This window comes from Streptomyces sp. NRRL B-3229 (assembly GCF_000719505.1).
GTDB lineage: Bacteria > Actinomycetota > Actinomycetes > Streptomycetales > Streptomycetaceae > Streptomyces > Streptomyces griseorubiginosus.
Map to the genome: position 1 here is coordinate 226860 of NZ_JOGP01000007.1, position 224124 is coordinate 450983.

The following is a 224124-nucleotide window of genomic DNA, read 5'->3' on the forward strand; positions in this document are numbered from 1 at the left end:
GACCAAGGGCCGGGCGGGCTGGCGGCCACCGGCCGGACACGTCCGCCACCACCGGCCGGGCAGGCCCGGGGACACCACGGCGGACAGGCCCAGAGACACCATGACGGGCAGGCCCTGAGAGCCCGCGACGAGGAGGCCCGGGGACGGACCACCGCCGGTCACACCGCCTCGAACGCCAGCCCCTCATAGGCCGCGGCCTCGATGTCGTAGACCTTCGTGTCCTGCCGCGGCCGCTCGCTGCGGTCGAGTTCGCACCAGATGCTCTTGCCGGCACCCTCCCGGCTCCAGCCCCAGCGGTCGGCGAGGCCGTCGACCAGGGCGAGGCCACGGCCGCCGGTCGCGTCGCCGTCCACCCACCGCGGCACCGGGGCCAGACCGCTGCGGTCGGCCACCTCCAGGCGGACGGGTACCGTCTCCGACTCCGCCTCCCCGCCCGGCAGGGACAGCCGCAGCACGGCAGGCCGACCGGTGTGCACCACGGCGTTGGTGACCAGTTCGGACACGAGCAGGATCAGGGTCTCGGCGAGCGGTTCGTCGGCCCCCACCCCGGATCCGACGAGCCGCGCGCGGGCCCACCGCCGGGCTCGCCCCACTTCTGCGGGGTCGGGCCGGATCTCCAGCTGCACTTGAAGCACCTGCACCGCTCACACCATCCGAACCGGCGGGCCCATGGCCTCGCGCCTCACGAGGGCCACGATCGTAGCCATTTTTTTCATGGCCAGAACGATGGCCAAAGCCGGGGTCACAGAACGTGAGTCCCTTACGAGACAGCATGGTTGACGTACAGTCACGCCAACAAGCGCTTCGGGCATATTCCAGCGCGAAGGAGTACCCGTGCGGGATACTGTGCGACGCTCGCGGCGGGGAGTCGAACAGGCAGCAGGTCCAGGCCCATCCGCCCTGCGAGCAGCGGCGCGCACCGCCGGGTCCGGCGCGGCCCCATCGGCAACACCGGCATGGCTCAGGCTCCGAACCACTCGCATCTCACACAAGGTACCGGAGCAGGGCGCCGACTCCAGGACGTGACGAGTCACACATAGGACACAACCCGATATCAACGCTCCGTGATTCCGGTATGCCACAATCCGCGACATCCGCACCGGGCGCCCCGGAGACCGGCAGCCCGTGGGCGCCTCAGGCCAGCAGATCGACGGCGAGCGACTCCTCGCTCTCCGCACCGCCGCCGCCCCGCCGGGCCCGCACCCAGGCCCGCTTCAGCAGCAACTGCACCTCGCACTCCCAGGTGAACCCCATCCCGCCGTGCACCTGGAGGCAATCCCGGGCACCCCGTTCGGCCGCCTCGTCGGCCAGCAGCCGGGCCGCGGCGATGTCCACCGGGTCGGCGGTCACGGCGGCGGCGTACACCGCGGCCCGTGCCGTCTCCGCCCGCACCAGCATCCCCGCGCACAGATGCTTGACCGCCTGGAACGCCCCGATCGGCTGCCCGAACTGCTCCCGTGTCCGGGCGTGTTGGACGGCCAGCTCGCACGCGCGCGTGGCCGTTCCCAGCTGCTCGGCGGCGGTGAGCAGCACGGCGACCGGATCGACGGCGACCGCGCCTGCCCCGGGCACCCGGTGCAGCGGGGTGAGCGGATCCACCGACTCCAGGGGTACGGCCCCGGTGGCGTCGCCGCGCACGACGTCCGCCGCGTCCAGCCACTCCACGAGCCCGCCGGAATCGACGCCGGCCACCACGACCTCCCCGTCGGCTGCCCCGGCCACGACCCCCGCAGCGAGGTGGGTCGCCACGAGGGGCCCCGGCAGCAGCACGCGCCCCGCCTCCTCGAACGCCAACACGGCCTCCGGCAAACCGAGTCCGACCCCACCGCCCGCCTCCGGCACCCGCAGCGAGAAGAACCCGGCGGCCCCGAGCTCCCGCCAGAGCCCTCGGTCCAGACGTGGATCTTCCACGGAGGTCCGCAGCGTCTCCCCGTCGAAGCGCCGCGAGAGCAACCCCCGCAGGGCGGTACGCAACGCACGTTGATCATCGGTTAGTTGAAACCGCATCCCACAGGCCCTTCTCGACGCCGACGGCGATGACCCACTCAGGGGCGCGGGGCTGCATCGATATGCGGCTCCGCCTCGTGGGCGCGACCAGCCACAGACGACCCGCACCCGGCACTCAACCGCTACCGCCCCTTCGGCAGGCCAAGAATCCGCTCAGCCACGATGTTCCGCTGAATCTGAGACGTCCCCGCCGCGATCGTGTACGACAACGACGACAACCGCTCCCTCACCCACCCACGCCCGAGATCCAGCGACTCCACCCCCAGCACCTCCGACGCCACGTCGTACAACTCCTGCCGCGCATGCGAATACCGGAGCTTGAAGACGGAACCCCCCACCCCCGGCACCCCACCACTCGCCTCCGCCTCGCTCACGTTCCACTGCGTGAGCCGCCACAGCGCCCGGAACTCCGCGTTGAGCCGCCCCAACCGCCGCCGCACAGAAGGGTCGTCCCAGCGCCCGTTGTCCCGGGCCTCCGCGGCGACCGAACGCAGCACCCGTCGGCAGGCGACCACCTCCCCCACGAACGCCGTCCCGCGCTCGAAGGACAGCGTCACCATGGTCACGCGCCAGCCGTCGTTCTCCTCGCCCACCCGGTTCGTCACCGGCACCCGCACCTCGTCGAGGAAGACCTCGGCGAACTCGGTGGACCCGGCGAGCGTCCGCAGGGGCCGTACCTCGACCCCGGGCGCGGACATCGGCATGGCCAGCCAGGTGATCCCGCGATGCTTCGGGGCCGCCGGATCGGTCCGCACCAACAGCTCGCACCAGTCGGCCACTTCGGCGTGCGAGGTCCAGATCTTGGAGCCGGTCACCACGTAGTCGTCGCCGTCCCTGCGGGCGCGCGTGCGCAGCGAGGCGAGGTCGCTGCCGGCGTCCGGCTCGCTGAAGCCCTGGCACCAGACCTCTTCGCCGCGCAGGATGGGCGGCAGCCAGCGCTCCCGCTGCCCGGCGGTGCCTTCGGCGGCGACGGTCGGCCCGGCGTGCAGCAGTCCGACGAACCCGGCGCCCACATAGGGCGCGCCCGCGGTCTCGGTCTCCTCCAGGAAGATCAGCCGCGTGGTCGGCGAGGCGTCCCAATGCACGTGCGCGTACCCGGCGTCGTAGAGCATGCGCTGCCAGCCGAGGTCGTAGGCCCTGCGCCCGGGCCAGTCCTGCGGGGACGGCTTCGGCGGGAGCGTGGGGAGCGCCTTGGCGAGCCACTCCCGCAGCCGCGCCCGGAACTCCTCCTCCTCCGGCGTGTACGCGAGGTCCATGACAGCCGCCCCTACCTGATGAACCGTCAGATTCTGGCAGGCTAAGTCCCGCACCCCTGGACCGACAAGGCATCGAGCCCTACGCTCTGCCCACGATCTGACGATCCGTCAGCTCCATTGCTCCACCGAGGGGGCCGCCGTGACCGACACCGCCCACGCGCTCAGCGCGTCCCGCACCCTGTGGGAGCTGGTCGCCCGCCGCGCCGACCTGACCCCCGACCGCCCGGTCCTCCTCCAGGACGACCGCACGCTCACCTTCGGCGAACTGCGCGCGCGGGCCGAGCGGGTGGCGGCCGGCCTGTACGACATGGGCGTACGCCCCGGCACGGTCGTCGCCTGGCAGCTGCCCACCCGTATCGAGACGGCCCTGCTCTCCTTCGCCCTCGCCCGCCTGGGCGCCGTGCAGTCGCCGGTCATCCCCTTCTACCGGGACCGTGAAGTCGGTTTCGCCCTCAGGGAGTCGAAGGCGGAGTTCTTCGCGGTGCCGGGCGTCTGGCGCGGCTTCGACCACACGGAGATGGCCCGGCGGCTCGGCGCCAAGGGGATCTTCGAGGCGTACGACGACCTCCCGGACGGCGATCCGGCCGTCCTGCCCGCCCCGCCCGCCGACGGCACCTCGGTCCGGTGGATCTACTGGACCTCGGGGACGACCTCCGACCCGAAGGGCGTGCTGCACACGGACCGTTCGCTGATCGCGGGCGGCTCCTGCCTGGCCCACGCGCTGCGCCTGACGCCGGACGACGTGGGGTCGATGGCCTTCCCCTACGCCCACATAGCGGGCCCTGACTACACCGTGATGCTGCTGCTGTACGGCTTCCCGGCGGTGATGTTCGAGCAGTTCGCGCTGCCGGAGGCCCTGGAGGGCTACCGCAGGCACGGGGTCACGGTGGCGGGCGGTTCGACGGCGTTCTACTCGATGTTCCTGGCAGAGCAGCGCAAGCAGCCCGGCGTTCCGGTGATTCCCACGCTGCGGCTGCTGGCCGGTGGCGGGGCGCCCAAGCCGCCGGAGGTCTATCACGCCGTCGTACGGGAGTTGGGGGTGCAGCTCACCCACGGGTACGGCATGACCGAGGTGCCGATGATCACCATGGGGGCGCCGGACGACACGGTGGAGAACCTGGCGACGACCGAGGGCAGGCCGCCGGAGGGGATGTCCGTGCGGATCGTGGACGGGGAGGTGCGCCTGAAGGGGGAGGCCGTGTGCCAGGGGTATCTCGATCCGGCGCAGACGGCGGAGGCCTTCGACGAGCAGGGCTATCTGCGCACGGGCGACCTCGGGCACCTCACCGCGACCGGCCATCTCGTGCTCACCGGACGGCTCAAGGACGTGATCATCCGCAAGGGCGAGAACATCTCGGCGAAGGAGATCGAGGACCTGCTGGCCGCGCATCCGGCCGTGGGGGACGTGGCGGTGGTCGGCCTGCCGGACGCCGAGCGCGGGGAACGCGTGTGTGCCGTGGTGGAACAGCCCGAGGACGCCGCGGAGTTGACCCTGGGCGCCGTGACGGAGTACCTGCGCGCGCAAGGGCTGTCGACGCACAAGCTGCCGGAGCAACTGGAGATGGTGGACGCCCTGCCACGCAACGAGACCCTGCGCAAGGTCCTCAAGTACAAGCTGCGGGAGCGCTTCGGGGGCCGGTGACGCAGCGCCGCCCGTCCGGGAGGTGCCCCCGCCCGACATCGGCACCGCCCGTCAGGGCCGTGCCCGCAGTCGGCCCGATCCGTCGGACAGGCCCTGGCCGACGCTACTCGGGGACCGTGAAGTAGCGGGCGAAGGCGGGCACGATCTCGGCCTCGCCGACCTTGCCGTCGCCGTCGGTGTCCAGACCGGCGGCGACCGTGCCCGCGAGGTCCTCGGCGACGCCCAGGATCCTGAGCACCCGCGCGGTGTCCGCCACGGTGGCGCGTCCGTCGCCGTCCTGGTCGGCCACGTCGATCGCCGCGTGCAGGAAGGGGCGGGCGATCTCGGCGAACCGGTCCGGGTTGTCGCGCAGCCGCTTGACCGCGCCGTTCACGAACTCGTCCCGGGTGATCCGCTGGTCGCCGTCCCGGTCCGCGATCCCGGCCATCCCCTGCCAGAACGCCTCCGCGCCGGCGTACAGCGCCTGCCCCTTGTCGGAGCGTGCCGTGGCGCCGAACTCGGCGAGCAGCGCCTTCGCCGCCACATTGAAGTCCTCGCGGTCGATGTAGCCGTTGCCGTCCTGGTCGAAGGTGACGAACCGGCCGGCGATCCTGCGTGCGTACTCGCTGCTGACCATGTCTTCTCGGACCGCCTCACATCGCATCGGGGGCATCTCGCTCGGAGCGTACGACGCGCGTGACGCCCCGGGGGCCGGAAGGGGGCCGTTGTGCCAGGACCGGGGGAATTTCGGGACAACCGTGTGGCAGAGGGGGACCTTATGCGGAGGGGGACCTCATGCGGACAGTGGTCCCGCCTCCTCGTCGGTCGCCGAGTCCACGTCCGGGTGGACGTCGAACAGGCGGCGCACGCCCAGCGCCCCGAGGACGCGGTTGACGTGGGAGCCGTCGGGGGCGCCCTCGGCCGGCAGGATCAGGCGCAGTTCGCCCCGGCAGGAGCGGATCAGGCGGCGGGAGGCTATGAGGACACCCACCCCGCTGGAGTCACAGAAGTACACGTCGGAGAGGTCGAGGACGAGACTGTGACGGCCCTCGGCCACCACGTCGTGGACGTGCTGGCGGAGCACCGGTGAGGTCACCAGGTCCAGCTCGCCCGACACGCTGAGCACGGCCCAGTCGCCCTGCTCGTCGCCGGTCACTTTGAACGCCACCACCATGCCCTTCATCCGCCGGTAAACAAACGGAGGCTATACCTACGCTTCCGTGCAGCGCTGCTGCCCAGCGGCCGTTCCCTGAAACACAGACCGAGAAACAGAAACCGTTTGAAAGAGGCTTGTTTTAGTCGACTTCGATCCTGTTCGATCGTGCCTGATCAGAGAGCGACTGGGTAGGCAAGGTCCACTACCACTCGCGGGCCCTCGGGGGGCGCGCATTGGAACAAAGGGGCGTGCGCTGTCGGGGGTGCCGACTACATTCGAGGAGACGGTGGGCTCAGGCTTGACTCGGACACTCCAGGGGTGAGGGGGCCGTATGGCGAAGAAGGACGCACCACCCCGCTGGGACCGCAAGATGCAGCAGCGGCTCGCACGCGGTGAGGCGGCCGCCCTGGCCGAGTTCTACGACCGTTTCGCTTCACTTGTGCACGGACTCGCCCACCGCGTGCTCGGCGACGAACGCGCCGCCGACGGCATCACCCGGGACGTCTTCGCCCACGTCTGGGAACACCCCGAGACCTACGACCCCAAGCAGGGCCCGCTGCGCTCATGGGTCGCCGGACTGACCCACCGCCTGGCCGTGCAGCGGCTGCGCGCCACCGAGACCGCCGCGCTCACCCAGGGCGGTGAGGGCGCGGTCGCCGACACCGAGGAGCTCGAGCGCAAGGTGCACCGCGCCTCCGTCGCCGCCCGCGCCGACTACATCGTCCAGGCCATGCCCACCCCGCTGCGGGCCGCCCTGGAGCTCGCCTACTTCCAGCGCCGCGACTACCGTCAGGCCGCCGCCGACCTCAGCATCACCGAGGACGAGGCCCGCCGCCGCCTGCGCCTCGGCCTGCAACTCCTGTCGACCGCCCACGACACCGGGGCGCCCGGCGCTCCGCCGGGATACGGGGGCGCGGCGTGAGCGACCGTTTCGAGGCGTACGACGAGCACGACGAGGATCCCGACAAGGGAACCGGCGACGACAACGAGGAGCGGAGCACACCCGTGGGCAGCTCAGGCCACGGCAGCGAAGGCGGCTCGGGCGACGGCACCGACGACGGCGACGGCCCCTCCGACCGGCCGCACCAGCCGCCCCGCATACCCCTGCCCCGTGCCTCCGTCGAGGACACCGGCCGCCCGCTGCCCGAGCTGGACGAGCTCCCGCCGCCCGCGCCCCTCGTGCTGGAGCACCAGGTGCTGAAGTCGCTGCTCGGGGCCTGGGCGCTGGCCGCGTGCTCCGCGGAGGAGACGGCCGCCGTGGAGGACCACCTCGGCGACTGCGGCTCCTGCGCCGAGGAGGCACTGCGGCTGCGCGGGGCCGTCGGGCTGCTCCAGCGCCCGGAGAGCCTCGACCTGGACCCCGGTCTGCGCACCCGCGTCCTGGACAGCTGCCTGGAGCGCCGCCCGCCACGCATCCCGATCCCGAAGTGGGCCCTGCCCTACGACGCCGAGACCGCCCGTCTCGACGCCCTGCTCCAGGACTTCGGCGACGCCGAGTGGCACGCCCCGGTGCGGCTGCGCTGGTTCGACGCCGACGAGGCCACGAGCCGCCGTACGACGGTCGCCGGGGTGATGGCCCACCTGCTGTCGGTCGACGGTCTCGTCGCGGTCGCGCTGGGACTGGACGACCCCATGGGCGAGGTCCCCGCGGACGCGCCCACCCCGGCCGGCCGCACCGAGGCCTACTGGCGCGCCTCGCACTTCCCGCCGACCCGCTCGGTCCGCACCCCCTGGCGTGAGCAGAGCCACGACCTCGTACGCACGGTGTCCTTCACCGGCGGCACCACCGGGAAACTGACCGTGCCCTACGGCGACTTCTCGCTGCCGCTGCATGACGCGATGCTGGACCGGGCCTTCGAGTGCTGGGTCCATGCGGAGGACATCGCGGACGCGGTGGACTACCCCTACGAGCCGCCGTCCCCGCGCCACCTGAACCGCATGATCGACCTGGCCGCGCGGATGCTTCCCGCGGTGCTGGCGGACCGGCGCCAGAAGGGGCTGGCGGCACCGGCCCACGGACGGCACCTGGTTCCGGCGGGTGGGCCCGGCCGCACCCTGCGTCTGGAGATCGAGGGCCATGGGGGCGGAGAGTGGCTGATCCCTCTCGACTCCCCCGCGGCGATGGGCTCGGCGGAGCATGAGGTGGCCCATGTGGCCCTCGACGGCGTGGAGTTCTGCCGGCTGGCCGCCGGCCATGTGCCTCCGGCGGATGCGGCGGCGGGGCAGGTGGGCGACCGGGACGCGATCAGGGACGTCCTGTACGCGGCGGCGAGCATGAGCCGGATGTAGGGGGTGGTCGCGGTTTCGTCGGCGGCCGCGGCCGAGCGGGGCTTCTCGCGCAGTTCCCCGCGCCCCTGAAAGAGCTGACCTGCACGCACCTCAGGGGCGCGGGGAACTGCGCGAGCAACCACGAACCACCCGCACCCGCCTCACAACCAGCAGCCCCGAGCTCTCAGGCGAACACGACGGTCCGCCGCCCGTTCAGCAGAATCCGACGCTCGGCATGCCACTTCACGGCCCGCGCCAGCGCCTGGCACTCCACGTCCCGCCCGATCGCCACCAGCTGGTCCGGCGTCACGTCGTGGCCCACCCGCTCGACCTCCTGCTCGATGATCGGCCCCTCGTCGAGGTCGGCGGTCACATAGTGCGCCGTCGCACCGATCAGCTTCACACCCCGCGCATGAGCCTGGTGATAGGGCTTCGCGCCCTTGAAGCTCGGCAGGAAGGAGTGGTGGATGTTGATGATCCGGCCGCTGAGCTGCTTGCACAGGTCGTCGGAGAGGACCTGCATGTACCGGGCGAGGACGACCAGTTCGACGTCCTGCTCCCGCACCAGCTCCAGCAGCCGCGCCTCCGCCTCGGCCTTGTTCTCCCGTGTCACCGGAATGTGGTGGAAGGGAATGTTGTACGACCCCACGAGCTCGGCGAAGTCGGTGTGGTTGGAGACCACGGCGGCGATGTCCACCGGGAGGGCCCCGATCCGCGCGCGGAACAGCAGGTCGTTCAGGCAGTGCCCGAACTTGCTGACCATGAGCACGATCCGCATCCGGTCCTCGGCCCGGTTGATCTGCCAGTCCATGTGGAAGGAGTCACCGATCGCCGCGAAGGACGCCCGCAGCTTGTCCACGGTGACCGGGGCCTCCGCCGAGAAGTGGACGCGCATGAAGAACAGACCCGTGTCGTGGTCGCCGAACTGCTGGCTGTCCTCGATGTTGCAGCCGGTCATGAAGAGGTAGCTCGACACGGCGTGCACGATGCCCTGCTTGTCGGGGCAGGACAGGGTCAGGACGTACTGCTCGGCCGGGGCCTCGGCCCGGGGGGACTGCGCGTTCATGCAGGACAGGGTCGCATATCCGCCGCCGCCGCAGACACCGCGTCCGTCACGCGGACCGGGTCATGATCTGGAGCACCTGGAGCGTGCGCGGCGGTGCGTCCGGGTCCTCCCCGTCGGCCGCCGCCATCCGCACGTGCGCGTCCCGCGCCGCGCGCACCGCGTCCGGCCAGCCCGGGTTCTCCATGTACACGGAGACGGGGGCGTCGGGGCCGACCTGGTGCATGATCCGCAGCACGCGCAGCACGGCGGTGTCGACGAGGGCCGCCTCCTGGGAGTCCCGGAAGATCGTGCCGACGTACTTCTCGGCGGACCAGTTGTCCAGCCAGGTGTCCTCGACGAGGCGGTACACGGCGTCGGTGACGTCCCCGTACCCCTCGACACCGGTCAGCCAGACGTTCTGCTGGAACGCGGGGTCGGAGAGCATGTGCAGCGCGGAGCGCACATTGCTGCGCCAGCGCCACCACGGCATGTCGTTCAGTGGCATGCCGCCCATGGTGGAGGAGCGACGGCCGCGACGGGAAGAGTTCTCCGAACCTTGCACGGTCACCGATCGTACGTTCTCGCCCGAACGTGCCCACCAGGCCCCCGCTGTTCACCTTTACGTCACCGTTCATTGACCCAGGGTCACTTTCGAGTTGGCGGTGTGACGGAAGCGTGTAGGCCCATGACCGGTAGGCGACGCATCCGCAGCACCTTCCTCCCCCGGCACCACCGTCCCGTCCGAGCCCTCGCCCTCGCGGCGGGGGCACTGACCGCCGGTGCCTCGCTCGTCACCGGTTGCGGGGTGGTCCCCGGTACCACGGGGGGCTCCGGGGACGACCCGATCAAGGTCATGACCTGGGCCCCCTCGGACACCGAGGCGACCAACAAGCCCGGCATGCCCGCCTTCGCCGAGGCCTACGCCCGCTGGATCAACGCCAGAGGCGGCCTCAACGGCCGTAAACTGACCGTCCTGACCTGCAACGACAAGAACAACGGCGTGGGCGCCGCGAAGTGCGCCCGGCGCGCGGTCAAGGAGCACGTCGTCGCGGTCGTCGGCTCCTACAGCCAGTACGCCGACTCCTTCTTCCCGCCCCTGGAAGGCGCGGGCATCCCCTACATCGGCGGCTACGGCGTCACCAACGCCGAGTTCACCAGCCCGCTCTCCTACCCGGTCAACGGTGGCCAGCCCACCCTGCTCGCCGGCCTCGGCAAGGAGCTCGCCCGGGACTGCGGCAACGTCACCCTCGTACGGCCCGACACCATCGCGGGCGACGAGCTGCCGGTGCTGCTGGACTCCGGGCTGACGACCGGCGGGCACCGGGCCGCCGCCGACGTGCGGGCCGCGGACGACGCCAGCGAGTACTCGGCGCAGTCCACGAAGGCGCTCGCCGGCTCCGGTGCGGCGGCCGGCTCCGGTGCGGCGGCCGGCTCCGGTGCGGCGGCCGGCTCCGGTGCGGCGGCCGGCTCGGGTGCGGCGAAGGAGAAGGAGGGGTGCGTCGTGCCCGCGCTGGGCGACCGCACCAGCACCTTCATGGACTCCTTCCGGCGCGCCCGTGCCGAGTACCCGCGGGTGCGGACGGCCATGGCGATGGGCAGCGTCGACCAGACGGAGATCGACGCGTCCGGCGGGGCGTCGGGGCCCTACGAGGGGTCGTACATCACCGGCTGGTACCCGGTGGCGAGCGACGCCCGCTGGGGCGGGATGAAGAAGGTCATCAAGGAGGAGGCCTTCGACGACAACCGCATCGACTCGGCGGACGCGGGCGTGCAGACGACCTGGATCGCCTACACGGTGTTCAGGAAGGCCGTCGAGTCGCTCGGCGGCGGCGAGGTGACCGCCGACAGCGTGCGCGGCACGCTCAACGACGGCCTGAGCATCCCGACCGGCGGGCTGACGCCGACGCTCCGGTGGCCCCGGGACACCTGGAACGCCACGAACCACCTCGCGTCCATCGGCTTCCCGCGCATGGTCAACGCCAACGTGACGCTCCAGGTCGTGCGTCAGGGCCGGCTCGTGGCGGCCCACAAGGGCTTCACCGACGTGACGCAGACCCTCCGGCACGCCGACATCGACTGAGGCGGCCGGGGCGACACCCGGGCGGGGGTGCGGAAGGCGCCCCCGCCCTGCCTCTCACAGCTGGGTCGACGAGCGCTCCGTCAGGCTGTACTTCTTCGCGATGGCGTTCCACAGCCGGGCCGCCCTGGCCTTCTCGGTGCTGGCGGTGCCGCTGTCCCGGTTGCCGGCCGCGGTCTCTCTCGTGATGCGGGCCTGGCCCTTCTTGCAGCCCTTCCGGCCGGCCGCCTGGTCGGCCCAGGCCGCGTAGTGGTTGTCCGCGGACGCGGACGCCCGCCAGGCGCTGGTGAGCGCCTCGGTCAGCTCGGCGTGGCTCGGCAGCTGGTCGACCGCGAGCCCCTTGAGCCGGGTCACCAGGCCGGTGCGCTGGCCCGCCGCCGCCCGCAGGTCCTGGGCCGCCTGGCCGAGGTTCTTGCAGGACTTGACGTTCGCCACCGCGTTGATCACCGAGGAACGGCTGTTGCCGCTGTCGGCGAGCAGCTTGTCCAGCTCCACGGCCTGCGCCTTCGCCGCGTCGGCGGCCGGAGCGGACGAGCCCTCGCTCGCCGGGGCCGTCGCCGACACGGTCTGGTTCTTGTCGCCGCCGCCCCCGCCGCCTCCGCCGCCGGCGAGCAGCGCGCCCGCGCCGATGCCGAGCACGACGATGCCGACGCCCACGGCGGCGAGGACCGGCACCCGCGACCGCCCGCGGCCACCCCGGCCGCCGTCGTCGTATCCGTCACCGCCCGGCGGGACGTACGGCGGCTGCGGGGCGCCGTACGACGGCTGCGGGGCCCCGTAGGGGGGCTGTGCGGCCTGCTGCCCGTCGAAGCGCGGCAGCTGCTGGGTGGAGGAGGCGCCGCCGTCCGTGCTCTGGGCGCGGAAGAGGTTGTCGAAGTCGGAGGGCGGCTGCCGGTCGCCGCCGGCCTGACCGGGCACGGGCGGGATGTACTGGGTGGCCTGGGCGTCGGGGCCGTAGCCGGGCTGGGCGCCGTAGGCGGCCTGGGGGTGCTGCCCCGCTTCGGGCGGGAGGGCGCCGGGGCGCACCGGCGGGATGAACTGCGTGGCGCCTTCGTCGGCACCTGCCGGGACCGGCGGGATGAACTGGGTCGCACCCTCGTCGGCGGCGGCCGGGACGGGCGGGATGAACTGCGTGGCGCCCTCGTGGGCGGGCGGGGCCGGACTAGACGGGAGGGGTTGGCCGACCGGAGGGAGGTAGTAGGAGGTCGGCTCGTCGGTGTCGTAGCCGGGCCTGGGCTGCTGCTGCGCGGTGCCGGGGGCCTCGTAAGGTGCGACCTGACCCTGCTGCGGGGGCAGCGGCTGGGACTGCGCGGCGGGCGCCGACGGGAGGGGTTGGCCGACCGGCGGAAGGTAGTACGACGTCGGCTCGTCGGTGTCGTAGCCCCGCGCGGGCTGCTGCTGCGGCAGCGGCCGGGACGGTGTGCCGCCGGGCTGCTGGGAGGTGTCGGCGGGCTGTTGGGGGGCGTTCCAGGTCTGGGTGGTCGGCTGCGACCAGTCCTGGGCGGGCGGCTGGGTCTGCCCCTGCTGGTCGGGGCCCCACGAGGAGCCCCAGGCCTGAGCGCTGGGCGGCTGGCTGTAGCCCGTGCCCGCGGAGGACCCGCCGTACGCCCCGTCGGACGCCGGACCGGACGGGTCCGACTGCGGAGAGCCGCCGTACCCGCCGTGCGGCGGGCCGCCGTAGCCGGACGACTGCGGCGGGGCGCCGTAACCGGGCTGCGGGGCACCGTAGGAGCCCGTCTGTCCCGGCAGCAGGGGTTCCCCGCCGTCGGAGGGCAGCACGATGCCTTCGCGCGCTTCGCGCGCCGAGGGCTGCTCGCCCTGTCCACTCTGCGTCACCGGGACTCCTACTAATGGGGGAACTTCGGAATCGTCGTGTAACGCTACCGGGTACCCCGAGCCCGGTGCCACGTAGCACAGGACGTGACCTGCGTCCCTGTGACCGCAGTAACAGTTCTCTGGTGATCACGTGACGATTCCGGGCCCTTGACGCTGTGCTCGTCCTCCCTATGCGGCCGCCTGAAGGTCGAGCCGGGCCCCGAACTCCCGGACGACGGCCTCGTCCCGGAACGGCTCCAGGCGCTGCTGGAAGTCGTCGAGGTACTCCGCGCCCCGGTTGGAGCGGACGGTCTCCAGCAACTCCACCGCTTTCAGGCCGGTGTTGCAGGCCTGCTCGATCTCGCGCTGCTGCACCTGCGCGGTGGCGAGCAGGACGTAACCGATCGCCCTGCGGCGCGCCTTGTTCTCCGGGAGCCCGTCCAGGGACTCCTGGGCGCACCGCGCCGCCGCGTCGGCCTGACCGAGGTCACGGTGGCAGTGCGCCAACTCGTCGGCCAGATAGGCCTCGTCGAAGTGCGCGATCCACGCCGGGTCGTCACCCGAGGAGGGATCAGCCGCCTCCAGCGCGGTCACGGCCCGCGCCGACGCCGCCTGGGTCGCGCGCACGTCGCCCATGAGCGCGTGCCCGCGCGCCTCCGCCGCGAGGAACATGGCCTCCGCACGCGGTGTCACCCGGCCCCGCGCCCCTTCCTGCGCCGCCCGCGCCAACTGGGCGATCTCGCGCGGGTTTCCGAGCTGTGCGGCGAGGTGGCTCATGGACGCGGCGAGCACATAGCCGCCGTACCCGCGGTCACCGGCCGCCTGCGCGAGCCGCAGCGCCTGGATGTAGTACCGCTGGGCCAGGCCCGGTTGACCGGTGTCGATCGCCATGTATCCGGCGAGCTCGGTCAGCCGGGCCACCGCGGCGAACAGGTCGCGCCCGACGGCCTCCCGGTACGAGCCCGCGAGCAGCCCGGAGACCACGCTGTTGAGGTAGTGCACGACGACCGGGCGGACATGCCCGCTGCCGTACTGGTGGTCGAGGTCGACCAGGGCCTGGGTCATCGCGCGCACGGCCGCCACGTCGGACTGGCCGACGCGCGGGCCCGCCTGGCGTGCCACCTGCGCGTCGGGCGAGGAGATCAGCCAGTCCCGGCTCGGCTCGACCAGCGCGGACGCGGCGACCGAGGAGCCGGACAGGAAATCCCGTCGCCCCACGTCACTGCGCCACAGCTCACACACCTGCTCGATGGCGCCCAGCACCGTCGGTGAGAACTGGAGGCCGACACCGGAGGCGAGGTTCTTGCCGTTGGCCATGCCGATCTCGTCGATCGTGACCGTACGGCCGAGCTTGCGCCCGAGCGCTTCCGCGATGATCGCGGGCGCCCTGCCCCGCGGCTGCTGTCCCCGTAGCCAACGGGCCACGGACGTCTTGTCGTAGCGCAGGTCGAGGCCGTGCTCGGCGCCGCACATGTTGACCCGGCGGGCGAGCCCGGCGTTCGAGCACCCCGCCTCCTGGATGAGCGCTTGCAGCCGTTCGTTCGGCTGCCGCGCGACGAGTGGCCTTGCGGCCATGGCGTACCCCCTGTGGCTGCGGTGCCTGCCCACGCACCGAGTTGACGTGTCTTCCACTCCCGGACCTCGTCGGTGTGAACGAAAAGATCCGGCCGTGAAGATCAATGCCCCGCGGAGACAGCTAAAATGCGAGGCATGCGAGGATTGCCGGGGTAAAGGCGGAAGCCTGCCCCGTTCGTGGCTACCCAGCTCACGCCCCGGCCCCTCCCGCGCGCCCCCACACGTGCATCCATGCGCCCCAGATGCCGAATCAATGCTCCTCCCCCGCGCGCGCTACAGCCGTAACCCGAGGTGGGCGCGGGAGTTGTGTTGAGCGTGGAAGAGACGATCGCGGGCCCCGAGGCCGCTCAGATTCCGAAGCAGCGCGGGGAATCGCTGCTGGAGACAGCCGTACGATACGCCGAGGAGCGCCACTGGGACGTCTTTCCCGGCACCTGGCTGGAAGCCGTCGACGGGGTGCAGCGCTGCTCCTGCGGTGACACCGCGTGCGCCTCCCCCGGGGCGCACCCCGCGCGCGAGGACTGGGCGACGCAGGCCACGGGCAGTGCGACCGTCGCGCGCCGGATGTGGCAGAAGCAGCCGGCGGCGTCGATCCTGCTGCCGACGGGGCGGACCTTCGACGCGATCTCCGTCCGGGACACGGCCGGCTTCCTCGCGCTGGCCCGCATGGAGCGCATGGAACTGACCCTCGGTCCCGTCACGCTGACGCCCGACCGCCGGATGCACTTCTTCGTGCTGCCGGGCGCGACGGCGAAGGTGCCGGACCTCGTGCGCCGGCTCGGGTGGGCCCCCTCGTCCCTCGACCTCGTGGTGCTGGGCGAGGGGTCGTTCGTCGCCGCTCCCCCGACCCGCTACGGGTCGTCCGGAGCCGTGCAGTGGGCCTGCCGTCCCACGGCCGCGAACCGCTGGCTGCCGGACGCCGAGGAGCTGATCTCCCCGCTCGCCTACGCGTGCGGTCGGGACAGGTGAGGTGCGCGCCTAGAGTGGGCGTCCATGACGTCGGCTGTGAGTGTGCGGGGGCTCTGGAAGCGGTTCGGGCAGCAGGTTGCCGTAGCCGGGATTGATCTGGAGCTTCCCGCCGGGAAGTTCATCGGGCTCGTCGGGCCCAACGGGGCCGGGAAGACCACGACTCTCTCCATGGTGACCGGGCTGCTGCGGCCCGATCAGGGGTCCGTCTCCGTCGTCGGGCACGACGTGTGGCGGGACCCGGTGGCGGTGAAGGCCCGGATCGGGGTGCTGCCCGAGGGACTGCGGCTGTTCGAGCGGCTCTCCGGGCGGGAACTGCTCGCCTACTCCGGGCGGTTGCGGGGGCTGCCCGGGGGCGAGGTCGACCGGCGGGCCGCGCAGCTGCTCGACGTGCTGGACCTCGCGGGGGCCCAGCACAAGCTGGTCGTCGACTACTCGACCGGGATGCGCAAGAAGATCGGGCTCGCGGCCGCCCTGCTCCACAATCCCGAAGTGCTGTTCCTCGACGAGCCCTTCGAGGGAGTCGACCCGGTCTCGGCGCAGACCATTCGCGGGGTGCTGGAGCGGTACACGGGCTCCGGCGCCACCGTCGTCTTCTCCTCACACGTGATGGAGCTCGTGGAGTCCCTGTGCGACTGGGTCGCCGTCATGGCGGCCGGCCGCATCCGCGCGCACGGTCCGCTCGACGAGGTGCGCGGTGCCGCGCCCTCCCTCCAGCGCGCGTTCCTCGAACTCGTGGGCGCGCATGGGCAGGACGCCGGGGCGAACCTCGACTGGCTGGGCGGCGGGGCCCGATGACGGCTGCCGACTCCCCGGCAGGGGCCGCTCCGGGCCCGGTTCCCGGCCAGGTCCCTGGCCCGGTGGCGCAGGACGTCACCCCGGTCGTGGTACGGCTGAAGCTGTCCCTGCTGCGCAACGGTCTGCGGCAGTCCGGCGGGCGGCGGGCCGCCTACATCGGCTCGGCCGTCGCCGTGCTGCTCTTCTCGGCCCTCCAACTGCTCGGACTGGTCGCGCTGCGCGGCAACGAGCACGCGGAGTCCGTCGCCGTCCCGCTGGTCGCCGTCCTCGCGGTCGGCTGGGCCGTGATGCCGCTGTTCTTCCCCGGCGGCGACGAGACCCTCGACCCCACCCGGCTGGTGATGCTGCCGCTGCGGCCCCGGCCCCTGGTGCGGGCGCTGCTGGTGGCCTCGCTGGTCGGCATCGGGCCGGTGTTCATGCTCTGCGTGCTCGTCGGCTCGGTGGTCGCCGTCGCGCACGGCGGGACGGCGTACGTCCTCTCCGTGGTCGCCGTGCCGCTCGCGCTGCTGGTGTGCGTGGCCCTCGCACGGGCGGTCGCCGCGGCCAACCTCCGGCTGCTGAGCAGTCGCAAGGGCCGTGATCTGGCGGTGCTGAGCGGACTGGTCGTCGCGATCGGCGCGCAGGTCGTCAACTTCGGTGCCCAGCGCCTCGGTTCGGGCGGCCTCGGGCAGCTGGAGGGCCCGGCCGGGGTGCTGGGCTGGATCCCGCCCGCCTCGGCGATCGGGGCGATCGGCTCGGCGAGCGAGGGGGCGTACGGCACCGCTGTCCTGCAACTCGCCCTGTCCGTAGCCGCGTTGGCGGGCCTGCTCGCCCTCTGGTCGCGTCACCTCACCCGGCTGATGACCTCGCCCGACGGCTCCACCCTGCCGTCCGCCGAGGGGGCCGCCAAGGAGCGGAACTCGACCGGGCTCGCGCGACTGCTGCCCGGCGGGCGCACCGGCACCGTGATGGAACGCAGCCTGCGCTATGTGTGGCGCGACCCCAAGACCAAGGCCGCGTGGGTGACCTCGCTGGCCATCGGACTGATCGTGCCGGTGTTCAACGCGGTGCAGGGCACCGGGTCGATCTACTTCTCCTGCTTCGCCGCCGGGATGCTCGGTGTGCAGATGTACAACCAGTTCGGGCAGGACACCTCGGCGTTCTGGATGGTCGCGCTCACCATCTCCTCCACCCGGGACGCCTACGTCGAGCTGCGCGCGCGTGCGCTGGCACTGCTGGTGATCACCCTGCCGTACGCCACCCTCGTCACCGTGGTGACGACCGCCATGATCGGTGACTGGCCGAAGCTGCCCGAGGTGCTCGGCATGTCCTTCGCGCTGCTCGGCGCGATGCTGGCGACCGGGGCGTGGACCTCGGCGCGTTTCCCGTACTCGATCCCGCAGGAGGGCTACAAGAACGTGGCCCCGGGCCAGTCGGGACTCGCCGCGGCCGCCGTGGTCGGCGGCATGGTCTCGGCCGCGCTGCTGTGCGCGCCGGTGATCGCGCTGGCGATCTGGGCCAACGTCAGCGCGCGCGGCGACGAGTGGAGCTGGGTGCTGCTGCCGGTGGGGGCGCTGTACGGCGGGATGATCACCGTCGCGGGCCTGCGCCTGGCGGCACCGCGGACGGCACGGCAGCTGCCGGAGATCCTTACTGCGGTCAGCAAGGGCTGACCGCAGTCGGAGGGCCACCCGGGGCGGGGTGGCCGGGGCCGGTGTCGGACCCCTTGTCTAGAGTGCACTGTGCGACTCCTGTGAGGTGTTGACCGGGAGGTCGCGACGGGGATCAGGGGATCGCCGGACCAGGGGATCAGGGGCAAGGGGGCTTCTTCATGCACGGTGTTCGAAGATCGGTCGGGGCGGGGCTGTGCGGGGCGGTACTGACCGCGTCCGTGCTGCTCGCGCCGTCGGCCGGGGCGGCTCCGGTGAAAGCCGGCGCGGGGACGGTTCACGCCCAACCGGGCGCCGACGGCGTCGAGTTGGGCAACGGCGACCGCGTCGACCTGATCGGCGGCCGGAACCTGCACATCACCGCCGCGAACCGCGCGGAGCGGACCCGCTACTCGGTCGCGTCGCTCGACGGCCGGGTCTCCGTGCGGCCCAGCGCCGAGCGCGCGGCGGACCGGGAGCCGGCGAGCCTCGCGCTGAAGCCGGCCACCGCCGCCACCGCTTCGACGACCGCGGCCGCGGCCTCGTACGCCGTCAAGCTGACGATCACGCACGCGGACTACGTGGCGAGCAAGCTGTTCTACGTCTGGGACCGCAGGACCTGGACGTCGTACCTGGTCAACAGCGACGGGAGCGGGCCGACGTCCACTGTGAAGCTGCCGCCGGGCGACTACTTCGCGGTGGCGCTGCACTCCGACTTCCAACAGCCGAGCTATCTGCTCGCGCAGTCCTTCACGGTCGGCTCGGCCGCGAAGACGGTGTCCTTCGACCAGCGGGCGGCCAAGGAGACCGGCATCCGCACCGACGACACCACCGCCACCCGGCAGTCGGCCGCGGTCTGGCTGAGCGTGCCGGGCGGTGACCTGGCGGGCTTCGCGGGTGACGGCGACGCCAAGGTGTACGTCACGCCGTTCACCGTGCCGGGCGTCTCGCTGCGCATCCATGACGTCCTGGCGAAGAAGGGCTCCTCGGCGAGCGTCCCGAGCCCCTACCGCTACGACCTCACCCACAGCTTCAAGAACATCGTGCCCGCCTCACCGGTCAAGAACGTCACCAGGACGTCGCTGGCCAGGACCATCACCCAGCTCCGCGCCCCGGGCACCCGGACCACCGCCTTCCTCCAGACCGTCCCGAACTTCGGCGAGTGGACCGGTGTCTACGTCGGCACGGCGGTGCCGGCGGCCGGTCCGGTCACCGAGTACGTCACCCCGGGCGTGGCGTACGGCCGCATCTTGGAGTACGGCACCTACGAGCAGCACCTGGACCTGGCCGACCGGACGCTGTCCGCGGGAAGCAGCGCGGGCGAGACGCTGGGCGGGGCCCCGTTCCAGCCGGTGCGCGGGGCGGGCGCCCCCTCGCAGCTGTACAACCGCCGGCTCTACCTGGCCGAGGGGAGCGCTTTCGGTGATGCCGACGGCCACCGGGGGTACGACTACCGCTCGCGGTCCGCGTACAAGGTGACGGGTGAGGACGGCGTGGTCTACGCCGACGGTCCGGGCGACGGCCCGTCCCACTCGCTGACTTCCTCGGCCCTCCCGGCAAGGGAGCAGTCGTACACCGTCCGGCAGACCCTGCACCGCCGGGTGCCGTACGCGCGGCTGGCGACGGACCTGAGCAACGAGTGGACGTTCCGCTCCAGCAGCACCTCCGCGGGCACCTCGGACCGTGAACTGCCGCTGATCGACGCCCAGGTGAAGGTCTCGGACCTCGACGCCCTCGGCCGGGCCGCCGCCGGGACCGTACGGGTCTCCGCGACCGCGGCCACCCGCGGCGTCGACGCGGCCACCGCCAACACCCGGGTCACGGGCCTCGCCGCCTCGGCCGACGGCGGCACGACGTGGACCGACCTGCCGCTCGCGGCGGACGGTTCGGCGCCGTACACCGTCACGGCCGACGCCGCCTACGTCACCCTGCGCGTCACCGCCGCCGACGACCGGGGCGGCAGCCTCAGCCGCACCCTGGTGCGGGCCTTCGCCGGCCCCGCCCGGCTGGGTGACGAGACGGCCGGCTCGACCCGCATCTCGGGCGTCGTCGTCAACGGCGGCAAGCCGGTCCGGCTCCACGACCAGCCGCTCCAGGAGTTCACCGCGACGTTCACCGCGACCGATCCGTCCGGCATCGCGGGCGGCGACATGTACCTGTACAAGGGGTCCTACGACGCCCCGAGCGCGGTTCTCTACGGCACCTGGCCCGCGTCCTGCACCAAGGTCGACGCGACCACGGCGACCTGCACGGCCCAGTTCGCCTACATCCAGCCCCGCTGGAACTTCGGGCGCAACGCCCTGGCGGGCACCTGGAACACGGCCGCCTGGGCGGAGTCCGCCGACGGCAGCGGGTTCACCGACCGGCACGCGGTGAAGCCGGTGCCGCTGCTGCGGGACGCGGCCCTCACGGTCGACGCCTCGCCGGAGCCCGTCGCGAAGAACAAGACCCTCACCGTCACCGGGAAGCTCTCCCGGGCCGACTGGGAGACCCTCGGCGGCTTCCACGGATACGCGGGTCAGAAGGTCCAGCTTCAGTTCCGCAAGAAGGGTGCGAGCACGTACACGACCGTGAGGACGGTCACGACGAACAGCACCGGGAACCTGAAGACCACGGTCAAAGCCACCACCGACGGCTACTGGCGCTACCGCTTCGCGGGCAGCACCACGACCGCGACCGCCACGGCCGGCGGCGACTACGTCGACGTGCGCTGACCCTTTCCGGCCCCCGGCGGACCTGGTTCGCCGGGGGCCGGGGGTGTCGCGTCACGTCAGCCGTCGTCCCCGCCGTCCAGTCCGTCCAGTCCGTCCAGGAACGGCTCTATCGCGGACCGCCACGCCTCCGGCTGGTCGTAGTGCACGAGGTGGCCGGCGTCGGCGACCTCGGCGTACCGGCCGCGGGGCAGGACGCGGACCATCTCCTGGGCCTCGGCGCGGCCCAGTTCGCCGTCCAGGCCGCGGACGACCAGCGTGGGGCACCTGACCTGGGCGAGTTCCTCCCAGTGGGCGTCGTAGACCCAGGTCTCGCGGGACTGGAGCATCTGCTCGGGCTCGAAGACGGGGCGCCAGCCGTCGGGGGACTCGGCCATCACCTCGGCGTAGAACTCGCCGCGCGCCGGGTTGGGCCGCTCGACCCAGGGGTCGTCCTCGCCGAACCACTTGCGTACGTCGGCGAGGGTGGCGAAGGGGACCGGCCAGGCCTTGAACCATTCGCCCCACTCCCGCTGCGAGGCGGCGCCGAGGGCGGAGGCCCGCATGTCGCAGATGATCACTCCGCGGACCAGGTCGGGGCGGCGGGCGGCGAGCTGCCAGGCGGTCAGGGCGCCCATGGCGTGGCCGATGAGGACGACGGGGGCGAGGTCGAGCTGTTCGAGGGCGGCCTCGGCGTCCTCGACGTACGCGTCGCGGGTGAAGGCGGCCCGAGGGGGCTTGTCACTCTGGCCGTGACCGCGCTGGTCGAGCGCGACGGCCCGGTACCGCTCGGAGAGCCAGCGGGCGGTGGACGCCCAGTGGGAGGCGCGGCCCATCAGGCCGTGGAGTAAGAGGACCCCGGGTGATCGTTTCTCCGGGGGTGGGGAGGCGGCCTTCGCCCGGTCGGTCGGGTCCGTCGGATCGCTCTTGGGAGGATCTCCGAACTCCCAGGCGGCGAGACGTACGCCGCCCGCCCCGGTCACGTCGATGCGCCGCGCCATCGGCACCCCCCTTGGCCTGCCGTGCCTGTGGTGTCTGTCCTGTCCGCTGCTGTCGTGTCGTGCCTGTCGTACATCTGTGCAGCGCACGTCACGCGCGCCCCGTCACCCGCAGACTATCGAATGCGTATTCGAAAATGGGTTCTCGCGCGACAACACCCCTCGTTCGGGTGACCGCCCTCCAGGAATGATCGCCGCGACCGAGGGGAGATTTGCAGCGGGAGGCGGACCGCTCGGGGACATCGGTCCGAGGGGAATGACCCTGGGAGCTCGGGGCTCCGGGTCAGCACAGGGGAGGACAGGCCCCGGCGCCGCAAGGTGCCGGGGCCATCCCCACGTCTACGGCACATCCGCCCGCCCCCTCAGGTCATATGCCTCACGCGACAGCCTCGCACGGGAAGCGTCGAAGCGCTGCGATTCCGCACAGTGAATCTCGGAACGACGAGGCCCCGGACGGCACCGGGCCCAGGTCCGGGGAGGAGCCCAACCGGGACCACAACTGCCCGGCAGAACCCGGAAGTTGAATTGGCTCAGCGCTTGGCCACGAACACATGCGAGGCGACGTCCGACTCCAGCTCGGCCGCCTCCCCGCCGCTGCCCACCAGCACCCCGCCGGCCGACTCCGTGACGCTCACCACCGAACCGGGCTGCACACCCGCGCGGCGCAGCGTGTACATCAGCTGCGCGTCCGTCTGGATGGGCTCGCCGATACGCCGCACGACGACCGTCTTGCCGTCGATACCCGGGTCCAGCTCGGCCAGCGAGACCATGCCCTCGTCCAGGAAGGGGTCGGCGCCGTCCTTCTCGCCCAGCTCCTCCAGGCCCGGGATCGGGTTGCCGTACGGCGACTCGGTCGGGTGGCGCAGCAGCTCCAGCACCCGGCGCTCCACCGCCTCGCTCATCACGTGCTCCCAGCGACACGCCTCCGCGTGGACCTGCTCCCACTCCAGGCCGATCACGTCGACCAGCAGACACTCCGCCAGGCGGTGCTTGCGCATCACGCGCGTGGCCAGCCGACGGCCCTCGTCCGTCAGCTCCAGGTGCCGGTCGGTGGCGACGGACACCAGGCCGTCACGCTCCATCCGCGCCACGGTCTGGCTGACCGTGGGCCCGCTCTGGTCCAGCCGCTCGGCGATCCGGGCGCGCATGGGGACCACACCTTCCTCCTCCAGCTCGAGGATGGTGCGGAGATACATCTCCGTGGTGTCGATCAGTCCGGACATACGTGCCCCTCGATGAGATCTGCCGGAAGCACGACAGCTTCCCGGCGCGTGCGCTGGCCCTGGCCTCAATTCTGCCGGATACCACTGACAAGCGTGCCGCGCCGTGGAGACCGGGCCGCAGCGAGCGGAATCGCGCCCCTGCCGGCGAACGGGATCGCGGCCGTGCCGACATCACGCACGGCCGTATTGACATCCCACTGGTCCAGACCGCACGGTGATCCGCGACACGGCGACGAAGGGTGGATGAGGCATGGGCGGCACGGGCTCCGCGGGCGGCCACGGCACACTGTCCGGACAGTTCTTCGACGCCGCGATCGGACTCCTGGAACGGGTCCGGGACGAGGAGGGCGAGTCCGTCGCGGCCGCCGGTGAGCTCCTCGCCGACACCGTCGCCGACGGGGGCCGCCTCTTCGCCTTCGGCGCGGGGCACTCCTCGCTCGCCGCGCAGGACCTGGTCTACCGGGCCGGTGGGCTCGCCCTCATGAACCTGCTGACGGTGCCGGGAGTGGTGGGCGTCGACGTCATGCCCGCCACGCTCGGCTCCGCGCTGGAACGGGTCGACGGCCTCGCGAGCGCGGTCCTGGACTGCTCCCCGCTCCGCGCGGGCGACGCCCTCGTGATCATCTCCCTGTCCGGCCGCAACGCGCTCCCCGTGGAGATGGCCCTGACCGCGCGCTCCCTCGGCGTGAAGGTCATCGGCGTCACGTCCCTCGCCTACACCACCGCGACGAAGCCCCGCCACAGCTCGGGCACCTTCCTCAAGGACCACTGCGACGTCGTCCTCGACTCCAAGATCTCGGTCGGCGACGCGGAACTCACCCTGGACGCCGTCCCGGCCCCCTTCGCCCCGGCCTCCACGGTGGTGACCTCGGCCCTGCTCCAGGCGGTCATGGCCACGACGGCGGCCGCCCTCACGGCCCGCGGCATCGACCCCCCGCTCCTGCGCTCGGGCAACGTGGACGGCGGCCTGGAGTGGAACGACCGGGTCTTCGAGGAGTACGGGGACCGGATCTTCTACCGGCAGTAGACATCCGCGCAGAACGCAGACGACCGGGCATCCACGCAACAACGCAGACGACCCGCGAGCTCGGGTCCCTCCACCTCGCGGCGGGGGAGCCGGCCGGACGTTACCGGCGAGCTCGCGGGTCGGGTGACTGCGTTGAATTGGCCGGCTGCGTGCATCACGTACACGCTGGTCCGGCACCGCACTGAATGTGGTGGCAGGCCGCTAGCCCGCAGCCACCTCGCGCGTCCGGGTTTCACTCATGTACCCGATCACCTCCTTTCGGCGTGAGGCACACACTAGGAAGCCATCGGCCGCCGATCAACTGTTTTTAGGATGGCGTTGCTGATCGACACGGACGGATGGAGGGGGACCATGGCTGACCTGCGAATCGAGCCCGTCGTCGGGGACGTGATGGCCGAGGAGTGGCGGTTTGTGCACAACGTGATCGTTCCGCCCGCTGCCATGGGGATCGAGGAGGTGCGGGAGCGGGTCGGGCGCAATCGGCTGGAGAACGCTTATGCCGGGGACACGCTCGTGGGGTGTTCCACCGTGCGGCCGCCGCAGGGGGACGACGCCGTCGCGACCGTCATCGCGCGCGTGCTGCCCGATTTCCGGGGGCGGGGTTTCGGGACCGCCCTCTACGAGAAGGGTCTTGATCATGCGCGTGTGCTCGGCGCCCGGGTGATCGAGACATGCGTGCTCGCCGTCAACGAGGACGGCACCCGGTTCGCGCGGGCGCGCGGGTTCGTCGAGGTCGACCGGTATGTGCTGGACGGCGGGAGCGACGAGTGGGTCGACCTGCGGTTGGAGCAGGGCAGGTGGGCCGTTTAGGGGGATTCGGCACGTTTCCGGCGTACAACGATTCCCTCAATCTTGCGGGAACCTGGTGTGTGCTGCGTCACGTTCGAGTTGAATTGATTGTTAGTGAGCGGCTGGCAGGGGGTCCAGGTGAGTGCTTCCCGGCGTAGTGGGACCACCGACGAGCTGGGGCCCGACGGGCCCGGCCCGGAGGGCCAGGACGGCTCGGGCGGTTCGGATCTGCTCGCCGCGCTGCTGGACGGCATGGACGCGGCCCTGTGCGCCTTCGACGCGGACGGCGTCGTCACCCACTGGAACCGTGAGGCCGAGCGCATCCTCGGGTGGAGCGCCGCCGAGGCGGTGGGGCGGCACGGGTTCGCGGGGTGGGCCGTACGGCCGGCGGACGCCGAGGAGGTCGAGGGGCGGCTGATGTCCGCCATGCAGGCGCCCGGCCGCCAGGTGCACGAGTTCGCGCTGCTGACCAAGGACGGCGGCCGGGTGCTGGTGCGAACCCAGTCCGCGGCCGTGCGGGGGCCGGACGGCAAGCCCGCCGGGGTGTACTGCGCCTTCAGCGAGGTGCACACGCAGATCGACCTGGAGCGGTCCATCGCGCTGAGCGAGGCCCTCTTCGAGGACGCGTCCTGGGGTGTGGTGCTGGTCGACGCCGATCTGCGGCCCGCCGTGGTGAACGCGCACGCGGCCCGATCCCTGGGCGTGGGCCGTACGTCCGTGCTGGGGCGGCCCCTCGGGGAGCTGCTCGCGCAGGGCGTGGAGGAGCTGGAGAGCGCGCTCACGCATGTGCTGGCCGAGGGCGCCCCGCCCGCGCCGGCCGAGATCTGGGTCGCGGTGCGGACCCCGGACGGCGAGCGGCGGCGCTGCTGGCGCTGCGGGTTCGTACGGCTGGCCTCGCCGCTCGCGGAGGAGCCCGTGCCGTTGGGTGTGGGCTGGCTGTTCAACGACGTGACCGAGGCCAAGCAGAGCGAGCAGGAGGCATCCCTGCTGCGCTTCCGTACGAACCAGCTGCACCGGGCGGCCCGGGCGGCGGCGGAGTGCGAGGACCCGGCCGAGGCGGCGGTCGTGCACCTGGACTTCGCGCTGGCCGGGTTCGCCGACCACGCGCTGGTCGACCGGGTGGCCGGCGATGCGGTGGCCGACGGCGAGGAGACGGGACCGGTCCGGCTGGTGCGGGTGGCCTCCACCCCTTCCGGGGCGCCGGGGCCGAGTCTGCTGTCGGGCGCGTCCGGGCTGCCCGTGCGCTACGGCGAGGGGCATCCGGCGTTGCAGTGCGTGGACCGCATCGGTTCGGTGCGGGCGAGCGTGGGGTCGGTGCCGGCGGACCGGGCCCGGGAGTGGGCCGAGGCCCGCCAGTGGCCCTCGGACGTGGTGCACGCGCTGTGCGCGGTGCTGCGCAGCCGGGGGCGGACACTGGGTGTCGTGACGTTCCTGCGGGGTGCGGGACGGGGACAGTTCGAGCGGAGCGACGCGGTGTACGCGGAGGATGTGGCGGTGCGGATCGCTTCCGCGCTGGATCTGGGCGGGGTGGTGGGGCGGGCGTAGTCCCGCAGGCGGTCATCCCGCCGGCGGTGGTCGGGCAGGTAGTGGCCGGGCAGGCAGTGGTCGGGCAGGCGGTGGCCGGGCAGCCGTAGCCCGCGCAAGCCGCCCGCCCGGTCGGTCGCCGGTTCAGGGACTGAGTCGCTCCACCCGCCAGCCGCCGTCCGGCTCCGCCATGTACCGCAGGCGGTCGTGGAGGCGGTTCTCGCGGCCCTGCCAGAACTCGACCGTCTCCGGCGCCACCCGGAAGCCGCCCCAGTGCGGGGGGACCGGGACCTGCTCGCCCTCGGGGTAGCGGGCGGCGAGGTCGGCGTAGGCGGTGTCGACCTGCTCGCGCGTCTCGATGACCGAGGACTGGGCGCTGGCCCAGGCGCCGAGCTGGGAGCCGTGCGGGCGGGTGCGGAAGTACGCGGCGGTCTCGTCGCGGCCGGTGCGGCGGGCCACCCCGGTGACGATGACCTGGCGGGCCATGGGGTGCCACGGGAAGAGCAGGCTGATGTACGGGTTCTGCGCGAGGTCGCGTGCCTTGCGGGAGTCGTAGTTGGTGAAGAAGACGAAGCCCTGTTCGTCGAACTGCTTCAGGAGCACCGTGCGGGAGCTCGGGCGGCCCTGGGCGTCCGCGGTGGAGACGACCATGGCGTTCGGCTCGAAGAGGTGCGCCTCGGTGGCCGCCTGCGTGAACCAGCGGGCGAACTGTTCGACGGGGGTCGCGGCCAGGTCGGTCTCGGCGAGGCCCTCCGCGCGGTACTGCTCGCGCATGGAGGCGGGGTCCGGGAAGACGGCGTGTGCTGCGTCGGTCACGCGGTCATCTTGCCGTACGGATGCCTCCCGCACCGAGGGCGGCGCCGACTGCTGGTGGCACTGAGTGCCGCATGACTCCCCAAAGGTGACACTCGGAGTTATCGTGGCGTCATTCGTCGTACGCATCATGAGGAGCCGCCTGATGTCCGACCTCGACCCCGGCTTTGTCCCTGGCCTCGAAGGAGTCGTCGCGTTCGAGACGGAGATCGCCGAACCCGACAAGGAGGGCGGCGCGCTGCGGTACCGGGGCGTCGACATCGAGGATCTGGTCGGCCATGTCTCCTTCGGCAACGTGTGGGGGCTCCTGGTCGACGGCGCCTTCAACCCGGGTCTGCCGCCCGCCGAGCCGTTCCCGATCCCGGTGCACTCCGGGGACATCCGCGTGGACGTCCAGTCTGCGCTCGCCATGCTGGCCCCGGTGTGGGGGCTGAAGCCGCTGCTCGACATCGACGCCGGGCAGGCGCGGGCGGACCTCGCCCGGGCCGCCGTGATGGCCCTCTCCTACGTCGCCCAGTCCGCGCGCGGGCAGGGGCTGCCGATGGTGCCGCAGCGGGAGATCGACAAGGCGCAGTCCGTCGTCGAGCGGTTCATGATCCGCTGGCGCGGGGAGCCGGACCCCAAGCATGTCGCGGCCGTCGACGCCTACTGGACCTCGGCCGCCGAGCACGGCATGAACGCGTCCACCTTCACCGCGCGCGTGATCGCCTCCACCGGCGCGGATGTGGCCGCCGCGCTCTCCGGGGCCGTGGGTGCCATGTCCGGGCCGCTGCACGGCGGTGCGCCCTCCCGGGTGCTCGGGATGATCGAGGAGATCGAGCGGACCGGGGACGCGGAGGCGTGGGTCAAGCAGGCGCTGGACCGGGGCGAGCGGCTGATGGGGTTCGGGCACCGGGTGTACCGGGCCGAGGACCCACGCGCGCGCGTGCTGCGCCGTACGGCCCGTGAGCTGGGGGCGCCGCGGTTCGAGGTGGCCGAGGCGCTGGAGAAGGCGGCGCTGGCGGAGCTGCACGCACGCCGGCCGGACCGGGTGCTGGCCACGAACGTGGAGTTCTGGGCGGCGATCGTGCTCGACTTCGCGGAGGTGCCGGCGCACATGTTCACGTCGATGTTCACGTGTGCGCGGACTGCGGGGTGGTCGGCGCACATTCTTGAGCAGAAGCGGACGGGGCGGCTGGTGCGGCCTTCTGCGCGGTATGTGGGGCCGGCTGCGCGGAGTCCTCGGGACATCGAGGGGTATGGGGGGATCGCCCACTGAAGGGAGCGCCTGAGGCTTGTGGGCGACTGCGGGTATTTCGTGGCTTGTCGCGCCCGCGCGGCGGTAGCCGCAAATCGATGCAGCCCCGCGCCCCTGACGAGCTACAGCAGGGCCTCGTTCAGCAGTGCTGCCCACTGAGCCACCACTCTGTCCCGTCGAGCCTCGTCGTCCGTCAGCAGGTTCGCCAGGCCCAGGCCCCTCGCCATGTCCAGAAGGCCCTGGACCGTTTCCCGGACGCCCGGCTTGGACTCGTCCGCGCCCAGTAGGTCTACGGCGATCCGGTGGGTCTCCCGGCCCACCCTCGCCTCCAACTCCGTCACCTGGGGGCGCAGTTGGTCTTCGTTGGAGGCTGCCACCCAGAGGTGCAGGGCGGCGCGGAAGAGGGGGCCGGTGTAGAGGTCGACGAGGGCGGAGATCACCGCTCGGCGGTCGTCCGCCGCGCCCTGCGGGAACAGGGCGCGCAGGGCTGTGGAGCGTTCCTCGGCCACGTACTCGACGGCCGCCGTGAAGAGGTCCTCGCGCGTCGGGAAGTGGTGCTGGGCGGCGCCTCGGGAGACTCCGGCGCGTTCGGCGACGACCGTGACCGTGGAGCCGGCCCAGCCGTGTTCGGCGAGACAGGACACGGCGGCCTCCAGGAGCCGCTGCCGGGTCGCGCGGCTGCGGTCCTGCTTGGGCTGCTTGGCCTCTTTGGGCGCGCGTTCCGCCCGGTCGCCGATCGTCGTCACACCGTCCATGAGGGATCCCGTCGTTCCAGGAAGGCCGTCATGCCCTCGCGCGCGTGCGGTGAGGCGAACAGCCGGGCCGAGAGCGCGGTCAGGGCGGCCGCGTCCCGGTCGAAGGTCTCCAGCACCCTAGCCGTGAGCAGCCGTTTCGTCTCCGCCAGGGCCTCGGGTGCGGACCGGCGCAACCCGTCGAGGACCGGTTCGAGTACGGCGTCCACGTCGTCGCCGGCCGCCGTCACCAGGCCGATGCGGGCCGCCTCGGCCGCGTCGAAGCGCTCTCCGGTGAGGTAGTGACGGGCCAGGGCGCGGGGGTCGGTGCGGGGCAGCAGGGTCAGGGAGATGACGGCGGGGGCGACTCCGATCCGTACCTCGGTGAAGGCGAACGTCGACTCCGTGGACGCGGCCGCGATGTCGCAGGCGGCGAGGAGGCCGAGGCCGCCCGCGCGGACGTGTCCGGTGACGCGGGCGACGACCGGTTTGCCGAGTTCGACGATCTGGCGCAGGAGACCGACCAGGGCGTCCGGGTGCGGGGGGTCCTTGAGGTCGGCGCCCGCCGAGAAGGTGGTGCCGGTGTGGGTGAGGACGATCGCGCGGACGTCGGGATCCTTGCCGCAGTCCGTGAGCGCGGCGGCCAGCTCCCCCACCAGGGCCGCCGACAGGGCGTTGCGGTTGTGCGGGGAGTCGAGGGTGAGGGTCTCGACGGCACGCGCGCGCGTGCGGGCGACGAGGGTCATGCGCGTTCCCTGAGCTGTCGTCGGAGGATCTTGCCGGAGGCGGCGCGGGGCACCCCGGCGATGAAGGTGACCCGGCGGACGCGTTTGTAGGGGGCGACGCGCTCGGCGACGTACATCATGACCTCGCTCTCGGAGAGCTCGCCGGCGGTGGGCCGGCGGACGACGTAGGCGTGCGGGACTTCGTTGCCGTCGTCGTCGTACACGCCGATGACGGCCGCGTCGGCGATGTCCGGGTGGGTGAGCAGGAGGGCCTCCAGTTCGGCGGGGGCCACCTGGAAGCCCTTGTACTTGATGAGTTCCTTGACCCGGTCGACGACGAACAGCCAGCCGTCGGCGTCGACATGGCCGACGTCCCCGGTGTGCAGCCAGCCGTCGGTGTCGATCATCGCGGCGGTGTCGTCGGGGCGGCCGAGGTAGCCCTTCATGACCTGCGGGCCGCGGATGAGGATCTCGCCGGGTTCGCCGACGGCGAGGTCCTTGCCGGGGTCGTCGAGGGAGACGATCCGCATCTCGGTGCCGGGGATGAGCTTGCCGACCGTCCCGGGCGGTGCCTCGCGCATGGCCGACAGGGGCACGACGTGGGTGCCGGGCGAGAGCTCGGTCATGCCGTACGCCTGGCCGACGGGCGGGAGTCCGAGCCGGGCCGAACAGGCGGCGGCGAGACGGGCGTCGAGCGGGGCGGCGGCGCTGACGATGTAGCGCAGGGACGAGAGGTCGTACTCCTCGATCAGCGGATGCTTGGCGAGGGCGAGGACGATCGGCGGGGCCACGTACAGGCCGGTGATGCGGTGGTTCTGGATGGCGGCGAGGAAGGTCTCCAGGTCGAAGCGGGGCAGGACGACGACGGAGGCGCCCTGGCGCAGGGGCGCGTTCATCAGGGCCGTGAGGCCGTAGATGTGGAAGAAGGGCAGGACCGCGAGGATGCGGTCCTCGGGGCCCGCCGACATCAGCGGTTCGAGCTGGGCGAGGTTGGTGGCGATCTGCCGGTGCGTGAGCATCACGCCCTTGGGGGTGCCGGTGGTGCCGGAGGAGTACGGCAGCACCGCCACGTCGGCCGCCGGGTCGATGTCGATGTGCGGCTCGGGGGCCGTCGAGGCCAGCATGTCGAACAGGGAGCGGTGCCCCGGGGCGCTGTCGCAGACGAAGATCTCCCTTAGGCCGCCCGCGAGTTCGGCGGCCCTGCGGGCGGTCTCCAGGAGCGGCGAGACGGTGACGATCCAGCGGGCGGCGGAGTCGGAGAGCTGCTTGGCGAACTCCTCGGGCGTGGACAGCGGGTGCACGGTCGTGACGGAGGCGCCCGCGCGCGTGGCGGCGTAGAACGCGGTGGGGAAGGCGATCGTGTTGGGGCTGTGCAGCGCGAGCACGTCCCCCTGGGCGACGCCCGCCTCCGCGAGGCCGGCCGCGACCCGGCGGTGGAACGTGTCGAGTTGTCCGTACGTGAGGGTGGTGCCGTCGGTGCCGTCGATCAGGGCGGGCGCGTCGGCGAACTCGGCGGCACGGGCCAACACGGCGTCGTGGATGGGCAGTTCTACGGGCTGGACGTCTGCGTACTCGCTGCGGAACACGGTTCCTCCAGGACGGCCTGATGCCGGGGCGGTCTGATGCCGGGTCGGCCTAGTACGACTTGGGCAGGCCCAGGGTCTGGTGGGAGACGTAGTTGAGGATCATCTCCCTGCTCACCGGCGCGATACGGGCCACGCGCGCGGCCGTGATCAGCGAGGCGATCCCGAACTCCTTGGTGAGGCCGTTGCCGCCGAGGGTGTGGACCGCCTGGTCCACGGCCTTCACACAGGCTTCCCCGGCCGCGTACTTCGCCATGTTGGCGGCCTCGCCCGCGCCCGCGTCGTCGCCGGCGTCGTAGAGGTGGGCCGCCTTCTGCGTCATCAGGCGGGCGAGTTCGAGATCGATGTGGGCCTGGGCGAGGGGGTGGGCGATGGCCTGGTGGGCGCCGATGGGGCTGTTCCAGACCGTGCGCTCCTTGGCGTAGGTGATCGCCCGGGAGAGCGCGTAGCGGCCCATGCCGATCGCGAAGGCGGCCGTCATGATGCGTTCGGGGTTGAGGCCGGCGAAGAGTTGCAGCAGGCCCGCGTCCTCGTCGCCCACGAGGGCGTCGGCGGGGAGGCGCACGTCGTCGAGCGTCAGCTCGAACTGCTTCTCCTGGGCGCTCAGTTCCATCTCGATCCAGCGCCTGCCGAAGCCCGGGGCGTCACGCGGGACGATGAACAGGCAGGGCTTCAGGCGGCCGGTACGGGAGTCCTCGGTGCGGCCGACTATGAGGGTGGCGTCGGCTATGTCGACGCCGGAGACGAAGACCTTGCGGCCGTTGAGCAGCCAGTCTCCGGTCTCCTGGTCGCGGCGGGCCGTGGTGGTGATGCGGTGGCTGTTGGAACCGGCGTCGGGTTCGGTGATGCCGAAGGCCATGGTGCGGGTGCCGTCGGCGAGGGCGGGGAGCCACTCCTGCTTCTGAGCCTCTGTGCCGAAACGGGCGATCACCGTGCCGCAGATGGCGGGGGACACGATCATCATCAGGAGGGGGGCGCCGGCGGCGCCGAGCTCTTCGAGGACGAGGGAGAGTTCGGCGATTCCGCCGCCGCCTCCGCCGTATGCCTCCGGCAGGTTGACGCCGAGGTAGCCGAGTTTTGCTGCCTCGGACCACAGAGCTTCTCGGTCGTAGTCGCGGCCGTGGCGTTTGCCGAGGGCGGCTACTGCTTGCCTCAGTGACTTGTGCTCATCGGTTTCGATCGTGGGCATGTGGCTCCTTCGTTGTGGCTGGTCGCGCTCGCGCGGCGGTAGCCGCAAATTGGCACAGTCCCGCGCCCCTAGGCAGGTTCAACAACCGCCAGCAGAGAGCCGACCGTTACCTGTTGGCCGACAACTGCATTCAGTTCGCTGAGCGTTCCCGCATGCGGTGCTGTGATCTTGTGTTCCATCTTCATGGCCTCCAGCCAGAGGAGGGGTTGGCCTGCCTCCACGGCGGAGCCCTCCCCCAGGCCGTCCGTGATCCGTACGACCGTTCCGGGCATGGGAGCCAGCAAGGACCCCGGGGCGAGCTGGGCCGTCGGGTCCGGGAAGCGGGGCAGGGCCCTCAGGGACGTGCGGCCCACGTACAGCCGGTCGCCGTACCTCGCCACCTCGAACTGCCTTCGCAGGCCGTCCGCTTCGAGTACGACCCCGCCCGCGTCCGCGTGCAGGACCCGCACTCCGTCCGCCTCCAGGCCCTTCCTCGTGTGCCGGTAACGGACCTCGTGCTCCTCGCCGGCCATCTCGTAGTGCTTGGTCTGGGGGGTCGAGGGGAGGTTGCGGAAGCCGCCGAAGCGGGAGCGGCCCACCGCGTCCGAGAGGGCGGCCGCCAGAGGGGCCAGCACGTCCACGGCCGGCTCTGTGAGTTCGGGCAGGTGACGGTCGTAGAAGCCCGTGTCCATGCGGGCCGTCGTGAACTCCTTGTGGCGCAGGGAGTTGACCAGCAGGTCCCGGTTGGTGGTCGGGCCGTGGAGCGTGGCCTGCTCCAGCGCGCCCGCCAGTTTGCGGACCGCCTCCGCTCGCGTGGGCGCGTGGGCGACGACCTTGGCGAGCATCGGGTCGTAGTGGACGGGGATCAGGTCGCCGCTCTCGTAGCCCGTGTCCAGGCGGACGGACGGGGGGACGGAGAGGCGGTGCAGGGTGCCCGTCTGCGGGGTCCAGTCCTTCGACGGGTCCTCGGCGTAGAGGCGGGCCTCGACGGCATGGCCACGCGCGCGTGGCGGCTCGTCGGGCAACGCGGACCCCTCCGCGATCCTGATCTGTTCCGCCACCAGGTCGAGGCCGAACACCGCCTCCGTGACCGGGTGTTCGACCTGGAGGCGGGTGTTCATCTCCAGGAAGTGGGCCCGGCCGTCGGCGACCAGGAACTCGACCGTGCCCGCGCCGACGTAGTCGACCGCGCGGGCCGCCCGGACCGCCAGGTCGTGCAGTTCCGCGGTGAGTTCGTCGGTCAGGCCGGGGGCGGGTGCCTCCTCGATCACCTTCTGGTGGCGGCGCTGGAGGGAGCAGTCGCGCGTGCCCAGGGCCCAGACCGTGCCGTGGGTGTCGGCGAGGATCTGGACCTCGACGTGGCGGCCGTCCTCGACGTACGGCTCGACGAAGACCTCGCCGTCGCCGAAGGCGCTCGCGGCTTCGGCGCGGGCGCTCTCCAGGGCGGCCGGCAGGTCCTCGGCGCGGCGCACGATCCGCATGCCGCGGCCCCCGCCGCCCGCCGCCGCCTTCACCAGCACCGGCAGGTCGGCGGCCGTGACGTCCTCCAGGGGCGCGATACCCATGAGGTCCTTCGCCCGTGTCTTGGACGCCATCGCCTCGATCGCGGCCGGGGGCGGGCCGATCCAGACCAGGCCCGCGGCCAGGACCGCCCTCGCGAAGTCGGCGTTCTCGGAGAGGAAGCCGTAGCCGGGGTGGACGGCGTCGGCGCCGGAGGCCACGGCCGCCTTCACGATCAGGTCGGCGCGCAGGTAGGTGTCGGCGGGGGCCGCGCCCGGGAGTCGTACGGCCGTGTCGGCCAGGCGCGTGTGGAGGGCGCTCGCGTCGGGGTCCGCGTACACGGCGACCGTATGGATGCCCGACTCGGCGCAGGTGCGGAAGATCCGGCAGGCGATCTCGCCCCGGTTGGCGACGAGCACAGAAGTGATCACTGGAGGTTCCTCACATCCGGAAGACGCCGAAGCCGCCACGGGCGCCCTCGTAGGGGGCGGTGTGGATCGCGGACAGGCACATGCCGAGGACGGTCCGGGTGTCTCGGGGGTCGATGACGCCGTCGTCGTAGAGGCGCCCTGACAGGAACATGGGCAGCGACTCGGACTCGATCTGCTGCTCCACCATGGCGCGCAGGGCCGCGTCGCCCTCTTCGTCGTACGGCAGCCCCTTCGCCGCCGCCGACTGGCGGGCGACGATGGAGAGCACGCCGGCGAGCTGCTGCGGGCCCATGACGGCCGACTTGGCGCTGGGCCAGGCGAAGAGGAAGCGGGGGTCGTAGGCGCGGCCGCACATGCCGTAGTGCCCGGCGCCGTAGGAGGCGCCCATGAGGACGGACAGGTGCGGGACCTTCGAGTTGCTGACCGCGTTGATCATCATCGCGCCGTGCTTGATGATGCCGCCCTGCTCGTACTCCTTGCCGACCATGTAGCCGGTGGTGTTGTGCAGGAAGAGCAGCGGGATGTCGCGCTGGTTCGCCAACTGGATGAACTGGGCGGCCTTTTGGGACTCCTCGGAGAAGAGGACGCCCTGGGCGTTGGCCAGGACGCCGATCGGATAGCCGTGCAGTGCCGCCCACCCTGTCACCAGGCTCGTGCCGTACAGGGGCTTGAACTCGTCGAAGTCGGAGGCGTCGACGATCCGGGCGATCACCTCGCGCGGGTCGAAGGGGGTGCGCAGGTCGCCGGGGACGATGCCGAGGAGTTCGTCCTGGTCGTACTTGGGCGGCTCGGCCGGTCCCGGATCGCCGTACGCCTTGCGGTGGTTGAGGCGGGCGACGACCCGGCGGGCCTGCCGGAGGGCGTCTCGCTCGTCGACGGCGTAGTGGTCCGCTAGGCCGGACACGCGCGCGTGCATCCCGGCGCCGCCGAGGGACTCGTCGTCGCTCTCCTCGCCGGTGGCCATCTTGACCAGGGGCGGCCCGCCGAGGAACACCTTGGCGCGCTCCTTGACCATGATCACGTGGTCGGACATGCCGGGGACGTACGCGCCGCCCGCCGTGGAGTTGCCGAAGACGACGGCGACGGTCGGGACACCGGCCGCCGACAGCCGGGTCAGGTCACGGAAGATGGCGCCCCCGGGGATGAAGATCTCCTTCTGGGACGGGAGATCCGCACCGCCGGACTCCACCAGGCTGATGCAGGGCAGCCGGTTGGCGAGGGCGATGTCGTTGGCGCGCAGGGCCTTCTTCAGCGACCACGGGTTGCTCGCGCCGCCCCGCACAGTCGGGTCGTTGGCGGTGATCAGGCACTCCACGCCCGCCACCACCCCGATCCCGGTGACGAGGGAGGCGCCGACGGTGTAGTCGCTGCCCCAGGCGGCCAGCGGGGACAGTTCGAGGAAGGGCGTGTCGGGGTCGAGGAGCAGCTCGATGCGCTCACGGGCGAGCAACTTGCCGCGTTTGCGGTGCCGTTCGACGTACTTCTCACCACCGCCGGCGAGCGCTTTGGCGTGCTCGGTGTCCAGGTCGGCGAGTTTGGCGAGCATGGCCTCGCGGTTCGCCCGGTGGTCGGGGCCGGTCGGGTCGAGGGTGGTCCGCAGGACGGTCACAGCAAGGCCTCCGGGATGTCCAGGTGGCGGGAGCGCAGCCATTCGCCGAGGGCCTTGGCCTGCGGGTCGAAGCGGTGCTGGGCGGCGACGCCCTCGCCGAGGATGCCCTCGACGACGAAGTTCAGGGCGCGCAGGTGGGGCAGGACGTGCCGGGTGACGGTCAACTTGGCTGTCTCCGGGAGGAGTTCGCGCAGCCGGTCCACGGTGAGGGTGTGGGCGAGCCACCGCCAGGCCGGGTCCGTCCGCACCCAGAGCCCGATGTTGGCGTTGCCGCCCTTGTCCCCGCTGCGGGCCCCCGCAACGAGGCCGAGAGGGGCTCGGGCGGTGGGACCTTCGCCGAGCGGCTCGGGAAGGGGCGGCGGAGGGACTTTTTCGAGTACGGCGGTCTCCTGGGCCGGCGCCACAGGGATCCGCCGGCCGTCGTGGAGGACGGCCACATGGTCCACGGCTCCATGGGGGACGTACACATCCTCGAAGACCCCATAGGGCGAGCCCTTCCCCGGTGGCGCCAGCACATGGAAACCGGGGTAGCTCGCCAGAGCCAGTTCTACGGCGGCTCCACTCAGCGCCCGTCCGACGGCCTCCTGGTCCGGGTCCCGGACGACCAGTCGCAGCAGGGCGCTCGCGGTCTCCTCGGTGTCGGCGTCGGGGCGGTCGGTGCGGGCCAGGTCCCAGCGCACGTCGGCGGCCTTGGCGAGGGCCGGTTCCAGTTGCTGCCGCACCAGGGCCGCCTTGGCCTCGATGTCGAGGCCGGTCAGGACGAAGGCGACCTCGTTGCGGAAGCCGCCGAGCCGGTTGAGGCCGACCTTGAGGGTGGGCGGCGGGGCCTCGCCGCGGACCCCGGAGATCCGGACCCGGTCGGGGCCGTCCTGGTCGAGCCGTACGGTGTCGAGGCGGGCGGTGACATCGGGTCCGGCGTACCGGGCGCCCTGCGTCTCGTAGAGGAGCTGGGCGGTGACCGTGCCGACATCCACGAAGCCGCCGGTGCCGGGGTGTTTGGTGAGGACGGCGGTGCCGTCCTCGTGGAGTTCGGCGAGGGGGAAGCCCGGCCTTCCGAGGTCGCGCCCGCCCTCGGTGAAGAACGCGTAGTTGCCGCCGGTGGCCTGGGTCCCGCACTCCAGGACATGGCCCGCGACGACCGCTCCCGCGAGGCGGTCGTACTCGCCCGGCCCCCAGCCGAAGTGGGCGGCGGCGGGCCCGGTGACCAGGGCCGCGTCCGTCACCCGGCCGGTCACGACCACGTCCGCGCCCTCGCGCAGACAGGCGGCGATGCCGAAGCCGCCGAGGTAGGCGTGCGCGGCCACGCTGCCGGGGTGGCGGGCGGTGAGGTCGTCGCCCTCGACGTGGGCGACCTTGACGTCCAGGCCGAGCCGGCCGGCCAACTCCCTGATGCGGGTGGCGAGTCCGGCGGGGTTCAGGCCGCCCGCGTTGGTGACGATCCGCACGCCGCGCTCGTGCGCGAGACCGAGGGATTCCTCGAGTTGGCGCAGGAAGGTACGGGCGTATCCGGCGCCGGGGTCCTTGAGCCGGTCCCGGCCCAGGATGAGCATGGTCAGCTCGGCGAGGTAGTCGCCGGTGAGGACGTCGAGTTCACCGCCGGTGAGCATCTCGCGGAGGGCGTCGAAGCGGTCGCCGTAGAAGCCGGAGGCGTTGCCTATGCGGAGGGGGGTCGCGCGGTGGGCGATCATGTGGCAGGGGCCTTTCGGTCGTCCCCAGGGGCAGCCGCGGAGGGAGTCATCCGGCCGCTCCCTCGGACCTGCGTTCCTTGGGTGCGCGTCCCTTTCCGGGCGGCCCCGCGAAGGCCTGGGCGATGTCGAGCCAGCGGTCGGCGTCCTCTCCCACGGCGGTCAGGGCGAGGTCGGCGCGGTGGGCTCGCTGGGTGACCAGGAGGCAGAGGTCGAGGGCGGGGCCGGTGACACGGTCGGTGGCGTTCTCTGGGCCGTGGACCCACAACTCGCCGCTCGGACTGGTGAGTTCGACGCGGAACTCCTCGAAGGGCGGGGTGAGGCCGTGCACGCCGAAGGAGAAGTCGCGGGTGCGGACGCCGAGGCGGACGATGTGCCGGATCCGGTCGGTGGGCTCCCGGGTCACGCCGAGCGCGTCCGCCACGTCCAGGCCGTGGGCCCAGGTCTCCATGAGACGGGCGGTGGCCATGGAGGCGGTGGACATGGGCGGGCCGTACCAGGGGAAGCGGGCCCCGTCGGGCGCGGCACGCAGCGCCTCCGCGAGGTCCTCCCGCCCGGCACGCCAGTACGCGAGCAGCCGGGCGGGCGGCTTGGCGGCCCCCTCCTCCGCACCGTTGTCGACGAAGTCCCCGGGGGCGGCGAGCGCCTTCTCGACCTCGCGGGAGAAGGCCTTGGGGTCGGTCACGGCGAGCAGGGAGGAGTGGTCGGTCCAGGCGAGGTGGGCGATCTGGTGGGCGACGGTCCAGCCGGGGGCGGGGGTCGCGAGCGCCCACTGCTCGGCGGTCAACTCGGCCACGAGCCGGTCGAGTTCGTCGCTCTCGGCACACAGGTCGTCGATGACGGGTGTGGGGTCTGCCATGGGGTGAGGATGGCAGCGCCCCGAGAAACAAGCAAGCGTGCTTGCATTTATTTTTCCGTGCACCGCGGGTTCCCCGGCACCGCGGGTGCTCCGGAGACCCGCACACCACGGTGCACCGAAAATAGCGCGCCCCCTCTCCCGCATCACCGGTACGGTCCCCCGGTGACCGAAGACGAGAACTACTTCCCGGAGTCCGTCGCGGCGACCTACGACGAGTCGTCGGCGGCGATGTTCACGCCGGAGGCGATCGACCCGGCCGTGGCGGTGCTGGCGGGGCTCGCCGGTGAGGGGCGGGCGCTGGAGCTGGGCATCGGGACCGGCCGGATCGCGCTGCCGCTGGCGGGGCGAGGGGTCGAGGTGCACGGCATCGAGCTGTCCCCGGCGATGGCGGACCGGCTGCGGGCCAAGCCCGGCGGCGAGGCGATCGGGGTGACGCTCGGGGACTTCGCGACGACCAGGGCGCCCGGCACGTTCTCGGTCGCCTACCTGGTCTTCAACACGATCATGAACCTGACCAGCCAGGACGCCCAGGTGGACTGCTTCCGCAATGTCGCGGCGCACCTTGAGCCCGGCGGCACCTTCGTCATCGAGGTGACGGTCCCCCAGTTGCGGAGACTTCCGCCCGGACAGAACGCCGTGCCCTTCCACGTCGGCGAGACCCGCCTGGGCTTCGACACCTACGACACCGCGACCCAGGCGATGGCCTCCCACCATGTCCGCGTCGTGGACGGCCGGGGCTCCTTCCGGTCGATCCCCTTCCGGTACGTGTGGCCCGCGGAACTCGACCTGATGGCCCGCCTGGCGGGCATGCGGCTGCGGGACCGGTGGGCGGACTGGAGCGGGGCTCCCTTCACAGCGGAGAGCGAGTCCCATGTGTCGGTGTGGGAGAAGACGGAGGGCTGACCGGCCGCCGCGCGGCACTCAACCAGCCCGAACCAACCCAACCCGGCTCAGCTCAGGTCGGCTCAGCTCAGGTCGACTCAGCTCACGGCAGAGTCCCCCGCGCCGCCTTCCCCCGCCCCACCTGCGTCCGCACCGCACCCATGCTCGCCGCGATCACCAGCGCGATGGCGAGTGCCTGGAGGGCGGACAGGGCCTGGTCGAGGATCAGGAAGCCCGCGAGGGCGGCGATGCCCGGTTCCAGGCTCATGAGGATCGCGAAGGTGGAGGCGGGCAGGCGGCGCAGGGCCAGGAGTTCCAGGGTGTAGGGCAGCACCGAGGACAGCACGGCGACCCCCGCGCCGAGGCCCACGGTCACCGGGTCGAGGAGCCGGGTGCCGGACCCCACCACGCCGAACGGCAGGAACGCCAGCGCGCCCACCGCCATCGCCAGGGCGAGCCCGTCGGCCTGCGGGAAACGGCGGCCGGTGCGCGCACTGAAGACGATGTACGCCGCCCACATGGCCCCCGCCGCCAGCGCGAACGCCACGCCGAGCGGGTCGAGGCCGCCGAAGTTCCCGCCGCCGAGGAGGAACACTCCGACGAGCGCGAGCCCGGCCCAGACGACGTTGACCGCCCGGCGGGAGGCGAGCACCGAGAGGGTGAGGGGTCCGAGGACCTCCAGGGTGACCGCGGGGCCGAGGGGGATGCGGTCGACGGCCTGGTAGAAGAGGCCGTTCATCGCGGCCATGGTGAGGCCGAAGACCACGACCGTCCCCCAGTCCGTGCGGGAGTGGCCGCGCAGCCGGGGCCGGCACACGACCAGCAGCACGATCGCGGCGGCCAGGAGCCGCAGGGTCACGACCCCGAGCGCGCCCGCCCTCGGCATGAGAGTCACGGCCAGCGCCGCACCGAACTGCACGGATACACCACCGGCGAGGACCAGGCCGACGGGACCGAGGGAGCCGAAGCGTCGGGGGCCGGCGCCGGGGGCTGCTGTGAGCGGGGGTGAGGACGGCAGGTCGGTGCTGGGGGTGGTCACGGGGACTTCCAGGAGGTCGATTCGAGACGGTCGTTCATCGTGATGCACTGTCGAGTCCAGGGTAGTGGACTTCGCCAGGTGCGTAAACCGGCTATACGACTGTCTCGACGGGTGACATCAGCGCCGCACCATGAACACGTCGACGGCGTCCTCGGACTCCACCGTGAAGCCGTGCCGTTCGTAGAGGCGGCGGGCCGCACTGCCCTGGAGGACGTCGAGGCGTACGGTCACGCCGGCCGCGTCGGTGCGGGCCAGCAGGGTGCGCAGGACCGCCGAGCCCAGGCCGCGTCCCTGCATGCCCGGGTCGATGAAGAAGTGCTCCAGCCAGTGCCCGTCCTCGGCCGGGCGCAGCGCGACACAGCCCGCGAAACGGCCCTCGGTCTCGATGACCGACAGATGCGCCGCGACGAAGGCGTCCCGGAACCGCTGCCGCACCCGCCGCTCGTCGAACCGCCCCAGCCGCTCCAGGTCGGGACGCATCACCACGGCCCGCAGCTCGGCGATCGGCTCGACGTCGTCCGGGGTCGCGGGACGCAGGGTCCAGCTGTACGTCTCCATGATCGAAGTCTCTCAGGGCGCGGGTGGGACAGCCCCGGCCTGCGACTCCCGGTCCAGCCCCTCCGCCAGCACCTCCGCCAGATGCCGCCCCCGCACCTGCGCCAGCTGCTCCAGCTGGGTCCGGCAGGAGAAGCCGTCCGCCAGGACCACCGTGTCCTCGGACGCCCCGCGCACCGACGGCAGCAGTTGTTCCTCGGCGCACGCCCGGGACACCTCGAAGTGCCCTTTCTCGAAGCCGAAGTTGCCCGCCAGGCCGCAGCAGCCGCCCGTCAACTCGCCGGTGAGGCCCGCCGCCTCGCGCAGCCGGCGGTCGGAGGCGTCCCCCAGTACCGCGTGCTGGTGACAGTGGGTCTGGCCGACGACCGGGCGGTTCAGGGCCGGTGGCCGCCAGTCGGGGGCGAGCCGTTCCAGCGCCTCCGCGAAGGTGAGGACGCGGGCGGCGAGACGGGCGGCGCGCGGGTCGTCGTGCAGCAGCTCGGGGAGGTCGGTGCGCAGGGCGGCGGCACAGCTCGGCTCCAGGACGACGAAGGCGGGCGGCTCCGTCACCTCGTCCAGCTCCGCCTCGTCCAGCCCCGTCGCCTCCCCCAGCCCCGTCGCCTCCCCCAGCCCCGTCGCCTCCCCCAGCTCCGCCTCCCCCAGCCCCGTCGCCTCCTCCAGCCCCGGCACCTGCTCCGAACCCGGCACCTCGTCCAGCTCAGGCAGCAGAAACGGCTCCACCAGGTCGAGCGTGCGGCGCAACACCGCGCGGGCCTGGTCCAGTTGGCCCGTCGAGAGGTACGTCAGCCCGCAGCAGGCGCGGTCGCGCGGGCGGCCCCAGGGTTGGGGCATGCCGACGCCCGCGACCTCGCCGTCCTCCGTCCGCGCCACCTTCCACGGCCGCCCCGGCAGTTCCAGGACCCCGATCCCGGCCGCCTCCAGCACCCGCACCGCCGCCCGGCCGACGTCCGGCGAGAGGTGCTCGGTGAAGGTGTCCGGCCACAGGTAGACCATTGTGCGGGGCAGTTCGGGTCTCCCGCCCTTCCGGGCCTCGGTCGTCCACTCCCGCATCCGCTCCCGCTCCCGCCGCCGCAGCCACCGGCCGAACGTCTCCGGAGCCAGCCGCGGGATCCGCCGCTCCGCCGCGATCCCGCCGAGCCGTTTCGCGACGGCGGCCAACGGCCGTACGGAGGCGAGGGAGTTGACCAGCCCAGCCAGCCGCAACCGGTCCACCCAGCGCAGCCACACCGGCAGCCGGCCCATGCTGTAGTGGGCGGCCGGGCGGCGGCGTCCGGCGTAGTGGTGGTGCAGGAACTCCGCCTTGTACGTGGCCATGTCGACCCCGACCGGGCAGTCGGACCGGCAGCCCTTGCAGGACAGGCACAGGTCGAGGGCGTCCCGCACCTGAGTCGACCGCCAGCCGTCGGTCACGAGTCCGCCGGCCTCGCCCGCGAGCATCTCGTGCAGCAGCCTCGCCCGGCCGCGCGTGGAGTGCTCCTCCTCCCCCGTGGCCCGGAAGGAAGGGCACATGACGGCGGGCCCGGAGACCGCTGTCGTACGGCATTTCGCGACCCCGACACAGCGTCGTACGGCCGCGGAGAAGTCACCGCCGTCGGCCGGGTAGCCGAAGGCGACGTCGACCGGCTTCCGGGGCAGGACGGAGAAACGGAGGTTCGCGTCGAGGGGGGCCGGGCGGACCAGAACGCCGGGGTTGAGGAGGTCGTCCGGGTCCCAGACGGCCTTCGCGCGCTCGAAGAGGGCGACCAGGTCGTCGCCGTACATCTTCGGGAGCAGTTCGGCGCGGGCCAGGCCGTCCCCGTGCTCCCCGGACAGCGAGCCGCCGTGCGCGACGACGAGCTCGGCGAGCTCCTCGGAGAAGCGCCGGAAGCGGGAGACACCCGCCCCGGTCAGCAGGTCGAAGTCGATGCGGACGTGGATGCAGCCGTCGCCGAAGTGGCCGTACGGCGTGCCGCGCAGGCCGTGGGAGCCGAGCAGGCGCCGGAAGTCCCGCAGGTAGGCGCCCAGGCGCCGCGGCGGCACCGCGCAGTCCTCCCAGCCGGGCCAGGCCTCGGACCCGTCTGGCATCCGGGTCGCCGTTCCGCTGGCGTCCTCGCGGATCCGCCACAGGGCCCGCTGACCGGCCGGGTCGGTCACCACGAGGGCGTCGAGGACGTCGGCGGCGCGCACGATCTGCTCCGCACGCGCGTGTGCCTCCGCCCCGGAGGTCCCGCCGGTCTCCACGAACAGCCACGCGCCGCCCCTGGGCAACGCGGCCGCCGAGGGCACCAGGTCGGCCGCCATCCCCTCCACGGTCAGGGGGTGGTGGGGCAGCAGTCCGGCGGCGGCCTCGGCGGCCGCTCCCTCGTCCACGTACCCGAGCACGGCGAGCGCACGCGCGCGGGGCGCCTCCACCAGCCGTACGACGGCCTCGGTGAGGACGCCGAGGGTGCCCTCGCTGCCGCAGAACGCGCGGGCGACGTCGGCCCGGTGCTCCGGAAGCAGGGCGTCCAGCGCGTAGCCGGAGATCCGGCGGGGCAGCTCGGGGAACCCGGTGCGCAGCCGCGCGAGCTCGCCGTCCACCAGCTCCCGCAGCCCCGTCGGTGCCCCGGCCCAGTCCTGGCCGAGCCGCAGCCGCTGCCCGCGCGCGGTGACGACGTCCAGCTCGCGCACACTGTCGGCGGTCGTCCCCCAGGCCACCGAGTGCGAGCCGCAGGAGTTGTTGCCGATCATCCCGCCGAGCGTGCAGCGGCTGTGGGTGGAGGGGTCGGGCCCGAAGCGCAGCCCGTGCGGGGCGGCCGCGTCCTGGAGCCGGTCCAGCACGAGCCCCGGCTGGACGACGGCGGTGCGCGTCTCGGGGTCGAGGGACACGACCCTGTTCATGTGCCGGGTGAAGTCGAGGACGACTCCGGTGCCGGTGGCCTGCCCGGCGATGGAGGTGCCGCCGCCGCGCGGCACGACGGGTACTCCGTGCGAGCGACAGACCTCCAGTACGGCGGCCACGTCGTCGGCGTCTCTCGGCGCGACCACGCCGAGGGGGACCCGCCGGTAGTTGGAGGCGTCCATGGTGGTCAGCGCCCGGGAGGTGACGTCGAAGCCGACGTCCCCCCGCACGGCCTTGCGCAGCGCGGTTTCCAGACCCGTCATGGGTCCACCCTCCCAGCCTCTCGGGCCCGTCCGCCCTCCCGGCCCCTCGGGCACGGACGTCTCAGCCGACGGACGAGGTTTCCACCAGGTTTCCCCCAGCCGCTAACCTCGGTCCGTGGCTGAGATCCAGATTCCCGCTGACATCAAGCCCGCCGACGGACGTTTCGGCGCGGGCCCCTCCAAGGTGCGGGTCGAGGCGCTCGACGCCCTCGCCGCGACCGGTACGTCCCTGCTCGGGACGTCCCACCGCCAGGCCCCGGTGAAGAACCTGGTCGGCCAGGTGCGTGAGGGCATCTCCGAGCTGTTCTCGCTGCCCGAGGGCTACGAGGTCGTCCTCGGCAACGGCGGCTCGACCGCGTTCTGGGACGTGGCGACGCACGGGCTGATCGAGAACAAGTCGCAGCACCTGAACTTCGGCGAGTTCTCGTCGAAGTTCGCGAAGGCGTCCAAGCTCGCGCCCTGGCTGGCCGAGCCCACCGTCATCGCCTCCGACCCGGGCACGCACCCCGAGCCGCAGGCCGAGGCGGGCGTCGACGTGTACGCCTTCACCCACAACGAGACCTCGACGGGTGTCGCCGCCCCGGTCAAGCGGGTCGCGGGCGCGGACGACGGGGCACTGGTCCTGGTCGACGCGACGAGCGGCGCCGGCGGTCTCCCGGTGGACGTGTCGGAGACGGACGTCTACTACTTCGCCCCGCAGAAGTCCTTCGCCTCCGACGGCGGCCTGTGGATCGGCGTGTTCTCCCCTGCCGCGATCGAGCGCGCCGAGCGGATCCACGCGTCGGGCCGCCACGTCCCGGAGTTCTTCAGCCTCCCCACGGCGATCGACAACTCCCGCAAGAACCAGACGTACAACACCCCGGCCCTCGCCACCCTCTTCCTGCTGAACCAGCAGCTGGAGTGGATCAACGGCCAGGGCGGTCTGGCCTGGTCGACGGCCCGTACGAAGGACTCCTCGACGCGGCTGTACGGCTGGGCGGAGGAGTCCAAGCACGCGACGCCGTTCGTCACCGACCCGGCCAAGCGCTCCCAGGTCATCGGCACGATCGACTTCTCCGACGAGATCGACGCCGCCGCGATCGCCAAGGTCCTGCGCGCCAACGGCATCGTCGACACCGAGCCCTACCGCAAGCTCGGCCGCAACCAGCTCCGCGTCGCGATGTTCCCGGCGATCGACCCGGCGGACGTCGAGGCCCTGACGAAGTGCATCGACTACGTCATCGAGAAGCTCTGATCACTTCGGTACGACAGTGAAGGGCGCCCGGAGAACACCGGGCGCCCTTCGTCGTGCGTCAGCTCATGCTCAGCCGCGGAAGCCGAGCAGCTGGTGCAGCTCGTCGCCGCCCCGGGCCGCCGTGGCCGGCGTGGAGGCGCCGGTCAGGGCCGACGCCGTGGCCGGCTGGGCCGCCGACGGCTTCGGGTCGGGGAGCTTCTTGCAGACCGCGTCGGCGGTGCCGTGGCCGCGGGGGACCGTGCCGTCGGTCAGGTACTTGGCGAGGTACTTGTCGAGGCAGGCGTTGCCGCTCAGGGAGATGCCGTGGTTGCCGCCGCCCTGCTCGACGACCAGGCTGGAGTGCTTGAGCAGGCGGTGGACGGTGACGCCGCCCTGGTACGGGGTGGCCGCGTCGTCCGTCGCCTGGAACAGGAGCACCGGCGGGAGCTTGGAGTTGGCGACGTTCACCGGCTTCAGGGTCTTCGTGGGCCAGAACGCGCACGGCGCGTTGTACCAGGCGTTGCTCCAGGCCATGAAGGGAGCCTTCTTGTAGACGGCCCAGTTGTCCTTCTGCCACTGCTTCCAGTCGCGCGGCCAGGAGGCGTCACGGCACTGCACGGCGGTGTAGATGCTGTAGCCGTTGTCACCGGAGGCGTCGATCGCGGCGAGGTTCTCGTACGCCTCGACCAGCGGGGCGGCGTTCTTGTCGTTCACGTACGCGGCGAACGCCTTGGCCAGGTCGGGCCAGTAGCCGTTGTAGTAGCCGCCCGGGATGAAGGTGTCCTCCAGCTCGGCCGCGCCCACCTTGCCGCCGGCCGGCGTCTTCGCCAACTCGGCCTGCATCGCGTACCACTTGGCCTCGATCTTGGCCGGGTCGGTACCGAGCTTGTACGTGGAGTCGTACTTCGCGATCCACGCCATCAGGGCCTTCTGGCGGGCGTCGAACGCGTAGTCCTGCGAGATGTTGGCGTCGTACCAGACCCCGTCGGGGTCGACGATCGAGTCCAGCACCAGGCGGCGCACGTTGCCCGGGAAGAGCTTCGCGTAGACCTGGCCCAGGTAGGTGCCGTACGAGTAGCCGAAGTAGTTGATCTTCTTCGCGCCGAGGGACTTGCGGATCGAGTCCATGTCCTTAACGGCGTTGATGGTGTTGATGTACGGCAGCACGCTCGCGTACTTGCGGCCGCAGGCGGCGGCGAAGGACTTGGCGCGCTCCAGGTTGGCCTTCTCGATCGCGGGCGTCTTCGGGACGCTCGCGGGCCGCACCGGGTTGAAGTAGCCCGGCTTGCAGTCGAGGGCGGGCGAACTCTTGCCGACGCCGCGCGGGTCGAAGCCGATGACGTCGTACTGGGACGCGACCGCCTTGGGCAGGCTCCCGGCGACGAATCCGGCGAGGCCGAGACCGCTGCCGCCGGGGCCGCCCGGGTTGACCAGCAGCGGGCCCTGGTACTTCTTCGCGGTGTGCGGGACCCGGGACAGGGCCAGGGTGATCTGCCGCCCCTTGGGGTGGGCGTAGTCCAGCGGCACCTTCACCGAACCGCACTGGAGCGTCGGGGAGTTCTCGGTACCGCACTTCTTCCAGCTGACCTTCGCCGCCGACAGGGCGGGGGACGCGGTGAGGGACGTACCGGCCTCGGCGGGGACGGCCGTGACGGCCCCCGCCAGGACGACCGTCGCACCGCACAGCACAAGAGCGCTTCTTCTCATAGGAGCGCATCCTGTCGAAGAAACTGTCGATTATGAACCGCGTGTGCGAAATTTTTGAATCTCCTGTGATTCAGTAGGACTTCCAGCGTCCTTCGGAGACCACCTCCACGACGCCGTCCACCACCTTGATGGCCGTCTGGTCGTCGATCGCGTACGCCGGACCACCGATCCCGGCCGCCCAACGTTCCGCGTCGGCCGTGGTGTTGTCGGGGCAGGCCGGGTGATCCAGGTGCGGGAAGACGGAGAAGTCGACCAGACCCAGCGCGCTGTCGCCACCGGTGGACGGCTTCCAGCCCACGAAGTGGTCCCCGATGCGCGGGGTCAGCACCATGCTCCCGGCGCTGAATCCCACGTAGACCAGGTCGGGCAGTGAGGGCAGGAGTTCGGCCAGTCCGGACTCCCGCATCCAGTGGCTCAGGTAGAGCGCGTCACCGCCGTTGACCAGGAGGACGTCCGCCCTGCGGACCCAGGAGACCCAGTGCTCCTTCTCGATGCTGGGCAGGGCGGTGAGTTCCAGGACGCCCACCGACTTCCAGCCCAGCCCGGTCATGGGGCAGTGGGACTGTCCGCTGACGAACCGCCACGGGCCGCCCGGATCGGCGTCGGGGGCGCCGTAGCCCGCGGTGGGGACGCACAGGGCGTCCGCCTCGGCGATCGGCTTGCCCAGAAGGCCGACGAGCGCGTCCCGGATGCTGTCGTTGGTGACGCCGGAGTCGGTGAGGAGAAGCTTCATGATGTCCTTCCGCACATCACAGGGTGCCGGGGCCCCCGGGCCGCACCCCTCGGCCCGGCGCGACCATCAGCGCGGTGACATAGGCATTCAACCGTTCCTCCACCGGCCGGGTGGTCAACTCCGAACTCCCCGCTTCCCGCCACGCGTAGCCGGCCGGCCGGCCGAGGGCGCCCAGTAGCCAGTACCGAGCGCCCCCACCCCTCACGCAGCCGTGCAGCTCACACTCGGCACACCCCCGCCCCCCGGCGCCGCCCCGAACCCGAAGCTCGCCGAACCGCCCGCCGGGACCGACCCGTTGTGCGCGGCGTTCGTCGCCGTCACCGTCGCGCCGGTCTGGGTGTACGACGCGTTCCACATGGAGGTGACCTTCTGCGCACCCGGCCAGGTCCAGGTCACCTTCCAGGACGACAGTGCCGTCGAGCCCGAATTGGTCACCTTGACCTCGGCGTTGAAGCCGCTGCCCCAGTCGCTGCTCACCGCGTAGGAGGCGGTGCAGGCGGCCGTGCCGCCACCCGGGTCACCGGGGCCCCCCGGACCGCCGCCCGAGCCCGGGAAGCCCGGCGCCTTCACGCTCGCCAGGTAGCTGTCCTTCACGGTGTCCACGGTCTGCCAGTCGTCCTTCAGGATTCCGCCCGTGTCACCGGAGTTGGGGTTCCACGACCAGAAGGTCCAGTGGAAGGAGTCGGCGCCGTACGTCGACGTCGGGCGGAGGTAGGACACCAGTGCCGCCAGCCATTTCTGGTCCACGGTCGAGGTCAGCGTGGTGCCGAACTCGCCCACCCACACCGGCGCGATGTTCTGCTTGAAGATGTAGCCCCAGTACTTGTCCCAGATCCCCGGCATGTTGGCGGGGAACGACGGATCGCTGAACCAGCTCTGCTGGGCCACGCTCGTCGCGTAGTCGTGGGCCGAGTACACGACCCGGTTGGCCACGCTCAGCTGCACCGGGTACTGCGCGACCCCCATGAGGTTGCCGCCCCACCAGCCCGAGACGCCGTTGACGGTCTGGACCCCCTCGACGAAGATCAGCAGGTTGGGGTTGACCCCCAGCACCGCGTTCCCGGCCCGCTGGGCCGCGAGCCGCCAGTCCGTGGCGGTGTCCCCGCATCCCCAACAGGCGGGATCGTGGGGCTCGTTGTGAAGATCGATGCCTACGACGGTGTCCTGGCCCTGGTAACGCGCCGCCAGCGCCTTGAGGTTGGCGATCCAGGTCGACTCCGGGACCGCGGCCGTGTACCAGAGCGCCGACTGGCCCGCGGAGTCCGGGCGGTGCCGGTCGAGGATGACCTTGAGGCCGTCCTGGCCGGCGTACGACACCAGCTTGTCCAGGACGCCGAGGGAGGTGAGGCCCTGGAGGTCGGCGTTCTTGCCGCCGGAGAAGTCGATGCTGTTGGGGACGGTGCCCGGCTTGAGGATGTCGTCGCTGTACGGGATGCGGAGCGTGTTGTAGCCCAGCGACTTCATCTGGTCGATCATGGACTTGTAGTCGCGGGACCAGAGGCCGTGGACGACGCGGTTGGAGGTCTCGAAGCCGAACCAGTTGATCCCGGCGATGCGGACCGGCTGCCCGGACGCGTCCAGGATCTGCCGGCCGCTGGTGTGCCAGTAGCCGGCACCGGCGTCGGCCTTCGCCTCGGCGGCGTGCGCCGTCTGCGCTCCGGCCAGGAGCGGCACCACGAGCGCCGCCGCACACAGCACTCTTCGCAAGCTGCGGAACATGTCGCTGCTTCCTCTCAAAGGGGCCCGGAACGGATGGGAGCGCTCCCATCGCCCTGTACCTCCATGGAAGTCAGGTCACATGAACACGTCAAGACGCGTGACGCCACGTCCTCAGCTTCCGGAACGGGCGCACCGCCGACGGCGCACGGCGGTCCTGGCGGCCGCCCGGCGAAAGGGGGGCTCAGGAGCTGCGCCGGAACAGCCGCCGGAGCCCGAAGAGGAGGGCGACGGCTCCCAGGGCGAGGGCGCCGATCTTGATCGTGCCGTTCGAGTCCCCGCCGCCGTCGCTTCCCGAGGCCGCGGAACTCCCGCCTCCCGAGGGCGAGTCGGACCCGGAGCCCCTGGGCGCGTCCTGCGCCTCCACCTCGCTGTTCGCGCCCTCCATGCCGAGGAGCAGCTTGGTCCCGTCGGGCGAGTAGGAGACCGACTCGCCCTGTCCGAGGGGAACGCTGAGTCGCCCCTTCTTCTTGAGGTCGCCGCCGTTCCAGTCGTACCAGAGGCCGCCGAAGTACCCGCGTACGACGAGCTGTTCGCCGTTCGGTGAGAACGTGGCGTCGGTCGCCCACAGGTCGATCGGCGCGGTGGGCCGGAAGAGGTTGGTGCCCTTCGGGGAGAGTTCGGCCGGCCCCTCGTACAGGTGGCCGCCGTCCTCCTGCTTGTCGATGATGTAGACCCGTCCGGTCTTGGGGTGGACGACCATCGACTCGGCGTCCCGGGATCCGTCCGAGTACTTCACGACGTACTGCGTGGCCTTGACGGTCTGGTCCTTCAACTCCTTCGGCTCGGGGAGCTTGTAGATCCAGACGTAGGGCCAGGTGACCCCGTCGTTGTCCCCGATGTCGCCGACCCAGATCTCGTTGCCGGGCCCGATCGCGATGGCCTCGACGTCCCGCGGGGTGCCGACCCCGGTCATGGTGACCCGGGCGACCGTCCTGCCGGTGGCGCTGTCGACGGCGTAGAGGTAGGCGCCGGTGTCCTGGTCGTTGTGGGTCCAGTAGATGCCGGGGTGCTGGTGGGAGGCGGCGAGCCCGCTGGACTCGGTGATCCGGGGATCGCTGATGGTGAACCCCTTGTCCCCCTTCCCGCCCCCGTCGTCAGCGGAGGCGGGCACGACGGCGGGCAGGCTGAAGGCGCCCACGAGCAGGATCCCGGCGAGCAGGGCGAAGGGTCGAGGCATGCCCCAAGCCTGCCATTCGGCAGCGCCGGGCTGGGGCGGGGTGGGGCGGGGGGGGTGCGAGTTTCGGGTGCGGGTTCGGTGGGGGCGGGCGTTTTTGCGCAGTTCCCCGCGCCCCTGGGGGCCTGCGGCGGCCCGTTGCGGTCCGGTGGGGGCCTGTGTAGCGCGTGCGGGTGCGTTGTCGGTCGGTGCCGGGGTGGGGGGTGTCCGTCCTCGGTCCGGCGGCTCGGTCTCTTGAGCAGTTCTCGGTTCCGGACGCCGGCCGCTGCGGGCGGACCCGCACCCGGCACCCCCACAGGCGCCCGGCCAAAGCCCAGCGCAGCGGCCGCGTGGGGTTCTTCACAGTACGGATGGACCCAAGAGCTGTTACCCGCTGGTAAGAATCACCGATGATGGGCGCATGCTGCGATTCATGCCCGTCGGCGATTCCATGACCATCGGCAGCGCGGGCGAGCACACCTGGCGGTACCGGATGTGGCAGCACCTGCGTGACACCTACGGCGGCCCCTTCACCCTCGTCGGTCCGCGCGAGACGCTGTACGACAAGGCGGCCGACGCGCCCACGTCGTACGCGTACGCCGATCCCGACTTCCCCCGGTCCCACCTCGCCGGCTGGGGCGAGGGCTGGCAGCACATGGCACCGCTGATCGGCGAGGCGGTGCGCGGTCAACGGGCCGACGTGCTCCTGGTGTCCCTGGGCCTGATCGACCTCGGGTTCTACACCAACGCGGACCAGACCACGGAGAACGTACGGGCCTTCGTCGCCGAGGCCCGCCGCGCGAACCCCCGGATCCGCATGGTCGTCCTCCCGGTGATCCCCAACGTCCGGGCGCAGACGGACCCCCCGTTCGCCGAGCAGGTCACCCGCTTCAACGAGCTCCTGGCCAAGACGATCGCGGACCTGGACGAACCCCGCTCCCCCCTGCTCCGGGCCACCCCTCCCCCGTCGTACGACATCGCTCACGACACCTACGACGGCACCCACCCGAACGCACGCGGCGAGCACAAGGTCGCCGCGGCCTTCGCCGACGCGATGCACCAGGCGTGGGACCTGGGCGAGCCGTACCGGACGGCCGACTGACGGACGACCGGCGGGAACAGGCGGGAGATTGGGAATACCCGTCCGCCCCAAGGCCGTTGAAGGCGCCGCCCCATCCCCGTGAGGAAGTGCGGTGAGCCCGTGATGAAGGCGGTCCGGTTCCACGAGTACGGCGGTGTCGACGTGCTGCGGGTCGAGGAGGTGGAGCGGCCCTCGCCCGGGGCCGGACAGGTGCTGGTGGAGGTGCGGGCGGCCGGGATCCAGCCCGGTGAGGTGATGATCCGCGAGGGCGCCCGGCACGACCGCTGGCCGGCGACCTTCCCCTCCGGCCAGGGCAGCGACCTGGCCGGGGTGGTGGTGGAGACGGGCCCGCACGTGCGGGGGTTCGCGGTGGGTGACGAGGTGCTGGGCTTCACCCACCGGCGGGCCAGCCACGCCGAGTACGTGGCCGTCGACGACGTGAACCTGGTCGCGCGCCCGGCCGGGCTCTCCTGGGAGGTGGCCGGGTCGCTGTACGTGGCCGGTACGACCGCGTACGCGAGCGTGTTCGCGGTGGACCCCGCGCCGGGCGACACGGTCGTGGTGTCCGGTGCGGCGGGCGGGGTCGGCTCGCTCGCGGTGCAGCTCGCGCGGCGACGCGGCGCCACGGTGATCGGGCTGGCGAGCCCGCGCAACCACGACTGGCTGAAGGAACGGGGGGTCGTGCCGGTCGCGTACGGGGAGGGAGTGGCCGAGCGGGTCCGGGAGGCCGCGGGCGGACGGGTCGACGCGTTCATCGACACGTACGGCGAGGGGTATGTGCGGCTGGCCGTGGAACTGGGTGTCCAGCCCTCCCGCATCAACACGATCCGCGACTGGCGTACGGCGGCGGAGGTCGGCGCGCGCACCTACGGCGAGGGTTCGGCGGCCTGCGCGGTCGTCGTCGGCGAACTGGCCCGGCTGGCCGCGCGCGGGGAGCTGACGGTGCCGGTGGCCCGCGTCCACCCGCTGGCGGAGGTTCAGGACGCCTACCGCGACCTGGAGCGGGGCCACACCCACGGCAAGATCGTGCTTCGGCCGTAAACGTGTCCTGGTCACCGTGCGTATCGTTGTACTGCGCGGCTGCACTCTTCCGTGGGGCAGCCGGGGAGGAGCGCCACGATGACCGTCCTTGAAGACAGGATCGCGATGGCCGAGAGCGACAACACGAGCACCCTCGACGAGATGTTCGAGCGGCTCGAGACGATGCCCGTCCCCGAGGGATACAAGGTCGAGATCGTCGAGGGGACCGTCTACATGTCGCCGCAGCGGGACACCCACTGGGAGATCATCCTGGACATCGTCGAGCAGCTGCGGACCAAGTACCCGCGGAAGCGCGTGAAGTCGGACGTGCGCATCGACTACCCGGGGCACCTCAACGGATTCGCGACCGATGTGACGGTGATGACCGAAGGCGCCGTCAAGACGGAGAGCGGCCACTGGTCCTACGAGGACGTCGAGTTCGTCGCCGAGGTGATCTCCAAGGGCACCGCGGCCAACGACTACGGCCCGAAGAAGGCCGCCTACGCCACGGCCGAAGTCCCCGTCTACGTCATCGCGGACCCGTACCAGGGGCGGTGCCACATCTACACCGACCCCAAGGGGAGCGACTACGAGGTCGAGACCAAGGTGGCCTTCGGCAAGGACGTGGACCTGACCGCCACCCCCCTCGGCCTCACCCTCAAAACGGATGAGTTCCCCCGCGACTGACTGACAGAATCGCGGCATGGCGATCATCCACAACACCACCCTCAAGCCCACCAAGCTCGAACTGCTCACCACGTGGCTGCCCACCCGCCCGTGGTACGCCGGTTCCGGCACACCGGAGCTGACCAAGGCCGGCGGGTTCCGGCTGGACGACCCGGAGGGCGAGGTCGGGATCGAGTTCATGGTGGCGCTCGACACCTCCGGCCCCGAGCCCGTCGCCTACCACGTCCCCCTCACCTACCGCGCCGCCCCGCTCCCCGGCGCGGACCAGGCCCTCGTCGGCACCATGGAACACGGCGTGCTGGGCCCCCGCTGGGCCTACGACGGCGTCCACGACCCGGTCCTGCGCACCGAACTCCTCGCCCTGTTCGAGGGCCGCGCCCAGGCCATGGCCCAGAGCATCAGCGACACCCCGGACCACGAGGTGGCCCACTCCTGGACCGGCTCCGCCCTCCCCACCGGCCCCGCCGAGATCACCGAGGACCGGGACGGCACCGACGTCACCCTCACGGACGGCACCGTCCTCCACATCCACCGGACCCTGTCCCCCACGCCCCCCGACGGAACGTCCGGCCAGATCTCCACCACCTGGAAGGCCTCGAACGGCACCGACCCCCGCACGGTGTTCGCAAGCCTGCGCACTCCCTGAGAACCCTTGCCTAGAGCGCACTCCACGCCGTTGGCTAGGTGCTCATGAAGTACACGCAGCTCGGACGCACCGGACTCAAGGTCAGCCGACTCGTCCTCGGCACCATGAACTTCGGCCCGCAGACCGATGAGGCCGACTCCCACGCGATCATGGACTCGGCACTCGACGCGGGCATCAACTACTTCGACACCGCCAACGTGTACGGCTGGGGCGAGAACAAGGGCCGTACCGAGGAGATCATCGGCAGCTGGTTCGCGAAGAGCGCCGCTCACCGCGACAAGACCGTCCTCGCCACCAAGGTCTACGGCAACATGGCCGCGGACGGCGAGGCCTGGCCCAACCACGACAAGCTCTCCGCGGTCAACATCCGCCGGGCCGTCGACGCCTCGCTCAAGCGCCTCCAGACCGACTACATCGACATCTACCAGTTCCACCACGTCGACCGCGCCACCCCCTTCGAGGAGATCTGGCAGGCGATCGACACCCTGATCCAGCAGGGCAAGATCCTGTACGCCGGGTCGTCCAACTTCCCCGGCTACAAGATCGCCCAGGCCAACGAGATCGCCGCCCGGCGCGGCGGCACCATCGGCCTGGTCAGCGAGCAGTGCCTGTACAACCTGGCCGAGCGGCGCGCCGAGATGGAGGTCATCCCGGCCGCACAGGAGTACGGCCTCGGGGTGATCCCCTGGTCACCGCTGCACGGCGGGCTCCTCGGCGGGGTCATCAAGAAGGAGGCCCAGGGCGGCCGCCGCGCCTCCGGCCGAGCCGCCGACACCCTCAAGGACCCGGCCAAGCGCGCCCAGATCCAGTCCTACGAGGACCTGCTGGAGAAGCACGGCCTGGAGCCCGGCGAAGCGGCCCTGGCCTGGCTGCTGACCCGCCCCGGCGTCACCGGCCCGATCGTCGGCCCGCGCACCGCGGAACAGCTGGTCTCGGCGATCAGGGCGGTGGACCTGGAGCTGAACGAGGAGGTCCTGGCGGGCCTGGACGAGGTCTTCCCGGGCCCGGGCCCGTCGCCCGAGGCGTTCGCCTGGTAACTCCGCGAGGGCAGCGCCCCAAAGGGGCGCGGGGAACTGCGCGACCAGCCACGACGGCGCGGCAGCCGAAGAACTGGCCGCAGTTCCCCGCACTCCCCTACCTACCGAGCGCCGCAGCCAACACCACAACGACGAACATCATCACCAGCACACCGGCCATGATCCGGTTCCGCGTCTTCGGGTCCACACATCGAGACTAACCGCCCCCGCCCAGCGCCCACCGACCGACCACCTCGTACCGGGGCTGCTCCCCCGGCACACCCGAGTCCGGCAGGTTGCTCCGCACCAACGCGACGTCCTCCACCGTCCAGGCACGACTGGTGAATCCGTCGAGCACCTCCAGACACGGCCGTACCTCCACGGCCTCCCGACTCCGCGCCACCGTCAGATGCGCCCTGTACCGCCGATGCTCCCCCATCTCCACCCCGGCCCTGCGCCCCGCCGCCTCCGCCCGCTCGGCGAGCAACCGCAACTCCGCGAGATCGCCGGAGGCCCCCGCCCACAGAACCCGCCCGTGCCCGAACTGCCCACCCCCGCGCACGGCCAGCGAAAAGGAGGACGTCCGCCGAGCCGCCCGCTCCAGCCGCTCCGACAGGTCCGCCACGACGAAGTCGTCGACCTCGCCGTAGAAAGCGAGGGTGAAGTGCCACCCCGGCGCCAAGGTCCAGCGCAGCGAGGACGCTCCGGGCAGCCTCCTCAACTCGGCCACCCGCAGCGCGAGTTCGTCGGCGACATCCTGCGGGGGCAGCACCGCGGCGAAGAGTCTCATGGAGGTCAGCCTGTCACCGTGCGGAGAGGGAGATCACCATCTCACAGAGCCCGAGGACGGTGGAATCCGTCGCCCGGTCCGTCGAGGCCGACGGCTTCGCCCCGGCGGAGACGTGCTCCGCCGGGGCGAACGGGGACTGGCCGGGCCAAATGCCGGCCAGGCGCGTCCTGCCGTGGACCTCAGGCCGCCACCGCAGGACTCACGCCGCCGCGGCCAGCTGTTCCTGCACCTCGCGCGGGACGAACCGCACCTGCGGGTGGCCGCGGTTCCAGCCCACCGACAGGCGCAGGTTGCCGACCCTGGCCAGGACCAGGCCGACCGTCACCGCGGCCAGCGCGGCGATGGCGCCGCCCGCCGCGAGTCCGGCGCGGACGCCGTAGGCGTCGGTGATCCAGCCGGCGATCGGCGCGCCCACCGGCGCCCCGCCCATGAAGATCATCATGTACAGGGCCATCACGCGGCCCCGCATGGCCGGGTCGGTGCTCATCTGGACGCTGCTGTTGGCGGTGACGTTGACCGTCATGCCGAACATCCCGATCGGCGCCATGAGCAGGGCGAACAGCCACAGCGAGGGGGCGATCGCGGCCACCATCTCCAGCGCGCCGAAGGCCACCGCACCCACGACGAGCACGCGCAGCCGGGCGGTGCCGCGCCGGGCCGCGAGCAGGGCGCCCGCGAGGGAGCCGACGGCCATCAGGGTGTTGAAGAGGCTGTAGGAGCCGGCACCGGCGTGGAAGACGTCGTCGGCGAAGGCGGAGAGGTAGACGGGGAAGTTGAAGCCGAAGGTGGAGACGAACCCGACCAGGACGATGGTCCAGATCAGCTCGGGGCGTCCGGCCACGTACCGCAGACCCTCCCGCAGCTGTCCCTTGCCGCGCGGGGCGCGATCGACGACGTAGAGCTCACGCGAGCGCATCAGCACCAGGCCGACGAGCGGGGCGATGAAGGACAGGCCGTTGAAGAGGAACGCCCAGCCGGTGCCGACGCCGGTGATCATCACGCCCGCGACCGCGGGGCCGACGAGACGGGCCGACTGGAAGTTCGCGGAGTTCAGGCTGACCGCGTTCTGGAGCTGGTCGGGGCCGACCATCTCGGAGACGAAGGACTGGCGGGCCGGGTTGTCGACCACGGTCGCGAGGCCCACGGCGAAGGCGGCGAGGTAGACGTGCCAGACGTGGACCTGCCCGGTCAGGGTGAGGACGGCGAGCGCGATACCGGTGGCGCCCATCGCGGACTGCGTGAACAGCAGCGCGCGCCGCTTGGGCAGCCGGTCGACGAGGACACCGCCGTAGAGGCCGAAGAGCAGCATCGGCAGGAACTGAAGGGCGGTGGTGACGCCGACGGCGGTGGCGGAGCCGGTGAGGCTGAGCACCAGCCAGTCCTGGGCGATGCGCTGCATCCAGGTGCCGATGTTGGAGACGACCTGGCCGAGGAAGAACAGGCGGTAGTTCCTGACCTTCAGTGAGCTGAACATGGATGACTTGCGGGACACAGAGGTAGAAGGGATCGGTGCGGGGGCGGAAGGTGTTCCGGGTCCCGTACTCAAAGTGCGTTCGCCTCCTCTTCGCGGCTTACAGGTGTGCGAGTTTCTCCAGCACGGGGGCGGCTTCACGCAGTTTCGCCCACTCGTCCTCGTCGAGGCCGTCGACCAGGGTGGCCAGGAAGGCGTTCCGCTTGGCGCGGGACTCCGCGAGCATGGCCTCGGCCTGCTCGGTCTTGGTGACGACCTTCTGGCGCCGGTCCTCGGGGTGCGGCTCCAGCCGGACGAGTCCCTTGGCCTCCAGGAGTGCCACGATGCGGGTCATCGACGGCGGCTGGACGTGCTCCTTGCGGGCGAGTTCGCCCGGGGTGGCCTTGCCGCAGATCGTGAGGGTGCCCAGGACCGACATCTCGGTGGGGCTCAGCGACTCGTCGACTCTCTGGTGCTTGAGCCGACGGGACAGTCGCATCACGGCGGAGCGAAGGGCGTTCACGGCGGCAGCGTCGTCGCCATGGATGAGGTCCGACATCTCTTTAGCGTAACTCATTACTCTCGCTAAACAAGCTGGGGTGCGCCAGGATTCCCGTGACTCCGGCCACGGAAACCCGATCTTCACCCGTACGAGTGAGTCGACAGCGGAAAGTGAACGCCACTCCCCGTCGGCGGCGACCCTCGTGTTCATGGGGACCAGCGTGCTCAGCCTGCGGATAGACGGGGAGCTGCTCGAGCGGCTCCGGGACCATGCGGCCAAAAGGGGAATGAGCGTCCAGGACTATGTGATCCGGACGCTCATTCGAGACGACTTCGACGAGCGGTTCCAGACCGCCGTCGACGAGACGGAGAAGTTCTACGGGGTGACGTGAGCAGGGCTCACGCGGGCGGGGCTCACGCTGGCGGGGCTCACGTCAGGCCGAGCGCCGGCATCAGGTAGTAGAAGGCGAAGACGGCGGAGACGACGTACATCGCGACCGGGACCTCCTTGGCCCGTCCCGCCGCCAGGCGCAGCACCACGAAGGTGATGAAGCCCATGCCGATGCCGTTGGTGATCGAGTAGGTGAACGGCATCATCACCATCGTCACGAAGGCCGGGATCGCGAGGGTGTAGTCGGCCCAGTCGATGTCGCGGACCGAGTTGGCCAGGATCATGAAGCCCACCGCGAGCAGTGCGGGGGTCGCGGCCTGGGACGGGACCATGGTGGCGACCGGGGTCAGGAAGAGGGCCACGGCGAAGAGACCGCCGGTGACCACGTTCGCGAAGCCCGTGCGGGCGCCCTCGCCGACACCGGCCGTGGACTCCACGAAGGCCGTGGTGGCCGAGGAGGAGCTGGCACCGCCGGCCGCGACCGCGAGGCCGTCCACGAAGAGGACCTTGTTGATGCCGGGCATCTGGCCCTGGGCGTCGGTGAGCTTGGCCTCGTCGGAGACGCCCATGATCGTGCCCATCGCGTCGAAGAAGCACGACAGCAGGACCGTGAAGACGAAGAGGATGCCGGTCAGCACGCCCACGTGGGAGAAGCCGCCGAAGAGGCTGACCTTGCCGATCAGGCCGAAGTCGGGGGTGGCGACCGGGTTGCCGGGCCACTTCGGGGTCGTGAGTCCCCAGGACGGGACCGTGGCGACGGCCTCGATGATCACCGCGAGGACCGTCATCGTGACGATCGAGATCAGGATGGCGCCCGGGACCTTGCGGACGATCAGCGCGAGGGTGAGCAGGGCGCCCAGGATGAAGACCAGGACCGGCCAGCCGTTGAGGTGGCCGTCGGCGCCCAGCTGGAGCGGGACGGTGGTCTGGGCGGCGTCCGGGATGCGGGAGACGAAGCCGGAGTCCACCAGCCCGATCAGCATGATGAACAGGCCGATACCGATGGAGATCGCCTTGCGCAGCCCGAACGGCACCGCGTTCATCACCCGCTCACGCAGACCGGTGGCGACCAGCAGCATCACGATGAAGCCCGCGAGGACCACCATGCCCATCGCGTCCGGCCAGGACATGCGGGGCGCGAGCTGGAGGGCGACGACCGAGTTCACACCGAGGCCGGCGGCCAGGGCGATCGGGACGTTGCCGACCACGCCCATGAGGAGCGTGGTGAAGGCGGCGGTCACGGCGGTCGCGGTCACCAGCTGGCCGTTGTCCAGGTGGTGGCCGTACATGTCCTTGGCGCTGCCGAGGATGATCGGGTTCAGCACGATGATGTAGGCCATCGCGAAGAAGGTGGCGAACCCGCCCCGGATCTCACGAGGCAGGCTGCTGCCTCTCTCGGAGATCTTGAAGTAGCGGTCGAGGGCGGTCGTCATTGGATGTTCCTACGAGCAGATGTGGACAGGCGCAAACCGTTTCAGTATGAACGTATAACTTGGGCGACGGCCATCTCCGCGCGTAGATGTGATCGCCTCGTAAGCTGTCCCCATGGCCAAATGGACACCCACGCACGAGGCACCGGAGCCCCTGGAAGGCCCCGTGGTCGCCACGATCACCGGCGGCACCATCCTGTGGTTCGTCCTCTTCCTCGTGCAGCTGCCCTTCTACGGCTGGTTCGCGGACCACGACCGCACCTGGTGGCTGTGGACCTGCCTCGCCGGGGGCGTGCTGGGGATCTACGGCACCTGGTACGTGCGCAAGCGGGACGCGGCGATCAAGAGGGCGGCCGCCGCCGACCCTGCTGCCGAGTGAGGAACGTCCCCTAGTACCAGGGCATCACCCGCCCGGCCCGCCCTCCTCCCCAGGTCGTAACTTCGGGGCACTCACCGGGTGAAGCCACAGAACCGCACGTACCGTCGAATGCATGACGCACATCGACGCGGGCGCCGAACTCGACTCCACGACGGCCTCGTCCCCGGCGGTGACCGGGCTGACCGCGGCCGAGGTGGCCGAACGGGTGGGGCGCGGTCAGGTCAACGACGTGCCGGTGCGCAGCAGCCGGTCCCTCGCGGAGATCGTCCGGGCGAACGTCTTCACCCGCTTCAACGCGATCATCGGTGTGCTCTGGCTGATCATGCTGTTCGTCGCGCCCTTCCAGGACAGCCTGTTCGGGTACGTCATCCTCGCCAACACGGGTATCGGCATCGTCCAGGAGTGGCGGGCCAAGAAGACCCTCGACTCGCTCGCGGTGATCGGGGAGGCCCGCCCGACGGTACGACGGGACGGGACCACGACCGAGATCAGCACCTCCGACATCGTCCTGGACGACCTCATCGAGATCGGGCCCGGCGACAAGGCCGTGGTCGACGGCAGGGTCGTCGAGGCCGACGGCCTGGAGATCGACGAGTCGCTGCTCACCGGCGAGGCCGACCCGGTGGTCAAGCGGCCCGGCGACCAGGTGATGTCCGGGAGCTTCGTGGTCGCGGGCGGGGGCGTCTTCCAGGCGACCCGGGTGGGCCGCGAGGCCTACGCCGCCCAGCTCGCCGAGGAGGCCTCCCGGTTCACGCTGGTCCACTCCGAGCTGCGCACGGGCATCTCCACGATCCTCAAGTACGTGACGTGGATGATGGTCCCGACCGCGATCGGCCTGGTCATCAGCCAGCTGTTCGTGAAGGACAACGACCTCAAGGACTCCATCGCGCGCACGGTCGGCGGGATCGTGCCCATGGTCCCGGAGGGGCTGGTGCTGCTGACCTCCGTGGCCTTCGCGATCGGCGTGATCCGACTCGGCCGGAAACAGGTCCTGGTCCAGGAACTCCCGGCCATCGAGGGCCTCGCCCGCGTCGACACGGTCTGCCTCGACAAGACCGGCACCCTCACCGAGGGCGGCATGGACGTCACCGAGGTGAGGCCGCTCCAGGGTGCCGACGCGTCCTACGTACGCAAGGTGCTGGGCGCCCTGGGCGAGGCGGACCCGCGGCCCAACGCCTCCCTCCAGGCCATCATCGACGCCTTTCCGGACGTCGAGGAGTGGCGCTGCACCGAGTCGCTGCCCTTCTCCTCCGCCCGCAAGTACAGCGGGGCCTCCTTCAGCGAGGGCGACGGCGAGTCCAGTACGTGGCTGCTGGGGGCGCCGGACGTGCTGCTCGCCGACGACGACCCCGCCCTGCGCGAGACCGGGCAGCTCAACGAGCAGGGCCTCAGGGTGCTGCTGCTGGCCCGCGCCGGCCGTGACCTCGACGATCCCGAGCCGGCCCGGGGAGCGCGCCCCACCGCCCTGGTCGTCCTGGAACAGCGGCTGCGGCCCGACGCGGCCGACACCCTGCGGTACTTCGCCGAACAGGACGTCCACGCCAAGGTCATCTCCGGGGACAACGCGGTGTCGGTCGGGGCGGTCGCGGCCAAGCTGGGCCTCGACGGCAGCACCGTGGACGCGCGCCGGCTGCCCGCCGAGCGGGACGGGATGGCGAAGGCGCTCGACGAGGGCACGGTGTTCGGGCGGGTCACCCCGCAGCAGAAGCGGGACATGGTGGGGGCGCTCCAGTCCCGCGGGCACACGGTCGCGATGACCGGGGACGGCGTCAACGACGTGCTCGCGCTCAAGGACGCCGACATCGGGGTGTCCATGGGCTCCGGCTCCGAGGCCACCCGGGCGGTCGCCCAGATCGTGCTGCTGGACAACAGCTTCGCGACCCTGCCGTCGGTGGTCGCCGAGGGACGGCGGGTCATCGGCAACATCACCCGGGTCGCCACGCTGTTCCTGGTGAAGACCGTGTACTCGGTGCTGCTCGCCGTCCTCGTGGTGTGCTGGCAGGTCGAATACCCCTTCCTGCCCCGGCACCTGACCCTGCTGTCCACGCTGACGATCGGTGTCCCGGCGTTCTTCCTCGCCCTCGCGCCCAACAAGGAGCGCGCGAAACCGCACTTCGTACGGCGCGTGATGCGGTACTCGGTCCCGGGCGGCGTGGTGGCGGCGATCGCCACCTTCGTCACGTATCTGATCGCCCGTCACCACTACACGGGCGCGGACGCCTTGGACGCGGAGACCAGCGCGGCGACCCTGACGCTGTTCCTGATCTCGATGTGGATCCTCGCGATCATCGCCCGCCCCTACACCTGGTGGCGGATCGCCCTGGTCGCGGCGATGGGCCTCGGCTTCGTACTCGTCCTCGCCGTGCCCTCGCTCCAGCACTTCTTCGCGCTGAAGCTGGTCGGGGTGACGATGCCGTGGATCGCGGTGGGGATCGCGGTGGTGGCGGCGGCCGTCCTGGAGGTGCTGTGGAAGGTGATCGACCGCCGCGGGTCCGCTTAGCGCCGGGCTTCAGCCGTCACGGGTTCGCTCGTATATCGCGTGCGGCACCGTCGTGGCTTGTCGCGCCCGCGCGGCGGAGCCGCTCATCGACTCCGCCCCGCGCCCCTTAAGGGCGCGGTTCTACCGGACGTCGATGTAGTCGGCCGCCGAGTTCACCGGGGACGTCGTCGTCGTGCCGGCGAAGACGTACCGGAAGTAGCCGTCGGCGGTGGCCTTGGTCGTGGTCTTCAGGGCGCCCGTGGAGCTGGACTTGATGGTCTTCAGGGTGCTCCAGGTGGTCGCGCCCTTCTTCTTGAACTGGAGCTTCACCGGCTGGGTGGAGTAGCCGGCGTACTTGTTGGTGTCCCAGTTGGCGCGGGAGAGCTTGCCCGTGACTGTGATGGTCCTGCCCTTCTTCACCGGCTCCGGGGAGGCGTCGGTGGTGAGGGTGGCCTTGCGCTGGAGGTGGGTGGTGCCGAGGCCGCCCTGCCAGGTGGTCGCGGCGTCGGCGTCGCCGGCGAGAGCGCCCAGCTTCCAGGTGCCCGCCTCGCTGCTGAACAGATCGAGGTCCTGGTCGGAGGACTTCGGACGGAACTGGATCTTCGCCGAGCACTTGAGCACAGTCGAGGAGGACGTCGTGCACGTACCCACGTCGTCGCCGGCGAGCAGGTCGTCGGAGTGCGGCCCGAGGGTGTCGCCACGGTAGAGGACCGGCAGGGTGGCGAAGGAGTTCGGGTCCAGGCTCGCGGGCTTGGTCACGGTGTAGGTCGCGGAGACGGTGACCTGGGCCGTGGGGCCGACCACGATGTTCTTGCCGCTGTTGACCTTCAGCTGGGAGAAGGTCACGGCGGGCCCGGCGGCCGGGGTGGCGGCCTGCGCGGCCGGGACGGCGAGGGCGGAGAGGGCCACGGCGCCGGAGGCGGCGAGGACGAGGGCGCGTATGCGCATGTGCGTTCCCCATGAGGAGAGAAGGATCTCGGAGTCTGATGACTCACTCCGTAGATCCATGACTCATGGGGCGGGTTGTACACGTGGGGCGTGATTTTTTTCGCACATGCGCAACGCTTTACCTCGGCTCGACCTACTTGACGTCGATGAAGTCACCCGCGGCGTTGACCGCCGGGGTGGTGGAGGTGCCCGCGAAGCTCCAGCGGTAGAACCCGTCGACCGTGGCCTTGACCGTGGTCTTCAGGTCGCCCTTGCTGTTGGTCTTGACGGTCTTCACGGTGGTGTAGGTGTCGGAGTCCTTTTTGCGGAACTGGAGCTTCACCGGCTGGGTCGAGTACCCGGTGTACTTCCTGGTCTCCCAGTTGGCGCGCGTCAGCTTGCCGGTGACGGTGATGGTCTTGCCCTTCTTCACCGGCTCCGGGGAGGCGTCGGCGGTGAGCTTCGACGCACGCTGGAGCCGGTGGGTCCCGTAGAAGTCGTTCCAGTACTCGCTTCCGACCTCGTCGGCGGCGATCGCCGCGGCCGTCACATGCCAGGTGCCGGCGAGCGAGTTCATGAAGAGCTCGCGGCCGGCGTCGATCGTGACGGTGAGCTTGCAGTCCGAGGTCGTGGCGTTGACCGGCGTGCAGGTGGCGTTCTGCTCGTTCGGAGGGAACACGCCGTCCACGTGCGTGCGGTCCCTGCCGTGCCAGAGGTCGATGTACGCGTCCTCAATACCGGCGGAGTGGCTGGCCGTCAGCGACACCGTGAAGGTCTGCACGCCCGTCGTACCGGCCACGATGCTCTTGCCGCCGTTGACCGTCACCTTGGAGACGACGGGCAGCTCCTCGTCGTCGGCGGCGCTCATCGCGGCTCTGGAGACACCGAACCGCTCCGCGGCCGTGGGTTTGTGCACGCCCCCGCCGTCGGCCTGGGCGACCGGGACGGCGAGGGCGGAGAGGACGAGACCGCCGGAAACGGCGGCCACGGTCGTGCGGATGCGCATGGCTTCCCCCAGGGGCTGGTCGTGGAGCCTGGTGGCTCGTGGGGTCAGATGCGCGTCCGGGGTGAAGCGTTGCAGAAGACAGGGCTGATTTTTGCGAGTCCTTGGTCAGACCTTCGGCCACATGCTCCGGCTCGCGGCGAGCGCCCCCTTGCCGTCGCCCACGTACAGGCGCAGATCACCCGCGGTCGTCACGGCGGCGAGATCGCTCTTGCCGTCTCCGTCGAAGTCGCCGCCGAGCAGGACCCGCATGCTGCCCCAGGTCTTGTCGGGCCACATCGAACGGGCCTTGTCGAAGGTGCCGTCGGCCTTGCCCGTGTAGAGGTGCAGTGCCCCGTCCGCGGCGACCGCGGCGATGTCGTCCCGCCCGTCACCGGTGAAGTCGGACGTGGCAATGAGCTTCTTCTTCCACGTCTTGTCCGGCCACATCGACTTCTTCTGGTTGACGAGGTCGCCGTTCGCGTCCCGCTTGTACGTGTACAAGGAGCCGTCGGGCCACTGGAACAGCAAGGTGTCACGTCCTGCGGTACCGGTCTTCAGGGCGGCGACCGGAAGGGCGTCTTTCCATGTGGCGTCGGTCCAGAGCGGGGAAACAGCCCAGGTCAAGAGCTGGACTTGCCCCCAAAGGAGGCGCCGCTTCGCCAGGGAAAGGCTTCCGTCCTTGCCGACGGCGACGACTTCCATGCCTTTGGAGTCGGCCAGGAAGTCCCCCGCGACGAGTTGCTTCTGCGTGGACCGGCCCAGGGCGCCCATGACGTTGCCGAACTGGAGCGTCCCGTCCTCGCGGCCCCGGAAGAGCTGCGCGGTGCCGTTGTCGAGGAGCGCCGCGATGTCCGTGCGCCCGTCACCGTCGAAGTCGGCAGCGGCGAGGGCGTTGGTGATGTGCTTCTGGCGGCTCGTCAGCCTGACCTGCTGGACCCAGTCCGCGATGTCGTCGACCCGGGTGGCCACGGCACCGGTACGGGTCTCCGACGAGTTGAGGCAGCCACCGTCCCACGAGGCGCTGACCACGCCGACGACATCACCCGAGCTGTTGAGCACGGGACCGCCGGCATCGCCCTTGCACAGGGCCGCGCCGGCGGCGGCCGGCGAGATCGCGAGGGTCGTCGGGTTCACCAGGTCCACGCCGAAGGAACTGGTGTGGGCGTGGTCGGGGGTCCACTCCATCTGGGTCCGGCCGTAACCGACTGCCCTGAGCTGGTCGCCCTGGACCGGTGTGGCATCGCTGACCTGAGCGGACGGGGTGTCCGGGAAGGGGCCGCCCATGGCGTCGTCGGCGGTGACCGGATTGAAGCGGGCGAGGACGAGGTCGCGGCCCGGATAGGGGACGATCTCCTGGACCTTCTGATTGCGCTGCGCGGTGGCCGTCGGTTTGTTGCCGTCGGCCGTCACTACGGCCGGCAGAGGCGGCACACCCCTGGTGAGCGCGGTCGACTGCTGCGGGTCGGCGGCGAAGCAACTGGCGGCGGTCAGGACCCACTGCGGGTCGACGAGGGTGCCGGAGCAGGCTCGTTCGCTGTCGGTGCCGCCGGCTACATGGACCTTGACTGTGTACTGGTCGGCGTTGTCGGCGACCTGGTCGCCGATGGCGGACTGGGCCGGCGCCGCGGCAAGAAGACCGGTCGTCAGACCGGCGGCCGCGAGTCCAGTGGCCCACACCATGCGCGTTCTGCGCGGACGGACGTCTTTCACGTTTCCTCGAATCCCGGAGTCTTGCGGTCAGCTGGGCGCGTACAGGGCGGATGCGGGCAGGTCAGCCCGTGACCCTGAGCTCGACGAGCACGGAGGGCGCGCCTCCGGCCGCCTCACCGACGGATTCGAAGCCTCCCTGGGGCACGGCGACCGTGGTGGTCCTGCCGCCTGCGGTCAGGTCGGCGCTGATCGGGTGGTCGGCGGCCTCCACGGCGAAGACCTGGGGAAGTTCCAGGGTGAGGCGGCCGCTCTTCCCGATCGCCCGGAAGCAGTAGGTGCCGGCCCGGCCCACGGAGTCGTCCTTGCGGGTCAGCACTCGAATCTGCTGGGCGGCCGGGGAACACTCGGCGAGCAGAATGCGTCCGTCACCCTTCTTCAGCTTGATTCCCTGTTCGGCAAGGATTCGGTCGGCTCCTGGATAACCGTAGTCCTCGACAGCTGCGGGCGGCTTTTCAGTCGATGGAGACTGCGGCGGGTCATCGGCGGAAGCCACGGAAATTCCGGCAAGCGTGGCGCACGCCATCGCGATTCCGGAAAGAGCGAGATTTCGGGCACGAAAAGGCACCGAGAATTCCCTTCGAAAAATAAGCATGACTGGGCCGCAGCCACCCACGGCTGCCAGATATGCCCTGATAAGCCGGTCGCGCACAGGCGCACCGGGTCCCCGTTCTACCCCCTGAAGATGCAAGCCCGGGTGCCACCTCAGCTGGTCAGGCCGAGCATTCCCGAAGCAAAGTCGAGGCACAGCATATGCATAGCAACGGTCAACGTCAATACACTTACAATAAATCCGCATTGCCCGATATGCCCGACCCTGGAATTCTCCGCTACCGCTCGGTAGGAAGGCAGCTATGCTTACCCGTCGACCATTCGGCGACTCGCATTTCGGGGGTCGTCGCCGATTACAGACGGGTACCCAGTGAATCGAAGAACTGACCAGTTCGATGCCACCGGAATATCAAAACGCCTCCTCCGCGGAACCGCGCTGGGTGTGCTGCCCATGGCACTCGCTGCGGGCCTGCTCGGCGCTGTCCCTGCGGTGGCCGCCTCGGATTCCCCCGCTGCCGACGGCGGTCCGGCGAGTGGCGCGTACACGGACCGCGGCCGGGTGCTGGAGCTGTGGAAGTCAGGCGGACCCGGCTTGCGGGCCGCGGCGGAGGCCGCCCTGACAGGTGCCGACGACGACGTGCGGCACTTCCTGAACGACGTCGCGACCGAGACGGCGTACCAGGACGACCGGGTGCAGACAGCGCAGATCGCGGGCCTCGGCGGACGCGGCCTCCAGGAGGCGGCCCGTAAGGCGCTGAGCGGCAGTCAGGGGGACCTGAACACCTTCCTCAAGGACGGCTGGAAGGCACCTCTGGAGCAGGACCAGCGCGTCCGTATCGCCCAGATCGTCGACGCGGGCGGGCCCGGCGTGCAGACGGCGGGCCGCGCCGCGCTGGCCGGCACGCCCGAGGACATGGCCGACTTCCTGAACGACGGCCAGTACACGCAGCGCGAGGAGGACGAGCGCGTCCAGCTCGTCCAGATCGTGAGCACGGGCGGAGCCAACGTCCGGGCAGCGGGCCGGGTGGCACTGGAGGGGACGGCAGCCGACATCCGTGAGTTCCTCCAGGTCGGCCAGTTCGTGGCCCGGTCCAGAGACCAGGAACGCGCCACGATCGCCCAGCTTGCCGCACAGGCCAAGGAAGCCGGACGGCAGGCACGCGCGGAGACCGAGGCGGCCAAGGACGCCTCCGCGCGAGCCGTCGCGGCATCGGCGCTCGCGAAGGAGGCCGCGCAGAAGGCCGCGGCCGAGACGGAGGCCGCCCGCAAGGACTCGGTGCGGGCCGCGTCCGCCGCCACCCGCGCGGCCACCGCCGCCAACCAGGCGGCCCGGGCGGCTCAGCAGGCCATCGACGCGGCGCGGGCCGCCAACAACTCGGCGCGTACGGCGGCCAGTGCCGCCACGCAGGCCGCGGCCGCCGCGTCCGGCGCCGCCCAGGCCGCCAGCCGGGCACGCGGAGCCGCCGCCGACGCGGCGGCCGACCACAGCAAGGCGAGCGCCGCCCGCAAGGCGGCCGACGAGGCCAACGCGGCGGCCAAGGGCGCGAGGCTCGCTGCCGACGCGGCCAATCAGGCCGGTATCGCCGCGACCGCGGCCGGGGACGCGGCACGGGCCGCCACGAGCGCCGGTAGCAATGCCAACGCCGCCGCCGATGCCGCGTCCGACGCCAGTCGGTTCGCGGATCAGGCCGGCACGAGTTCCGCGGAGGCCAGTGCCGCGGCTGCTGCCGCCCGCGCACAGGCGGCGGAGGCCACACGCGCCGCGAACGCCGCCGAGAGCCTGGCCCGCAAGGCGGCCACGGCTGCGAACGAGGCACGTGACGCGGCCAACTCGGCCGCCACGCACGCGGAGAACGCCGCCAAGGCGGCCAACGATGCAGCCGACCACGCCGTGGAGGCGGGAAAGGCGGCCGCCGAGGCGACGGCCCACGCCAAGGCCGCCAAGGAAGCCGCGGATGCGTCGAGTTCGGCCGTGGCCCGGGCCAAGTCGGTGTTCACCCTGGCCCGTCAGATCGAGGCGGAGGAACTGACCGCCCGTACGAACGAGGCCGTGGCGCTGGCCCGGCAGCTCAAAGCGCAGGAAGAGCGGCAGCAGGCGGCGCAGGACCGCGTGGCGCAGGCTTCCGCGGACCTCGAGGCGGATGCCCGGCGCCTGAGCACGGCCGCCTCCGCTCCGGACGCGGACCAGCAGAAGCTGGCCGTCGAAGGCCGCGAGGTCGCCCTGCGCACGCTGAAGACCCGTGGCCCCTGGAGCCGTACGGCGGCCGGGCAGGCGCTCTCCGGTGACACCGCCGACGTGGTGTCGTACCTGCGCTCCGGCCGGGTCGAGGCGGTACGGGACGACGAACGGTCGCGGGTGGAGACACTGGCCCTGGAGTCTCCGGCGGCCGCCGTCCGCAACGGGGCCGAGCAGGCGCTGAGCGGCGGTACCGCCGAGGTCAGCTCCTTCGTGGAGACCGGTCAGTACGAGGCGATGGCCGACGACCTGCGCGTCTACGTCTCGAAGGTGATCTCCGGCGGTGGCCCCAGCGTCCAGAGCGCCGGGCGCTCGGCGTTGAGTTCCGGCTCCGTGAACAAGTACCGCGCCTTCGTCGTCGACGGTCAGTACACGGCACGCACCGAGGACGAGCGGGTGCGGGCAGCGCAGCTCATCGACAGCGGCGGCCCCGAGGTCAGGTCCGCCGCCCGGATCGCGCTGGAGGGCCCCGCCCCGCTGCTGCACTCCTTCATCCAGCGGGGTCAGTACCAGGCGCTGCGCAAGGATCAGCTGGCCGCCGGCCATGTGGCCCTGCTCCAGCAGATGATCTCCGAAGCCGCCTCGGTGGCCGCCACCGCGCAGAAGAACGCGGCGGACGCAGGCAAGGTCGCCGCGACGGCCCGCAAGGCCGCCGCCGAGGCCACCGAGTACGCCAAGCAGGCCGACGCCTCGGCGAAGGCCGCCAAGGGCTACGCCGACGACGCCCTCAAGTCCGCCAAGGAGGCGGAGACGTCCGCGGCGAACGCCGCGGCCTCGGCCCGTACCGCGCGTGCCGCGGAGGCCGACGCCCACGCGGCGGCGGCGCGGGCCATCTCCTCGGCCGCCGAGGCGCAGCTCTCCGCGAACTGGGCCCAGGGCTCCGCCGACGAGGCGTGGAGCGCGGCCCGTGAGGCGCGGGCGTCGGCGACGGCCGCGGGCAAGGACTCCGCGGCGGCCGGCAAGGCCATGCTGGAGGCCTTCCAGACCGCGGTCTCCAAGCAGCTGGCGGAAGAGGCCGAGTACCGCAAGACCGAGGAGGCCTGGCGCAACGCTCCGGACCCGGAGGGCCCGCAGGAGCAGGACGACGGCTGGATCCCGGACTGGCTCGAGGACAAGGCGGACACCGTCCTCGTCTACGGCGAGGCGATCCTCACCAACCCGGACGTCTGGGGCGGGCTCGCCGAGACGGGCACCGGAGTCCTGATGATGGGCGTCGGCGCGTCCGGCGACTTCGCAGGCGGTGCCCTCTGCATCACCGGCATCGGCTGCCTCGCCGGCGCACCGGCGATCGCCGCGAGCACGACCCTGGCCGTCGGGGGCGGGTTCACCAGCGCCGACGGTATCGGCCGCTTCAACGACGGCCTGGGCCAGGCGCTGCGCGAGGCGCAGAGCAAGAGCAGCGCCGTGCAGAAGGTGCAGACCGGTCCGGTTCCGGCACCGAAGGGAGGCCTGCCGGGATTCCCCAAGGCCACGCCGGCCAAGGGCAAGACGCCCGTCCAGGGCGGCGGCGGTATCCGCAAGCGCTGGAAGGACCCCAAGTCGGGAGAGATCTACGAGTGGGACTCCCAGCACGGCGCGGTCGAGAAGTACAACAAGCGCGGCAAGCACCTCGGGGAGTTCGACCCCAATACTGGGGCGCAGACCAAGCCCGCGAATCCCACCCGGAAGGTGACGCCGTGACGGTGTACTACCTGGTCACCCGCTATCCCAAGGACGGCGACCAACTGCTCTCCTCGACCGACACCAGCGCCGTCGGCGCACAGGCCTGGGGAGAGCTCCTGGGCATGGCGCCCGAGCTGCTGACCGACGTGTACCCGCTGACGCAGGAGCACGCCGAGCGGGTGCAGGAGCTGACCGGTATCGCGCTCGACCTGGAGAAGTACGAGTACTTCCTCGAGACCGAGGCGGACTGACAGAACAGACAGGGGCCGTCCGTCAGGGCGGCCCCTGTCGCTCAGTCGAACCAGCGGTCCCGCGCCAGTTCCTCCGTGCGGGTCGGGTCCTCCAGGAGGGCTGCCACCTCGAAGCGGCGGGGCCACTGGCGGGAGGCCCAGGCGAGGCCCGCTGCCACGCCCTCCAGGGTGGCAGCGTGCAGGACGCCGTCGTTGGTGAGGCGCCAGTCGATCTCCACTCCGTCCACGACGAGTTCCTCGTGCTCGACGTAGGTGGAGGGGGTCCGGGCGCCGAGCAGGACCCGTACCGGCTCCGGCACTTCGTGTTCCGTGCCGTGCGAGTCCACCGAACCGGTCACCGACTCGCTCAGGCGGCGGACCTGGAAGAGTTCGGCCAGCTCGGCCGCCCGGGATGGGCGGACCGGCAGCAACGGGACGCCCTGCGTGAAGGGGAGCAGGTCGGGCGAGTCGACGACCACCGCGTCCGCCGCGTCCACGACCTCCACCCGGCCGTCGGTGACGGCCCGCAGCTCGTCGGGGAGGGTGACCTGGTCGGGGTCCAGGTCGGCCAACGCGCCGTAGAGCGCGTGCAGTTGGGATCCGGTGACCGGCCGGGACGGGTCGGCGAGGCGGTCGAGGAGTTCCGCCGCGCCTCCCGGCTCCTCCAGCAGCGCGGCCACCGACGTCCGCACGCCCAGCGCCCGCAGCACCTGCTCGTCGTCGAAGCCGGTCGCGTCGGCCTCGTCGTACAGGCCGCGCAGGAGCGGGTCCCCGCCGGCCGCGAGGAGGCCCGCCGGGCGGCGGCCGTCGAGCACCGGGTTCCCGCGCAGCCACCAGGCGGTGTACGGCCGTACGACCTCGTGCGTGCCGTCCGGCAGCAGGATGCGGACCTGCTGGGTGAGCGCGTCCCTCAGCGGGGGCTGCGCCAGCAGGGCCAGAGCCTCGGGCCACTTGTCCTCGTCGACGAGGTCGAGATCGCGTACGGCGATCAGCTCGGTGGCGACCGGCGGTACCGGGGTGTCCGGGAACCGGTCGAGGATGTCCTCGCACCACACGTCCACGGCGTCCAGCAGCCCCGCGTCGTCCGGTTCGGCGAAGTCGCCCTCGCGGGGCTCCAGTTCGTCGGGGTCGAGGACCACGTCGGTGGCGCGGACCAGGGCGAAGTCGGCGAGCACCCCGCAGGCGGCCAGGGGCTGTTCGCCCCACTTCTGCGCCAGCTCGGCGTCCACGAAGGCGAGTTCGTCCTCGCGGATGACCTGGGCGAACGCGCTGCCGGGGAGGACGAGTTCACCGGCGGGGGCAAGCTCCCCCTCGTCGTCGGGCAGCGCGAGCGCACCGAGCCACGGCTCGTCGCCGGGCTCCAGGCCCGCGTCCCGGACCAGGGCCAGGACGGTGTCGGCCAGTTCCTCGGCCTCCGGGGTGTCCTCCTCCCAGCTCACCCCGCCGTCGTCGTCGAGGGACGCGGCCACCGCGGCCCGCACCTGGGGAGTGGTGAGCACCGCGCGCGGGGTGGCGGGCAGTGCGCCCAGCTTCTCCAGGAGCGGGTGGGCGGCGCTGGGGTGGGCGACCTTGAGGCCGAGCCGGGCGAGGATCTCGGCGTCGATCAGGGGCCCGTCGGAGGTGGGCAGCAGCACCTGCCGGGGCCCGATGGTCGTACGGCCGTCGGCAAGCGGTACCGGAAGGCCGGTGAGCCGGTCGGGGTCGACGCCCGCGAGGGAGTCGTAGAGCCGCTGCCACCACCCCGGCTCCTTCTCCAGGCCCGCGAGCCGGTCGATCGCGTCGGTCAGCGGGACCCGGGCGACGCCCAGCGTGCGCAGCTCCACGCGCCGTTCGAGACCGGCGGGCAGCAGGGTGGGCAGCACCTCGGCGAGGACCCGCACGGTGTCGGCGCCGGCGCCCTCGACGACCTCGGCCTCGCGCGGCCGCAGGGTCTCCGGGAGGTCGTCGGTGGGTTCGAGCGCGGGCGGCAGGAAGGAGACCCTCGGCAGCCGCTCCAGGATCGCCTGCCGCAGGGCGCCGTCCAGTTCGCCCTTGCCGAGCGGTCCGGGCACCAGGCCGATGACGGCCTCGCCCACCGGCCGCCAGCCGGCGAGGAGTTCGGCGTAGGTGTCGGCCGCGCGCTGCACGAGGAAGTCGGTGAGGGGGCCGGGCGCCGCGTGCCGGCGGGTGGTGTCGAGCGGGAACGACGCGATGAGCAGCGCGGGCACGCCGAGCGGCTCGTCGCTGGGGGTCGGGGCGTGCACGACCGGGCTGGTGCGCGGGTGCGCGGGGCTGCCGTCGGCGTCTGCGGGCACGGCCCAGGTCAGCGACCAGTGCGGGCGCAACCGCTCCTCGACGGGCCGGTCGGCGAGCAGGTCGGGGGTGAGCGGGCCGTGCGCGGACGCCGTGCGCCACCGGGTCGTACCGTCGCGCGAGTCCTCCACGACGGTGAGGACACCGTCGGTGCGGCGGCTGATCGTGCGGGTCGTGTCCGTCTCGATCACTACCTCCTCCAGACCCGGCAGGGCGAGGAGGAGGGCGTCGTCGACGGCGTGCAGGAGGCGCTCGGCGAGGTCCGCGGCGGCGGTGTCGCGCAGCGGGAGGATGACGACGGTGTCGTAGAGGTCGGGAGCGGTGCCCTCGGCGGCGAACGGCAGCCGTAGCAGCGGGACATGGCCGTCGCGGCGGCGGATCTCGTCGCCGAGGCCGGGGCTGTGGCGGGCGGTCTCGGCGGCGTACTCGCGGGCCTCGGCCAGCGACCAGCGGACCCCGCCGTGCCGGCCGACGACGGCAGGCTCGTCGGTGACGGCCAGCACGGCGGCGAACCCGACGCCGAAGCGGCCGACGGCGCCGACCGCCCCGGCCGTGGTGTCCGCCGCGTCCGGTCCGTTCCGCGGCTCGCGCTTGGCGGAGGCGCGGAGGGTGGAGAGGGACTCGACGCCGGCCGCGTCCAGCGGGGCGCCTGTGTTGGCGGCGAAGAGCACGCCCTCGCGGAGGGTGAGCCGGAGCCGTCCGGGCACCCCGGCCCGGGCCGCCGCGTCGGCGGCGTTCTGCGCGAGCTCGACGACCAGCCGGTCCCGGTACCCGCCGAGGACGAGGTCCTCCTCGGCGTTGGCGTCCTCCCGGAACCGGGCGGGACTGGTGGCCCAGGCGTCCAGCACACCTCGCCTGAGCCGAGCGGTCCCGAACGGGTCGGCACCCTCGGCGGCGGGCCGCACGAACTTGCTCACGTTGACTCTCCTCATCGGCGTGACGTCGAAGGTACCGCGAGGAGACAGGACGATGACTCCGCCCCGGTGGCCCTCACAACTCGTCCGCACGGGAACCGGATCCCTGCGAGCGGCGAAGTACCGGTGAAAGCCCGAGCTTCAGCGCTACAGCGACGAAAGGAGCCCCGATGACCGTGGAACCGGGCGTCAGCGTGGGGCAGGACAGCGACGCCTCGGTGATCGAACGGTCGTGGGACGAGCCCGAGGCGTTCGCCGTGCTCTTCGACCGCCATGCCGACTCGGTGCACCGCTACGCGGCCCGCCGGCTCGGCGGGGAGGCCGCCGAGGACGTGATGGCGGAGACCTTCACCACCGCGTTCCAGCAGCGCTTCCGGTACCGCACGGAGTCGGCGGACGCCCGCCCCTGGCTGTTCGGCATCGCGACCAACCTCATCGGCCGGCACCGGCGTGCCGAGGCCCGGCGCCTGAAGGCACTGGGCCGGCTGCCCGCCCCCGCGGCCGGCGGACCGGCCGACGAGACGGTCGCCGACCAGGTGGCCGCGCGGGTCAGCGCGCAGGCAGTGCGCGGCGAACTCGCCGGTGCGCTCGCCCGGTTGCCCGCCCGGCACCGGGACGTACTGCTGCTGGTCGCCTGGGCCGACCTCGGCTACGAGGAGGCCGCGGCCGCCCTCGGAGTGCCGGTGGGGACGGTCCGGTCACGACTGCACAGGGCTCGCAGAAAAGTCCGTGAGGCATTGGGCGGATCCGATCCGACCGCTCTTCGAGAGGAATCCGACCATGAATGAGATCGAACTCCTACGGGAGTGGGACGCGGACGCGCCCCCTCTCACGGACGCCGCCCGCGTCCGCGCCCGCTTCCGTCTCCAGCAGGTGATGCAGGCGCCCGCCGCCCCCGTCGCCGTGTCGGGCGTCGGCCGCCGTCCGCTGCTGCGGATCGCCGTGGCGGGCGTCGCCGCGGCGGCCGTCACCGCGACCGTGGTGGTCACCCAGGACACGGGGACCGAACCCCGCACCCGCACGGTCAGCGCGACGACCGTGCTAAGGGGTGCGGCCGCCGAGGCCCTGCGCACCGAGAAGCCCGTCGCCCCGCGCGACGACCAGTTCATCTACACGAAGGAGGTCATCGAACGCAGGCCGGTCGGGGGCGGACCCGTGAAGAGGTGGGTCGACGAGAGCTGGAGCTCGGTCGACGGGTCCAAGAGGTCGTACGTCAGCGAACTGGGCACCAAGCAGTGGGTGCCGCCGGACCAGAAGGGTGCGTACTCCTGGCCACCGCAGGAGTGGTCGAAGCTGGAGAGGCTGCCCCTCGACCCGGCCAGGCTGACGATCGTCCTGCGTGAGGCGGGCACGAAGCCCGACTTCAGCCGGAAGACCCGGGCGGACGAGTGGCCGAAGATCCAGATCTTCCTCTCCGGACTGCTCCGCCACTCCGTCCTGCCCAAGGGCCTGCGCTCAACGGCGTTCGAAGCGCTCGCCGCCGTCCCCGGCGTGCAGGTGCTGCCGGGCCGGACCGAGTTCAACGGACACACCGCCATCGGCGTCCGGTACGTCGGCCCGTCCGGCGGCCCGTGGGCGGACGGCAGGCGGGTGCTGCTCTTCGACGCGAAGACGTACCAGTACCTGGGGCAGCGTGAGCGGACCACGGTCAAGTTCACGAAGCGCGAGGTCGAGCAGTCTCAGTACCTCGTCGCGAGCGGTGTGGTGGACCGGGTCTTCCAGCGCCCGTGAGGCCCTACGAGTGGCCCAGTTCCGCCGACGCCTCGTCCGCGGTCTCCGGCACCGAGCCGGAGTCCCGGGCGGGGCGCAGCGGGAAGGGGTCCACTCGTGTCTCGTCGATCACCGGGGCCGCCGGCTGGGGCGGCTTCGGCATCACCGCGGCCTCAGAGTGCCCCCCGCAGCCGTACGACAGGGAGACCACCCGGCCGTCCGCCGGGGCGAACTCGTTGGCGCACAGACCGAAGGCCTGGCCCAGCGAGCCGCCCAGCGGGACCAGGAAACCGCAGCTGACGCAGGGCGCCGGGGCCGCCTGGGCCATGGGGGTCTGCGCGCCGAAGGAGTCCTCCCAGCGGTCGGCGGCGACATGGAGGCCGTAGCGGGACAGGACCCGGGCCCGGCGCATGCCGAGTTCCTCCGCGACCGCGGCGATCGAACCGCGGGAGGGCGTCATCGGCAGGTTCGCCGGCGAGCCTCCCGTGAGGTCGGCGTCCTCCGCCTCGACCAGTTCGGCCATCTCCTCCGAGACCGGCGCGCTCGGCAGGGGCTCGTCCTCGCCGGTGTAGCCGGGCTCCAGACGCAGGTCCTCGGCGTCGGTGGGCAGCAGGTCGCCGGGGCCCATGTCGCCGGGGCGCAGGCGTTCGCTCCAGGGCACCCACTCGGGGGCCAGGAGCGCGTCCGGGCCGGGCAGCAGGACGACCTCGTCCAGGGTGACGATCTTCGCTCGGGAGGCCCGCGCGACCGTGACGGCCCAGCGCCAGCCGCGGTAGCCGAGTTCCTTGGACTCGAAGAAGTGCGTCACGACACGGTCGCCCTCGGAGACCAGGCCCGCGTGCTCGCCCACCACTCCGGGCGCGGCCGCCTCCTCGGCGGCGGCCCGGGCGAGGTCGACGGCCTCGGCGCACAGGCGGTCGGGGGTGCGGCTTCGCGTTGTCGCTGCGCTCACAGGTATCGCTTCTCTCCTACGCCGTCACTCGGGTGCGCCGGCCTGAAGGCGGTGGGTGCGGACGGAGCGGACCGAAGGGCCGCGTCGACGTCCGCGCCCGAACGCGCTCGGGCGCACCTGCTCGCATCCATTCTGCGGGATGTCAGAGAGGCGCGCGGCCGAGAACATTCGCCACGGCGCGCTACGCACGCTACCTGTTCGCCGCCGCTCGGCCTACACCGACGTGAGGGTTCGTTCCTCCTGGCCCCTCCGGGAAGGGTCCCGGAGGGGTCCGAGAGGGTTCCCGGAGGCGCTTGATATGCGTTCATACGCGCGGTAACCGCACTACTCACAGCTTTCTCGGGGCACTATGACGGGGTGGCAGCCACGAGGACACCCCAGGGAGCCACCGGGATCGGTGGCGGGACGGGCCGGATGACCGGGTCCGTCCGTGCCGTCGGCCGTGCCCTGCACTTCCCGTTCACCGGTACGGCCCGCGGGATCCGCAAGGCGACCCACGCGCACGGCGCGGGCGAGTCCGGCCTCGGCAAGCTGATCGAACTGCACGCCGTCAACGGCGCGGGGGACGTGATGATCACCGTCGCGCTCGCCTCGACGGTGTTCTTCTCCGTGCCGACCGACGAGGCCCGCGGGCGCGTCGCGCTCTACCTCGCCATCACCATGGCCCCCTTCACGGTCCTCGCCCCGGTGATCGGCCCGCTCCTGGACCGCCTGCCGCACGGCCGCCGCGCGGCCATGGCGGGCGCCATGCTCGCCCGCGCCCTGCTCGCGCTGATCATCTCCGGGGCGGTCGCCACCGGCAGCCTGGAGCTGTATCCGGCGGCCCTCGGCGTACTGGTGGCCTCGAAGGCGTACGGCGTCGTCAGAAGCGCGGTCGTGCCCCGTCTGCTCCCGCCCCGCTTCTCCCTCGTCAAGGCCAACTCCCGCGTCACCCTCGGCGGCCTGCTCGCGACCGGCGTCGCGGCGCCCGTAGGCGCGGGGCTCCAGGCCATCGGACCGCGCTGGCCGCTCTACGGCGCCTTCGTGATCTTCGTGGCCGGCACGTTCCTGTCGTTCTCGCTGCCCCCGAAGGTCGACTCCGCCAAGGGCGAGGACGTGGCGCTGCTCGCCGCCGACGAGGGGCATCTGCACGGCCCGCACCTCAAGCCGGTGAAGCGGCCCGGGCTGCGCACGGTCGGCACCGCCGTCACCCACGCCCTCGGCGCGAACGCCGCCCTGCGCTGGCTCTCCGGCTTCCTCACCTTCTTCCTCGCGTTCCTGCTCCGCGAGCATCCGCTGACCGGCGAGAGCGCGGCGGTCTCCCTGGGCCTGGTGGCGGTGTCGGCGGGCGCGGGCAACGCGCTCGGTACGGCGGTCGGGGCCTGGCTGAAGTCGAAGGCGCCGGAGATCATCATCGTGACGGTGGTGGCCGTCGTGCTGGGCGCGGCGATCACCGCGGCGATCTTCTTCGGCGCGTTCCTCGTGGCGTGTCTCGCGGCCGTCGCAGGCTTCTCGCAGGCCCTGTCCAAGCTGTCCCTGGACGCGCTGATCCAGCGGGACGTGCCCGAACTGGTCCGCACCTCCGCGTTCGCCCGCTCCGAGACCCTGCTCCAGGTGTCGTGGGTGTTCGGCGGCGCGGTCGGCATCGTGATGCCCCTGAACGGCTATCTCGGTCTCTCGGTGGCCGCGGCCGTCGTCGCGGCGGGCTGGCTGGCCACCGCGAAGGGCCTGATCGCCTCGGCCCGGCAGGGCAGCGCGCCCCGGGCGCGAGTGGCGTAACGAACAGGGCTCGCCGCACCCCGGATAAAGGGACCGCCGTACCCGCCCGATAGCCTTCCGCCATGACCACGCTGCCCCGCGGCGAAGCCGCTCATGTTCACCGCGCTGTGCGACGCCGCCGCGCCGTCGCCGCCGCCGGCCTCGTTTCCGCCGGACTGCTCGTCCTGTCGGCCTGCGACAAGCCGACGCCGCGCGTCACCGTCACGGTCGGTTCGACCTCGGTGAGCTCCGAGGCCACCTGCTACGACGACGGCAAGGACCTCGGCCAGGCGAAGGCCACCAAGTGCGCCCTGGAGAAGTCCGACGCCAAGACGATCAAGGTCAACCAGAGCGAGACCCTGCGCGTCGGTGTCGACCCCAAGGTCGCCGACACCGGCTGGGCGCTGTGGATCAACGGCCAGCAGATGACGTACGTGTACAAGAAGACGTACTACGCCTTCGACGGCGTGGACCTCTTCGCGCAGCAGCAGGGCCAGGCCCCCCAGAAGACGCTGTACATCAGCATCGTCGAGCAGGACAAGACGACCTCGGGCCAGAGCAAGGAACACAAGGGCGTGTGGAACTTCAAGCTGGAGAACGCCGACTACTGATCCGTCGGAGCCGTAGCTGATGCGCATCCTCGTGGCCACCGCGGTCCCGGTCGAACGGGACGCGGTGGCCCCTGCGTTCCAGGGCACGGCGGCCACCGTGGACGTCCTCGCCGTGGGGGTCGGTCCCGCGCTCGCCGCCGCCGGCACCGCCACCGCACTGACCAGGGCCGCCCTGGAGGGCGCCGCCTACGGCCTCGTCGTGTCCGCGGGGATCGCCGGCGGGTTCCTGCCCGAGGCGCCGGTCGGGTCGCTGGTCGTCGCCGACGAGATCACCGCGGCCGACCTCGGGGCCGAGACCGCCGAGGGGTTCGTGCCGGTGACCGCCCTGGGCTTCGGGGCCGTCACCCACCGGCCGCCCGCGGCCCTCGTACGGGACGCCGTGGCCGCGACCGGGGGGCGGGCCGGTGCGGTGCTCACCGTGTCGACGGTCACCGGTACGGCCGAGCGCGCGGCGGCCCTGCGCGCCCGCCACCCCAGCGCCCTCGCCGAGGCCATGGAGGGCTTCGGGGTCGCCGAGGCGGCCGGGGCGCACGGGGTGCCGGTGCTGGAGGTCCGCGCCGTCTCCAACCCGGTCGGGCCTCGCGACCGGGCCGCCTGGCGCATCGGTGACGCGCTCACGGCCCTGACGGAGGGGTTCGGGAAGCTGGCGCCCGTACTGGAGAGTTGGAAGCAGCATGACTGAGCCTTCGCACCCCACGCAGCCTTCGCGGCAGCGTGAGCAGCCCTCGCAGCCTGTGCAGCCCGCGCAGCCTGTGCAGATCGCGTACTCGCCCTGCCCGAACGACACCTTCGTCTTCGACGCCCTCGCCCACGGCCGTGTGCCGGGGGCGCCCGCGCTGGACGTGACCTTCGCGGACATCGACGTCACCAACGGCATGGCGGAACGCGGTGAGTTCGATGTGCTGAAGGTGTCGTACGCCGTGCTGCCCTACGTCCTCGACGAGTACACGCTGCTGCCGTGCGGGGGTGCGCTGGGGCGGGGGTGCGGGCCGCTGGTGCTCACCCGGGAGGCCGGGCTGGAGCTGACCGGCCGCAGGGTCGCGGTGCCGTCCGAGCGGTCGACGGCATATCTGCTGTTCCGGCTGTGGGCGGCGGACGTCCTCGACGGCAAGGTCGGGGAGATCGTGGTGATGCCGTTCCACGAGATCATGCCGGCCGTCCGGGACGGACTGGTCGACGCCGGACTGGTGATCCACGAGGCCCGGTTCACCTACCAGAACTACGGGCTGCACAAACTGGCGGACATGGGCGAGCACTGGGAGTCGACGACCGGGCTGCCCATTCCCCTCGGCGCGATCATTGCGAAACGGTCGCTGGGAACGGAACGGCTCTCGCGGCTCGCCGACTCCATCCGCGCGTCCGTACGGGCCGCTTGGGACGATCCCGAGGTTTCCCGGCCTTATGTCATGGCGCATGCGCAGGAGATGGATCCCGCGGTCGCCGATCAGCACATCGGTTTGTATGTCAACGAGTTCACCGCGGACTTGGGAGAAGACGGATACGCGGCGATTCGGGGGCTGTTGACCCGGGCGGCGGCCGAGGGACTTGTGCCGGCATTGAAGCCCGACGCGTTGTCGTTCCGCTGACCCGTCACCTCGGCCCCGGCCACTGGGCCAACGACATCATGCCCAGGACCTTTCGGAGCAGAAAGGCCGCCAAGGGGAGTTCCACGAATACCGCCAGCGCCGCCGACCACCACACGGCCGGGGTGCCCAGGGCCAGCGACACGTCGAACCACGCGTCGCAGACCAGCAGGGCACCCGTGGCCACGGCCGCCACGACGACCCCTCGGTGGCGGCGCCAGCCGAGGAAGGCCGTGGCGGACATCGCGAGGAGCAGCAGGACGTCGAAGCCGACCCAGGTGACCCGCCACTGGCGGACGGTGTAGCCGCTCGGCAGGGTGAAATACAGCAGGATCGTCCAGGGCACGAGACCGACGGCGCAGACGACCAGCAGTTCCAGGGTGTGACGCCGCTGCCGCCGGATGTACTCCCACATCTCCTCGGACGGCTCGGTCCGTATCTCGTGCACTTACACGTCGAGTTGGTCGGCGACCGCCCGCAGCAGGCCGGCGATCTTCTTGCCCGCCGCCTTGTCGGGGTAGCGGCCGCGCTCCAGCATCGGGGTGATGTTCTCCAGGAGGGTCGTCAGATCCTGGACGATCGAGGCCAGTTCGTCGGGCTTCTTGCGGGTGGCGGCCGCGACCGAGGGTGTGGGGTCGAGGATGGCGACCGAAAGAGCCTGGTCACCGCGCTGCCCGGCGACCACTCCGAACTCCACCCGCTGCCCGGGCTTCAGCGTCTCGACTCCGGCGGGGAGGACCGAGGAATGGACGAAGACGTCACCGCCGTCGTCACGGGAGAGAAAGCCGAAGCCCTTCTCACTGTTGAACCACTTGACCTTGCCGGTAGGCACGTCTGTCCTCGTCCTCGTACTCGTCGGAAAACTGCTTCTGAAACGGCTCTTGATAGCACTGGGGCGGGTCGTCGGGACCCGCCGGTACCAAGGCTAATGGTCTTCAGGCCGGTGACAAGACGTCGCCCGGTTGTTCCTTCGCGCAGGGAACTACCCTGGTCCGGTGCGTGACAAAACCCAAACGAATTCCGCCGCTCCCGGTGACCGACTGATCCGTACCGGAGCCGTCGTCTTCTTCGTCGGTGCGGTGGCCACTCTCGTCACCGTGGCCCCGTTCCTGCTCGGGACGAAGCCTTTTCCGACGTACATGTTCGGATTGAGCATGCTCATGGCCGTCGGTTTCGTGGTGGCCGGAGCGGGAGTGCTGCAATCGGTCGCCGCCGGAAGGCGTCAGGCGCGGCCCGGAAGGCAGTCCGCGCGGTAGTCCGAAAACCACCCAGGAAACTCCGTGAGATCGCCGAGGACGACTTCCGCGCCGGCCTCGGTCAGTTCCTCGGGGCTGCACGGCCCGGTGGCGACCGCCACCGACGTCGCCCTCGCGATCCGCGCCCCGCGCACATCGCCGGTGTGGTCGCCGACGTACACGCTCGCGCCGTGCTCGCGCAGCGCCTCGCCCTTCTGCTCGGCCCACAGATTGCCGATCACCGCGTCCGGCTCCAGACCCAGGTGTTCCATGTGCAGCAGGGCGTTGGGCTCCCACTTGGCGGTCACGACGATCGCCCGCCCGCCGGCCGCCTGGACGGCGTCGATGGCCTCGCGGGCGCCGGGCATCGCCAGGGTGCCGGCGATCGCGTACGCCGGGTACAGCTCGCGGTAGAGGTCCGCCATCTCCGGGATCCGGTCGGCCGGGAACCAGTACGCCATCTCCTCGGCCAGCGGCGGCCCGAGCCGCGTGACCACCAGGTCGGCGTCGACGTACGTCCCCGTCCGCTCGGACAGCTCCACCCAGCAGGCATGGATGCCGGGACGGGAGTCGATGAGCGTCATGTCGAGGTCGAAGCCGACGGTGGGACCGGGGGCGGAGATGCTTGCAGAGGCCATATGGGCCATTGTGCCGGGGCGGTACCGCCCTGCGACAGCGGTTTCCGGGGCGGTACGGCCACGCCTGCGGCCCTTTCTCGCGCCCTACCGCCGCCGCCCGTGGCCGCCCCTACCGCCGCCGCGCCCGTGGCCGCCCCTACCGCCGCCGCTGCGAGCGCCACACCAGGAACAGCGCCGACGCCACGGCCGCGCCCCGCACCACCCACGGCCAGGTCTCGGCGACCGCGTCGTTCATGTGGCCCTGGGCGATGGGCTCGCCCCAGCGGCCCTCGTTGCGGCCCCACAGCCAGACCAGGCCCGCGGTCAGCGAGAGGCCGGGCAGGATCACCACGGCCCACTTCGTCTCGGCGTCGGTGAGGCGGCGCGAGGCCCAGGCGATGAGCCAGCCCACGATCAGCACGAGCAGGTTGCCGAGCACCGCGCCGGCGACGAGGAGGGCGGCGGCCAGCAGCAGGAGCGGATTGCTCCAGCTTCCCGCGCCCGCCCCGAGGAAACGGCGGCGGGGGACCGGCGCTGCCTCGACGACGGGCGGCGCGGCCTTCGGGCGGGGCCGCCACCAGGCCGTGCGTTTCCCGGGCGCGGGCAGCTGCGCCGCCGGCTGCTCGACGGCGGGCTCGGGCTTCTTCTCCTCCTTGGGCGGCGGGGGCTTCAGCAGCTCCGGGATCTCCACCCCGCCGACGAAGCCCGGCACGCTGTCACCGACCCCGAAGGGGCTGCTGTCGACCCGCCACCAGTCGGGCTGCGTCGCGGGGTCACCGAGCTCGTCCAGACCGGCCAGATGGGGGCCGTGGGAGACGGCCGGGTCGGGGAGCGGGGGCTCGGCGGGGCGCGGCCGGGGCACGTTCTTGCGCAGCCCGGTCCGCCGCTGCCCGCCGTCGTCCTGGGACTCCCGGTCCCGCTGGACGGGCATGGAGACGGCCGGCGCCTGCGGGGCAGCGGCCGCGGAGCCGCCCGCGGCGGTGACCACCTCGTCGGGGCTGCCCAGCCGGGCGATGATCCGGCGGACGGCGGCGGGCGAGTCCACCGGGGCCTTGGCGCGGCGCCGGTCGATCTCGTTGCGCAGCTCGGAGACCAGCCGCATACGGGTCGACGACGGCAACTGCCGCTGCTGGGCCACGTCGCCGACGCGGCTCAGATACTCGTAGACGACCTGATCGCTCTCGATACCCACGAAGTCCCCTCCGGGGCGGGTGCGTTGGATACCCCGTGGGACGAAACTAGCGCAGGTCGCCTCCTGTGGGCCCGAGCGGGGACCGCAGGTCAGTGATATCCGGTCCGCCCCGGTGGCGGCCCATGCCCGGCCCGGTGGGCGCTGCTGCCCGGCCCGGCCACCCGCTACCGTTGGTCGGATGAGCAACCCGGCCGTACCGCCGCGCTCCCTCGCGGAAGCGCTCCGGGCCAGGGACGACGACTCCCTGGCCGCGCTTCTGCGTGCCCGCCCCGACCTCATCACCCCCGTGCCGACCGACCTCACCCAGCTCGCGACCCGGGCCGGGACACGCGCGTCGGTGGTGCGGGCGCTGGAGCGGCTGGACCTGTTCGCGCTGCGGACGGCGGAAGCGCTGGCGGTCGCGGCGGACCCGGCGCCCTATGCCGAGCTGGAGCGGCTGCTGACCGGGGACGCGGGCGACCCGGCCGTCTCGGCGGCGCTGCCCCGCTCGTTGGGCACCCTGCGGGAACAGGCCCTGGTGTGGGGGGACGACGACCGGCTCCGTCTGGTCCGCACGGCCCGTGAGCTGCTCGCGCCCTCGCCGCAGCATCCGTCGCCGACCGGGCTCGGGCCGACCGTGCAGGAGGCCACGGCCGGGATGTCCCCGGGCCGCGTCCAGGAGATCGTGACGGCGGCCGGACTCGGCTCGACCCACGACGCGGTGTCGGCGGTGGCGTCGCTGACGGCCCTGTTCACGGACCGGAAGCGGATGTCGGCGCTGCTCGCCGACCTGCCGGAGGAGTCGCGGGCGGTGCTGTCCCGGCTGGTCTGGGGGCCGCCGTACGGGCAGGTCACCTCCGAGCCCGCGGCCCATCTGCGCCGTCTGCTGGACCTCGGGCTGCTGGTGCCCACGGCACCTGGCACGGTCGTCCTGCCGCGGGAGGTGGCCCTGCATCTGCGGGGCGGCCGGGCGCACCGCGAGGTGGAGCCGCTGCCGCCGGCGGTGGAGCCCGCGGCGACCCACCGTCCACAGGTTGTGGACGCGACGGCGGCCGGGCAGGCGTACACCGCGCTCGCGACCGTCGAGGAACTGCTGAAGGACTGGGACGAGGGCGGGCCCGCGGTGCTGCGGGCGGGCGGTCTGAGCGTGCGCGACCTCAAGCGCACGGCGGTCGCGCTGGACGTCTCGGAGCCGGTCGCGGCCTTCTGGGTCGAACTGGCCTACGCGGCGGGCCTGCTGGCCTCCGACGGCGAGGCCGACGAGCGCTATGCCGCGACCCCGGCCCACGACGAGTGGCTGGAACAGCCCCCGGCCCGGCGCTGGGCCCGGCTGGCGGAGGCCTGGCTGACTGCCACCCGGACCTCGGGGCTGGTGGGCGGACGGGACGCGAAGGACCGCACCCTGTCGGCGCTGGGCCCGGGTCTGGACCGCGGCGCCGCGCCGGAGGTACGGCACCGGGTGCTGACGCTGCTGGCGGGGCTGCCGGAGGGCGCGTCGCCGTCGGCGGAGTCGGTGCTCGCCCGGCTGCGCTGGGAGCGGCCGCAGCGCCGCGAGGAGGACCTGCGCTCGCGGCTCGCCGAGTGGACGCTCAAGGAGGCCGAGCTGCTGGGGGTGACGGGGCGTGGGGCCCTGTCGGGCCACGGGCGTGCCCTGCTGGGCGCGACCGCGCCGAGGACGCGGGACGCCGGGTCGCGCAGTCCTGGGGACGAGCGGCACGGGCAGGCGCTGCCGGGCACCACCGCGCCGAAGACGCCGGACGCCGGGTCGCAGGGCCCCGGGAACGAGCGGCACAGGCGGGTGCCGCCCGGCACCACCGCGCCGAAGACGCCGGACGCCGTGTCGCAGGGCCCCGGGGACAAGCTGCCCGTGCACCACCGGCCCGCCCCGGCGGCCGAGCCCCTCTCCCCCGCCGAACAGGCCACCGCCTCCGCCGCGGCCGCCCGGCTTCTCGCGCCGCTGCTGCCCGAGCCGCTCGACCACGTCCTGCTCCAGGCCGACCTGACGGCGGTGGCCCCTGGTCCGCTGCGCCGGCCGCTGGCCGAGGTGCTGGACGTCCTGGCGGACGTGGAGTCGAAGGGCGGGGCGACGGTGTACCGCTTCACGCCGGGGTCGGTCCGCCGCGCCCTGGACGCCGGGCAGTCCGCCTCCGACCTGCACGCATTCCTCGCCGCGCACTCCCGGACCCCGGTCCCGCAGCCCCTGACGTACCTCATCGACGACGTGGCCCGGCGGCACGGCCACCTCCGGGTGGGTGCCGCCTCGTCCTACGTACGCTGCGACGACGATGCCCTGCTGAACGAGATCCTCGCCGACAAGCGCGCCGCCGGCCTGCGGCTGCGCCGCCTCGCCCCGACCGTCCTGGCCGCCCAGGCCGACCCGGCCTCGCTCCTGGAGGGGCTGCGCGCGATGGGCTTCGCCCCGGCCGCGGAGTCCGCCGAGGGCGACGTCCTGATCACCCGCGCCCACGCCCACCGCACCCCGCCCCGCAGCGCGCCCGAGCCGGTCCCGGACGGTCCCCCGGTGCCCGACGCGACGCTCCTCGCAGCCGCGATCCGGGCCGTCCGTGCGGGCGACCTCGCCTCCACCACGCCCCGCAAGCAGGGCGACCGGCCGCCGCTGTCCACCGGCGAACTCCCCCGCACCGGCGCCGCCGAGACCCTCGCCACCATGCAGGCCGCCGTCCTCACCGGCGAGGCCCTGTGGATCGGCTACGTCAACGCCGAGGGCGCCGCCAGCCAACGCGTCATCGCCCCCGTCCGCGTGGAGGGCGGCTTCGTGACGGCCTACGACCACACCGCGGACGAGGTCCGCACCTACCCCCTGCACCGGATCACGGGGGTGGCGGAACTGGCGGGGGATTAGGTCTCGTCCGGCGGGCCGGGCCGGCAACGGGAAGCAGCGTCCTGTCAGCCGGGCGGTGCGCCTGTCAGCCGGGCGGTGCGCCTGTCAGCCGGGCGGTGCCGAGCGGGCTCCCGGGGACCGCGTCCTGTCAGCTCAGCGGCATCAGGCCGGCCCGAACAACGCAACGCCCCAGCGCGTCAGCACGGGCCGACCGGCGCATCGGCCGGCAGGCCGAAGTGACTGCGGGCGGCGGACTCCAGTGCGGTGGACGACACGGTCGCGTCGAGTGCCGCGGCGGTGACGTGGCCGAAGCGGGCCGTCACCCACTCCGCGTGGCCCGCCCCGTCGGGCGCCGTCTCCGCGGACACCACCACGTAGTCGCCGTCCGCCTCCCGCCGCAGCCGCATCACCTGCGGCACCTCGGCCCCGGAGCACTCCACCAGGCTCCCCGCACGCACCCCGTACTCCAGGCAGAGCGTGCTGACCCCGGCCCGCACCTGATCGCCCCGCTCGTCGAGATCAACCGCCTCCGCCCGGCAGAACCACCGCGCACCGGTGCCCTCGCCCCCGGCCCCGCTTCCCCGCACCTGCTCCAGCAATCGCGCCTCGACCGCGGGCCGCACCCGGCTCCACAGGTCCGCGTCGACGCCCGTGGCCCCCGGCCACCGCGCCCACGCCCCCGTCGCTACCAGCACCATGACCGCTCCCCCACCGGCCGCCCATCTGCCCGCAGACATCCCCATACGTCCTCCCCAGGCCGCTCCCGCCAGTCAAGACAACGGAAAGGGGGCCGAGGTTGCACCGGAGGGGGCCCGGCGGTCCTCCTCGGCCTGTCTTGATCGTCCCCGGTTGAGGCACACTGGACGTTTGGCCCGTGCGGAAGGATGCCTGTACGTGAACGGTCCTCTCATCGTCCAGTCCGACAAGACCCTGCTGCTCGAGGTCGACCACGAGCAGGCCGACGCGTGCCGTCGGGCCATCGCGCCGTTCGCGGAGCTGGAGCGGGCGCCCGAGCACATCCACACCTACCGGGTGACCCCGCTGGGCCTGTGGAACGCGCGCGCCGCCGGGCACGACGCCGAGCAGGTGGTGGACGCGCTGGTGCAGTACAGCCGCTATCCGGTGCCGCACGCCCTGCTCGTCGACGTGGCCGAGACGATGGACCGGTACGGGCGGCTCACGCTGAGCAAGCACCCCGCGCACGGGCTGGTGCTCACCACCACCGACCGTCCGGTGCTGGAGGAGATCCTGCGCTCGAAGCGGATCATCCCGCTGGTCGGGGCGCGGCTCGACCCGGACACCGTGGTCGTGCACCCCTCGGAGCGCGGGCAGATCAAGCAGACGCTGCTGAAGCTGGGCTGGCCCGCCGAGGACCTCGCCGGGTACGTCGACGGCGAGGCGCACCCCATCGAGCTGGCCGAGGACGGGTGGGCCCTGCGGCCCTACCAGAAGCAGGCCGTGGAGAACTTCTGGCACGGCGGCAGCGGCGTGGTCGTCCTGCCGTGCGGTGCGGGCAAGACCCTCGTCGGCGCCGGGTCCATGGCCCAGGCCAAGTCGACCACGCTGATCCTCGTCACCAACACCGTCTCGGCCCGGCAGTGGAAGCACGAGCTGGTCAAGCGGACCTCGCTGACGGAGGAGGAGATCGGCGAGTACAGCGGGACGAGGAAGGAGATCCGGCCCGTCACGATCGCCACCTACCAGGTGCTGACGACGAGACGGAAGGGTGTCTACCCGCACCTCGAGCTGTTCGACTCCCGGGACTGGGGGCTGATCGTCTACGACGAGGTGCACCTGCTGCCCGCGCCCGTCTTCAAGTTCACCGCCGATCTCCAGGCCCGGCGGCGCCTCGGTCTGACCGCGACCCTGGTGCGGGAGGACGGCCGGGAGTCGGACGTCTTCTCGCTCATCGGGCCCAAGCGGTTCGACGCACCGTGGAAGGAGATCGAGGCGCAGGGCTACATCGCGCCCGCCGACTGTGTCGAGGTCCGGGTGAACCTCACGGACTCCGAGCGGCTCGCCTACGCGACCGCCGAGCAGGAGGAGAAGTACCGCTTCTGCGCCACCACCGCGACCAAGCGGAAGGTCACGGAGGCGCTCGTCAAGCGCTTCGCGGGCCAGCAGATCCTGGTGATCGGCCAGTACATCGACCAGCTCGACGAGCTCGGTGAGCATCTGGGCGCCCCCGTCATCAAGGGCGAGACCTCCAACGCCCAGCGCGAGAAGCTCTTCGACGCCTTCCGGGAGGGCGAGATCAGCGTGCTGGTGGTGTCGAAGGTGGCGAACTTCTCCATCGACCTGCCGGAGGCGACGGTCGCCATCCAGGTCTCGGGCACGTTCGGATCACGGCAGGAGGAGGCGCAGCGGCTGGGCCGGGTGCTGCGTCCCAAGGCGGACGGGCACCAGGCGCACTTCTACTCGGTGGTCGCCCGGGACACCATCGACCAGGACTTCGCCGCGCACCGCCAGCGGTTCCTGGCCGAGCAGGGGTACGCCTACCGGATCGTGGACGCGGACGAGCTGCTCGCGGAGAGCTGACCGGCGGCTGACTGCGGAGAGCTGACCGGCGGCTGCCTGGCTACCTGCTGACAGCTGCCCGGCGGCTACTTGCGGCGGACGCCGGCTTCCTGGCCGTACTCGCCGAGTATGACGACGTCGAAGGCGGCGCCGGCGAAGACGCGCACGGCGCGCAGGGCGTCGCCGAGACGGTGGGTGTGGCCACTCGATACGGGGGTCGCTCCGGACGGGCGACCGGGGGCTGGGGTGAAGGTCGCTGCACTCATGTCTCCATGGTGGCCGATCAGGCATAAAGGGGGCATCGGTCTCAGGTAGCCCCTTCCGGTGCCACTGAGTACAACCCGGGGTGGAACACCCCCTGGCAGGTGGCAGGGGGCGCCCCCTAGGGGACGGGGAACCACCGGGAAAGGGCGACGGAAAATGGTTGGCGGCCGGCCTTCGGCCTGCTCTAGGATCTCCGCTCTTGCCCGCCTCCCTCACGGAGTGCCGCCGTCCGGACGGAAACCGGTCGGCATCCCCCGCGCCCGTCCCGCAGGTCCCTTCGGAGGCACCCCCTTGTCCACACCCCTGCCCACCGACGACCCCCTCTTCCGCGAACGCTCCCACCTCGCCGAATCCCGCGCCGCGCTGCGGGCCATGCGCGAGGACGTCGAGTCGCTCGACATCAAGGACGTCACCGCGAACTGGGTCAACGCCGAGGTCCTGGCCCGCCAGATCGACGAGCGGATCAAGGCGCTGGCCGACCTCAGCGACACCCCGCTGTTCTTCGGCCGCCTCGACTACCTGCACGCGCCCGGTGCCGAGCAGGCCGAGGGCGCGGAGGGGGAGCGCTTCTACATCGGGCGCCGGCACGTCCATGACCACGACGGCGACCCGATGGTCATCGACTGGCGGGCACCGGTGTCCCAGCCGTTCTACCGGGCGTCCAAGAAGGACCCGATGGACGTCGGGCTGCGCCGCCGCTTCGGCTACACCCGCGGCGACATCACCGCGTACGAGGACGAGCACCTCTCCGACCCGGCCGAGACGGCCCGGACCAGCAAGCTGCTCCAGCAGGAGATCGAGCGCCCGCGCGTGGGCCCGATGCGCGACATCGTGGCGACCATCCAGCCCGAGCAGGACGAGATCGTACGGTCCGGTCTGGGCGGCACGGTCTGCGTGCAGGGCGGTCCCGGCACCGGGAAGACCGCCGTCGGCCTGCACCGGGTGGCCTACCTCCTCTACGCCCACCGCGAGCGCCTTGCCCGCACCGGCACCCTCGTCATCGGACCGAACCGCTCCTTCCTGCACTACATCGAGCAGGTGCTGCCCGCGCTGGGCGAGCTGAGCGTCCAGCAGGCGACCGTGGACGACCTCGTGGCGAAGGGCGTGGAGGTGCGCGGCACCGACGAGGCGCCCGCCGCGGTCCTCAAGGGTGACGCGCGGATGGCGGAGGTGCTCCGGCGGGCCGTGTACGCGCACGTGACGATGCCCAACGAGCCGGTGATGGTGGTGCGCGGCTCACGCAGGTGGCGGGTCCCGGCGTACGAGATCGAGGAGATCGTGCGGGAGTTGCTGGACCGGGGCATCCGCTACGGCGCCGCCCGCGAGGCCCTCCCGCAGCGCATCGCGCACGCCGTGCTGGTGCAGATGGAGCGGTCGGGGGAGGCACCGGACGACCGGGTGCAGGACGCGGTGGCCCGCAACTCCGCGGTGAAGGCGGCGGTGAAGGCGATCTGGCCGCCGGTGGATCCGGCGAAGCTGGTGCTGCGGCTGCTCACGGACGCGGACTTCCTCGCCGCGCACGCGGAGGGGATCCTCGACGAGGACGAGCAGAAGACGATCCTGTGGGCGAAGCCGGTCCGCTCGGTGAAGTCGGCCAAGTGGTCCGCCGCGGACGCGGTGTTGATCGACGAGACGACGGACATCGTGGAGCGCACGCACTCGCTCGGGCATGTGGTCCTCGACGAGGCGCAGGACCTCTCCCCCATGCAGTACCGGGCGGTCGGCCGCCGCTGCTCGACCGGTTCGGCGACCGTTCTCGGCGACCTCGCGCAGGGCACCACGCCCTGGGCGACGCGGAGTTGGGACGAGGCGCTGGCCCACCTCGGCAAGTCGGACGGCGTGATCGAGGAGCTGACGGCGGGTTTCCGGGTGCCGACGGACGTCATCACATACGCCTCCCGGCTGCTCCCGCACATCGCGCCGGGTCTCACTCCGGTCGCGTCGGTCCGAGAGAACCCGGGCTTCTTCGACCTGCGCGGGACCTCCGGCTCGGGTGAAGTGGTCGCCGCGTGCGAGGAGTTGCTGCGCAACGAGGGCTCCACGGGCCTGATCGCCGCCGACGCCCGCGTCCCGGAGCTGGCGGACGCGCTGACAGCGGCCGGCATCCCCTACCTCGCCCCCGGTGAGGAGACCACGGCCGAGACCCGCCTGACCCTGGTCCCGGCCTCGCTCGCCAAGGGCCTCGAGTACGACTACGTCGTCCTGGACGAGCCGCAGGCGGTGGTCGACGGCGAACCGGACGAACGGACCGGCCTGCGACGGCTGTACGTGGCACTGACCCGAGCGGTGTCGGGCCTGATCGTGACGCACGCGGCCCCCCTGCCGGAGCAGCTCGCCGGGTAGGGTGCTGGTCCGTTCCGCCATGTCCCCCTGGAAGGGCCCCCGTTGAGCACGCCGCAGTCCCCGCATCCCGCGTACCCGTCGACATCGGGACCCGGGCCCGGGCCGTATCAGCAGACACCGGCTCCGGGGACATATCCGCAGGCGCTGACACCAGGCCCGTACCAGCAGGTGCCGGGCTACGGGCCGTACCAGCAACCGCCGGGCTCCGGGCCGTACCCGCAGCCGTACCAGCAGGCACCCGCCCCCGCGCCCTATCAGCAGCCGTACGGCGGCCCCGGGCCCGTGGGTGGGCAGGGGCCGGTCGGCTGTCAGATCTGCGGGGCCGGGCCCGCCGCGCCCGTCACCGTCCGCGGGCACCAGGGGATGCTGGTGATCATGCGGTTCCTGAAGCGCGAGGGGGTGTTCTGCCGGACCTGCGCGCTGGCGAGCTTCCGGGACATGCAGGCGGACACCATGGTGCTGGGCTGGTGGGGCCCGCTGTCCGTGCTGATCACGCCGTTCACGCTGCTGGCCAACCTCGGTGCGCTGTCCGGCATCCGCCGCATCCCGGAACCGGTCGCACCGGGGTTCCGGCCGCCGCTCGACCCCGGCAGACCGGTGTTCAGGCGCCCGGCGGGCATCCTGGCGCTGATCCCGATGGGTCTGCTGGGCCTGGCGGTGTTCGCGTTCACGGTGCTTCTGGCCGTCGGGCTGCTGACCGGGGCGAGCGTCGGCGGCGGCCACCCGACGCTCACCCCCGGCTCGTGCGCCCGCAACGACGCGACCTGGCCGGAACAGGACCTCGCACCGGAGCCCTGCGACTCGTCCGACGCGGAACTCCGGGTCACCACCCCGACGGACGGCTCCTGCCCGGCCGGGGACTACGTCGCCTACCTGGAGTACAGCGAGGACGGCGGAACCTCGCTGTGCCTGCGCCCTCTGAAGGACTGACGGTCTCTGGAGGGCTAGCGCCCGTCCACCGCCCGCCGCCACTCCCGGACCGCCTCCGCCGACACCGGCGCCTCCCATCCGTGCGGCCTCGCCGCCCCGCCGATGTGGAAGGCGTCGATCCCGGCGGCCCGGAGCCGCGGCACATGGTCCAGCCGCAGTCCGCCGCCGACCAGCAGCTGCTGCTCGTACCCCGGTTCCCCGGCCCGCGCCGCCTCCGCGAGCAGCACGCCGAGCCCGGCGTCCACGCCGCCCGCCGAGCCGGCGGTGAGGTAGGTGTCAAGGCCCGGGAGGTCGGCGAGCTGTTTGCGCAGCGCGTCCCGGTCGGCGGCGTGGTCGATCGCCCGGTGGAAGGTCCAGCGGCAGCCGTCCAGCGCCTCGACGACCCACTCCACGGCCCCCAGGTCCACCTCGCCCTGCGCGTCCAGGAACCCCAGCACGAACTCCTCGGCCCCGGCGTCCCGCAGCTCCCGTGCCGACCGCACCACCCGCGGGACGTCCCCGGCGCCGAAGCCGTCCGACAGCCGCAGCATCACCCGTACCGGGAGGTCCACCGCCTCCCGGATCCCGGCGACCGTCGCGACCTTCGGCGTCAGCCCGTCCGCCGCCATGTCGGTCACGAGTTCCAGCCGGTCCGCGCCTCCGGCCCGGGCGGCGAGCGCGTCCTCGACGTCGAGGGCGATCACCTCCAGGACTGCACGCTTGCTCATGGGACCCCATTCGTCGACGGTCTTGGGCGGCTACAGGTCTAGTCCAATTCAAGAATACGCCGCGACAGGGTCCCGCTCACCGGCGCGTCTCGGACGATCCAGCCCGTGCGTGTCAGTCGATCTCTCCCGTGCGTCTCAGCCGATCTCGCCCGTGGGTCCCGGGCGATCTCCCCCCTGCGCCTCAGGCGATCCCGGCGAAGATGTTCAACTCCTTCGCCTCCGCGCCCGCGAGCTCGTACGCCCGCCCCTCCACCGGACGCCCCGCGTACAGCCGTACGAGGGTCGCCGCGTCCCCGATGTACCGCGCCGGGGTCCGGTCGCCGGCGACGTCGCCGAGCCGGAGCGGTTCGTCCAGGTCGTCGAGGTCGGCGTGGAGGGGGAGGTGGCCGCGTTCCCGGGTCGTGCGGGCGAGCAGGGCCAGCGCGTCCGGCAGCCCCACGCCCCCGTACGCGCCGGGCTCCCCGAACACCTCGCGCACGTCACCCGCGTGCACCCACTCCCCCAATGCGATGACGTCCAGCACCCCGCCCGCCCCGGCTATGAACGGCCCGGCCTCCGTCATACCCCGCTCCAGCTCGTCCACGACCTGCTGGTTCGTCCAGTCGGCGCGTTCGGCGATGTCCCGGTCGTTGGACTCGGGCGAGAACACCCCCTTCTCGAACCGGCCCTCCACCACCCGGATCAGCGCCGACGAACAGTGCGCGAGCACGTCCCGCACGCTCCACCCGGGACACCCCCGCGTCGGCAGGGCGAAGTCGGCGTCCGGGCGGGAGCGCAGGAGGGGGATCAGGGCGTCGCGTTCGGCGGTCAGGAGGCGGCCGGGCAGCGCGGGGTCGCGTACGTCGTCAGCAGTCATGGGGCCAACCTGCCAGGGGTGGCCCGGGGGGACAATGAGGCCATGGCCGATCTCGACGACCTCCGCGCCCGTTTCACCGCCGCCCTGGACGCAGCGAGGGGCACCGAGGGCCCCGACCCGCTGCCGTACGCCGACAACCTTCTCGCTCGCTGGCAGGAACCGCAGCGCCGGTACCACACGCTCGCGCACCTCACCGCGGTCCTCGACCACATCGACGTGCTGGAATCCCACGCGGACGACCCGGACCTGGTCCGTCTCGCCGCTTGGTTCCACGACGCCGTCTACCTCCCGGACCGCTCGGAGAACGAGGACCGCTCCGCCCGCCTCGCCGAACGCGCCCTCCCCGAAGCCGGCGTCCCGGACGCCGCGACGGCCGAGGTGGCCCGCCTGGTCCGCCTCACCACCACCCACGCCCCCGCCGACGACGACCGCAACGGCCAGGTCCTGTGCGACGCCGACCTCGCGATCCTCGCCGCCCCGCCCGCCGGGTACGCCGCCTACACGGCAGCCGTCCGCGAGGAGTACGGCTTCGTGCCCACCGACGCCTTCCGCGAGGGCCGGTCCTCGATCCTGCGTCAACTGCTCGACCTGCCCCGGCTGTTCAGGACGCCGTACGGAGCGCGGGAATGGGAGGCGACGGCCCGCTACAACCTCACCTCGGAGCTGGAAATGCTGTCGCTGTGAGGCGTCGGGGGTCATAGCCTGCACGCATGACAGACATGGGCGGGGACGTGGGCGGACACAGGGTGACGGAGGCCGTCGCCGGCGCGGTGGCGGTGCTGCGGACGGTGGCGGACCGGGACTGGACGGCCGTGAAGCCGACGGGGATGGACTGGACCGTCCACGAGACGGCCTTTCACGTCTGCGAGTGCCTGATCGGGTACGCGGCGAATCTGGCCGGAGGCGCTCAGAACGCCTACGTCCCCTTCGAGATCACGCTCGACGAGGGCACCGACAACACGGGCCTGCTGCACGTCATGGAGACCGGCGGCGCGCTGCTCGCCGCGGCGGTCCGCACCGCGCCCCGCGAGGCCCGCGCCTTCCACCCGTACCCCTTCCGCAGCGCGAACCGCGAGGGCTTCGCCGCGATGGGCATGGCCGAGGTCCTGCTGCACACGTACGACGTCGCGCGGGGTCTGGACCTCGCCTACGAGCCGCCCGCCCACCTCGCCGAGTACGTCCTCACCCGGATCTTCCCCGAGGTCCAGCCGGGCCCCGACCCCTGGCCCACCCTCCTGTGGGCCACCGGCCGCGGCGACCTTCCGGGCCGCACACGGCGCACCGAGTGGCGCTGGAGCAACAACCTCGTGCTGCCGGCCGAACGCCTCACCCTCCAGGGCGTCACCCCGGCCTCCGCCACCGACCTGGCCGCGGGCGGCGACGGCGGCTTCGACTGGGTCGAGGACGGCCCCTTCGAGGGCACCCGCGAGGCCGCCGGCATGACCCTCAAGGCGTACGAGGCGGGCGTCCACCGCCCGGAGTTCGGCCTCTTCGTCCTCGTACGGCGCGAGGACGGCCGCGCGATCGGCGGCATGGGCTTCCACGGCGCGCCCGACGAGGACGGCCGCGCCGAGGTCGGCTACGACCTGGCCCCCTCCGCCCGCGGCCGGGGCTACGCCACGGAGGCCCTGCGCGCCCTGAGCGACTGGGCCCTGGCCCGCGACGACGTCCGCAGCCTCTGCGCCACCATCGAACCCGACAACGCCCCCTCGCAACGCGTCATCGCCCGCGCGGGCTTCCTGCGGGCGAGCGTCGAGGAGGAGCAGGCATACGCCGAGAAGGAGCCGGGCCTCCGACTGTACGTCCTATCCGGCCCGACCGCCTGACTTCGTCCACCACAACCTCGGCCGCAATCGCCCCTGGTGGAACTAGAGTTGTCTCTCCAGCAGAGCTGACGACGGACACGGCACGGCCGAGGGGGACGAAAGCGTCATGAGCGAGCAAGCCTTGGACCGGGTCGGAGAAGATGGCCAGAGCGGGTCGTTGGACGGGCGGACTTTGCCCTTTTGGGTGACGGCGACCGAGGAGGACATGGCGCTCGCCGCACAAGACGGCGACAGCATGGGCCTGTTCAGCCGGGACGGCGACACCGTGCTACGCGCGGTGCCGCTCGGCCCCCTCCGTAAGCACCTCACCGAGGCCGTCGACGCCCTCCAGCAGGTTTTCCAGGACGTCGCCGATCGCGGTGGCGTCCTACCGCTCGCGGAGGCCCAGGTGTCCTTCCACGTCACCGCGAGCGGAGGTGTTCAGTTCGTTGGCTCCGGTCAGGTGCAGGGCGCCCGGAGCCTGACACTGACGTTTAAGCGGCCCGCCTGACCCGGCAGCGCTCATGCCTCTACACAAGGCGCTTCTCATCGGTGCGAGCGAATACGACGACCCACGGATCCAGAACCTGCCGTTCGTCCTCGACGACCTACAGCGGATGCGCGACGCCCTGGCTGCACGCGGTTTTCACACGACTGACATCGTCGAAAGCCGACGCGGTATCACCCCGAACACGGTCAACAGCCGCATTCGCGCATTCCTGCGCGAAGCGGGCCGGGGCGACACGCTGCTCATCCTGCTCAGTGGGCACGGTCAGCACTTCAAGGGGAAGGACTACCTGATCCCCGAGGACGCTTCCCTCGATGGGGAGGCGCTCGTCGACGCCTGCATCGAGATCGGATGGGAACGGGAGATCGAGGACTCTGGCGCGGCGCACGTCGTCTTTCTCATCGACGCCTGCCGCGAGGGCATCGATCTGGACACCATGGCGCCGCCCGGCCTTCGCCGCTGGTCTCAGCGCAAGATCGCCGACACGTTGCGGCGCAAGGTCGCATATGTGTACGCCTGCACCGCGCCACAGCTGGCACGCTTCGTCCGCCCAGACGACGTGATCCTGCCGGGACCGGACATCGGGATCCAGCCCGGAGAGTCGTTCAGCCTCTTCTCCCGTGCCGTCGCGGATACGGTCGCCGCTGATCCGCACACGCTGCGGTTGCAGGAGTTCTCCGCGCGGGTGCAGGACCGGATCACCGCCCTGCACCGCGCCTACGGCAAGGTCGGGCCGGCCCAGCAGATCACGGTCCGTACCGACACCGCACCGGGCGCGATCGACTTTCCCCTGCTCCCCGGTCCTGACCGACCCGCAGACACACACCCCTGGATCCGCTCGATCGAAAAGCACCAGGTCTGGCATCGCACCCCGGAGGGCCATGCCCGACAGCTGCTCCAGCAGAGCTGCGTCGTCCTCGCGGGCCGCCTGGCGTCTGTGTATGAGGACGCGACCCGGAACCTCGACAACGATCCCTGGTACGACACCCAACTGGCCGGGCGCACGCACGACAGACTGGGTTTCCTCGTCGGCCGCCTGGGCCCCGACGAGTTCCTGTCGCAGACCGAGGCAGCCCTGGCCCTACTACTGCCGCTCGTGGAGCAGACGTTCTGGGCTCAGGAAATCAGCCAGCGCAGGAGTCTGCTGACGGACGCGGGGGCTACCGCGGCACCCGAGCACGCTCGCTTCCACAAGTTCGCCCAGCGATTTCCCCGGCTCAAGCGGAGACTGCTCACCCTGCAACACGAGAAGACCGCGGCCGAATCCGTCGAACGCATCCGATGGTGGCTGTTCCACCGATGGCTCATCCAGCAGCCGGAGCTGTACGCAGCCGAATCTCTGAAGGCCCTCCTCGGGGACGCAATGACCGGTCCCGACCAGCCCGCCTGGGTGGCGGACGCGCTCTCCGCGAACCGGCTGATACGGCTGCTCAAAGAGCACCGTACGGCGCCGTTCTCGACACGGCGCCTCACCGATCCCGCGCCCCGGACGGACGGGCCTGGCGAGGACGACGACATCATCGCCGCCAGCACCGGGGACGAGCACGAGGTGCGCATGCCCTTGGTCTCGGCCCTGATCAAGGCGGCGTACGCCATGGCCGTGGACCCGGTCGACCTGCCCGAGATCGTGGTCGAGCACGTCGGGATCCACGACAGCGTTGACCTCGGCGAACTTCTGCACACCATCCGCGCCTCCGACTGGCGTGTCTCCGGCATGGGCCGTTCCCTCAATGCCGTGTGCACCCACCCGGCGGTACAGATCGCCCTGCGGGAACACGCCGGACGTGTCGACGAACTGCTGCGGGACATCAACCGCGGTGGCGAACCGGCTCTGCTGTCGCTCGCCACCCTGCCGCCCTACGCCGACGGCAGCTTGGCACGCCTCACCGGGAACGCTCCCGACCTGCTTTCCGACGGCATCCGCTTCCAATTGGCCGAGGATCGCGTCCAGGAGCTATTGATGGGCGAACAGCTCTACGGCGAAAAGGAATTGGCGGTAAGAGAGCTCTACCAGAACGCTTTGGACGCGGTCCGATACCGCGACTGCCGTACTCAGTTCCTCAAGCGCACTGGTCGACCGGTTGGCCCCTGGGAGGGTCGCATCGAGTTCGTCCAGGGAGTCGGTTCCGACGGCCGGCCGTACCTGGAGTGCCGGGACAACGGCATCGGGATGGGGTTGACCGAACTGACGGGCGTCTTCTCCCAAGGTGGCGCACGCTTCGTCGATCTACCTGAATACATAGAGGACCAGGCGGCTTGGGCCGAGTTGCCGGACCCGAAGCCGACTCTGCATCCCAACTCGCGATTCGGCATCGGCGTACTGAGCTACTTCATGCTGGCGGACGAGATCGTCGTACGGACCTGTCGCACCGGACGTGACGGACGGCCTGGGCGCCTGCTCCAAGTGACGATCGCGGGACCTGGCAACCTGTTCCGGGTCGAGGATCTCGGCGATGGTGACGAGGACGACGCGGGGACATCGGTGCGGCTCCTGCTCGCTCGCCGCGGGACGGCCGTTTCCTGCGTGGAGGCCTTGCAGCGGGTGCTGTGGGTGGCGCCGTATCGCACCACGGCTGTCCATGGCTCGCGACGGCAGGATTGGGCACCGGGGGAGCTCTCGCATACGGCCCTGGAGCTGAAGTTGAACTCCATGGGTTCCGGTCTGACAGGTGACAATGCCGTCGCCCTGAGATCTGGAGATCCGGATTTGTGGTGGGTGGAACACGACGGGGTGATCCTGGCGGATGGCCTCTTCGCAGAGGTGGACAACGACAACCTCGACCTGGAGACGCCCTTCGGCACCGTGATCAATCTCTCTGGTGAGCAGGCCCCGGAGCTGTCCGTCGACCGGACTTCGATCCTCTCGTTCGACGCAGAACACGTAGCGGCTCGTATGGCCGACGCGGCCCGTGGGCTCACCGACCCGGAACTGCCCCTGCCCCACGGGGAATGGCTGGCCGAGGCCGGTCTCTACTCCGTCTCGTTCGCCGACTGCGTGGCCGCGCAAGCCGAACGCGCGGATCTGCCGTGGCAGCTGGAGAACGTGAAGCTGCCGTTCAGCCAGGTCGGGTTCTTCCCCCCTGACGCAAATCTGCTTCCGCTGGTGACAGGACGGTACGCGGAACTCGACCAGGGTCGGCACGCCTGGTTCCTCTACAACATGCCGACGCCAGTGCTGCGCTGGCGACTGCGCACCCTCTACCGCGCTGGACTCGGCGAGCCCGTCTCCCTGTCGGATACGGAGCCTTCGGACGCTTTGTGCGCCCGGCCGTCAGACCTGGTCCTGCTCCGCGCGCACGAATTCGGCATCGAACGCTGGGACCAGGCGCTTGAGGAGTGGTTGCGGGGACCAGAGTCCACTGAACGCTACTGGCTCGTTCCGTCACGGGGCCTGGTAGAGACCGGCTGTGTCAGCTTCTCGATGCTGTTTCCCTGGCGGGACCCTCGCACGCCTCTTGCCACCGCCGATCTGTTCACCCTAAGTGAGCGGTCCGGCAGGACGCCGACTGAGGTCGCCGAGCGGCTGACCTGCCTGGGCTATCACGCCGAGCCATTGCAGGGCTGTGCCAGCGCCCGGCGGGAGGATCTCCTCCTGTTGCGCCCGCTCGGCGACTTGTCCGGCTGGCTGACGCCCGGCGCACGTCTCTCGGCAGCCCAGGTGTGTCTCAGCGCGTCCCAGGCTTCGTACCCCACGCCTCAAGCTGCCCGGCGCTTGGCCGAACTGGGGTTTGATGTGCCGACGGAGTACCCGATCTGGGACGACTGGACGGACGATGAACGGGATATCGTCGCCAGCCTCTGGCGAGCGCATTCGGTACCCCCGTCCCCTGAAGCGGCGCAGCGCCTCTCCCTTTCCCAACTCGCCTCGGTAGCACAGCAGACGGGCTGGCCGTTGCGGCACATCGCGGAGCTCCTCGCAGAACTCGGCTTCGCCCTCCCTGCGGACACGGTGTCCCTTCCCGAGCTGAGCGACGACGACCGGGCGCTCCTCGGTCACGAGGGGGAGCTGCCCCCGGTCGATCAGCAGGTTTCGTTCTTCTACCTCGTAGCGGCCGCCCGCCGGGTGAACCGTCCCGTCCCCGATGTCGCGGCCCGGCTCCGGCAACTCGGGTACACCACCGACGAGGTATCGGGACGCGACCTTCCGTCTCGCGAGGAGATGGCCATCCGAGTCCGAGCGGGGCTCAATAAGCGCGGCCCTGTTTCGCTGAGCACGGTCGCCACCACAGCCCGCAGGGCCGAGATGTCGATGGAGGCTGCCGTAAATCTCCTGACACGTCTTGGGTACGACTGCACGGCCTCCGCCGACGTCGCATCCCGGCTTACCCATCGTGATGTGGACGTCTTGAACGTCAGTCTTGCCTCTTACCCAGACCTGTTTGCCCCGATCACCCCGCCGGAATTGCACGCCGCCACGCTGCACTCCGGCCAGGAGGACGAGGAGGAGGTCGCCGCTTCTCTCACCAGCATGGGATTCGAGGTCATGGCACGCACGCCGGAGTGGGAGCGGGAACGCGACATCGAACGGCACCTCAGGCGGGAGCTTCGGCACCCGAGTCTCATGCCCGACGTCAGCCTCGGCGGCGCCCCTACCGTCTCCCTCGTCACCCTCGCTGTGGTGGCCGTGAGCACTGGCCGCGCCTTGCGAGAAGTCGCCCTACTGGCGACGCAGATGGGTTTACGCCACGAGATCGAGGACTGGTTCAGTCCCGCCCCTCCCGGGAACGCCGGTTCTTCGGCCGCCGCAACCCCGCCCCCGTCAGCAGCCGCACCACTTCCCGGCTGCTGACCTCCACCGCACCGGCCGCGACCACGTCGGCGTACCGGTGCGACGGGATGTCGTAGTGGTCACGTTCGAAGGCCCGGGAGGGGACGCCCAACTCCTCGGCGAAAGTGTGCAGTTCGTCGAAGGAGACGTCGCTGATGAGGTGGGACCACATGCGGCCGTGCCCCGGCCAGGTCGGTGGGTCGATGTAGACGGTCACGGGGAGGGGGCCCCGCCCGTCGCGGTACCCAGCGAGCCGATCGCCGCGACCTTCACGCCCGCCTTGTGGCACACCCAGTGCGGGTCGGCTCCGAGCTCCGGCTCGACCTCCAGGGCGTGCGGGTCGCCCGCGCCGCAGACCGGGCACAGGGGCCAGCGGCCGTGGCGTTCCAGGATCGCGTCCTGGACGTCCTGGGCGACCAGCCCCGCCACGAAGTCCGCCCCCTCGGGCCACTGCTCCACCCACCAGCGCCGCTGCACGACGGAGTCCTCGACCATCGACACCACGTCCGGCGCGGCGACGTCACCCACCGCGAGGTCGGCGAGGACGAGGGCACGGGCCGTGTGCAGGCTCTGTTCCAGTGGACCGATCGACTCCATCCGTCCATTGTGCGCGCTCTTGACCACGACCCGGCGCCGAAAATATCTTTCACCCGTGCCCCAGGAAGTGAAGGAAATTTTCGGCAGCGCGCTCGCCGCGAAGGTGCGCACGCTGGGTCCGTCGATGACGCGGTCCATGCAGCGCGTCGCCGAGGCCGTGGCGAGCGACCCAGCGGGTTGCGCGGCGCTCACCGTCACCGGCCTCGCGGAACGGACCGGGACCAGCGAGGCGACCGTCGTGCGGACGGCCCGGCTCCTCGGCTACCCCGGCTACCGCGACCTGCGGCTCGCCCTCGCCGGGCTGGCCGCCCAGCAGCAGTCCGGGCGGTCGCCCGCGATCACCACGGACATCGCGGTGGACGACCCGATCGCGGACGTGGTCGCCAAGCTCGCCTACGACGAGCAGCAGACCCTCGCGGACACGGCGGCGGGGCTCGACACCGTGCAGCTGGGGGCGGCGGTGGCCGCGACGGCCTCGGCGCGGCGGATCGACGTGTACGGGGTGGGTGCCTCGGGTCTCGTCGCCCAGGACCTCACGCAGAAGCTGCTGCGGATAGGGCTGATAGCCCAGGCGCACAGCGATCCGCACCTCGCGGTGACCAACGCGGTGCAGCTGCGCTCGGGGGACGTCGCGATCGCCATCACGCACTCCGGGTCGACCGGGGACGTCATCGAGCCGCTCCGGGTCGCCTTCGAGCACGGGGCGACGACCGTCGCCATCACCGGGCGGCCGGGCGGGGCGGTGGCGCAGTACGCCGACCATGTGCTGACCACGTCCACGGCCCGGGAGAGCGAGCTGCGACCGGCGGCGATGTCGTCCCGGACGAGTCAACTGCTGGTGGTGGACTGTCTGTTCGTCGGGGTGGCCCAGCGGACGTACGAGACGGCGGCGCCGGCGCTGGCCGCGTCGTACGAGGCGCTGGCGCACAGGCACCGCCGGTAGCACGTGAGTATCTGCGGGTCCGTTGTGGCTGGTCGCGCCCACGCGGCGGAGCCGCCTATTTGTACAGACTCGCGCCCCTGGGTAGATCACCGTCCCGCAGATCTGAAAGAGCCCACCTCATGACCTCCCCCTCCCACCCCCGTGACCTGCAAGCCCAGTTGGAGTCGCTGACCACCGAGGCGTTCCGGCCCGAGTTCGCCGACGTCGACCAGTTGCCGACGCTCGACATCGCCCGGCTGATGAACGGCGAGGACGCCTCCGTACCGGCCGCCGTGGCCCGGCAGCTGCCGCAGATCGCCGCGGCCATCGACGCCATCGCCGAGCGGATGGCCCGGGGCGGCCGGCTGATCTACGCCGGCGCGGGCACCGCCGGACGCCTGGGCGTGCTGGACGCCTCCGAGTGCCCGCCGACCTTCAACACGGACCCGGCGCGAGTCGTCGGCCTGATCGCCGGTGGCCCGCAGGCCCTGGTCACGTCCGTCGAGGGCGCCGAGGACTCGGCCGAGCTGGCCCGGGCCGACCTGGACCGGCTCGCGGTGACGTCCCTGGACACGGTGGTCGGGGTGTCGGCGTCCGGTCGTACCCCTTATGCCGTGGGCGCGGTGGAACACGCCCGCGCACAGGGGGCCTTGACGGTGGGCCTGTCCTGCAACGCGGGCAGCGCGCTCGCGGCGGCCGCCGACCACGGCATCGAGGTGGTCGTGGGTCCCGAGCTGCTCACCGGTTCGACCCGGCTGAAGGCCGGCACCGCGCAGAAGCTGGTCCTGAACATGCTGTCGACGATCACGATGATCCGGCTCGGCAAGACCTACGGGAACCTGATGGTCGACGTCCGCGCCTCCAACGACAAGCTGCGCGCCCGCTCGCGCCGGATCGTCGCGCTCGCCACCGGCGCCGGGGACGAGGAGGTCGAGAGGGCGCTGGCCGCCACGGACGGCGAGGTCAAGAACGCGATCCTGACGATCCTGGCCGACGTCGACGGCCCCACGGCGGCCCGGCTGCTGGAGGAGTCGGGGGGCCATCTGCGGGCGGCGCTGGCGGCGGCCCTCTGACTCACCGCCGCACCAGCACGGCGTGGGTGACCGTCGACGAGCCGACCAGCTCGGACACCCGGTAGCCGTCGATCCCGGCACCCAGGTTGTCGAGCAGCCGCTCCCCGCGCCCGATGAGCATCGGGGCGACGGCCAGGTGGAGTTCGTCGATCAGCCCGGCGCTCAGATACTGCCGGATGGTCGCCGCGCCGCCGCCGATGCGGACGTCCCTGCCGTCCGCGGCCTCGAAGGCGCGCCCGAGAACCTTCTCCGGCGACTCGTCGGTGAAGTGGAAGGTGGTCCCGCCGGCCATCTCCAGGGTCGGACGCGGGTGGTGGGTGTGCACGAAGACGTCGTGGTGGTACGGCGGGTTGTCCCCCCACCAGCCCTGCCAGGACTCGTCCTCCCAGGCCCCGCGCTGCGGCCCGAACATGTTCCGCCCCATGATCGTGGCCCCGATGTTCCGGTCCCCGCGCGCGAAGTACTCGACGTCGGTGCCGCCCTTTCCGGCGGCGAGATCCTCCATGGCCCCGACGAACCAGCCGTGCAGCTCGTCCCCCCATCCGACACCGTCCCCGAAGGGGGCGTCCAGCCGCTGGTTCGGGCCGGCCATGAAGCCGTCCAGGGAGACCGTGACGTTGTGTACGCGAACCTTGGGCATGATCGCCGCCTCTCGAGGTGCTGCCGTCCTCTTGCCTGTCACCAGTGCGTCGATCGAACCCTGACGCAATCGACAGCGCCCCGCACTTTTTTCGGGGCGAGTCGGCGTGGTTCACTGCTTCCCTCGCAGCGAGACAAGGAAGAGGGTGAAAGCGCAGATGAGAGCGGGTTCGGGCCGGAGGAGGCCGTGGATCGCGAGCCCACGTCTCGCCCTCGCGCTCTTCGCCATCGCACTCGCCCACTCCGCGACCGCCCTCGCCTTCGGTCACTCCATCACCGGCGCACTGGGGAGCCTGGCCGAGGACACGGTCCTGCTCGCCGTACTGCTCTCGGTGATCGCCCACGTCAGGTCCAGGGCCCGGTGACCTCTCCTCACGCCCGCCAGACCAGGGTGTAGCGCCAGAACAACCGGCGCCTGAGGCGAGCGCCGGGCAGGAGGCGGCGGACCTCCCGGACCAGCTCGGTGTACGGCACGCCCGGCTGCCGGGTCGGGGCGGTCATCGCGAGGGGAGGCGCGGCGGCCCTGCGGCCCCGGTTCCTGGCCCATCCGAACAGCGGGTTGAGCAGGACCGAGACGAGTCCGAGCAGGTGCTGCACCCAGGTGTCCTCCCGTGCGCACCCGACCACCACCAGGGTCCCTCCGGGCGCGAGGTGCCGCCGGAAGTGACTGAGCGTCCCGGCCAGGGGCAGGTGGTGGAGCACGGCGACGCAGGTGATGACGTCGTAGGGGCCGCCCCGGTCGTACGACCCTCCGTCCGCGACGGCGTAGGTGACGGGAAGGTCCGCCGCGGTGGACTCCCTCGCCGCCCCGATGATCCGGCTGTCGCTGTCGATGCCGTGCACCTGTGCCGCACGGGTGGCGAGCAGCCGCACGAGATCCCCGGCGCCGCAGCCGACGTCGAGGGCACGGTCGAAGCGCGGGGGCAGTCGGCGCATGATCCACGCGTGGTAGTGGGCGTTGTGCGACCAGGGATAGGCGGCGTTCAGGCGGGCGAGGGCGTCCAGGACACGCATGGGCTCATTCCAGCAGGGCCCGCGTTCCTACAAGGCCCGCGCCCTCCAGGCAGCCGTCCCGGTGCCTACCCTGGGGGTATGAACCACGCCCAGCTCACCGCCCTGGGCCGTGCCCTGCGCCTTCTCGGCGAGCACGGCGACGCACTCACCGGCGACACCCCGGACGCCAAGCTGCACGAGATGAAGGCCGACCTGAAGCGGGCCCTGGACCTGCTGGAGGACAGCGTCAGCGCCGCCGCCCCCACCACCCGCTGCGCCGAGCACCCGAACGGCCCGGTCGACGAGAACGCCCCCGACCTGTGCCTGCTGTGCGAGACCCGCCGCCGTGCGGCCCGCCGTGCCGAGATCAACGGGCCCGGCGCCCGCCCGAGGACCGCCGGCCCCACCCCCTCCCGGTACGGAGTGCGGGAGGACCGCCCCCAGCCCCAGCAGCGCTGGCTGCCGGAGCTGTGGACCGGCCAGGAGTGGCAGCTGTGCGGCACGCCGAGGCGGGACCGGCACGAGGCCGAGCTCTACCTCAACGCCCAGCGCCGCGGCCCGCGCCCGGCGATGGCCTACCGGCTCGTCCACGAGTTCACGGACTACGAGGTGCTGCGCGTGTGGGGCACCCCGGTGAAGGTGGACATCGAGCCCCTAGGCAATCTCTGACCCGGCCGACCCGGCAGACCCGCCCGACCGGCCGACCCGCCCGACCGGCCGACCCGCCCGACCGGCCGACCCGCCCGACCGGCCGACCCGCTCGACCCGGCTAGCCCCGCTGACCCGCTGGCCCCGCTCGACCCGGCTAGCCCCGCTGACCCGGCTAGCCCGCTGGCCCCGCTCGACCCGGCTAGCCCCGCTGGCCCGCTGGCCCGCTGGCCCCGCTACTTCAGCAGCGGCAGCGCCCGGATGTCGTACGCCTCCCACAGCCGCCGCGTCACCTCCTCCGGGTACGGCCGCACCTCCGGCTCCACGTCCAGGATCTGCGTCAGCCGGCCGCTCGCCACCTCGTACGCCGGCCAGCCCGGGTCACCGGTCCGCGCGAACGCCGTCCACGCCGACTGGAAGCGGGCGGTCAGTGCCTTCGCCTCGGGCGGCACCCCGGCCCCCATGAAGATCAGAGCGCCGAGGTCGGCCTCGTACGTGCCGAACAGCAGCGGGATGTCCAGCCCGTGGCACGCGCCCAGCGCACCGCCGAACACCGGTGCGGGCCAGGTCAGTTCATAGAGGTGGGCCCGGCCGCCACCCACCACCTGCGCCTCCGCGAGCCGCTGGGACGGCACGCTGAACAGCCAGTCCGTCTGGACGCGTTCGTGGAGTCCGGCCGGTGTCGCGTCCGGGAAGGCCGCGCGGTAGGCGCGCTCCCCGTCCGGACCCGCCGCGAACGTCCGCAGTGCCGCGGCCGCCTGCTCCTCGGTGGCCTTGCCGAGCCGGTCGGCCAGGGCCAGGAAGAGCCGGTACTCGTCCCGGTTGTGCCCGACGAGCAGCTCCACCTCCCGCCCCGCGCCCGCCGCCAGCGCCTCCCAGGGCGTGCACGGCAGCACCTCGCCGTCGACGACGGGAGAGAAGGGAGTGGCGGTGTGCGCGACCCGTCCCCACCGGTCGTCGTACTCACTCATCCGCAGGCTCAACCGCTCGCCCACCGACGGGAGTTCACGCGGGTCCACGGCGGCCAGCGCGTCGGCCGTGGCAGCGAGTCCCGCCTCCTTGCCGAACTCCACCGCGATGTCCCGGGCCAGCTCGGCGGAGAAGTACGTCACGGGCATGCTCTGCGCGACCGCCCGCCGGAACAGCCCCCGCGCGCTCGGCATCGCCAGCAGGGACGCCACCGATCCCGCGCCCGCCGACTCCCCGAACACCGTGACCTGCTCCGGATCCCCGCCGAACGCCGTGATGTTGTCCCGCACCCACTCCAGCGCCGCGACCTGATCCAGCAGCCCCCGGTTCGCGGGAGCGCCCTCCAGCAGGGCGAACCCCTCGATGCCGACGCGGTAGTTGAGGGTCACGACGACCACGTCACCGGCGCGCGCCAGATGCTGGGCGTCGTAGCCGGGGCTGCCCGCGTGACCCAGTTTGTAGGCACCGCCGTAGATCCACACCATGACCGGACGCCGGGCGGCCGGATCTGCGGCCGGGGTCCAGACGTTGACCGTCAGCCAGTCGTCGCCCGTTGGTTGCTCCACCGCGGTCGCCCGGCCCTGGAACCCGGACTCCTGCGGGGGCGGCGGCCCGAACGCGTACGCCTCCCGGACCCCCTCCCAGCTCCGCGCGGGCCGCGGCGCCTGGAACCGGGCCTCGCCGACCGGCGGCTCGGCGAAGGGGATGCCCCGGAAGACGCCGAGGCCCCCCTCCTCCCGTCCGCACACCGCACCGGCGGTGGTGCGCACGTCGAGATCCGCAGCTGACGTCATCGTCGAACTCCCCGGGGCCGGAGGGCTGGTCCTGACCACTCCAGCCGACACTCCTTGCCTGAGTCAACCGAGTCGGTCAGGGTCCGTGCTCCGCCACCACCGCCCGGGTGCGCTCCTCGTCCAGCTGGTACACCGTCTCGTGCGCCCGCGGGTCCCGCGCGTGGAAGGTGTGGAACATCGGGCTCGCCGGCCCGCCCAGCTCCACCAGCGAGGCGGAGGCGCCGCGTACCGCGCGCTCGGTGCCGTACGGCGTCGTCAGGTCGATCCGGTTGACCACCCCCGGCGTCACCCATACGGGCACGGACTCCAGCATCCCGAAGAGCTGGAGGTGGTAGTGCCCGGTGAGGACCACCCGTACGTCACTGCCCCGGATCGCCGCCGCCAGCTCCCCGGGATCGAGCAGCCCGAAGACCTGCTGGGTGACGGACAGGCCGAGGCTGATGGGCGGGTGGTGGAACGCGAGGACCGTGCCGTGCTCGGCCGGGGTGCTCAACACCTGCCGCAGCCAGTTCAGTTGAGCGGGGCTGATCCGGCCGTACACCTTTCCCGGCACCAGCGAGTCGAGGGTGACGAACCGGTGACCGCCGACCGTGCTCACCGCGGCCCGTTCCGCCGCGTCGGTCTCCAGCACGCACTCGGGCTCGGCATGCCCGCTGCCCAGCACCTTGCCGAAGGCCTCGCGCTCGTCGTGGTTGCCGGTGGTGTAGAAGACGGGGGCGTTCCGGAGCCGGGCGAACTCCCCGACCAGCTCCCGCACCGCCGTGTACGCCTCCACGTCCCCCTGGTCGGCGATGTCCCCGGTCACGACGACCGCGTCGACGTCCCGCAGGTGCCACAGCTCGGCGAGCATCAGCCGCAGGGATTCGGTGGCGTTGACGCCGTTCCTGTTCGGAGCGTCGGTGCGCTCCACATGGGTGTCCGAGAGCTGAAGGATCCGCATGTCCCTTGACGCTAGCGGGAGTTCCGGTCCCGCGTCAGTGCGCCGGTCGCCACATGGTCGTTTGAGGACGAGGCCCTTCGGGCCGACGGGGGCTGGGGGCGCAGCCCCCAGGAACGGCAGCCCCCACCGACCCGCAGAGACGAACCGAACCGTCAGCTCAGCGACTTCAGCGCCACCGCGTCATACGGCTGAAGCTCGTCGAACCGACCGGCCAGCACCTTCGCCGCCCACTCCGGGTCCTGAAGCAGCGCACGCCCCACGGCCACCATGTCGTACTCCTCGCGCTCCAGCGCATCGAGGAGGTCGTCGATCCCCTTGACCGGCGACCCCTCCCCCACGAACCCACGGATGAAGTCGCCGTCGAGCCCGACCGACCCGACCGTGATCGTCGTCTTTCCAGTCAGCTTCTTCGTCCAGCCGGCCAGGTTGAGGTCGGATCCGTCGAACTCCGGCAGCCAGTAGCGGCGGGTGGAGGCGTGGAAGGCGTCCACCCCCGCGGAGGCCAGCGGCGTGAGGATCGCCTCCAGTTCCTCCGGCGTCTGAGCGAGCCGCGCCTGGTACGCCTCCTGCTTCCACTGCGAGTACCGGAAGATGATCGGGAACTCCGGCGACACCGTCTCCCGTACGGCCGCCACGATCTCCGCCGCGAACTTCGTACGGGCGACCGGGTCACCGCCGTAGGAGTCGCCGCGCCGGTTGGTGCCCGCCCACAGGAACTGGTCGAGGAGGTAGCCGTGGGCGCCGTGCAGCTCCACACCGTCGAAGCCGATGCGCTCGGCGGCGGCCGCGGCCTGGGCGAACGCGCCGATGACGTCGTCCAGGTCGAGCTGGGTCATGGCCTTGCCGGTGGGCTCGTCGGCGCCGATGCGCAGACCGGAGGGACCGACCGCGGGGGCGTCGGCGTAGGGCGCCTGGCCCTGCTCACGCACCATGCCGATGTGCCACAGCTGCGGGACGATGGTGCCGCCGGCCGCGTGCACCTGCTCGGCGACCTTCGCCCAGCCGGCCAGCTGCTCCTCACCGTGGAACCGCGGGACGCGGTCGCTGTTCCCGGCCGACTCGTGGCCGACGTAGGTGCCCTCGGTGACGATGAGACCGACTCCGGCGGCGGCGCGGCGTGAGTAGTACGACGCCACGTCCTCGCCGGGGATGCCGCCCGGGGAGAACATGCGGGTCATGGGCGCCATGGCGATGCGGTTCGGGACGGTCAGACCGTTGATGTGGACCGGGCGGGCGAGGATCTCGGCGGCGCGGGAGGTGGACGAGGCGGGGGAGGCGGTCACGAGGCGATACTCCTTGGTATGTGCATGTACATATACGCTACCAAGGCGCCCTGCACGACAGAAGCCCGCCCCACGACGTGGGACGGGCTTCACATGGAGCGCCGGGCAGGCCTTGCACCTGCATTTCCCCGCAGGAAGCGGGGCGTCTTTCCTTGGACCACCAACGCGTAGTCGACCGACGGGAGTTCACGTCGGGCGGCTCGTGATCAACTATAGCGCAAGAAAAGACCGGGGGCGGCCACCCCCTGTTCCCAGGAAGTGCCGCCCCCGGCAAGACCGTTGATCAACCGTCAGGCCTCGCGGCCCGGGGGTGATCAGAAGTCCATGTCACCGCCCGGCATGCCGCCACCGGCGGGCGCGGCGGCCTTCTCCGGCTTGTCGGCGATGACGGCCTCGGTGGTGAGGAACAGCGCGGCGATGGAGGCGGCGTTCTGCAGGGCAGAGCGGGTCACCTTCGCCGGGTCGATGATGCCCTCGGCGATCATGTCGACGTACTCACCGGTCGCGGCGTTCAGGCCGTGGCCGACGGTGAGGTTGCGGACCTTCTCGACGACGACGCCACCCTCGAGACCACCGTTGACGGCGATCTGCTTGAGCGGGGCCTCCAGGGCGAGCTTCACGGCGTTGGCGCCGGTCGCCTCGTCACCCTCGAGCTCCAGCTTCTCGAAGACCTGGGAGGCCTGGAGCAGGGCCACGCCACCACCGGCGACAATGCCCTCCTCGACGGCCGCCTTCGCGTTGCGAACGGCGTCCTCGATGCGGTGCTTGCGCTCCTTGAGCTCGACCTCGGTCGCGGCACCGGCCTTGATGACGGCGACGCCACCGGCGAGCTTGGCCAGGCGCTCCTGGAGCTTCTCGCGGTCGTAGTCCGAGTCGCTGTTCTCGATCTCGGCGCGGATCTGGTTCACACGGCCGTTGACCTGGTCCGAGGAACCGGCACCGTCGACGATGGTGGTCTCGTCCTTGGTGATGACGACCTTGCGGGCGCGGCCCAGGAGGTCCAGGGTCGCGTTCTCCAGCTTGAGGCCGACCTCCTCGGAGATGACCTCGCCGCCCGTGAGGATGGCGATGTCGCCGAGCATGGCCTTGCGGCGGTCACCGAAGCCCGGGGCCTTGACGGCGACGGACTTGAAGGTGCCGCGGATCTTGTTGACGACCAGGGTCGACAGGGCCTCGCCCTCGACGTCCTCGGCGATGATCAGCAGCGGCTTGCCCGACTGCATGACCTTCTCCAGGAGCGGGAGCAGGTCCTTGACGGAGCCGATCTTGGAGTTGGCGATGAGGATGTAGGGGTCGTCGAGCGACGCCTCCATGCGCTCCATGTCGGTGGCGAAGTACGCCGAGATGTAGCCCTTGTCGAAGCGCATACCCTCGGTGAGCTCCAGCTCCAGACCGAAGGTCTGGGACTCCTCGACGGTGATGACGCCTTCCTTGCCGACCTTGTCCATGGCCTCGGCGATGAGCTCGCCGATCTGGGTGTCGGCGGCGGAGATGGAGGCCGTGGAAGCGATCTGCTCCTTGGTCTCGACGTCCTTGGCCTGCTCGAGGAGAGCGGCGGAGACGGCCTCGACGGCCTTCTCGATACCGCGCTTGAGGGCCATGGGGTTGGCGCCGGCGGCTACGTTGCGCAGGCCCTCCTTGACCAGGGCCTGGGCGAGCACGGTCGCGGTGGTCGTACCGTCACCGGCGACGTCGTCCGTCTTCTTGGCGACTTCCTTGACCAGCTCGGCGCCGATCTTCTCGTACGGGTCCTCGAGCTCGATCTCCTTGGCGATGGAGACACCATCGTTGGTGATCGTGGGGGCGCCCCACTTCTTCTCGAGGACGACGTTGCGGCCCTTGGGGCCGAGCGTCACCTTGACGGCGTCCGCGAGCTGGTTCATGCCGCGCTCGAGGCCGCGCCGCGCCTCCTCGTCGAACGCGATGATCTTGGCCATGTGAAGTGGTCCCTCCAGGACTGGGGGTGATTCCTTCGGACCGCGCCCGCGCCCGCGACGGACGGCTCGCACACCTCGTGGGTTCCTTCCCCACCCGGCCTGCGGGCCTCACCGACCCGGTCCTTCGTTGTCACTCTCACCTTCAGAGTGCTAACGCCAATGATTAGCACTCGGCATGGTCGAGTGCAAGCGCCTCTCGTGGATCGGGCAGGGTCCGGGACGGGGTTGCGGGCGCGTGACGGGGACATGCCGGGACTCGTGACGAGGCATGACGAAGGGCCCGTACCCATGACTCCCCATGGGGTACGAGCCCTTCGTTCAAGAAAAGAAGAACGACGCTGTTGTTACCCGGCGCGTGCTTCAGCCAGTCGCGAGACGGACCATGTCCGCCTGCGGCCCCTTCTGACCCTGCGAGATCTCGAACTCGACCCGCTGGCCCTCTTCAAGGGTGCGGTAACCGTCCATCTGGATCGCGCTGTAGTGGACGAATACATCCGCACCACCGTCGACCGCGATGAAGCCGTACCCCTTCTCCGCGTTGAACCACTTGACGGTGCCCTGAGCCATGCCTAACTCCCCTATTACTGGCCCTTGCACGGATCCGCACTTCGCGGATCCGGGTCAGACCTCACCCCCCACATGGTTGGGGGCGTGCGCCGGAACGCGTCGACCGCGGCTGAATGTATCTGTCCAACTGCCGTCTGCAACAGGTCAATCGGACGAGAATTCTGGACGGAAGGGGTCCGGAATGTAGTGAGAATTCGCCCGAATTCGGGGCAAGTCGGGCCCCATAAAGGGCGCATAAGCCGCATAAAGTGCACACACTTTGGCTACTTCTCATCGCATGTGGAGCGAGAACTCATATGCGTACGGCAAGGAGAAAGACCCTGGTTCCCCAACTGTACCGCGCTCAACCATAGAGAATTGCCCCCTCCGCTTCTCTCACGGAGGGGGCAATCAGTTGAACACTCGGTAATTACTGTTACCGAAGGTAATGACCAGTCATACGGTCACGGTCGCGATCGGGGTCACGCTCACCCGCCGGCGACCGCCGGGATGATCGAGACTCCCGCCCCGTCGGGCGTCGCCGTCTCCAGCCCCTGCTCGAACCGCACGTCGTCGTCATTCACGTACACATTGACGAACCGGCGCAGCTTGCCCTGGTCGTCGAGAACGCGCGCGGCGATACCGGTGTGGTTCTTCTCCAGATCCGCGATGACCTCGGCGAGGGTCCCGCCCTCGGCCTGCACCTCGGCCTGGCCGCCGGTGTAGGTGCGCAGGATGGTGGGGATGCGGACGTTGACGCTCATGCGAGGCCAGCCTCTCGGAAAGAGTCGAGGTTCGGACGAATCGTGGCGGTGAGTCCGGTACCGGCCACCGCGTCCAGGGTCTTGAGACCGTCGCCGGTGTTCAGCACCACCGTGGTCTTCGCCGGGTCGAGGACACCGTTCTCGATCAGCTTGCGGGCCACACCCACGGTCACGCCACCCGCGGTCTCCGCGAAGATGCCCTCGGTCCGCGCCAGCAGCTTGATCGCGTCCACGACCTGCTCGTCGTTCACGTCCTCCACGGCACCCCCCGTACGACGGGCGATGTCCAGCACGTACGGCCCGTCCGCCGGGTTCCCGATGGCGAGGGACTTGGCGATGGTGTTCGGCTTCTGCGGCCGTACGACGTCGTGCCCCGCCTTGTACGCGACGGAGACCGGGCTGCACCCCTCCGCCTGCGCACCGAAGATCTTGTACGGCTTGTCCTCGACGAGCCCGAGCTTGATCAGCTCCTGGAGTCCCTTGTCGATCTTCGTGAGCTGGGAGCCGGACGCGATCGGCACGACCAGCTGGTCGGGGAGCTTCCAGCCGAGCTGCTCGCAGATCTCGTACGCCAGCGTCTTGGAGCCCTCGGCGTAGTACGGCCGCAGGTTGACGTTCACGAAGCCCCAGCCCTCGCCGGCCGGGTCGCCGATCAGCTCGGAGCAGAAGCGGTTCACGTCGTCGTAGTTGCCCTCGATGCCGACGAGCTCGCCGCCGTAGATCGCGGCCATGACGACCTTGCCCTGCTCCAGGTCGTGCGGGATGAACACGCACGAGCGGAAGCCGGCCCGGGCGGCGGCGGCACCGACCGCACCGGCGAGGTTGCCGGTCGAGGAGCAGGAGAGAGTGGTGAAGCCGAACGCGCGCGCCGCCTCCAGGGCCTGCGCGACGACGCGGTCCTTGAAGGAGTGCGTCGGGTTGCCGGAGTCGTCCTTGATGTACAGGCCGCCGGTGACCCCGAGCTCGCGGGCGAGGTTGTCGGCCTTCACGAGGGGGGTCCAGCCGGGGTTGATGTTGGGCTTGTCCGCCACGTCCGCGGGGACGGGCAGCAGCGGGGCGTAACGCCAGATGTTCGCGGGTCCCGCCTCGATCCGCTTGCGGAGCTCCTCGGTTTCGTAGGCCGAGTAGTCGTACGCGATCTCGAGCGGGCCGAAACACTCCTCGCAGGCGAAGACCGGGCCGAGCGGCACGCGGTGACCGCACTCGCGGCAGCTCAGTGCCGCGGCGGGACCCAGGTCGACGGAGTTCGTGGTGCTTGCAACAGTCTGCGCAGCCATGGAGGCGAGGCCCTTTCTCCTCATCTTCCTCACGACGCGTTTCGCCGTGAGACGGATTTGGCACCTTCCCTAGCCGGGAGCCTCGCGAAATGATCAACGGTGATCTACGAGAACCGACTGGAGGGTTGCCGGGGCTTCATCGGGCCGTATCCCTCTGCCCCTCTGGATGAGCGGTATGAAGTTGTGGTCGGCGGGCGATCCAGGACATGCGATGGTCACCCGCGTTGTTCAAGACTGTAACCGACAACCAGGACAGTTGAGATAGTCCGTCCGAACCGCGAGACGGATCACCCGGACCACACACGAAGGAGCCGCCTACGTGCTGGAAGAAGTCGAGCGCTGGCTGAGTACCCGCTCCTGGTCGGTGACCGATCGCCCGCTCCACCAGATCATGGCCGCCAAGCAGCGCACCGGGCAGACGGTCAGTGTCGTGCTGCCCGCGCTCAACGAGGAGGAGACGGTCGGTGACATCGTCTCCGTGATACGTCACGACCTGGTGCGGCAGGTTCCGCTCGTCGACGAGATCGTCGTCGTCGACTCGGGGTCGACCGACCGCACCTCCGAGGTCGCCGCCGCGGCCGGCGCCACCGTGGTGCACCGCGACGAGATCCTGCCCAGGCTGCCCGCTCTCCCGGGCAAGGGCGAGGTCCTGTGGCGCTCCCTGCTGGTCACCCGCGGGGACATCGTCTGCTTCATCGACGCCGACCTGAAGGAGTTCTCCTCGGACTTCGTCCTGGGCATCGTCGGCCCGCTGCTCACCGAACCCGGGGTCGACCTGGTCAAGGGCATGTACGACCGTCCTCTGGGCGGCGCGGCCGGTCAGGGCGGCCGGGTCACCGAGCTCATGGCGCGCCCGCTGCTGAACATGCACTGGCCGCAGCTGGCCGGCTTCGTGCAGCCGCTCGGCGGCGAGTACGCGGCCCGCCGCAGCCTCCTGGAGCAGCTGCCGTTCCCCGTGGGCTACGGCGTCGAGCTGGGCATGCTGGTCGACGCGCTGCACCTGGTGGGCCTGGACGCCCTCGCCCAGGTCGACGTCGGCGTCCGCAAGCACCGCCACCAGGACGGCCAGGCCCTGGGCCGCATGTCGGCGGCGATCTACCGCACGGCCCAGCTCCGCCTGGCCCGCGGCCACCTGATCCGCCCGTCCCTCACGCAGTTCGAACGGGGGCAGGAGGGCTTCGAGCCCCGCACCTACTCGGTCGACACGGAGGAACGCCCGCCGATGACGGAAATCCCGGAGTACATGAAGAGAAAGGCTGCGTAGATCTACTCAGGGGCGCGGGGAACTGCGCGACCAGCCCCCACCGTCCCGCGGCCGAAGACGAGACGGGAACGTTTGAGCGGTTCGACACTGGGCTAGATGTCGAGGCATGGCTCCCTCGCACAACGCCCAGGTACTGGTCGCATCCAACCGAGGCCCCGTCTCGTACGAGCTCCAGGAGAACGGCGAACTCACAGCGAAGCGTGGCGGCGGCGGCCTGGTCTCCGGCCTGTCCGCGATCGGCCCCGACGCCGGCGCCCTGTGGGTGTGCTCGGCGCTCTCCGACGGCGACCGCGAGGCCGTGGCGCAGGGCGTCGGCGAGGACGGCGTGCGGATGCTCGCCATCCCCGCCGACGTGCACGCGGACGCGTACAACGGCGTCGCCAACTCGGTGCTGTGGTTCGTCCACCACCTGCTGTACCAGACCCCGCTGGAGCCGGTCTTCGACGCGGAGTTCCGGCGCCAGTGGGCGTCGTACGAGACGTACAACCGCGCCTTCGCCGAGGCGCTGGCGGAGGAGGCGGCCGAGGGGGCGGCGGTCCTGGTGCAGGACTACCACCTGTGTCTGGTGCCGGGGATGCTCCGCGAACTCCGCCCGGACCTGCGGATCAGCCATTTCTCGCACACGCCGTGGGCGCCGGTGGACTACTTCCGGATGCTGCCGGACGACATCGCGGCGCAGCTCCTGCGCGGCATGCTCGGCGCCGACCGGCTCGGTTTCCTCACCCGCAGGTGGGCGGACGCCTTCACGGCCTGCGCCACGGAGTGCGCGGGCGGGCTCGGGGACACGCAGGTCGGGGTGCACGGGCTGGGCGCTGACGCGGACTTCCTGCGCGAGCGGTCGCACGCGGCCGATGTCGAGGAGCGCATCGTCGGTCTGCGCGAGGAGATCGGCGCGGGCCGGAAGACGATCGTGCGGGTGGACCGGACCGAGCTGTCCAAGAACATCGTGCGCGGGCTGCTGGCCTACCGGCGGCTGCTGGAGTCGCGGCCCGAGTGGCGGGAGCGGGTCGTGCACGTGGCGTTCGCGTACCCGTCCCGGCAGGACCTCGCGGTGTACCGGGACTACACGGCCGAGGTGCAGCGGGTCGCCGACGAGATCAACGACGCGTTCGGCACACCGGGCTGGACGCCGGTCGTGCTGCACGTCAAGGACGACTTCGCCCGCTCGCTCGCCGCGTACCGGCTGGCCGACGTGGCGCTGGTCAACCCGATCCGGGACGGTATGAACCTGGTCGCGAAGGAGGTGCCGGTGGTCTCCGACGAGGGGTGTGCGCTGGTGCTGTCACGGGAGGCCGGGGCGTACGAGGAGCTGGGCGAGGACGCGATCACGGTCAACCCGTACGACGTCGAACAGACGGCGGCGGCCCTGCACGAGGCGTTGACGCTGCCGCCGCACGACCGCGCCGAACGCGCGAAGCGGCTGGCCGCGGCGGCCACGGCCCTGCCTCCGGCCCAGTGGTTCCTGGACCAGCTGAACGCGCTGAAGGCACTGGACGCATGAGCCTTCCCACGCCCGGCACCCCCGCCGGCCACGACGGTCTCCAGGCACTCCTCTCGCACCCGCGCGGAGCGGTGATCGGGCTGGACTTCGACGGGACGCTCGCGCCGATCGTGGCGGATCCGGAGCGGGCGCGGGCCCATCCGGAGGCGGTGTCGGTGCTCGCCGCGCTGGCCCCGAAGGTGGCCTCGGTGGCGGTGATCACCGGCCGCCCGGCCGAGGTCGCGGTCCGCTACGGCGGCTTCGCGGGCGTCGCCGGTCTGGAGCACCTGACCGTCCTCGGCCACTACGGCGCGGAGCGCTGGGACGCGGCGACGGGCGAGGTCACGGCGCCGGAACCGCACCCGGGTGTGGCGGCGGTCGGCGCGGAGCTGCCCGCCCTCCTCGACGGCACCGGCGCCTGGATCGAGGAGAAGGGCGGCCGGGCGGTGGCCGTCCACACCCGCCGGGCCCCGGATCCGCAGGCAGCGTTCGACGCGCTCCGCACCCCCCTCACCGACCTGGCGGTCCGGCACGGCCTGATCGTCGAACCCGGCCGACTGGTCCTGGAACTGCGGCCGCCGGGCATGGACAAGGGCGTGGCCCTTCAGACCCACGTCCGCGAGCTGTCCGCCACGTCCGTCCTCTACGCCGGCGACGACCTCGGCGACCTCCCGGCCTTCTCCACGGTCGAGAGCCTCCGCACCACCGGAACCCCCGGCCTCCTGGTGTGCAGCGGCAGCGACGAGGTCACGGAGCTGCGCAAACGCGCCGACCTGGTGGTGGACGGCCCGGACGGCGTGGTGACCCTGCTGCGCACGCTGGCCGAACACCTCACCTGACCGGACGGCCCACCGCGTCCTCCCGGCCCGCCCGCCGCCGGCGGCTACCGCTCGGAGCGCCGCGCCTCCCGTACCCGGCGCAGTCTGTTCACCGTCACCGGGTCGTGGGCCAGGGCGCGTTCGTCGTCCAGCAGGGCGTTGAGGAGCTGGTAGTAGCGGACCGGCGCCAGGCCCAGCTCCTCGCGTATCGCGCGCTCCTTCGCGCCGGGGCCGGAAAAGCCGCGGCGCTCCAGGGCGAGGACGTCCCGCTCCCTGCGGTCCAGCTCCGGATGCTCCATGCCGAAAACGGTAGCCCCCGCCACTGACAACACGACTGCGCCACCGACAACGCGACTATTCGGCGTTCTGCGCGACCGACAACGCGACTACTCGGCGTTCTGCGCGGTCAGCTGAAGCGCCCGCAGCACCTCTTCGGGGCTCCCGCCGGAGCTCACCGCCGATCCGATCCGCTTCTTCACCGCCGCGCTCACCGACGCCCAGGACGTCTTGCCCACCGGCGGCAGTTCGGCGGTGGGCAGCGCGTCGAGGAAGGGCTTGAGGTCGGCGTCCCGGGAGGCCCGGCTCATCGTCGTGGACGCGGAGTTGGTCACCGGCAGCAGGTCGTACTCCCGCGAGAACGCGAGCACGTTCTTCTCGCTGTACACGAAGTCGAGGAAGTCCCCCACCTGCTCGGCGTGGCCGTTCTGCTTGAAGGCCGTCATCCAGTCGGCGACGCCCATGGAGTTCTTGGTCGGCCCACCCGCCCCCGGCATGGGCACCATCCCGAACTTCACGCCCTTGTCGGCGGCGATCTTCATAAGCGAGGGATGCCCGTTGAGCATGCCGACGTCTCCCGCGGCGAACGCCGAGAACGCGGCGGCCCGGTTGAGCTTCGCCGGAGCGACGGGCCCGGTCAGCCCCCTGCCCACGAGGTCGTCCTTGAGCCAGTTCATCGTCGTGACGTTCTCGTCGGAGTCGATGCCGTACGTGCCGACGGAGTCGATGTACCCGCCGCCCCCGCTGAGCAGCCACTGCATGGTCTCGGCCTGTGCCTCCTCCGGGCCGAGCGGCAGCGCGTACGGGTACTTCACCCCGTCCGCCTTGAGCGCCTCGGCGTCGGCGGCCAGCTGCTTCCACGTCTTGGGCGGGGTGAGCCCGGCGTCGGCGAAGAGGGTCTTGTTGTAGAAGAGGAGCCGGGTGGACGCGGCGAACGGCATCCCGTACTGCATCCCGTTGATCCGCCCCGCGGCACCGAGCTGCGCGACGAAGTCGGCCTGCTCGCGGATCCCGATCAGGTCGTCGGCCTTGTAGAGCAGCCCCTTGTCCGCGTAGTCGGCGTACGAGCCGATCTGCGCCATGTCGGGCGCCTCCCCGGCGGCGACGAGTTCCTTGACCTTGCGGTCGACGTCGGTCCACGAGTACACGCTGACGTCGATCCTCACGCCGGAGTGCTTCGCCTCGTACTCCTTGACGAGCTTGTCCCAGTACTTCCGGGAGCTGTTGGCGGCGCTGTCGCCGTAGTCGGCGGCGACCAGTCTCAGCGTCACCTCGTCCGATCCGCCGCCCAGGCCGCAGCCGCTCAGAGCGGCCGTCATACCCAGTGCGGACACCGCCGCGATCGTTCCCGTCCTACGCCGCCGCACCGACAACCGCCCCACACTCACGTTCGAAACTTTCGAAAAGTCATACATATCTCTGCCCTAAGGTCTACACCACGTAAGTGGACTAGACCTCTTGCGGGTCGAAGGGCCACACTGTCCCCCGTGAGACATGTCATCGCCCTCGACGTGGGCGGCACCGGGATGAAGGCGGCCTTGGTCGGCGCGGGCGGCGAACTGCTGCACCAGGCCCGCCGGGCGACCGGCCGCGAGCGCGGACCGGACGCGGTCGTCGAAGGCATCCTCGACTTCGCCGCCGAGCTGCGCGCGTACGGCACCGAGCACCTCGGCGCCCCCGCGCTCGCGGCCGGCGTCGCCGTCCCCGGCATCGTCGACGAGCAGCACGGCGTCGCCGCCTACGCCGCCAACCTGGGCTGGCGGGACGTCCCCCTGCGGGCGCTGCTCACCGACCGCCTCGGCGGCGCCCCGGTGGCCCTCGGCCACGACGTCCGCACCGGCGGTCTCGCGGAGGGCCGCATCGGAGCCGGCCGGGGCACCGACCGCTACCTCTTCGTCGCCCTGGGCACCGGCATCGCGGGCGCGATCGGCATCGCAGGCCGGGTGGAAGCGGGCGCACACGGCTTCGCGGGCGAGATCGGCCACGTCGTCGTACGGCCCGGGGGCACGCCCTGCCCCTGCGGCCAGCGGGGCTGCCTGGAGCGGTACGCCTCCGCGGCGGCGGTCAGCGAGACCTGGGCCGCGGTCACCGGGAACCCGGAGGCGGACGCGGCGGACTGCGCGAGGGCCGTGGACGCCGACGACCCGAAGGCCCGGGAGGTCTGGCAGCACGCCGTGGACACCCTGGCCGACGGCCTGATCACCGCCCTCACCCTCCTGGACCCCCGCACCCTGATCATCGGTGGCGGCCTGGCGGAGGCGGGAGAAACCTTGTTCACACCGCTGAGGGAGGCGGTGCGAAGCCGGATCACCTTCCAGAAGCCCCCGACCATCGTCCCGGCGGCCCTGGGCGACACGGCGGGCTGCTTGGGCGCGGGCCTACTGGCCTGGGATCTCCTCGACACGACCGACGGTACGGAGGCAACGAGCTGATGGCAGCCCACCCAGGGGCGCGGGGAACTGCGCGACCAGCCACAACGCACCCGCACCCCGCCACGGCCAATACCCCCCTCGTCCTGTCCGGCGCAACGGTCGCCCTCCCCACAGGACCGGTCAAGAACGGCCAGGTAGTCATCGAGGGCACCCGCATCACCGCCACAGCCCCGGAAAACGCCCAGGTACTCGACGTCAAGAACCATTGGCTGGTTCCCGGCTTCGTAGACCTCCACAACCACGGCGGCGGCGGAGCCTCCTTCACCTCGGGCACCCCCGAGGAGATCCTCAAGGGAATCCACACCCACCGGGTCCACGGCACCACCACCCTCGTCGCCTCCACCGTCACCGGCGACATGGACTTCCTCGCCCAGCGGGCCGGTCTCCTCTCCGAACTCGCCGAGCAGGGTGACCTCGCCGGCATCCACTTCGAGGGCCCGTTCATCTCCCCCTGCCGCAAGGGCGCCCACTCCGAGGCTCTCCTGCGCCACCCCGACCCCGCGGAGGTCCGCAAGCTGATCGACGCGGGGCGCGGACAGGCCAGGATGCTCACCCTCGCCACCGAACTCCCCGGCGGCCTCGATTCCGTGCGGCTGCTCGCCGAGCACGGCGTCATCGCGGCGATCGGCCACACGGACGCGACCTACGAGCAGACGGTCGAGGCGATCGAGGCGGGCGCGACCGTGGCGACGCACCTCTTCAACGCGATGCCGCCCCTGGGCCACCGTGAGCCGGGCCCGATCGCCGCCCTGCTGGAGGACGAGCGGATCACGGTCGAGCTGATCAACGACGGCACGCATCTGCACCCGGCCGCGCTGCAACTGGCGTTCCGTCACGCGCGTTCGGCACGGGTGGCGTTCATCACGGACGCCATGGACGCGGCCGGGTTCGGCGACGGCCGGTACATGCTCGGCCCCCTGGAGGTCGAGGTCAGCGAAGGTGTCGCCCGCCTGGTGGAGGGCGGTTCGATCGCCGGCTCGACGCTCACCCTGGACCGCGCGTTCAAGCGGGCGGTGACCGTCGACGGCCTCCCCGTCGAGGACGTGGTCGCGGCGATCTCCGCCAACCCGGCCCGGCTGCTGGGGATGTCCGACCGCGTCGGCTCCCTGGAACCCGGCAAGGACGCCGACCTGGTCCTTCTCGACGACCGGTTCGACCTCAAGGGAGTCATGCGCCGGGGAGAATGGGTGGTCGATCCCCAACTGGGGTGATGTCTCCCGCTGTTGGGGCCGGGTAAGCCCTGGGAGACTGGACGGGCACAGGGCACATCATTCCGTCGTCGGGGAGGCCGGCCCGGTGATCCTCACGGTCACGCTGAACACCGCGCTCGACATCACCTATCGCGTACGGTCGTTGCGGCCGCACACCAGCCACCGGGTCACGGAGGTCGTCGAACGCCCGGGCGGCAAAGGGCTGAACGCGGCCCGGGTGCTGGCCGCGCTCGGCCACGAGGTGACGGTGACGGGTTTCACGGGCGGCGCCACGGGCCGTACCGTCCAGGACGCGCTCACCGCCGTGCCGGGCCTGGTGGACGCGCTGGTCCCGGTCACCGGCGCGACCCGGCGCACGATCGCGGTCGTGGACGAGCGGTCCGGCGACACCACGCAGCTCAACGAACCGGGTCCCACGGTGACCGCGGCGCAGTGGTCCGCGTTCCAGGAGGCGTACGAGCATCTGGTGCCGTCCGTCTCGGCGGTGGCCCTGTGCGGGAGTCTGCCGCCGGGGGTGCCGGTGGGGGCGTACGCGGCCCTGATCCGCACGGCGAAGGCGGCCGGGGTGCCGGTCCTGCTGGACACCAGCGGTGAGGCCCTCCGGCGGGGCGTCGCCGCCCGCCCCGACATCGTCAAGCCGAACGCCGACGAGCTGGCCGAACTGACCGGCTCCCACGACCCGCTCCGCGCGACCCAGGACACCCGCCGCCGGGGCGCCCGTGCGGTCGTCGCGTCGCTGGGCAGGTCGGGTCTCCTCGCGGCCACCCCGGAGGGCCGCTGGCGAGCGACCCCACCGGCCCCCGTCCACGGCAACCCGACGGGCGCGGGCGACGCGGTGGTGGCGGGCCTGCTGTCGGCCCTGGTGGAGAACCTCCCCTGGCCGGACCGCCTGACCCGAGCGACAGCGCTGTCCGCGGCCACGGTGATGACCGACACAGCGGGCGACTTCGACCAGGCCGCGTATGAGGGCCTGCTGGAGCGGGTGACGGTGACCGGGGAGGTCAGTGCGGCGTGACTGCTACGAGTCGACGTTCTCCGTCACCCTGAACTGGTCGAGGAGGGCGTTGCACTGGTTGCCCTGCTGGCAGGAGAGCTGGACGGTGTTGGTGCCCTTGGTGAGGGAGACCTGGGCCCAGGTCTCCTGCCATCCGTTGGCGGGGAGCTTGCCGAAGTTCTTCATGTTCAGGGGTCGGGGGGACGACTTTCCGTTGACCGTCACCGTGGCGTTGGCGTCGCCGTCGGGGAGGCCGTAGCGGACGTAGACCCGGTAGACGCCGGCCTTCTTGATGCCGTTGACCGTCCAGGTGACCGAGGCGCCCTGCTGGTTGAAGCCCTGGACGTACACGCCGCCGTCGGACTTGGCGCCCTCGACGTCGGACGCGGTGCTGGGGCCGCCCTCCAGTCGCATCGTCTTCACGTCGGCCTTCGGAAGTTCGGCTTCTTGCTCCGCCGACGATGCGGACGCGCTCGGCTCCGCGCTCTGCGAGACACTCGGCGTGGTCCCCGCCTGGTTGCCCGTGTCCTTCTTGTCGTCGTCGCCGCCCAGCATGGCCACGCTGATGCCGATGACGACCGCCGCGACCACCGCGATCGCACCGATGAGCAGACCCTTGGTGTTGGGGCCTCCGCTGCGACCGCCGCCGCTGTAGCCCGGCATGGGCTGCTGGCTGGTGGGGGCCGAGCCGGGGAAGGTCTCGGGGGCCGCGTAGTGGGCGCTCGGCTGGCCGTAGGCGCCCTGCGGCTGCTGCGGGACCTGGCCGTACCCGGCGGTCGGCGCGGTGGGTGCCTGCTGCTGGCCGTACTGCCGCTGGCCGACCGAACGCACTCTGTTGACGGAGTTCGGATAGCCGTAACCACCGGAGGGCGGTTGGGCCCCATTGGCCTGGCCGTCGGCGTAGAGGTAGCCGAACGGGTCGTCGTCCTCTGGCGTGCTCGCGCCGTTGTTGCCGGACGTCATCCCTTGGTACTCCTCAAGCAGGTGCGATCGGATGCGATACGTGGAGTCAGAATGGCGAGCCTACCCGCTTCCGATGGCCCAAACGGGTGACCCGGATCGCATCAACTCGCTGACCTGGGGGTCAGCCCGCGCGTCTGTGTTGTTTGGGACGAGATCGTTTCTCGACGTACATCCGCTCGTCGGCTGACTTCAACACTTCGTCCGCCGTCATCCCGCAGTGCGCCCAGCCGATGCCGAAGCTGGCACCGACCCGCACGGCCCGTCCCTCGGCCCGGATCGGCTGGATGATCTCGTTGCGCAGGCGTACTGCGAGGTCGGCCGCGTCGGCCTTGCCGAGCCCGTCGGCGAGGATCACGAACTCGTCGCCGCCGAGCCGGGCCACGGTGTCGCCGTCGCGGACGCACTGGGACAGCCGCCGGGCGACCTCGATGAGGACCGCGTCACCCGCGTTGTGCCCGAACCGGTCGTTGATCGACTTGAAGCCGTCGAGGTCGCAGAAGAGGACCGCGAGCCCCTTGGCGCCGTCGTCGCGGTCCCCCTCGGGGGCGACGGTGTGCACATGGTGGTCGAAGGTGTCGTACGCCTGCGCGCCGCCCTGCCGGAAGTCGAAGCCCTGGCCGGCCGCGTCGAAGGCGGGGTGGCCGAAGGCCGCGTCGACCGGCTCCAGGGCGCCGGAGTGGGTGGGGCGCTGACAGAGCCGGGAGGAGAGCCGCGCGCGCAGCTCGGCGGAGTTCGGCAGGCCGGTCAGGGAGTCGTGGGAGGCGCGGTGGGCGAGCTGCATCTCACGCTGCTTGCGTTCCGCGATGTCCTCGACGTGGGTGAGCAGGAAGCGCGGACCGTCGGCGGCGTCGGCGACCACCGAGTTGCGCAGAGAGACCCACAGGTAGGTGCCGTCCCGGCGACACAGGCGGAGCTCCGCGCGGCCGCCCTCCGCCGAGGTGCGCAGCAGGGTGCCTATGTCCTCGGGGTGGACGAGGTCGGAGAAGGAGTAGCGGCGCATCGCGGAGGCGGGGCGGCCCAGCAGGCGGCACAGGGCGTCGTTGGTGCGCAGGATCCGGCCGTGCTGGTCGCCGCCCATCTCGGCGATGGCCATGCCGGAGGGGGCGTACTCGAAGGCCTGCCGGAAGCTCTCCTCGCTGGCCCGCAGAGCCTGCTGCTCCCTTTCGAGCCTGACCAGTGCCCGCTGCATATTCGCACGTAGACGCGCGTTGCTGATCGCGATGGCGGCCTGGAAGGCGTACATCTGGAGCGCTTCTCGACCCCAGGCGCCGGGCCTGCGGCCGTTGCGCGGCCGGTCCACGGAGAGCACGCCGATCAGCTCGCCGCACTGGCCGCCCGACACGCTCGGTGTGTACATGGGCGCGAAGAGCCGGTCGGAGGGGTGCCACTCGTCCTCGAAGCGGGGCGCGGGCCCGTCGGTGTACCACTGCGGGACGTCGTCGTCGTCGAGGACCCAGCCCTCGGTGTGCGGGATGAAGACCAGGTCGCCCCAGGTCTCGCCCATGCTCAGGCGGCGCTCCCAGGACTCGCGGGAGCCGGTCCGGCCGGTGATCAGTGCCTCGGCGGCCTGGTTGCCGGAGAGGGCGGCGACCACGAGGTCGCCGTCTGGGCGCACGAGGTTGACGCACGCCAGCTCGTAACCGAGTGCGGTGACCACGCCGTTCGCGACGGTCTGCAATGTGTCGGCCAGGCTACGGGCCGTGTTCATGTCGGCCATGACCTGGTGCAGTTGTCGCAGGGACGCCAGACGGACGTAGGGCTCCGACTCGGTCTCCATTGCTTGTCCTCCCCCCGAGACCTCGCAGCGAATCAAGGGTCATCTGTCCAGCCACTGAATCACAGCGCGCTGCCCGCTCGGTACACAGGGTCAACAATTGGCACCTCTTGTGACTCAAGTCACAGCGAAAGGTGAGCAATTGAGCGGGGTTTCTGCGTTTTTCCTGTGCACTTACTGAGCACAAACTTTGGCTCTTTGTGGAGTCGCTGGTGGGCGCTCCGCCGGGAGACCTAGGTCCGGTCTCGGGCGAAGGCCCGATGCACGGCACGCGGCGCCGACATTAGCGTTTCCGGCGTGTCGAACTCCTCCGCCCCCGCCGCCCCGATGATCCCCTCGCCCGCCTCCGGGCATGCTGTGGGGGTGAGCAACGACGAGTTCCGCGCGGCCATGTCCCGGCTCGCCGCGGGTGTGGTCCTGGTGACCGCGTTCGAGCCCCCGCTCGACGCCGACGGCCCCGGCGGCGAGGACGTCGGCATGACCGCCACGGCCTTCCTGTCGGTCTCCCTCGATCCGCCTCTGGTGCTGGTCAGCCTGCGTACCGGCTCCCGGATGGACGACCTGCTGGACGAGCAGCCGCACTGGGCGGTCTCCGTCCTGTCCGAGAGCCAGCGGCACATCGCCGGCCGCTTCGCCATGAAGGGCCGCATCAGCGACCGCCTCCTGTTCGAGGACATCCCGTACGTGCGCGGCACGGCGACCGGCGCCGCACTGGTGGGCGGCGCCCTCGCCACCCTGGAGTGCCGCACCGAGCAACGCGTCCAGGCCGGCGACCACACCCTGGTGATCGGCCGCGTCCTGACGGCAGACGTGCCGAGTGCGGACGGTGGGCCCCTTGCCTATTTCCGGGGCAGGTACCGGCAGTTGGGATGAATTCCGTTGGCGGCGCACGCATGCTCCCGCCTAAGGTCCCCGGATGACATTCGCACCACGCCTCGAAGAAGTCACACCCGGGAATTTCGAAACCGCGACCGCGATACGCGTTCACCCCGACCAGGAATTCGCGGTCTCCCCCGTCATGCAGTCCCTCGCCGAGGCCTACGTCCATCCTCCAGGCGTGGCCTGGCCGCGCCTGATCGTCGACGGCGACCGCACGGTCGGCTTCCTCATGGCCTTCCTCGACATCGACTGGCGCGCCGACGGCGGCAGCCTGCGCCGTTCCGGCCTGTGGCGGCTGAACATCGCGGCCGACGCGCAGGGCCGGGGCTACGGCCGGTTCGCCGTCGAGTCCGTCGCGGCGGAGCTGCGCCGCCGGGGCACGAAGGAGCTGTACGTGACCTGGCACGAGGGCGAGAAGGGTCCGGCGGAGTTCTACCTCAGGCTCGGTTTCCGCAGGACCGGTGAGCTGAGCGGGGACGAGACGGTGGGGGTCCTGGACGTCGCGTAGGCCGTGTACGAACGCGAAGCGTTTGAGGGGCGCGGAGCCGTATCAAGTGCGGCTCCGCCGCGTGGGCGCGACCAGCCACGACGGGCCCGCAGCCGACCGACGACCCGTTACCCCCAGTCCCGTCCCGACCGCCCCCGCTTCGTGTCCGACCGAGCCTTCTTCTCCCGCAGCCGCCGCTCGTTGATCCCCCGGGGAATCCGAGTGGGCCGCCGCGGCTTGGGCGGCGGCGCCGTCGCCTCGGCGAGCAGGGCGGCCAGCCGTACGGCCGCCGTCTCCCGGTTCCGCCACTGCGACCGGTGCTCGGAGGACCGTACGGTCACGACCCCGTCGACGAGTCGCGAGGCCAGCCTGTCGAGGGCCCGCTGCTTCCAGACGTCGGGGAGGGCCTCGGTGCGGGCGAGGTCGAAGCGGAGCTCCACCTGGGAGTCACTGGTGTTGACGTGTTGACCGCCCGGACCGGACGACCGCGAGAAACGCCACATGAGCTCGGCCTCGGGAAGGGAGACGGAGCCGCGGATGACGTGAGGACCGGACATGGGGTCCATGTTCCCGCCTCTGACCGGTCCACGTCACCCCAATATCCCCGGCCCGCCGCCCGCTTCCGCTTGGGTAAAGAAAGTAAAGAAGCAGGGAACCTTCGACACCTCTCGCGGCGTTCCTAGAGGTAGCTGTAGCTTCGTGCCCGTTACTTAACGAGGGAAGGGACTCCCAACAATGGCTGTAAGCCTGTCCAAGGGTGGCAACGTCTCGCTCACCAAGGAGGCTCCGGGCCTGACGGCCGTCACCGTGGGCCTCGGCTGGGACGTCCGCACCACCACCGGCACGGACTTCGACCTCGACGCCTCCGCGATCGCGGTCAACACGCAGGGCAAGGTCTACTCGGACGCCCACTTCGTGTTCTTCAACAACAAGCAGACCCCGGACAGCACCATCGTCCACACCGGTGACAACCGCACCGGCCAGGGCGAGGGTGACGACGAGGCTATCAACGTCAACCTGGCCGGCCTCCCGGCCGACATCGACAAGATCGTCTTCCCGGTCTCGATCTACGACGCGGAGAACCGCTCGCAGAACTTCGGCCAGGTCCGCAATGCTTACATCCGCATCGTCAACCAGGCCGGCGGCGCCGAGATCGCCCGCTACGACCTCTCCGAGGACGCGGCCACGGAGACGGCGATGGTCTTCGGCGAGCTGTACCGCAACGGCGCGGAGTGGAAGTTCCGCGCGGTGGGCCAGGGCTACGCGTCCGGCCTGGCCGGCATCGCGCAGGACTTCGGCGTGAACGTCTGACGTGTCGCTGCGCTGAGCTGAGCGGGAGCCCCTGGTCGTACCGGCCGGGGGCTCCGGCGTCAGGCCTGCGACACGAACACGGTCCAGCTGGCGGGGGTGAAGGCCAGACGGGGGCCGGTGGTGTCGTTCTTGGAGTCACGGACGTGCACCGTGCGGGGCGCCACCGCGATCTCGACGCACGAGTTGCCGTCATTGCCGCCGCTGTAACTGCTCTTGAACCACGCCAGGTCGGAGACGTCCCCGGCAGCGGACTTGCGGATCATGTTGCTCCCAGCAGTTGTTCGATGAGGATCAACGACTCCCCTGGTGAGAGAGCCTGCGCGCGGATCGTGCCATAGCGCAGTTCGAGGATGCGCAGCTGTTTCGGATCCGAGGTCGCACGACCGTCGGACCGCCCAACCGCCGTACCGTCAGGGAACTTCAGCACCTCGATCCTTCCGTCCAGACCAGAGTGCACCTCGGTGTTCAGCGGCATCACCTGAAGCACGACGTTGTGCAGCTGCCCCACCTCCATGAGGTGTTCGAGCTGCCGACGCCACACCATTGTGCCTCCGATGGGACGACGCAAGGCTGCCTCTTCCAGCACGAAGTGGATGGACGGCGCCGGATCGCGCTCGAAGACGGACTGCCGCGCAAGCCGAGCGTTGACCATGCGCTCGACATCGTCCGGCGAATACGGCGGCTGGGCGGCGGAGATCACGGCTCGCGCATGCTCAGGCGTCTGCAACAACCCGGCGACGATGTTGCACTCGTACACCCCGATCTCGACGGCCTGCCCCTCCAACTTGGCCAGCTCGCGCACCTTCTTGGGGTACCGGACCTTCTTGACGTCCTCCCAGGCCGCGGAGATGAGCCCACCGGCCCCCAGCACCTCGTCCGCTCTGTCCAGATACTCCTGCCGGGGAATCCGCTTGCCGCCCTCGATCTTGTAGACGAGGTCCTCCCCGTACCCGACCGCCTCCCCGAACTCGCCGGCCCGCATCCCCACGGCCTCCCGCCGCAGCTTCAGTTGCCGCCCGACCGTCGCGATGACCGCGACACCCCACTCGTCGTCCGGGTCGACCGTCTCGCCGTCCACGCTCATTCCGCGCCCCTCCGCCGTACGTCCCTACCGCGACGCCCTACCCGTACGGCCGCCCCGGACAGCCCGGACACGACCGGACAAGCTCCGGACAGTCACCGTACGTATCGGCGCAGTCACTGTTCACGGTACGCACCCACGGCCACGCTGAGTGACGTGAATCAAGAAACCACGGTGATCCGTAACTTCAGCGTGCCGCTGTCGGCCACTCCTCGGGGAGCCCGCCTGGCGAGACTGCTGGCGTGCGAACAACTCCGGGAGTGGGGGCTGCCGTTGGACCCGGCGGAGCACATCGTGGCGGAGCTGGCGGCGAACGCGGCGACGCACGGCAGGGTTGCGGGAAGGGACTTCCGCCTGACGCTCTACGTGGTCGGCGAGACGTTGCGCATCGAGGTCACCGACACGAGGGGAGACCGCCTCCCCCACCCTGAACTCCCGCCTCCGGACGCGGAGTCGGGCCGGGGCCTCCTGCTGGTGGCCGCCCTGTCCACCCGCTGGGGCGTCTCCCCCGGCCCCACACCGCGCAAAACGGTGTGGGCCGAGGTGACTTTCCCTCACATGACTACCTGACGTCGACGAAGTCACCCGGGGCCGTGGCCGGGGCGGTGGTGGAGGTGCCGGCGAAGGAGTAGCGGTAGTAGCCGTCGACCGTGGCCCTGGTCGTGGTCTTCAGGACGCCCGTGCTGTTGGTCCTGATCGTCTTGAGGGTGGTGTAGGTGTTGCTGCCCTTCTTGCGGAACTGGAGCTTCACGGGCTGCGAGACATAGCCCGCGTACTTGCCCGTCGACCAGTTCGCGCGGGCGAGCTTGCCCGTGACGGTGATGGTCCTGCCCTTCTTGACCGGCTCGGGAGTCGCGTCGGCGGTCAGCGTGGCGGCCTTCTTGATGGACGCGGTGGTGACGTCGTCGTTGTAACTGGCGTTCGCGTAGAGGTCCCAGGCGCCCAGGAACAGCTTCCAGGTCCCGGCGACGCCGTTGTTCTTCATGTCGGTGGCCGGGTGGATGTTGAAGACGGCCTTGCACTTGTAGACGCCCTGGGTGGCCGTCTCCGTGCAGTCGGGGTCGTCGTCCGTCCCGAGGCCACCGGTGATGCCCTCCGTGGTCGAGCTGTCGGTGCCCTGCCACAGGAAGGCCTCGGTGAGCGCGACACCGTTCTGGTCGGTCGCGGTGTACGTGACGACGACGGACTTCGTGCCGCTGGTGCCGAGCACGATGTCCTTGCCACCGTTGACGACCGCGTTCGAGAACTTGGTGTTGCCCAGCGAGTCGTTCGGGCGCACGGTCCTGTAACCGTCGGAGGCGAAGGAGCCGATCTTCGTCGACGCACTCGTTCGCTCCGCCGCCTGAGCGGCGACCGGAACGGCGAGCGCGGACAGCACGACAGCTCCGGAGACAACGGTCGTGACCGCAACGCGTATGTGCATGAATCCCCCCACGGGAACCTGAGAGGCCCGCCGAAGTCTCCCTCCGTGCGGGCCTGTTGATCTCCGCATCCTAGGAACACGCGTCGGCCGAAGTGAAGATTTTTTGTGCAATAAGTGCGTAATCACCGGCACCTGGGGATCCGGTCTCCGGTGTCGCGGGCGCTCTTTCCAAAGGACCTCGGGAGAAAGAAACCCAACCAAGCCCCACCCCTCCTCCCGCCGCGAAGTCGCAGCTCACCCGCCTCACTCGCCCGGGTGAACATCGCCAACTCAGCTGGATTTCGGACCGGTTGCTTGCTCTACGCTCAGCGCAACACCACCGCGGACCCGCCGCGGAAAGACAACGGCCCTCGCAGGGACTGGCATCCCGATGCGAGGGCCTAGCCACCAAGGAAGAAAAGAGCTTCCCGGTGGCGCCACCAAGGAAACGAGCCTTCCAGAGGGCTGGCCCTGTACATCCAGTCCCTCCCCACCGGCGCCGCCGTGGACATCAAGACCCTCGCGTCCCGCTTTCCCGAAGGCCGGGACCGTATCGCCGCCGCCCTGCGGGAGCTGGAGACCCACGGCTACCTGCGCCGCGCCAACCCCCGCCTGCTCCTGTCGGCCACGGACACGGGACACCTGGCCCCCGGGGTAGCCGCCACCCCTGCCCCCGTACCGCCCTCCGGCGCCACCCCCGGGAACCCGCCACCCCGTCCAAACCTGCGACACCTGCGACCGCGCCTTCCGCGCTCCCGAACCGGGCCGCTGCCGCGACTGCCGAGGCGACCTCCCGAGGGCCGCCTAGCATGGACGTGACGATCCTGGCCCCTGGGCACAGACGACGAGGAGCGAGCGCCATGACCATCGCACCGGACGACGCGCGGCGGAGCGGCTCCCACGTCTACCGGGCCATGCGAGATCTCGTTCAGTCCATGGACGACACCGACACCATCCCGGGCAAGTTCGAGATCACCCAGGAAGGGATCGTCCACGACATGATGTCGCCCATCGGGCCGCACGAGCTCACTGTGCTGCGTCTCAGGAAGCGCCTGGAGAAGGTGATGCCGGAAGAAATCGTGGCGCACACGGGTGAGCCGGATGTGGAGTGTCAGTCCGAAGGCATCATGCGGCGTCCCGACGTGATGGTGATCGCCGAGGCCGACATGGAGACCGAAGGGACCTTCGATCCTCATACGATCTGCGCCGCCATCGAGGTCGTCTCCCGTTCGAACCCGGACAATGACTGGGTGAGCAAGGTCCGCGACTACCCCCTCATCGGCCTCCCGATCTACGCGATCTTCGACCCCCGCACCGCCACCGGCGCCGTCCTCACCGACATCCACCCCACCCCCGAGGGCCCCCGCTACGCCACCCGCAAGGACTTCGTCTACGGCGAGGACGTCACCATCGGCGACTGGACCATCTCCACGGACGACCTGCCGAGGTACCAGGACTAGCTTCAGCCCCGGAAGATCCGGTCCAGGTGGTACCGGAGCACGGCCTGGGCGGAGTCGGCGTCGCGTTGGCCCACCAGGACGCTGGTGCCGAGGCCCGCGGACATGGCCAGCAGGCCGACCGCCTCGGCGTGGGTGTCCGTACCGGCCCGGAGCAGCCCGGTGTCCGCCGCCTGCCGCAGCAGCCCCGCGAGTGTGGTCTCGGCGGTGTCGGGGTCCTTGATGAACGGCTGGGCCGCGAGGGCCTCGTCGGTGACCGAGAGGACGGCGTACGAGGTGTAGAGATGGTGGAACAGGCGGCTCTCCTCGTCGACCGGCAGCGCCGCCATCAGCAGCGCCTCGATCACCGCCCGCGGCCCGGGGTCGTCACCGGCGGCGCGGACCCGGGCGGTCACCCGTTCCCCGAACCTGTCCGCCAGGTGCCGCAGTCCGAACAGGAGCAGCTTCTCCTTGGACTCGAAGTAGTACTGCACCAGCCGCAGGGAGACGCCCGCCTCGGCCGCCACGTCCCGCATCCCCACCGCGTGCAGCCCCTGCCGCCCGGCGGCCCGGACCAGGGCCCGCGCGATCTCGGTGCGCCGCTCCGCGTGATCCACGCGCTTGGGCATGGTTCGACCTCTCCGCTCCTGGTCCGCTTCCGGGACTCTGCCGCCGATTTTGATGATACAGCCGTACCACGTTCGTGGTACGTTCGTATCACAAAGATCGACTGCCCAGGAGGTGGCCGTGCCCGAGCCCACAACCGCCCGTTCCCAGCCCGATGTCGGCCGCTACGTCAGCGATGCCTGGCGCGACCGCTACTTCGCCGCCTGCGACGCGGTCCACGCACTGGGCGCGCCCGCCTCCGCGGAGCTGGACGTGGAGACGTCCTTCGGGACCACGCACGTCTACCGCTACGACCCCGAGGACCCGGCCGCCCGCGAGCGCACCCCCGTCGTCCTCGTCCACGGCGCCGGCTCCTGCTCCGCCATGTGGTACCCGAACACCCCCGCCCTCAGCGCCGAACGGCCCGTCTACGCCATCGACACCCCGGGCGACCCGGGCCGCAGCGTGCAGCGCGCTCCCCTCCACGAGCCCGGGCGGGCCGCGCAGTGGCTGAACGAGACACTCGCCGGCCTGGAGCTCGACCAGGTGCACCTCGTCGGCACGTCGTACGGCGGCTGGCTCGTCCTGAATCAGGCGCACCGCGCACCGGAACGCCTCGCGTCGGTCACGCTGCTCGACCCCGGGGGCCTGGAGAAGGTGGGACTGCGTTTCTTCGTATGGATCTTCGCGAGCCTGTTCGCCACCTTCGCCCCCAAGGCGCTGCGGCCGCGTCTCGCGTCCTGGCTGGAGCAACCCGTACTCGTCGTCCCGGAACTGCGCACCATGATCCGCACCGCGGTCCGCGCCTACCGCATCCGCCGCCCGGTGCCGCAGCCGCTCACCGAGGCCGAACTGGGCACGATCCGCACGCCGCTGTACCTGGTGCTCGGCAGGCGCAGCCTCCTGGTCCACCCCGACCGGCAGGTCGAACGCGTACCCAGGCTGGTCCCCGGCGCCAGGGCCGAGATCATCTCCCGGACCGGCCACGGCCCGCAGATCGACCACGCGGAACTGACCAACCGGAAGATGCTCGACTTCATGGACGCCACGGAGATCGGCCGGCCGGCAACACACTGAACGCCGGTGACGAAACTGAGTCCAGTTCCCGGAAGAGTCGTGAAGAAACCAGGCAGATTAGCTGTATGTTCTTCGAATCGCCGGGCAACAGGATCGGCGGAGGTTGATAACTATGGTTCCCCTGCTTGTCGTTCTGCTTCTGGCCCTGCTTCTCTTCGGTGCTGGATTCGCCCTGAAGGCCCTGTGGTGGCTCGCCGTCATCGTGCTGGTCGTCTGGCTGCTCGGCTTCGTGCTGCGCAGCGCGGACGCGGGCGGTCGTAAGGGCCGCTGGTATCGCTGGTAGGCAGTCACAGGGAAGCAGCAGCCGGTTTGTGGGGCCCCGGGCACGTTCGTTCCCGGGGCCCCAGGCATGTCTCAGGCGCCGGCCGCACCCGCCTGACAGCAGGCGGCAACTACCGTGCCCGTATGCGCCTCAGCCCCCTCGCCCTCACGCGGGACCGTGACATCCCGGCCCCTCTCCTCACCGAGCTCACCGCCCTCTACTCCGCCAACCGGGAGTTCCACGCCCTCAGCGGTGACTTTCCGGATCCCGACGACATCCGCCCGGAGCAGGTGGCCGCCGCACTGGCCGACGAGTTGGCGCAGCCGGACGCGGAGGTGCTGCTCGCGCGCAGTGAGGGGCACCTCGTCGGGGTCGTGGTCACCCTCGGCCGCCACCCCGACCCGGCCGACCCGGACCCCTGGATCGGCCTGCTGATGGTCGACGCCTCACTGCACCGGCAGGGCCACGGGCGGGCGATGGCGGAACTCGTCGAGGACCGCTTCCGTGCGGAGGGCCGTACCGCCGTACGCCTCGCCGTCCTCGACGGCAACGACCGCGCCCTCGCCTTCTGGACGGCCCTCGGCTACGAGGTGATCGACCACCGGGCCGACCGCGAGCGGGGCCGGCCCTGCGCGGTGCTGCGGAAGGAGCTGCCGGGCGGGAGCCGCGGCTGAGGGCGGTGAGCAGCGTAGGTACGGCCTCAGCCCTCAGGACCGGGGCTTCGGGCCTCAGGCCTCAGGGCCGGGGCTTCGAGCCTCAGGGCCGGGGCTTCGAGCCTCAGGACCCGGGCTTCGCGGGCTTGCCCTCGCCGTACAGCCAGTCGTCCCAGATCGAGGTGAAGTCCTTGTCCGGGGCCTGCTTCTCGACGTACGCCGTGAAGTCGGCGGTGTCCGCGGTGCCGTGCCGGTGGACCGTCGCCCAGCCCCGCAGGATGCGGGCGAAGACGGTGTCGCCGACCGTCTGCCGGATCCGGTGCAGGACCATCGCGCCGCGCACGTAGACCGGGCTGCCGGAGATGTGCGCGGCGCTCGACGGCTTGGCGGGCGGGAAGGCCCAGACGTCGTCGTCCGCGCCGCGGGCGTACACCTCGTCGAAGATCTGCTGCGCGCTTCTCCCGCCGTGCTTCTCCTCCCACAGCCACTCGCCGTAGGTCGCGAAGCCCTCGTTGAGCCACATGTCCTGCCAGCTCCGCGGGGACACCGAGTCGCCGTACCACTGGTGGGCCAGTTCGTGGACGAGGGTCGGGGTGTCGGGCGGGCCGGGGAAGAAGGGGCGGTTCTGGGTCTCCAGGGCGTACCCCGCGGAGCCCCGGGGGCCGACGATCACCCCCGCGGAGGAGAAGGGATACGGCCCGAAGGTGTCCTCCTCCCACCGCAGCACCTCCGGGATACGCGCCAGCACCTTCCGGCTCGCGGCCACCTCCGTCCGGTCGACGGCCGTGTACAGGGGCAGGCCGGAGGGGGTCGTGGAGCGCTGGATGTCGTAGTGGCCGATCGCGAGGGTGGCGAGGTAGCTCGCCATGGGCTCGGCGGTGTGCCAGGTGGATGTCGTACGGCCGTCCGCGGTCCGCTGTGCCGTCAACTCGCCGTTGGAGACGGCCTGGAGACCCTGGGGGACGGTGATCGTGAGGTCGTAGGACGCCTTGTCGGAGGGGTGGTTGTTGCCGGGGAACCAGGCCATCGAGCCGGTGGGTTCGCCGAGGGCCACCGCGCCGTCGCCGTTGGGCAGCCAGCCCTCCTCGGAGCCGTCCGGGTCGGTGATCGTCTTCGGGATGCCGGAGTAGCGGACGGTCACCCGGAAGGCGTGGCCCTCGTCGAGGTCGTGGTGCGGCCGTACGGTCAGCTCCTGGCCGGCGCGGTTCCAGCGGGCCCCGTCGCCGTCGACGGTGACCTTCTCGACGTCCAGGCCGTCGAGGTCGAGGTCGAAGGCGGTGAGGTCCTGGGTGGCGCGGGCGGTGACGGTCGCGGTGCCGGAGAGCCGCTCGGTGTGCGGGTCGTAGGCGAGGTCGAGGCCGTAGTGGGAGACGTCGTAGCCGCCGTTGCCCGTCTTCGGGAAGTACGGGTCGCGCAGGCCGGAGCCGCCGGGGGTGCCGTGCACCCCGCCGTCGCACCCGGTCAGCAGGCACGCGGTCAGGGCGCCCACGAGAAACCTGGCGAGGGGAGAGAGGGAGGGGAGGGGGGAGAGGGAGGAGAGGGGAGCGAACAGCGCGGAACGGGGCACGCGGCGATCCTACGAGCCCCCCGTGACACCATCACGTACGTGCTCGACATCGGCTACGCCCTCTCCAACCGCTTCCCGGACCCCCCGCAGACCGACTACCGGCGCGCGGACGTGCACGCGCTGCGGCACGACCTGTTCTGCGGGGACGTCTATCTCGCGGACACCAAGGAGGACCGGGAGCTGTCCACAGCCTGGGGATGGGTGCCGGTGCTCGACTTCGCGTGGGCGCTGTGCGACATCGCCGAGCGCCTCGACCGCGACCCGGCCGGCTCCCGCGCCTCCCGCCCCCAGCACGCGGAACTCGACTTCACCGAGTCCACGGACCGCATGCTTTTCGAGCGCCGGTTCGGCTGGGTGGACGTCGAGGCCGACTGGATGCGGGCCGAGGAGCCCCCGCTCACCTTCTCCCACGCCGAACTCCGCCGCGAGGCACGTGACTTCCTGCACGACCTGATCGCCGACCTGATCGACCTCCACGAGGACCTGGGCGAGAACCCGGCGATCTGGACCCTCCAGGCCCGCTTCCCACGGGTGAAGTGAGCAGGAGCAGCTCCCGGCGCTCCTGGCCATGGACCACCGGCAGCCCTCGATACTCCTCGCCACGGACCACCGGCAGCTCCCGGCGCTCCTCGCCATGGCCCACCGCCGACCGCCCGTTCCCGCGCCGCTTCCAGGGGCCCCTACTCCACCCGGATCCCCACCTCCGCCGCCAGCACCGGTGCCAGGTCCAGGAGTTGGGACGGGCTGATCACCGCCCCGGCCAGGCGGCCCACCCCGCGCGCGATCTCCAGTGACACGGCGCCGCGCAGGTCGACGTCCTTGAGGGTCGCCGCCGTGAGGTCCACGCCCTTGAGCGCGCAGTCCACGAACTCCACGCGCTCCAGCCGCGCGCCCCCGAAGTCCGGCTCCACCAGCACACAGCCCTCGAAGACGACGTCCCGCAGGACGGCCGTCCGCAGGTTCAGGTAGTCGATCTTGCCGCCGCGGATCACGACCCGCTCCAGAGCCGCCCCGTGCAACTGCACTCCGCCCAGACGGGCGTCGACCAGCTCGACGTCCCGGAGGGTCGACTCGGCGAGATCGGTGCCGACACCCCGGACCCCGGTGAGAACCGAGTCCAGGAAGCGGGCGTGGTGCAGCCGGGTCTCGTCCAGCGCGCACCCTCTCAGCGCGCAGTCCATGAAACGGGCCCCCGCCCCGTCCTGGCCCGCGAAGTCCGTCTCCGGGAACTCCAGCCCGTCGTAGTCCCCGTCCGGCTCCAGCTCCCCTCCCCCGAACGGCTCCAGCGGCGGCAACCGCACCTCCGGCCGCCGCGCCCCCTTCACCCTGCCCGCACCAGTCCCTCGGCTCACCATGCCCCCATCCTGCACCCCGCCACTGACAACCTCCCTGACCTGCAACAACAGCCCAACAACAGCCCTCATGTCACATTCCGACGCCCTCCGACAGTCATAGGGACGAGAGAGACACGAGACAACGGGCTCCGAACCCGAGAAGAAGTCGGAGGTGTCCACCAGCGCGCTGGCCGCCGTGGCCCTGGCACTCGGCCGCACCGCCCTTGACCTCAAGCATGCTTGAGGTCGAAGAGTGGGCCCCTGAGGACGGACCGACAGGACGACAGAGGAGCTCTTCCCATGCACGCCATCCGCCTGCACAGCTTCGGACCCGCCGAGAACCTCACCTACGAGACCGTCGACGACCCGGCACCGGGCCCCGGCCAGGTCCGCATCGCCGTACGCGCCGCAGGCGTCCACCTCCTGGACACCGCCCTGCGCGAAGGGCACCAGGGACCGTTGCCCGAGCCGCCCGCGCTGCCCACCGTTCCCGGCCGCGAGGTCGCCGGGATCGTCGAGGCGCTGGGGGACGGCGTCGCCGGGCTGTGGCTCGGCAAGCGCGTGGTAGCCCACCTCGGCTTCGCCCCCGGCGGCTACGCCGAACTCGCCGTCACCGACGTGGACCGCGTCCACGAGATCCCCGTCGGCCTCGACTTCGCCCAGGCCGTCGCCATGATCGGCACGGGCCGTACCGCGATGGGAATCGTGCAGTTCGCCGCACTCGGCCCGGACTCCGTGGTCGTGATCCCGGCGGCGGCCGGAGGCATCGGCACGCTGCTCGTGCAGTACGCGAAGAACGCCGGGGCCACCGTGGTCGGCCTCGCGGGCGGCCCGCGCAAGGCGGCCCTGGTCGCGGAGAACGGCGCCGACCTCGCCGTCGACTACACGGACTCCGCATGGGCCGGCAAGGTCCGCGCCTTCCTCGGCGGCCGGCCCGCCACGGTCGTCCTCGACGGGGTGGGCGGGGACATCGCCCGTGCATCCGTTCGCCTCCTCGGCCCCGAAGGACAGCACATCGTCTTCGGCTGGTCCGGCGAAGGCATCCACGACGGCAGCCCCTACCTCATCAAAGGCGTCTCCGAACAGGTCCTCGGCCCCGCGATGCTGCGCAAGGCCGGACCCGACCCGCTCCGCACCCTCGAACTCCGCGCCCTCACCGAAGCCGGGGCGGGCCGGCTCAGGCCAGCCGTGCAGCGCTTCCCGCTCGCCGAGGCGGCCGCCGCGCACCGCGCGCTGGAGACCCGCGGCACAACAGGAAAGGTGGTCCTCGAGCCATGACACGCCCAGATGCGTCCCGTACCGATCCATGGTCTTCTGGCCAGGTGACTGTCACCCGGACAGGTGAAGATCCACGCCGTTGGTGGGGCCTGGTGGTCATCGCCCTCGCGCAGCTGATGGTCGTCCTCGACGCGACCATCGTGAACATCGCCCTGCCCTCCGCACAGCAGGACCTGGGCATGTCCGACGCCAACCGGCAGTGGGTGATCACCGCCTACACCCTCGCCTTCGGCGGTCTGCTCCTGCTCGGCGGGCGCATCGCCGACCTGGTGGGCCGCAAGCGCACCTTCATGATCGGCCTGGTCGGCTTCGCCGCCGCCTCCGCACTCGGCGGCGCCGCCACCGGCTCCGGCATGCTCTTCGCCGCCCGCGCCCTCCAGGGCGTCTTCGCAGCCGTCCTCGCCCCCTCCGCGCTGTCCCTGCTCACGACGACCTTCACCGACCCGAAGGAACGCGGAAAGGCCTTCGGGATCTACGGCGCCCTCGCGGGCTCGGGTTCCGCGATCGGGTTCATCGTGGGCGGCCTGCTCACCGAGTACCTGAACTGGCGCTGGTGCCTGTACGTCAACGTACCCATCGCGGTGATCGCCTTCTTCGGCGCCCTCGTCCTCCTCCACGACCGCCCCGGCCACGCAGGCGCCCGCCTCGACGTGCCCGGCGTGCTGCTGGGCTGCGGCGGCCTGGTCGCGATCGTCTACGGCTTCAGCGAGGCCCAGCCGCGGGGCTGGAGCGACCCGCTGGTGCTCACCCTGCTCTTCGGGGGCGTCGTCCTCCTCACGGCCTTCGTGTGGTGGCAGTCCCGGGCCCCGATGCCCCTCCTCCCGCTGCACATCGTCAAGGACCGCAACCGCGCGGGCTGCTTCCTGACCATGGGGCTCGCCGTCATCGGGATGTTCGGCCTGTTCCTGTTCATGACCTACTACCTCCAGGTCGTGCTGGCCTACTCCCCCGTCCGCACCGGGCTCGCCTTCCTGCCCATGACCGCCGCGATCATCGTCGGCTCCACCCAGATCTCCGCCCGGCTCATGAACCGGGTCGCACCGCGCATGCTCATGGTGCCCGGCATGGTCCTCGCGGCGAGCGGCATGGTGATCCTCACGCAGATGACGGTGGACAGCTCCTACACCACCGAGATCCTGCCCGCGCTCCTCCTGATGGGCCTGGGCATGGGCCTCACCTTCATGCCGGTGTTCTCCACCGCCACGGCGGGGGTCGCCCCGCAGGACTCCGGGGTCACCTCGGCGACCGTCAACACCTCGCAGCAGGTGGGCGGTTCGATCGGTACGGCCCTGCTCAACACGATCGCCACCACCAGCAGCACGGCGTACATCACCGCGCACCTCGCCAACCCCGCGCAGAAGGCCCTCGTCGTCAAGGAGGGCGTGGTGCACGGCTACACGGTGGCCATCTGGTGGGCCGCCGGCATCATGCTCCTGGCCGGCCTCATCGCAGGCCTGATGGTCACGGCGAAGCCGCCGCGACACCAGGCGCCCGCAGCCGACGCTCCCGCCCGGACCGCCACGGCCTGACCCCAGGCCCGGCTCCCAAGACCACACCCTCGCTTGACGAAAGACACAGAGGCAACCCCCGCAACCGCCGCTCAGAACAGGTCAGCACTGCCCAGGCTGCGGGCCCTGGTCATGAAACGGTTGAAGGCCACGTACGCCCCCAGCAGCCATCCCGCGCCGCACAGCAGAGCGAGTCCGGCTGCACCCAAGACCTGGGAAGCCCCGGCACCGTCCGACACCAGCCTGATGGCGTGCAGGCTGTGCGTCAGCGGGAGGATGTCGGCCACCGCCTGCACCGGCACCGGCCATTGACTCACGGGAATGTTGACTCCGCACAGGATCATCATCAGCAGGTAGGCGACGTTGGAGACGATGTTGCGGAGACCGCTGGCGTTCAGCACGAAAGCCGCCAGGAACAGCCCGAAGCAATAGGTGGTCAGCGCGGTGAGCGGCACCAGCACCATCAGCGCGGGCACTTGGCCGGGATGCCAGGAGACGCCGAACAGCGGGGCCAGGAACAGGAGCGCGATCAGCGACGTGCCGCTGCCGCTGATCGGCCACTGTAGGCTGCGGCCGAAGAACACCCACACCGGACGGGCCGGGACCGCGCACAGCAGCACCAGGGTGCCTGACAGCCGCTCCCAGGTGGTGGATGCGACCACGGACATGCACTCCACGGCGCACGTCATGACGCTGTTGCCCACCGCGATGTACGCGGTGTGCTCCTCGCTGCCCGCGGTGCGGGCTAGCAAGGTGAAGAACGTGACCTGGGCGAGCATCCGTCCGAGCCAGCCGAAGACCCACACCTTCCAGGTGTAGACGGCCCGCATATCGGCGAAGGCGTTGGCCGCACTGTGCCGGACGACGCGGGCCGCCTGGACGGCGGGCCGCAGAGCGGGGGGAACGGGAGCGAGCGCGGTGAAGCGCACACGGGCACCTTTCACGTCTGAGAGAGCGTTCCGGCGCGCCGGACTCGCATGATGACGCGGTGGAACAGGACCATGCCCGTCCCGTAGCCGACGGCGCCGAGCGCGATCACGGCGAGCAGCCGCAGCGCGGGCTGATGGACTGGCGGCGCGGCCAGGCTGTCGCGCAGGAGGTTCGCACACCAGGACAGGAAGACGGCATGGGAGGCCGGCTGGATCCAGTGCGGCAATGAGGAGGCCGGGACGAGGACCCCACCCAGGAGGTAGAACGGAAAGCTGAGCGTGTTCTGCACGGTGCGCGCCGAGGGGGTGAGCACGAAGAGCGGGGCGAGCAATGCCGTGGTCCCCGCAGTGGCGGCCACGGTGGCGAGCAGACAACCCGTCAGGACGAAGGGGTGCGGGACGGGCAGCCAGCGCCCGAAGAGCAGGCCGGCGATCAGCCAGGACTCGGCGAAGGCCACCAGCCCCACGACGACCACCGAGCACATCCGCCCGAGGAACGTCAGCTCCATCGGGGCCGGGGCGGCGATCTGACCCTCCAGAGTGCCCAGTTCCCGGTCCTCGGTCAGCGCCGAACCGGCGATGGACAGCGCCAGCGTCCACAGCGACATGAGCGTGGGCGCGGCCACCGCGAAACTGGTGAGGTCTGCGGCCCCGGTGTACTTGTTGATGGCAAGGAAGACCACTGTCAACAGGGGTGCGGTGGCGCAGACGTGGAAGGTGTCCGGTGAACGGCGGGCCAGCTGCAACTGGAACACGAAGCCGTTCCAGAACAGCTTCATGATCGAACCGCCATCCCCCGGTTGCCGATCAGGCCGAGGTAGACCTCTTCCAAGGTGGGCGGGGCAGTGCTGATCCGGGTGACCCCGGCGTCCACCAGCAGCCGCAGCGCCTGCTCCGTGCCCGATTCGGCGTTCGGAATGACGCGCACCCTGCCGTTGTCGGACGCGTCCACCGATGTGATGCCGGGCAGTTTCCGCAACGCCAGGACCGTCGCGTCCGGGACGCCGACGGCCTCGATCCGGTCACCGCGTGCCAGGAGCGAACCCACCTCGGTGACCGACTCGGTAACGATGGCCTGTCCATGATCGGCGAACGTGACGCGGTCGCACAGCGCCTCCGCCTCCTGCATGTCGTGGGTGGTCAGCAAAACGGTGCGTTCCTCGGCCCGCAGCTGCTCGATCAGCTCCCGGAAAGCGAGGGCGGCCACCGGGTCCATGCCGATGGTCGGCTCGTCGAGGATCAGCACCGACGGGTCATGGACCAGTCCGCGGGCGATGTGCAGCCGCTGCTTCATGCCGCGGGACATGGTGTCGACCCGGTCGTGGGCCCGATCGCCCAGTCCCATGCGGGCGATCAGCATATCGACGCGGCTGTGCAGGTCCCGGCCGCTGAGCCCGTACAGCGCCGCCCAGAAGCACAGGTTCTGCCTGGCCGTCAGTCGGCCGTACAGCCCTCGCTCGCCGCCGAAAACGATCCCGATGGACCGGCGAACCGCGCCGGCCTCGGCCAGAACATCATGCCCCAGCACCTCCGCGGTGCCTCTGGTCGGCAGCAGAACCGTGCACAGAATGCGGCACAGCGTCGTCTTGCCCGCTCCGTTCGGGCCCAACAAGCCGTGTATCTCGCCGCGTTCGACGGTCAGGTCGAAGTCGTCGAGCGCGAGGTGCGGATGGCCGTCGGAGCCCTTCCGGGCAGGGTAAGAGCGCGTCAGACCGCGCGCCCGTACAGCGGTCACCGCCCGGTGTCCTCACGATGCGCGAAGGTGCCCGCGGCCTCGGCCGGCTCACCCAGGGCAAGCCACCACAACACATGGTCGGGACACCAGCCCTGAGACCTCAGAGCGGCGACGACTTGCTCGCCGGGGTCGACCTCGCCGGTGAGGGTATGGACGACATTGCCGATCAGGGGCAGCCGCCGGGCCACCGCATGCCGTGCGGCCGCGGCGACGAGCGCCGTGGTGGCTCTGCGCCGGTCAGCCGACGGGGCCTCCACCAGGATGTCCAACAGCTCGGCGATGGGCTCGCCGGTCACGTCGTCCTGCTCACCGCAGACCACGGTGGCGTGGCCCGCGGGTGCTCCGTCGAGCAGCACCACGAAGCTGGCCCTGCCAGGGTGATTCAGCAGGCTCTTCACCACGTCCTCCGGCGGTCGCGGGTCCTCGACGCCATGGGCGAAGGCCGCGTCGGACAGCGCCACTTCCAACCAGCTTCCGATCCGTCCCTCGTGCTCGGGTCCGGCCGGGACGACCTCGGGCAGGTCGGGTGCGTGGTCGCCGGCTTCGAAGGGTGCAGCGGCCGCGCCGTCGTAGGACAGGTAAGTGATGTAGCGGTGCCATGGCGTCGGGAGCCGGTGGTCCGACGCGACGCGGGCCACCACGGCCCGTGTGGCAGGGTCGGCCGTACGGGCGATCTGGGGCAGCTCAGCCCACCACGCACAGGAGGCCGCCAGGTCCGGATCGACGTAGGTGACGAGGTATTGGAGTTCGCTGCGAACCGGTTCCTCGTAGGAGCCCGCGACATAGGGCGACCCCGCGAACCGCCCAAGCAGCCCGGCTTCGTCGGCGCCGCGCAAGTACATGTCCAGACCAGTGCTCATGACTTCTCCGGGTAGATGGTGACCACCAAGTCGTCCAGGATGTTCGCCGCCGACGCGGCGATCTCCTCCGCGGTCACCGCGACCAGGGCGGCCTCTTCGCCCTCAACCGTCCACGACGGATCAGCCACACTGTGCCGTGCCAGCAACCGCGCGTGGGCCAAGGGGCTTTCCAGGCCGAAGCGGATCTTGCTGCGGGCCTGTTTGCGGGCTGCGAGCAGATCGTCGCGGGCCGGGCCGCCGCGGGCCATTGTGCCGAGCGCCTCGGTCACTACGTCGACGACCTCTTCGCCCTTTCCCGCGTCGGTACCGACCAGGATCCGCCAGGCGCCTGCCTCGGTGTAGCCGCGGTGCCATGCCTGGAACGAGTACGCAAGACCCCGTTCGCCCCGCAGCGTCCGGTAGAGGGGCGACGAAGGACTGCCGCCGAACAGTTCGGCGAGAACCTGGTAACTGTGGCTTCCGGGTGCGCCCGCAGCCGCGGAACGTCCCCCCACCGATACCCAGGTGAACGTATCCGGCCAGGCCGGGGAGCGATGGGCGACCCTGCCCAAGGGTTGTGGCACGGTGCGGCGGGGCGCGATGCTCTGGGGCCCACCGACGGTGGCGCCGGCCGGCAGACCGGCGGGAGCCTCGGGCGCCACGACCACGAGCGCGCCCCGGCTCGGCAGGAAGTACTCCTGGTGTCCGGCGGCGATGTCGGCGATGCCGAGCGAGCGCACCTCGTCGACGGAGCCGCCCACGGGGCGGCCCAGCGGGTGGCCGGGAAAGAGGTCGGCGAGGAAGGCGTCTTGCACGACGTCGAGGGGATCGGCGGCGGCCGCTGCCAGTTCCTGCAGCACGACTTCGAGCTCGGAGTCCACCAGATCGGCGTCGTGTTGCGGGCGCCAGATCGCGTCCTGCAACAGGGCGAGGACCTTCTCGGTGTCCTCCGCGAGGACCTGGGCGTGAAAGAGCATGTGTTCCAGGCCTGTTTCGGCGTTGGCGTTGCCGCCAAGACGCTCGACATGCTCGGAGAGGGAGCCGCCTGCGTTCACGGGGTAGGCCATCAAGAGGTGTTCGAGGCAGTGCGCGAGCCCGCCCCGGCCATCCGGGTCGTTCCGGGCGCCGTAGTCGACCGCCAGGCATATCCCGGCCGTCCTGAGCCTGTCGTCGACGACCAGATGGGTCGAAAGCTGCTCAAGCAAGTGATCACCTCGTTGGGCTACCGGTTGCATGAAAGACAGGTAGGGGCGCCCCGCTCTCAACGCGGTGACGCCCCTACCCATCAAAGGGCCATTCAGCGCGTCTTGATCTTGTCGAGGTACGGACGCAGGGTCAGACGGTGGTTACGCATGTCAGCCTCCTCTCTCTGAATCAGGGGCAGCTTCATTCGAATTGCTGGTCAATAACGAGTTACGCCGCCTTCGACCGGAACTCTGACACACGGCCATCAGGCGAATCCAGATGTTGCTCATTGCCCGCGGCTAAAGGCAACGGGAAACTCAGAGGCTTTTCCCGTAGTCGGTCCGTCCCGGTTCATCATGTGCTGGCGGGCGCTGCCAGGAGCCGTCGCGTGCAGCGGGTGGGCCGCGTCGGCCGTGACCACGGCCTGAGCACGGTGCCGACGTGGTCCATCGCGGCACCGAAGGCATCGATGTCGAGGCGGTCCGGTGATCGCAGCAACGTGGTGGGGGCGGCCGGTCCTGCCCCTGCCCCTGCTGCCCGGTGTGCCCGCACGGCACGGCTTCGACTTCCGCAGCTTTCTCCTCGAACGCGAGGTGTTCTGCTTCCTTGAGGGCCTCAAGGAAGCGCTCCAGGACTGGATCAAATCTGGAACGGCCAGGCAGGGCTACTGCTCACGCACCCCCGAAACGGCTCACTGCGGACGCACGTTTCCCATTCAATGGGCAACGGGCAAAGCGCCAACCGGCACCCGGCATCACTTGTCGACACCAATTTCCTGGGCCAGGATGTGGCCCATGAGAGAGGAACGAATGCCGGTTTCGCCGGAACTCACACTGAATATTCTCTTCGATATCTTCGACGTAGCGCCGGCCGAGGGCTTGGGACGACTCATACGTGCCGCCCGGCAGGCTCATTACACTCTCCCGTATCTCGTCCTTTCGGTCATCGAACGGGACGGCATCGCCATGGGCCCGGCCGCGGCGGGAGAACTGGCTCGCGCGCGGCGCCGAGCCCTGCACTACCGCGATGTGCTGGAGAGGCTGCCGACCGACACGGGGTTCACTGTTCTCAAGGGGCAGTCGTTGGCGTCCGCGTATCCTCCCGGGGTGCTGCGGCCACAGGGTGATATCGATCTGTTGGTGCCGGACGAGGAACAACTGTGGCGGCTGGTCGGGGAGTTGTCCGATTCGGCACCCACGGCAGTGTGGGTGACCTTGCTGGGCCAGGAGCGCCATCTGTTGGTCACGATGGTCTGGCCGCCGGAGGAACCGCTGCTGGACCCCGAGCACAGGGTCGAACTCTCCACGGCGGCCCTGATGGGTAACGCCGACGTACCTATCCGCGTCCATCCGCCCGAGGACCCCTGGCTACGAAACCTGATGTGCCTGGCCGAGGAGCGACTCCAGCGCCCCTTCCATCCGCGAGATGCCCTGGACCTGTACATGTTGGCCGGTCAGCACATCCCCGACGCCAACGACCTGGTGCGCACCGCAGCCCGTTTCCAACTGTCGGCCGAGGTGGCCGAACTGGTGAGGTACACGGCTGCCGCGCTGCCCGTCGATGGGCTCGTCACCATGCTGCCCGCCCTGGATCAGGCGGGCGACACGGAGCACGAACGGCGCCGCTCGCAAGAGGTGCCGTCCGCACCGGCGACCACGGCGGACTCGTTGGCGTCGGGGCTCCCGCTGCATGGGATCCACTTGGGGCCGCTGCCGCCCGGCGCGGCGGTGACCCGGATACGGATCCACAGGTATGGTGACGAGGCCCTCCTGCTGACCCCGGTAGGCGTGTATCTGCTGGTGAGCGAGGCGCTCGTGTCCCACGAGCGCCACGAGAGGGCCCACGCGGAACTGGCCGGGCTTTGAAGGATGGCGGCTGGTGATTTCCCCTCGGAGTCGGGGCACCACACCTCCGAGTGCCGTCAGCCGTTCCGCTCCGAGTCCACCGCACCCGATCGTTCGACCGCGAAGGCCCGGTGCACGGGATCTAAGGCAAACTTCCCGTTCCAGTACTGAAGCAGGTGTATATCGGCCAGCTCGGACAGCAACTCCTCGGCCGCCGACTGCCCGGTATCCAAGAATCTCGCGGCGTCGCGGACCGTGAACCACCCTTTGGTACTGGTTGCCAGCAGACTGAAGGCCCGCATGGCCTCGCCGGTCAGCACCTCGTACGACCCCTGCAGCAGGGAGCGCAGCGAGGTGGAGTCGTCACCGACCATGGAGAAGAACCGCAGCATCGCGGCGCTCTCCTGCCGGTGGAGGCTGTCGTAGAACTCCGGGTTCATGTGCCAGCCGGAGGCGATGCGTATGAGCAGGGGTATGTGCCCGCACGCATCGAGATATTCGGGCCGCTGGGCCAGACGGCTTTCGGGGTCAAAGGTGACCAGCAGTTCCAGGCTCTCTTCCCGAGTCATGGGCGGGACCTGAAGGCGTACAGCACCGTTTCTGGCCAGCAAGCCCGGCATACGGCTACGGCTGGTCACCACAGTCATGCAGCCGGGACTGGCCGGCAGCAGGGGACGCACCTGCTCGGGTCGAGTGGCATTGTCCAAGACGATCAGCATGCGTTTGCCGGTGAGCAAACTACGGAAGGATACGCCCAGTTGCTGTGCGTCGCTCTCCTTCAGATCGGCTCTCGTCTCGCCGAGGTCATAAAGAAAGCGGCGGAGTACCTGCTCGGCGGTGAGAGGCGAACCGCCCTGCCGGAATCCGTCCAGGTCCGCGAAGAGCGTGCCATCGTGAAACCGTTCGGCTGCGAGATGCCCCCAGTGCAGGACCATCTCGGTCTTGCCGATCCCGGCGGGTCCGTCGACCAGGACGAGCGGAGAGCCTCGGTACTGCCCATCGGAAGCTTGCGGACACATCCTGTCGAGTTGCCGAAGCAATTCGACTCGACCGACGAAATCGGCTGTGGAACGCGGGAGTTGCCGCACACAACGAGTCTTCGCCGCCTGTACCCTGCGCCGCGGCAGGCTCATAGCGATACTGATCAGACTGCCTTCCGCGCCCAGCGCGTCGTCACAGTGCCGCGCCAGATCCGCGGTCGGCAGCTTCTTTCCAGTCTCCACCCGGCTGAGGTGGCTCTTGCTGTAATTGACCAGGCGGGCGAGGTCTCCGAGAGTCAATCCCTGACTGGTCCTCAGTGCCCGCAACGTGGGGCCGAACTCCACAAGTGTGACGCTCACCTGCGCCCCCAGGCGCTTCCCATGTTCACAACTTTTTCCTCTATGTTTCGGTGTCCGGAACGTGAATGCCACGTCAAGTGTCTTTACCTGATGACGGATTGCTCTGACCCCAGCCCCGACATTAAGGCCGCTTTCGCCGCCCGAGGAGGCAGAAGAGCCCGCCGCCTGACGGTGCGACAGCTTGTGAGCAGGCGCGGCCAAAATCCATGGTCACGGTCGGGAGTCGGCATCGACTAATGAACGGTTGGCCCCACGGGTGCGGAACCGGAGCGGTATCCCGGCCGGAACTGGGGTAATTCCTCGATGCCGCCGCCGTCGAACACGTTCGCGCAACTGGCCGTGGCCGACGTCGTCGCCTTCAGCCTCTGCGCTCTCTTCGTTGGAACTCACACATGTGCCTCTCCGGGCGGGGGAGGCAGTTCCAGTGACGCCGGTCACATTTCTTCCGAGGTTGTTGCTCATGGAGGGACCTCGGGGCAGTGGAGATTGCCGTCTTCACTCACCCCGGAGGTCCTGGTGGCCCACGCTGGTGCCCGGCTGACCTTTCACGGCAGATGCCTGCTGGTGCGTCGCGTCGTCTTCGACCGACGTCCGGTCGGGCACGTCGCCAAGGAACTGGGCGTCTCCCGGCAGTGCGCCCACCGCTGGGTCACCGCTACCGGACCGAGGCCGGTCGGGACTGCACGATCGCTCCAGCCGCCCCAGCACCTGCCCCACCCGCACGCCGGCCGAGCTCGAACGCGTCCTTCAGGCCCGCCGATGCATGCGCCGGGCACCCGAGCAGATCAGTGAGGCCACCGGGGTTGCGGCCCGGACCGTGACCCGGATCCCGCTCCGCCACCACATGCCTCCCCCGGCGGCCTGCGACCCGCTCACCGGGCAGGCCATCCGCGCGGTCCGCAAGTGCGCCGCACGGTACGAACACGACCAGCCCGGCGGTCTGGTCCACGTGGACGTGAAGAAGCTCGGCAAGATCCCCGACGGCGGTGGACGGCGCCCACGGCCGCAGCGAGGACGTCCGCGGCCGAGGCATCGGCTACGACTACGTGCACGCCGCCGTGGACGACCACTCCCGCCTGGCCTACGCCGAAATCATGGCCGCCGAGAAAGGCGGCCTCACCTGCACCGCGTTCCTCACCCGGGCGGCCGCGTTCTTCGTCGGCGCCTTCCGCGACGCCTGTTAAACCCTGGGCGCGAAGCAGAAGTTCACCCGCCCCCCGGGTCCCACTGCTCATGGACCAACGGCAAGGTCGAACGCTTCAACCGCACACTGCAAGCCGAGTGGGCTTACCACCAGGTCTTTGCCAGCAACCCCGAACGCGCCGACACACTCGCAGCCTGGCTGAACTTCTACGACACTGGCCGCCGACACAGCGGACTCGGCGGCCAGCCACCGATCAGCCGTCTGTCACCAAAGTCGTGACCGGGTACACCCAGCGCACCACGAACTGGGCATCCGCGATGGTCGGGGAGTTCGCAGGCCCTGTCGCGTGCAGGGCCTCCAACCCGCTCACGCCAGGACCGCGGCGAGCTTTCTACCGACCTGAGCCGGCGAGGCGCCGCTGAAACGGTGCGACGTCCAGTGGAGACCGTAAACGGGTGGTGGATCTGGATCGGGGGTTTCGGCGGGCGTGGTCGACGTCGGGGCCCCGATCGCCGCCAAGAGCAGCAACGCCTTGAACTTCACGGCGAGTTGGTCATGAGCCTCGTCCAGGGTGCGCACACCGCGCCAAGCGGGGCCGAGTGGGACGGCGGCGCCCCGCAGGGTGGCTGTCCATGCCCCGCACAAGACGCCACCTGGACGGCTGCTGGTGCGGCTGACGGGCCGGGGACGGTCCCGGAAAGACCAACCGGGCGGGTTCAGGCCACAGTGAAGTCGGCCGCCTTGGTGTCCAGGGTCGTGGCGCCGTCCTGGTCGGTGACGAGGACGGCCACGTGCCACCGACCGCGCGGGGAGCCCTCGGCATCGGCGCGGGTGACGGCGACCTTGTAGGTGCACCGCTCGCTGTCCCCGCCCGACGGCTTGCAGACGGCCCACTCGGCACCGGCCATGTCCTTCGTCGTCAGCCCCTTCTTCGCGAAGGAGGAGTTCGCCGACCAGGCCAGCACCTTCACGTTCTTGACGCCGGAGGACGCGGTGACGTCCGTGGTGAAGGACAGCGAACCGTCGTGGTCGGCGGCCGGAGCGGTGTAGCGGGCCGCGCTGTGCGCCAGCGTCGGCGACTGGTCCCCGGCGTAGGCGAGAGCGAAGGCACCGGCACCACCGAGGATGACGACACCGGCAGCGACCGAGACAGCAATACGACGCGACATGAGAAATTCTCCCGAATCAGTTGGATCCCGTCGGCGCTCTTGGCGGCGCCGTGCGTCCCATACTGGCCGCGCGGCGCGCGCCGGGTATGAGCACGCGTACTCAACTGCGTTCTGAGTAAGGCCCGTTGCGTCCGCGCACCTGTCTGCCCCCTGTGGTCGCTCCCCCTGACAGACCTGGACCGGCAGCCGCGACGGTGCCTTCTCCAGCAGGGCCGTCGTGGAGGCGGCCAGTTCGATACGGGGCCTGGGCAGGGCGCCGATGCGGTAGTGGATGCCGGCGCTGAAAGAGATGTGCGGGTTGTCGGTGCGGGTGAGATCGAGGCGGTCCGGGTCAGGGAAGGTGGCCGGGTCATGGTTGGCAGAGCCGAAGAGCGGGGCGATCCCGGCACCGCTCGGGACGGTCGTCCCGTCGCCCCCGATGTCGTCCAGGACCCAGCGTTCGAAGAGTTGGAGGGGGTGTCGCAGCGCTCTTAGAACGGGAGAAAATCGCTGGAGCGCGGCTCGGAGAGGACGTCGGGCAGCCGAAAAGCCCGGCAGCGCGGCACGGATGCGCCGCTCGGATCGTCGGCGACGGGACGCCAGGTACCCGCCGCGAACGGGTCAGAAAGCGCGGTCCAGCCCAGATTCACCTCGAAATAGTGGGCCGCGGTGCGAACCGAGGACTTGTCGGCGTCATCGATGATCACCAGCCCACCCGGCTTGACGATCTTCCGCAGGTAGTAGAAGTCGAGAAAGACGTCGTGAAACAGGTGGCTCCCGTCGACGAAAGCCGCGTCGGCGATCAGCCCATCCGCGATGAGCCGGGGAAAAGCATCCGAAGACCGGCCCCGGAGAAGCGTGGCGATCGGGTCGAGACCGGCCGAGCAGAGCAGGTTCCACCCCACATTGGCCCACATATCTTCCTGGAATGGATCGATCAAGATGTGCCGCGGGTAGGCGTGGTCCCGAGAAACAAGAGCTTCCCCCACGGCAAGCGCCGAACTACCATAGGCAAGCCCGACCTCCACCACAGTCTCGGCCTGCTCGGCAATGATGAGGTCACGAAGAAGGTCACAGTCACGCTCGGGCAGAGTGATGTACGCAAAGTCATCGTCGAAATCCCGCGTTCGAGCAGGACCACTGCGTGCCAACTGACGCCGAACTTCTCGAACCCGAATGGCGCGGTCATCGGTCTTCATGGACAAAACTTCCTCCTGAGTCGATAGAAAGCGTTTCTATAGCTCCGCAAGATCGTCGATGGCCCGTGCTCTTCATGCGGCGCCCTGCATCGGGCGGCGGGGCCGGGTACGACGGAGTTCGCGCGAAAGCGCGGGATTGAGCGTCGGCGGGCCTCCTGCGAACGTCCTGCCGTCTACGGGCACAGGGTGCGGCGACCGACACGTACGGGTCGCGTGAGCGGCGTTCAGGACTGCGCTCAGGACAGCCACTGCGTTCACTGCTCCGCGAGACGCGCCAACGTGCGTTCCCGAACCACGGGATCGAGCATGTCGGCGTTTATATAAAAGCGCCGCGCTCCTCCGACAAGGACGCTCATGCGCCGCTTCATCGCCATAAAGGCAGCACTGTATCGGTAGAAGTCGTTGTCCAGATGAGCAAGCATGTCATCCTTCAGTCCGTAGGTGACGGGCGCGCAGGCAAAGAGGTCCAAGAAAGCCGTGAAAGGCTCCTCGTCGACCTCGTCGAAGCAAGGGGGCCGGTGCGGTTTATAGTCGATGATGCACAGGTTGCGAACCGTGGCTTCAGCGATCGCCTCATGGCCGAAGACCATATCGTGATCAAGCCGATATTCAGACGCTTCAAGGTGTTTCTCCAGCCGACCCGAAAGGATGAGCTGGTCGAAGGCCGGGCCCTTCCGGATCCGCATCGCGGACGGTACGCCGTATACGGTGGCTCCGCTTGTCAGCACATGCGTATTGCTTACGAACCGCGCGCCCGCAGCACAAGCCTGGGTAAGGAAGACGGTCTTTCCTCCTTTCTGGCGGCCGAACAGCAGCGTGGCACCCCGCGGCTGGACAAAAGCCGCAGCCTTGAGGTGCACAAGACCATGGTCGACAGCAAAGCTGGTAAGCAGACGTTTGGTGAAGTACGGCCAGAGAGTGCGCTCCAGCTCATGACCGAAAACATAGATCCGATTGCCACGCGTCACGAGGTAGGCGGGCGGACCGAAATGGTGGGTGATGTAAGAACCGCCGCGAAATTTGTCGGCGCGGTATCCCTGGTCTGCAAGGGGTTCGATCAATGCTGGATCGATCGGGTCTTGGTTCAGATCTACAAAGAAGAGCTCATATGCGCAGATCTCCTCGGGAGAGGCGAACCGAGTATAAAAGGCGTATCCGGGGAAGTCCGTGATGTTACTGGAGACGCGAATCTTGAACAGGTTGAGATCGATCACCCGAGATGATCTGATTGTGTAGTGGTGGCCAAGCGCGTCGCGCACGTCATCAGGTGCGTCCGATTCGACCGAAGCTGGAGTGATCGGCGACATCATGCTGCCCTGCCTTCCAAGAGTGCTTTTGGTCGTCCAGAATGAACGACAAGGTGAACTGACCGCCGCAATCGACCTGATGGGCGGGCATCGTCGACCAACTGGCCCGGTCAAGTGACTGGCGCGCCGACGCCGTGAAAAACGACACCGCCCTGGGCCTTGCACATGCTGGTCTTCTATCTGGTTCCTGTCGTACCTGTCGTGGCCGTTCCCCGGTCCGCCGCCAGAGATCGCGATTCGACCGACCAAGCGGATCCACTCACGTCAGGAATGACTGGTTCGACCTCCAGGTGTCGGGCGCTCAGGTGGGCTGCCACCGCCACCCGGTCCCAATGCGACCACTGCAGCCCAAACCTGTCCGCCAGAACGAGAAGCGACTGCCAGTCCTTGCTCCTGCCAGATCGCACCTGTTGGAGCAGCGCGGCCAATTCCGCGCTGTCCGGACGGCCCAACAGCTGCGCATCCAGCCTGTCCAACGCCGGCTTCCAGCACAGATGGGATGCTTCAGTGCCTGCCTCGACTTCTGTCAGGGCCGCCAGCACCTGCTCCGTAACGTCCTTACGGCTATCGAGAGCAGCGAGGAGGTGCCGCCGCTCCGACCTCTCGAAGAAGACGCCCAACTCTCTCAGGATGTCGGCGGGTTCGTCCGCGACATGAATGTATGTGAGCACCGAGGCTTGAGCCGCTCCCGCGATCCGCCTGAGGTGGTGTGCTTCCCGATCCTCAGGGCGAGTCGGCCCCTTCATCTCGCTCAGTCTGGCGGTGGCCGGTATCTCGGACTCCGTCGTGTCTCGGAGAAGGATGTACAGCGACTCCCCCGTCGGCATGATCATGTCCATCACGTCAATGCGCTCGCGGGTCGCGACGTTCAGCTGGTAACGCCACAGTTCGCGGGTGATATGGCGGTCGAACCGGAACTTGCTCCAGGCAACCGGGACAAAACTCGCGGCACGCACTGCGGCCAGCAGCCTCGCTCCGCCCCGGACGGCCACAGTGTCCGGCTTCACAATAATGGGAACGACACGATGGAGTTGATCGGCTACAGACCTTTCCGTGCCGAGGAGGGCGGTCAGATCGTCCCAGGCATCTCGGTAATAGGGGTCGCCCGCGTAAATTTCCCGCTTACGCCCCTCACGACTCAACCATTCCGGTACGACGCACGCGCTTTCGGGTTGTTCCACGCTCAATGCCCCTCATACAGCGTGCCATCGGCTGCTGTCACTGGAGCGACACCCGCCCTACCCAGCACATCGTTCGCCCACGGGTTCACGCTCTCTGGACGCTCGGCCGGCCAAGACGTCACTGCTTCGGCTTGATCAACGCCGCCGGCACACCATGCAGGGCCCACCTTGGCGACCACCCCACCCTCACCGTCCTCAGTGATTTGCTGCGCACTCGCCGCCGGGACCCGGTCAACGGGCGAAAGCCGGCGCGCGGACAGCGAGTAGCGCACTACCCCGGCCGCGGGCAGCAAGGGCGGAAACCCGTCGGCGGGATCCGTATTCAGCAACTCGAACAGCATTGGAACAGTGCTACTAGCAGACGAAACTGGTGTTTCGGCAGTGGGCAACGTCATGAGTCAACTGTGATAGCGACTGCGCTTCGTCTCAAGGCGATGTCCATTGTCCACTCCAGAGGCATCGGACAACGGCAATTGCCCTCCCGATCTGTCCCATAATTGATCTACGACGGGCTCATTGAACTGCCTGTTTGTCGCCACCCGGCGATGGTGAGGGTCTACAGGCAGGCGAGCCGAGCATCGCGTGGGAGCGGCGTTGCACGCGAGCCGCTTGAGCGAGCGCCTTCTCCAGTTCGGGCCGCACCTTGATGCCCGTGCTGATCTGCTCCTGGAAGACCTTCTGGCACCCCGCGCGGTGGAGGGCTTCGAGCCGACCCGCCGGCTCCTGGCGTGCGGTCGAGGTACGAGCGGTGCCCGGAAGATCAATGCCGCCCGGCGATCCGGTCCGCCCATCGCGCCAACCTCGCCGACTCCGCGCCGTGGCTCATCGTCTCCCGGCGGTCCGCCGAGCGGTACGTCGCGTACATCCCCTGCACGCCCAGCCAGCGCAGCGGCTCCGGTTCCCACTTCCGCACCTTGTGGCCGACCCACGGCAGTTCCGTCAGCTCGGTCCGCCCGCCCTGCCCGGAGTCCTGCCGCACCAGATCCCGCAGGGTCCGCGCGGCCAGGTTGGCCGTCGCGACACCCGAGCCGACGTAACCCCCCGCCCAGCCGATCCCCGTCGAACGGTCCAGCGTCACCGACGCACACCAGTCCCGCGGCACCCCCAGCACCCCCGACCAGGCGTGCTCGACCCGTGTCCCGGCCAGCATGGGGAAGAAGTCCACGAGGATCTCCCGCAGCGCCTCGATCGTCGCCGGCTGCGTCCGCCCCTCGTTGTCGGTGCGCGAGCCGTAGCGGTACGGCACCCCGCGCCCGCCCAGCGCGATCCGCCCGTCGGCGGTGCGCTGCGCGTACATGTACGCGTGCGCCATGTCCCCCAGCGTCTGCCGCCCCTCCCAGCCGATCCCCGCCCACTGCTCCTCGCTCAGCGGCTCGGTCGCGATCATCGAGGAGTTCATCGGCAGCCAGGTCCGCCGCTGCCCCTTCAACGCCGCCGTGAAGCCCTCCGTGCAGCGCAGGACATAGGGTGCGCGGACCGTGCCGTACGGCGTCACCGCGTGCTTGGGGCGGATCTCCGTCACCGGGGTCTGCTCGTGCACGACCACACCCAGCGCCTCCACGGCCGCTGCCAGCCCCTTCACCAGCCGCACCGGATGCACCCGCGCCCCGTGCGGCGTCCAGGACGCCCCCACCGCGCCCGCGACCCGCACCCGCCGAGCCGTCTCCCGGGCGCCGTACAGCTCACGGTCCCTCTCGCCGTACGACAGCTCGTGCTCGTGGAAGGCCCTCAGCCGCGCCAACTGCGCAGGCGTACGCGCGACTTCGAGCACACCCCCCTTGTGGAGCCCGGCGTCGAAGCCCTCCTCAGCAACCACCCGGACGACCTCGTCGACGGTGTCGTTCATGGCCCGCTGAAGGCGTACGGCGGCCTCGTGGCCGTGCAGCTTCGCGTACCGGTCGCGGCCCGCGACACCGTTGTACAGCCAGCCGCCGTTGCGCCCGGAGGCCCCGTAACCGCAGAACTTCTGCTCCAGGACGACGATCCGCAAAAAGGGCACGGCCTTCTTCAGGTAGTACGCCGTCCACAGCCCCGTGTACCCGCCCCCGACGATCACCACGTCCGCCGACGCGTCACCCGCGAGCGGCTCCCGCGCCTCGGGAAAGCCGTCGTCCGCGTACCAGAAGGAGATGCCGCCGTTCACGACCCTGCTGCTCATGGCCAGGGACGTTAACCCGCCGACACACCCGCTGTCTCCTTCGGATTCCGCACTCTCACCAGCGGATAACACCCGAATCCGATCAGCGCGGAAGTGAAGTGCCCCAGGTCCGTGAAGGTCCGCCCGGTCACCAACGGCACCGCGTACACGACGAGCACCACGAACCCGTACACGTACCGCCACGGCCGCGGAATCCGGTACACCAGCACCGCGACCACCCCCGCCAGCGCATAACTCACCCCGACGTCCAGCGTGTTGACCGCCGACTCCGGTGCCATCCCGTGCCGGATCCCCCACAGCAGCGCCCCCTCGCTGATCAGCGTGGCCAGCACATGCGCCGCCGCGCACACCGCCAGCCAGCGCGCGGTGCCCAGCCAGCGCTCAGCCTGCGCGTGGAAGACGGAGAAGAGGACGACATACGGCAGCCAGCGCCCGCTCTCGATCCACATCGCACTGGCCACCAGCACCCGCACCGGATTGCTCGACAGCTCATGGATGTTGGTCGAACGCTGCCGCAGGAACTGCTCCTCGAACGTCGGCGACATGTGGTGCAACGCCACCGTCGTCACGAAGAGGACCGTCAGCCACACATAGGTGCCGGGGGCACGGCGGACGTACTCCCCGACCCAGTGGACGCCCCGGTTAATCCGCATGAACCGATTCACCCACGCCGGTAGGGTCCGGCACGTGATCGACATCCCGGCGGAACTGGCAGCTGCACAGGAGGGTTACAACGGCGACCGGGGCCGGGAGTTCATCGCCGGACTGCCCGCACTGGTCGAGGAGTTCCTGGAACGCTGGTCCCTCAGACCGGACGGCGCACCCCTGCACGGGGTCACGGCGCTCGTCCTGCCCGTCGTCCGCGTGGGCGACGCCACCCCGGCCGTCCTGAAACTCCAGCTCCTCGACGAGGAGAGCGCCGGCGAACCCGTCGCCCTGCGCCGGTGGGACGGCGACGGCGCGGTCCGCCTCCTCGACCACGACCCGGTCACCCACACCATGCTCCTGGAACGCCTCGACTCCACCCGCATGCTGTCCACCCTGCCCGGCACCCGCGACGCGGTCCTCGTCATCGCCCACCTCCTCGCACACCTGACCGCGGGACCCGCCCCGGCCGACATCCGCCGCCTCGGCGACATCGCGCACGCCATGCTGGAGCAGACCCCACGAGCCCTCCCCCGCATCCCCGACCCGCGGATCCGCCGGACCGTCGCCGACTGCGCCGCCGCCGTACGCGAGGTCGCCGACGAACCCGGCGACCGCCTCCTGCACTGGGACCTCCACGACGAGAACGTCCTCGCCTCCGACCGCGCCCCCTGGCTCGCCATCGACCCCAAGCCCCTCGCCGGCGACCCCGGATTCGAGCTCTGGCCCGCCCTCGACAACCGCTTCGACGCCGACGAGATCACCTGGCGCTTCGACGCCATGACCGACGTCCTCGGCCTGGACCGCGCACGCGCGCGTGCCTGGACGATGGGACGGCTCCTCCAGAACGCCCTCTGGGACATCGAGGACGGCCGCCCCCTCGAACCCCGCCAACTCGAGATCGCCCACCGCCTGCGCACCCCGGGAGCCTGAAGTGATCCGCCCCGCCACCCCCTCCGACATCCCCGCGATCCACACCCTGATCCGCGAACTCGCCGACTACGAGAAGTCCCTGACCGAGGTCCGCGCGACCGAGGAACAACTCCACGAGGCGCTGTTCGGCCCCCACCCCGCCGCCCACGCCCTCGTGGCGACCGACCCCACCGGCACGGTGATCGGCTACGCCGTCTGGTTCCTGAACTTCTCCACCTGGCGCGGCACCCACGGCATCTACCTGGAGGACCTCTACGTCCGCCCCCAGGCCCGCGGCGGCGGCCACGGCAAGGCCCTCCTCACCGCACTCGCCCGCATCTGCGTCGAACGCGGCTACCAGCGCCTCGAATGGTCCGTCCTCAACTGGAACACCCCGACGATCGACTTCTACGAGTCCCTCGGCGCCCGCCCCCAGGACGAGTGGACCGTGTACCGCCTGACCGAAGAAGCCCTCACCAAGGTCGCCTCCACCCCCGCATGACACAGAACAGCCCAGGTCAGAGATCTCCTGACCTGGGCTGTGCAGAGCCCCCTGTCGGATTCGAACCGACGACCTGCTGTTTACAAGACAGCCGCTCTGGGCCGGACTGAGCTAAGGAGGCAGCGTGCGCCACGGTGCCACGCACGAAGGCTGAACCACTGTACACAGTGCCCCTTTGTCCGAGCCACGAAGTTCGGGACTCAGGAACCATGCGTAACCATCCGCGCACCCGTTCGTTGATCGAGCTGACGTGCTGTTCCGAAGATCGGATCGTCGGGGAGGGATCATGGGGGAGCTGGAGGCCGAGCGCATCAAGCGTGAGGTTCTCGGCATCGGCGACCGCCGGAAGCACCACACGCGCAAGGCGAGTCCGCTGAAATCCCACGCCAAGGCGCCGGACGCGCATCACCGGCTGTACCGGTTCCGCTTCTATCCGACCGAGGAGCAGGCGCGGCAGCTGGAGCGGACGTTCGGGGCGTGTCGGTGGGTCTACAACGAGGGGCTGGCGCTGCGTTCGGGGGCGTGGGAGCGGCATCGTGTGAAGGTCGGCTTCGCCGAGTCGTGTCGGGCATTGACCGGGTGGAAGCGGAGGGAGGAGACGGCGTGGTTGAGGGAGGTGTCGTCGACGGTTCTTCAGCAGTCGTTGCGTCATCTGGACCAGGCGTACGTCCGTTTCTTCAAGGGTGAGGCCAGGTATCCAAGGCGGAAGAAGAAGGGTCGGTCGCGGGATTCGGCGACGTATGTGCGTACGGGGTTCAGGTGGGTGGAGGACCCGGGGCGGCCGGGGACAGGGCTGATCACGCTGGCCAAGCAGTCGGTGCCGTTGCATATCCGGTGGTCTCGGGCGTTGCCCGCCGGGGACGTTCCGGTGCGGTTGTCGGTGATGCGGGATCGGGCGGGCAGGTATTTCGTGTCCGTGTTGGTGGAGGAGCGCATAGCTGCGCTGCCCGCGGTGTTCGTGCCGGGGACGCGGGAGCCGAAGGCGGTCGGGGTGGATGTCGGACTGGCGTCGCTTGTGATCCTCGATGACGGAACGAAGTTCGATCATCCGCGGCTGTTGAAGCGGTATGCGGAGAAGTTGGCGCGGTTGCAACGGGAGCTGCACCGGAAGATGCGGGGGTCGAGGAATCGGCAGAGGGTGCGGGAGAAGATCGCGCGGCTCTATGCCCTGATCAGTGACGTACGCAGGGACATGTTGAACCGGCTCACCACCCGCCTCGTGCGCGAGAACCAAGTGCTCGTGGTGGAGGACCTGTCGGTCGGGACCTTGCTGCGTGCGGCCCGCGGCAAAGGGCGTGGGCGCAAGGCGAAGCTGAATCAGGCGATCATCGACGCCTCCTGGGGCGAGCTGCTTCGGCAATTGCGCTACAAGTGCGAGTGGTACGGCCGCACGCTGGTGGTCGTGGATCGTTTCTTCCCCTCGACACGGCGTTGCTCCGGCTGTCATGTCGTGGGGCCAAGGCTGGACGTCTCGGTTCGGCAGTGGACGTGTGCCGGGTGCGGCGCACTGCACGACCGTGACGTGAATGCCGCCGTGAACCTGAGGGACGAGGGTTTGCGTTTGCTGGCCGCTTAGGGCGCGGCTGGTGCAGTACGGACCGGCGGGCCGTCGGCCGAAACGCCTGTGGAGCCCATGTAAGACCGCTCAGGCACAGCTCACCAGGGCTGTGCCCGGCCGGCAGGGGGCGATGAAGCAGGAAGCCAAGAGGCAAGGTCAAAAGTGCGTGGCTCTGCCTCGCTCGAAAATTTCCGCGAAGTTCACAGTCCTCCAGGTACTGACATACGCGTGAACGCCGGGTACCGTCCTGAGCCAGTCCCTGTGTGGACTACACCACCACCTTCCTACAACGGATCGTCCGGCACGTTCCTGCCGGTAGAAGGGGGCCTCTGAGCCATGGCCACTGTTTCGTTCGACAAGGCGACCCGTATTTACCCGGGTTCCACGAAGCCCGCCGTCGACGGTCTCGACATCCACATCGAGGACGGCGAGTTCCTCGTCCTGGTCGGCCCGTCCGGCTGTGGCAAGTCCACCTCGCTCCGCATGCTGGCGGGGCTCGAGGACGTCAACGGCGGCGCCATCCGCATCGGCGACCGTGACGTCACGCACCTGCCGCCGAAGGACCGGGACATCGCCATGGTGTTCCAGAACTACGCCCTGTACCCGCACATGACGGTCGCCGACAACATGGGCTTCGCGCTCAAGATCGCCGGCGTCAACAAGGCGGAGATCCGGCAGAAGGTCGAGGAGGCCGCGAAGATCCTCGACCTCACCGAGTACCTGGACCGCAAGCCGAAGGCCCTCTCCGGCGGTCAGCGCCAGCGTGTCGCCATGGGTCGCGCCATCGTGCGTGAGCCCCAGGTCTTCCTCATGGACGAGCCGCTGTCCAACCTCGACGCCAAGCTCCGTGTGTCGACGCGTACGCAGATCGCCTCGCTCCAGCGCCGTCTCGGCATCACCACCGTCTACGTCACCCACGACCAGGTCGAGGCCATGACGATGGGCGACCGCGTGGCCGTGCTCAAGGACGGTCTGCTCCAGCAGGTCGACTCCCCGCGCAACATGTACGACCGCCCGGCGAACCTCTTCGTCGCCGGCTTCATCGGCTCCCCGGCGATGAACCTCGTCGAGGTCCCGATCACCGACGGCGGCGTGAAGTTCGGCAACAGCGTGGTGCCCGTCAACCGCGAGGCGCTCAAGGCCGCCTCCGACAAGGGTGACACCACGGTCACCGTCGGCGTCCGCCCCGAGCACTTCGACGTCGTCGAGCACAACGGCGCCGCCGCCTCCGCCCTCTCCAAGGACACCGAGGACGCCCCGGCCGGCCTCGCGGTCTCCGTGAACGTCGTCGAGGAGCTCGGCGCGGACGGCTACGTCTACGGTTCCGCCAAGGTCGACGGCGAGCTGAAGGACCTGGTCGTGCGGGTCAGCGGCCGCGCGGTGCCGGAGAAGGGCGCCACGCTGCACGTCGTGCCGCGTCCGGGCGAGACCCACGTGTTCTCGACGTCCACGGGCGAGCGCCTCTCCGACTGAGGACGAACCGCAGCAATTCACCCAGGTTGACGAAGAGGGCCCCGCAGAGCGTCTGCGGGGCCCTCTCCGCGCTCGACCGTCCTCGAACACTGTCGCCGAATACCCCGGCAGATCGGTCATTTCGAGCAGCGTGCGTCAACGCCTTACCCAAAAAGGGGCACCATCTCATCCCCCGAACCGGTGACTAAATGTCGCCAAATCATTACCGCACGCTACCCTCACACGCGTGAAGCACTCCACTTACCAACAGACGCGACGCGGCCGGGGCCCCGCCCGCCGTATCGGCCGCTCCCTCGCCCTTGTCCTGCCGGTCGTCCTGGTGCTCTCCGGGACCCTCGCGGTCACCCGAGTCAACTGGTCGGGGGATCCCTCGAGCTCCTCGGTGCTCACCGCGTCGGACGCGACGGTCTCGGACGGCAAGCCGCGCAGCGCCCCCCTCGCCCCGCAGGACGTCCTGCGCGAGCGGCTCCTGACCGAACTCCAGGAGAAGGACCCGGGCACCGCCCTCACCCACCTCCAGGAGGCCGTGAACGGGCGTCCGTCGCTCGCGAAGCACTGCGTCTCCATCGCGCGGGCCCTGGGCCGCGCCGCGGTCCGTGTGTACGGCCCCACGCGCGCGCAGTCGTACGCCCGTCCCGTCTGTGACACGTCGTTCGCGACGGGCGTGGCGGCGGCCCACAGCTGATCAAGACACAGCTGGTCCCGACACAGCTGATCCAGACAAAAAGGCACGCCACCCGAGGCCGGGATCGGGGCGCGTCGTACAGTTCCGGTCATGACCGATCCGAACGCCGCGTCCCGTCCGACCCAGGCCGTGATCCTGGCCGGCGGCCAGGGCTCCCGGCTGCGCCCCTACACCGACGACCGGCCCAAGCCGATGGTCGAGATCCCCGGCACGGGGACTCCGATCATCGGCCATCAGCTTGTCTGGCTCGCCGAGGAAGGCGTGACGGACGTGGTGGTCAGCTGCGGGCACCTCGCCGAGGTGCTCCAGGACTGGCTGAAGACGGCGAACCTGCCGGTGCGGGTCACCACCGTCATCGAGACCGAGCCGCTGGGCCGCGGTGGCGGTCTGAAGTACGCGGCCGCGCATCTGCCGCACCCCGACCAGTCCTGGTACGCGACGAACGGTGACATCTGGACCCGGTTCTCGCTGCGGGACATGGCCGACTTCCACACCGAGCGGGACGCGGTGGCCACGCTGGCGCTGGCGCGTCCGCGGATTCCGTGGGGGGCCGTGCAGACGGACGGGTTCGGGCACATCACGGACTTCATCGAGGCGCCGCCGTCGACGTTCGAGATCAACGCCGGTGTGTACGTGTTCTCGCCCGCGTTCGCCGCGCTGCTGCCGGAGCGGGGGGACCATGAGCGGACCACGTTCCCGACGCTGGCGCGTGAGCTGCGGCTTGCCGGGTTCCCGATTCCTCAGGGGGCGTACTGGCGGGCGATCGACACGGCGAAGGATCTGACCGAAGCCGCGAAGGAACTGGCGGCACTGGGTCGCTGACGGTCGTCTTCCGGGTGCGGGTCCGTCGTGGCTTGTCGCGCCCGCGCGGCGGAGCCGCACATCGATACAGCCCCGCGCCCCTAAAAGCGCCACAGCTCGCCGACGCCGAGAAGGTCCCGCACATCCTCTGTGCGGGACCTTCTCTCTGCGTGGGCCGTGTCTCTCAGCCGGTGGGGTCGCCCAGTACGTCTCCCACCGGCCCGCCTACCCCAACAGGCCGCCGACCAGGCCCGGCTGGCCGGAGGACGAGCCCCCGGTGCCGGAGCCGCCTGTCGAGCCGCCGGAGCTGCTGGTGCCGCCGGTGGGGCCTGAGGTGGTGCTGGGGGCCTGCTGGACCGGGGAGGACTGCTGAGGCGTGGTCCGTCCCGTCGTGCCCTGGGTCTGGCTGGGCGAACCGCCGGTGCCGGTGCCGGTGTCGCGGGTGGCGCCGGGCGTGGCCGAGGTGCCGGCGGACGGACTCCTGGTGGCGCCGTGGCTGGGCCGGGTGGAGGCCGACGGGCTCTTCTTGCGGGCCTTGGCGGAGTCCTGCGGGAGCGGGGAGCCCGGCAGTTCGTTGCGCGGGGCCTCTCCGGGGCCGGGCACGATGACGCGGTCGGCGTCCCGGACGGCACCGCCGAGCACCGAGCCGATGAGCAGCGTCAGGCCGGTGACGATCGCGGTGAGCAGGGCGCCGCGGCGCAGGACGTAGCGGCGCAGCTCCCAGATGTCGGAGCGGGGGCCGAGGCGCCGCCAGGCGCTGCCCGCGAGGCGGCCGTCGATGGAGTAGACGGGAGCGCCCGCGATGATCAGCGGGGACCAAGCGGCGAGGTAGATGATGTCGGGGGTGTCGTAGGCGGGGATGCTCTTCCAGCTGACGGTGACGAGGAGCGCGGCGGAGAGGCCGGCGCCGACGACCGCGGCGACCCGCTGCCAGCAGCCCAGGATCGTGAGGACGCCCACGATGACCTGGAGGAAGGCGATGACGAGGCCGGAGCCGACCGGGTGCTGGAGGGCGAACTGGCGCAGGGGTTCGGCGACTTCCCACGGGTGCAGGGTGTTGAGCCACTTGACCATGGAGCCGCGCTTGCCGCCGTCGAAGTAGACGGGGTCGCAGAGCTTGCCCATGCCGGCGTAGATGGAGATGAAGCCGAGGAAGATCCGGAGCGGGAGGAGGACCACGCCGAGGTTCATGCGGCGGCCCGGGTAGTAGGCGTGCCGCGCGGGTTCGTCGCCCCCTCGCTTGGAGCCGCGACCGGTGTCCTCGAAGTCCTCGTCCGAATAGGCGGGTTCGTCGTCGGCGCTGCCGACCGTCGGCATGTCCGGCAGGAGTCGGGTGCCGTGGGCGTCGTAGCTGCGCTGGGCCCCGACGACCGGGGTCTCCATGGTCTGGGCCAACTCGCCGTCGTAGTCGGCCTGGTAGCCGTGGTCGACGTCGATGCGGGGGATGACCTGGGTGGCGCCGGCGTCGGCGGCCGGAGGCTCGGCGTGGCCGACGCTGCCGCCCCGTACGGCCTGCAACAGGCGGTGGGCGCCGGTGTCGTCGGGGGCGGACCTGCCGCTCCACACGACGGGTCGGCGGCGCCCCGCGGCTCCGACGGCCGGCATGCGGGCGGTGTCGTCGGCGGCGATCAAGTGCCGTGCGATCCGCGGGGATTGGGCGCGTCTCGTCGACGCGCCCAACTGCACGCGGAAGCTCGCATGATTGACGATGATCTGCGCCGGATCGCTCGGCACCTTCACCATGCTCAGCGCGGGAGCGTCGTCGAATCCCGACGGGCCGTCCCCCGTGGGTGTGCGGGGTGTTCTGGTGTCCACACTCATCTAACCGAGTGACGTGTGGTTAGGACACTGCTTTGACCGGGCGGATCTGTCCGGACCCCGTCAAGCTTGCCCCGTACGCCGGGAATGCCGCGTGTGGGTGACAGGCCCGAACGCCCGTTCACCCACCCCGGCCCCTGCCGTCAGGCGCGTCGCCGGGCCGCCTCGTACAGCACGATCCCCGCCGCGACACCGGCGTTGAGGGACTCGGCGCCGCCCGGCATCGGGATCCGCACCCGGAAGTCGCAGGTCTCACCGACCAGTCGGGACAGGCCCTTGCCCTCGCTGCCCACGACGATGACGACGGGGCCGTCCAGGGCCGGGAGTTCACCGACCTCGTGCTCGCCGTCGGCGGCGAGGCCCACGACCGCGATGCCCGCCTTCTTGTACGCCTCCAGGGCGCGGGTCAGGTTGGTGGCCCGGGCGACCGGGGTGCGGGCGGCCGTACCGGCGGACGTCTTCCAGGCACCGGCGGTCATACCGGCCGCGCGCCGCTCCGGTACGACGACGCCGTGGCCGCCGAACGCGGACACCGAGCGGACGACGGCACCGAGGTTGCGCGGGTCGGTCACCCCGTCGAGGGCCACGATCAGCGGGTCCTCGCCGTCGTCGTAGGCGGCCGCGGCGAGGTCCTCGGGGTGCGCGTACTCGTACGGCGGGACCTGCAAAACCAGGCCCTGGTGGTTGAGGCCGTTGGTCATGCGGTCGAGTTCGGGACGCGGGGCCTCCATGAGGTGGACGCCGCCGCGGTCGGCGACTAGCTGGAGCGCCTCGCGCACCCGCTCGTCGTTGTCGATGAACTGCTGGACGTAGAGCGTCACCGCGGGCACGCCCTCGCGCAGTGCCTCGACGACCGGGTTACGGCCGACGACCATCTCCGAGGTGCCCTTGCCGCCGCGGCCGCGTGCTGCGGGACGGCGCGCGGTCTGCCTCGCCTGCGCATTGGCGATTCGGTTCTTCTTGTGGCCCTTGCGCATCTCGGCGGGCGGGGTCGGCCCCTTGCCCTCCAGGCCCTTGCGCCGCTGGCCGCCACTGCCGACCTGCGCGCCCTTCTTGCCGGACATGCGGCGGTTGTTGGCTGCCATGACCTACCTGTTCCACGTGGGTGTCCACGCCGTGGGAATCGACGTGCGTACATGCAGTGTGCCGCCCGGATGGCCGGGCGGCACAATCGATCAAGGAAAACAAGGAGAAGGGGACCGGCGACTACCGGGGTCCCAGCGTCCAGCGCGGTCCCTGCGGACTGTCCTCGATGGTCAGTCCCGCCTGGCCGAGCTGGTCGCGGATGGCGTCCGCGGTGCCCCAGTCCTTGCGGGCGCGGGCGGCCTCGCGCTGGTCGAGGACCAGGCGGACCAGGCTGTCGACCACGCCGTGCAGGTCCTCGCCGCGGTCGGTCTCGCCGGCCCACTGCGCGTCGAGCGGGTCGAGACCGAGGACGCCGAGCATGGCGCGCACCTCGGCGAGGCGGGCGACCGCTGCTTCCTTGTCGTCGGCCGCGAGCGCGCTGTTGCCCTGCCGGACGGTGGTGTGCACGACGGCGAGGGCCTGCGGCACGCTGAAGTCGTCGTCCATGGCCTCGGCGAAGGCGGGCGGCACCTCGGCGGAGGGCTCGACGGCACCGGCCTTCTCCACGACCCGCTGCACGAACCCCTCGATCCGCGCGAACGCGGACTCGGCCTCGCGCAGGGCGTCCTGGCTGTACTCGATCATCGAGCGGTAGTGCGGGGTGCCGAGGTAGTAGCGCAGCACGATGGGGCGCCACTGCTTGACCATCTCGCTCACCAGCACGCTGTTGCCGAGCGACTTGGACATCTTCTCGCCGCTCATGGTGACCCAGGCGTTGTGCACCCAGTACCGGGCGAACTCGTCGCCGTAGGCCTTGGCCTGGGCGATCTCGTTCTCGTGGTGCGGGAAGATCAGGTCCAAGCCGCCGCCGTGGATGTCGAAGGCGGAGCCCAGGTACTTGTGCGCCATCGCCGAGCACTCCAGGTGCCAGCCGGGGCGGCCGCGGCCCCACGGGGTCTCCCAGTCGGGCTCGCCGGGCTTGGTCGCCTTCCACATGGCGAAGTCGCGGGGGTCGCGCTTGCCGGAGACGCCCTCGTCGGGCTGGCGCAAGTCGTCGATGTCCTGGTTGGACAGCGCCAGGTAGCCCGGGTAGGAGCGCACGTCGAAGTAGACGCTGCCGTCGGCCTCGTACGCGTGGCCGCGCTCGATGAGGCCGCGCATCATCTCGACCATCTCGGTGACATGGCCGGTGGCCCGCGGCTCGTACGTCGGCGGGAGGCAGCCGAGCGCTGCGTAACCGTCGTTGAACGCGCGCTCGTTGTCGTAGCCGATGGACCACCACGGGCGGTTCTGGTCGGCCGCCTTGGCGATGATCTTGTCGTCGATGTCCGTGACGTTGCGGATGAAGGTGACGTCGTAGCCGCGGTACTCGAACCAGCGGCGCATGATGTCGAAGTTCAGGCCGGAGCGGATGTGGCCGATGTGCGGGGCGGCCTGCACGGTGGCGCCACAGAGGTAGATCGAGACACAGCCCGGCGTGAGCGGGGCGAAGTCACGGATCTGCCGGGCGCTGGTGTCGTACAGGCGAATGGTCACGGGTCCAGGGTAGTGGGCGATGTCCGGTGCCTTCGACGGGTTGTGGATAACGGTCAGCTCGCGGTCCTGACCACGAGCGCGGTGGCCACCGCCATCAGGCCCTCGTCCCGGCCGGGGAAGCCGAGTCCGTCCGTGGTCGCCCCGGACACCGAGACCGGCGCCCCGGCCGCCTCCGACAGCAGCTTCTGCGCCTCGTCCCGGCGCTTTCCGATCTTCGGACGCGGTCCTACGACCTGTACGGCGATGTTGCCGATGCGGAAGCCGGCCTCGCGCACGATCCGGGCCGCCTCCGTCAACAGGGTGACGCCGGATGCACCCGACCATTCGGGGCGTCCGGTGCCGAAGTGCTGACCGAGGTCGCCGAGCCCGGCGGCGGAGAAGAGCGCGTTGCAGGCGGCGTGGGCGACGACGTCCGCGTCGGAGTGGCCGGCCAGGCCGGGGCCCTGGCCCTCCCACTTCAGGCCCGCGCACCACAGCTCGCGGCCCTCCTCGAAGGCGTGGATGTCGGTGCCGATGCCCACCTGGGGCAGGGGGAAGGGCTGCTCAGAAGCCATCGTTGAGCCTCCTGCGGGCCAGGACCGCCTCGGCGAGGACCAGGTCCAGGGGTCGGGTCACCTTGAAGGCCTCCTCGTGGCCGGGCACGACCACGACGGTGAGGCCCAGCTGCTCGACCATGCTCGCGTCGTCGGTGACGTCCTCGGTGACGGTCTCGTGGGCGCGGATCAGGGTGGCCCGGTCGAAGCCCTGCGGGGTCTGCACGGCCCGCAGGCGCGCGCGGACCGGGGTGGCCACCACCGGCTCCGGCTCGCCGGGGGCCGGCTCGACCTCCTTGACGGTGTCCGCGAGGGGCAGCGCCGGGACGACGGCGGGTGCACCGTCCCGTACGGCCTCGATGACCGCGTCGACGGTGTCGACCGGGACGAGCGGGCGGGCCGCGTCATGGACCAGGACGATGTCGAAGTCGTCCGGCAGGGCGTCCAGGCCGAGCCGCACCGACTCCTGGCGGGACTCACCGCCGGGGACGACGACGAAGTCGGTGCGCTCGGGCATCGCGTGCGCGTCCAGGAGCGACTTGACCTCGCCGGCGCCGTCGGGCGGGGCGACCACGACGACCAGGGAGACGGCGCGGGAGGCGGCCATGGCGCGGATCGCGTGGATCAGCATGGGGGTGCCGTTGAGCGCGCGAAGCGCTTTGGGGGCGCCCGGACCAAGGCGTACGCCTCTTCCGGCGGCCGGAATCACCACCGCGGTACGGGCTTCCGCACGTGCCTGCGCGGGCGAAGGGCGCGAAACGTCAGACATCGGTTCCTGTCAGGTTTGTGTGCTCGGCCAACGTGGGTACGGAGACAGCGTGCCGGGCGCGACGCCTTGACCGGACCCTTCCGTGACACCGGTCGAGCCTGCTGCCCGGGCCCGGCACGCCAAGTATCGGGGGATCTTCTCTCCGAAATGAACACGCGTACGGCGCCGGAGGCGTCGCCCGTCGACGGAAACGCCGTGATCCGGCATCACGTGATCCGGCAGGACGGCTCCATCCGGAGACGGACATGCCGCAGCGCCCGGCGACAGCTTTCGCGTCATCGGGCACCGCGGCATTTCAGTGCGGTACTTCTGGGAAGTACTGCGGTACTTCTTCGAAGTACTCATTGGTGTGCTGAGCTGAGCCGGCCAGGGGCCTGCACAGGGACGCTCAGGACGCGAGAACCTCGTCGAGCAGCGCCTCGGCCTTGTCCTCGTTCGTGTTCTCCGCGAGGGCGAGCTCGCTCACCAGGATCTGCCGAGCCTTGGCGAGCATGCGCTTCTCACCTGCGGAGAGTCCGCGCTCGCGCTCACGACGCCACAGGTCACGCACGACTTCCGCGACCTTGATGACATCGCCGGAGGCGAGCTTCTCCAGGTTTGCCTTGTAACGACGGGACCAGTTAGTGGGCTCCTCGGCGTACGGTGCGCGCAGCACCTCGAAGACCCGGTCCAGCCCGTCCTGACCGACCACATCACGCACGCCGACGAACTCCGCATTGTCCGCTGGCACACGTACCGTCAGGTCACCCTGGGCGACCTTCAGCACCAAGTAGGTCTTGTCCACGCCTTTGATCTGGCGAGTTTCGATGGCCTCGATCAGCGCGGCCCCGTGATGGGGATAGACCACGGTGTCGCCAACCTTGAACGTCATGTGACAGGTACCCCTTCCGTGGCTATCCAGGGTAACACGGAAACCGCGGGTTCTGAATGGCGTTTTCGCAGGTCAGGGCATATCTCGGGGCTTGACAACAGCAACAGGAACGTGCTGTGGAGGCCGAGCGGAAGTAGGTATTCGCAGGTGGGAGCGGCTCTCCGGGGGAGGTGAAACGCGTACGTTACACACATCCGGAGCCGCCTCCGAGCGGCCTAACGTCCACAAATGTCCGGTTCCATGTGTGCGACTTCCGCTACTCCGTTCGGTGGCAGGAGTGACTTCGGTGTCGATTCCGAAATTGATCACACGCGCCCCACGGATCACACGGTGATCAATTCCGGGGGCGGTCTCCCTTTCCTTCACGGAAGTTTTGCCGCGGGGCGCCGAAGCCTCTTATGTGAATGCCGGACGAGCGCCCGACTGCGGGGTACAAGTGACTCACGGGTCACTTGTGAAGCGAGTGACACGCCTCTTGGGGAGGGTCGGGTGCGGCGGCACGGGGACGGCTCGGTAACCTAAGCCCGCTGACAGACACTTAGCGCGGCTTTACGGGCCGCCCCGCTCAAGTCAAGGAGTTGCCGCCGCCGTGAGCAGCAGCCTTCGACGCGGCGCCCTCGCCGCCGCCTCCCTCGCGTTCTCGATCGTCACGCTCTCCGCGTGCGCGGCCGGCACCGACGCCCAGACGCTGGAGGTCAAGCCCGACAACGCGGAGACCAGCGTCGGCGCCATCAAGCTCCAGAACATCGTGGTCATCACCCAGGCCACCACCCAGGCCTCCGGCGAGACCAAGGGCCCGGCCGCCGTCTCCGGGACCGTCTTCAACACCGGTGCCACGGCCCAGACGCTGGACTCCGTGACCATCGCGGGCGGCGGCAGCGCCGAGCTCAAGCCCGCCAAGGGCAACGGCAAGGTGACCGTCCCGGCCCACGGCTCGGTCGTCCTCGGCGGCAAGGGCAACGCCTCCGCGGCGGTGGCCGACCTCGGCGAGAGCGTCAAGGACGGCAACGCCCAGAAGGTCACCTTCACCTTCAGCACCACCGGTGACGTCAGCCTGAAGGCCTTCGTGGTCCCGGCCGACAGCTACTACGCCAAGTGGGGCCCGAGCGCGGCGCCGTCCGCCCCGGCGACCCCCACGAAGCCGAAGCCCTCCGGCTCCGCGACCCCGAGCGGCGCGGCCACCCCGAGCGGCCCCGCCACCCCGACCAACGCGGCCTCCGCGAGCGCGAGCGCGGGCTGAGCGGCCGTACGGGATCGCCGTACAGGGTCGCTGTACGCGATCGCTGTACGGGAGTCGCCGTACGGGAGTCGCCGAACGGGAGTCGCCGAACGGGAGTCGCCGTACGACACGAAGGGCGGGATCTCCGAGGAGGTCCCGCCCTTCGGCGTGTGCGAGCTGCGCTCGGTCTACGGCTCGAACTTGTATCCGAGGCCACGGACCGTCACCAGGTACCGCGGCGCGCCCGGGTCGGGCTCGATCTTGGCGCGGAGGCGCTTGACGTGGACGTCGAGGGTCTTGGTGTCGCCCACGTAGTCGGCGCCCCAGACGCGGTCGATGAGCTGCATGCGGGTCAGGACGCGGCCCGCGTTGCGCAGCAGCATCTCCAGCAGGTCGAACTCCTTGAGGGGCAGGTCGACCTTGGAGCCGGAGACCGTGACCACGTGGCGGTCCACGTCCATGCGGACCGGACCGGCCTCCAGCGCGGCCGGGGTGACCTCCTCGGGCTCCCCGCGGCGGCGCAGGACGGCGCGGATACGGGCGACCAGCTCGCGCGAGGAGAACGGCTTGGTGACATAGTCGTCGGCTCCTATCTCCAGGCCGACGACCTTGTCGATCTCGCTGTCCTTGGCGGTCACCATGATGACGGGGACGTTGGAGCGGCCGCGCAGCTGGCGGCAGACCTCCGTGCCGGGCAGGCCCGGCAGCATCAGGTCGAGGAGGACGAGGTCGGCGCCGTTGCGCTCGAACTCGTCGAGTCCGTCGGGTCCCGTGGTCGCGATGGCGACCTCGAAGCCCTCCTTGCGAAGCATGTACGACAGGGCGTCGGAGAAGGACTCCTCGTCCTCGACGACGAGCACTCGGGTCACGGAAGGACCTCCGGGGCGGGAAGCGGGTCGTAAGAAGCCGACTCGGTGGTGGAAAGCCCGTCCTCGTCGTCGAGGTCGGGGTGCTGGAGCGCGCGGTCGCGGGCCGCGCCCGCCTCCGGCAGCCTGAGGGTGAACGTGGAGCCCTGGCCCTCCGAGCTCCACACCGTGACCTCCCCGCCGTGCGAGGCGGCCACGTGCTTGACGATCGCGAGACCGAGGCCGGTGCCGCCGGTCTGGCGGGAGCGGGCCGGGTCGACGCGGTAGAAGCGCTCGAAGATGCGCTCCTTGTCCTTGTCGGAGATGCCGATGCCCTGGTCGGTGACGGCGACCTCGATGTGGTCGCCGCCCGGCGCGGACACCCTGCGGGCCGCTATGCCGACGCGGGTGCGGGCGGGCGAGTAGTTGACGGCGTTCTCGACGAGGTTGCCGAGGGCGGCGGCGAGCTGGCCGCGGTTGCCCCAGACCCGCAGCTCGGCCGCGCCGGCGGCGGCCATGGTGATCTGCTTGGTGCCGGCCTGGTGCCGGCAGCGGTCGATGGCCTCGGCGACCAGTTCGTCCACGCGGACCGGCTCGGCGTCCTCCAGCGGGTCGTCGTTCTGCACCCGGGAGAGGTCGATGAGTTCCTGGACCAGGCTGGTCAGCCGGGTGGCCTCGATCTGCATACGGCCGGCGAACCGCTCCACGGCCTCCGGGTCCTCGGAGGCGTCCATGACGGCCTCGGAGAGGAGGGAGAGCGCGCCGACCGGGGTCTTGAGCTCATGGCTGACGTTCGCGACGAAGTCCCGCCGCACCGCTTCGATCCGCCGGGCCTCGGTGAGGTCCTCGACGAGGAGCAGCACCAGCCGGGAGCCGAGGGGCGCGACCCGCGCGGAGACGGCCAGTGCCTCGCCGCGTCCGGTGCCCCGCCTGGGCAGGTCCAGCTCGACCTGGCGTATCTCCCCGTCCCGCCGGGTGTCCCGGGCCATCTGGAGCATCGGCTCCACGGACAGCTTGCCGCCGCGGACCAGCCCGAGGGCGTACGCGGCGGAGCTGGCCTTGACGACGGCGTCGGCCTCGTCGAGGACGACGGCCGAGGACCTGAGCACCGAGAGCACGGTGTCCACGCCCGGCGGAAGCACGGGGTCGGTGTGCAGGGAGGTGCGGGTGGGGCGCTTCTGCTCCCGCTCGCTCCAGCGGAACGCCAGCATGGCGATGACACCGGTGAGCACACCGGCGATCGCTGCCGCTGCGGCGACCGCCGCGTTCACGTCCATGCCTCCAGGTTAGGCATGGGATCCGTCCTGGCCACAGCCGTCCGAGTGGGACCTCGAACACTCGTCGCCCAGAGTTCACCTTGGAGCCAGTGGTGGTTCATTTGGGAGGGCGGAAACGGACGCGTACGGGGCCGAACGTGGGAGCGTGGGGTACGCAGCACCCGGTTTCGCGGCCGGTAGCACCGGTTTTCGCGGCTGGTAACACCGGTTTCGCGGCCGGTGGCGCCGGTTTTCGCAGCCGGTGGCGCCGGTTTCGCGGCCGGTCTTGGCCCCTGGCACCCACAGGAACGACGTACGAGAGGGAACCGACAATGCGGGACGCGTACCACGAGGAACTTGATTCGATCGGCGACGGTCTGGTGGAGATGGCCCGCCTGGTCGGCTCGGCGATCGGACGCGCCACGACGGCCATCCTCGACTCCGACCTGAAGCTCGCCGAGAGCGTGATCGAGGCCGACCAGAAGGTGGACGACCTCCAGCACGACCTGGAGGCCCGGGCGATAGCACTGCTCGCCCGCCAGCAGCCGGTGGCGACGGACCTGCGGATCGTCGTGACCTCCCTGCGGATGTCCGCCGACCTGGAGCGCTCCGGCGACCTCGCCCAGCACGTGGCGAAACTGGCCCGGCTGCGCTTCCCCGAGAAGGCGATCCCCCACGACCTGCACGCCACCATCCTGGAGATGGGCCAGCTCGCCCAGCGCCTGATGGCCAAGGCGGCGGAGGTCATCATCACCAAGGACGTCGACCTGGCGCTCCAGCTGGAGCAGGACGACGACGAGATGGACCTGCTGCACCGCACGCTCTTCCAGCACCTGCTGGACGACAAGTGGAAGCACGGCATCGAGACGGCGGTGGACGTCACGCTGCTGGGCCGCTACTACGAGCGGTTCGCGGACCACGCGGTGTCGGTGGCCAAGCGTGTGGTGTACCTGGTGACGGGCGAGCACGCGGACGACCTTCAGGCGGACGTCCAGCCGGTGACGGGGGTGGAGGGGGCGTGACCCCTCCGGGGGGGCGCGCCGGTGGGGTGAGGACTGCCGAGGAGTCCGGAGAAGTCCTGCGGAGTCCCGTGGAGTCCCGTGGAGTCCTGTCAGGGCGTGCGCGAGCCTCTGTGCGCCGTTGATGCGCCCAGGGAAGCGGGCATGCACTGGGTACAGGGCCTGATCCGACCGTCGGGACGTACTGGCCCTCGCCTCGAGGAGGGACTCATGGCCGAAGCCCCCAGCACCCCCCAGTCCGACCCCACCCAGGAACGCCCGACCGAGCAGCCCGCCGTGATCAGGACCCTGTCGGTCATCGGCGCGTGCGGCTGCGGGTCGGGATGCGGGTGCGGGTGCCAGTCGGGCAATCCGTGTCAGTGCGGCTGAGATTTCCGGTACGGCATTTCTTGCACGGCATTTCTTGTACGGCGGTGAGGGGCCCCGGGGTGATCCCGGGGCCCCTCGTCGTGTCCGGGCTGGGCGGGCGCCGGTGCTCGGGTCGCCCGGTCGGGTGAGGAGGCGCAGCATGGATGAGGACGGTGACGGGGCGGGCGACTTTACGGCTCGGGGATGACGCCGCCGGTGTGCGGCGGGCGAGGAGGTGGAGGCCATGGCTCGTTACATGGACGTACACCGAGGAATGCACGGCATCACGGCGGAGCAGCTGATGGAGGCCCATCAGGCCGACCTGGCGATAGAAGGAGAAGAGGGCGTGCACTTCGAGCGCGCCTGGGCCGACCCGGAGTCCGGCACCGTGTACTGCCTCTCGGAGGCACCTTCTCCGGAAGCGGTCCAACGCATCCACGAACGGACCGGCCACAAGGCGGACGAGGTCCATCCGGTGCCGTTGTCGGTGTGACGGTGGGGTGCGGGCGGGTCGCCGGTTGACGGTTGGCGTGGCCGGCGGGGCCTTTGGTCTGACCGGCGCGAACGCGATCACCGCTGGGGGCGGCGCTCATGGAAGACCAGTTGCCCGGCCGTCAGGGCAACTGGTCGTGCCCGACCATCCATCCGCCACCACCGCAAGCGCTCTCCGGCCACCGACCGTCGCCCCACCCCCGAGCAGCGCTTCAACGGCCCGTTCGTTCCCACTGACGTCCCCCTGGTGCGGACACGAAAGTCAGCTCCGCCGGCCCCGCTCACCGGGAGGCGGCCCCGTGTGGGAGTCACTGGCGTCCTGCCCACTGTCGCAGCTCCCTCATGGCACGGGCCTTGTGGAGGCGAGTTGTCGAGAGTTCGCTCGCGTTCGTCATGAACGCCGTGATGGGGGTCCATCGCTCGCCCCCTTTGCGAGTCGTCCATCTGACGGCGGGGAAGTCCGTGATCTCTGTGACGTCCTCCCGCGCAATCACGCGTGTGCGCAGGTAGCCGCGGATCGAGAGTCTCCCGCGCTCACATGTCACGCCGAGCCGGTATCCCCTCACAGAGAGGGCCGCGAACCCCATCACAGCGACACAGGCCGCGGTCCTCGAGAAGCCCGAGCTGGCTTGCGCTGCGTAGGCAACAGCAGCGGCCGCCGGAACAACTCCGAGGCTGCTGTTCGCAAGACGGTTCGACATCGATGGCGATAGCTCCACGACACTCCTCGTCCGTGCTGGACTTGGCTGCCCCTTGCTCTGCGGGAAGTCATTGCGGTCGGGCGGGCTGGCCGGCGGGCCGTTGCCGGCGGGCCGCAGCCACGGTGTTTGCTGTGCTTCGTGGGCTTTCCCACGGCTTGCGGCCCAGACAGGGCCCCAGCACGGCAACAAGGCCCCTGCCCGGCGGAGAAACCGCAGCCAGGGGCCTTGATCGCTTCGGTTACTTCTTCTTGCCCTGGTTCTTGACCGCCTCGATCGCCGCCGCGGCCGCCTCCGGGTCGAGGTACTTGCCGCCCGGGGTCACCGGCTTGAAGGAGGCGTCGAGTTCGTAGGAGAGGGGGATGCCCGTCGGGATGTTGAGGCCCGCGATGTCGGCGTCCGAGATGCCGTCCAGGTGCTTGACCAGGGCGCGGAGGCTGTTGCCGTGGGCCGCGACCAGGACCGTGCGGCCGGCCAGGAGGTCCGGGACGATGCCGTCGTACCAGTACGGAAGCATGCGGACGACGACGTCCTTCAGGCACTCCGTGCGGGGCCGCAGCTCCGGCGGGATGGAGGCGTAACGGGGGTCCTCGGACTGGGAGAACTCCGTGCCGTCCTCGAGGGGCGGCGGGGGCGTGTCGTAGGAACGGCGCCACAGCATGAACTGCTCCTCGCCGAACTCCGCGAGGGTCTGCGCCTTGTCCTTGCCCTGGAGGGCGCCGTAGTGGCGCTCGTTCAGGCGCCACGAGCGGTGGACCGGGATCCAGTGGCGGTCCGCGGACTCCAGCGCCAGCTGGGCGGTGCGGATCGCGCGCTTCTGGAGGGACGTGTGGACCACGTCGGGCAGGAGGTCGGCGTCCTTCAGGAGCTCGCCGCCGCGGACTGCCTCCTTCTCGCCCTTCTCGTTGAGGTTGACGTCCACCCAGCCGGTGAACAGGTTCTTCGCGTTCCACTCGCTCTCGCCGTGGCGGAGGAGGATCAGCTTGTACGGTGCGTCGGCCATGCGTATGAGCGTAATCCACGCCTTCGGTCGGGGCGGCGCCCGTTCGGCAGGCGGACGGTCGCAGGATCGGTCGGCGGGATCGGTTGACGGGATCTGTTAATTGAGTGGCCCCCGGCCACCCCGGTTTCGTAAGTTGTGCTCGCCATCTGAGCCACTTACACACCTGGGGGACCGTCCATGCCGCTCGCCACCTTGAGACGCGCCACCCGCGAGACCGTCTCCGGGCTCCCCCGTGAGTTCTGGTGGCTGTGGACCAGCACCCTCGTCAACCGGCTCGGCGCCTTCGTCGCCACCTTCATGGCGCTCTACCTCACCCTGGACCGCGGCTACTCCGCCTCCTACGCCGGTCTCGTCGCCTCCCTGCACGGGCTCGGCGGTGTCGTGTCGTCGCTCGGGGCGGGGGTCATGACCGACCGGCTGGGCCGGCGGCCCACCCTGCTCGTGGCCCAGGCGTCGACCGCCGCCTCCGTCGCGCTGCTCGGCTTCATGCACCACCCTGTCGCCATCGCCGCCGTCGCCTTCCTGGTCGGCATGGCCTCCAACGCGTCCCGGCCGGCCGTGCAGGCGATGATGGCCGACATCGTGCGGCCCGAGGACCGGGTGCGGGCCTTCTCGCTCAACTACTGGGCCATCAACCTCGGCTTCGCCGTCTCCTCGATGGGCGCCGGGTTCATCGCCGAGTTCAGCTATCTCGCCGGCTTCCTCGTCGAGGCCGGGATGACCGCCGTCTGCGCGGTCGTCGTCTTCCTCAAGCTGCCCGAGTCACGGCCCGTCGCCCAGCACGCCGGGAAGGTCTCCGACGACGTCCGCCTCGCCGCCGTCCTGCGCGACGGACGCTTCATGAGTGTCGTCGGACTGTCCTTCCTGGTCGCCGTGATCTTCCAGCAGGGCTCCATCGGCCTGCCGGTCGCGATGGGCGCCGCCGGGTTCACCCCGGCCGACTACGGCCTGGCCATCGCTCTCAACGGGGTCCTGATCGTCGCCCTCCAGATCCCCGTGACCCGGTTCATCCAGCACCGGGACCCGAAGCGGCTGCTCGTCGTCTCGTCCCTCCTCGCGGGGTACGGCTTCGGGCTCACCGCCTTCGCCGGGTCCGTCGGTCTCTTCGCCCTCACCGTGTGCGTGTGGACGCTCGGCGAGATGATCAACGCGCCCACCCAGACCGGGCTCGTCGTCCGCCTCTCCCCCGCCCACGGCCGCGGTCGCTACCAGGGCATGTACACCCTGTCCTGGTCCCTCGCGGCCCTCGTCGCGCCCCTGATGTCCGGATTCGTCATCGACCGTTACGGCGCCGCCTGGCTGTGGGGGCTCTGCGCGGTCGTCGGGACGGTCGCCGCGGTGGGGTACGCGGCCCTGATGCGGCACCTGCCCGGGGAGACGGCCGCCGAGATCGCCGTACCCGAGAAGCCGGCCGCCGCCGAAGCCGCCCCGGCCTGAGCCCGCAGGAGAGCAAGCCCCTCGTCACGGATGCATCCGCGCACCCTTGAGCACCTTGTCCACGGCGTTGCGCGGCCCGTACACGGCAAGCCCCACCAGGTCCAGGTCCGCAGTCGCGACCGCCCGGACCGCCGCGCGGTTGTCCCGGTCGTTGCCCGTCGCGAACAGGTCGCTCGTGAAGAGAGCGCGCGGCAGCGAGCGGGACAGCACGCGCGCGTGGGCCGCCGTCAGTGTCTCCTTGGTGCCCTCGAAGACCAGGACCGGCTGCCGGAACATCGGCAGATAGGGCACCCCGTCGGCGTCCTCGTACGGTTCGCCGAGCACCTCGGGCGCCTGCGCGGAAAGGCCGCTGACCAGGAAGGCGGTGACATTCAGGCGCTGCCAGGTCTCCAGGTCCTCGCGCAGCAGGACGGCGATCTTGGTGTCGAAGCGGAGGGGTTCAGTACTCATGCGCCCAGACTCCCGGCCGCCGTACGGCACCGTCTTGTACGTTCTTTGCATGGCGCCGAGAACCCCGCCCCCGCAGGAGGTCACCGCGTGGCGCCCGACCGTCCCGGGCGTCACCGAGGTCTTCCACGCGCACTTCACCGAGTACGCCTACCCCATGCATGTGCACGAGGCGTGGACGCTGCTCATCGTGGACGACGGCGCCGTACGGTACGACCTCGACCGGCACGAGCACGGCACGCCGGACGACACCGTGTCCCTGCTGCCCCCGCACGTCCCGCACAACGGCTCGCCCGCCACCCCCGGCGGCTTCCGCAAGCGGGTCCTCTACCTCGACGGCACCCATCTCGGCGACGAGCTCATCGGGCCCGCCGTCGACGGCCCCGATCTGCGGGACCCCGTACTGCGGCTACGGGTCGGGCAGTTGCACACGGCGCTGACCAGGCCCGGTGAGGAGTTCGAGGCCGAGAGCCGGCTGACCCTCATCGGCGACCGGCTCCGGGCTCTCCTGCGGCCCCAGTCGTACGGCGAACCCGCGCGCCGTGACCCCGTCCTGGCCCGCCGGCTGCGCGAACTCCTCGACGAGCGGGTCGTGGAGGGGCTCTCCCTGGAAGCGGCCGCGGCGACCGTCCAGGCCCATCCGGCGCATCTCGTAAGGGCGTTCAGCAGCGCGTACGGCATCGCTCCGCACCAGTACCTGACCTCGCGCCGCGTCGACCGGGCCCGGCGGCTGCTGCTCGCCGGGAGCGGGCCCGCCGAGGTCGCCGCGCTCACCGGGTTCCACGACCAGGCCCATCTCACCCGGCACTTCAAGCGGTTGGTGGGGGTCACTCCGGGGCGGTACCGGGTGAGCGCGAGGACATCGACGGAAGGCGCCCGTCCGGTGATCGTCGGCGATTAGCGTCGCCGGCATGGATGACAGAGAGAACACGGGTGACGGACAGAACACGCGTAACGGACATAGCACGGGCGAGGCACAGAAGTCCTTACCGTTCAGGCGTCTCTCGGTCGCCGTCGCGGGCGCGGCGTTCCTGGCCGCCGTGAGCGTGGGCGGTGCCCTCGCGGCGAGTTCGGACGACGGGCCCAGCGCCGAGCCCAGTGCGTCGGCTGGCTATCCGGGCGACGAGAGCGGGACCGACGGCGGCACGGTCGGCGGCAGTGGCGGGACCGACGGCAGTGGCGGGATCACCGGCGGGACTGACCCCAGCCCCACCTCCACCTCCCCCGACGACCCCACGGAGGAGCCCACCCCGGAACCTTCCGGGGAACCGTCCGAACAGCCCTCCACACCGGGCGACTTGGCGGAGCTCAACCGCCGTATCGCCGAACTCGACCGGAAGGTCGATCAGTTGCCCACCAAGAAGGAACTCGCCGACGCGCTGCGGGCCTTCGCCGACCAGCTGGACAAGCAGTCCGCTCCCACGCCCACGCCCGAGGACCCCGGTCCCACCAGCCCGCCCCGGCCGTCCGGCACGCTCCCGCCCCACTAGGCGAGCCCGCCCCGGGGTCAGTCCTCCGTACGCCGGGTCAGATGCGCGAACGCGTCCAGGTTGCGGGTCGACTCGCCCCGGGCCACCCGCCACTCGTACTCCTTGCGGATCGCGGTGGCGAAACCCAGCTCCAGCAGGGTGTTGAAGCTCCCGTCGGCCGCCTCCAGGACCTGGCCCAGGAGGCGGTCGACCTCGTCGGCGGTGACCGCGGCGAGGGGGAGCTTGCCCGCGACGTAGATGTCACCGAGCCGGTCTACGGCGTAACTCACGCCGTACAGCTTGAGGTTGCGCTCCAGGAGCCAGCGGTGGACGCCGGGTTCGTTCTCGTCGGGGTGGCGGATGACGAAGGCGTTCACGGAGAGGGAGTGGCGGCCGACCAGGAGCGAGACGGTCGTCTTCAGCTTGCGGGTGCCGGGGAGCTGCACGACGTAGTTGCCGGGCGCGGGGCTCTCCCACTCGACCTCGGCGTCCTTGAGAACGCCCTCGATGACCTGCGCCGCCTTCTCTGCCTCAGCCATGCAGCGAGCGTACGTGACGCCGGTACGACTGCGCGGCGGCCACGTACACGTCCGCCGTCGCCGCGGCCGCGGTGTCCCAGCCGAAGGACTGCGCGTGCCGGGCCGCCGCCTCGCCCATGCGGGGCGACAGCGTCGGGTCGTCGGCGAAATCGCGCAGCACGCGCGCGTAGGCGGCCGGATCGTGTCCTCGTACGAGGAAGCCGGTGCGTCCGTCGGCCACGGCCACCGGCAGCCCGCCGACCGCCGCCGCGAGCACCGGGGTGCCGGCCGCCTGGGCCTCTATGGCGACCAGCCCGAACGACTCGCTGTAGGACGGCATGACCAGCACGGACGCGGCCCGGAACCAGTCGGCGAGCTGCTCCTGGCCAACGGGCGGGTGGAACCGTACGACATCCGCGATGCCCAGCCGGGAGGCCAGTTTCTGGAGGCCTTCCGGCTTGGCGAGGCCGCTGCCGCTGAGGCCGCCGACGACCGGGACGAGGATGCGGGAGCGCAGGTCGGGGCGCTGGTCGAGGAGCACCGCCACGGCGCGCAGCAGGACGTCGGGGGCCTTCAGGGGCTGGATGCGGCCCGCGAAGAGGGGGATGAGCGCGTCCTGGGGCAGGCCTAGGCGGGCGCGGGCCGCCGCTCGGCCGTCCGCCGGGCGGAAGCGGTCGAGGTTCACGCCGGGGTGGACGACGGCGACCTTGACGAGGTCGGCCGCGTAGTGGTGGACGAGTTCCTCGCGCTCCTCGGCGGTGTTCGCGATGAGGCGGTCGGCGGCGGAGACGATCTGGGTCTCGCCGATGACCCGGGCGGCGGGCTCGGGGGTGTCGCCGTCGGCCAGGTTGGCGTTCTTGACCTTGGCCATGGTGTGCATGGCGTGCACGAGCGGGGTGCCCCAGCGCTGGGCGGCGAGCCAGCCGACGTGGCCGGAGAGCCAGTAGTGCGAGTGGACCAGGTCGTAGTGGCCCGGGCGGTGGCCGGCCCACGCCTGCATGACGCCGTGGGTGAAGGCGCACAGCTGGGCGGGGAGGTCCTCCTTGTTGAGGCCCTCGTAGGGGCCGGCGTCGATGTGGCGGACGAGGACGCCGGGGGCCATCTCGACGGTCGGGGGGAGGCCGCCCGTGGTCGCGCGCGTGAAGATCTCGACCTCGATGTTGATCGCGGCGAGGCGCTGGGCGAGCTCGACGATGTAGACGTTCATGCCGCCCGCGTCTCCGGTGCCGGGCTGGTGGAGCGGTGAGGTGTGCACGGAGAGCATGGCGACGCGGCGGGGGCGACGGTGCGGCAGCCACAGCCGCGAGGTCGTGGCGGGAGAGCGACGCTGGAGCCTGCTGATGTACTGGCTCACGTGGCGTTCCTCCTTGCTGCGGGCATGCCGGTCGGAGGGTGCGGGGCGCCCTCCACGGGGAGGAACACCGGAGGGAGGCGTTCCCATTCCTGGTGGGGCGGTTTTTGCCGAGGTATTACCAGGGGTCGCTCAACCGTTCGAGAGCGCAGCGCGTTGTGAAGGTCGGTGGGCGGGGGCCCACCCCGGGACCCACCCCCGGGACCCACCCCCGCGACCGCACGCACGGCAGCCCACGCCATGGCCGCCGCATACCCTCGTAGGCATGACCTCCCGTGCCACCTCCCGCCCTGTGGGCACGGTCACGCGCGGGACGACCAACCCCAACCGGCTGCGCCGCATGGACCGCTGGATCGCGGCGACCCACGGCGCCGAACTGCGCCGCGCCGCCGATCCGGTCGCGGTCGACCTCGGGTACGGGGCCGCGCCCTGGACGGCCGTCGAACTGCTCACCCGGCTCCGCGCGGCGGCTCCCCGCACCCGCGTGGTCGGCGTCGAGATCGAACCGGCGCGGGTGGCGGCGGCCCGGCCCTACGAGCGGGACGGACTCGTCTTCCGGCATGGCGGCTTCGAGATCCCGGTCCGCGAACGGCCCCTGCTGATCCGGGCCGCGAACGTCCTGCGCCAGTACGACGAGGCCGAGGTGGCCGCCGTCTGGGAGCGGCTGTGCGCGCGGCTCGCGCAGGCCTCCGACGGCTCCCGGGGCGGACTGCTCGTCGAGGGGACCTGCGACGAGATCGGACGTCGGCACGTATGGGTCGCACTCGGCCCCGAGGGGCCCAGGACGGTCACCTTCGCGACCCGGCTGGGGTCCCTCGACCGACCGTCCGACCTCGCCGAACGGCTGCCGAAGGCGCTCATCCACCGCAACGTCCCGGGCGAACCGGTGCACGCCTTTCTTCACGACTTCGACCGCGCGTGGGCAGCGGCGGCCCCCTACGCGTCGTACGGCGCCCGCCAGCGCTGGATCCGAACGGCCCGCCGCCTCACCACCGACTGGCCGATCACGGACGGCCCTTCCCGCTGGCGCCAGGGAGAAGTGACGGTGGCTTGGGGGGCGTTGGCTCCTCAGGGCTGAGCCGGGGGCGAACCGAGCGTGAGTTGGGCGCGTTCTGGCGCGGTTGGGGTGGGAATGCCGGGAGTTCCAGGCCCTCGGCGTCCCCCGGGAACGATCTCCATGAGTCGTTCGTCACAAACTCCGGGAGATCGTCTTCGCGGGGCGAGGAGCGGGGGAGGGACCGACAGACGCGAGGCGCGAAGGCGCGCGCAGGGGTACGCCGGGCAGGCAGGCCCCTGTCGTTTTCGGCTGTGACGTGGCACGATCCCCCGAGCGCCGTAAGTTACTGACGGTAAATCAGTTGTGGGGGCACAGGTATGGGGACGGGCAAGCGCGGTCTGATCGCTACGGCCGTGACCGTGATCGGCGCGGTCGCCGTACTCGCGGCACCGGCCCCCGCGTTCGCCGCCCCGAGTCCGACCCCCACCCCTTCCCCCACGGCCTCGCCGACCCCCGGCACCCCCGTCACCAACAAGGACCTCGAGGCCGTACGCGAACGCCTCGACGCGCTCTACCACGACGCCGCCGTCGCCACCGACGCCTACAACGCCGCCGAGGAGAAGGCCCGGCAGCAGTCGGCCCAGATCGTCGCGCTGGCCAAGAAGATCGTGCAGGGCCAGGAGAAGCTCAGGCGGCTCAAGGCCCGCGCGGGCGCCGCGGCCGCCGCCCAGTACCGCACCAACGGCCTCCCGGACGAGGCCAAGTTGATACTGAGCGACAACCCGCAGCAGTTCCTGGACGCCACCGGCCGCGTCCTCCAGGGCCAGCGCGCCACCAAGGCCCTCATCGCCGAACTCGCTCAAACCCAGCAGGACTTGAAGCAGTACGCCGACGACGCCTCCGCCCAGTGGACCAAGCTGGAGGCGGGCCGCAAGGCGAAGGCGGCGGCCAAGAAGAAGGTCGAGCAGCAGATCGCGGCGGCCGAGCAGCTCGAATCCCAGCTGGAGGAGCGGGAGAAGGAGCGCCTCGCCGAACTGGAGGAGCAGGCGGCCCACCAGGCCCAGAGCGCCTGGCTGGACTCCGGGATCCTGGACGAGATCGACGGCAAGGCCAGCGAGGCCGGCAAGATCGCCGTCCGGTACGCGACGGCCCAGATCGGCAAACCGTACGAATGGGGCGCCGAGGGCCCGCACTCGTACGACTGCTCCGGACTGACCTCACAGGCCTGGGCGAGCGCGGGCAAGCCCATCCCGCGCACCTCGCAGGAGCAGTGGAAGCAGCTCAAGCACGTGGACATCAAGGACATGCGGCCCGGCGACCTGATCATCTACTTCGACGACGCCAGCCACGTGGCGATGTACCTCGGTGAGGGCGCGATCGTGCACGCCCCGCGCCCGGGACGCACGGTGACCCTCGCGGGCGCCGGCTCGATGCCCATCCTCGGAGTGGTACGACCGGACGCGTGAGCGTCGCCCAGGGCGGCGTGAGACCCAGGTCATGTGACGCGCCGCACCCCTGACGGCTCCGCAAACCTGCCGGGAACGTGACGTTCGTCATCCCGACGACACCTGTCACCTGTCCAACTGCGGTACGGAACGCGGCATATGACAGTGGCGACCGGCCAAGCCACGTGTCGCACACCATTCCTTTCCCGGCCCGGCACCCGCTATGGTCCCCGTCGGTGGATCGAGACCCCTCGCCCCACCGTGCCCTCGGGGGGAGGGAAGGAATCCGAGACCATGCCCGTACCCATACCGCGGCAGCGCGCGATCCCGGCCGCGGAGAGTGGTCAGGCGCCGGCCGCACCCAAGGGCGGCCCCTCCAGGGAAGACGCCCCGCGCAAGGAAGCCACGGTCGACAACAACACCGCCACCCCACTGACCCTGCTGGTGATCGAGGACGATCCCGGCGGCTCCACGGTCGTACCCGAACTCCTGGACCCGGCCGGCAGGCCGATCCGCGTCCGCACCGCCCGCAACCTCACCGAGGCCGAGCGGCTGCTCACGGACGACGTGCACTGCATCCTGCTCGACCTCGCGCTGCCCGGCTCCGGCCGCACCGCTGACGACGACGAGCTCGCCGTACTCAGGCACGTCCTGGAGCTCGCGCCCCGGCACGCCGTCCTCGCGCTGACCGCGTCCGGAGACGCCGAGCGGGGCGCCGAGGCAGTACGGGTGGGGGCCCAGGACTACCTCTTCCGGGACGAGCTGGACAGCCGGCTGCTGAGCCGGGCGATCCGGTACGCCGTGGAGCGGAAACGTTCCGACTCGGCGGAGCGCAGGCTGGCCGAGGGACGGGTGCGGGCGCAGGAGAACCGGCGCCTGGAGCGCGGGCTGCTCCCCACGCCACTGCTGGAGGGCTCCTCGCTGCGGTTCGCCGCGCGGTACCGGCCGGGGCGCTCGCGGGCCCTGCTCGGCGGGGACTTCTACGACGTCGTACGCACCCCCGACGGGACCGTGCACGCGATGATCGGTGACGTCTGCGGGCACGGTCCCGACGAGGCGGCGCTCGGCGTGGAGCTGCGCATCGCCTGGCGGGCGCTGACCCTGGCGGGCCTGTGCGGGGACGAACTGCTCGGCACGCTCCAGGAGGTGCTGGAGCACGAGCGCTCCGACGACGAGATCTTCGCCACCCTGTGCACGGTCGACATCGCGCCGGACGGACGCCGGGCGGGACTGTGTCTCGCCGGGCACCCCTCACCGCTGGTGGCCAGGCCGGGCCGACCCGCCCGCCTGCTGCCGTACGACAACAACGGCCCCGCGCTGGGACTGCTCCCGGGCGCGCGCTGGCCCCGGATGCAGGTCGAGCTGGGGGCCGAGTGGAGCCTGATGCTCTACACCGACGGGCTCATCGAGGGGCACATCGGCCAGGGCCGGGAGCGGCTCGGGCAGGACGGGATGGTCGCCATGATCCGCCGCCAGCTGTCCGAGGGACTGCGGGGCGAGGAACTGCTGCGGGCCGCGGTCAACGAGGTGCGCTCGCTCAACGGGGGCGAGCTGGCGGACGACGTGGCGGTGCTGCTGCTGGACCGCGAGGGCTAGCCACGAGGGTCGGCCACACCCTGGAAGGGGCGCGGTCCTCGGCTTGGGTGCTTACCTGCCCCCGTTGTACGGCCCGTAAGGACCGTCGCTGCTCGAACCCCTGCCCCGGCCGCTGCGGCCGCCGCCCGGCAGCGCGCGGATCGCCGGACGTACGTCGACCATGTACACGATCGTGGCGATGAGACCGATGATCGGCAGGAACGACAGGATGTTGAAGATCAGGTTCACCACGAAGGCGAGCCCGAGGATGATCAGCCAGAAGGGCTTGGTCTTCTTGTCGGCCGCGCGGTAGGCGTCCTCACGGCGGATGGCGGCGTCGAAGAGCGCGAAACCGCTGAAAACGATCAGGGCCATGCTCAGCAGCCACATGAAGCCTGCGAACCCCTGCATCAGCACAACGTCCACCACCCGACTCGGCTCGTCATTACGCGATTGAGCGATTACGCGGTCACCGTACCCGCTCCCGCGAGTCAGCTACCCGGACAACGGGCCGGGCACTCGGTAAGTGCCCGGCCCGTAGCCCTGATGTGTCCCGCGGGTTGTCCTACTTCGCGGGCGGGTTCTTCTTCGGCGCGGTCTTGCGCGGGGTGGCCTTCTTGGCGGCGGGGGCCGTCTTCTTGGCCGGGGCCGGCGCGGGGGTGGTGGCCGTGGCGGTGGCGGGCTTGGCGACCGTGGCCGGGGTCGCGACCTTGATGTCGCCCGGCTCGGCGTCGGGCTCGACGGCGATCGCCAGTTCCTCGATCTCCTCGGCGGCCTCGCCGCGCCAGGTCTTCACGGCCTGCTCGCCGTGCTCGGCGACCTTCTCGTAGGTCTCACGGGCCTTGACGGCGTACTCGGCGGCCACGCCCACGCTGCGCAGGGCGAAGTCCTGGGCGGACTCACCGAGCTTCTTCAGGTCGGCGTCGAGGGTGGAGCCGAGCTTCTTGATGTCGCCGTCCAGGCTGGTGAAGAACTCACCGACCTTCGACTGAAGGGTCTCCTGCGTCTCCTTGACCTTGGCGCCGGCCTCCTTGGCGCGCGCCTGGGCCTTCTCCTGGACCACCTTCGGGTCGGTGCCGCGCACGGCCTCGATCCGGGACGGCGCCTCGGCGCGGAGCTGCTCCACCAGGCCGGGCACCTTCTTGGCCTCCTGGAAGGCCAGGTCACCGGCGCCGGCGAGGAAGTAGAGCGGGGTCGGGTCCTTTACGGCCTTGCGGATGTCGTCGGTGATGGCCATGGCGATGGTCCTCCCGGGTCGCTTTCTGCTGAGGGTTTTGGGTCCCGCGTGCCGGTCGGCGTGCTGTCGAGCCGGGTCCTGACTCAACTGGCCGTCTGGTGCGGGTCGGCGTCGCTGCCGTCGGTCGTACGGGTGTCTTCAACGGCGGTGCCGCCCAGTACGTCACTGTCCTGGACGTCGCTGTCGTTCTGCGTGGCGCTCTGCGTGTCGCTCTGTGCGGGGGCCGCGTCCGCCGGGGCGATCTCGAAGCCGTTCTCCTTGCGGAAGGACTCGTAGATCTGGAGCAGCACCTGCTTCTGCCGCTCGTTGAGCGTGGGATCGGCGAGGATGACCGCACGTGTCTCCACGTCGTCCCGGTCCCGCTCGGCGTCGAGGATGCCGGCCCGCACGTACAGCGTCTCGGCGGAGATCCGCAGGGCCTTGGCGACCTGCTGCAACACCTCCGCGCTCGGCTTGCGCAGCCCGCGCTCGATCTGGCTCAGATACGGATTGGACACCCCGGCGGCATCGGCGAGCTGCCTGAGCGACAGCTGCGCGGTGCGCCGCTGTTCACGCAGATACTCACCGAGATTGCCGACGTTGAGCGATGCCATGCGTCTACCTTGCCTCCCCCCGCTAACTATTGCAAGCACCCGCTTGCAAAAGTGCGCCATGCCACGTCGGGCCGGACGGCATGCAGAGGTCCGTCGTGACGGCGACGGCCTGCCGATCGGCGGACCGGGACTTCCTGCGGCCGGGGACGCCGGCCGGCCGGAACATGTCCGGCCGGCCGGCCCTTGTTCGTTCGCCTCGCCGGTATGCCGGCAGGCGGTCAGGTCATCCGATCCTGACCTTGTAGACACCGCTGGAGACATCGGCGGCGGAGGGGGTCACCGTCACGCCGCCGAGCGCCCTCGTCCACCTCCCCCACGCCTGGACGTAGGTACTGCACTGGCCCGTCTCCCAGGCCGAGATGTCGTAGGTGGTCCCCGCCGTGACCTGGTACCGGGTGGTGAAGTTCACCCGCCAAGTGGTCTGATTCAAAGTCCAGTTGACGCTGCTCGCGGGTATGCAGGTGACGGAGGATCCGTTGTCGATCTGAAGGCTTCCGTAGTAGACGACGTTGTTGTCGAGCTTGGAGGCGAACGGGACATCGGCGGCCAGGGCGGCGGAGGCGGTGGGCGTCGCGGCTACGGCGGTTGCCGGGGTGAAGGCGACCAGGCCGACGACGGCGAGCGCGGCGGCCAGAACGGCCGACCGCACAGCTCGACGGTGAACGCTCATGGTTCCTCCCTGTGGGGGGTGAAGTGGATGAACGATGACTGCGCCTACAGTACTTGAAGTTTCACGCAATTCAACGGAAGCTCGCGTCGGCGAACAGCCCCGATGCGTAAGGGAGTTGGCTGGTGATCTGGCGGTGACTGCCGGCCCGCCGGACGATGGCGGGATGGGGAAGCGGGAGACGCCGGAGGAAGCGGTCCGCCGAGTCGGGCGGGAGGTTCTCGGTTTCCTGACGGAGACGGGATTTGCCGGACCGCACGAGGTCGACGGTGGTTTCTCCTATGCCGGTCACGGCCTGCGGATCACCATCTACTACTGGTACTGGAAGAACGAAGCCGGAGTGATCGCGGACGTCCGGATCCTGGGTGACTCCGGCCCCAAGGCCCAAGCGGACATTGCCCAGTTGTACGCCGAGTGCGGCCTCGGGGCCGTCAATCACCTGCCCAGCCAGGCCGCGAGCGCAAGGCTGGCCGGACTTCGCGTCCGAGCCTTCGCCGCAGCCCTGGAAACCTTGCTGCCCCACCTTCTCGCGCCCGGTCGCACCGCGCTCGTCAAGCGGGCATCCGCCCGTCCCTGACGCACGCGGCCGGCATTCACGCGGCTCGGCGAGAACGGTGATCCTCAAGAGATAGCGTTTCCGTCACTCCGAGTGGATGAACGAGTGAGGGCGACGGAGTGCGGTTTTCTTGGCGTGGCTGGAGTGTACTGCGGTGGGTGACGTTCGGGGCGATCGCCTTCGGGTCGGTGTTCCCGGTCGTCGGGTTGGTCCTCGCCGGGGTGTCGGCCTCGTTCCTCGCGGATGCGGAGCGGACCAAGGGGACCGTGGACGCCGCCGACGGCTCTGACCGCACCACTGCGGGCCTGAACATCGCCGACGGACCCATCCGCAGGGAGGCCGAGCCCTCGCCCCTACCCCCGCCCCGCCACGAACACGAACTCCCTGCCCGGCCGGTCCGGTGCGTCCCGTACGTCCTCCACCACGAACCCCTGCCTGACCAGTTCCGCCTCGATCTCCGCCCGCTCCCGGAAGCGCAGGGTGGAATCAGAGGTCAGGGTCAGCCCGTCCGCGGCGAACACATAGGTCCACCGGAACGACACCAACTGCCCTTCCATACCCGTCACTTCGACCCAGCTCTCAACCTCCCCGACGCCCGCCACCTCCGTCACGGCGTACGACGCCTCCCGGTTCCACTCCTCCCAGGCCCGCCGTGCCGGGTCCCGCGTCTCGAACACCAGGCGCCCGCCGGGCCGTAGTGCCGCGTGCGCGCCCCGCAGGGTCGCCCGCCAGGCATCCGCCTCTACGATCTGCTGCGCCACGTTGGCCGTCATGGTCACCAAGTCGACGCACAGCGGGGGCAGTTCGGTCGCATCGCCGTGGATCCAGCGCACGCGTTCCGCACCGGGCTTCCCCCGGGCCACGTCGAGCGACGCCGACGCGGGATCGACCCCGACGACCTCGACCCCCCGCTCGGCCAGCACCAACGCGAACACCCCCGTCCCACAGCCGACGTCGAGCACCCGCCGCGCCCCGAACTCCTCCACCATCCCGACGTAGGCGTCGAGATCACGGCGATCGGGGTCGAGCGGATCGTAGACAGCGGCCAGCCGCGGATCGTTGAAACCTTCGTCAGCCATGGGGCCGACGGTAGGTCAAGCACACCCGCCCGGACCACCCGATGTCCCCCGCCCCCTCTCACCCCCTGATCCACTCCTCCAGCACGGCGAAGTCCGCGTCCACGAGGCCCCGTTGGGCCTCCACCCGATGCACGAGCGCCCGACCCGGATGATGCCCCGCCACCCACACCCGGTCGGCATCGGTGACCTCGTCGTCGACCCAGACGAAGTCCCGGCCGACTGCCCAGGAAACAAGCGGACGAGTCTTCCAGTGCAGCCCGGTCCGATCCTTGTCGTCGTCCGTGTCCGGCCAGTCCACAAGGGGCAGTTGGGGCAGTCCGAGCCAGGGCGCCAGGCAGGTGTTCGCGTCGTCCATCCACGTCGTGGCCCACACCAGCTCGCACCCCAGCGACACAAGGCGCGCGCCGAGTGCCGGGTCGACGCGGGACAGCAGGGGGTGCTCGGCAGCGGCCGCCGGCAGCGGAAAGGCAGGGTCGTACTGCGGGTACGGCCCTGCCCCGAACGGCAGCACCGTCCCGTCGACGTCGAGGAACAGCAGCACCCCGCTCAGCCCTCGAACCCACCCGCGGCCAGAGCCTCGTCAACCCGTTTCCGATGTGCCGTCTCCCACTGCTCCAGCGTCTCCTCCGCCTCCTTGGCCAGCTTGGCGCGGGCAGCGCTCAAGGTCTTCGCCAGGCGCGCGCCCGGCACGGCCACGACCCCCTCCTCGTCGGCCACCACCACGTCCCCCGCCTCGACCCGCACCCCACCGCACCGCACCGGCTCACCCAGCGGCGTCACGGCCTTCTTGGTGCCCGGGATCGGGATGACACCCCGCGCGAACACCGGGAAGCCGGCCTCCCGCACCTCGGCCAGGTCCCGGATCAGCCCGTCCGCCACGAACCCGGCGATCCCCCGGCGCTGGGCCACCGCGCAGACGTTCCCACCGGCCAGCGCGTAGTCGAGGTCGCCTGACTCCACCACGATCACCGAACCGGCCGGCGCCCGGTGGATCGCCGCGTGCAGCATCAGGTTGTCGCCGGGAGGGCACCGTACGGTGAAGGCCGGCCCCGCGATCCTCGGCACCGGCCCCCACAAGGGCCTGATCCCGATGTCCATGACCTGCTCACGGCCGAGAAGATCGGCCAGGGTGGTCGTGGGAACGTCCGCAAACTCGTTGGTCTCGATCATGCGCCGGACGTTACCGTGGGGACATGACTGCCGGGTCGGCCATGTGCCGTGAGCGAGTTGGGTGCCCGGCCTCTGAGTGAGGCCGGGGCGGGCCAGGGGCCCGCCGCTTTCTCTGAGTCCTCCAGGAAATGACCAGGAATCGACCGGAGACCAGAGAAAGCAGAGCAAGTGACCAACCCCGCCAACCCCTTCCACGACTTCAACCAGCGGATCATCGACGAGTTCCGCGCCAACCACGGCCAGGTCGGCGGCCCCTTCGAGGGCGGCCGTCTGATATTGCTCACCACCACCGGCGCCCGCACCGGCACTCCGCACACCACTCCCGTCGGCTACCTCCCCGACGGCGGCGACCGCATCCTCGTGATCGCCTCGGCGGGCGGCTCGCCCCGCCACCCCGACTGGTACCGCAACCTCGTCGCGAACCTCCAAGTCACCGTCGAAAGCGGCGTGTTCACCTATGAGGCGCGGGCTGTCGTCCTGTCGGGCGACGAACGGGACCAGGCCTTCGCACGGGCCGTGGAGGCGGACCGCGGCTGGGCGACCTACCAGGAGAAGACGGACCGGGTCCTCCCCGTGGTCGCACTGCACGAGATCGCCCGCCCCGGCCCGCCGACCATCAACGCCGGATCCCCGGGCGAGGCGATCCGGCTCGTCCACGACGTCTTCCGCCGCGAACTCGCCCTGATCCGCCGTGAGATGACGACCGGCGGCTCGACCCTCGGCGCCCAGCTCCGGGTGAACTGCCTGACGTTCTGCCAGGGCCTGCACAACCACCACACGGGTGAGGACATGGCCATGTTCCCCTTCCTGGCCGACCGCCACCCGGAGGCGGCGCCCGTCCTCGACCGGCTGCGCGCGGAGCACGAGCACATCGCGACCCTGGTGGAGGAGCTGCGCACGGCACTCGCGGACCCGGACCCCGCCGCCGTCCGCACCGAGGTCGACCGCCTGACGACCGAGCTGGAAGCTCATCTGACGTACGAGGAGGAGCAGTTGATCCCGCTGCTCGACAGCGGCGCCTGACTCGGCCGCACGGGCGGCCGTAGCCCTGCACCGGCTAGAACGGCAGCGGCCGCCCGTGCACCACCTCCAACCGCGACACCGCTCTGGTCAGCACGACGTACAGCCGGTGCAGCCCGCGCTCCTCCGCCTCCGCGATCGCCGCGGGCTCGACGGCCACGACATGGTCGTACTCAAGCCCCTTGACCACCGCGGCTGTTACGACGCTCACCCGTGCCCCGATCTCGTCCGGCCCGGCGGCGGGGATCCCGGCCGCGTCGAGGGCGCGGCGTACGTCCTCGACCTGCTCGTCGGCCGCGACGACCCCCACGGACCCGTCCTGCGCGAGCGCGTCCCGCACGGCCGCCACGACAGCCTCAGGCAACGCCTCCGCGTCAGCCACCGGCCGCATCCGCAACTCCCCGTCCTGCCGCAGCGACCGCCCCGCCGGCACCTCCACGTCCAGCCGATCCAGGAGTCGGTTGGCAAGCCCTACGACGGCCCGCGGCACCCGGAACCCGACGGTCAGCGGTACGACGGTCGCGTCCGGCTTGCCGAGATGGGCGAGGACGGTGGGCCAGGAGCGGGCCGCCCACGGTGTGGTCCCCTGCGCCAGATCACCGAGGACGGTCAGCGACCCGAACCGGGCCCGGCGCGCGATGGCCCGGCACTCCATCGGTGACAGGTCCTGCGCCTCGTCGACGACGAGATGGCCGTACCCTTCGGGGTGTTCCACCAGCCCGGCGACCTCGTCGAGCAGCACGAGATCGGCGGCCGACCAGCGCGCCGACTTCCACGACCGCGGCGGTCTGCCCCACAGCAGCTCCTGTTGCTCGCCCGCGTCGAACAGCCCGTCGGCGTGGACGGCCAACGCAGCGCCGTCCGTGAGGAGTTCGGCCAGCAGCTCCTCGGGCCGCACCTTGGGCCACACGACGTCGAGGAACGCCCCGACCGCCCTCGACCGCGAAATCCGCTGCACCCAGGCCCCGTTCTGCGGCCCGGCCCGCCGTTCGGCCTGCAACTGCACACCGCGCACCACCCGTCCGCGCACCCGCTCCCGCCCGGTGCCGTACGGCGGCTCCTCCTCCCGTACGTCCGCCACGATCCGCGCCAGCTCACCGCCCGGGACCCGCCAGCTGTAGGAACCGTCCTTGATCTCAAGGGGTTTGACGGACTCGGTCGACACGCGTGCGTAGAGCGCCCGGCGCAGCACCTCCGCCATGCGGGCGTCGTGCTTGAGGACGGCGGTCGGGCGGGGGTCGGTGGCGGTGACGGGGTGACGGGCGATCTCGTCCTGGAGCGTGGACTGGCGCACGCCTGTCTCGCCGAGTGCGGGCAGCACCTGGGAGATGTAGGAGAGGAAGGTCCGGTTGGGCCCGAGGACGAGGAGTCCGCCGCGCCGCATCCGCTGCGGGTGGGTGTACAGCAGATAGGCGGCCCGGTGCAGCCCGACGGCGGTCTTGCCGGTTCCGGGAGCGCCCTGGACGCACACGGAGACGGCGAGGTCGCCCCGTACGAGATCGTCCTGCTCGGGCTGGATGGTCGCGGCGATGTCCCGCATGGGCCCGATGCGGGGCCGTTCGATCTCGCGGGCGACGATGGCGCTGGGCCCCGACTCGCCTTCGCTCAGATGCTCGTCCTCGAGCCCGGTGAGGTCGGCGGAGTCCCCCGCGCTCCCCGGCGCCCACCCGAACCGCCGCCGCACGGCGACGCCCTGCGGATCCTGGACGCTCGCCTGGTAGAAGGCGCGGGAGACGGGCGCGCGCCAGTCCACGACGAGGGGCGGGGCGGCGGGGTGCTCGGTGATCCGGAGCCGGCCGAGGTGGTAGCCCTGCCCGCTGTGGTCACCACGATCGAAGTCCAACTTGCCGAAGAACAAGGGCCCTTGGGGCAGCTCCCGCATCTCCTTGGCCTGACTGCGCAACTGGTACCCGAGGACCTCGGCATCGGCGCCGGAGGCGGAGACGTCCTCACCGACGACGACCTGCCGCTGGGCCCCGTCGACCATGGCGGCGAGGGCGGCACGGCAACGGTCGTGGTGGGCGCGCTCACGGCGCAGGGTCTCTTTCAGGGTGGGGTCGGCTGAGGCTGAGGTCATGGGGTGACCCTACGCGAAGAAACGCAACTGAGTTAACTTTTTAACCGGGGCTCACTTCTCCCCGGCCAGCCGGGGCAACCCACCCGCCAGCGCCCCGAAGGCCCGTGCGGCCGCAGCCACGGCGTCCACGCGCACCTCCTCGATCGGCTCCCCCTCGGCAATCCGCCGCCAGTTCTCCAGAGCGAGCACCCGCCGCACGGCGATGATCTGCCCGGCGGCCAGCCGTGCGTCGAGATCACCTCCGAGCACCTCGGCAAGCGCGGCTTCCTGCCGCTCCAGATGTCCGTGAGCCCGGGCGACGAGGGAGGGAGTCCCGTAGAGAAGCCGATGAAAGGCAAGCACCTGAGGATGATCACTGAGCCCGGTCACGGGATCCCCCCGCTCCAGCCCCTCGAGAAAATGCCGCCTCAGGGCAACGAGCGGCGCCTCCCCCGACTCCCTCACGACCCGCGCGGCCTCGTCCTCGTGATCGGCGATCCGATGCAGGACGAGATCCTCCTTGACCGGGAAGTACCGGAAGAGGGTCGGCTTGGAGATCCCGGCAGCAGCGGCGATCTCAGCAACGGACACGGCATCGAACCCCTTCTCCAGAAAGAGCCGGATGGCGATCTCGGAGACGGACTCGTACGTCTGCTGCTTCTTGCGTTCGCGGAGGCCGGGAGGGTGGGTCATGGGGGGAGCCTACGCATCGCCGTACGAGGTGAGGTCAGGACGCCTGGAGAGAGGCGGGCGCCTTGAGCGCAGGCGGTGCCTTCGGTACCGCGCGTCGGCGCAGTCCCAGGGAACCGGTGGCGGCGGACAAGGTCATCTCGTACGCGTCGACGGCCCGCCGCACGTTCGGGGTGTCCAGCGCGGCCCCGGTCGTGATCCGGTCCAGATCGACGTAGGCCGAGCGGATCTGCTCGATCCAGCGGTAGACCCGCCAGTCCTTCTCCCACCCCGTGACGCACTCCGGAGGAAGCTTCCTGCTCCAGCGGTCGAACATGCGCATCCGCATCTCCGTCCGGGTGGGCGTCAGATGCAGATGACGCACGAGGTCGTACAGGGGATCGCCGATCATCCCCATCTCCCAGTCGATGATCGTCAGCCCTCCCCCACGTCCGGCACGCACCAGGTTCCAGGGGTTGAGGTCGCCGTGCAGGATGACGGGCGCGCGGTGCGCCACTTCATAGCGGCCGAGGGCCCAGCGGAGTACGTCACCGCTCGGCAGACCCCTTTGCTCGGCGGCTCGCAGGGTCTCCTCGGGAAGTTCGTCGACGAAGACGGCGAGCCGTTCCGCCAGCCAGAGGTAGAAGCCCTCCTTCGGCTCCTCGTACGACAGGGACGAGTGGCCGACCCTCGCGAGCGCGGCGAGTTCATCGACGAGTTCGTCCGCCTCGGCGGGCAGCAGGCCGTCCACGGGATGCTGTGGCGGCCGACCTCCGGGGCCCTCGTACGTGTGGATCGCGAAGTGGCGCCCGCGGTCGTCGTACCCCAGTGCCAGGATGCGTGGTGCCCGGATCCGCGCTTCGGACTTCTCGATCAATTGCAGAACGGCGTGTTCCGGAAGAAGCCCCTGCTCACGGCGGGGAGCCGCCGCGGTTTCGCGCCGGACCACGACGGGGTCCGGATGCCCCTCCACCCGGACGACGGTGTTGAGGTGAGCGGTACCGCGAAAGACCAGGTCGGCGGGGGCGAGTCCCTCCGCGGCGAGCGCACGGCGCACGAGGACCGGGGAGAAGTCATTCCGCTCAGGGACGCGAGGGTCACGTTGCCACAGGAACAGCGTGTCCGGCAGCACGTCCGCCTTCCGCGCGATGCGCGCCGCCTGCCAACGGAACAGGGCGTCCTCGATCTCCTTCCCGCTCGGGACCTCGGACATCCCCAGCACGCCTGACGCGACGTCCAGGGCGGCCTTGATGTCCTCGGCCACCACGTGCAGCCGTGGTGCGTCGATCTCGTCACCAAGGGATTCGGCCGCCTTGATCAATTCGGCGTAGGCGAGATTGATCCGCTCGAAGGTGACATACCGCGGGAAGTCCCGGCGGGCACCGTTGACCGCTGTCAGCCTCACGCTTCCCATCTCGCGCACCCATGCGTCGAGAACCTCGTCCAGTTGGTGCTCGGGGTAACGCATCCGGACCGCATGACTCGCGAGACCGTGCAGCGGGTCTCCGTACGACGCGGAGTTCCAGTCGAGGCGGGCGATCGAGAGCTTGGGGCCTTCCAGGACGATCACGTTGTCACGGTTGAGGTTCAGGAGCAGGAAGCCGTAGGGACGGCGGGCCGGGGTGGGCATCTGTGCGGCACACCGGGCCAGCGCGTCGCCCGGAACTCCGAGAACGGCGAACAGGCCGCTGAAGTCGAGGATCCGTCGAGTCGTCCGCCGTACGACGGTGTCCAGGTAGCCCCGGCTGTCCCTCTCGTTGGGCGGCCAGGCGGCCAGGAAAGGAGGCAGAGCCTCTTTGCGCACCAGAGTCAGCTGCGCAAGAAGTCGGGTCAGCAACCTGATGGTCAGCGGGTCGACCGGCTTGCCTGGGGGGCATGTCCTGGGCTGCAATCCGCTGCCTGCGTCAGGCAGGAACATGGGCGTACCCAGGGAGATCTCCCGCCAGTACGGGCTCTTGCGGATCTCCGTGATGACGGCATTGCGGACTTCGCCCCCGCGGTCAGGCCAAGCCCCGATCGCCACTCGTGCTCCTGAAACGCTAGTTCTAAACCTCTGAGGGGATATGCATGCAAGAAAATTGATGCACACGATAGCGGGACGCGCCCGCTCACATGGCCGCAATGCCGCCCTTGGAGCGAGACCTGTCGGACATGTCTGGGTCACTACGGACCTTTTAACGTCTCCGTTCACGCTTTGTTACGTGGCCGGCAGCAGTCAGGGCGGAGCGATGCCCATGCCGTCGACAGCGTCCGGGCGGTCCCCCGAGTGGGTCCGACGGCTGCGCCGTCACGCCGACGCGTAGCGGTGCCAGCAGGCGTCGAACCAGTCCTGCCAGCTCTTCATGAACACGGTTCCGACAGCGTTGGGGTCACCCTCGTCGTACACGAGCCGTATCAGGGTGGAGCCCAGCCCAAGGACGTCCCAGGCCTCGATCTCGGTGTCGTCGTCCATCAGAATCGTGCGCTCCACGATCCTGTAAGGCCCCATCAGGCCCTCGACGCCACGTCGCAGATACAGCTTGTGTGACGGAGCAAGCGGCACCTCGAGCACCTTCACTTCCACCTCGTCCACCAGCCCGTCGGTCTTGAGGCTGCGGAGGGCGTTACGCAGCGAGGAAGTGTGGCGCCTGATGATCTCCCTGGTCCGGGCCTGGAGGATCCGGTCCAATTCCTGCACGCCGCCGTCCACAGGGGCGTCCTTGGGCGTCCTTGCTCGTGGATAAGGCAGCTCGATCGCGTCAGAAGGCAGCAGTATCCGCAGCGCGATGCGCTCCGGGGCGGGAATCTGCTCGGTTCGGATCGCCTCGGCCTGCACCCGCATATGGGTGTCGAGACTCTCCGACGTGAAAGTGAAGACGTCCAACTCCACGACCGGCTGGGCAAAGGCGCGGGCGACAAAGGGGCCGAGCGCCACGCGCCCGGCCGGAACCTTCGTCGGCGACGCCAACTGCAACGGGAGCGTCGCTCGCACCTTCGAGCCACTGCCTTGTCGGGATTCGATCCAGCCGTCGTCTTCCAGCACACCGAGGACGCGCTGGATCGTGTCGCGTGAGACGTCGAACTCAGCGGCCAATGCCCGCTGCGCAGGCAGGTTGGAGCCCGGCTGGTACTCGCCATCGGCGATCCGGGATCGCAGTGTTGCAAGGATGACGGCTCCCTTGCCGCGATTTTCACCCACACCGCGACCGTACCTCTCCCAGTGGTCACGCAAACCACCTCCAGTCCACCACCAGTCAAATTTGCCTGCCCCAATGACCCACGTGCGCAGGCCAGTTAGAGGATCAACCAGTCCGGGCACAACCAAATCGAGGAGATCCGGCCAATTGGGCTGATCACATGGACCAGTCCTTCCAAATGTGGACAGGCGGTGCCGTGGAGTGGATCGGTTAGGTGGACGCGGTTCAGTACCGGCCAGGCAGGACGTCGAGCACCTGTTCCAGCGAGCGTACGACCACCTCCGCCCCCGCCTCCCTCAAGATCCTCTCCTTGTGCTCGTTACGCGCGTAACCCAGAAACTCGACTCCGGCCAGGCGCGCGGCCTCGAGGTCTGTCGCAGCGTCACCGATCATCAACGTGGCTGCCGGAACTGCCCCCATGGCCTTGACGGCCTCCTCCAGGCAGTACGGGTTCGGCTTCATCAGGTCGAGGTTCGGGGTGCGACCGTAGACGTGCGGGAAGCAGTCCGTCAGCCGGCGGCTCCTGACGTACGCCGATGCGGCGACAGCGGCGTTGTTCGTGGTGATCGCGAACCTGGCCCCGAGCGACCACCATGTCCTGATCAGCGGGTCGGCATATGGGGTGGGGTGCGCCTTGGCCACCGCCTCCAACTCGCGCCGAGTCAGCCACTCCTCCAGCGCGAGGACCAGGTCGCTACCCCGATGCCGGTTATGGACACCACGCAGGGGCTCATGCGGGTCGTTGCTGGATCGTTCCTGCGTGGTCAGCAAGGCTCCCATGCCCAACTGGTCGATCATTGCGACCAGTTGCTCAGCAATGTCGTGCGCCGGATACCCCGCGAACAACTGGCACATCGGCCCGTCCATGTCCCAGAGCACGTACCGGGCGGAGGCGACCAGTGATGCGAGTCGTGCTGTCTCTGCTGTCACCGGTTCAGTGTGCGTCGTCTCAGGAGTCACTAAGAGAGTGTCAGGTCAGTCGTGATGGTTGCCCAGAGGGCGTCGAACCACATCTGGGATTGCGCGACGAACGAAGCGTCACGTTCACCGGCTCCCTTGTCGAAGGAGAAGAGCAGCGACTCCGTGCCCAGGACGTCGTACATGTCGAGGGTTCCGGTCTCCGTGGCCTCCTCACGCCGGGCAACCATGTAGTACGCGATCAACGCCTCCTCCCCGTTCAGCAAGTACAGCTTCACCGGCGGAGTGAACGGCAGTGCCCGGAATCTGACGTTGACGTCGATGCCGTGGGAGGAGCGCAGGGCGCGGAGGTTGTGGCGCAGGACGTGGCCCTGGGCGTTGCGCATCTCCAGCCAGCGCTGGTGGACCGGGTTGTCGTCGTCGGGGGCCTCCACCGGAACCGGGAACGCCAGGTTGATGTCGCGGGAGGGCAGCAGGATGCGGACGTCGATGGACTCGGGGCGGATCCGGCCCTCATGGATGAGGCGGACCGGCTCGCTCAGGGCCACCATCAGGGTCTCCGCGGTGAGGCACGCGGCGTCGATGCGGACGTGCGGACTCGAGAACGCCTCCGTGAGGCGGGGGGCCAGGGCCACCATCGTCGGCTGAGGCTCCCCCGACAGGCCCGGCACCCGCTCCGCGATCCGCGGCGGGCTCCCCTTGCTCACATTGCTGAGCAACCCGTCCTCCTGGAGCACGCGCAGCGCCTGGCGGACCGTGCCTCGTTCCACGCCGAACTCGTCCGCGAGTTCCGCCTGGGTGGGGAGGCGGTCGCCGGCCTTGAGGTCGCCCGTGCGGATGCGTTCTCGCAGGGTGTCAGCGATTTCCTGGGGCGAGAGCTTTCTGCTGCCGTTCACTGCCACGTTCTCCTGGGTCACGACCAAACGTTACAACTCCAATCCATCTATGGGGAGTTGTTGCGAAGTTGTTTATCAACCACAGCCAAGTGGGGACAACATAGTCAGAGTTGGTTGCCAACTTGGTTGAGTTGGTGGAGGTTTTGCCTCCGCATCGTCGACCGAACCGTCAATCGAGTCGCCCCCGGCACCACCCGCACCACCACCCGCCTCGCCCGCCCCGACGCCCGAAGGGGGAACCACCATGCCCGCCCTTGCCCTCCTCTCCGCTGTCTTCGTCGTCGGCGTCGAGCAGACTCTCCAGTGGAAGTACGGCGCCAGCGGCATCATCGGAATGCTGCTGCTCACCATCGGACTCAAGGCCAAGAACCCCGCGATCAGCTCCACCGGGGCGGTCGTGCTCGCCCTGCTGGTCGCCGGACCGGCGATGTGAAGGGACAGCGCCTCCGCCAGTCACCGTGGGAGACGTCAGCTCGTGAGCGCCAGCTCCGAACTGATCGTCTCCCACAGCGCGTTGAACCACAGGTGGGACTGCTCCACGAAGGTCGTGTCCCGCAGGCCGGCGCCCTGCTCGAACGGGAACAGCATCGACTGCGTGCCCTCGGAGTCGTACAGCTCCAGGTGCTCGTGGTCGATCTGCTGCTTGCGGCGGGTCAGCGTGTAGTACGCGAACAGCGCCTCCGAGCCGTTCAGCAGGTACAGCTTGACCGGCGGCGTGAAGGGCAGCGCGCGGAAGGAGACCCGGACGTCGATGCCATGCGTGGCGCGCAGGGCGAGCAGGTTGTGCCGGAGGACCTGGCCCTGGGCGTTGCGCTGGGCCAGCCAGCGGTCGTGCACCGGGTCGTCGTCGCCGCGGTCCTCCACCGACACCGGGAACGCGAGGTCGATGTCCCGGCCCGGCAGCAGGACCCGGACGTCGATCTTGGCCGGATTCAGTCGTCCGGCGTGGATCTCACGCAGCCCCTCACCGATCGCGAGGTTGAGGGAGACCGAGGTCAGGCACAGGGCATCGATCTCGACGTGCGGGGCCGCGAAGGCGGCGGCGATACGGGGGCCGAGGGCGACCGTGGTGGGCTGCGGGGCGGCTCCGGCGCCGTGCGGCGAACGGCCCGTTCCCAGGTCGGGGGCGACGGTCGCCGGACTTCCCTTGGACACGTTGGTGAGCAGGTGTTCCGCCTGGAGGACGTACAGCGCCTGGCGTACGACCCCGCGCTCCACCCCGAACTCGTCGGCCAGCCGCGCCTGGGTGGGCATGCGCTGACCTGCCCGCAGCGTGCCGGACCGGATCCGGGCGCGGAGCTCGTCGGCCACCTCGTGGTGGGACTTGTGTGGCCGCTGTGACCTCTTCCGTCCATTGACGGAGGCGTGTTTCGGGTCCACGGCCAAACACTACAACTTCCCGCCATCTTTTGGCAGTTCACTGGAAGGTGGTTATGAGCCGCTTCCAAGCGGAGATAAGTACAGTGAAGTTGGTCGCCAACTTGAGCAACCTTGGGAGACATGGTCAATCCTTCACAAGGTTGGCCAAGTCGGCGGTCGGCAGGGGCCACCGTCCCGCGAGGGACCGTCCCGGAGGAGGACCGTCATGCCGTTCATCGCCGTCGCCGTCGCCGCCCTCGCCGTCGGGTTCGAGGCGCTCGTCCAGTGGAAGTGGGGCGCGATGGGCATCGTCGCGTTCGTCGCCCTGACCATCGGCGTCAAGTCCAAGAACGTCGCGATCGGCGGGATCGGCGCGGTCATCCTCGTGATGCTGCTCGCCCAGTGAGGGCGGGCGCCCGTCCGGACGGGGCCCCCTCGGGCCCAGGATCCGGCTGATCGGGCTCCCTTCCGGAGGGGAGCCGGGAGTCCGGTCGGTCTGCACAGCCACAACTGAACACCGACAACTGAAGAGCCTCACCCGCACAGCCACAACTGAACAGCACCGCTACGGATGAACAGCACCGCTACGGATGAACAGTCAGTCGCCCAGGGGCAAGGAGGTCTCAGAACATGTCCAGGCACCAAGGGCGCCTGGACGTACGCAGCAGGGCGTCGGCCCCCCGGCCGGCGCCCGCTCGTTCTTCCCGCACCCGCCCCAGCGCCACGAGCCGCACCACCGACTCGTCCCCGAGCCACAGTCGCGCCAACTCCCCCACGTCCAGCGTGAGATCCGCGCTCCGCGTCGTCGCCGTACACGTGGCGCCGTCCGGTGCGGCCTCCAGCAGGTAGCGGCCGCCGGCCAGTCCGGAAGCGTCCACGACCTCCAGCACCAGCTCCCCCTCGCCCTCGTACGTCCGCGCCTCCAGGGCCCGTACGACATCCAGGATCCGCACCCACATCCAGTCCGCGTGCATCGTGACGCCGGCCGCGGGCGGGTTCGGCAGCAGATGCGGGAGCAGGTCGTCGGGGGCCCGCCAGTCGCTCTTGACCCGCATGACCCAGTCGATCGAGCACAGGTAGTGCCACAGCGCCCGCTCGGCGGCCGGGGTCGAGGCGATCATGCTGCGGACGCTCGCCGTGTTGGACGGCTGCATGGTGTCGGCCCACTGGTCGTCGACGTCGTACGCCACCAGCCCCTCCACCGTGCCGTCCGCGGCCCGGTACATCGCGTAGAAGGGCTCGGTCCACGCCGGGTCGGTGCGCACGGCGCCCGTGTGCAGCTGCCACCACCAGTCGCTGCGGCTGATCGCCCCCGGGGTGGCCCGGCGCACCCGGTCGTGCAGTTCGGGACCGAGCTTGCGTACGACAACGGGGTCCACCAGGTCGATACGGCCGCCGTCCAGCGCCGGGCCCCGGGGGTCGAGACCGGCGCGGGTGACGTCGACCGTCCACACGGTGCCCGAGGTGGCCGGGCCGAAGCCGTAACGGCCGTAGATCCCGTACTCCGCGGCGATCAGCGTGGCCACGACGTCCCCGCGGTCCTTCGCGGCGGCCAGGTCCTGGGTCATCATGCGGGTCAGCAGACCGCGGCGGCGGTGGGTGGCCGCCACGGTGACCGCGGAGATCGCGTCGGCGGCGACGAACCCGCCACCGACCGCCGTCACCTCCTGCGCGAAGGACCGGAAGGTCGCCACGCACCGGTCCCCCTCGAAGGCCCCGACGAACCGACCGGGCTCGAACTGTGCCCGGCGCGCCTCCACTTCCGCCGCCGGCACGACGGGCCCCTTCAGGAACCCGGCCCGCACGGCCCGCAGCCACTCGGGATACTCGGCCTCGGTGATCGCACGGACGTCGATGTCGGCGGTGGGGGCTATGTCGGCTCGGTCGTTCATGGGGCCACGGTAGGGGGGCGGGGAGGTGGGTGTCGCGCAGATTTTCCGCACGCCGTTCCGCCGGCTCATCGCCCCCTCACCGCTACGCCAGCAGGTCCTCCACCTGCGCCTCCCCCTCCCGGTACCGCCGCGTGATCTCCCCGCTGCACTCGTCCGCCGTCCGCTGGAGCCGTTGTCTGCGGCCGGAGACCTGCTGCTCGTAGCGCACCAGGCGGCCCATCGCCGTGTTCAGTTCAAGGTCGGTGCGGGCGCCCAGGTCCGAGAGTTCGACCTCGGCGAGCATCTCCGCGGCCAGCAGGCGGTACTCCTCGCTGTGCGGGGTGCCCAGCGTGACGTGGCGGGCCGAGGAGCGGTGGCGGGCCGGGGCGTCGGTGAGGATCTCGGGGAGCCGCTCGACCACCGAGGCCTCCGGGAGCCGCTCGGCGAGCGGGTCCCGGCCCGTCGGGGAGCGGCGGGCGAGTTCCGCGCGGAGGATGTCGATACGGCCCTGGAGCAGCCGGCGGACGTAACTGAGGTCCGCCTCGTCCCGCTGGGCGTCCCGGCGCAGCGCGCGCAGCGCCGGCAGGCTCAGCCGGGCGAGGTCGTGCTCCGGCGGCTCCGGGGGCAGCACGGGGCTGTCCGTACGTTGTGCGGGCGGCCGCAGACTGTCCAGCCGCCCGGTACTCGGTGTGCTCATGCGCCTCTACCGTCCCCTCGACCGGCGTGTGGAAGCATCGTGCCACCCCAAGTGGCCGCTATGTGACCGAGTGCCCCCGAACGGCCGCAGATGGGGGCTTAAGGATCAAAAACAAACCCGGACGCCGTCCCTTCGGGCAGGCCCGGCATGATGGTCGTATGCGAGCGGTGGTGCAGAGGGTGGACGGCGCGAGCGTCGTCGTCGACGGCGAGACGGTCGGGGAGATCAGCGGCGAGGGACTGTGCGTCCTGGTCGGGGTCACGCACGAGGACACCAAGGAGAAGGCGGCCCAACTGGCCCGCAAACTCTGGTCGGTGCGCATGCTGCACGACGAGAAGTCGTGCAGCGACATCGACGCCCCGCTGCTGGTGATCAGCCAGTTCACGCTGTACGGCGACGCACGCAAGGGCCGCCGCCCCACCTGGAACGCGGCCGCCCCCGGCGACGTCGCCGAGCCGCTCGTCGACGAGGTCGTCGCCCAGCTGCGCGCCCTGGGCGCCACGGTCGCCACCGGCCGCTTCGGCGCGCGGATGCGGGTGTCCCTGACCAACGACGGCCCGTTCACGGTCCTGTTGGAGATGTGACGAGATGTGACCCGTCACGGGCCGGTGGCGGGCAGGCGCAGGAACTCCCCGTCACGGGCCGGTCAAAGGCAGGTGCAGGAACTCCCGGCAGTCCCGGGCCACCGCCGCCATGCCCAGCTCCTCGGCCGTCCCGAGTGCCGTGCGGGCGTGCTCCCGCGCCCCCGCCCGTACCGCCGCGGAGTCCGACCGCAGCCGCGCCCGCGCCTCGTCCAGCCGCAGCCGTGTCATCTGCGCCGGCGAGTGCTGGGCCAGCCGCACCGCGCGGCGCAGGTGCCCGAGCGCGGTCTCCGGCTCACCCGCCACCAGCGCGAGCAGCCCGCTGAAGCGCGCGGCGGGCCCGAGCAGGACGGTCGGCCAGCCCGCGAGGACCAGTTCACCGGGGTGCGCGTCCAGGAGCGCACGCAGGGGTGGGACGTACGGCAGCAACTCCCCGACGCGTACGTCCCGTACGGCCAGCTCCGCGCACGCCTGGGCGAGTACGGCGGCCGTGGGCAGCGCCCAGCCGCTCGGCGGGAACCTGGTGAACCCGTCGGTGTCCGCGGCGAAGGCCAGTACCTGGTCGGCCGCCTGGTCGTGGCGGCCGGTCTCGCACAGGGCGAGCGCGAGGCCCGCCCGCCACACCGGGAAGTAGTCGCGGCGCCGGACGCCGGCCATGAGCGGGGAGTCGAACAGCTCGGCCATCCGGCCCTGTTCGTGGCGGAGCCAGTAGGCCTGCCCCAGGCAGGTCTGGCTGAGGGTGTCGGCGGGCACCGCCAGGTCCCGTTCCATGGTCTCGGCGATCGTCCTGGACTCGCCGAGGATCCACTCCTCGGCGGCGACGAACTCGCCCTGCCACAGGTTCATCAGGGCGTCCAGCGTGCCCTGTTGCCAATGCGCGAGGGTGCTGTGCCGGTGGGCGGCGTGCTCGCGGTGACGCCGCACCGTCGCGTCCGCGGCGGTCACCCGGCCCACCCTCAACTGGTCGATGGCGAGGGCCACCAGGGCCTCGCCCATGAAGTACATCGAGCGGGAGCGGACCGCCACGTCCCGTAACTCGGCCGACAGGGCGAGGAGTTCGGCGGCGGGCGCGAAGTCGTAGAGGGCCCAGCGGCATTCGGTGAGGACCTCGCAGTGGGTCTCGGCGCCGATGCCCGGGAGCCGGTCCCGTAACTCCCTGAGCACCCCGCGGGCCCGGTCGACGCTCGTGCCGGGTTCGGCACCGGCGACCGCGGTGTCGTCGCCGACGCCCATGGTGAGCTTCTTGGCGCGGTGCGCGGTGAGGCGCAGCCGCAGCTCCACCGCGGGGAGGTCCTCGCGGCCGGCCAGGGTCTTCAGGCACTCGTCGATCCGGGCGATGAGGTCGCGATCCACCTGGCCGGGGTCGGACCAGCGGCGGGCGCAGCGCACGACGGCGTGGGCGCGGGCCAGGTCGTCGCCCTCGGCGGCCCGGTACGCGGCGAGGTAGAGCCGGCCGGCCTCGTACATGTCGCCGAGGAGATGGCGGGCGTCACCGCGGCGGATCAGCTGGTCGAACTCGCTGCCCGAGGTGCGCGAGGTGCCCGGCGTGCGCGGGGTGCCGGGGGTACCCGAGGTGCCGGCCGGGGCGGGGGCGGCTCCCGAGGGTCCGGGTCCCCGGCGCCGCCCGCGCCGCCCCGGTCGCGCGGGCGGCGCGGGGGGCACGGACCGCGCCGGCCGGTCCGGCAGCAGGCCCAGCAGCTCGCCCTCCGCGTGCAGCACGGTGTCGCACTCCCGGGCCAGCGCGGGGCCGGGCATCCGGGAGCCGTTCTCCACCCGGCTGAGGTAGCTCTTGCTGTAGTTGACGAGCCGTGACAGCTCGCCGAGCGACAGTCCGGCGGCCTTTCTGCGCACGCGCAGTGCCTCGGCGAATTCCTCTTCCGGTGTCATGGCGCCTCCCCCGGGACAGTTCGTCACCTCGTTCGCCCGAACACTTGCTCCCCGTGTCCGGCTGGTCGCTGCCCGTTGCCAAATTATGGGTTGTCAACGGCATATCGCGCCCAGGGTTTCCAGCCGGACGCACCCTGGACGTGGAGAGCGCCCCGCGCGGGGGGCGGGGCGCTCACGACCGGGAGGGTCGGTTCAGGCATGAGCACACGCATGAGGACGACCGGGGAGTCCCGGGACGGGGAAGGCCACTCGGACGGCCACTCCGACCGGGAGCGGGAAACGTTGTCGGGCCCGCAGAGCATCCCGCGTGCCGTCCTGCTGACCGGTTTCCTGATCACCGCGCTGGGCGGGCTGACCGGGATCGCGGCGGTGGTCTCGGCGCTCACCGGCCTCGGCTCGGGCACCGACGGGACGGACGTCCCGGCGCAGCAGTCGCAGGCCGCACCGCCGTCCGCCTCCCCGTCCCTCTCAGCGGCCCGTACGGCCTCCGTACGGATCCAGTACCCGCAGCAGGCCGCCTCGGTCCGGCTGCACCAGAAGGTCTACGGCGTCGCCGTGATCCCGCCGCACCACACCCTGTGGCTGGTCGCGCACAAGAAGGGCGAGGCCGCCCTGAACCTGCTGGGGCGGGTGCACCTGACCGGGCCGGACACCGGCCCGACCAGCTGGGACGCCTGCCCGCAGATCGGCGACCTCCCGGCGCAGCGCGGAGCGAGCTTCGAGATCGGCGCGGTGCTGGTCCCGGACGCCACCTCCGACTACCTGCTCGGCGCCACCACCTACACCGGCGTCCAGCTGGTCCCGGCGAAGGCGGGCGCCGATGTGGCGGGCCTGGTCAGCACCCGGCTTCCACCGGGCACCGACACGGTCCACCGGGCGTCGGTGTGGGTGACGCTGGACGCGGGCGGGGAGAACTGCTCGTCGTGACGCCGACCGGTACGACGCCAAAGCACTGGCTGAAGCAGCAGCTGAAGCACTACGGCTCCACGACCACTTCCTGAGCAGCCGCCGTCGTCTCCGCGACGAGGCGCGCGTCCAGGGGGATGTTCCGCTTGACCAGAGCGAGGGCGACCGGGCCGAGCTCGTGGTGCCGTACGGACGTCGTCACGAAGCCGATCTTGCGGCCGTCGGGCCCCTCGTCCGCGAGCCTGAGGTCGGCGCCGGCGGGCGGCAGATGGACCTCGCTGCCGTCCAGGTGCAGGAAGACCAGGCGGCGCGGCGGCTTGCCGAGGTTCTGGACGCGGGCGACGGTCTCCTGGCCGCGGTAGCAGCCCTTCTGGAGGTGCACGGCCGTACCGATCCAGCCCAGCTCGTGCGGGATGGTGCGGTGGTCGGTCTCGAAGCCCAGACGGGGGCGGTGCTGCTCGACACGCAGCGCCTCGTACGCCAGCAGCCCGGCCGCGGGCCCGGACTTCTCGGCGTAGGACTCCAGTTCGGCGCGCGGCAGGAAGAGGTCACGACCGTACGGCGTCTCGCGTGCGACGACCCCGTCCGGCACCTCGGCGATGGATCCGGCGGGCAGGTGGACGACGGCGAACTCGTCGGTGCGGTCGGCGACTTCGACCCGGTAGAAGAACTTCATCGACTCCAGGTAGGCGATCAACGCGCTCTGGGTGCCGGGTTCGACATGGGCCCAGACGGTCGTGCCGTCGTCGACGAGGTACAGGGCGTGCTCGATGTGGCCGTGCGCGGAGAGGATCAGCGCCTCGGTGGCCTGGCCGGTGGGCAGGTCGCTGACGTGCTGGGTGAGCAGCAGGTGCAGCCAGCTGAGGCGGTCGTCGCCGGTGACGGAGACGACCCCGCGGTGCGAGAGGTCGACGAATCCGGTGCCGTCGGCGAGGGCGCGCTGTTCGCGGAACAGGTCGCCGTAGTGCGCGGCGACGCCTTCGTCCACGCCCTCGGCGGGGACGGCGCCGGGCAGGGACAGCAGAGGGCTCTTCATATGCACAAGCCTACGACTCGGTAGTTGAATTCTTGATCTCAAGGGACTTGAGAGAACAGTCCTTGCAGCGGCCGAAGATCGCGAAGTGCTTCATGTCGGTCTCGAAGCCGAAGGTGTCGCGCAGCTTGGCCGTGAACTCGGCGGCCACCTTGATGTCGGCCTCGATGACGTTCTGGCAGTCGCGGCAGACCAGGTGGATGTGGTGGTGCCGGTCGGCGAGGTGGTACGTCGGCGCCCCGTGGCCCAGGTGGGCATGGCTGACCAGCCCGAGCTCCTCCAGGAGCTCCAGCGTCCGGTAGACCGTGGAAATGTTGACCCCCGAGGCCGTCTTCTTCACTTCCGTGAGGATGTCGTCGGGGGTCGCGTGCTCCAGGGTGTCCACAGCTTCGAGGACAAGCTGGCGCTGCGGCGTCAGCCGGTAGCCGCGCTGCCTGAGGTCGCTCTTCCAGTCGGTGCTCACCACACCGGAAAGTCTAGGACCTCCCGGCGCGGAGCCCACCGGAATCGGGAGCGGGCCTACTGGAATCGGAGGCCTGCTTGGATCGGCGGCCTACTTGAAGAACGCGATGCCGTCGTCCGGCATGTCGTCGGGCAGGGCCTTGGCCCAGCGCTCGACCTCCTCCGGGGTGACGACCTTCTTCAGGTGGGCCGACATGTAGGGGCGCAGCTCGACCTCGGGGGTCTGCTTCTCGCCGACCCACATGAGGTCGCTCTTGACGTAGCCGTACAGGCGCTTGCCACCGCTGTACGGCCCGGAGGCGGCCGTGCGGGCGACAGCGTCGGTCACCAGGTCGATCTGCGGCTTCTGGTCGGCCATCTCGCCGTACCAGATCTCGACCACGCCGTCGTCGCGGACCATCGTCACCTCGACCTTGCGGTCGGAGTCGATGCGCCAGAAGCCGTGCTCGGTCTCCAGCGGGCGGACCTTGTTGCCGTCGTTGTCGAGGACCCAGGTGTGGGACTCGTACTCCAGGAAGTCCCGGCCGTCGTGGCTGAACGTCACTTCCTGGCCGAAGTTGCACTTCTCCGAGCCGGGGAAGTCGTGCACGCCCGCGCCGGCCCAGTTGCCGAGCAGGAAGGCGAGCGGGACGAGGTCCTTGTGGAGGTCGGACGGGATCTCGATCATGAGTGGCGGTTCCTAGACGAAGGTCAGCGCTGGCCCTGGTACAGCTTCTTCACGGTCAGTCCGGCGAAGGCGAGAACGCCGACGCAGACCAGGACCAGCAGGGCTTCGAAGAAGATCTCCACGGGGTGCTCCTCGGATGAGCGGAGTGCGGTGCATGTACACAGGGCCGGGCCCCAGCTTACGCGGCCGGGGCCCGGGGGACCGTGCGGGCCTCCTCACGCCAGGAGCTGGCTCTGGAGGGTCACCGTCTGCTGGAAGGGGACGGGGCGCGCGGTGCCCTTGCGGTCCTGCACGACCAGGGCGAGGACGTCACCGGCGGCCAGGTAGGCCTGCCGGGTCTGTTCGGTGCCGTACTGCTTGGACTCGGTGTAGACGACGCGCGTGACGTCCTCGATCTGGGCCTTGGCCGGGAAGCCGTCGTCGGAGACCGACTCGGCGGCGCCGCGCAGCTGGTAGCCCGGGCCGCCGTACGGGGCGATCTGGCCGATGAGCTCGTCGACGACGGCCGCGGTGTCGAACTGGAGCAGGTAGACGCGGGTGTGCGTGCCGTCGGGGGTGGTCCAGCCGCGGGCCGCGATGTGACGCAGCCCGTACTGGGTGAACCTCTGCGCCAGTTCCTCGCGGTCGCTCTTCTGCGCGTACTCCGTGAGGAGGTCCTTCGTCGGGAGCCAGCCGTCGGTGCCGCGCAGCGCAGGGTCCGCCGTCGCCTGCTTCGGCGCGGGCAGCACCAGTCGGCGCAGATCGGCGTAGTGCGTCCCGCTCTTGTTCCCCTCGGCGAGCGGCCCCGGACGCCCCTTCGGCAACGGCGGCTTCGTGAGCGTGGGGTACTCCCACCTCCCGTCAGACACGGTCCCGAGCCCGGGGACGTCGGTCCGCTCCATGCCCGCGATCCCGTACGCCGTCCCGGCTCCCACCGCCGCGAAGACGACCACCGCGGCCGTCCAGCGGAGTCCGGCACGGAGCAGACGGCGGGACTTGAGGGGGCGCGGCGCGGGGGGCGGGGTGGACTCCGCGAGAGCCGCGGTGGTGTCCGGTACGCCAGTGGGTGCGCTCGGGGGGACGGTCGCGGAGCCGGAGCCGGAGCCGGAGCCGGGGCCGGAGCCGGGTGCGGGCTCGGGTGCGGGCTCGGGCTCGGGCTCGGGCTCGTCGGTGGGGACGGCGGTGGGGACGGCGGGTGCCGGGACGGGTTCCCGTGCGGCAGCCGACGCCGACGGGCCCGGCCGGGGCTCGTCGGACCGGGGCGCGGCGGAGTCGGACCGGGGCGCACCGGGGGTGGGGCCCTCCGCGGGGGCCGGATGGCTCGTGCTGTGGTCGGTTTCCTCTGCCTGGTGGGTCATACCGCCTCCCCCGGCTCCTCGATGCGGTCGAGCTGTTCGCGCAGGAACATGGCTATGCCTGTCTTCTGGAGGGGCTTCGCACTGGTCGCGTTGAGGGTGACCAGGACGTTGCCCTGCGCGGCGACGCAGTACATGGACTGGAGGCCGTTCTTGCCGTCCTTCTTGTCCGACGGCGGCAGATAGCACGCCGCGTCCTTGTGCCCCTCGATCTTCGGGCCCTCGTCGAAGAACCCGAGGGCGTCGAGGAAGCCCTGCTGGGAGCGGGCGAGGCCGCGGACCGCCGTCGTGCTCGCCATCTGGGCCAGCTGGACGGTCACCACGGAGGCCTGGTCCGTGTAGACGGAGGACAGCTCCTCGGTGCTGACGTAACTGCGCATCGCGATCCCCGAGATGCGCTGTTTGTCGATCCGCTTCTCCAGCGCCTTGCGCTGGCTGCGCGGCAACCCGCTGAGCGACTCCTTCGCCAGCGCCGTCGCCCGGGCCCCGCTGAGCTGCGCGTCGGGCCCGAACTCCGCCATGTCCGGCCCCCGGCTCCAGCCGTCGGCCCCGTACGGCACGAGCATCGCGCCCAGTCCCTTCCCGGGCGCTGCCTTCGCCTCCCCGGCCCCGGCCTTGCCGCCCTTCGGGAACGTCCAGACGGGCGCGCCCGCGTCGCGGTTCGCGCCGTTCACGGTGACGACCGTGACGCCCACCCCCGCCACGACGGCCCCGGCCGCCACGACCGACACGGCGATCGCGGCGATACGGCCACCCCGGCGCCCGCGACCGGCACGGACCGGTTCCGGAGCGGCCCCTTCGCTCACGGCGCCCACGGTGTTCTCGGCACTCGCGGCGTTCTCGGCGTTCTCGCTCACAGCCGCTCCATCTGCCGCTCGGCCAGGTCCATGATTGCCTTCTTGGTGATGGGCTTGGTGTCGTAGATCCAGACCATGAGCGCGACGTCGCCCCGCCACGCGTACGCCTCGGCGTAGTACTGCGGCAGGTAGCCGGGCTTGGTCTTCGGCTTGTCGTGGACGTACACCATGCCGTCCTCCGTGCCCGGGAGCGTCCAGCTCCGGGTGGCGGACTCGCCGGCCGCCCAGGACTGGTTGCCCGACGTGACCTCGGAGGCAGCGAAGACCTCCTCCTGCCTGAACTGGACCAACCGGACCTCGTAGTCCGCCTGGCCCTTGGTCCACCCGGTGGACACCGCCCTGCGGAACTCGTCGCTGACGGCGTCGCCGAAGGCCGCGCCCGGCTTGACGTAGGTGTCCGCGTACGCGGGCAGGCTCAGCCAGCCGTCGACCGAGGACAGCCACACCGCTTTCTTCGTCCCGGCCGGCTTCTTCACCAGCAGCTTCCGCAGGTCGCCGTCGGTCGTGACGCGGCGGTCCTGCGCGGCGGACAGCGGCTCGGGGCCGTCGCCCTTCGCCTGGGCGAGGGTCGGCTGGGAGAGCGAGGGCAGCGGGGTGGGGTCACGGTCGGCCTGGATCAGGTATCCGGCGCAGGTCCCGGCCACGACACCGAGCACGGCCGCGGCGGCGATCAGCAGAGTCGTACGGCCCCGGCGGCGCGGCGGCCGGGCCTCGGCCACCGGTGCCGGCGCAAGCGGCTCAGCCGGGGCAACTGGCGCAACTGGCGCAACTGGCGCAACAGGCTCAGCCGTCGCATCCGGCGTAACCGGCTCAGTCGGCACAACCCGCTCAACCGGATCAACCGGCTCGAACCGCTCGTCGGCCCTCTCTTCGGGCACTTCCAATGCGTCCCCCACAAAGCGTGAAGCGCGCATTCCGTATGCGCGCTTCACAGGAGACCCTCGGTCAATCCCCAGAGTTGTACGGAGGGTTGATCACGATCCGGACACATCCGCAACGCACCCGAACCGAACCGCATCCGCGGCCCGGTTCAGGTCAGGAGCTGGCTCTGGAGGGCCAGGGTCCGAAGGAAGGGCACGGTGCCGACGGTCCCCCTGCCGGACATGCTCCCTGCCTTACGGCCGGGTCTCGTCGTAAGCGCCGACGATCACATCGGGCCACGTCCGACCGCGGCAGCAGGCCAGGGTGCGTCACGGCGCCCCGGCCGTCGTACGTCTACGCTGCCCGCATGGCGAAGAAGCTCGTGATCAAGGTGACCGCCGGGGCAGATGCTCCCGAGCGTTGCTCGCAGGCGTTCACCGTGGCGGCGGTGGCCGTGGCCAGCGGGGTGGACGTGTCGCTCTGGCTGACCGGGGAGTCGGCGTGGTTCGCATTGCCGGGCCGGGCCGCCGAGTTCGAGCTGCCGCACGCGGCGCCGCTGCCCGATCTTTTGGAGTCGATCCTCGCGGGCGGGCGGCTCACCCTGTGCACGCAGTGCGCGGCCCGGCGGGACATCACGGAGAAGGACGTCATCGAGGGCGTACGAATCGCGGGGGCGCAGGTGTTCGTGCAGGAGGCCCTGGGGGACGGGACGCAGGCGCTCGTCTACTGAACCGTCACAGGTGGTCGACAATTCAAGGAAGGGCTTACCCGGCGCGGTTAATGTCGGGCTCGACGGTCATCCGTTCGTCGACACCCATTGCCGCCCCTGGGGGAACCACCGTATGCGCGCCCTGCGAATACTTCTGATCACCGCCGTGATTCTCGGCGGGCTCTTCGTCGCCGCCGACCGGCTGGCGGTCCACTTCGCGGAAGGCGAGGTCGCGGACCGGTTGCAGTCACGGGAGGGGCTGACGACGACGCCGAGCGTCGACATCAAGGGGTTCCCCTTCCTGACCCAGGTGGCCGGCGGTGAGCTCGACGACGTCCAGGTCGGCATGAAGGAGTACGACGCGGACACCGGCACCAGCGGCGGCAAGATCCGCATCGACGACCTGAACGCCGCCATGAAGGGCGTCGCGTTCTCCGGCGACTACAGCTCCGCCACCGCCACCACCGCCGCCGGCAGCGCGGCCGTCACCTACGACCAGCTGCTCAAGGCCGCCAAGTCGCAGGAGACCCGGCTGCCGTTCGGCATCACCGCGAAGGTCGTCGGGCTCTCCGACGGCGGCGACGGCAAGATCAAGGTCGACATCAAGGTGAGCGCCCTGGAGAAGCCCGTCTCCGTGCTGAGCACCGTGAGCGTGGTCGACGGCGACACCGTGCGGGTGCACGCCGACTCGATCCCCAGCTTCGGCAACATCACCCTCGCCGACTCCGACTTCCGTTCCATCGCCGACTTCGACCAGAAGATCGAGGGCCTGCCGGGCGGCATCAAGCTCGACAAGGTGCAGGCCGGTGCGAACGGTGTGGAGATCGCGGTGAAGGGTTCGAACGTCAGGCTCGCCGGGTAGGACGAGCGTCGGACCGGACCGGGGCGCGCGCGAGCAAGCACGCTGCACACGGAAGCGTCCGACAGGCGAGACGGTGACGTCCGCACCGTAGATGTGATGACGACTACATCCGCCCGGGAACCGTGGGAACACGGCCCGGGCGGGCCTTTGATCCCACATTCCGGACGATCGCATCTCACCATGCGACACACCGGTGACATGCCGGTATGTCCGTCCCTACGATCGAGGCCATGAAGCGACAGGCGGATCTCACGAAGCGGCGGGCAGTAGACCTGTGCCGTGTCGCCGCCATGCTCTGTCGCCCCTTCTGAGCGGACGGCATCGACCTCCGCATCCCCTTGCCCTGGCGCCCCCAGGGCATCCGTGCGCCCCGCGCACCCTTCCGCACGCCCCGCCGCAACTGCCCCGGAGGAGAAAGAGCATGAGCCGCAGCGACGTCCTGGTCGACGCCGACTGGGTCGAGGCCAACCTCGACAACGCCGACATCGCGATCGTGGAGGTGGACGAAGACACGTCCGCCTACGAGAAGAACCACATCCGCAACGCGATCCGCATCGACTGGACCAAGGACCTTCAGGACCCGGTCCGCCGTGACTTCGTCGACCAGGAGGGCTTCGAGAAGCTCCTCTCGGCGAAGGGCATCGCCAACGACACCCTGGTGATCCTCTACGGCGGCAACAACAACTGGTTCGCGTCCTACGCCTACTGGTACTTCAAGCTCTACGGCCACGAGAACGTCAAGCTCCTCGACGGCGGCCGCAAGAAGTGGGAGCTGGACGCCCGCGAGCTGGTCGAGGACGTGCCCGAGCGCCCCACGACCGACTACAAGGCGAAGCCGCAGAACACGGCCATCCGCGCCTTCCGTGACGACGTGGTGGCGGCCATCGGTTCGCAGAACCTGGTCGACGTGCGCTCCCCCGACGAGTTCTCCGGCAAGCTGCTCGCTCCCGCGCACCTGCCGCAGGAGCAGTCGCAGCGTCCCGGTCACGTCCCGTCCGCGCGCAACATCCCGTGGTCGAAGAACGCCAACGACGACGGCACCTTCAAGTCGGACGAGGAGCTCAAGGAGCTCTACGCCGAGGAGCAGGTCGACCTCGCCAAGGACACCATCGCGTACTGCCGTATCGGTGAGCGCTCGGCCCTGACCTGGTTCGTGCTGCACGAGTTGCTCGGTGTCGAGAACGTCAAGAACTACGACGGCTCCTGGACCGAGTACGGCTCCCTGGTCGGCGTTCCGATCGAGCTCGGCGCCAACAAGTAAGACCCACCCGCAAATCCCGACCGGCCTTCCTTCCGGTCAGACCGTTCTGAATCTGGAGAAAGACATGTGTGGAGCGAAGGCCGGCGGCCCGGACGCCTCGACGATCAAGCCCGGTGAGACCACGATCCAGGGTCAGGTGACGCGTGACGGCGAGCCTGTGGTGGGTTACGTCCGCCTCCTGGACTCGACCGGCGAGTTCACGGCAGAGGTGCCGACCTCCGCGACGGGCCAGTTCCGCTTCTACGCGGCCGAGGGCACCTGGACCGTCCGCGCCCTGGTTCCGGGCGGCACCGCGGACCGTACGGTCGTCGCCCAGCATGGCGGCCTGGCCGAGGTCGCGATCGCGGTCTGAAACGCTTGAGCGCAGTCGAAGGGCCGCACCCCCGGGGTGCGGCCCTTTCGGCCTGTGCGGTCCTTCGGCCTGTCCGGCCCTTTCGGCCCGTGCGGGCCTACGCTGGAGGCATGTTGGCGCGACGACGGCGTCTCTACTTCGCCATGATGGGCACGTGCATCGGCCTGTTCGTCCTGGCCTGGGGAGTCGTGCGGCTCTGGTCGGTCCCGGTGGCCGTGGGGATGTGCGTGGTGGCCATGGTGATCCCGCCGCTCGCCGCGATGGTCGCCAACCGGCGCGGCCCCGACGACCGCTGGTGGGACGACCCCTCCGGCGACCCCAAGTCCGACGAGTGGTGGGACGAACTGGACGGGAAGAAGCGGCGCCAGTAGGAAACGGGCATGTCCTCCTCCGCGAGCAGCGAGAAGCCCGGCACGTCGTCCGCGAGGCTGTCCACCGTCGTCCTCGACGCCCGGGACGCCCATGAGCTGGCCGCCTTCTACCAGCGCCTGCTCGGGTACGTGGTGCGCGCCGAGGAGCCGCACTGGGTGCTCATCGGCCCGCCGCCGGGCACCGCGGGCACGTCACTCGCCTTCGAGACCGAGCCCGACTACGTCCCGCCGGTCTGGCCCACGCGCAGGCCCGGCGACCAGCAGATGATGCTGCACCTGGACATCGAGGTGGACGACCTGGAGGCAGAGGCCGCACGGGCCGTGGCGGAGGGGGCGCGGCTCGCCGACCACCAGCCGCAGGAGGACGTACGGGTGCTGTACGACCCGTCCGGGCACCCCTTCTGTCTCTGGACCGAGACGCCTAGCTGATCGCGCGGCCCAGGACGTACACCGCCGGGGCCGCCGCCGCCAGGGGCAGCGCCACGCCCGCTGTGAAGTGCACGAAGCGGGACGGGTAGTCGTAGCTCGCGACCCGGTGGCCGATCAGCGCGCACACCGCCGCGCCCGCGCCGAGCAGCGCGCCCTTGGCGCCGAGGCCCGTCATCCCGCCGACCGCGATGCCCGCGCCCGCCGCGGCGAGCAGCGAGACGACCACCGAGGCCGGGGTCGGCAGGGGCAGCGCCCGGGCCAGGACGGCCACGGCCACCGCGGCCGCGCCCACGGACACCGCGTCCGGGTCGGCCGCCAGGTAGCCGGTCGCCACGATCGCCAGCGCCGCCGAGGCGACGGTCGCCATCAGGCCGTACATCCGCTCGTCCGGGTCGGCGTGCGAGCGGAGCTGCATCACCAGGCTGAGCAGGACCCAGACGCCGAGGGTGCCGAGGATCGCGGCGGGGCCGTTGGACCGGCCCGCCACGAGCAGCGCCGCGTCCGCGACCAGCGCGCCGAGGAAGGCCAGCGCGATGCCCTGCCGGGCCGGCCACATGCCGTTCAGCCGGAACCAGCCGGCCGCGGTCACCGCTTGGAGGGCGACGAGGGGCACGAGAAGGGCGTACGACCCGAAGGTCGCCGTGCCGGACAGCAGCAGGCCGAGGAGCGCGGTGAGCGCGGCCGGTTGGATGCCGGGCTCGATGATCGGGGACCGCCCTTCGAGCCGGGCACGCTGGGCGTCGGTGACGCGGGAGTTCCCGGCGAGGGTGGCGGGGCCGTAGCCGGAGGGCGGGGCGTCGGAGTCGGGGAGCGGCTCGGCGGGGCCGGAGGCGGGGAGCGGCTGGGCGGCACCGGCACCCGTCGGCCCGGGGCCGTGACCGGCGGGGCCATGACCGGCCGGGCCGGAAGCCGCCGCGTAACCGTATGCGGCCGGGGCCGAACCTGCTCCGGGGCCGTACGCGTCCGAGCCCGGAACCGCCTGCGCGGAGCCGTACCCACCGGCTCCCGGAACCGCCTGCGCAGAGTCGTACGCGTCGGCTCCCTGAGCAGAGCCGTACCCACCGGCTCCAGGTCCCGCCTGCGCCGAGCCGTACCCACCGGCGCCCCGGTCCGTGCCGTACCCCTGGGCATCGCCCTCGTACCCCTGCTGCGGCAGGTACGCCGTCTCCGGGGCGGCCTGGGCCGGGGTGTGGAGCTGGGTGTCCCAGGTCTGGCCCTGCCACTGCTGGGTGTGCTGCTGGGCGGACTGCGGGTCCTCGTGGCCCTGGTCCGCGTGGGCGGGCCAACCCTGCTGCGGATACTGGTCGTAGCCCTCGTACGGCTGGTTCGGCTGGTTCGTCATCGTGATCCTCCTGCGAACGGCGGGAGCACCTCGACCGTGCCGCCGTCGGCCAGCCGTACCGTCTCATGTCCGCGGGTGCCCACGGGGTCGCCGTCGACGAGGAACGAGCATCGCCGCAGGACGCGCACGAGCTCACCGGGGTGTCGCTCACGCGCCGCGTCCAGCGCATCGGCGAGCGTGACCGCGTCGAACGGCTCCTCGGCGATCCCGGCCGCGGCCTTCGCGGCGGCCCAGTAGCGCACCGTGACCTTTGGCATCCGCTTCCTCAATCGAATCGGTGATGTACGCGCCCAGGCTAGCCGCCCGCTATGACAGCCCAGTCCCCGATCCGGTCCAGCAGTTCGTCGCCGACCGCGTGCTCGGCGTGGCCCATGGGCTCGATCCACAGCTCAGCGTGGTCACCGGCGGCCGCCGCGAGCATCCGCGGGTGGTCGAGGGGGAAGTAGCCGTCGCGGTCGCCGTGCACGATGAGCAGAGGGGCGGGAGCGATCCGCGGGACCGCCTCCACCGGGGAGAGCGGGACCGGGTCCCAGTCCCGGTGGTGGATGCGGGTGCGGAAGCCGTAGCGGCCCACCAGGCGTCCGGCGGGGCGGGTCACCAGCCAGTGGAGTCTGCGCATGGGGGCCGTACCGCGGTAGTACCAGCGGGCCGGGGCGCTGACCGAGACCACGACGTCCGTGTGTGCGCCGCTCTCCGGCCCGTACAGCGCCGCGTGCCGCAGCACCACCGAGCCGCCCATGGAGAAGCCCACGGTCGCCACGCGCGTGTGGCCGAGCCCGCGGGCCCACTCCACCGCGGCGGCCAGATCCAGCACCTCGCGGTCGCCGACCGTCGAGCGCCCGCCGGAGGCGCCGTGGCCGCGGAAGGAGAAGGTGACGACGGCGCCGTACCGCGTGAGGGCCTTCACCACCCGGCGAACATGAGGACGATCCACATCGCCGGTGAAACCGTGCGCGACGACGAACACCAGGTCACGGGAGGGTGGCCGGGAGAGGTCGTATACGAAGGAGGGCGGATCGTATACGGAATCGATCGTCACACCGTCGACGGTGTGCAGAAACGTCCGTATAGGTGCGCGTCTGCGCGTCTCAGAGTGCGGACGAGCCGTGGAACGTGCCACACGACCTGCCGGATCCATGCTCATGTGGGCTATTCTCCTGGGAAGAGGACTCGGGCGACGCAGCCCCCGGGTCCTTTTGTGCTTTCGGATACGCCTGTATACGAAAGCAACGACCTCGCCGGGACCGAGGAGGAACCAGACGTATGAGTTCTCTGCTGCTCCTGACCAACGCCCTCCAGCCGTCGACGGAGGTGCTGCCGGCCCTCGGCCTGCTCCTGCACAACGTGCGCGTGGCACCCGCGGAGGGCCCCGCACTCGTCGACACCCCTGGTGCCGACGTCATCCTCATCGACGGACGCCGTGACCTGCCGCAGGTGCGCAGCCTGTGCCAGCTGCTGCGTTCCACGGGGCCGGGCTGTCCGCTCATCCTCGTCGTGACCGAGGGCGGCCTCGCCGCCGTCACCGCCGACTGGGGCATCGACGACGTGCTCCTCGACACCGCCGGACCGGCGGAGGTCGAGGCGCGGCTGCGGCTCGCCATGGGCCGCCAGCAGATCGTCAACGACGACTCCCCCATGGAGATCCGCAACGGCGACCTCTCCGTGGACGAGGCCACCTACTCCGCGAAGCTCAAGGGCCGGGTCCTCGACCTCACCTTCAAGGAGTTCGAGCTCCTCAAGTACCTCGCCCAGCACCCGGGCCGCGTCTTCACGCGCGCGCAGCTGCTCCAGGAGGTCTGGGGCTACGACTACTTCGGCGGCACCCGAACGGTCGACGTGCACGTACGACGCCTGCGCGCCAAGCTCGGACCCGAGCACGAGTCGCTGATCGGGACCGTCCGGAACGTCGGTTATCGATTCGTTACGCCCGAGAAGGGCGACCGGATCACCGACGAAGCGAAGGCCAAGGCGGAGCAGGCAAAGGCGGAGGAAATGGACGAGAGCCCCGCCCTCGAAGACGTAGAGGCGTAACGGGCCCCGCGCATGGGCAGAGCTCCCGCACCGACGCACGCCCGCGAGCCTCTTCGCGGGGGTACGGAGGCCGCCTTCACGCCCTGCCCAGAGCGGGTCCATCCGCGTAGACTCCGCGCGTGGCCAAGGTAACCAGGGATGACGTGGCAAGACTCGCGGGGACGTCCACCGCGGTGGTCAGCTACGTCATCAACAACGGACCCCGGCCGGTTGCCCCGGCCACGCGCGAGCGTGTCCTCGCCGCGATCAAGGAGCTGGGGTACCGGCCCGACCGGGTCGCCCAGGCGATGGCGTCCCGGCGCACCGACCTCATAGGCCTGATCGTGCCGGACGCGCGCCAGCCGTTCTTCGCCGAGATGGCGCACGCGGTGGAACAGGCCGCGTCCGAGCGCGGAAAGATGGTCCTGGTCGGTAACTCCGACTACATCGGCGAGCGCGAGGTCCACTACCTGCGCGCGTTCCTCGGGATGCGGGTCTCCGGGCTGATCCTGGTCTCGCACGCCCTGAACGACAACGCGGCCGCCGAGATAGACGCCTGGGACGCCCGGGTCGTGCTGCTGCACGAGCGGCCGGAGGCCATCGACGACGTCGCCGTCGTCCTCGACGACGTCAACGGCGCGAAGACCGCCGTCGAGCACCTGCTGGGCCACGGCTACCCCTATGTCGCCTGTATGGGCGGCACCGCCGACACCCCCTCCGTCGGCGACCCGGTCTCCGACCACGTCGAGGGCTGGCGGCAGGCCATGCAGGAGGCCGGGCTGCCCACCGAGGGACGGCTCTTCGAGGCGCCGTACAACCGTTACGACGCCTACAAGGTGGGTCTGGAGATCCTCGCCGGGCCGCAGCGCCCGCCCGCGATCTTCTGCTCCACCGACGACCAGGCGATCGGCCTGCTGCGGGCCGCGCGCGAGCTGCGCATCGACGTGCCGGGCGAGCTCGGGGTCATCGGGTTCGACGACATCAAGGAAGCCGCGCTCGCCGATCCGCCGATGACGACCATCGCCTCGGACCGCTCGGCGATGGCCCGGGCCGCGGTGGACCTCGTCCTCGACGACGGGCTGCGGGTGGCCGGCTCCCGTCGCGAACGGGTCAAGGTGTTCCCCTCCCGCCTGGTCGTACGGCGGTCCTGCGGCTGCGGGTGAGGTATCTGAAGACCGTCTGAGAACACCTGGCCCAAGGCCCAGCAGCGGCCTTATATCGGGCATACGAGGTTCTGCCGGGCTTCTCAGGGAGCACTCAGCAAGCTCTCATGGTCGCGGGACAAGCTGTGTGACATGACCGAGAGCTTCCGCCGCGACGGCGAGTACGAGCAGTACGACAACCCCCACCAGGGCGCCCAGCAGCAGCACGCTTCGTCGCCCGTGAACCCGGAGTGGCCGCCCCCGCCGGCCCAGCCGCCCGCGCAGCACACCCAGCCCACGACGCCGATCCAGCAGCCGGCCGCCTTCGCCGCCCCGGGCGAGGGTGCGTACGGCCGCGACGGCGGTTCCCACGGCGGTGACGGCAACGGCGGCGGAACCGCTCTTCTCACCGCGCCTCCCGCGGGGCCCGCCCCGACGCCCAAGCGGCGCTCCCGCGGCCCGATCGCCCTCCTCGCCGCCGTGGCCATCGTCGCCGCGGTGATAGGAGGCGGCACCGCCTACGGCATCCAGGAGCTGACCGGCAACGACACGGTCACCTCCAGCAGCACCAGCACCAGCGTGGTGCCGTCCTCCGCCAAGGGCACGGTCGCCGGGGTCGCCAAGGCGGTCAGCCCGAGCATCGTCGAGATCAACGCCACCTCGAACTCCGGTGAGTCCACCGGCTCCGGCGTGATCATCACCAGCGACGGCGAGATCATCACCAACAACCACGTCGTCGCCGGCGCCTCCACCATCAAGGTGAGCACCAGCAACGGCAAGACCTACACCGCGAAGGTCGTCGGCACCGACCCCAAGAAGGACCTCGCCCTCATCAAGCTGGAGAACGCCTCCGGTCTGAGTGTGGCAACCTTCGGCAACTCCGACGGCGTCCAGGTCGGCGACCAGGTCGTGGCGATCGGCTCCCCCGAGGGCCTGACCGGCACCGTCACCAGCGGCATCGTCTCCGCCCTCAACCGGGACGTCACCGTCTCCACGGAGGAGGGCCAGCAGCAGCAGAACCAGGGCGGCGGGTTCGGCGGCGGCAACGGCCAGTGGCCGTTCGAGTTCGGCGGCCAGCAGTTCAACGGCGACACCGGCTCCTCGACGACGACGTACAAGGCGATCCAGACCGACGCCTCGCTGAACCCCGGCAACTCCGGGGGCGCGCTGATCGACATGAACGGCAACATCATCGGCATCAACTCGGCTATGTACTCGGCCAGTTCGGACTCCTCGACGGCCGGCAGCGCGGGCCTCGGGTTCTCCATCCCGATCAACACCGTCAAGTCCGACCTGGCCACGCTGCGGGCCGGCGGCACCGACAACTGAACCTCCTCCACCCGGTAGGGAGCACGTCATGATCCAGCAGGTCTCGCACACGGTGTCCGGCGCCGATCCGGCCGGGTTCGCCCTGGCCCTCGACGTGGCGTACGCACTGCACCCGCCGGTGCCGCGGGCGCCCGAGGTGGCGGCCACGACGGTCGCCACGGCGGTGGCCCGCCGCGGGGCGAACGCCGGCCGCGCCCGCCGCCGCGGCGCCACCCGCTGACCCCGTGCCCTTGTCGCACCGGGCGGGAACCGTGCGAGGCTGAAAGCGTTCACCCGCCGGCTCCCCGCCGTCCCCACCGCACCCGAGGAATCCGAAGCCATGAGCCCCGCCGAAGGCGACCGTGACCCCCAGCGCATCCTGATCGTCGACGACGAGCCGGCGGTACGCGAAGCTCTCCAGCGCAGCCTCGCCTTCGAGGGCTACGACACCCAGGTCGCCGTGGACGGGGCCGACGCCCTCGACAAGGCGAGCGCGTACCGGCCCGACCTGGTCGTCCTCGACATCCAGATGCCGCGCATGGACGGGCTCACGGCCGCCCGGCGGATCCGCGGCGCGGGCGACACGACCCCCATCCTGATGCTGACGGCCCGCGACACGGTCGGCGACCGGGTCACCGGGCTCGACGCGGGCGCCGACGACTACCTGGTCAAGCCGTTCGAACTGGACGAGCTGTTCGCCCGGGTCCGGGCGCTGCTGCGGCGGTCCTCCTACGCGGCGGCGGCCGGGGCGGCGTCCGCCGAGGACGACGAGGCGCTCACCTTCGCGGACCTTCGCATGGACCTGGCGACGCGGGAGGTCACCCGGGCGGGACGGCCGGTGGAACTGACCCGCACGGAGTTCACGCTCCTGGAGATGTTCATGGCCCACCCGCGGCAGGTGCTGACGCGGGAGCAGATCCTGAAGGCGGTCTGGGGCTTCGACTTCGAGCCGTCGTCGAACTCGCTGGACGTGTACGTGATGTACCTGCGCCGCAAGACGGAGGCGGGCGGCGAGCCGCGGCTCGTGCACACGGTGCGGGGCGTGGGGTACGTGCTGCGACAGGGCGGCGCGGAGTGAACTCGGTCGTACGGCGGTACCGGTCCCTCCCGATCCGCTCCCGCCTCGCGCTCCTGGTGGCGGCGGCGGTGGCGTTCGCGGTGGCGGCGGTGTCGGTGACGTGCTGGTTCATCGTGCAGGGGAAGCTGTACGACCAGGTCGACGCCGATCTCAAGGAGATGCAGCAGCCGCAGCGGTACGACCAGGTCCTGGGACTCCTCACCAGCTGCCCACAGGCCCCTCAGGCCGACCAGAGCTACCGGGGCGGCACCAACGATCTCGGCGCCAGGAACGCCTACATCCAGCTGGTCAAGTCGAACGGCAAGGCCTGCGTCTCCGCGACCTCGGCCGGAACTGTCAAGGTCACCGGCACCGACACGAACGTCATCAAGAACGCCGCCGTCACCGGCAGCGGCATCATCCGCAACGGCACCGACGGCGACGGCCAGGCCGTGCGCGTACTCACCACTCCCCTGCTCGTCAGTCAGGGCCCGGGCAA

At 70.8% G+C, this 224124-nt stretch carries 213 protein-coding genes, 1 tRNA gene, 3 pseudogenes and 1 riboswitch (1 of these 218 cut by a window edge); of the genes and pseudogenes, 97 read left to right on the forward strand and 120 right to left on the reverse strand.

What is annotated here, in order from left to right:
* Positions 1 to 158: 158 nt before the first annotated feature.
* The 3 genes from IF54_RS0112935 to IF54_RS0112950 form a co-directional block, all read right to left on the reverse strand.
* Entirely contained in the window at positions 159 to 626 is a 468-nt protein-coding gene (locus IF54_RS0112935) for an ATP-binding protein (RefSeq protein WP_030317800.1), read from the reverse strand.
* A 508-nt stretch (positions 627 to 1134) separates the two neighbouring features.
* Positions 1135 to 2007 carry an acyl-CoA dehydrogenase gene (locus IF54_RS0112945; RefSeq protein ID WP_030317802.1) on the reverse strand — a complete coding sequence of 291 codons (873 nt, stop codon included), beginning with the start codon at positions 2005 to 2007 and terminating at the stop codon, positions 1135 to 1137.
* 122 nt (positions 2008 to 2129) lie between these two features.
* Entirely contained in the window at positions 2130 to 3263 is a 1134-nt protein-coding gene (locus IF54_RS0112950) for an acyl-CoA dehydrogenase family protein (protein ID WP_030317804.1), read from the reverse strand.
* A 139-nt stretch (positions 3264 to 3402) separates the two neighbouring features.
* On the opposite strand from IF54_RS0112950, the gene IF54_RS0112955 reads away from it, so the two are divergent.
* On the forward strand, positions 3403 to 4905 hold the full coding sequence (locus IF54_RS0112955; RefSeq protein WP_030317805.1) for a class I adenylate-forming enzyme family protein: 1503 nt from the start codon (positions 3403 to 3405) through the stop codon (positions 4903 to 4905).
* A gap of 103 nt (positions 4906 to 5008) precedes the next feature.
* On the opposite strand, the gene IF54_RS0112960 is transcribed toward IF54_RS0112955, so the two are convergent.
* Positions 5009 to 5521 (reverse strand): EF-hand domain-containing protein, encoded by a 513-nt coding sequence (locus IF54_RS0112960; RefSeq protein WP_030317806.1) that lies wholly within the window; start codon positions 5519 to 5521, stop codon positions 5009 to 5011.
* Between the two features lie 156 nt (positions 5522 to 5677).
* On the reverse strand, positions 5678 to 6058 hold the full coding sequence (locus tag IF54_RS0112965) for an STAS domain-containing protein (protein WP_030317807.1): 381 nt from the start codon (positions 6056 to 6058) through the stop codon (positions 5678 to 5680).
* Between the two features lie 313 nt (positions 6059 to 6371).
* Between IF54_RS0112965 and IF54_RS0112970 the strand changes: the two genes are divergently transcribed.
* Positions 6372 to 6962 carry a sigma-70 family RNA polymerase sigma factor gene (locus IF54_RS0112970; protein WP_030317808.1) on the forward strand — a complete coding sequence of 197 codons (591 nt, stop codon included), beginning with the start codon at positions 6372 to 6374 and terminating at the stop codon, positions 6960 to 6962.
* Entirely contained in the window at positions 6959 to 8329 is a 1371-nt protein-coding gene (locus IF54_RS0112975; RefSeq protein ID WP_030317810.1) for a zf-HC2 domain-containing protein, read from the forward strand. Before IF54_RS0112970 ends, IF54_RS0112975 begins: the two co-directional genes overlap by 4 nt.
* A 163-nt stretch (positions 8330 to 8492) precedes the next feature.
* On the opposite strand, the gene purU is transcribed toward IF54_RS0112975, so the two are convergent.
* Together purU and IF54_RS0112985 are read right to left on the reverse strand one after the other, a co-directional pair.
* The gene (purU, locus tag IF54_RS0112980; protein ID WP_030317812.1) at positions 8493 to 9374 is read right to left on the reverse strand and encodes a formyltetrahydrofolate deformylase; all 882 of its coding nucleotides are present in this window, start codon (positions 9372 to 9374) and stop codon (positions 8493 to 8495) included.
* A 46-nt stretch (positions 9375 to 9420) separates the two neighbouring features.
* Positions 9421 to 9921 carry an SCO4402 family protein gene (locus tag IF54_RS0112985; protein WP_078616861.1) on the reverse strand — a complete coding sequence of 167 codons (501 nt, stop codon included), beginning with the start codon at positions 9919 to 9921 and terminating at the stop codon, positions 9421 to 9423.
* Between the two features lie 117 nt (positions 9922 to 10038).
* On the opposite strand from IF54_RS0112985, the gene IF54_RS0112990 reads away from it, so the two are divergent.
* A complete protein-coding gene (locus IF54_RS0112990) occupies positions 10039 to 11433 on the forward strand; it encodes an ABC transporter substrate-binding protein (RefSeq protein WP_030317814.1) in 1395 nt (464 codons plus the stop codon).
* A gap of 54 nt (positions 11434 to 11487) precedes the next feature.
* On the opposite strand, the gene IF54_RS0112995 is transcribed toward IF54_RS0112990, so the two are convergent.
* Positions 11488 to 13266, reverse strand: coding sequence for a hypothetical protein (locus tag IF54_RS0112995; RefSeq protein WP_030317817.1), 1779 nt, complete (start codon positions 13264 to 13266; stop codon positions 11488 to 11490).
* Between the two features lie 168 nt (positions 13267 to 13434).
* Positions 13435 to 14820, reverse strand: coding sequence for a hypothetical protein (locus IF54_RS0113000; protein WP_030317818.1), 1386 nt, complete (start codon positions 14818 to 14820; stop codon positions 13435 to 13437).
* 306 nt (positions 14821 to 15126) lie between these two features.
* Here IF54_RS0113000 and IF54_RS0113005 point away from each other — a divergent pair, with 306 nt between their 5' ends.
* The 4 genes from IF54_RS0113005 to IF54_RS42095 all read left to right on the forward strand — a co-directional run bounded on the left by IF54_RS0113005 (position 15127) and on the right by IF54_RS42095 (position 20926).
* Positions 15127 to 15789, forward strand: a complete 663-nt coding sequence (locus IF54_RS0113005; protein WP_078851955.1) for a bifunctional DNA primase/polymerase — start codon at positions 15127 to 15129, stop codon at positions 15787 to 15789.
* Between the two features lie 24 nt (positions 15790 to 15813).
* Entirely contained in the window at positions 15814 to 16584 is a 771-nt protein-coding gene (locus tag IF54_RS0113010) for an ABC transporter ATP-binding protein (RefSeq protein ID WP_030317823.1), read from the forward strand.
* A complete protein-coding gene (locus tag IF54_RS0113015; RefSeq protein WP_078851956.1) occupies positions 16581 to 18236 on the forward strand; it encodes a transporter in 1656 nt (551 codons plus the stop codon). The genes IF54_RS0113010 and IF54_RS0113015 overlap by 4 nt, the downstream gene beginning before the upstream one ends.
* A 158-nt stretch (positions 18237 to 18394) precedes the next feature.
* The gene (locus IF54_RS42095) at positions 18395 to 20926 is read left to right on the forward strand and encodes a hypothetical protein (protein ID WP_159002118.1); all 2532 of its coding nucleotides are present in this window, start codon (positions 18395 to 18397) and stop codon (positions 20924 to 20926) included.
* Positions 20927 to 20982: 56 nt separating this feature from the next.
* Here IF54_RS42095 and IF54_RS0113025 read toward each other — a convergent pair whose 3' ends face one another.
* Both IF54_RS0113025 and IF54_RS0113030 read right to left on the reverse strand, forming a co-directional pair.
* Positions 20983 to 21903, reverse strand: coding sequence for an alpha/beta fold hydrolase (locus IF54_RS0113025; RefSeq protein WP_030317828.1), 921 nt, complete (start codon positions 21901 to 21903; stop codon positions 20983 to 20985).
* Positions 21904 to 22430: 527 nt separating this feature from the next.
* Positions 22431 to 23123 carry a metal-dependent transcriptional regulator gene (locus IF54_RS0113030; RefSeq protein ID WP_030317831.1) on the reverse strand — a complete coding sequence of 231 codons (693 nt, stop codon included), beginning with the start codon at positions 23121 to 23123 and terminating at the stop codon, positions 22431 to 22433.
* Positions 23124 to 23373: 250 nt separating this feature from the next.
* On the opposite strand from IF54_RS0113030, the gene IF54_RS0113035 reads away from it, so the two are divergent.
* The 3 genes from IF54_RS0113035 (at position 23374) to IF54_RS0113045 (ending at position 26484) form a co-directional block, all read left to right on the forward strand.
* Positions 23374 to 24150: an SIS domain-containing protein gene (locus IF54_RS0113035; RefSeq protein WP_030317833.1), complete on the forward strand. Its 777-nt coding sequence runs from the start codon at positions 23374 to 23376 to the stop codon at positions 24148 to 24150.
* 351 nt (positions 24151 to 24501) lie between these two features.
* Entirely contained in the window at positions 24502 to 24960 is a 459-nt protein-coding gene (locus tag IF54_RS0113040) for a GNAT family N-acetyltransferase (protein ID WP_037819967.1), read from the forward strand.
* Between the two features lie 117 nt (positions 24961 to 25077).
* A complete protein-coding gene (locus IF54_RS0113045; RefSeq protein WP_037819970.1) occupies positions 25078 to 26484 on the forward strand; it encodes a PAS domain-containing protein in 1407 nt (468 codons plus the stop codon).
* A 123-nt stretch (positions 26485 to 26607) separates the two neighbouring features.
* Here IF54_RS0113045 and pdxH read toward each other — a convergent pair whose 3' ends face one another.
* Entirely contained in the window at positions 26608 to 27237 is a 630-nt protein-coding gene (gene pdxH / locus IF54_RS0113050) for a pyridoxamine 5'-phosphate oxidase (protein ID WP_051735434.1), read from the reverse strand.
* A 184-nt stretch (positions 27238 to 27421) separates the two neighbouring features.
* On the opposite strand from pdxH, the gene IF54_RS0113055 reads away from it, so the two are divergent.
* Positions 27422 to 28534 carry a citrate synthase 2 gene (locus IF54_RS0113055; protein WP_030317839.1) on the forward strand — a complete coding sequence of 371 codons (1113 nt, stop codon included), beginning with the start codon at positions 27422 to 27424 and terminating at the stop codon, positions 28532 to 28534.
* 101 nt (positions 28535 to 28635) lie between these two features.
* Here IF54_RS0113055 and IF54_RS0113060 read toward each other — a convergent pair whose 3' ends face one another.
* The 8 genes from IF54_RS0113060 to IF54_RS0113095 form a co-directional block, all read right to left on the reverse strand.
* Positions 28636 to 29268, reverse strand: a complete 633-nt coding sequence (locus IF54_RS0113060; RefSeq protein ID WP_030317840.1) for a TetR/AcrR family transcriptional regulator — start codon at positions 29266 to 29268, stop codon at positions 28636 to 28638.
* Entirely contained in the window at positions 29256 to 29990 is a 735-nt protein-coding gene (locus IF54_RS0113065) for an enoyl-CoA hydratase family protein (protein ID WP_030317842.1), read from the reverse strand. The genes IF54_RS0113060 and IF54_RS0113065 overlap by 13 nt, the downstream gene beginning before the upstream one ends.
* Positions 29987 to 31555: a 4-coumarate--CoA ligase family protein gene (locus IF54_RS0113070; protein WP_030317843.1), complete on the reverse strand. Its 1569-nt coding sequence runs from the start codon at positions 31553 to 31555 to the stop codon at positions 29987 to 29989. Before IF54_RS0113070 ends, IF54_RS0113065 begins: the two co-directional genes overlap by 4 nt.
* 49 nt (positions 31556 to 31604) lie before the next feature.
* On the reverse strand, positions 31605 to 32741 hold the full coding sequence (locus IF54_RS0113075) for an acyl-CoA dehydrogenase family protein (protein ID WP_030317844.1): 1137 nt from the start codon (positions 32739 to 32741) through the stop codon (positions 31605 to 31607).
* A gap of 68 nt (positions 32742 to 32809) precedes the next feature.
* Positions 32810 to 34651, reverse strand: a complete 1842-nt coding sequence (locus IF54_RS0113080; RefSeq protein ID WP_030317847.1) for an acetyl/propionyl/methylcrotonyl-CoA carboxylase subunit alpha — start codon at positions 34649 to 34651, stop codon at positions 32810 to 32812.
* A gap of 10 nt (positions 34652 to 34661) precedes the next feature.
* Positions 34662 to 36260: an acyl-CoA carboxylase subunit beta gene (locus IF54_RS0113085; RefSeq protein ID WP_030317849.1), complete on the reverse strand. Its 1599-nt coding sequence runs from the start codon at positions 36258 to 36260 to the stop codon at positions 34662 to 34664.
* Positions 36257 to 37948 carry an acyclic terpene utilization AtuA family protein gene (locus tag IF54_RS0113090; protein ID WP_030317852.1) on the reverse strand — a complete coding sequence of 564 codons (1692 nt, stop codon included), beginning with the start codon at positions 37946 to 37948 and terminating at the stop codon, positions 36257 to 36259. The genes IF54_RS0113085 and IF54_RS0113090 overlap by 4 nt, the downstream gene beginning before the upstream one ends.
* Positions 37949 to 37994: 46 nt before the next feature.
* Positions 37995 to 38804, reverse strand: a complete 810-nt coding sequence (locus tag IF54_RS0113095) for a TIGR03084 family metal-binding protein (RefSeq protein WP_030317854.1) — start codon at positions 38802 to 38804, stop codon at positions 37995 to 37997.
* Positions 38805 to 38966: 162 nt separating this feature from the next.
* On the opposite strand from IF54_RS0113095, the gene IF54_RS0113100 reads away from it, so the two are divergent.
* Complete coding sequence (locus IF54_RS0113100) at positions 38967 to 39707, forward strand: class I SAM-dependent DNA methyltransferase (protein ID WP_030317855.1); 741 nt, start codon at positions 38967 to 38969, stop codon at positions 39705 to 39707.
* An 82-nt stretch (positions 39708 to 39789) separates the two neighbouring features.
* Here the strand turns inward: IF54_RS0113100 and IF54_RS0113105 are convergent, their stop codons facing one another.
* The 3 genes from IF54_RS0113105 to IF54_RS39575 all read right to left on the reverse strand — a co-directional run bounded on the left by IF54_RS0113105 (position 39790) and on the right by IF54_RS39575 (position 44403).
* Positions 39790 to 40725 carry an EamA family transporter gene (locus IF54_RS0113105; protein ID WP_030317857.1) on the reverse strand — a complete coding sequence of 312 codons (936 nt, stop codon included), beginning with the start codon at positions 40723 to 40725 and terminating at the stop codon, positions 39790 to 39792.
* Positions 40726 to 40842: 117 nt separating this feature from the next.
* Positions 40843 to 41283 carry a GNAT family N-acetyltransferase gene (locus tag IF54_RS0113110; protein WP_030317861.1) on the reverse strand — a complete coding sequence of 147 codons (441 nt, stop codon included), beginning with the start codon at positions 41281 to 41283 and terminating at the stop codon, positions 40843 to 40845.
* 12 nt (positions 41284 to 41295) lie between these two features.
* Positions 41296 to 44403: an FAD-binding and (Fe-S)-binding domain-containing protein gene (locus IF54_RS39575; RefSeq protein WP_037819904.1), complete on the reverse strand. Its 3108-nt coding sequence runs from the start codon at positions 44401 to 44403 to the stop codon at positions 41296 to 41298.
* Between the two features lie 115 nt (positions 44404 to 44518).
* On the opposite strand from IF54_RS39575, the gene serC reads away from it, so the two are divergent.
* Positions 44519 to 45637 carry a phosphoserine transaminase gene (gene serC / locus IF54_RS0113120; protein WP_030317865.1) on the forward strand — a complete coding sequence of 373 codons (1119 nt, stop codon included), beginning with the start codon at positions 44519 to 44521 and terminating at the stop codon, positions 45635 to 45637.
* Between the two features lie 69 nt (positions 45638 to 45706).
* On the opposite strand, the gene IF54_RS0113125 is transcribed toward serC, so the two are convergent.
* The 4 genes from IF54_RS0113125 to IF54_RS0113140 all read right to left on the reverse strand — a co-directional run bounded on the left by IF54_RS0113125 (position 45707) and on the right by IF54_RS0113140 (position 50952).
* Positions 45707 to 47323 carry an alpha/beta hydrolase gene (locus IF54_RS0113125; RefSeq protein ID WP_030317868.1) on the reverse strand — a complete coding sequence of 539 codons (1617 nt, stop codon included), beginning with the start codon at positions 47321 to 47323 and terminating at the stop codon, positions 45707 to 45709.
* Between the two features lie 70 nt (positions 47324 to 47393).
* Complete coding sequence (locus IF54_RS0113130) at positions 47394 to 48056, reverse strand: Type 1 glutamine amidotransferase-like domain-containing protein (protein WP_030317870.1); 663 nt, start codon at positions 48054 to 48056, stop codon at positions 47394 to 47396.
* A gap of 201 nt (positions 48057 to 48257) precedes the next feature.
* Positions 48258 to 49775, reverse strand: a complete 1518-nt coding sequence (locus tag IF54_RS0113135) for a cellulase family glycosylhydrolase (RefSeq protein ID WP_030317872.1) — start codon at positions 49773 to 49775, stop codon at positions 48258 to 48260.
* Positions 49776 to 49956: 181 nt separating this feature from the next.
* On the reverse strand, positions 49957 to 50952 hold the full coding sequence (locus tag IF54_RS0113140) for a hypothetical protein (protein WP_030317874.1): 996 nt from the start codon (positions 50950 to 50952) through the stop codon (positions 49957 to 49959).
* Positions 50953 to 51349: 397 nt separating this feature from the next.
* Between IF54_RS0113140 and IF54_RS0113145 the strand changes: the two genes are divergently transcribed.
* The 5 genes from IF54_RS0113145 (at position 51350) to IF54_RS0113165 (ending at position 55399) form a co-directional block, all read left to right on the forward strand.
* Positions 51350 to 52030 (forward strand): GDSL-type esterase/lipase family protein, encoded by a 681-nt coding sequence (locus IF54_RS0113145; protein ID WP_030317876.1) that lies wholly within the window; start codon positions 51350 to 51352, stop codon positions 52028 to 52030.
* A gap of 102 nt (positions 52031 to 52132) precedes the next feature.
* Entirely contained in the window at positions 52133 to 53050 is a 918-nt protein-coding gene (locus IF54_RS0113150) for an NADP-dependent oxidoreductase (RefSeq protein ID WP_030317878.1), read from the forward strand.
* A gap of 78 nt (positions 53051 to 53128) precedes the next feature.
* Positions 53129 to 53716, forward strand: coding sequence for a Uma2 family endonuclease (locus tag IF54_RS0113155; RefSeq protein ID WP_030317880.1), 588 nt, complete (start codon positions 53129 to 53131; stop codon positions 53714 to 53716).
* Between the two features lie 16 nt (positions 53717 to 53732).
* The gene (locus IF54_RS0113160; RefSeq protein ID WP_030317882.1) at positions 53733 to 54362 is read left to right on the forward strand and encodes a maltokinase N-terminal cap-like domain-containing protein; all 630 of its coding nucleotides are present in this window, start codon (positions 53733 to 53735) and stop codon (positions 54360 to 54362) included.
* A 44-nt stretch (positions 54363 to 54406) separates the two neighbouring features.
* Positions 54407 to 55399, forward strand: a complete 993-nt coding sequence (locus IF54_RS0113165; RefSeq protein ID WP_030317884.1) for an aldo/keto reductase — start codon at positions 54407 to 54409, stop codon at positions 55397 to 55399.
* A 196-nt stretch (positions 55400 to 55595) separates the two neighbouring features.
* On the opposite strand, the gene thpR is transcribed toward IF54_RS0113165, so the two are convergent.
* The 3 genes from thpR to IF54_RS0113185 all read right to left on the reverse strand — a co-directional run bounded on the left by thpR (position 55596) and on the right by IF54_RS0113185 (position 58177).
* The gene (thpR, locus tag IF54_RS0113175; protein WP_030317886.1) at positions 55596 to 56168 is read right to left on the reverse strand and encodes an RNA 2',3'-cyclic phosphodiesterase; all 573 of its coding nucleotides are present in this window, start codon (positions 56166 to 56168) and stop codon (positions 55596 to 55598) included.
* 199 nt (positions 56169 to 56367) lie between these two features.
* Complete coding sequence (locus IF54_RS0113180; protein WP_030317888.1) at positions 56368 to 57642, reverse strand: MFS transporter; 1275 nt, start codon at positions 57640 to 57642, stop codon at positions 56368 to 56370.
* A gap of 97 nt (positions 57643 to 57739) precedes the next feature.
* Positions 57740 to 58177 carry a MarR family winged helix-turn-helix transcriptional regulator gene (locus IF54_RS0113185; RefSeq protein ID WP_030317889.1) on the reverse strand — a complete coding sequence of 146 codons (438 nt, stop codon included), beginning with the start codon at positions 58175 to 58177 and terminating at the stop codon, positions 57740 to 57742.
* Positions 58178 to 58322: 145 nt separating this feature from the next.
* Here IF54_RS0113185 and IF54_RS0113190 point away from each other — a divergent pair, with 145 nt between their 5' ends.
* Positions 58323 to 58511: a hypothetical protein gene (locus IF54_RS0113190; protein ID WP_020140336.1), complete on the forward strand. Its 189-nt coding sequence runs from the start codon at positions 58323 to 58325 to the stop codon at positions 58509 to 58511.
* A gap of 37 nt (positions 58512 to 58548) precedes the next feature.
* Here the strand turns inward: IF54_RS0113190 and IF54_RS0113195 are convergent, their stop codons facing one another.
* Positions 58549 to 59943, reverse strand: a complete 1395-nt coding sequence (locus tag IF54_RS0113195; protein ID WP_030317891.1) for an NCS2 family permease — start codon at positions 59941 to 59943, stop codon at positions 58549 to 58551.
* 112 nt (positions 59944 to 60055) lie between these two features.
* On the opposite strand from IF54_RS0113195, the gene IF54_RS0113200 reads away from it, so the two are divergent.
* Together IF54_RS0113200 and IF54_RS0113205 are read left to right on the forward strand one after the other, a co-directional pair.
* The gene (locus IF54_RS0113200) at positions 60056 to 60319 is read left to right on the forward strand and encodes a DUF2530 domain-containing protein (protein WP_028810082.1); all 264 of its coding nucleotides are present in this window, start codon (positions 60056 to 60058) and stop codon (positions 60317 to 60319) included.
* A 112-nt stretch (positions 60320 to 60431) separates the two neighbouring features.
* Positions 60432 to 62819: an HAD-IC family P-type ATPase gene (locus tag IF54_RS0113205; protein ID WP_030317892.1), complete on the forward strand. Its 2388-nt coding sequence runs from the start codon at positions 60432 to 60434 to the stop codon at positions 62817 to 62819.
* A 120-nt stretch (positions 62820 to 62939) separates the two neighbouring features.
* Here IF54_RS0113205 and IF54_RS0113210 read toward each other — a convergent pair whose 3' ends face one another.
* The 4 genes from IF54_RS0113210 to IF54_RS41085 all read right to left on the reverse strand — a co-directional run bounded on the left by IF54_RS0113210 (position 62940) and on the right by IF54_RS41085 (position 66736).
* The gene (locus IF54_RS0113210) at positions 62940 to 63746 is read right to left on the reverse strand and encodes a hypothetical protein (protein ID WP_030317893.1); all 807 of its coding nucleotides are present in this window, start codon (positions 63744 to 63746) and stop codon (positions 62940 to 62942) included.
* A gap of 133 nt (positions 63747 to 63879) precedes the next feature.
* Positions 63880 to 64731 carry a DUF5707 domain-containing protein gene (locus IF54_RS0113215; RefSeq protein WP_030317894.1) on the reverse strand — a complete coding sequence of 284 codons (852 nt, stop codon included), beginning with the start codon at positions 64729 to 64731 and terminating at the stop codon, positions 63880 to 63882.
* 105 nt (positions 64732 to 64836) lie between these two features.
* Complete coding sequence (locus IF54_RS0113220) at positions 64837 to 66420, reverse strand: trypsin-like serine protease (RefSeq protein ID WP_159002120.1); 1584 nt, start codon at positions 66418 to 66420, stop codon at positions 64837 to 64839.
* 61 nt (positions 66421 to 66481) lie between these two features.
* Positions 66482 to 66736 carry a hypothetical protein gene (locus tag IF54_RS41085; RefSeq protein ID WP_234438973.1) on the reverse strand — a complete coding sequence of 85 codons (255 nt, stop codon included), beginning with the start codon at positions 66734 to 66736 and terminating at the stop codon, positions 66482 to 66484.
* 684 nt (positions 66737 to 67420) lie between these two features.
* Between IF54_RS41085 and IF54_RS0113230 the strand changes: the two genes are divergently transcribed.
* Both IF54_RS0113230 and IF54_RS0113235 read left to right on the forward strand, forming a co-directional pair.
* Positions 67421 to 70885, forward strand: coding sequence for a colicin E3/pyocin S6 family cytotoxin (locus tag IF54_RS0113230; RefSeq protein ID WP_037819971.1), 3465 nt, complete (start codon positions 67421 to 67423; stop codon positions 70883 to 70885).
* Positions 70882 to 71118 (forward strand): DUF7683 domain-containing protein, encoded by a 237-nt coding sequence (locus IF54_RS0113235; protein WP_020140327.1) that lies wholly within the window; start codon positions 70882 to 70884, stop codon positions 71116 to 71118. The genes IF54_RS0113230 and IF54_RS0113235 overlap by 4 nt, the downstream gene beginning before the upstream one ends.
* Positions 71119 to 71159: 41 nt before the next feature.
* Here IF54_RS0113235 and IF54_RS0113240 read toward each other — a convergent pair whose 3' ends face one another.
* Complete coding sequence (locus IF54_RS0113240; RefSeq protein ID WP_199821203.1) at positions 71160 to 74321, reverse strand: sacsin N-terminal ATP-binding-like domain-containing protein; 3162 nt, start codon at positions 74319 to 74321, stop codon at positions 71160 to 71162.
* Positions 74322 to 74473: 152 nt separating this feature from the next.
* Here IF54_RS0113240 and IF54_RS0113245 point away from each other — a divergent pair, with 152 nt between their 5' ends.
* Positions 74474 to 75091, forward strand: coding sequence for an RNA polymerase sigma factor (locus IF54_RS0113245; protein ID WP_030317902.1), 618 nt, complete (start codon positions 74474 to 74476; stop codon positions 75089 to 75091).
* The gene (locus IF54_RS0113250; RefSeq protein WP_030317903.1) at positions 75084 to 76034 is read left to right on the forward strand and encodes a CU044_5270 family protein; all 951 of its coding nucleotides are present in this window, start codon (positions 75084 to 75086) and stop codon (positions 76032 to 76034) included. The genes IF54_RS0113245 and IF54_RS0113250 overlap by 8 nt, the downstream gene beginning before the upstream one ends.
* Before the next feature lie 4 nt (positions 76035 to 76038).
* Here the strand turns inward: IF54_RS0113250 and IF54_RS0113255 are convergent, their stop codons facing one another.
* Positions 76039 to 76965, reverse strand: coding sequence for a DUF3027 domain-containing protein (locus IF54_RS0113255; protein WP_030317907.1), 927 nt, complete (start codon positions 76963 to 76965; stop codon positions 76039 to 76041).
* A gap of 414 nt (positions 76966 to 77379) precedes the next feature.
* On the opposite strand from IF54_RS0113255, the gene IF54_RS0113260 reads away from it, so the two are divergent.
* The 4 genes from IF54_RS0113260 (at position 77380) to IF54_RS0113275 (ending at position 80899) form a co-directional block, all read left to right on the forward strand.
* On the forward strand, positions 77380 to 78723 hold the full coding sequence (locus tag IF54_RS0113260) for an MFS transporter (RefSeq protein WP_030317909.1): 1344 nt from the start codon (positions 77380 to 77382) through the stop codon (positions 78721 to 78723).
* A gap of 62 nt (positions 78724 to 78785) precedes the next feature.
* Entirely contained in the window at positions 78786 to 79313 is a 528-nt protein-coding gene (locus IF54_RS0113265) for a hypothetical protein (protein WP_037819913.1), read from the forward strand.
* Between the two features lie 19 nt (positions 79314 to 79332).
* Positions 79333 to 79995: a futalosine hydrolase gene (locus IF54_RS0113270; RefSeq protein ID WP_030317912.1), complete on the forward strand. Its 663-nt coding sequence runs from the start codon at positions 79333 to 79335 to the stop codon at positions 79993 to 79995.
* Complete coding sequence (locus tag IF54_RS0113275; RefSeq protein WP_420790360.1) at positions 79988 to 80899, forward strand: 1,4-dihydroxy-6-naphthoate synthase; 912 nt, start codon at positions 79988 to 79990, stop codon at positions 80897 to 80899. Before IF54_RS0113270 ends, IF54_RS0113275 begins: the two co-directional genes overlap by 8 nt.
* 4 nt (positions 80900 to 80903) lie before the next feature.
* On the opposite strand, the gene IF54_RS0113280 is transcribed toward IF54_RS0113275, so the two are convergent.
* Together IF54_RS0113280 and IF54_RS44050 are read right to left on the reverse strand one after the other, a co-directional pair.
* Positions 80904 to 81344: a hypothetical protein gene (locus IF54_RS0113280; protein WP_030317915.1), complete on the reverse strand. Its 441-nt coding sequence runs from the start codon at positions 81342 to 81344 to the stop codon at positions 80904 to 80906.
* A complete protein-coding gene (locus IF54_RS44050; protein ID WP_020140317.1) occupies positions 81345 to 81728 on the reverse strand; it encodes a cold-shock protein in 384 nt (127 codons plus the stop codon). It lies immediately after the preceding gene.
* A gap of 163 nt (positions 81729 to 81891) precedes the next feature.
* On the opposite strand from IF54_RS44050, the gene IF54_RS43345 reads away from it, so the two are divergent.
* Complete coding sequence (locus IF54_RS43345) at positions 81892 to 82152, forward strand: hypothetical protein (RefSeq protein ID WP_078851957.1); 261 nt, start codon at positions 81892 to 81894, stop codon at positions 82150 to 82152.
* Here IF54_RS43345 and IF54_RS0113295 read toward each other — a convergent pair.
* Positions 82119 to 82769, reverse strand: a complete 651-nt coding sequence (locus tag IF54_RS0113295) for an HAD family hydrolase (protein ID WP_030317920.1) — start codon at positions 82767 to 82769, stop codon at positions 82119 to 82121. The two genes, IF54_RS43345 and IF54_RS0113295, sit on opposite strands and share 34 nt — an antisense overlap.
* Positions 82770 to 82905: 136 nt before the next feature.
* The gene (locus IF54_RS0113300; RefSeq protein WP_030317923.1) at positions 82906 to 83940 is read right to left on the reverse strand and encodes a membrane protein; all 1035 of its coding nucleotides are present in this window, start codon (positions 83938 to 83940) and stop codon (positions 82906 to 82908) included.
* A gap of 178 nt (positions 83941 to 84118) precedes the next feature.
* Here IF54_RS0113300 and IF54_RS0113305 point away from each other — a divergent pair, with 178 nt between their 5' ends.
* The gene (locus tag IF54_RS0113305) at positions 84119 to 86782 is read left to right on the forward strand and encodes a helicase C-terminal domain-containing protein (RefSeq protein ID WP_030317925.1); all 2664 of its coding nucleotides are present in this window, start codon (positions 84119 to 84121) and stop codon (positions 86780 to 86782) included.
* A 176-nt stretch (positions 86783 to 86958) separates the two neighbouring features.
* Here the strand turns inward: IF54_RS0113305 and IF54_RS0113310 are convergent, their stop codons facing one another.
* Positions 86959 to 87459 carry a hypothetical protein gene (locus tag IF54_RS0113310; protein ID WP_234438974.1) on the reverse strand — a complete coding sequence of 167 codons (501 nt, stop codon included), beginning with the start codon at positions 87457 to 87459 and terminating at the stop codon, positions 86959 to 86961.
* A 196-nt stretch (positions 87460 to 87655) separates the two neighbouring features.
* On the opposite strand from IF54_RS0113310, the gene IF54_RS0113315 reads away from it, so the two are divergent.
* Positions 87656 to 89299, forward strand: a complete 1644-nt coding sequence (locus IF54_RS0113315; RefSeq protein WP_030317929.1) for a DNA repair helicase XPB — start codon at positions 87656 to 87658, stop codon at positions 89297 to 89299.
* Between the two features lie 65 nt (positions 89300 to 89364).
* Here the strand turns inward: IF54_RS0113315 and IF54_RS0113320 are convergent, their stop codons facing one another.
* Complete coding sequence (locus IF54_RS0113320; RefSeq protein WP_030317931.1) at positions 89365 to 89544, reverse strand: hypothetical protein; 180 nt, start codon at positions 89542 to 89544, stop codon at positions 89365 to 89367.
* Positions 89545 to 89833: 289 nt separating this feature from the next.
* Here IF54_RS0113320 and IF54_RS0113325 point away from each other — a divergent pair, with 289 nt between their 5' ends.
* Together IF54_RS0113325 and IF54_RS43350 are read left to right on the forward strand one after the other, a co-directional pair.
* Positions 89834 to 91885, forward strand: a complete 2052-nt coding sequence (locus tag IF54_RS0113325) for a HelD family protein (protein WP_030317934.1) — start codon at positions 89834 to 89836, stop codon at positions 91883 to 91885.
* Between the two features lie 42 nt (positions 91886 to 91927).
* Complete coding sequence (locus tag IF54_RS43350; RefSeq protein WP_234438975.1) at positions 91928 to 92815, forward strand: LppU/SCO3897 family protein; 888 nt, start codon at positions 91928 to 91930, stop codon at positions 92813 to 92815.
* Between the two features lie 14 nt (positions 92816 to 92829).
* On the opposite strand, the gene IF54_RS0113335 is transcribed toward IF54_RS43350, so the two are convergent.
* Together IF54_RS0113335 and IF54_RS0113340 are read right to left on the reverse strand one after the other, a co-directional pair.
* On the reverse strand, positions 92830 to 93522 hold the full coding sequence (locus IF54_RS0113335; RefSeq protein WP_030317937.1) for a copper homeostasis protein CutC: 693 nt from the start codon (positions 93520 to 93522) through the stop codon (positions 92830 to 92832).
* A 181-nt stretch (positions 93523 to 93703) separates the two neighbouring features.
* Positions 93704 to 94378, reverse strand: coding sequence for a maleylpyruvate isomerase family mycothiol-dependent enzyme (locus tag IF54_RS0113340; protein WP_030317938.1), 675 nt, complete (start codon positions 94376 to 94378; stop codon positions 93704 to 93706).
* Positions 94379 to 94420: 42 nt separating this feature from the next.
* Here IF54_RS0113340 and IF54_RS0113345 point away from each other — a divergent pair, with 42 nt between their 5' ends.
* The 4 genes from IF54_RS0113345 (at position 94421) to IF54_RS39585 (ending at position 101480) form a co-directional block, all read left to right on the forward strand.
* Positions 94421 to 95062 (forward strand): hypothetical protein, encoded by a 642-nt coding sequence (locus IF54_RS0113345; protein WP_030317939.1) that lies wholly within the window; start codon positions 94421 to 94423, stop codon positions 95060 to 95062.
* Between the two features lie 35 nt (positions 95063 to 95097).
* Positions 95098 to 96204: a GNAT family N-acetyltransferase gene (locus tag IF54_RS0113350; RefSeq protein ID WP_030317941.1), complete on the forward strand. Its 1107-nt coding sequence runs from the start codon at positions 95098 to 95100 to the stop codon at positions 96202 to 96204.
* A 106-nt stretch (positions 96205 to 96310) separates the two neighbouring features.
* Positions 96311 to 96694 (forward strand): hypothetical protein, encoded by a 384-nt coding sequence (locus tag IF54_RS0113355; protein WP_030317943.1) that lies wholly within the window; start codon positions 96311 to 96313, stop codon positions 96692 to 96694.
* Between the two features lie 13 nt (positions 96695 to 96707).
* A complete protein-coding gene (locus IF54_RS39585) occupies positions 96708 to 101480 on the forward strand; it encodes a caspase family protein (RefSeq protein WP_037819918.1) in 4773 nt (1590 codons plus the stop codon).
* Here the strand turns inward: IF54_RS39585 and IF54_RS41095 are convergent.
* Both IF54_RS41095 and IF54_RS0113365 read right to left on the reverse strand, forming a co-directional pair.
* On the reverse strand, positions 101395 to 101676 hold the full coding sequence (locus IF54_RS41095; protein ID WP_078851958.1) for a DUF4031 domain-containing protein: 282 nt from the start codon (positions 101674 to 101676) through the stop codon (positions 101395 to 101397). The genes IF54_RS39585 and IF54_RS41095 overlap by 86 nt on opposite strands.
* Complete coding sequence (locus IF54_RS0113365; protein ID WP_030317945.1) at positions 101673 to 102056, reverse strand: hypothetical protein; 384 nt, start codon at positions 102054 to 102056, stop codon at positions 101673 to 101675. The genes IF54_RS41095 and IF54_RS0113365 overlap by 4 nt, the downstream gene beginning before the upstream one ends.
* A 55-nt stretch (positions 102057 to 102111) precedes the next feature.
* Between IF54_RS0113365 and IF54_RS0113370 the strand changes: the two genes are divergently transcribed.
* Both IF54_RS0113370 and murQ read left to right on the forward strand, forming a co-directional pair.
* Positions 102112 to 102999, forward strand: coding sequence for a MurR/RpiR family transcriptional regulator (locus tag IF54_RS0113370; protein WP_234438976.1), 888 nt, complete (start codon positions 102112 to 102114; stop codon positions 102997 to 102999).
* A gap of 119 nt (positions 103000 to 103118) precedes the next feature.
* Positions 103119 to 104051, forward strand: a complete 933-nt coding sequence (gene murQ, locus IF54_RS0113375) for an N-acetylmuramic acid 6-phosphate etherase (protein WP_030317949.1) — start codon at positions 103119 to 103121, stop codon at positions 104049 to 104051.
* 1 nt (position 104052) lies between these two features.
* On the opposite strand, the gene IF54_RS0113380 is transcribed toward murQ, so the two are convergent.
* Positions 104053 to 104691 carry a dihydrofolate reductase family protein gene (locus IF54_RS0113380; protein WP_030317951.1) on the reverse strand — a complete coding sequence of 213 codons (639 nt, stop codon included), beginning with the start codon at positions 104689 to 104691 and terminating at the stop codon, positions 104053 to 104055.
* Between the two features lie 145 nt (positions 104692 to 104836).
* On the opposite strand from IF54_RS0113380, the gene IF54_RS0113385 reads away from it, so the two are divergent.
* Positions 104837 to 105055, forward strand: coding sequence for a hypothetical protein (locus IF54_RS0113385; protein ID WP_234438977.1), 219 nt, complete (start codon positions 104837 to 104839; stop codon positions 105053 to 105055).
* Positions 105056 to 105062: 7 nt separating this feature from the next.
* Here IF54_RS0113385 and IF54_RS0113390 read toward each other — a convergent pair whose 3' ends face one another.
* A complete protein-coding gene (locus IF54_RS0113390) occupies positions 105063 to 105704 on the reverse strand; it encodes a class I SAM-dependent methyltransferase (RefSeq protein ID WP_030317955.1) in 642 nt (213 codons plus the stop codon).
* Between the two features lie 78 nt (positions 105705 to 105782).
* Here IF54_RS0113390 and IF54_RS0113395 point away from each other — a divergent pair, with 78 nt between their 5' ends.
* The gene (locus tag IF54_RS0113395; protein WP_030317957.1) at positions 105783 to 106352 is read left to right on the forward strand and encodes a hypothetical protein; all 570 of its coding nucleotides are present in this window, start codon (positions 105783 to 105785) and stop codon (positions 106350 to 106352) included.
* A 215-nt stretch (positions 106353 to 106567) separates the two neighbouring features.
* On the opposite strand, the gene IF54_RS0113400 is transcribed toward IF54_RS0113395, so the two are convergent.
* From IF54_RS0113400 to thrC, 7 genes are all read right to left on the reverse strand, one after another.
* Positions 106568 to 108094 (reverse strand): carboxylesterase/lipase family protein, encoded by a 1527-nt coding sequence (locus IF54_RS0113400; RefSeq protein WP_030317959.1) that lies wholly within the window; start codon positions 108092 to 108094, stop codon positions 106568 to 106570.
* 76 nt (positions 108095 to 108170) lie between these two features.
* A complete protein-coding gene (locus IF54_RS0113405; RefSeq protein WP_030317961.1) occupies positions 108171 to 109034 on the reverse strand; it encodes a metallophosphoesterase family protein in 864 nt (287 codons plus the stop codon).
* Positions 109035 to 109186: 152 nt separating this feature from the next.
* Entirely contained in the window at positions 109187 to 110317 is a 1131-nt protein-coding gene (locus tag IF54_RS0113410) for an NADH:flavin oxidoreductase (RefSeq protein ID WP_030317968.1), read from the reverse strand.
* 314 nt (positions 110318 to 110631) lie between these two features.
* Positions 110632 to 112254 carry a chaperonin GroEL gene (gene groL / locus IF54_RS0113415; RefSeq protein ID WP_020140084.1) on the reverse strand — a complete coding sequence of 541 codons (1623 nt, stop codon included), beginning with the start codon at positions 112252 to 112254 and terminating at the stop codon, positions 110632 to 110634.
* A gap of 360 nt (positions 112255 to 112614) precedes the next feature.
* Positions 112615 to 112821 carry a cold-shock protein gene (locus IF54_RS0113420; RefSeq protein ID WP_007382895.1) on the reverse strand — a complete coding sequence of 69 codons (207 nt, stop codon included), beginning with the start codon at positions 112819 to 112821 and terminating at the stop codon, positions 112615 to 112617.
* A gap of 467 nt (positions 112822 to 113288) precedes the next feature.
* Positions 113289 to 113564: a MoaD/ThiS family protein gene (locus IF54_RS0113425; RefSeq protein ID WP_020122860.1), complete on the reverse strand. Its 276-nt coding sequence runs from the start codon at positions 113562 to 113564 to the stop codon at positions 113289 to 113291.
* A complete protein-coding gene (gene thrC, locus IF54_RS0113430) occupies positions 113561 to 114841 on the reverse strand; it encodes a threonine synthase (protein ID WP_030317972.1) in 1281 nt (426 codons plus the stop codon). The genes IF54_RS0113425 and thrC overlap by 4 nt, the downstream gene beginning before the upstream one ends.
* Positions 114842 to 114858: 17 nt before the next feature.
* Positions 114859 to 115014, reverse strand: a riboswitch (SAM riboswitch).
* Between the two features lie 146 nt (positions 115015 to 115160).
* On the opposite strand from thrC, the gene IF54_RS0113435 reads away from it, so the two are divergent.
* The 3 genes from IF54_RS0113435 to otsB all read left to right on the forward strand — a co-directional run bounded on the left by IF54_RS0113435 (position 115161) and on the right by otsB (position 118424).
* Positions 115161 to 116105 carry a glucosyl-3-phosphoglycerate synthase gene (locus tag IF54_RS0113435; protein ID WP_030317973.1) on the forward strand — a complete coding sequence of 315 codons (945 nt, stop codon included), beginning with the start codon at positions 115161 to 115163 and terminating at the stop codon, positions 116103 to 116105.
* 106 nt (positions 116106 to 116211) lie between these two features.
* Positions 116212 to 117606, forward strand: a complete 1395-nt coding sequence (locus IF54_RS0113440; protein ID WP_030317975.1) for an alpha,alpha-trehalose-phosphate synthase (UDP-forming) — start codon at positions 116212 to 116214, stop codon at positions 117604 to 117606.
* Entirely contained in the window at positions 117603 to 118424 is an 822-nt protein-coding gene (gene otsB / locus IF54_RS0113445; protein ID WP_030317978.1) for a trehalose-phosphatase, read from the forward strand. The genes IF54_RS0113440 and otsB overlap by 4 nt, the downstream gene beginning before the upstream one ends.
* A gap of 44 nt (positions 118425 to 118468) precedes the next feature.
* On the opposite strand, the gene IF54_RS0113450 is transcribed toward otsB, so the two are convergent.
* Positions 118469 to 118702, reverse strand: coding sequence for a DUF3263 domain-containing protein (locus tag IF54_RS0113450; protein ID WP_020140090.1), 234 nt, complete (start codon positions 118700 to 118702; stop codon positions 118469 to 118471).
* An 87-nt stretch (positions 118703 to 118789) separates the two neighbouring features.
* Positions 118790 to 119998, reverse strand: a complete 1209-nt coding sequence (locus IF54_RS0113455) for an extracellular solute-binding protein (protein WP_107047826.1) — start codon at positions 119996 to 119998, stop codon at positions 118790 to 118792.
* Positions 119999 to 120166: 168 nt separating this feature from the next.
* Here IF54_RS0113455 and IF54_RS0113460 point away from each other — a divergent pair, with 168 nt between their 5' ends.
* The 3 genes from IF54_RS0113460 to IF54_RS0113470 all read left to right on the forward strand — a co-directional run bounded on the left by IF54_RS0113460 (position 120167) and on the right by IF54_RS0113470 (position 123337).
* Positions 120167 to 121111: an ROK family protein gene (locus tag IF54_RS0113460; RefSeq protein WP_030317986.1), complete on the forward strand. Its 945-nt coding sequence runs from the start codon at positions 120167 to 120169 to the stop codon at positions 121109 to 121111.
* Positions 121111 to 122322 (forward strand): N-acetylglucosamine-6-phosphate deacetylase, encoded by a 1212-nt coding sequence (gene nagA / locus IF54_RS0113465; RefSeq protein ID WP_030317989.1) that lies wholly within the window; start codon positions 121111 to 121113, stop codon positions 122320 to 122322. The genes IF54_RS0113460 and nagA overlap by 1 nt, the downstream gene beginning before the upstream one ends.
* A gap of 85 nt (positions 122323 to 122407) precedes the next feature.
* Positions 122408 to 123337 carry a 1-phosphofructokinase family hexose kinase gene (locus tag IF54_RS0113470; protein ID WP_030317991.1) on the forward strand — a complete coding sequence of 310 codons (930 nt, stop codon included), beginning with the start codon at positions 122408 to 122410 and terminating at the stop codon, positions 123335 to 123337.
* A 3-nt stretch (positions 123338 to 123340) separates the two neighbouring features.
* On the opposite strand, the gene IF54_RS0113475 is transcribed toward IF54_RS0113470, so the two are convergent.
* Complete coding sequence (locus tag IF54_RS0113475; protein WP_030317994.1) at positions 123341 to 124279, reverse strand: CBM35 domain-containing protein; 939 nt, start codon at positions 124277 to 124279, stop codon at positions 123341 to 123343.
* A gap of 121 nt (positions 124280 to 124400) precedes the next feature.
* The gene (gene cdgB, locus IF54_RS0113480) at positions 124401 to 126056 is read right to left on the reverse strand and encodes a diguanylate cyclase CdgB (RefSeq protein WP_030317996.1); all 1656 of its coding nucleotides are present in this window, start codon (positions 126054 to 126056) and stop codon (positions 124401 to 124403) included.
* A 324-nt stretch (positions 126057 to 126380) separates the two neighbouring features.
* Between cdgB and IF54_RS0113485 the strand changes: the two genes are divergently transcribed.
* Both IF54_RS0113485 and IF54_RS0113490 read left to right on the forward strand, forming a co-directional pair.
* Positions 126381 to 126926 (forward strand): flavin reductase family protein, encoded by a 546-nt coding sequence (locus IF54_RS0113485; RefSeq protein ID WP_107047832.1) that lies wholly within the window; start codon positions 126381 to 126383, stop codon positions 126924 to 126926.
* A gap of 43 nt (positions 126927 to 126969) precedes the next feature.
* On the forward strand, positions 126970 to 127440 hold the full coding sequence (locus IF54_RS0113490) for a GNAT family N-acetyltransferase (RefSeq protein ID WP_030318001.1): 471 nt from the start codon (positions 126970 to 126972) through the stop codon (positions 127438 to 127440).
* Between the two features lie 107 nt (positions 127441 to 127547).
* Here IF54_RS0113490 and arfB read toward each other — a convergent pair whose 3' ends face one another.
* Positions 127548 to 127976, reverse strand: a complete 429-nt coding sequence (gene arfB, locus IF54_RS0113495) for an alternative ribosome rescue aminoacyl-tRNA hydrolase ArfB (RefSeq protein WP_030318004.1) — start codon at positions 127974 to 127976, stop codon at positions 127548 to 127550.
* A 178-nt stretch (positions 127977 to 128154) separates the two neighbouring features.
* On the opposite strand from arfB, the gene IF54_RS0113500 reads away from it, so the two are divergent.
* The gene (locus IF54_RS0113500; RefSeq protein ID WP_030318007.1) at positions 128155 to 128730 is read left to right on the forward strand and encodes a TerD family protein; all 576 of its coding nucleotides are present in this window, start codon (positions 128155 to 128157) and stop codon (positions 128728 to 128730) included.
* A gap of 59 nt (positions 128731 to 128789) precedes the next feature.
* Here IF54_RS0113500 and IF54_RS0113505 read toward each other — a convergent pair whose 3' ends face one another.
* Complete coding sequence (locus IF54_RS0113505) at positions 128790 to 128993, reverse strand: DUF397 domain-containing protein (protein WP_030318009.1); 204 nt, start codon at positions 128991 to 128993, stop codon at positions 128790 to 128792.
* Positions 128990 to 129814: a helix-turn-helix domain-containing protein gene (locus tag IF54_RS0113510; RefSeq protein ID WP_030318011.1), complete on the reverse strand. Its 825-nt coding sequence runs from the start codon at positions 129812 to 129814 to the stop codon at positions 128990 to 128992. Before IF54_RS0113510 ends, IF54_RS0113505 begins: the two co-directional genes overlap by 4 nt.
* Before the next feature lie 153 nt (positions 129815 to 129967).
* Here IF54_RS0113510 and IF54_RS0113515 point away from each other — a divergent pair, with 153 nt between their 5' ends.
* Positions 129968 to 130381, forward strand: coding sequence for an ATP-binding protein (locus IF54_RS0113515; protein ID WP_030318012.1), 414 nt, complete (start codon positions 129968 to 129970; stop codon positions 130379 to 130381).
* Here the strand turns inward: IF54_RS0113515 and IF54_RS0113520 are convergent.
* Positions 130374 to 131234: a hypothetical protein gene (locus tag IF54_RS0113520; protein WP_030318013.1), complete on the reverse strand. Its 861-nt coding sequence runs from the start codon at positions 131232 to 131234 to the stop codon at positions 130374 to 130376. The two genes, IF54_RS0113515 and IF54_RS0113520, sit on opposite strands and share 8 nt — an antisense overlap.
* A gap of 441 nt (positions 131235 to 131675) precedes the next feature.
* Between IF54_RS0113520 and IF54_RS43355 the strand changes: the two are divergent.
* Both IF54_RS43355 and IF54_RS0113525 read left to right on the forward strand, forming a co-directional pair.
* Positions 131676 to 132021, forward strand: a pseudogene (locus IF54_RS43355) (hypothetical protein); the annotation flags it as partial.
* Positions 132022 to 132073: 52 nt separating this feature from the next.
* Positions 132074 to 132673: a Uma2 family endonuclease gene (locus IF54_RS0113525; protein ID WP_030318015.1), complete on the forward strand. Its 600-nt coding sequence runs from the start codon at positions 132074 to 132076 to the stop codon at positions 132671 to 132673.
* A gap of 2 nt (positions 132674 to 132675) precedes the next feature.
* Here IF54_RS0113525 and IF54_RS0113530 read toward each other — a convergent pair whose 3' ends face one another.
* A complete protein-coding gene (locus IF54_RS0113530; protein WP_030318016.1) occupies positions 132676 to 133278 on the reverse strand; it encodes a TetR/AcrR family transcriptional regulator in 603 nt (200 codons plus the stop codon).
* 118 nt (positions 133279 to 133396) lie between these two features.
* On the opposite strand from IF54_RS0113530, the gene IF54_RS0113535 reads away from it, so the two are divergent.
* The 3 genes from IF54_RS0113535 to IF54_RS0113545 all read left to right on the forward strand — a co-directional run bounded on the left by IF54_RS0113535 (position 133397) and on the right by IF54_RS0113545 (position 135268).
* Entirely contained in the window at positions 133397 to 134332 is a 936-nt protein-coding gene (locus tag IF54_RS0113535) for an alpha/beta fold hydrolase (RefSeq protein WP_234438978.1), read from the forward strand.
* A gap of 112 nt (positions 134333 to 134444) precedes the next feature.
* Positions 134445 to 134615, forward strand: coding sequence for a hypothetical protein (locus IF54_RS0113540; protein WP_020140110.1), 171 nt, complete (start codon positions 134445 to 134447; stop codon positions 134613 to 134615).
* A 122-nt stretch (positions 134616 to 134737) separates the two neighbouring features.
* Entirely contained in the window at positions 134738 to 135268 is a 531-nt protein-coding gene (locus IF54_RS0113545; protein ID WP_030318021.1) for a GNAT family N-acetyltransferase, read from the forward strand.
* Positions 135269 to 135371: 103 nt separating this feature from the next.
* On the opposite strand, the gene IF54_RS0113550 is transcribed toward IF54_RS0113545, so the two are convergent.
* A complete protein-coding gene (locus IF54_RS0113550) occupies positions 135372 to 136814 on the reverse strand; it encodes a M1 family metallopeptidase (RefSeq protein WP_030318023.1) in 1443 nt (480 codons plus the stop codon).
* A 39-nt stretch (positions 136815 to 136853) separates the two neighbouring features.
* Between IF54_RS0113550 and IF54_RS0113555 the strand changes: the two genes are divergently transcribed.
* On the forward strand, positions 136854 to 137354 hold the full coding sequence (locus tag IF54_RS0113555) for a hypothetical protein (RefSeq protein WP_020140113.1): 501 nt from the start codon (positions 136854 to 136856) through the stop codon (positions 137352 to 137354).
* A 140-nt stretch (positions 137355 to 137494) separates the two neighbouring features.
* On the opposite strand, the gene IF54_RS0113560 is transcribed toward IF54_RS0113555, so the two are convergent.
* Complete coding sequence (locus IF54_RS0113560; protein WP_199821204.1) at positions 137495 to 138169, reverse strand: pentapeptide repeat-containing protein; 675 nt, start codon at positions 138167 to 138169, stop codon at positions 137495 to 137497.
* 279 nt (positions 138170 to 138448) lie between these two features.
* Between IF54_RS0113560 and IF54_RS0113565 the strand changes: the two genes are divergently transcribed.
* Positions 138449 to 139426 carry a zinc-binding dehydrogenase gene (locus IF54_RS0113565; RefSeq protein ID WP_030318028.1) on the forward strand — a complete coding sequence of 326 codons (978 nt, stop codon included), beginning with the start codon at positions 138449 to 138451 and terminating at the stop codon, positions 139424 to 139426.
* Positions 139423 to 140955, forward strand: coding sequence for an MFS transporter (locus IF54_RS0113570; protein ID WP_420790361.1), 1533 nt, complete (start codon positions 139423 to 139425; stop codon positions 140953 to 140955). The genes IF54_RS0113565 and IF54_RS0113570 overlap by 4 nt, the downstream gene beginning before the upstream one ends.
* Positions 140956 to 141026: 71 nt before the next feature.
* On the opposite strand, the gene IF54_RS0113575 is transcribed toward IF54_RS0113570, so the two are convergent.
* The 5 genes from IF54_RS0113575 to IF54_RS0113595 are packed head-to-tail and all read right to left on the reverse strand — an operon-like array spanning position 141027 to position 145672.
* Positions 141027 to 141863, reverse strand: coding sequence for an ABC transporter permease (locus IF54_RS0113575; protein WP_051735427.1), 837 nt, complete (start codon positions 141861 to 141863; stop codon positions 141027 to 141029).
* Between the two features lie 11 nt (positions 141864 to 141874).
* Complete coding sequence (locus IF54_RS0113580; RefSeq protein WP_030318035.1) at positions 141875 to 142642, reverse strand: ABC transporter permease; 768 nt, start codon at positions 142640 to 142642, stop codon at positions 141875 to 141877.
* The gene (locus IF54_RS0113585; RefSeq protein WP_030318038.1) at positions 142639 to 143598 is read right to left on the reverse strand and encodes an ABC transporter ATP-binding protein; all 960 of its coding nucleotides are present in this window, start codon (positions 143596 to 143598) and stop codon (positions 142639 to 142641) included. Before IF54_RS0113585 ends, IF54_RS0113580 begins: the two co-directional genes overlap by 4 nt.
* Positions 143595 to 144458 (reverse strand): hypothetical protein, encoded by an 864-nt coding sequence (locus IF54_RS0113590; protein WP_159002122.1) that lies wholly within the window; start codon positions 144456 to 144458, stop codon positions 143595 to 143597. Before IF54_RS0113590 ends, IF54_RS0113585 begins: the two co-directional genes overlap by 4 nt.
* Positions 144455 to 145672 carry a M16 family metallopeptidase gene (locus tag IF54_RS0113595; protein WP_159002124.1) on the reverse strand — a complete coding sequence of 406 codons (1218 nt, stop codon included), beginning with the start codon at positions 145670 to 145672 and terminating at the stop codon, positions 144455 to 144457. Before IF54_RS0113595 ends, IF54_RS0113590 begins: the two co-directional genes overlap by 4 nt.
* Positions 145673 to 146107: 435 nt before the next feature.
* Between IF54_RS0113595 and IF54_RS0113605 the strand changes: the two genes are divergently transcribed.
* The gene (locus tag IF54_RS0113605; protein ID WP_159002126.1) at positions 146108 to 147487 is read left to right on the forward strand and encodes a hypothetical protein; all 1380 of its coding nucleotides are present in this window, start codon (positions 146108 to 146110) and stop codon (positions 147485 to 147487) included.
* Between the two features lie 56 nt (positions 147488 to 147543).
* Here the strand turns inward: IF54_RS0113605 and IF54_RS40505 are convergent, their stop codons facing one another.
* A complete protein-coding gene (locus IF54_RS40505; RefSeq protein WP_159002128.1) occupies positions 147544 to 148806 on the reverse strand; it encodes a helix-turn-helix domain-containing protein in 1263 nt (420 codons plus the stop codon).
* A 516-nt stretch (positions 148807 to 149322) separates the two neighbouring features.
* Here IF54_RS40505 and IF54_RS39595 point away from each other — a divergent pair.
* Positions 149323 to 150229, forward strand: a pseudogene (locus IF54_RS39595) (integrase core domain-containing protein).
* Between the two features lie 437 nt (positions 150230 to 150666).
* Here the strand turns inward: IF54_RS39595 and IF54_RS0113620 are convergent.
* The 8 genes and pseudogenes from IF54_RS0113620 to IF54_RS0113645 all read right to left on the reverse strand — a co-directional run bounded on the left by IF54_RS0113620 (position 150667) and on the right by IF54_RS0113645 (position 157596).
* Positions 150667 to 151119, reverse strand: coding sequence for a DUF5707 domain-containing protein (locus tag IF54_RS0113620; protein ID WP_030318049.1), 453 nt, complete (start codon positions 151117 to 151119; stop codon positions 150667 to 150669).
* A 189-nt stretch (positions 151120 to 151308) separates the two neighbouring features.
* A pseudogene (locus IF54_RS43360) lies at positions 151309 to 151575 on the reverse strand (cytochrome P450); the annotation flags it as partial.
* A gap of 14 nt (positions 151576 to 151589) precedes the next feature.
* Positions 151590 to 152297 (reverse strand): class I SAM-dependent methyltransferase, encoded by a 708-nt coding sequence (locus tag IF54_RS0113625; protein ID WP_030318051.1) that lies wholly within the window; start codon positions 152295 to 152297, stop codon positions 151590 to 151592.
* A 254-nt stretch (positions 152298 to 152551) separates the two neighbouring features.
* Positions 152552 to 153607, reverse strand: coding sequence for a FomB family phosphonate monophosphate kinase (locus IF54_RS0113630; RefSeq protein WP_078851962.1), 1056 nt, complete (start codon positions 153605 to 153607; stop codon positions 152552 to 152554).
* A 173-nt stretch (positions 153608 to 153780) separates the two neighbouring features.
* Positions 153781 to 154785 (reverse strand): nucleoside-diphosphate kinase, encoded by a 1005-nt coding sequence (locus tag IF54_RS0113635; protein WP_159002130.1) that lies wholly within the window; start codon positions 154783 to 154785, stop codon positions 153781 to 153783.
* A 513-nt stretch (positions 154786 to 155298) separates the two neighbouring features.
* Positions 155299 to 155550, reverse strand: a complete 252-nt coding sequence (locus tag IF54_RS44165) for a recombinase family protein (protein WP_107047828.1) — start codon at positions 155548 to 155550, stop codon at positions 155299 to 155301.
* Positions 155546 to 156943, reverse strand: a complete 1398-nt coding sequence (locus IF54_RS0113640; RefSeq protein ID WP_030318057.1) for an NAD(P)/FAD-dependent oxidoreductase — start codon at positions 156941 to 156943, stop codon at positions 155546 to 155548. The genes IF54_RS44165 and IF54_RS0113640 overlap by 5 nt, the downstream gene beginning before the upstream one ends.
* A gap of 11 nt (positions 156944 to 156954) precedes the next feature.
* On the reverse strand, positions 156955 to 157596 hold the full coding sequence (locus IF54_RS0113645; RefSeq protein ID WP_037819926.1) for a rhomboid-like protein: 642 nt from the start codon (positions 157594 to 157596) through the stop codon (positions 156955 to 156957).
* Here IF54_RS0113645 and IF54_RS0113650 point away from each other — a divergent pair.
* Both IF54_RS0113650 and IF54_RS0113655 read left to right on the forward strand, forming a co-directional pair.
* On the forward strand, positions 157595 to 158521 hold the full coding sequence (locus IF54_RS0113650) for an aminoglycoside phosphotransferase family protein (protein WP_030318059.1): 927 nt from the start codon (positions 157595 to 157597) through the stop codon (positions 158519 to 158521). The genes IF54_RS0113645 and IF54_RS0113650 overlap by 2 nt on opposite strands.
* 1 nt (position 158522) lies before the next feature.
* Positions 158523 to 159002 carry a GNAT family N-acetyltransferase gene (locus IF54_RS0113655; protein WP_030318061.1) on the forward strand — a complete coding sequence of 160 codons (480 nt, stop codon included), beginning with the start codon at positions 158523 to 158525 and terminating at the stop codon, positions 159000 to 159002.
* A gap of 45 nt (positions 159003 to 159047) precedes the next feature.
* On the opposite strand, the gene IF54_RS0113660 is transcribed toward IF54_RS0113655, so the two are convergent.
* A tRNA-Thr gene (locus tag IF54_RS0113660) sits at positions 159048 to 159123 on the reverse strand.
* 165 nt (positions 159124 to 159288) lie between these two features.
* Between IF54_RS0113660 and IF54_RS0113665 the strand changes: the two genes are divergently transcribed.
* The 4 genes from IF54_RS0113665 (at position 159289) to IF54_RS0113680 (ending at position 163540) form a co-directional block, all read left to right on the forward strand.
* Positions 159289 to 160578, forward strand: coding sequence for an RNA-guided endonuclease InsQ/TnpB family protein (locus tag IF54_RS0113665; RefSeq protein WP_030318063.1), 1290 nt, complete (start codon positions 159289 to 159291; stop codon positions 160576 to 160578).
* 318 nt (positions 160579 to 160896) lie between these two features.
* Positions 160897 to 162033, forward strand: a complete 1137-nt coding sequence (locus IF54_RS0113670; protein WP_020140121.1) for an ABC transporter ATP-binding protein — start codon at positions 160897 to 160899, stop codon at positions 162031 to 162033.
* A gap of 226 nt (positions 162034 to 162259) precedes the next feature.
* Positions 162260 to 162718: a hypothetical protein gene (locus IF54_RS0113675; RefSeq protein WP_020140122.1), complete on the forward strand. Its 459-nt coding sequence runs from the start codon at positions 162260 to 162262 to the stop codon at positions 162716 to 162718.
* Between the two features lie 90 nt (positions 162719 to 162808).
* Positions 162809 to 163540, forward strand: coding sequence for a nucleotidyltransferase family protein (locus IF54_RS0113680; RefSeq protein WP_030318066.1), 732 nt, complete (start codon positions 162809 to 162811; stop codon positions 163538 to 163540).
* 204 nt (positions 163541 to 163744) lie between these two features.
* Here IF54_RS0113680 and IF54_RS0113685 read toward each other — a convergent pair whose 3' ends face one another.
* From IF54_RS0113685 to IF54_RS0113710, 6 genes are all read right to left on the reverse strand, one after another.
* Positions 163745 to 165340, reverse strand: coding sequence for a DoxX family protein (locus IF54_RS0113685; protein ID WP_078851964.1), 1596 nt, complete (start codon positions 165338 to 165340; stop codon positions 163745 to 163747).
* A gap of 140 nt (positions 165341 to 165480) precedes the next feature.
* Positions 165481 to 166422 carry a 23S rRNA (guanosine(2251)-2'-O)-methyltransferase RlmB gene (rlmB, locus tag IF54_RS0113690; protein WP_020140125.1) on the reverse strand — a complete coding sequence of 314 codons (942 nt, stop codon included), beginning with the start codon at positions 166420 to 166422 and terminating at the stop codon, positions 165481 to 165483.
* A 121-nt stretch (positions 166423 to 166543) separates the two neighbouring features.
* Positions 166544 to 167938, reverse strand: a complete 1395-nt coding sequence (gene cysS, locus IF54_RS0113695; RefSeq protein WP_030318070.1) for a cysteine--tRNA ligase — start codon at positions 167936 to 167938, stop codon at positions 166544 to 166546.
* Between the two features lie 53 nt (positions 167939 to 167991).
* Entirely contained in the window at positions 167992 to 168492 is a 501-nt protein-coding gene (gene ispF, locus IF54_RS0113700) for a 2-C-methyl-D-erythritol 2,4-cyclodiphosphate synthase (RefSeq protein WP_030318073.1), read from the reverse strand.
* Positions 168482 to 169240, reverse strand: coding sequence for a 2-C-methyl-D-erythritol 4-phosphate cytidylyltransferase (gene ispD, locus IF54_RS0113705; RefSeq protein ID WP_030318074.1), 759 nt, complete (start codon positions 169238 to 169240; stop codon positions 168482 to 168484). The genes ispF and ispD overlap by 11 nt, the downstream gene beginning before the upstream one ends.
* A 388-nt stretch (positions 169241 to 169628) precedes the next feature.
* Positions 169629 to 170111, reverse strand: coding sequence for a CarD family transcriptional regulator (locus tag IF54_RS0113710; RefSeq protein ID WP_003953493.1), 483 nt, complete (start codon positions 170109 to 170111; stop codon positions 169629 to 169631).
* Positions 170112 to 170700: 589 nt separating this feature from the next.
* Between IF54_RS0113710 and IF54_RS0113715 the strand changes: the two genes are divergently transcribed.
* Complete coding sequence (locus IF54_RS0113715) at positions 170701 to 171351, forward strand: copper chaperone PCu(A)C (RefSeq protein WP_030318075.1); 651 nt, start codon at positions 170701 to 170703, stop codon at positions 171349 to 171351.
* A 167-nt stretch (positions 171352 to 171518) separates the two neighbouring features.
* On the opposite strand, the gene IF54_RS0113720 is transcribed toward IF54_RS0113715, so the two are convergent.
* Complete coding sequence (locus IF54_RS0113720) at positions 171519 to 172199, reverse strand: response regulator transcription factor (protein WP_009340348.1); 681 nt, start codon at positions 172197 to 172199, stop codon at positions 171519 to 171521.
* Positions 172196 to 173452, reverse strand: coding sequence for a sensor histidine kinase (locus IF54_RS0113725; RefSeq protein WP_030318077.1), 1257 nt, complete (start codon positions 173450 to 173452; stop codon positions 172196 to 172198). Before IF54_RS0113725 ends, IF54_RS0113720 begins: the two co-directional genes overlap by 4 nt.
* A gap of 311 nt (positions 173453 to 173763) precedes the next feature.
* On the opposite strand from IF54_RS0113725, the gene phoU reads away from it, so the two are divergent.
* Together phoU and IF54_RS0113735 are read left to right on the forward strand one after the other, a co-directional pair.
* Positions 173764 to 174453 (forward strand): phosphate signaling complex protein PhoU, encoded by a 690-nt coding sequence (phoU, locus tag IF54_RS0113730; RefSeq protein WP_020140132.1) that lies wholly within the window; start codon positions 173764 to 173766, stop codon positions 174451 to 174453.
* A 589-nt stretch (positions 174454 to 175042) separates the two neighbouring features.
* Positions 175043 to 175291 carry an SCO4226 family nickel-binding protein gene (locus IF54_RS0113735; RefSeq protein WP_028810048.1) on the forward strand — a complete coding sequence of 83 codons (249 nt, stop codon included), beginning with the start codon at positions 175043 to 175045 and terminating at the stop codon, positions 175289 to 175291.
* Positions 175292 to 176229: 938 nt separating this feature from the next.
* On the opposite strand, the gene IF54_RS0113745 is transcribed toward IF54_RS0113735, so the two are convergent.
* Positions 176230 to 176991, reverse strand: a complete 762-nt coding sequence (locus IF54_RS0113745; protein ID WP_020140154.1) for a phosphoglyceromutase — start codon at positions 176989 to 176991, stop codon at positions 176230 to 176232.
* Positions 176992 to 177168: 177 nt separating this feature from the next.
* Here IF54_RS0113745 and IF54_RS0113750 point away from each other — a divergent pair, with 177 nt between their 5' ends.
* Positions 177169 to 178428, forward strand: coding sequence for an MDR family MFS transporter (locus IF54_RS0113750; RefSeq protein WP_030318081.1), 1260 nt, complete (start codon positions 177169 to 177171; stop codon positions 178426 to 178428).
* A gap of 24 nt (positions 178429 to 178452) precedes the next feature.
* Here the strand turns inward: IF54_RS0113750 and IF54_RS0113755 are convergent, their stop codons facing one another.
* A complete protein-coding gene (locus IF54_RS0113755; protein WP_030318083.1) occupies positions 178453 to 178878 on the reverse strand; it encodes a DUF2000 domain-containing protein in 426 nt (141 codons plus the stop codon).
* 49 nt (positions 178879 to 178927) lie between these two features.
* Here IF54_RS0113755 and IF54_RS0113760 point away from each other — a divergent pair, with 49 nt between their 5' ends.
* Entirely contained in the window at positions 178928 to 179776 is an 849-nt protein-coding gene (locus IF54_RS0113760; protein ID WP_037819938.1) for a helix-turn-helix transcriptional regulator, read from the forward strand.
* 10 nt (positions 179777 to 179786) lie between these two features.
* Positions 179787 to 180365: a hypothetical protein gene (locus tag IF54_RS0113765; RefSeq protein ID WP_199821206.1), complete on the forward strand. Its 579-nt coding sequence runs from the start codon at positions 179787 to 179789 to the stop codon at positions 180363 to 180365.
* Positions 180366 to 180382: 17 nt separating this feature from the next.
* On the opposite strand, the gene IF54_RS0113770 is transcribed toward IF54_RS0113765, so the two are convergent.
* Both IF54_RS0113770 and mshA read right to left on the reverse strand, forming a co-directional pair.
* A complete protein-coding gene (locus IF54_RS0113770) occupies positions 180383 to 180883 on the reverse strand; it encodes a YbjN domain-containing protein (protein WP_030318092.1) in 501 nt (166 codons plus the stop codon).
* Positions 180876 to 182216, reverse strand: a complete 1341-nt coding sequence (gene mshA / locus IF54_RS0113775; RefSeq protein WP_030318094.1) for a D-inositol-3-phosphate glycosyltransferase — start codon at positions 182214 to 182216, stop codon at positions 180876 to 180878. The genes IF54_RS0113770 and mshA overlap by 8 nt, the downstream gene beginning before the upstream one ends.
* A gap of 262 nt (positions 182217 to 182478) precedes the next feature.
* Between mshA and IF54_RS0113780 the strand changes: the two genes are divergently transcribed.
* From IF54_RS0113780 to IF54_RS0113790, 3 genes are all read left to right on the forward strand, one after another.
* Complete coding sequence (locus tag IF54_RS0113780; protein ID WP_051735429.1) at positions 182479 to 183291, forward strand: hypothetical protein; 813 nt, start codon at positions 182479 to 182481, stop codon at positions 183289 to 183291.
* Positions 183292 to 183587: 296 nt separating this feature from the next.
* A complete protein-coding gene (locus IF54_RS0113785) occupies positions 183588 to 184676 on the forward strand; it encodes a C40 family peptidase (protein WP_030318098.1) in 1089 nt (362 codons plus the stop codon).
* A 273-nt stretch (positions 184677 to 184949) separates the two neighbouring features.
* Positions 184950 to 186251 (forward strand): PP2C family protein-serine/threonine phosphatase, encoded by a 1302-nt coding sequence (locus IF54_RS0113790; RefSeq protein WP_030318100.1) that lies wholly within the window; start codon positions 184950 to 184952, stop codon positions 186249 to 186251.
* Positions 186252 to 186302: 51 nt separating this feature from the next.
* Here the strand turns inward: IF54_RS0113790 and IF54_RS0113795 are convergent, their stop codons facing one another.
* The 4 genes from IF54_RS0113795 to IF54_RS0113810 all read right to left on the reverse strand — a co-directional run bounded on the left by IF54_RS0113795 (position 186303) and on the right by IF54_RS0113810 (position 188730).
* On the reverse strand, positions 186303 to 186641 hold the full coding sequence (locus IF54_RS0113795) for a DUF2516 family protein (protein WP_030318102.1): 339 nt from the start codon (positions 186639 to 186641) through the stop codon (positions 186303 to 186305).
* A gap of 154 nt (positions 186642 to 186795) precedes the next feature.
* Entirely contained in the window at positions 186796 to 187467 is a 672-nt protein-coding gene (locus IF54_RS0113800) for a hypothetical protein (protein WP_030318104.1), read from the reverse strand.
* Between the two features lie 83 nt (positions 187468 to 187550).
* The gene (locus IF54_RS0113805) at positions 187551 to 188060 is read right to left on the reverse strand and encodes a helix-turn-helix domain-containing protein (RefSeq protein ID WP_030318106.1); all 510 of its coding nucleotides are present in this window, start codon (positions 188058 to 188060) and stop codon (positions 187551 to 187553) included.
* 223 nt (positions 188061 to 188283) lie between these two features.
* The gene (locus IF54_RS0113810; RefSeq protein ID WP_159002132.1) at positions 188284 to 188730 is read right to left on the reverse strand and encodes a hypothetical protein; all 447 of its coding nucleotides are present in this window, start codon (positions 188728 to 188730) and stop codon (positions 188284 to 188286) included.
* A gap of 163 nt (positions 188731 to 188893) precedes the next feature.
* Between IF54_RS0113810 and IF54_RS0113815 the strand changes: the two genes are divergently transcribed.
* On the forward strand, positions 188894 to 189304 hold the full coding sequence (locus tag IF54_RS0113815; protein WP_051735437.1) for a hypothetical protein: 411 nt from the start codon (positions 188894 to 188896) through the stop codon (positions 189302 to 189304).
* 332 nt (positions 189305 to 189636) lie between these two features.
* On the opposite strand, the gene IF54_RS0113820 is transcribed toward IF54_RS0113815, so the two are convergent.
* From IF54_RS0113820 to IF54_RS0113830, 3 genes are read right to left on the reverse strand one after another with little or no spacing between them, the layout of a single operon-like run.
* The gene (locus tag IF54_RS0113820; RefSeq protein ID WP_030318112.1) at positions 189637 to 190362 is read right to left on the reverse strand and encodes a class I SAM-dependent methyltransferase; all 726 of its coding nucleotides are present in this window, start codon (positions 190360 to 190362) and stop codon (positions 189637 to 189639) included.
* Between the two features lie 58 nt (positions 190363 to 190420).
* Complete coding sequence (locus IF54_RS0113825; protein WP_030318113.1) at positions 190421 to 190903, reverse strand: HAD domain-containing protein; 483 nt, start codon at positions 190901 to 190903, stop codon at positions 190421 to 190423.
* Positions 190904 to 190908: 5 nt separating this feature from the next.
* Positions 190909 to 191532, reverse strand: coding sequence for an RraA family protein (locus IF54_RS0113830; RefSeq protein WP_030318115.1), 624 nt, complete (start codon positions 191530 to 191532; stop codon positions 190909 to 190911).
* A 168-nt stretch (positions 191533 to 191700) separates the two neighbouring features.
* Here IF54_RS0113830 and IF54_RS0113835 point away from each other — a divergent pair, with 168 nt between their 5' ends.
* Entirely contained in the window at positions 191701 to 192555 is an 855-nt protein-coding gene (locus IF54_RS0113835; protein WP_030318116.1) for a nitroreductase/quinone reductase family protein, read from the forward strand.
* Between the two features lie 34 nt (positions 192556 to 192589).
* Here IF54_RS0113835 and IF54_RS0113840 read toward each other — a convergent pair whose 3' ends face one another.
* The 6 genes from IF54_RS0113840 to IF54_RS0113865 all read right to left on the reverse strand — a co-directional run bounded on the left by IF54_RS0113840 (position 192590) and on the right by IF54_RS0113865 (position 200294).
* Entirely contained in the window at positions 192590 to 194629 is a 2040-nt protein-coding gene (locus tag IF54_RS0113840; protein ID WP_030318117.1) for a HelD family protein, read from the reverse strand.
* A gap of 51 nt (positions 194630 to 194680) precedes the next feature.
* Positions 194681 to 195301, reverse strand: coding sequence for a TetR family transcriptional regulator (locus tag IF54_RS0113845; protein WP_030318118.1), 621 nt, complete (start codon positions 195299 to 195301; stop codon positions 194681 to 194683).
* A 34-nt stretch (positions 195302 to 195335) separates the two neighbouring features.
* Positions 195336 to 197300 carry a phosphotransferase family protein gene (locus IF54_RS0113850; RefSeq protein ID WP_234438979.1) on the reverse strand — a complete coding sequence of 655 codons (1965 nt, stop codon included), beginning with the start codon at positions 197298 to 197300 and terminating at the stop codon, positions 195336 to 195338.
* Between the two features lie 264 nt (positions 197301 to 197564).
* On the reverse strand, positions 197565 to 198455 hold the full coding sequence (locus IF54_RS0113855) for a GntR family transcriptional regulator (protein ID WP_030318122.1): 891 nt from the start codon (positions 198453 to 198455) through the stop codon (positions 197565 to 197567).
* A 223-nt stretch (positions 198456 to 198678) separates the two neighbouring features.
* The gene (locus tag IF54_RS0113860; protein WP_030318124.1) at positions 198679 to 199383 is read right to left on the reverse strand and encodes an HAD family hydrolase; all 705 of its coding nucleotides are present in this window, start codon (positions 199381 to 199383) and stop codon (positions 198679 to 198681) included.
* A 29-nt stretch (positions 199384 to 199412) separates the two neighbouring features.
* Positions 199413 to 200294, reverse strand: coding sequence for a winged helix-turn-helix domain-containing protein (locus tag IF54_RS0113865; protein WP_030318126.1), 882 nt, complete (start codon positions 200292 to 200294; stop codon positions 199413 to 199415).
* A 217-nt stretch (positions 200295 to 200511) separates the two neighbouring features.
* On the opposite strand from IF54_RS0113865, the gene IF54_RS0113870 reads away from it, so the two are divergent.
* Entirely contained in the window at positions 200512 to 200700 is a 189-nt protein-coding gene (locus IF54_RS0113870) for a hypothetical protein (RefSeq protein ID WP_030318128.1), read from the forward strand.
* 35 nt (positions 200701 to 200735) lie between these two features.
* On the opposite strand, the gene IF54_RS0113875 is transcribed toward IF54_RS0113870, so the two are convergent.
* On the reverse strand, positions 200736 to 201653 hold the full coding sequence (locus IF54_RS0113875) for a winged helix-turn-helix domain-containing protein (RefSeq protein WP_078851968.1): 918 nt from the start codon (positions 201651 to 201653) through the stop codon (positions 200736 to 200738).
* A 199-nt stretch (positions 201654 to 201852) separates the two neighbouring features.
* Between IF54_RS0113875 and IF54_RS0113880 the strand changes: the two genes are divergently transcribed.
* Positions 201853 to 202032 carry a hypothetical protein gene (locus tag IF54_RS0113880; protein ID WP_030318133.1) on the forward strand — a complete coding sequence of 60 codons (180 nt, stop codon included), beginning with the start codon at positions 201853 to 201855 and terminating at the stop codon, positions 202030 to 202032.
* A gap of 217 nt (positions 202033 to 202249) precedes the next feature.
* On the opposite strand, the gene IF54_RS0113885 is transcribed toward IF54_RS0113880, so the two are convergent.
* Together IF54_RS0113885 and IF54_RS0113890 are read right to left on the reverse strand one after the other, a co-directional pair.
* Complete coding sequence (locus tag IF54_RS0113885; RefSeq protein WP_107047830.1) at positions 202250 to 203518, reverse strand: GNAT family N-acetyltransferase; 1269 nt, start codon at positions 203516 to 203518, stop codon at positions 202250 to 202252.
* Positions 203519 to 203600: 82 nt separating this feature from the next.
* Positions 203601 to 204194 carry a hypothetical protein gene (locus IF54_RS0113890; RefSeq protein ID WP_030318137.1) on the reverse strand — a complete coding sequence of 198 codons (594 nt, stop codon included), beginning with the start codon at positions 204192 to 204194 and terminating at the stop codon, positions 203601 to 203603.
* Between the two features lie 158 nt (positions 204195 to 204352).
* On the opposite strand from IF54_RS0113890, the gene dtd reads away from it, so the two are divergent.
* On the forward strand, positions 204353 to 204778 hold the full coding sequence (gene dtd, locus IF54_RS0113895; RefSeq protein ID WP_030318141.1) for a D-aminoacyl-tRNA deacylase: 426 nt from the start codon (positions 204353 to 204355) through the stop codon (positions 204776 to 204778).
* Between the two features lie 51 nt (positions 204779 to 204829).
* Here dtd and IF54_RS42990 read toward each other — a convergent pair whose 3' ends face one another.
* Positions 204830 to 206662, reverse strand: a complete 1833-nt coding sequence (locus IF54_RS42990) for a helix-turn-helix domain-containing protein (RefSeq protein WP_030318144.1) — start codon at positions 206660 to 206662, stop codon at positions 204830 to 204832.
* A gap of 198 nt (positions 206663 to 206860) precedes the next feature.
* Here IF54_RS42990 and IF54_RS0113905 point away from each other — a divergent pair, with 198 nt between their 5' ends.
* The gene (locus IF54_RS0113905; protein WP_159002134.1) at positions 206861 to 207589 is read left to right on the forward strand and encodes a hypothetical protein; all 729 of its coding nucleotides are present in this window, start codon (positions 206861 to 206863) and stop codon (positions 207587 to 207589) included.
* Positions 207590 to 207638: 49 nt separating this feature from the next.
* On the opposite strand, the gene IF54_RS0113910 is transcribed toward IF54_RS0113905, so the two are convergent.
* The 6 genes from IF54_RS0113910 to IF54_RS0113940 form a co-directional block, all read right to left on the reverse strand.
* Positions 207639 to 208604, reverse strand: a complete 966-nt coding sequence (locus tag IF54_RS0113910; protein ID WP_030318149.1) for a YgfZ/GcvT domain-containing protein — start codon at positions 208602 to 208604, stop codon at positions 207639 to 207641.
* 10 nt (positions 208605 to 208614) lie between these two features.
* Positions 208615 to 209067, reverse strand: a complete 453-nt coding sequence (locus IF54_RS0113915) for a Fur family transcriptional regulator (RefSeq protein WP_030318152.1) — start codon at positions 209065 to 209067, stop codon at positions 208615 to 208617.
* 87 nt (positions 209068 to 209154) lie between these two features.
* Positions 209155 to 209730: an FABP family protein gene (locus IF54_RS0113920; protein ID WP_030318154.1), complete on the reverse strand. Its 576-nt coding sequence runs from the start codon at positions 209728 to 209730 to the stop codon at positions 209155 to 209157.
* A 215-nt stretch (positions 209731 to 209945) separates the two neighbouring features.
* Positions 209946 to 211067: a hypothetical protein gene (locus IF54_RS0113930; RefSeq protein ID WP_030318156.1), complete on the reverse strand. Its 1122-nt coding sequence runs from the start codon at positions 211065 to 211067 to the stop codon at positions 209946 to 209948.
* On the reverse strand, positions 211064 to 211921 hold the full coding sequence (locus tag IF54_RS0113935) for a hypothetical protein (RefSeq protein ID WP_234438980.1): 858 nt from the start codon (positions 211919 to 211921) through the stop codon (positions 211064 to 211066). The genes IF54_RS0113930 and IF54_RS0113935 overlap by 4 nt, the downstream gene beginning before the upstream one ends.
* Entirely contained in the window at positions 211918 to 212640 is a 723-nt protein-coding gene (locus IF54_RS0113940; protein WP_030318161.1) for a hypothetical protein, read from the reverse strand. Before IF54_RS0113940 ends, IF54_RS0113935 begins: the two co-directional genes overlap by 4 nt.
* 509 nt (positions 212641 to 213149) lie before the next feature.
* Between IF54_RS0113940 and IF54_RS0113945 the strand changes: the two genes are divergently transcribed.
* The 7 genes from IF54_RS0113945 (at position 213150) to IF54_RS0113970 (ending at position 216766) form a co-directional block, all read left to right on the forward strand.
* Positions 213150 to 213512: a DsrE family protein gene (locus IF54_RS0113945; protein ID WP_030318163.1), complete on the forward strand. Its 363-nt coding sequence runs from the start codon at positions 213150 to 213152 to the stop codon at positions 213510 to 213512.
* 112 nt (positions 213513 to 213624) lie between these two features.
* Positions 213625 to 214353 (forward strand): DUF2993 domain-containing protein, encoded by a 729-nt coding sequence (locus IF54_RS0113950; protein ID WP_030318165.1) that lies wholly within the window; start codon positions 213625 to 213627, stop codon positions 214351 to 214353.
* Between the two features lie 230 nt (positions 214354 to 214583).
* A complete protein-coding gene (locus IF54_RS44170; RefSeq protein ID WP_350751515.1) occupies positions 214584 to 214664 on the forward strand; it encodes an Ms5788A family Cys-rich leader peptide in 81 nt (26 codons plus the stop codon).
* A gap of 110 nt (positions 214665 to 214774) precedes the next feature.
* Positions 214775 to 215614 carry a sulfurtransferase gene (locus IF54_RS0113955; RefSeq protein WP_030318167.1) on the forward strand — a complete coding sequence of 280 codons (840 nt, stop codon included), beginning with the start codon at positions 214775 to 214777 and terminating at the stop codon, positions 215612 to 215614.
* Between the two features lie 64 nt (positions 215615 to 215678).
* Positions 215679 to 215966, forward strand: a complete 288-nt coding sequence (locus tag IF54_RS0113960; protein WP_030318169.1) for a DUF1416 domain-containing protein — start codon at positions 215679 to 215681, stop codon at positions 215964 to 215966.
* Between the two features lie 110 nt (positions 215967 to 216076).
* Positions 216077 to 216337: a DUF3099 domain-containing protein gene (locus IF54_RS0113965; protein WP_030318171.1), complete on the forward strand. Its 261-nt coding sequence runs from the start codon at positions 216077 to 216079 to the stop codon at positions 216335 to 216337.
* Positions 216338 to 216346: 9 nt separating this feature from the next.
* Positions 216347 to 216766, forward strand: coding sequence for a VOC family protein (locus tag IF54_RS0113970; RefSeq protein ID WP_030318176.1), 420 nt, complete (start codon positions 216347 to 216349; stop codon positions 216764 to 216766).
* Here IF54_RS0113970 and IF54_RS0113975 read toward each other — a convergent pair.
* From IF54_RS0113975 to IF54_RS0113985, 3 genes are read right to left on the reverse strand one after another with little or no spacing between them, the layout of a single operon-like run.
* Positions 216759 to 218108: a hypothetical protein gene (locus IF54_RS0113975; protein ID WP_030318178.1), complete on the reverse strand. Its 1350-nt coding sequence runs from the start codon at positions 218106 to 218108 to the stop codon at positions 216759 to 216761. The two genes, IF54_RS0113970 and IF54_RS0113975, sit on opposite strands and share 8 nt — an antisense overlap.
* The gene (locus tag IF54_RS0113980; protein ID WP_030318180.1) at positions 218105 to 218365 is read right to left on the reverse strand and encodes a MoaD/ThiS family protein; all 261 of its coding nucleotides are present in this window, start codon (positions 218363 to 218365) and stop codon (positions 218105 to 218107) included. The genes IF54_RS0113975 and IF54_RS0113980 overlap by 4 nt, the downstream gene beginning before the upstream one ends.
* A gap of 38 nt (positions 218366 to 218403) precedes the next feature.
* Complete coding sequence (locus tag IF54_RS0113985) at positions 218404 to 219252, reverse strand: alpha/beta hydrolase (RefSeq protein WP_030318182.1); 849 nt, start codon at positions 219250 to 219252, stop codon at positions 218404 to 218406.
* A 119-nt stretch (positions 219253 to 219371) separates the two neighbouring features.
* Between IF54_RS0113985 and IF54_RS0113990 the strand changes: the two genes are divergently transcribed.
* From IF54_RS0113990 to IF54_RS0114015, 6 genes are all read left to right on the forward strand, one after another.
* Positions 219372 to 220139 carry a response regulator transcription factor gene (locus tag IF54_RS0113990; RefSeq protein WP_030318185.1) on the forward strand — a complete coding sequence of 256 codons (768 nt, stop codon included), beginning with the start codon at positions 219372 to 219374 and terminating at the stop codon, positions 220137 to 220139.
* 119 nt (positions 220140 to 220258) lie between these two features.
* A complete protein-coding gene (locus IF54_RS0113995; RefSeq protein WP_078851969.1) occupies positions 220259 to 221281 on the forward strand; it encodes a LacI family DNA-binding transcriptional regulator in 1023 nt (340 codons plus the stop codon).
* 132 nt (positions 221282 to 221413) lie between these two features.
* Entirely contained in the window at positions 221414 to 222589 is a 1176-nt protein-coding gene (locus IF54_RS0114000) for a S1C family serine protease (RefSeq protein ID WP_030318190.1), read from the forward strand.
* A gap of 28 nt (positions 222590 to 222617) precedes the next feature.
* On the forward strand, positions 222618 to 222809 hold the full coding sequence (locus IF54_RS0114005; protein WP_030318192.1) for a hypothetical protein: 192 nt from the start codon (positions 222618 to 222620) through the stop codon (positions 222807 to 222809).
* Between the two features lie 99 nt (positions 222810 to 222908).
* Positions 222909 to 223646 (forward strand): response regulator transcription factor, encoded by a 738-nt coding sequence (locus IF54_RS0114010; RefSeq protein WP_030318195.1) that lies wholly within the window; start codon positions 222909 to 222911, stop codon positions 223644 to 223646.
* Positions 223643 to 224124: the 5' end (the start) of a sensor histidine kinase gene (locus IF54_RS0114015; RefSeq protein ID WP_030318197.1), read on the forward strand. The gene runs 1021 nt beyond the window's last position; only the first 482 of its 1503 coding nucleotides appear in the window; the start codon lies at positions 223643 to 223645; its stop codon lies beyond the right edge, outside the window. Before IF54_RS0114010 ends, IF54_RS0114015 begins: the two co-directional genes overlap by 4 nt.

Bases quoted from the DNA above. Each gene is read 5' to 3' on its own strand.
- IF54_RS0113530 (WP_030318016.1), bottom strand. From the start codon at position 133,278: ATGCCCAAGCGCGTGGATCACGCGGAGCGGCGCACCGAGATCGCGCGG.
- IF54_RS0113345 (WP_030317939.1), top strand. From the start codon at position 94,421: ATGGCCGATCTCGACGACCTCCGCGCCCGTTTCACCGCCGCCCTGGAC.
- IF54_RS0113525 (WP_030318015.1), top strand. From the start codon at position 132,074: ATGACCATCGCACCGGACGACGCGCGGCGGAGCGGCTCCCACGTCTAC.
- IF54_RS0113950 (WP_030318165.1), top strand. From the start codon at position 213,625: ATGCGCGCCCTGCGAATACTTCTGATCACCGCCGTGATTCTCGGCGGG.
- IF54_RS0113165 (WP_030317884.1), top strand. From the start codon at position 54,407: ATGAAGTACACGCAGCTCGGACGCACCGGACTCAAGGTCAGCCGACTC.
- IF54_RS0113520 (WP_030318013.1), bottom strand. From the start codon at position 131,234: ATGCACATACGCGTTGCGGTCACGACCGTTGTCTCCGGAGCTGTCGTG.
- IF54_RS0113540 (WP_020140110.1), top strand. From the start codon at position 134,445: ATGGTTCCCCTGCTTGTCGTTCTGCTTCTGGCCCTGCTTCTCTTCGGT.
- IF54_RS0113400 (WP_030317959.1), bottom strand. From the start codon at position 108,094: ATGACGTCAGCTGCGGATCTCGACGTGCGCACCACCGCCGGTGCGGTG.
- IF54_RS0113680 (WP_030318066.1), top strand. From the start codon at position 162,809: ATGACCGATCCGAACGCCGCGTCCCGTCCGACCCAGGCCGTGATCCTG.
- dtd (WP_030318141.1), top strand. From the start codon at position 204,353: ATGCGAGCGGTGGTGCAGAGGGTGGACGGCGCGAGCGTCGTCGTCGAC.
- IF54_RS0113025 (WP_030317828.1), bottom strand. From the start codon at position 21,903: ATGGCGCGGCGCATCGACGTGACCGGGGCGGGCGGCGTACGTCTCGCC.
- IF54_RS0113960 (WP_030318169.1), top strand. From the start codon at position 215,679: ATGTGTGGAGCGAAGGCCGGCGGCCCGGACGCCTCGACGATCAAGCCC.
- IF54_RS0113340 (WP_030317938.1), bottom strand. From the start codon at position 94,378: ATGACTGCTGACGACGTACGCGACCCCGCGCTGCCCGGCCGCCTCCTG.
- IF54_RS0113545 (WP_030318021.1), top strand. From the start codon at position 134,738: ATGCGCCTCAGCCCCCTCGCCCTCACGCGGGACCGTGACATCCCGGCC.
- IF54_RS0113140 (WP_030317874.1), bottom strand. From the start codon at position 50,952: ATGCCTCGACCCTTCGCCCTGCTCGCCGGGATCCTGCTCGTGGGCGCC.
- IF54_RS0113055 (WP_030317839.1), top strand. From the start codon at position 27,422: ATGTCCGACCTCGACCCCGGCTTTGTCCCTGGCCTCGAAGGAGTCGTC.
- IF54_RS0113030 (WP_030317831.1), bottom strand. From the start codon at position 23,123: ATGTCCGGACTGATCGACACCACGGAGATGTATCTCCGCACCATCCTC.
- IF54_RS0112970 (WP_030317808.1), top strand. From the start codon at position 6,372: ATGGCGAAGAAGGACGCACCACCCCGCTGGGACCGCAAGATGCAGCAG.
- murQ (WP_030317949.1), top strand. From the start codon at position 103,119: ATGACCTCCCCCTCCCACCCCCGTGACCTGCAAGCCCAGTTGGAGTCG.
- IF54_RS0113450 (WP_020140090.1), bottom strand. From the start codon at position 118,702: ATGGAGCATCCGGAGCTGGACCGCAGGGAGCGGGACGTCCTCGCCCTG.
- arfB (WP_030318004.1), bottom strand. From the start codon at position 127,976: ATGTCCGGTCCTCACGTCATCCGCGGCTCCGTCTCCCTTCCCGAGGCC.
- IF54_RS0113890 (WP_030318137.1), bottom strand. From the start codon at position 204,194: ATGAGCACACCGAGTACCGGGCGGCTGGACAGTCTGCGGCCGCCCGCA.
- purU (WP_030317812.1), bottom strand. From the start codon at position 9,374: ATGAACGCGCAGTCCCCCCGGGCCGAGGCCCCGGCCGAGCAGTACGTC.
- IF54_RS0113335 (WP_030317937.1), bottom strand. From the start codon at position 93,522: ATGAGCAAGCGTGCAGTCCTGGAGGTGATCGCCCTCGACGTCGAGGAC.
- IF54_RS0113380 (WP_030317951.1), bottom strand. From the start codon at position 104,691: ATGCCCAAGGTTCGCGTACACAACGTCACGGTCTCCCTGGACGGCTTC.
- rlmB (WP_020140125.1), bottom strand. From the start codon at position 166,422: ATGGCAGCCAACAACCGCCGCATGTCCGGCAAGAAGGGCGCGCAGGTC.
- IF54_RS0113795 (WP_030318102.1), bottom strand. From the start codon at position 186,641: ATGCAGGGGTTCGCAGGCTTCATGTGGCTGCTGAGCATGGCCCTGATC.
- IF54_RS0113510 (WP_030318011.1), bottom strand. From the start codon at position 129,814: ATGAGCGTGGACGGCGAGACGGTCGACCCGGACGACGAGTGGGGTGTC.
- IF54_RS0113830 (WP_030318115.1), bottom strand. From the start codon at position 191,532: ATGATCGAGACCAACGAGTTTGCGGACGTTCCCACGACCACCCTGGCC.
- IF54_RS0113135 (WP_030317872.1), bottom strand. From the start codon at position 49,775: ATGTTCCGCAGCTTGCGAAGAGTGCTGTGTGCGGCGGCGCTCGTGGTG.
- IF54_RS0113845 (WP_030318118.1), bottom strand. From the start codon at position 195,301: ATGACCCACCCTCCCGGCCTCCGCGAACGCAAGAAGCAGCAGACGTAC.
- IF54_RS0113355 (WP_030317943.1), top strand. From the start codon at position 96,311: ATGAGCGAGCAAGCCTTGGACCGGGTCGGAGAAGATGGCCAGAGCGGG.
- IF54_RS0113150 (WP_030317878.1), top strand. From the start codon at position 52,133: ATGAAGGCGGTCCGGTTCCACGAGTACGGCGGTGTCGACGTGCTGCGG.
- IF54_RS0113405 (WP_030317961.1), bottom strand. From the start codon at position 109,034: ATGCGGATCCTTCAGCTCTCGGACACCCATGTGGAGCGCACCGACGCT.
- IF54_RS0113735 (WP_028810048.1), top strand. From the start codon at position 175,043: ATGGCTCGTTACATGGACGTACACCGAGGAATGCACGGCATCACGGCG.
- IF54_RS0113155 (WP_030317880.1), top strand. From the start codon at position 53,129: ATGACCGTCCTTGAAGACAGGATCGCGATGGCCGAGAGCGACAACACG.
- IF54_RS0113590 (WP_159002122.1), bottom strand. From the start codon at position 144,458: ATGAGCACTGGTCTGGACATGTACTTGCGCGGCGCCGACGAAGCCGGG.
- otsB (WP_030317978.1), top strand. From the start codon at position 117,603: ATGAGCCTTCCCACGCCCGGCACCCCCGCCGGCCACGACGGTCTCCAG.
- IF54_RS39585 (WP_037819918.1), top strand. From the start codon at position 96,708: ATGCCTCTACACAAGGCGCTTCTCATCGGTGCGAGCGAATACGACGAC.
- IF54_RS0113970 (WP_030318176.1), top strand. From the start codon at position 216,347: ATGTCCTCCTCCGCGAGCAGCGAGAAGCCCGGCACGTCGTCCGCGAGG.
- IF54_RS42990 (WP_030318144.1), bottom strand. From the start codon at position 206,662: ATGACACCGGAAGAGGAATTCGCCGAGGCACTGCGCGTGCGCAGAAAG.
- IF54_RS0113595 (WP_159002124.1), bottom strand. From the start codon at position 145,672: ATGCAACCGGTAGCCCAACGAGGTGATCACTTGCTTGAGCAGCTTTCG.
- phoU (WP_020140132.1), top strand. From the start codon at position 173,764: ATGCGGGACGCGTACCACGAGGAACTTGATTCGATCGGCGACGGTCTG.
- IF54_RS0113650 (WP_030318059.1), top strand. From the start codon at position 157,595: ATGAACCGATTCACCCACGCCGGTAGGGTCCGGCACGTGATCGACATC.
- IF54_RS0113625 (WP_030318051.1), bottom strand. From the start codon at position 152,297: ATGAAGACCGATGACCGCGCCATTCGGGTTCGAGAAGTTCGGCGTCAG.
- IF54_RS0113180 (WP_030317888.1), bottom strand. From the start codon at position 57,642: ATGTTCAGCTCACTGAAGGTCAGGAACTACCGCCTGTTCTTCCTCGGC.
- IF54_RS0113990 (WP_030318185.1), top strand. From the start codon at position 219,372: ATGAGTTCTCTGCTGCTCCTGACCAACGCCCTCCAGCCGTCGACGGAG.
- groL (WP_020140084.1), bottom strand. From the start codon at position 112,254: ATGGCCAAGATCATCGCGTTCGACGAGGAGGCGCGGCGCGGCCTCGAG.
- IF54_RS0114005 (WP_030318192.1), top strand. From the start codon at position 222,618: ATGATCCAGCAGGTCTCGCACACGGTGTCCGGCGCCGATCCGGCCGGG.
- nagA (WP_030317989.1), top strand. From the start codon at position 121,111: ATGGCAGCCCACCCAGGGGCGCGGGGAACTGCGCGACCAGCCACAACG.
- IF54_RS0113815 (WP_051735437.1), top strand. From the start codon at position 188,894: ATGGGGAAGCGGGAGACGCCGGAGGAAGCGGTCCGCCGAGTCGGGCGG.
- IF54_RS0113010 (WP_030317823.1), top strand. From the start codon at position 15,814: ATGACGTCGGCTGTGAGTGTGCGGGGGCTCTGGAAGCGGTTCGGGCAG.
- IF54_RS0113090 (WP_030317852.1), bottom strand. From the start codon at position 37,948: ATGATCGCCCACCGCGCGACCCCCCTCCGCATAGGCAACGCCTCCGGC.
- IF54_RS0113805 (WP_030318106.1), bottom strand. From the start codon at position 188,060: ATGGCATCGCTCAACGTCGGCAATCTCGGTGAGTATCTGCGTGAACAG.
- IF54_RS0113110 (WP_030317861.1), bottom strand. From the start codon at position 41,283: ATGGAGACGTACAGCTGGACCCTGCGTCCCGCGACCCCGGACGACGTC.
- IF54_RS0113040 (WP_037819967.1), top strand. From the start codon at position 24,502: ATGGCTGACCTGCGAATCGAGCCCGTCGTCGGGGACGTGATGGCCGAG.
- IF54_RS0113685 (WP_078851964.1), bottom strand. From the start codon at position 165,340: ATGAGTGTGGACACCAGAACACCCCGCACACCCACGGGGGACGGCCCG.
- cdgB (WP_030317996.1), bottom strand. From the start codon at position 126,056: ATGGAGACCGAGTCGGAGCCCTACGTCCGTCTGGCGTCCCTGCGACAA.
- IF54_RS0113350 (WP_030317941.1), top strand. From the start codon at position 95,098: ATGGGCGGGGACGTGGGCGGACACAGGGTGACGGAGGCCGTCGCCGGC.
- IF54_RS0113770 (WP_030318092.1), bottom strand. From the start codon at position 180,883: ATGGCTGAGGCAGAGAAGGCGGCGCAGGTCATCGAGGGCGTTCTCAAG.
- IF54_RS0112990 (WP_030317814.1), top strand. From the start codon at position 10,039: ATGACCGGTAGGCGACGCATCCGCAGCACCTTCCTCCCCCGGCACCAC.
- IF54_RS0113620 (WP_030318049.1), bottom strand. From the start codon at position 151,119: ATGTCGCGTCGTATTGCTGTCTCGGTCGCTGCCGGTGTCGTCATCCTC.
- IF54_RS0113275 (WP_420790360.1), top strand. From the start codon at position 79,988: ATGACTGAGCCTTCGCACCCCACGCAGCCTTCGCGGCAGCGTGAGCAG.
- IF54_RS0113930 (WP_030318156.1), bottom strand. From the start codon at position 211,067: ATGACCCACCAGGCAGAGGAAACCGACCACAGCACGAGCCATCCGGCC.
- IF54_RS0113295 (WP_030317920.1), bottom strand. From the start codon at position 82,769: ATGGCCTCTGCAAGCATCTCCGCCCCCGGTCCCACCGTCGGCTTCGAC.
- IF54_RS0113975 (WP_030318178.1), bottom strand. From the start codon at position 218,108: ATGACGAACCAGCCGAACCAGCCGTACGAGGGCTACGACCAGTATCCG.
- IF54_RS0113185 (WP_030317889.1), bottom strand. From the start codon at position 58,177: ATGTCGGACCTCATCCATGGCGACGACGCTGCCGCCGTGAACGCCCTT.
- IF54_RS44170 (WP_350751515.1), top strand. From the start codon at position 214,584: ATGAAGCGACAGGCGGATCTCACGAAGCGGCGGGCAGTAGACCTGTGC.
- IF54_RS0112960 (WP_030317806.1), bottom strand. From the start codon at position 5,521: ATGGTCAGCAGCGAGTACGCACGCAGGATCGCCGGCCGGTTCGTCACC.
- IF54_RS0113195 (WP_030317891.1), bottom strand. From the start codon at position 59,943: ATGACGACCGCCCTCGACCGCTACTTCAAGATCTCCGAGAGAGGCAGC.
- IF54_RS0113505 (WP_030318009.1), bottom strand. From the start codon at position 128,993: ATGATCCGCAAGTCCGCTGCCGGGGACGTCTCCGACCTGGCGTGGTTC.
- IF54_RS0113910 (WP_030318149.1), bottom strand. From the start codon at position 208,604: ATGAAGAGCCCTCTGCTGTCCCTGCCCGGCGCCGTCCCCGCCGAGGGC.
- IF54_RS0113125 (WP_030317868.1), bottom strand. From the start codon at position 47,323: ATGAGAAGAAGCGCTCTTGTGCTGTGCGGTGCGACGGTCGTCCTGGCG.
- IF54_RS0113800 (WP_030318104.1), bottom strand. From the start codon at position 187,467: ATGGCCATCACCGACGACATCCGCAAGGCCGTAAAGGACCCGACCCCG.
- IF54_RS0113810 (WP_159002132.1), bottom strand. From the start codon at position 188,730: ATGAGCGTTCACCGTCGAGCTGTGCGGTCGGCCGTTCTGGCCGCCGCG.
- IF54_RS0114000 (WP_030318190.1), top strand. From the start codon at position 221,414: ATGACCGAGAGCTTCCGCCGCGACGGCGAGTACGAGCAGTACGACAAC.
- IF54_RS0113985 (WP_030318182.1), bottom strand. From the start codon at position 219,252: ATGAGCATGGATCCGGCAGGTCGTGTGGCACGTTCCACGGCTCGTCCG.
- ispD (WP_030318074.1), bottom strand. From the start codon at position 169,240: ATGTCTGACGTTTCGCGCCCTTCGCCCGCGCAGGCACGTGCGGAAGCC.
- IF54_RS0113475 (WP_030317994.1), bottom strand. From the start codon at position 124,279: ATGACGTCCGGCAACAACGGCGCGAGCACGCCAGAGGACGACGACCCG.
- IF54_RS0113305 (WP_030317925.1), top strand. From the start codon at position 84,119: ATGAGCAACCCGGCCGTACCGCCGCGCTCCCTCGCGGAAGCGCTCCGG.
- IF54_RS0113245 (WP_030317902.1), top strand. From the start codon at position 74,474: ATGACCGTGGAACCGGGCGTCAGCGTGGGGCAGGACAGCGACGCCTCG.
- IF54_RS0113420 (WP_007382895.1), bottom strand. From the start codon at position 112,821: ATGGCTCAGGGCACCGTCAAGTGGTTCAACGCGGAGAAGGGGTACGGC.
- IF54_RS0113015 (WP_078851956.1), top strand. From the start codon at position 16,581: ATGACGGCTGCCGACTCCCCGGCAGGGGCCGCTCCGGGCCCGGTTCCC.
- IF54_RS0113725 (WP_030318077.1), bottom strand. From the start codon at position 173,452: ATGGACGTGAACGCGGCGGTCGCCGCAGCGGCAGCGATCGCCGGTGTG.
- IF54_RS0113880 (WP_030318133.1), top strand. From the start codon at position 201,853: ATGCCGTTCATCGCCGTCGCCGTCGCCGCCCTCGCCGTCGGGTTCGAG.
- IF54_RS0113320 (WP_030317931.1), bottom strand. From the start codon at position 89,544: ATGAGTGCAGCGACCTTCACCCCAGCCCCCGGTCGCCCGTCCGGAGCG.
- IF54_RS0113755 (WP_030318083.1), bottom strand. From the start codon at position 178,878: ATGAGTACTGAACCCCTCCGCTTCGACACCAAGATCGCCGTCCTGCTG.
- IF54_RS0113765 (WP_199821206.1), top strand. From the start codon at position 179,787: ATGGATGACAGAGAGAACACGGGTGACGGACAGAACACGCGTAACGGA.
- IF54_RS0113500 (WP_030318007.1), top strand. From the start codon at position 128,155: ATGGCTGTAAGCCTGTCCAAGGGTGGCAACGTCTCGCTCACCAAGGAG.
- IF54_RS0113955 (WP_030318167.1), top strand. From the start codon at position 214,775: ATGAGCCGCAGCGACGTCCTGGTCGACGCCGACTGGGTCGAGGCCAAC.
- IF54_RS0112950 (WP_030317804.1), bottom strand. From the start codon at position 3,263: ATGGACCTCGCGTACACGCCGGAGGAGGAGGAGTTCCGGGCGCGGCTG.
- IF54_RS0113240 (WP_199821203.1), bottom strand. From the start codon at position 74,321: ATGAGGAGAGTCAACGTGAGCAAGTTCGTGCGGCCCGCCGCCGAGGGT.
- IF54_RS0113200 (WP_028810082.1), top strand. From the start codon at position 60,056: ATGGCCAAATGGACACCCACGCACGAGGCACCGGAGCCCCTGGAAGGC.
- thpR (WP_030317886.1), bottom strand. From the start codon at position 56,168: ATGAGACTCTTCGCCGCGGTGCTGCCCCCGCAGGATGTCGCCGACGAA.
- thrC (WP_030317972.1), bottom strand. From the start codon at position 114,841: ATGGCTGCGCAGACTGTTGCAAGCACCACGAACTCCGTCGACCTGGGT.
- IF54_RS0113250 (WP_030317903.1), top strand. From the start codon at position 75,084: ATGAATGAGATCGAACTCCTACGGGAGTGGGACGCGGACGCGCCCCCT.
- IF54_RS0113760 (WP_037819938.1), top strand. From the start codon at position 178,928: ATGGCGCCGAGAACCCCGCCCCCGCAGGAGGTCACCGCGTGGCGCCCG.
- IF54_RS0113790 (WP_030318100.1), top strand. From the start codon at position 184,950: ATGCCCGTACCCATACCGCGGCAGCGCGCGATCCCGGCCGCGGAGAGT.
- IF54_RS0113060 (WP_030317840.1), bottom strand. From the start codon at position 29,268: ATGGACGGTGTGACGACGATCGGCGACCGGGCGGAACGCGCGCCCAAA.
- IF54_RS0113215 (WP_030317894.1), bottom strand. From the start codon at position 64,731: ATGCGCATCCGCACGACCGTGGCCGCCGTTTCCGGCGGTCTCGTCCTC.
- IF54_RS0113440 (WP_030317975.1), top strand. From the start codon at position 116,212: ATGGCTCCCTCGCACAACGCCCAGGTACTGGTCGCATCCAACCGAGGC.
- IF54_RS0113095 (WP_030317854.1), bottom strand. From the start codon at position 38,804: ATGGCAGACCCCACACCCGTCATCGACGACCTGTGTGCCGAGAGCGAC.
- IF54_RS0112945 (WP_030317802.1), bottom strand. From the start codon at position 2,007: ATGCGGTTTCAACTAACCGATGATCAACGTGCGTTGCGTACCGCCCTG.
- IF54_RS0113160 (WP_030317882.1), top strand. From the start codon at position 53,733: ATGGCGATCATCCACAACACCACCCTCAAGCCCACCAAGCTCGAACTG.
- IF54_RS0113920 (WP_030318154.1), bottom strand. From the start codon at position 209,730: ATGATCGAGATCCCGTCCGACCTCCACAAGGACCTCGTCCCGCTCGCC.
- IF54_RS0113425 (WP_020122860.1), bottom strand. From the start codon at position 113,564: ATGAGCGTCAACGTCCGCATCCCCACCATCCTGCGCACCTACACCGGC.
- IF54_RS0113000 (WP_030317818.1), bottom strand. From the start codon at position 14,820: ATGGCCGCAAGGCCACTCGTCGCGCGGCAGCCGAACGAACGGCTGCAA.
- IF54_RS0113640 (WP_030318057.1), bottom strand. From the start codon at position 156,943: ATGAGCAGCAGGGTCGTGAACGGCGGCATCTCCTTCTGGTACGCGGAC.
- IF54_RS42095 (WP_159002118.1), top strand. From the start codon at position 18,395: ATGCACGGTGTTCGAAGATCGGTCGGGGCGGGGCTGTGCGGGGCGGTA.
- IF54_RS0113980 (WP_030318180.1), bottom strand. From the start codon at position 218,365: ATGCCAAAGGTCACGGTGCGCTACTGGGCCGCCGCGAAGGCCGCGGCC.
- IF54_RS0113630 (WP_078851962.1), bottom strand. From the start codon at position 153,607: ATGATGTCGCCGATCACTCCAGCTTCGGTCGAATCGGACGCACCTGAT.
- ispF (WP_030318073.1), bottom strand. From the start codon at position 168,492: ATGGCTTCTGAGCAGCCCTTCCCCCTGCCCCAGGTGGGCATCGGCACC.
- IF54_RS0113780 (WP_051735429.1), top strand. From the start codon at position 182,479: ATGACCTCCCGTGCCACCTCCCGCCCTGTGGGCACGGTCACGCGCGGG.
- IF54_RS0113965 (WP_030318171.1), top strand. From the start codon at position 216,077: ATGTTGGCGCGACGACGGCGTCTCTACTTCGCCATGATGGGCACGTGC.
- IF54_RS0113075 (WP_030317844.1), bottom strand. From the start codon at position 32,741: ATGCCCACGATCGAAACCGATGAGCACAAGTCACTGAGGCAAGCAGTA.
- IF54_RS0113710 (WP_003953493.1), bottom strand. From the start codon at position 170,111: ATGACGTTCAAGGTTGGCGACACCGTGGTCTATCCCCATCACGGGGCC.
- IF54_RS0113260 (WP_030317909.1), top strand. From the start codon at position 77,380: ATGACCGGGTCCGTCCGTGCCGTCGGCCGTGCCCTGCACTTCCCGTTC.
- IF54_RS0114010 (WP_030318195.1), top strand. From the start codon at position 222,909: ATGAGCCCCGCCGAAGGCGACCGTGACCCCCAGCGCATCCTGATCGTC.
- IF54_RS0113390 (WP_030317955.1), bottom strand. From the start codon at position 105,704: ATGCGTGTCCTGGACGCCCTCGCCCGCCTGAACGCCGCCTATCCCTGG.
- IF54_RS0113645 (WP_037819926.1), bottom strand. From the start codon at position 157,596: ATGCGGATTAACCGGGGCGTCCACTGGGTCGGGGAGTACGTCCGCCGT.
- IF54_RS0113265 (WP_037819913.1), top strand. From the start codon at position 78,786: ATGACCACGCTGCCCCGCGGCGAAGCCGCTCATGTTCACCGCGCTGTG.
- IF54_RS0113750 (WP_030318081.1), top strand. From the start codon at position 177,169: ATGCCGCTCGCCACCTTGAGACGCGCCACCCGCGAGACCGTCTCCGGG.
- IF54_RS0113485 (WP_107047832.1), top strand. From the start codon at position 126,381: ATGATCCCCTCGCCCGCCTCCGGGCATGCTGTGGGGGTGAGCAACGAC.
- IF54_RS0113205 (WP_030317892.1), top strand. From the start codon at position 60,432: ATGACGCACATCGACGCGGGCGCCGAACTCGACTCCACGACGGCCTCG.
- IF54_RS0113035 (WP_030317833.1), top strand. From the start codon at position 23,374: ATGGGCGGCACGGGCTCCGCGGGCGGCCACGGCACACTGTCCGGACAG.
- IF54_RS0113130 (WP_030317870.1), bottom strand. From the start codon at position 48,056: ATGAAGCTTCTCCTCACCGACTCCGGCGTCACCAACGACAGCATCCGG.
- IF54_RS0113230 (WP_037819971.1), top strand. From the start codon at position 67,421: ATGGCACTCGCTGCGGGCCTGCTCGGCGCTGTCCCTGCGGTGGCCGCC.
- IF54_RS0113570 (WP_420790361.1), top strand. From the start codon at position 139,423: ATGACACGCCCAGATGCGTCCCGTACCGATCCATGGTCTTCTGGCCAG.
- IF54_RS0113885 (WP_107047830.1), bottom strand. From the start codon at position 203,518: ATGAACGACCGAGCCGACATAGCCCCCACCGCCGACATCGACGTCCGT.
- IF54_RS0113745 (WP_020140154.1), bottom strand. From the start codon at position 176,991: ATGGCCGACGCACCGTACAAGCTGATCCTCCTCCGCCACGGCGAGAGC.
- IF54_RS39575 (WP_037819904.1), bottom strand. From the start codon at position 44,403: ATGACGGGTCTGGAAACCGCGCTGCGCAAGGCCGTGCGGGGGGACGTC.
- IF54_RS0113565 (WP_030318028.1), top strand. From the start codon at position 138,449: ATGCACGCCATCCGCCTGCACAGCTTCGGACCCGCCGAGAACCTCACC.
- IF54_RS0113670 (WP_020140121.1), top strand. From the start codon at position 160,897: ATGGCCACTGTTTCGTTCGACAAGGCGACCCGTATTTACCCGGGTTCC.
- IF54_RS0113785 (WP_030318098.1), top strand. From the start codon at position 183,588: ATGGGGACGGGCAAGCGCGGTCTGATCGCTACGGCCGTGACCGTGATC.
- IF54_RS0113145 (WP_030317876.1), top strand. From the start codon at position 51,350: ATGCTGCGATTCATGCCCGTCGGCGATTCCATGACCATCGGCAGCGCG.
- IF54_RS0113065 (WP_030317842.1), bottom strand. From the start codon at position 29,990: ATGACCCTCGTCGCCCGCACGCGCGCGCGTGCCGTCGAGACCCTCACC.
- IF54_RS0113455 (WP_107047826.1), bottom strand. From the start codon at position 119,998: ATGACGGCCGCTCTGAGCGGCTGCGGCCTGGGCGGCGGATCGGACGAG.
- IF54_RS0113820 (WP_030318112.1), bottom strand. From the start codon at position 190,362: ATGGCTGACGAAGGTTTCAACGATCCGCGGCTGGCCGCTGTCTACGAT.
- IF54_RS0113905 (WP_159002134.1), top strand. From the start codon at position 206,861: ATGAGCACACGCATGAGGACGACCGGGGAGTCCCGGGACGGGGAAGGC.
- IF54_RS0113395 (WP_030317957.1), top strand. From the start codon at position 105,783: ATGAACCACGCCCAGCTCACCGCCCTGGGCCGTGCCCTGCGCCTTCTC.
- IF54_RS0113310 (WP_234438974.1), bottom strand. From the start codon at position 87,459: ATGGTGCTGGTAGCGACGGGGGCGTGGGCGCGGTGGCCGGGGGCCACG.
- IF54_RS0113665 (WP_030318063.1), top strand. From the start codon at position 159,289: ATGGGGGAGCTGGAGGCCGAGCGCATCAAGCGTGAGGTTCTCGGCATC.
- IF54_RS0113210 (WP_030317893.1), bottom strand. From the start codon at position 63,746: ATGCGCATACGCGCCCTCGTCCTCGCCGCCTCCGGCGCCGTGGCCCTC.
- IF54_RS0112965 (WP_030317807.1), bottom strand. From the start codon at position 6,058: ATGGTGGTGGCGTTCAAAGTGACCGGCGACGAGCAGGGCGACTGGGCC.
- IF54_RS0113580 (WP_030318035.1), bottom strand. From the start codon at position 142,642: ATGAAGCTGTTCTGGAACGGCTTCGTGTTCCAGTTGCAGCTGGCCCGC.
- IF54_RS0113365 (WP_030317945.1), bottom strand. From the start codon at position 102,056: ATGGAGTCGATCGGTCCACTGGAACAGAGCCTGCACACGGCCCGTGCC.
- IF54_RS0113560 (WP_199821204.1), bottom strand. From the start codon at position 138,169: ATGGTGAGCCGAGGGACTGGTGCGGGCAGGGTGAAGGGGGCGCGGCGG.
- IF54_RS0113490 (WP_030318001.1), top strand. From the start codon at position 126,970: ATGACATTCGCACCACGCCTCGAAGAAGTCACACCCGGGAATTTCGAA.
- pdxH (WP_051735434.1), bottom strand. From the start codon at position 27,237: ATGCGCGAGCAGTACCGCGCGGAGGGCCTCGCCGAGACCGACCTGGCC.
- IF54_RS0113945 (WP_030318163.1), top strand. From the start codon at position 213,150: ATGGCGAAGAAGCTCGTGATCAAGGTGACCGCCGGGGCAGATGCTCCC.
- IF54_RS0113870 (WP_030318128.1), top strand. From the start codon at position 200,512: ATGCCCGCCCTTGCCCTCCTCTCCGCTGTCTTCGTCGTCGGCGTCGAG.
- IF54_RS0113270 (WP_030317912.1), top strand. From the start codon at position 79,333: ATGCGCATCCTCGTGGCCACCGCGGTCCCGGTCGAACGGGACGCGGTG.
- IF54_RS0113840 (WP_030318117.1), bottom strand. From the start codon at position 194,629: ATGACCTCAGCCTCAGCCGACCCCACCCTGAAAGAGACCCTGCGCCGT.